Source organism: Pseudoxanthomonas sp. USHLN014 (genome assembly GCF_037153335.1).
Taxonomy (GTDB): domain Bacteria; phylum Pseudomonadota; class Gammaproteobacteria; order Xanthomonadales; family Xanthomonadaceae; genus Pseudoxanthomonas_A; species Pseudoxanthomonas_A winnipegensis.
Genome location: NZ_JBBCKO010000002.1, coordinates 1 through 225,846 on the forward strand (window position 1 = coordinate 1; position 225,846 = coordinate 225,846).

Sequence of the window (225,846 nt, forward strand, 5' to 3'; positions counted from 1 at the left end):
CCCCCCCCCCCGCCCCCCCCGGCCTCCCCGGCGGCCGCCCCGGGGCCCCCCCCCGGCGGGCGCGGGCCCTTCCTGGGTAGCCCCCCTCCGCCCCCTTGGCGGCTCCCACGAAAACATCAGGCGTCCAGCGGCGCCGGCCCTGGCGCGTCGGGCTGGCGCTCGGGGCTGGCGTGGATGAAGGCCGGCAGCGCCAGGCAGGCCTGCTCGATCCGGGCGATGGTCGGATAGGGCGACAGGTCCACCTCGAAGCGCCGCGCGTTGTACAGCTGCGGAATCAGGCAGCAATCGGCCAGGCCCGGCGCCTCGCCATGGCAATAGGTGCCGGTGACCAGATCATTGGCCAGCAGCGCCTCCATCGCCTGCAGCCCCTCGCCCACCCAGTGCCGCACCCAGGCCTCGCGCTCGACCGGCGGCACGCGCCATTCCTCGTCGAAGAAGCGCAGCACGCGCAGATTGCCCAGCGGGTGGATGTCGCAGGCCACCAGCTGCGCCAGCGCGCGCACGCGGGCGCGGTCGCGGGCGGTGGACGGCATCAGCGGCCGCTCCGGCCAGCTCTCGTCCAGATACTCCAGGATCGCCAGCGACTGGCGCAGCACCCGCTTGCCATGCATCAGCGTGGGCACCAGGTGCTGCGGGTTGAGCCGCGCATAGTCCGGATGGTGCTGCTGCCCGCCGTCGCGCACCAGGTGCACCGGCTCCAGTTCGTAGGGCAGGCCCTTGAGGTTCAGTCCGATGCGGACCCGGTAAGCGGCGCTGGAACGCCAATAGGAATACAGCCGCAGACGGTCGGACACGCGCAGAACCTCGAGGAATGTCGCACCGGCCTCCCCCATGGCGGCCGGAACCGGCGATTGTCGCGCACGCGGGCGCCATGCGCCCGCCTGATGCCTGCCCTAGGCCTGGCGTTCGACGCGCTGCTCGATCGCGCCGAACACCGAGGCCCCGTCGCGTCCGAGCATCTCGATGCGCACCGTGTCGCCGAACGCCAGGAACGGCGTGCTCGCCTGCCCGTCGCGCAGGGTCTCCACCACGCGCTGTTCGGCCAGGCAGGACGCGCCCTTGCCGGTGTCGTGGTTGGCGATGGTGCCCGAGCCGACCAGGGTGCCGGCCACCAGCGGCCGGGTCCGCGCGGCGTGCGCGATCAGCTGGGCGAAGTCGAACTGCATGTCCGCCCCGGCCTCCGGCTCGCCGAACCAGGCGCCGTTGAGCTGGGTGCGCATGGCCAGGTGCAGCTTGTGCCCGGCCCAGGCTTCGCCCAGCTCGTCCGGGGTGACCAGCACCGGCGAGAGCGCCGAGCGCGGCTTGGACTGCAGGAAGCCGAAGCCCTTGGCCAGCTCGGCCGGGATCAGATTGCGCAGGGACACGTCGTTGACCAGGCCGACCAGCTGGATGTGCTCGCCGGCGCGCGCCGCGTCCACGCCCATCGGCACGTCGTCGGTGACCACCACCACCTCGGCCTCCAGGTCGATGCCGAAGTCCTCGCTGGCCACGCGGATCGGCTCGCGCGGGCCCAGGAAGCCGGCGCTGGTGGCCTGGTACATCAGCGGATCGGTGTAGAAGCTCTCCGGCACCTGCGCGCCACGCGCCTGGCGCACGCGCTCGACATGGGCCAGATAGGCACTGCCATCGAGGAACTCGTAGGCCCGCGGCAGCGGCGCGGCCAGGGCCGCCATGTCCAGCGCGAAGACGCCGTCGGCCTGGTCCGTCTCCAGCGCCTGCGCCAGGGCCTGCAGGCGCGGGGCCAGGCTGGCCCACTCCTCCAGCGCGCGCTGCAGGGTCGGCGCGATGCCGACCGCGCGCACCGCACGCGACAGGTCGCGCGAGACCACGATCAGCGTGCCGTCGCGGCCGCCTTCCTTCAACGAACCCAGCTTCATTGCCCGCCCTCCACGGCTGCCCCAGCGAAATTGTTGCGATTGTAACCAGTTCGCCGGCAGGCGCGCTCAGTCCTCGCCCTGGAACGCCCCGGCCCGGTAGGTCAGCACCAGCGTGTCGCGGTGCCCGGCCTCGCCGGCCGGCTGGATCGGGGTGGACTCGTGGATCACCCGCGCGTCGTCCAGCAGCAGCGCCGACCACGGCTGGGCCAGGGTGAAGCGCTGGCCGTGGGTGCCTTCGGCCTCGAACACCCGCGTCTCGCCGCCCTTGATGTCCACCCGATCCACCAGCAGCACCACCACGAAGTCCACGCCGTCACGATGCGCGCCCTCGGGCGTGGGCCGGCCGATGCCGTCGGTGGTGTCGATGCGGAACTGGTGCGCCTCGACGAACCAGCGCGGCTGCCCGCGCAGTTGGGCGAACAGCCGGCCGAAGCCGTCGATCAGGCCCGACCACGCCGGCAGCGCCAGCGTCCGCGCCTCGACCGGCTCGAACCAGCGGTGCATGCCGCCGTGCAGGGCGTTGTAGTCCTCCGACTGCCAGTGCGCGCGGTGCGGCGCCAGCGTCAGCGCGTCGCCCTCCTGCACGAAGCAGGCGTGACGACGGCGGCGATAGCGCCCGCCGTCGCGCAGATACGTGTCCACCGCCAGATCGTCCCAGCCCGGCGCGAGCGCGGCCAGCGCCGCCTCGTCGCAGCCGGCGATGCTGCCCACCGCCGCGCGGTCGAGCACGGCGTAGCCGTCCACGCGCATGCGCTCGAGCACCTCGGCGGCCGGGGTCAGGGGAGGATTGGGAGAAACACGCATGAGCAGGCGCCGTATCGGGGAAGCGGCGGCGATGGCGGCCGCGGAACAGCCGGAAATTCTACACGCGGCCCCAGAGGCGCCCTTGCCCTTGGCGTTGAACAGACACAGCGGGCGCGGGCCCCGTTCAGCGCATGGCGGCGCCAGAGCGCGGGCAAGAAAAAACCCGCCATGAAGGCGGGTTCTTCTTGAAGATGGCAGCCCCGGAAGGATTCGAACCTCCGAATGCCTGAGTCAGAGTCAGGTGCCTTACCGCTTGGCGACGGGGCTATGGTGCAGCTGGGCGGCGAAGTATACGAACCACGCCGCCCAGGGTAAAGCGTAAAACGATCAGCGCTTGGAGAACTGCGTGGCGCGACGCGCCTTGTGCAGGCCGACCTTCTTGCGCTCGACTTCGCGCGCATCGCGGGTCATGAAACCGGCCTTGCGCAGCTCGGACTTCAGGGTCTCGTCGTACTCGACCAGCGCGCGGGCGATGCCCAGGCGGATCGCGCCGGCCTGGCCGGTGGTGCCACCGCCGGCGGCGGTCACGACGATGTCGAAGCTCTCGGTGTTCTTGGTCAGCTCCAGCGGCTGGCGCACGATCATGCGCGCGGTCTCACGGCCGAAGAACTCGTCCAGCGGACGGTCGTTGACGGTGATCTTGCCCGAGCCCTTGCGCAGGAACACGCGGGCGGTGGAGGACTTGCGACGGCCGGTGCCGTAGTTCTGAGTGATAGCCATGATTAGATGTCCAGGACCTGCGGCTGCTGTGCGGCGTGCGGATGGTTGGAACCGGCGTAGACCTTCAGCTTGCGGTACATGGCGCGGCCCAGCGGGCCCTTCGGCAGCATGCCCTTGACGGCGGTCTCGATCACGCGTTCCGGATGACGCTCCAGCGCCTGCTGCAGGGTCTCGGTCTTCAGGTTGCCGATGTAGCCGGTGAAGCGGTGATACTTCTTGTCGGTGAGCTTCTTGCCGGTGACAGTGATCTTCTCGGCGTTGATGACCACCAGGTAGTCACCGGTGTCGACGTGCGGGGTGTAGACCGGCTTGTGCTTGCCACGCAGGCGGCGGGCCAGCTCGGAGGACAGACGGCCCAGCGTTTTGCCGGAGGCGTCGACGAGGTACCAGTCGCGCTGGACGGTCTCGTTCTTTGCGGTGAACGTGCTCATGGAAGAAGCTCTTGTGTTTGGTCGGGCGGATTGCGCGTCCGGCGAACAGCCAGGGCGCGGAACTTTGCCACGCGTTGTGAAGGGTGAAACGGAAGGCGCGGAATTGTACGGATGCCGGCCTGGCATTGCAAGTGGCCGCCTGCGGCGGTTGGCAGGCGGCCACGGTGCGGGGGAACATGTCCCCATGGCCGCCTGCCGCGGCGCCTTTCGGACCGACCCGCTCCGCCATGACCGTCACCCGCCTGCATTCGCCGCTGGACCGCCTGCTGGACGAAGCCCAGCGCGCGCTGGAGACCACCCTGGGCAACCCCTCGGCGCAGCGTCCCTATCCGGCCGCCGCCACGCCCGAGATCGCCCTGGACCCGGCCGAGCGCCGCCACGCGGCCGGGCTGATGCGCATCAACCACGTCGGCGAGGTCTGCGCGCAGGCCTTGTATTCGGGCCAGGCCGCCGTGGCGCGCGACCCGGCCACCCGCGCCCACCTGCTGCACGCCGCCCAGGAGGAAACCGACCACCTGGCCTGGTGCGCGCGGCGCCTGCGCGAACTGGACAGCCGGCACAGCCTGCTCAATCCCCTGTGGTACTCGGGCAGCTACGCCATCGGCGTGCTGGCCGGCCTGCGCGGCGACGGCTGGAATCTGGGCTTCGTGGTCGAGACCGAGCGCCAGGTGGAGGCCCATCTGGACGAGCACCTGGACATCCTGCCGCCGGCCGACCTGCGCAGCCGCGACGTGCTGCAGGTGATGAAGGCCGACGAGGCCCGCCACGCCGACCAGGCCGAAGACGCCGGCGCCCGCACGCTGCCCTTCCCGATCCCCGGCGTGATGCAGTTCGCCTCGCAGGTGATGAAGACGGTGGCCTACCGGCTCTGAGCGAGCGCGGCCGGGCGCCAGGCGCTCGCTGCCGCTACTGGGGCAAAGCCCTTAGCTTTTGAAGCGAGGGCCGGCAGCCAGCCGATCTCGCCCCTCGCAACGAAGCAGCTCCGTGGGAGCCGCCATGGCGGCGATGAGGCTTTACCGGGGAAAGCCCTATCGCCGCCATGGCGGCTCCCACCCAGCGCTCTGCTCCGTAGGCCCGATCACGACACCAGCTTCAGGCCGACGACGCCGGCCACGATCAGCCCGATGCAGGCCAGCCGCGCGGGCGAGGCCGACTCGGCGAACAGCAGCATGCCGGCCACCGCCACGCCGGTGGCGCCGATGCCGGTCCACACCGCATAGGCCGTGCCGACCGGAATGCCCTTCATCGCCTGGGTCATCAGCCACAGGCTGGCGCCGGCGGCCAGCATCGTGCCCACGCTCGGCCACAGCCGGGTGAAGCCTTCGGTGTACTTCAGGCCCATGGCGAAACAGATTTCCAGCAGGCCGGCGGCCAGCAGATAGAGCCAGGACATGGCGAGTTCTCCTTTGCATCCAACAACGTTTTGAAACGCGCAGGGCCGTAAAAGCGAAACGGCCCGGGCGCGAGCCCGGACCGTCGTCGGTCATCCTGCGGCGCGGCCTTACGGGCCGCGGGCGGGTCGTCCCGCCTTGAGTTCAGGACTTTACGTCAGGCCCGTGCAACCGCGCCTGACCCGCGCCCTCACTCGGCCAGGTTGCGGCCGTGGAAGAGCTCCTCGATCTCGCGCTTGAGCAGGCTCTCGATCTTCATGCGCTCCTTGAACGAGAGGTTGCGCGCCTTCTCCTCGAACAGGTACTGGTCCAGATCGAAGTCGGTCAGGTGCATCTTGGTGTGGAAGATGTTTTCCTGATAGACGTTGACGTCGATCATCTCGTAGCGCGACTTGATGTTCTTGGCCATGAAGTCCTGGATCGAGTTGATCTTGTGATCGATGTAGTGCTTCTTGCCCTTGATGTCGCGGGTGAAGCCACGGACGCGGTAGTCCATGATCACGATGTCCGACTCGAACGACTCGATCAGGTAGTTCAGCGCCTTCAGCGGCGAGATCACACCGCAGGTGGCCACGTCGATGTCCGCGCGGAAGGTCGCGATGCCCGCCTGCGGATGGGTCTCCGGATAGGTGTGGACGGTGATGTGGCTCTTGTCCAGGTGCGCGACCACCGCATCGGAGATCACCTCCTTGCCGGCCTGCTTCTTGTCGATCACCGGTTCCTCGGAAATGAGGATGGTGACCGACGCCCCCTGCGGGTCGTAGTCCTGGCGCGCGACGTTGAGGATGTTGGCGCCGATGATTTCAGCCACATCCGTCAGGATCTGGGTCAGGCGGTCGGCGTTGTACTCTTCATCGATGTACTCGATGTAGCGCTGGCGCTCGTCCTCGGACACGGCATAGCAGACGTCGTAGATATTGAAGCTCAGCGCCTTGGTGAGGTTGTTGAAGCCCTGCAGCCTCAGACGCGGCAGTGGTTTGACCACGGCAGTGGGACCTGTGAAGGAAACGGGTGAAGGGACGAATTATGGGGCAAATGCCCTGACGGTGAAATGACACCGCACCGCGCATTGCCGTGAGCGACACATTCAGACTAAGCTCGCTGACATTCGCTTCAGTTCAAGAGCCGACATGAAAGCAGGTCTTCCACCGAGCCTGACCCGTTCGCCGGCCGGCGCGCTGATCCCGGATCTGACGACCATCGAGTCGTTTCTGTCCAACAGCCACCGCCGCCGCTACCCCGCCCGGGCCGATGTCTTCCGCCCCGGCGACCCGGCTGGAACCCTGTACTACGTGGTCAGCGGCTCGGTCAGCATCCTGGCCGAGGAAGACGAGGACCGTGAGCTGGTGCTGGGCTACTTCGGCCCGGGCGAGTTCGTCGGCGAGATGGGCCTGTTCATCGAGTCGGACAAGCGCGAGGTGGTGCTGCGCACCCGCACCCAGTGCGAACTGGCCGAGATCAGCTACGAGCGCCTGCACCAGCTCTTCGGCGGCCAGCTGGCCTCGGATGCGGCCAAGCTGCTGTTCGCCATCGGCACCCAGCTCTCGCGCCGCCTGCTGGATACCAGCCGCAAGGCCAGCCGCCTGGCCTTCCTGGATGTGACCGACCGCATCATTCGCACCCTGCACGACCTGGCCCACGAGCCGGAGGCCATGAGCCACCCGCAGGGGACCCAGCTGCGCGTCTCGCGCCAGGAGCTGGCCCGTCTGGTCGGTTGCTCGCGCGAGATGGCCGGCCGGGTGCTGAAGAAGCTGCAGGCCGACGGCCTGCTGCATGCCCGGGGCAAGACGGTGGTGCTGTACGGGACGCGCTGATTGTGGCCCCCTCGGCGCGGGGCGCCGTGGGGCGGGATTCGGGATTCGGGATTCGGGATTCGGGATTCGGGATTCGGGATTGCAGTGTTCGCTACCCCGCGGCGGGTGCGCGGGCGGGATTGCCGGCGGTAAGGCGGCGTTCGTTTTTCTGGGGGCCGGGCGCGCGATGATCGCGGCCGGGATGCGGTCGCCGAGGGCGTCGCGTCTGGTCTGTCCCAGTCCCTGCCCCGCGAGATCGCGATGCGCCGTGCCTTTTTGATCCTGCTGGCGTTGCTGTGCGTGGCGCTGTCGGCGCCGCCTGCGCGGGCGGACGAGGCCTTCGCCCGGCTCGGGCGCGGGGTCAACATCCTCGGCTACGACCCGATGTGGAGCGACCCGGACAAGGCGCGCTTCCGTCCGCCGCTGTACCGCACGATCCGCGACGGCGGCTTCCGCACGGTGCGGGTCAATCTGCAGGCCTTCGCCCAAATGGACGCGGACAACCGCCTGGACCCGGCCTGGCTGCAGACCCTGGACACGGTGGTCGCGCAGGCCACGGCGGCGGGCCTGAACGTGATCCTGGACGAGCACGACTTCCACCCTTGCGCCGCCGACGCGGCCGTGTGCCGGGCCAAACTGCTGGCCTTCTGGAGCCAGGTCGCGCCGCGCTACCGTCAGGCGCCGTCCTCGGTGCTGTTCGAGATCCTCAACGAGCCCAACGGCCAGATGACCAGCGAGGCGTGGAACGCCCTGCTGCGCGATGCGCTGCGCATCATCCGCCGCGACAACCCGACCCGCACGGTGGTGATCGGCCCGGCCAGCAGCAATGCCTACACGGCGCTGGACCGCCTGAGCCTGCCCGACGACGACCCGCATCTGCTGGTGACCGTGCACTACTACAACCCGTTCCGGTTCACCCACCAGGGCGCGTCGTGGGCGCCGGCGGAGATCCGCGACCACACCGGCGTGCACTGGGGCAGCGCAGCCGACCGGGCCAAGCTGTACCACGAGTTCGACCGCATCGCGGCCTGGGCGCAGGCGCATCACCGGCCGATCCTGCTAGGCGAATTCGGCACCTACGAACAGGCCCCGGCGGACGACCGGCTGGCCTGGACCGTGGCGGTGGTCAATGCCGCGGAGAAGCGCCATTTCGCCTGGGCGTACTGGCAGTTCGAAGGCAGCTTCGGCACCTACGACATCGGCCGCGGCGTGTGGATCGCCTCGCTGCACCATGCGCTGGTGGACAGCGACAGCGCCTACGCCGGCGCCGGCCGCTGACCGCGGGGAAACCTTGCAGGTCGCGACGTGCAGCGACCTGCCGCGCTTGCGCGGATCAAACGCCGGTGGCGTCGCCGGCGCGGTCGCGGCAGCCCCAGTTGAGGATGGGCGTGCCGGCCGGCAGCACGCGGCGGAACAGCTCCACCGCGCTGTGCTTGGGATTGACCACCACCGCGCGCCGCGCGGCCTTAAGCAGCGGCAGGTCGGCCGTGCTGTCCGAATAGGCCATGGCGATCTCGCCATAGCCCTGCTCGCGCAGCATGCGCATCTTCTCTTCGTGATGGCAGTGGCGGCGCGCGGCCACGGCACCGAACTTCGGGCCGACCACGGTGCCGATCACCGGCACGTCCTGATGGGCGACGAAGGACAGGATCGCGCGGGCCAGCTCCGGCGGGGCGCCGGTGGCCACCACAACCCGGTCGCCGGCGTCGCGATGGGCGGCGAAGACCGCCAGCGCGGCGGGCAGCAGCCGGGCCCGCATCTGCGCGCGGTTGGCCTCGACGTAGCGGTCGATCAGCGCATCCAGGTCGCGGCGGCGGTGCAGGCCGAAGGTGGCGATCCACACATAGCCGGAGATGCCGCGCCGGCGCGTGGGCAGCATCGCCACCAGCGGCCCCAGCAGCGGGGTCAGCGCCAGCGCGACCGCCGTGCGCAGCCAGCTGCGCCGGATCAGCCAGGCGAACAGGTGGCTGCCCGAGTCGCCGTCGTACAGGGTGTGGTCGAAGTCGAACACCACCACCGGCGCGTCGGCGGCCGGCACCGGGTGCGGCCCGGCCGCGCTCATGCGGCGAAGAACAGCTGGCGCAGCGACTCGCCCGGCTCGGGCGTGCGCATGAAGGTCTCGCCGACCAGGAAGGCGTGCACCCCCTGCCCGCGCATCGTGGCCACATCGTCGGCGGTGACGATGCCGCTCTCGGTCACCAGGATGCGGTCGCGCGGCACGGCGTGGCGCATGTCCAGGGTGTTGTTCAGCGACACCTCGAAGGTGCGCAGGTTGCGGTTGTTGATGCCCAACAGCGGCGCCGGCACCTGCAGCGCGCGTTCGAGCTCGTCGATGTCGTGGACCTCGACCAGCACGTCCATGCCCAGCCGCATGGCCAGGTCGGCCAGCGACACCAGTTGGTCGTCGTCCAGGGCCGCGACGATCAGCAGGATGCAGTCGGCGCCCAGCACGCGCGCCTCGTACACCTGATAGGGATCGATGGTGAAATCCTTGCGCAGCACCGGCAGGGTGCAAGCCTCGCGCGCCTGCTGCAGGTAGGCGTCGGCGCCCTGGAAGAAGTCCACATCGGTCAGCACCGACAGGCAGCTGGCGCCGCCGAATTCGTAGCTCACCGCGATCTCGGCCGGATTGAAGTCCGCGCGGATCACGCCCTTGGACGGGCTGGCCTTCTTGACCTCGGCGATCACGCCCGGCTCGCCGGCGGCGATGGCCCGGCGCAGCGCATCGGCGAAGCCGCGCACGGGCGAGGCGTCGCCCACGCGCGCGATCAGGTCGTCCAGCGGAACCTGTGCGCTGCGCGCAGCGATTTCCTCGCGCTTGCGGGCCAGGATGGTGTCGAGGATGTCGCTCATGGGGTCTTGTGCATGCCGCGTGCGGCGCGGCCGGAGGGGAATTGTCGCATTGTCGCCCGTCGCGGGCCTGACCCGGCGGTCAGGGGCCGCCGTAGGCGCGCTCGACCCGCGCGATCCGCAGCTCGAAATGGCTGTACCAGTCGCGGCGGCCGGTGGCGCGCACCGCGGCGTGCTCGGTATGGGCGCGCCAGGCGGCGATGGCGGCTTCGCTGTCCCAGTAGGAAATGGTGATGCCGAAGCCATCGGCGCCGCGCGCCGATTCCACCCCGAGGAAACCGGGCTGCTGGCGCGCCAGCGCGACCATGCGCGCCGCCGCTTCGCCGTAGGCGGCGTCATCGCCCGCGCTGCGACGCGAGGAGAAGGCCACCGACCAGTACGGCGGCCTGGGCAGCGTGGCGAAGGCGGCGTCGCTCACGACAGCGCGCAGGTGAAGTCCACGTACTGGCGCAGCTTGTCGGCGGCGCGCCCGTCGGCGATGGCCGCGCGCGCCGCCTCGATGCCGGCGGCGATCGAGTCGCGCACCCCGGCCACATACAGCGCCGCGCCGGCGTTGTAGGCGACGATGTCCAGCGCCGGGCCGGGCTCGCCGGCCAGCACCGCGCGCAGCATCGCGATGGACTGTTCGGGGCCGTCCACCTTGAGGTTGCGGCTGGCCGACATGGCGATGCCGAAGTCCTCCGGATGCAGTTCGTACTCGCGCACCTTGCCGTCGCGCAGTTCCCCCACCAGCGTGCCGGCGCCGAGCGAGAGTTCGTCCATGCCGTCGCGCCCCCACACCACCAGCGCGCGCTCGGCGCCAAGCTGGTGCAGCACGCGCGCCTGGATGCCGACCAGGTCGGGATGGAATACGCCCATCAGGATGTTCGGCGCGCCGGCCGGGTTGGTCAGCGGCCCCAGGATGTTGAAGATGGTGCGCACGCCCATCTCGCGCCGCACCGGCGCGACCACCTTCATCGCCGGGTGGTGGATGGGCGCGAACATGAAGCCGATACCGGTGGCGGCGATGGCCTGGGCGACCTGCTCGGGCTGCAGCTCGATGCGCGCGCCCAGGGCCTCGAGCGCGTCGGCGCTGCCGGACTTGGACGAGACGCTGCGGTTGCCGTGCTTGGCGACCTTGGCCCCGGCCGCGGCGGCGACGAACATCGCGCAGGTGGAGATGTTGAAGGTGTGCGAGCCATCGCCGCCAGTGCCGACGATATCGACCATGTGCGTGCGATCGGCCACCTCGACCGCGCGCGAGAACTCGCGCATCACCGTGGCCGCGCCGGCGATCTCGCCGATGGTCTCCTTCTTCACCCGCAGGCCGGTGATGATGGCGGCGGTCATCAGCGGCGACATCTCGCCGCGCATGACCTGGCGCATCAGGCCGACCATCTCGTCGAAGAAGATCTCGCGATGCTCGATGGTGCGCTGCAGGGCCTCCTGCGCGGTGATCGTCATGCGCGGGGCTCCAGGAAGTTCTTCAGCAGCGCGTGGCGGCACTGGGTGAGGCGGGTAAAGCTGTCGTGGCTGTCGATCATCGGCAACATGCAAGACCTGTCCATGCGGTTCCAGAGGCCCGGCATCTTCCAGAGGCAATCGAGCCCGCATCGGTACCGCGATCGCCTCGGGGACCCGCGACTGGAAGGACGCCGTGCCGGGGGGCGGGATTCTCTCACGTCCAAGCGCAAGCCGGTCCGGTGCCGCCGCTGGCAGTCCGCCAGCGCCCGACCGCCTCCTGGACTCACTGGAACTGCTTGCGCAGGCTCAACGTGATCGCCCGGCCGATCGGGTCGAGCAGCTCCGGCTGGTAGCTCGCGGGCACCGCGCCGGTGCCGTCGAGCACCTTCACGCGCCTGTCGAACAGGTTGGCGACCGTCAAGGTCATCCGCGTGCCCCGCAACCACGGATGATCCTGCGCCAGTGGCATGCGGCCCGTGTTGGCGAAGGCGCGCAGGTTGAACGTCGTCAGGCCCGAAAAATCCAGATTGCCCGTCTCCGCGCCGCCGCCCTCCGCCCGGGTGCCGCTACGCGAAGTGAAGCTGAGCCGCACGCCATACGCCGAGCGCGTATAGGCGATGCTGCCATCGATCTGGTTGCGCGCCACGCCGCCGCTGCCGCCGATCGCATCGCCGCCGAGCAGATTCAGCCACGGCAGGCCGTTGCGAATCAGGACGCGGTCGGAAAACACCACGGTGTCGTACAGCGACCACACGATCTGCCCCTGCATCATCGAGGCAGGCATCCCCCCGCCGAAGCCACGCCCGCCACCACCGCCGCCCAGGCCCCGATCGCCTCCGCCCTGCCACCGGCCCTCGCGGGCCTGATCCGGCGGCGGGGCATCGCCTCCCGTGCCTCCCGGGCTTCCAGCGCCGCCATCGGCCGCATTGCCGCCACCGCGTGCGGCGAAGCTGGCCCGCGTCATGTCAGGCGGCGGCGACGCGCTGCTGAAGAAGCCGGAGACCGAATGCGCATCGTTGACCCCGAAGCGCAGCTGCCGGCGCCGTTCCTCGGCGAAATTGAGCGGGCGGCTGTCCACCTCGACCAGGTTGCCGTCGTCGTCGGTGAGGAAGCGGTCGCTCAGCGCGGCCTGCAGGGCCGCGGTGGCCGGCGGCAGGCTACCGACGGGATCGCGCGTGTCGGTGTCGCTGTAGTTGAAGACGATGGACAGTCGCCGCTGATCGAACGGCTTGATGTTGATGCCGGCCCGGAAACGGTGCTGGTCGCTGGCCAGCAGATCGGGATTTCCGCCACTGATCGAGGTGACGCTGACGGTTTGCCCGGTGGCGTAATCGAACACGCGCGTGCCGATGCTGGTGATGACCGGGTTGGCCAGCTGGGTCAGGGTGGGCGCGGTCTTGCCGGCGTCGAGGTTGGCGGTGAACGTGAGCCGCGTCATCGGCGACCAGCGAAGGCCATAGCCCCAGCGCTGCAGGTCCTGGCCGTAGTCGGAAAGACGATCGAGCTGCGCATGCGCGTTGATCGACAGGTCGCCGAACCTGCCGAGCGTCTCCTGGCCGCGATTGATCAACGGCACCTCGATGCTCGCGGTCGCGCTGGCATCGTTGCGCTTGAAGTCGGCGATGCGCTGCCGGCCGCCCATGCGCGCCACATTGTCGATGCGGCTGTCGGTGTCGGCCAGGCCCAGGCTCACGATCGCATCGCCGGCCGGCAGCTTCAGCAGCGTACCGTTCACCAACACTTGCAGGTTCTTCGTGTCGGACAGCGAAGTGGCGATGTTGGGCGCGTTGCGCGGGAACATCGCCCCGGTCAACAGGCCGTAGGGATCGAAGTCCGCATCGCCCGCATCCAGCAGCGCCTGCGCCGCGCTGTTGTCCACGCCGGCATCGGTGACGGTGCGGCTGCCGGCACGGTTCCAGTAGCCCACCACCGAAAGATGCCAGGCACTGTCGAAATCGTGGTTGAGCGTGCCGCCGAAACGGCTGCTCCAGCCTTTCGAATGCTGGCCCAGCACCACCGGCACATAGCGGTACACGCGCTGTCCGTCGGCGGACTGCGCGAAGGGATCATCCGCCGGGACGTCCAATGCGGTCCCGGCATAGCCGCGCTCGCCATCGCTGGTATTGAGGTTGCCCGTGTAGTTCAAGGTCAACGAGGTGCGATCCCCCAGTGCCCTGCTCAGGACCGCGTTGCCATCCACCGCGTGACTGGCGTTGGCGAGGCTGCGCGCGGCGCGCGGGTCCAGCGGATCTTCGGCCTGCGTGTCGTAGCCCGGCTGCACCGGCACGGCCGCGATGTCGCGCTCGTCCTCGGTCAGCATCGTGTTGGCCGTGTACTTCAGGTCCAGGTTGAGGCGATCGTCGTCGTGCAGGATGAAGCGGTCCAGGTCGGCGACGCCGGTTTCCATGCCGCCTTCGCTCGGTGCGCTGCCATCCAGCTGCGCGGTATAGCGGTTGAAGCGCGGCACCAGCACGACATTCACCACCTTCTGGTCGGGCGGATAGCCGTACAGCAAGGCCTCCTCTTCCGGCAGCACGTCGACGCGGCGGATCGCTTCGGTGGGGATGTCCTTGATTTCCTGCATGCCGGAAATCCGCTTGCCGTTGAGCAGCACGATCGGCGTCGAATCGCCGCTATCGCTGGTGGTCATCGGCGCGATCAGGCCGAGCAACTCCTCCACGGTGGAGGCGCCATAGCTCTGCACCTCCATGCGGCCCAGCTGCAGCTCCGGCCGGATCGTGCCGAGGGCCGCGCCGGGTTCGCTCGGGAGACGACTCGCGGTGACCTTCACCGCGTCGAGCGTGTCGATGGGAGAGGCGACCTCCCCGCCCTCGCCCTGCGCCGGCGGCGCCGCGGGGGGCGCGGATTGCTGGGCATGCGCCGTGCCGGCGATCAAGGCGAGCGCGAGTAAGGGTCGAGGTAATCTCATATCGCCTACAACGCGCCAAGTGCGACCGCGTTGACAGGCGGCCGCGATGAAGTGGAGGCCCTGCGGCTAGCGCGCCGCCCCCATCATGGGGCGCCCTTCAAGCCGTGCGCTCCAGGAAGTTCTTCAGCAGCGCGTGGCCGTGCTGGGTCAGGATGGACTCGGGATGGAACTGCACGCCTTCCACCGGGAACTCGCGGTGGCGCAGGCCCATGATCTCCTCGATCGAGCCGTCCTCGTTCTCGGTCCACGCGGTGACCTCCAGCGCCGGCGGCAGCGTGGTCTTGTCGACCACCAGCGAGTGGTAGCGCGTGGCCTCGTAGCGATCCGGCAGACCGGCGAACACGCCGCGCCCCTCGTGCCGGATCGGCGAGACCTTGCCGTGCATGATGCGGCCGGCGCGGATCACATCGCCGCCGTAGGCCTGGCCGATGCTCTGGTGACCCAGGCACACGCCCAGGATGGGCGTGGTCGCGCCCAGTCGCTCGATCACCTCCAGCGACACCCCCGCCTCGTTGGGCGTGCACGGGCCGGGCGAGATCACGATGCGCTGCGGCGCCATCTTCGCGATCCGGTCCACGTCCAGCGCGTCGTTGCGCACCACCTCCACCTCGGCGCCCAGCGACTGCAGGTACTGCACGAGGTTGTAGGTGAAGCTGTCGTAGTTGTCGATCATCAGCAGCATGGCGGTGTACTCACTGCGCGATCAGGAAGACCGCATAGACGTTTTCGGAAAGGGTGAGGGTGCCGGCTTCGAGCGATTCGCCGTCGGCCGGGCGCAGCGTCGGGTCCACTTGCGCGCCGACGTCGGCTGAAGCCGGCGGTGGTGCCGGCGGGAAGGGCGATTCCGGGCTTCGCCATGTCCCGGCCTGGATGCCGTAGCTGAAGGCGGGCGCCACGTCGGAGATGGTGTACAGGCCGGACAATCTAACGCCGTAGGCTTTTGCCAGCGCTTCGGCCGCCTGTCGCGATTGCGCGGCCGCTTCGCCCTTCAAGGTCGCGCGCAGCGCGGCCTCGTCGCGGTAGCCGGGCGTGATGCCCGAGAGCTGCAGGAACTCGCTGGTCTTCAATTCACCCAGGAAAGCGCGGGTATCTTCCAGCGTGCCGAAGGCCACCGCCAGTCTGCGCGTGACTTCCGTGCCCTTGAACACCTCGCGCCCCTCTTCGTACGCATGCGCTGGCTTGATTTCCATCGTGGCCGCCTGGATCGAGCCGGGCAAGGCATGGTGGCGATGGAAGGCCGCCAGTACGTTGGTCGCATCGGCCTGCACCTTGCTGCGCGCGACCTCAGGCGACGGATCGACCCGATCGAGCGTCACCACCACGCCGAAGCGATCCGGCCGGACCTCCCGGTGCGCCTCGCCCTTGACCAGCAGATGCGGCTGCGCGGGCAGGCTGTTGATCTGCGCGGATGCGACCACGGGGCACAACAGGGCCAGCAGTATCCAGAGACGTTTCATCGCACCGCTCCTGCGTTGGGCAACAGGCCGGCCAACGGCCTGTCGGATGATCCAGGCGTGTTCATCGCACCAGGCGCGCCACTGCGGCGATCAGCGCCTCCACCGCCTCTGGGCGGGTGGCCCAGGAGGTGACGAAGCGGATCACGGCATGGCTGTCGCTGTGCGGCGCCCAGCGCTCGAAGGCGGTCAGGCGGGCCAGCGCGTCGATGTGCGCATGCGCCAGCACGGGGAAGATCTGGTTGGTCGGCGAGTCGATCAGCATCGGGACGCCGGCCGCCTTCAGGCCCGACTGCAGGCGCTGGGCCATGGCGTTGGCGTGCGCGCCGAGTTCGACGAACAGCGCGTCCTCGAACAGCGCCTCGAACTGGCAGCCCACCACCATGCCCTTGGCCAGCATCGCGCCGCGCTGCTTGATCAGATAGCGCAGGTCGGCCTGCAGCGCCGGCTCGACCACCACCAGCGCTTCGCCCAGCAGGGCGCCGTTCTTGGTGCCGCCGATGTAGAAGGCGTGGGTGAGCGCGGCGATCTCGGCCAGGCCCAGGTCGTCGCCGGCGGCGGCCAGCGCGCAGCCCAGCCGCGCACCGTCGAGGAACAGCAGCAGGCCGCATTCGTCGCAGAGGTCTCGCAGCGCCTGCAGCTCGGCGCGGGTGTAGAGCGTGCCCAGCTCGGTGGTGTGCGAGACGTACACCAGGCGCGGCTTGACCATGTGCTCGCTGGTGTTGGCGGCCAGCAGGCCGCGCACGGCGTCCACGGTGAGCTTGCCTTCCACGTGCGGGGCGACCAGCACCTTGTGGCCGGTGGCCTCGATCGCGCCGGTCTCGTGCGTGGCCACGTGGCCGGTGTCCACCGCGATCACCGCCTCGTGCGGGCGCAGGAAGGCGGAGATCGCCAGCAGGTTGGTCTGCGTCCCGCCGGCCAGGAAATGCACCTGCGCCTGCGGCTGGCCGCAGCGCGCGCGGATCAGTTCGGCCGCGCGCAGGCTGTGGCGATCCAGGCCATAGCCGGTGTTCTGCTCGGCGCTAGCCTGGGTCAGCGCCTGCAGCAGCCGCGGATGCGCGCCTTCGCTGTAGTCGTTGCGGAACGAGGCCAGTCTGGTCATGCCGTTCCCGTCCATCACAGCCCCTTGGCGGCCTGCGCGACCGCGCGGAACAGGGCGCGGCCCTTGTTCATGGTTTCCTTCCATTCCAGATCCGGGTCGGAGTCGTAGACCACGCCGCCGCCGGCCTGCACGTACAGGTGGCCGTCCTGGATGACGGCGGTGCGGATGGCGATGGCCGTGTCGGCATCGCCATGCCAGCCGATGTAGCCGACGGCGCCGGAATAGACGTTGCGCTTGACCGGCTCGAGTTCGGCGATGACCTCCAGCGCGCGGATCTTCGGCGCGCCGCTGACGGTGCCGGCCGGGAAGGTCGCGCGCAGCACGTCGGCGTAGCTCAGTCCCTGCTTCAGCTTGCCGGTGACCTCGCTGACGATGTGCATGACGTGGCTGTAGCGCTCGATCACGAACTGCTCGCCCACCTCCACCGTGCCGGGCTCGGCCACGCGGCCGACATCGTTGCGGCCCAGGTCGATCAGCATCACGTGCTCGGCGCGCTCCTTCGGGTCGGCCAGCAACTCGGCTTCCATGGCGGCGTCCTCCTCGGGAGTGTGGCCGCGGCGGCGCGTGCCGGCGATCGGGCGCACGGTGACGGTGTCGCCCTGCAGGCGCGCCAGAATCTCCGGCGAGGAGCCGACCACCTGGGTGCCGCCGACATCGATGAAATACATGTACGGCGAGGGATTGAGCGCGCGCAGCGCGCGATACACATCGACCGGACGCGCGCGGAACGGCACGCGCAGGCGCTGGCTGGGCACGACCTGGAAGATGTCGCCGGCGCGCACGTATTCCTGCGCGGTGCGGACCACGGCGTGGTACTCCTCGCGCGTGAACGAGGAGCGGAAATCGCCCTCGTCAATCGCATCGGACAGCTGCGTCTGCGGATAGCCGGCCCCGGCCTGGCGCAGGCGGTGCGCCAGCTCGTCCAGGCGGCGGTTGGCCTTGGCCCAGGCCTGCGGCTGGGTGGGGTCGGCGTGCACGATCAGGTACAGCCGGCCCTTGAGGTTGTCGAACACCGCCAGCTCCTCGGAGAGCATCAGCAGAATCTCGGGGGTGTTCAGCTCGTCGGGCTTGTCCACCGCCAGGCGCGGTTCGATGTAGCCGATGCACTCGAAGCCGAACCAGCCCACCAGCCCGCCGGTGAAGCCGGGCAGGCCCTCGAACCTGGGCACCGAATGCGCGGCGCGCAGCGCCTCGACCTCGGCCAGCGGATCGGCGACATGGCGGGACTCGACCACTTCGCCGTAGTCGCGCGTTTCCAGGGTGTGGCCGCGCACGGCGTACACGCGCCGGGCGGGCAGGCCGATGATCGAATAGCGGCCGAAGCGTTCGCCGCCCTCGACCGATTCGAACAGATAGGTATAGGGACCGTCGGCGAGCTTGAGATAGACCGAAAGCGGCGTGTCCAGGTCGGACAGCACTTCACGGACGACGGGGATGCGGGTGTGGCCTTCAGCAGCGTGCTGCTGGAACTGCTCTGCGGTGATCAAGAGGACATTCCTTACCGAACGCGGGGGCGGGACGGACGACGGCAACAGGCCACCATCGCCACGCGCGGCGAGCGGAAAGGGAGGAACGCTTGGTCGTCACGGCTGGCACGGGCAGTACTTTACCGCACTGCGGCAGGCGTGCAACGCGGGCTTGCGCCGGCCGCCGTCAGCCGGTGGCCGCGAGGCGCGGCCGGCAGGCCCTGCAGGCGCGTCATCCGCAGATGCCGCGGGCTGACCCCGGATTGGCGATCGACGGGAGCGTCTGCCCGCCGGACACGTATCCTGCCCCTTCCGCCATCGCGAACCGCGCCATGTCCGACCTGCCTGCCCTGCCCGCCACGCCCCCGGGCCGCTACGTCCACTACAAGGGCGGCCAGTACGAGGTGATCGGCGCGGTGCGCCACAGCGAGACGCTCGAGCCGTTGGTGCTGTACCGCGCGCTCTACGGCGAAGGCGGCCTGTGGGTGCGGCCGCATGCGATGTTCTTTTCCGAGGTGGAGAGCGACGGTGTGCGCCAGCCGCGCTTCCGCCGCCTCGACGGGGTGGCGTGAGCGCATCGGCGATCGCGCTGCGCCAGGCGGCCTGGCCCGATGACGTCGCGCTGTCCGCCGCGCCGGGCTCCGTCGACAGCGCGACGTCTCGCTTCGACCCGGTAGCCGGGACGCGCTTCATGGAGTGCATGCTGTCGATCGCGGGCTGAGCGCGGCGGCCGGGGCGCATTGACGGCGCCGGCCCAAAAGAGAACAATTCTCATCAGCCACGCCCGTCGTGCGTTCGCACGCATCCGCTCGAACCCCAAGGCCAGCCCTCCCCCGCCGCCTGCCGCCCTGTCGCAGGCCGGTTCCTGCTTCTCGATGGGATGTCTGATGTTCTGCCTTGCCTGCGTGTCGTTACTGTCCGGCCCCGCTCCTGCGCGTGCGATCTTCCAGTGCGCGCCCGAGGCGACGCGGCCATGAGCGCGGCCTCCGTGCGCGGCGCCGCCGTCTCCTCGTCCTGGTTCCGCCGGCCCTGGGTGGGTGTGCTCTCGCGCAGTCTGGCGGCGATCTTCGGCGGCTATGCGCTGGCGGCCAGCACCGGCGCGTTCCTGGCGGTGGCCCTGCCGATCGCGCGTAGCCAGGCGGTGCTGACCGGCATGCTGCTGGCGATCCTGGTGTGCGCCTGCGCGGCGCTGTGGGCCTTCGCCACGTCCAGCGCCTGGAAGGCCTGGGCCGGGATCCTGATCCCGACCGCGCTGATGGCCCTGACCACCTGGCTGCTCACGGTGCTGGCATGAACGCGCGGCCGCCGGTTCGCAGCCCTGGCCGCGTCCGCCAGAGGCGTGGCATGCAGGGCATGACACCATGAAGCAGGGCTTCCGCCAGTCGATGGCCTGGCTGCACACCTGGACCGGCCTGCTGGTGAGCTGGTTGTTGCTGCTGATCTTCATGGGCGGCACGGCCAGCTATTACCGCGAGGAGATCAGTCGCTGGATGCGCCCGGAGCTTGCGCGCACGGTGGTCTCGCCGGAGCGGGCGGCGACCAGCGCGCTGGCCTATCTGCAGCGCGAGGCGCCGAACGCCGACTACTGGAACGTGACCCTGCCCGATGCGCGCAACCCGGCGCTGGACATGTACTGGATGAACCCGGCCGCAGAGGGCGCAGGCAACGACCGCGCCGCGCGCCGCGCGCGCTTCGGCCAGGCCACGGTCGATGCGGCCACCGGTGAGGCCTCGGCGGTGCGCGACACGCGCGGCGGCGAGTTCTTCTACCGGTTGCACTTCGACCTGTACGCGATCCCGGTGCTATGGGCGCGCTACATCGTCGGCTTCTGCGCGATGTTCATGCTGGTGGCGATCATCACCGGGGTGATCACGCACAAGAAGATCTTCAAGGACTTCTTCACCTTCCGCCCGCGCAAGGGCCAGCGCTCGTGGCTGGATTTCCACAACGTCAGCGCGGTGATGGCTCTGCCCTACCACTTGGTAATCACCTACACCGGCATCGTCACGCTGATGGCGATGTATCTGCCGATCGGTATCAAGGTGGCCTATCCGGAAGGCGAGCAGGCCTTCTACACCGAGTCCTTCAGCGATCTGCCGGCGGTCGGGCCGGCCGCCGGCAGGCCGGGCGAGCGCAAGCCGGTCGCCGAGCTGCTGGCCGATGCGCGCCTGGCGCTGGGCGGCGCGCCGGTGGCCAGCTTCCGCATCGACCATCCCGGCGATGCGGCGCAGACTTTCAGCGCCTACCAGCGCACCAGCCAGCGGCTGTCCTACGAGGCGCCGTCGGTGCGGCTGGATGCGGCCAGCGGCCGGGTCCTGGCGCGCAGCGCCAGCGCCGGCGGCGCCTCGGAGACGCGCGGGGTGCTGTACGGCCTGCACATCGCGCGCTTCGCCGATGCCGGGCTACGCCTGCTGCTGTTCTGCTCGGGTCTGCTCGGCTGTTTGATGGTGGCCAGCGGCGCGGTGCTGTGGGGCATCAAGGAGCGGACCAAGCACGCCAAGTCGGGCAAGGTCGGCTTCGGCCTGCGCCTGGTCGATGCGCTCAACATCGGCGCGGTCGGCGGCCTGCCGATCGCGTTCGCCAGCTACTTCTGGGCCAACCGGCTGCTGCCGTTGCAGCTGGAGGCGCGGCCGGACATGGAGGCGCGGGTGTTCTTCATCGCCTGGGCGCTCGCCCTGCTGGCGGGCTTTGTCTGGCCGCGACGGCAGACCTGGGCGTGGCTGCTGTATGTGGGCGCGGGCCTGTTCGCGCTGATCCCGCTGCTCAACGCGGCCACCACCCACATCCATCTGGGCGTGACCCTGCGCGAGGGCGACTGGGCGCTGGCCGGGGTCGATCTCGTGACCTGCCTGCTCGGCCTGGCGCTGGCGGTGTGCGGCTGGCGCATGCAGCACTGGACGCCGCCGGTCTCGGCCGCGGACAAGCGCCGGCGCCAGGCGCAGGCCACGCAGGCGCCGGCGGCCGAAGGCGGCGCGGCATGAGCCTGCTGGCGATCGCACTGGCCTTCAGCGGCTTCGTCGGCCTGTGCCTGGGCATGGAGAAGCATCAGTTGGAGCTGCACGGCGCCGCCCGTGCGCAAGATCGCGTGCGCCGGCGCTGGGCCTGGCTGGGCTGGGCGCTGGTGGCGGCGTCCTTCGTCTGCGCGGTGGCCGCGCGCGGCTGGGGCATCGGCCCGGTGCTGTGGCTGGTGGCGATGACGGTCTCGGGCATCGCCATCACCTTCGGCCTGCTGCCCTACCGCCCACGCTGGGTGAAGCCGGGCGCGGTGCTGCTGCCGCTGCTGGCGCTGGCGGGCTTGCTGGCCGGTTGATGCCGGGAGCGCGGCGCGGTTACCGCGCCTCTGCCGCCACGCCGGCCGAGCGGCCGCGATGCCGGCGGCGCTGGCGGTACAGGGCCTGATCGGCCAACTCCAGGGTCTGCTCGAGCGTGGCGCCGGCGGCGCGGATGGCGGCGCCCTTGGAGAAGCCGATCGGCACCTGGTCGCCGGCGGCGCGCAGCTGCGCCATCCAGGCGTCCAGGCTGGCCGGGTCCTGGTCGGGCAGAATGACCGCGAACTCGTCGCCGCCCAGCCGCACCACCACGCCCTCCGCGCCGGCGTGCCGCTGCAGGAACTCGGCGAACGCCACCAGCACCGCATCGCCGCGCCGGTGGCCGTGCGCGTCGTTGACCTGCTTGAAGTGGTCCAGGTCGACCGCCACGCAGCCGACCGACCGGTCCTGCCAGCGGCTCTCCAGCTCGTGCAGGTAGCGCCGGTTGAAGCAGTGCGTCAGCGGGTCGTGGAAGGAATGGTCGCGCAGCACGCGCGCCTGGGCGACCTGCACGGTGACGTCCTGCGCGTAACCCAGGACGTAGGGCTCGCCCTCGTCGGTGTCGACCACGTTGTGGTAGTCCCAGTAGCGCAGGCTGCCATCGCGCGCGATCAGTTCCAGCGTGCCCGAGGCGCTGCCGTCGCGGAACACCCGCTCCAGGTACTCATGGAACTGTGCATGGCGCTGGGGCCGGATCCGTTCGATCAGGCGATGGCCCAGGACATCGGTCAGTTCGATGTCCAGCGAGCGTGCGCTGGCCGGGTTGGCGCTGAGGATGGTGCCCTGCGCATCGTGGGTGCAGATCAGCCCCAGACTGGATTCGAACAACTTGCGGAAACGGCGCTCGCTGGTCTCCAGCGCCTGCACGGCCCTGTGCCGCAGCGTCACGTCCTGGAAGGCGCCGACCAGCTTGGGCTGGCCGTCGATCGTTTCCCGCCGGCCGACCGAACGCACCCAGATGCGGCGGCCGGCGCGTGTGGTCTGCGGCAGTTCCAGGTCCCAGGGCTCGCCCTCCTCGATCGCACGGCGCACGGCGTCGCGGAAGGTGTCGCGCACCTGTTCGTCATAGAACGAGAGCGCCTCGTCGAGACCCGACGGGGCGAAGCCCGGCGGCACATCGTGGATGCGGCAGGTCTGGTCGGACCACTGGATCCGTCCGGTGTCCAGGTTGACCTCGAAGCCGCCCACGCCGGCGGCGCGGCCGGTGCGCTCCAGGAAGGCCTCGCTGTCGCGCAGGCGGCGTTCGAGCATGGTGCTGCGCTGCAGGGCGGTGGACAGTTCCAGCGTGCTGCGGGTCAACCCCTCCTGGCTGCGCAGCAGCTGGGCGCGCAGCTCGATGGCGGCCACCGCCGCGTGCGCCAGCTGCTCCAGCGCGGCCCTTTGGGCCGGCTCGAGCTGGCGCGGCACGGTGTCGAATACGCACAGCGTGCCGACCCGATGGCCGCTGGTCAGCGTCAGCGGGGCGCCGGCGTAGAAGCGCACGTAGGGCTCGCCGACCACGGTCTCGAAGCGCGAGAAGCGCACGTCGCGCCGGGCATCGCGCACCTCCAGCAGCTTGTCGCTGCGGATGGCGTAATCGCAGAAGGCGGTCGTGCGCGCGGTCGATTCCAGCCCCGGCAGGCCGTGGTTGGACTTGATCCATTGCCGGTCCTGCTCGATCAGGGTGATCAGCGCCACCGGCGAGGCGGTCAGTTCGGCTGCGGCGCGGGTCAGTGCGTCGAACAGCGGCTCGGGCGAGCTGTCCATCACCCGCAGGTCCATCAGGCGCCGCAGGCGTTCGCTCTCGTAGTCCTGTTCGTGCTCGGCCATGGCGCTTCGATGGAAAGCCAGGGTGGGTGGGCCTGGCGCACCGGATTCTCTCGCATCTTCCGCGGCCGCGCGCGTGACGGCGGCGCAACGGCCCACAGTTTCGACGCGCCGGCCGCGGCCCGGGTCACTCCACGGTCACGGCCTTGGCCAGATTGCGCGGCTTGTCCACGTCGGTGCCGCGGGCCAGGGCGGTGTGATAGGCCAGCAGCTGGACCGGGATGGTGTGCACCACCGGGCTGAGCACGCCGGTGTGGCGCGGGGTACGGATCACGTGCACCCCGGCGGACTCGCTGAAGTGGCTGTCCTGGTCGGCAAAGACGAACAGCTCGCCGCCGCGGGCGCGCACTTCCTGCATGTTGGACTTGACCTTCTCCAGCAGCCGGTCGTTGGGGGCGATGAACACCACCGGGATGGTGTCGTCCACCAGCGCCAGCGGTCCATGCTTGAGCTCGCCGGCCGGATAGGCCTCGGCGTGGATGTAGGAGATCTCCTTGAGCTTGAGCGCGCCTTCCAGCGCGATCGGATAGCTCAGGCCGCGGCCGAGGAACAGCGCGTTGTCCCGGCGCGCGAACGCTTCGGCCCAGGCCGCGATCTGCGGCTCCAGGTTGAGCGCGTGCTGCACGCTGCCGGGCAGGTGGCGCAGCTGCTCCAGGTAATCGGCCTCCTGCGCATCGTCGACCTTGCCGTGCAGGCGGCCCAGCACCACGGCCAGCTGGAACAGCGCGGCCAGCTGGGTGGTGAAGGCCTTGGTCGAGGCCACGCCGATCTCGGCGCCGGCGCGGGTGTAGCAGACCAGCTCGCTGGCGCGCGGGATGGCGCTTTCGGGCACGTTGCAGATCGACAGCGTATGGGTGTGGCCCAGCGACTTGGCGTACTTGAGCGCCTCCATCGTGTCCAGCGTCTCGCCGGACTGGGAGATGGTGACCACCAGGTGGCGCGGGTCGGCATAGGCGGCGCGGTAGCGGTACTCGCTGGCGATCTCCACGCTGCACGGCAGCCCGGCGATGGCCTCGATCCAGTAGCGCGCGGTCATGCCGGCGTAGTAGCTCGTACCACAGGCCAGGATCTGCACGCCGGTGATGCCGGCCAGCACCTCGCCGGCGCGCGCGCCGAACAGGCTGGCCGGGAAGCCGCCGGCATCGATGGCCGCCTCGATGGTGTCGCCCAGCGCGCGCGGCTGCTCGTGGATCTCCTTCTGCATGAAGTGCCGGTACGGGCCCAGTTCCAGCGAGGCCAGCGAGACGTCGGACACATGCACCTGGCGCTGCACGGCCGCGTCGGTCGCGTCGAACACCGTCACGCCCTGGCGGGTCACATCGACCGTATCGCCTTCCTCCAGGAAGATCACCTGGCGCGTGGCCTGGAGGATGGCCGACACGTCAGAGGCGACGAAGTTCTCGCCCTCCCCCAGGCCGACCAGCAGCGGGCAGCCCATGCGCGCGGCGACCAGGCGGCCCGGTTCGTCGCGCGAGACCACCGCCAGCGCATAGGCGCCGGTGAGCTCCTTGACCGTGGCCTGCAGCGCGGCCAGCAGGTCCAGGCCCTGGCTCTGGTGGTGGTGGATAAGGTGGGCGATGACCTCGGTGTCGGTCTGCGACTCGAAGGCGTAGCCCAGCGCGGTGAGCTTCTCGCGCTGGGCCTCGTGGTTCTCGATGATGCCGTTGTGGACCAGCGCCAGGGCGCCGCGGCTGATGTGCGGATGGGCGTTGGCCTCGGTCACACCGCCGTGGGTGGCCCAGCGGGTGTGGCCGATGCCCAGCGTGGCGCTGAAGTGCTCGGCGCGCGCGGCGGCCTCCATCTCGGCCACCCGCCCGGTGCGGCGCACGCGGCGGACCTCCCCCTCGACCACGGCGATCCCCGCCGAGTCGTAGCCGCGGTATTCCAGGCGCTTGAGGCCCTCGATCAGGACAGGGACCACATCGCGATCCGCGATCGCGCCGACGATGCCGCACATGGGTGAATCCTTTGCCGTTCTGCCGTTGAAGAAGCCGCGCCAGTTTACAGGGCGGACCTGAGCGGCTTCTGGCGCAGCATCGCGAAAGCCCATCGCGGCCATGGCGGCCTCCCCCCCCCCCCGCGGTAGAGCGGAGCTTGCTCCGCTGGGGCTTCCCGAGGAGCCGGCCGAAACGCAGCGGAGCAAGCTCCGCTCTACAAGGAGACCGCGACCTGATCCAAGAGACAGTGGCTCCCACACCGTGATCGAACCTCCCGTCTCGCGCAGCGAAGGCGGGGAGGCTGGGAGGGGGCTTTTACCTTTGCGTTTCCGACGAAGAGCACCCCCCAGCCCTCCCCTTGGCCTTACGGCCAAAGGTAGGGGGCAACAGCATGCAGCGCCTTCCTGGACACACCGCGCTGCTGTCCGCCCGGACAACCCAAGTGTCCGGTCGGACACTGTCCGCGGCGCGGACAGCTTGCAGATCAAGCACTTGCAGTTGGCACGCCCCGTGCGTGGTGAAGCGCAGCTTTCCAGCAGGCGTGCCCCGTGTCCATGCAACAGACCGACAACCCCTTCCGTATCCGCGACACCGCCGCCCAGGACGTGGTGGTCGACACCGGCAAGGGCAAGCGCTGGAAACGCTGGGGCCTGATCGGCGGCGGCGTGGCCGTGCTGGCCGCCGCCCTGGTCTGGGTCGTGATGGGCTGGGCCGCGGGCGGACGCTCGTTCGACGCCAGCCGCGTGCGCATCGCCACGGTCACCCGCGGCGACCTGGTGCGCGACCTGGCCGCCGACGGCCGCGTCATCACCGCCAACAGCCCGACCCTGTACGCCATCGACGGCGGCACCGTCAGCCTGAAGGTCGTCGCCGGCGATGTGGTCAAGAAGGGCGACGCGCTGGCGGTGATCGATAGCCCGGCCCTGCGCAGCAAGCTGGCCCAGGAGGAATCCACCCTGGCCGGCATGGAGGCCGAGGCCAGCCGCGCCACGCTGGACGTGGCCAAGGCGCGCTCGGAGGCGAGCAAGCTGGTCGACCAGGGCAAGATCGACCGCCAGGGCGCCGCGCGCGACGTCGAGCGCTACCAGCGCGCCTATGACGCCGGCGCGCTGCCGCAGGTGGAGCTGGCCAAGGCCCAGGACACCCTGACCAAGACCGAGATCGAGCTGCAGCACGCCCAGGAAGACGCATCGCTCAAGCAGCAGGCCGCGCAGCTGGATGCGCGCAACAAGCAGCTGCTGGCCCAGCGCCAGCAGGCGGTGGTGGAGGAACTGCAGCGCCAGGTCGACGCGCTGACCCTGCGCGCGCCCTTCGACGGCCAGGTCGGCCAGGTGCAGATCGCCCAGGGCACCAACGTGGCGATCAACGCGCCGATCCTGTCGGTGGTGGACCTGTCCAAGTTCGAAGTGGAGATCAAGGTGCCGGAGAGCTTCGCCCGCGACCTGGCCATCGGCGTGCCGGCGCAGTTGACCTCCGGCAGCGGCGAACCCTTCCCCGGCAAGATCTCGGCCGTCTCGCCCGAGGTCGTCGCCGGCGAGGTCACCGCGCGAGTGCGCTTCGACGGCCAGCAGCCGCCGGGCCTGCGCCAGAGCCAGCGCATGAGCGCGCGCATCCTGCTGGACACGCGCAAGAACGTGCTCAAGGTCGAGCGCGGCCCGTTCGTCGAACAGTCCGGCGGCCGCTACGCCTACGTCATGGATGGTTCGAGCGCCCAGCGCCAGCCGGTCCAGCTGGGCGTGTCGAGCCTGTCGGAAACCGAAATTCTCTCCGGCCTGAAGGAAGGCGACCGCGTGGTCGTCTCCGGCGCCGACCAGTTCGGCGATGCACCGCGGGTGACGGTGCATTGATTCACCGTCACCCCGTAGAGCGGAGCTTGCTCCGCTGAGGCTCCGCCGGTCATGCCACAGCGGAGCAAGCTCCGCTCTACAAGCTCCGCCGGTCATGCGGCAGCGGAGCAAGCTCCGCTCTACAGACATCGCAGTACCACCGCCCCACACCATTCATTCCAACGAAGGACTCCGCCATGCTCGAAATGCACGCCGTCTCCAAGGTCTTCCGCACCGAGCAGGTGCAGACCCACGCCCTGCGCTCGCTGGACCTGCACGTGAAGGAAGGCGAGTTCGTCGCCGTCACCGGGCCGTCCGGCTCGGGCAAGACCACCTTCCTCAACATCGCCGGCCTGCTGGAGACCTTCACCTCCGGCACCTACCGCCTGGACGGCGAGGACGTGAGCCATCTCAACGACAACGCGCGCAGCAAGCTGCGCAACCAGAAGATCGGCTTCATCTTCCAGAGCTTCAACCTGATCCCCGATCTGAACCTGTTCGACAACGTCGATGTGCCGCTGCGCTACCGCGGCATGGCCGCGGCCGAACGCAAGCAGCGCATCACCGAATCGCTGGAGCGCGTTGGCCTGGGCTCGCGCATGAAGCACTACCCGGCCGAACTGTCCGGCGGTCAGCAGCAGCGCGCCGCCATCGCCCGCGCCCTGGCCGGCAGCCCGCGCCTGCTGCTGGCCGATGAACCGACCGGCAACCTGGACTCGCAGATGGCCCGCGGCGTGATGGAGCTGCTGGAGGAGATCAACGCCGCCGGCAGCACCATCGTCATGGTCACCCACGACCCGGAACTGGCCGCGCGCGCCCAGCGCAACGTGCACATCGTCGACGGCCAGGCCACCGACCTGGTGCGCGAGGCGTCGCTGATGTCCGGCGCCGCGCCGGCCGCTTCCGCGCAGGCCTGAGCCACAGGTTCGCGGCGATGTTCGGCTACTACCTGGCCCTGGCCCTGCGCAGCCTGCGCCGCAACCCGGTGCTGACCGGGTTGATGGTGCTGTCCATCGCCGTGGGCATCGGCGCGGCGATGACCACGCTGACGGTGCTGCATCTGCTGTCGGGCGATCCGCTGCCGGGCAAGAGCGAGACGATCTTCATTCCGCAACTCGATCCTCGCCCTGCTTCGCGCCCCGGGCAGCGTCCGTTCGACAAGCTGGACTACATCACCGCGATGGACCTGTGGCGCCTGGGGCGCCCGGATCGCCAGGCCATGGTGGCCGAGAGCGAAGTCAAGCTGCGCGCGGCCGACGCCGGCACCCCGGCCCTGATGACCCAGATGCTGTCCACGCAGTCCGGTTTCTTCCCAATGTTCCAGGTGCCATTCGCGCACGGCGGTGCGTGGAGCGCGCAGGACGATGAGGACCACGCGCGCGTGGCCGTGATCTCGGCCGATCTGAACAACCGCCTGTTCGCGGGGAAGAACAGCGTCGGCCAGCACCTGCGCATCCGCGACGCCGATGTGCGCATCGTCGGCGTGCTGGCGCCGTGGCGCCCTTCGCCCCAGTTCTACACCTTGGCCGGCGGCAGCTTCGCCCATGGCGACACGGCCAGCTTCTACGGCAAGCCGCAGGACGTGTTCATGCCGATGTCCAGCGCGCTGGAAGTCAACGGCCAGCACATGCAGCCGTGGACTTGCTTCGGTAGCGCGCCCACGCCGATGAACCTGACCACGGCCCCCTGCGTGTGGCTGCAGCTGTGGGTGGAACTGGACAACCCGCTCAAGGTCGCGCAGTACCGGCGCCTGCTGTCCGACTATGCCAGCCAACAGAAGGCCTCCGGGCGTATCGGCATCAGCGAGACCGCGCGGCTGCAGTCGTTGCCGCAATGGCTGGATCACAATCGGGTCGTGCCCAGCGATGCACGCCTGCAATCGTGGCTGGCCGTCGCATTCCTCGGCCTGTGCCTGTTCAACGCCATCGGTCTGCTGCTGGCCAAGTTCCTGCGCCGCAGCGGCGAGATCGGCGTGCGCCGCGCGCTGGGTGCTTCCCGCAAGGACATCTTCGGCCAGTGCCTGGCCGAGGCGGGCCTGATCGGCCTGATCGGCGGCGTGCTGGGCTGGATGCTCACGCTGCTGGGCCTGTGGGTGGTGCGTCAGCAGCCCGTGGAATACGCCGACATGATCGGCATGAACCTGTGGAGCTTCCTGCTGACCTTCGCCGCGGCGATCGCCTGCAGCGTGGTGGCCGGGGTGTTCCCCGCCATGCGCGCCAGCCGCATCGCGCCGGCCATGCAACTCAAAGCGCTGTAAGGACGCCGCCATGCAGATCAAGCCCATCCTCTCCGCGCTGACCCGCCACCGCATCGCCGCCGTGCTGATCGCGCTGGAGATCGCGCTGGCCTGCGCGGTCCTGTGCAATGCGTTCTTCCTGATAAGCGCGCGTCTGGACCTGCTGCACCTGGACAGCGGCGTGGACGAGAAGGCCTTGGCCACGGTAGCGCTGTCGGGCTGCGATGCCTGCGGCAGCCATACCGAACTCAACGTACGCGTCCTGGACGTGGTGCGCGGGACGCCCGGCATCCAGGCGGTCGGCACGATCAATTCGTTGCCTTTCACCTCGCCTGCCGGCAATTCCGGCGTCTGCCTGGACCAGCAGTGCAATCACGTCGGTGGCGTGCCGCACTTCTACACAGCCGACGCCGGTGCCATGGCCGCCCTGCGGCTGACACCCGTGCGCGGCCGCAGCTTTTCCGATGAGGACTATCAGTCCTTCGAGCGGTTCGCGCCCAACGCGGCGAACGTCCTGATTACCCGCGCCCTGGCCGAGCACCTGTGGCCGGAGCAGGATCCGCTTGGCAAGGAGCTTTGGGGGGCCGGCCACTATCGCGTCATCGGCATCCTGGAGCATCTGGCACGGCCGGACCCCGGCCGCAGCGAAGACGGCATAATCGGCACCGACTGGTCCGTGGTGGTGCCGGTGCGCAACGACTCGCAGTCGGGCGTTTACGTGCTGCGCGCCGATCCCAAAGAGCTGCCGCGTTTGCTGCAACAGGTGCGCGCTCGGATCACGCAGGCCATTCCGCAGACCCTGCTCGACGATCGCTACAGCCAACCGCTATCCGAGCTGCGGCAGACCTACTTCCGTCCCGACCGCGCCATGGCCGGGCTGCTGGTGGCGGTGATCGCCGCGATGCTGCTGGTGACCGCGCTGGGCATCGTGGGGCTGGCCAGCTTCTGGGTGGCCCAGCGCACCAAGCAGATCGGCATCCGTCGCGCGCTGGGCGCCACGCGTAAGGACATCCTGCGCTACTTCCAGACCGAGAACTTCCTGCTGGCCAGCGGCGGCATCGTGCTGGGCATGCTGCTGGCCTACGGCGGCAACCTGCTGCTGATGAAGCACTTCGAACTGGCGCGCCTGCCGCTGCTCTACCTGCCCATCGGCGCGGTGCTGCTGTGGGGCGTGGGCCAGCTGGCCGTGCTGGGGCCGGCGATGCGCGCCGCCTCGATTCCGCCCGTCGTCGCCACCCGCGCTGTCTGACCCCTAAGGACCGCCATGCTCGCCTACTACTTCAATCTGGCCCTGCGCAGCTTCAGGCGCAACAAGGTGCTGACGGCGCTGATGGTGCTGGCCATCGCGCTGGGCATCGGCGTGTCGATGACCACGCTGACGGTGTTCCATGTGCTGTCCGGCGACCCGATCCCGGGCAAGAGCGACCGGCTGTTCTACGCGCAGCTCGACCCGTTTCCGATCGACGGCTACACGCCGGGCGAGGAACCGCAGCCCGACATGAGCCGCTACGACGCCGAGACGCTGCTGGCGCAGAAGCGCGCCAAGCGCCAGGCCATGATGACCGGCGGCAGCGTCACCGTCCAACCGGAAGGCACGGCGATCAAGCCCTTCGTCCTCAGCGCGCGCTATACCTCGGCCGACTTCTTCGCGATGTTCGAGGTGCCCTTCGTCTACGGCCGCGGCTGGTCCGCGCAGGACGACAGCGGTCAGGCGCGCGTGGTGGTGATCGCGCGGACGTTGAACGACAAGCTGTTCGGCGGTGCCGACAGCACCGGCAAGACGCTGCGCCTGGACGGACACGACTTCCAGATCGTCGGCGTGATCGACACCTGGGATCCGCAGCCGCTGTTCTACGACCTCGCCGTGGGCACCTACGGCACCCACGAGCAGGTCTTCGAGCCGTTCCAGACCGCCCTGGGTCTGCACCAGTCGCGCAGCGGCAACATGAACTGCTACGGCGACAACGTCACCTCCGACGCCACCGCGCGCGAGGCGCCCTGCGCCTTCATCCAGTACTGGGTGGAGCTGGAGCGCGCCTCGCAGGCAGCGGACTTCAAGACCTACCTGAACCAGTACTCGCAGCAGCAGAAGGACGCCGGCCGCTACCAGCGCCCGCCCAACGCGCGGCTGCGTGATGTCATGGACTGGCTGGATTACCAGCAGGCGGTGCCGGGCGATGTGCGCCTGCAGCTGTGGCTGGCGCTGGCGTTCCTGCTGGTCTGCCTGGTCAACACCGTCGGCCTGCTGCTGGCCAAGTTCCTGCGCCGCAGCGGCGAGATCGGCGTGCGCCGCGCGCTGGGCGCCAGCCGCACGGAAGTCTTCAAGCAGTGCCTGGTCGAGGCCGGCAGCATCGGCCTGGTCGGCGGCGTGATCGGCCTGGGCCTGGCGGAGCTGGGCCTGTGGGTGGTCCGTCACCGGCCCACGCAGTACGCCGAGCTGGCGCACCTGGACGGATCGATGCTGCTGCTGACCTTCGTGCTGGCGCTGCTGTCCAGCCTGCTGGCCGGCGCGCTGCCAGCCTGGCGCGCCATGCAGATCACGCCTGCCGTGCAGTTGAAAACGCAGTGAGGCAGGAGCGAACGCAGAGGCGTGGGAAGTGAGCAAGGCGACGGCCGAACGCTTCCAATCGCCTCCTCCCCGACTCACTCCTCATTCCTTACCACTCACTTAGCCAGCCGCAGGACTCCCATGGAAATCCGCCCCATCCTGTCCACCCTGCGCCGCCACAAGACCGCCGCCGCGCTGATCGTGGTGGAGATCGCGCTGACCTGCGCGATCATCTGCAACGCGCTGTTCATCGTCGGCCAGCGCTGGGAGGCGCTGCGCGAGACCAGCGGGATCGACGAGCAGCAGCTGGTCACCGTCTCGCTCAGCGGCGTGGGCCCGCAGACCGATGTCGACGCATTGACCCAGCAGGACCTGGGCGCCCTGCGCGCGATCCCCGGCGTGGCCAGCGTGGCGCTGGTCAATCAGCTGCCGTTCCGCCGCGGCTCCAACAACTCCTCGCTGGCCACGCAGCCGGATCAGAAGATCCCCACCCTCAGCGCGGCCTTCTATACAGGCGCCGAGAGCACGCTGAAGACCCTGGGCCTGCGCTTGGCGGCGGGGCGCGACTTCGCGGCGGACGAATACATGGACTGGTCCGAGCTGATGAAGCAGGTGGACGGCAACAAAGGCGTGCCGCTGCGCACGATGCCGCTGATCGTCTCGCACGAGGCGGCCAACAAGCTGTTCCCGGGCGAAAGCGCGGTCGGCCGCAAGGTCTACATGGCCAACGTGCCGATGCTGATCGTCGGCGTGGTCGAGCGGCTGCGCCGGCCCAACACGGTCAATGGCGACACCGGCTACTCGATGCTGATCCCGGTGCGCACCCCCTACGAGAACGGCGGCCTGTACGTGCTGCGGGTCCGCGACCCGGCCCAGCGTGCGCCGATCCTGCGCCAGGCGGTGGCCGCGCTCGAGCGCGTGGCCAGCAACCGCCTGATCATGGACAGCAAGACCTACGACGAATGGCGCAGCGACTACATGAGCAAGGACCGCGACATGATGGGCCTGCTGCTGGCGCTGTGCGCGCTGCTGTTGCTGGTCACCGCGTTGGGCATCATCGGCCTGGCCAGCTTCTGGGTTGCGCAGCGCACCCGCCAGATCGGCGTGCGCCGCGCGCTGGGTGCGACCCGCGGCCAGATCCTGCGCTACTTCCAGATCGAGAACTTCCTGCTGGTCACCCTGGGCATCGTCCTGGGCATGGGCCTGGCCTATGCGCTCAACCAGCTGCTGATGCGCCATTACGAGCTGCCGCGCCTGCCGCTGTGGTACCTGCCCGTCGGCGCGCTGCTGCTGTGGGCACTGGGCCAGCTGGCCGTGCTGTGGCCCGCGCGTCGCGCCGCGGCGGTGCCGCCGGCGATCGCCACGCGCAGCGCCTGAGCCAGGGACGACGCCATGCTTGCCTACTACCTCCAACTGGCCCTGCGCAGCTTCAGGCGCAACAAGGTGCTGACCGCGCTGATGGTGCTGGCCATCGCGCTGGGTATCGGCGCGTCGATGACGATGCTCACGGTGCTGCACAACCTCTCCGGCGATCCGCTGCCTGCGCGCAGTGGCGTGCTCTATCACCCGCAGGTCGACCCGCGTCCGGCGCAGCTGCCCGGTGCCGACCCCGAACCGCCGGACGATCTGTCCTGGCAGGACGCGGTCAACCTGTATGCGCTGCCGGGCGCGAGCCGGCGCGTGCTGACCAGCGCCAACTGGCTGCCGACGCGGCTGGATGCGGCCGGCAGCCCGCTGACCATGCGCGACACGCGCGCGGCCACGGCCGACCTGTTCGCCATGTTCGACATTCCCTTCGTCCATGGCTCGGGTTGGTCGCAGACCGATGACGACCGGCGCGCGCAGGTGGTGGTGATCACCCGTTCGCTCAACGATGCGCTGTTCGGCGGCGCCGACAGCGTCGGGCGCACGCTGGTGATCGCCACGCGCAACTTCCGCGTGATCGGCGTGATCGAGGACTGGAACCCGCAGCCGCGCTTCTACGATCTCAATTCCAGCGCCTTCGGCAAGGCCGCGCAGCTGTACATGCCGTTCTTCACCTGGCTGGAGCTGCCCCAGGACTACGGCTACGGGCCGATGGCCTGTTGGGGCCAGGGCGGCAACGGGCTGCACGATCCCAAGACGCCGAACTGCACCTGGGCCCAGTTCTGGGTGCAGCTGGACGATGCGGCGCAGGCGGCGGCCTATCGCAGGACGCTGGAGAACTACAGCGCCCAGCAGCGCCAGCTGGGTCGGTTCGAACGCGCGCCCAACGTGCGCCTGCGTGGCCTGGTGGACTGGCTGGACTACAAGCGTGTGGTGCCGCCGACGGTGCGCATGCAGACCTGGATCGCCTTCGGCGTGCTGCTGGTGTGCCTGGTCAATGCGGTGGGCCTGCTGGTCTCCAAGTTCATGCGCAAGGCCGGCGAGGTGGGCGTGCGCCGCGCGCTCGGCGCCAGCCGCAGGGCGGTGTTCGCCCAGTGCATGACCGAGTCGGCGCTGATCGGCGCCCTGGGTGGCGCGGCGGGCCTGCCCTTGGCCTGGCTCGGCCTGTGGCTGGTGCGGCAGCAACCCATGAGCTACGCCGCTTCGGTGCACCTGGACCCGCAGATGCTGGTCGTCGCCCTGCTCATCGCCGTCACCGCGGCGGTGCTGGCCGGCGTGTGGCCGGCCTGGCGTGCGTCGCGCATCGCCCCCGCCCTGCAGGTGAAGTCGCTATGAGTCTCTTCGATACCGTCCGGCCCATCCTCAGCGCGCTGCGCAGCCATCGCGCCGCCGCCCTGCTTCTGGCGCTGGAAATCGCCCTGACCCTGGCCGTGCTGTGCAACCTGGTGTTCATCGTCTCGGGCAATCTGCAGCGCGCCCGCACGCCCACCGGCGTCCCCGAGTCCGACATCGCTCTGATCCAGAGCATCGGGGTGATCGGCGCGGACAACCCCGGCACCGCCGGCAGCAATCTGGCCACGCTGCAGTCCGTGCCCGGCGTGATGTCGGCGGCCTACGGCGGGCCGCCACTTTGGCGAGTGGATCGCATTGGCCTGTTCGGCAGCGTCGATGCGCAGCAGCCACTGGCGCAGGCGTATGTGTTCGCCGGCAGCCAGGGGCTCAACCGCACGCTAGGGGTGCGCATCGTCGAAGGCCGGGATATCCAGGACGCCGAACTGCCTGGCGTGGCCGAACTGGCGGGCGATCCGGCCACCACGCCTTCGGCCAGCCGGCAGATGCCCGCCCTGCTGACCGCACCTTTGGCCGGGAAGCTGTTCCCGGGCCAGTCGGCGATCGGCCAGATCCTGCACGCCAATGTCTTCGGAACGCCGGTCAGCCTGCGCGTGGTCGGCGTGATGGCGCCGGTGCGCGCGGCGATCACCGGCCGCGCCGAGGACGCCGACGCGGTGCTGACCGAGTTCCGCGTGGCCGGCGAGGGCCTGGGCGGCGGCTACATGATCCGCAGCCGGCCCGGGCAGCTGGCCCAGGTCCTGCCGCTGGCGGCCCGCGCCATGCAGCAGGCCAACCCCGGTCATGTGCAGCAGCGCGTGGAACCCATGACCAGCCTGCGCGAGCAGCAGTTCCGCAACGATGCGGCCACCAACCGCATGCTGCTGACGATCATGGGCATCCTGCTGACGGTCACCGCACTGGGCGTGGGCGGACTGGCCAGCTTCTGGGTGCAGCAGCGCACCAAGCAGATCGGCATCCGCCGCGCGCTGGGCGCCACCCGCGGCGACATCCTGCGCTACTTCCAGCTGGAGAACTTCCTGATCGTCGGCGGCGGCGTGGCGGTCGGCGCGCTGCTGGCCTTCGTCCTCAACCAGTGGCTGATGCAGCACTACGAACTGGACCGCCTCGACGCGAAGACCGTCCTGGCCGGCGTGGTGGCGGTCTGGCTGCTGGGCCAGCTCGCCGTCCTCGGCCCGGCCCTGCGCGCCGCCTCCATCCCGCCCGTTGTCGCCACCCGCAGCGCCTGACCCTCCGGAGAGCCCATGTTCGCCTACTACTTCAACCTCGCCCTGCGCAGCTTCCGGCGCAACAAGGTGCTGACCGCGCTGATGGTGCTGGCCGTGGCGCTGGGCATCGGCGCGTCGATGACCACGCTGACGGTATTCCACGTGCTGTCCGGCAATCCGATTCCCGCCAAGAGCGACAAGCTGTTCTACGTGCAGATGGATCCGCGGCCGATGGCCGGCTACAAGCCCGGTGGCGATCCGCTGGATCAGATGACCCGCTTCGACGCCGAGACGCTGCTGCGCGACAAGCGCGCCGACCGTCAGGCGGTGATGAGCGCGGGCAGCGTGGCGATCGAGCCGGACACGCCCGGGCTGACGCCGTTCGTGCTGGAGGCGCGCTTCACCTCGGCCGACTTCTTCCCGATGTTCGACGTGCCCGTCGTGCAGGGCCGGGCGTGGACGGGCGAGGACGATGCGGCGCGGGCGCGGGTGGTGCTGCTGTCCAGCGCGCTGGCGCAGAAGCTGTTCGGCAACGCCGACCCGACCGGACGCACGCTGCAGCTGGGCAAGACCGCCTTCCGCGTGATCGGCGTGGTCGGCGACTGGAATCCCAACCCGCGCTTCTACGACCTCACCAACGGCCGCTACAACGGCGAGTCGGAGGAGATCTACGTGCCGTTCTCCACCTCGCGCGATCTGCACTGGGGCAGCAGCGGCAACATGAACTGCTGGGGCGACGGCGACGACAAGGATCCGGAAGGCGCCACCGGCCCGAACCAGCCGTGCGCCTGGCTGCAGTACTGGGCACAGCTGGACACCCCGCAGAAGGTCGCCGACTACCGCGCTTATCTGACCAACTACTCCGACCGCCAGCACGCGGCAGGCCGCTTCCAGCGGCCCACCAACGTGCGCCTGAGCGATGTGATGACCTGGCTGGACTTCAACCAGGTCGTGCCCAGCGACGTGCGTCTGCAGGCCTGGCTGGCGCTGGGCTTCCTGGGCGTGTGCCTGCTCAACACCGTCGGGCTGCTGCTGGCCAAGTTCCTGCGCCGCGGCGGCGAGGTCGGGGTGCGCCGCGCACTGGGCGCCACGCGCAAGGACATCTTCCTGCAGTGCCTGATCGAAGCCGGCACCGTCGGGCTGGCCGGCGGCGTGCTGGGCCTGGGGCTGGCGACGCTGGGCCTGTGGGCGGTACGCCATCAGCCGACCGACTACGCCGACCTGGCCCGCCTCGACCTGCCGATGCTGCTGGCGACCTTCGTCCTGGCGATCGCCAGCAGCCTCATCGCCGGCGTCCTGCCCGCCTGGCGGGCGATGCAGGTCACCCCCGCCATCCAGCTGAAAACGCAGTGAGACAGGAGTGAGCGCGGAGCAGTGAGACGCGAGCAAGGCAAAGGCCAGACGCTCCGAACTCCTCCTCTACCGCTCACTCCTCACTTCTCTCCACTCACTTCCCGCACAGGCCTCCCATGGACATCCGCCCCATCCTCTCCACGCTGCTGCGCCACAAGACCGCCGCCGCCCTGATCGTGCTGGAGATCGCGCTGAGCTGCGCCATCGTGTGCAACGCGCTGTTCCTGATCGGCAATCGGCTCGACCATATGCAGCGGCCCAGTGGGTTCGACGAGACGCATCTGGTGTTCGTCAAGGCCAACGGCATCACCAAGGACGAGGAGGCCAAGGCCGTCACCCGGGCCGATCTGGACGGCTTGCGGGCCATTCCCGGTGTGGATTCGGCCACCGTGGTCAACCAGATCCCGTTCGGAAGCTCGGTGTGGATGAGCGGCATCAAGCTGCGCCCGGACCAGGAGGATTCGACTCTCAGCACGACCAACTACATGGTGTCCGAAGACGGGCTCAAGACCCTCGGCCTGCGCCTGCTGGAAGGCCGCGATTTCGCCGCGTCGGAGTACGTGGACGACGGCGACGGCTGGATTCCGTCGGTGATCGTCAGCCGGGCGCTGGCCCAGCGCCTGTTCCCCGATCAGGGCGCGGTCGGCCAGTCCATCTACGTCTTCGGCAACAAGCCGCACCGGATCGTCGGCATCGTCGAGCATCTGCCCAGGCCGCGCGACGGCGGGGCGCCGGCAGCCGAGTACGACATGAGCATGCTGTTCCCCTCGCGCGTCACCTATAGCGATGGCGGCACCTATGCCCTGCGCGTGCACGACCCGGCCCAGCGCGCGCCGGTGCTGGCGCAGGCCCAGCGGGTCATCGCCTCGCATGGCCCCACCCGCATCATCAGCAAGAGCGGCACCGGCACGATGGAAGACAAGCGTGCGCGCTACTATCGCAACGACCGCGCCATGGCCTGGCTGCTGGTGGCGGTGAGCGCGGCGCTGCTGGTGGTCACCGCGCTGGGCATCGTCGGCCTGGCCAGCTTCTGGGTCGCCCAGCGCACCCGCCAGATCGGCGTGCGCCGCGCCCTGGGCGCGACCAAGGGCCAGATCCTGCGCTACTTCCAGACCGAGAACTTCATCCTGGCCACCCTCGGCATCGTGCTCGGCATGGTCCTGGCCTACGCCATCAACCAGCTGCTGATGAGCAAGTACGAACTGCCCCGCCTGCCGCTGATCTACCTGCCGGTGGGCGCGGTGCTGCTGTGGCTGCTCGGACAGATCGCGGTGCTCTGGCCCGCGCGCCGCGCCGCGGCGGTGCCGCCGGCCATCGCCACGCGCTCGGCGTGATGCCGGCGCACCGCCTCTGGCAAGGAGTCCGAACGTGATCGCCTACTACCTCCGCCTGGCGCTGCGCAGCCTGCGCCGCACACCGGTGATGACCGCGCTGATGGTGTGCGCCATCGGCCTGGGCATCGGTGCGAGCATGACCATGCTGACGGTCCTGCATGTCATGACGCAGGATCCGATTCCGGCCAAGAGCGGCGTGCTGTTCTATCCCACGCTGGATCCGCTGCCGGCGGACTATCCGAAGAGTACCTGGGGCAATCCGGCCGACAACCTGACCTGGCCCGACGCGATGGCCCTGCTGCGCCAGGGCAAGCCCGCGCGCCAGGCCGTCATGGCCGGCGGCGGGCTGCTGGTCTGGCCGCTGGACGCGGCTGGTCGCCCTACCGAACACGGCGGGCGCTACACCACCTGGCAGTTTTTCGACCTGTTCGGCGTGCCTCTGGAACACGGCGGCGGCTGGACCGCGGCGGACGACGCGCAGCAGGCCCGCGTCGTGGTGCTGGGACGCGACCTGGCCATGAAGCTGTTCGGCAGCACCGACGTGGTGGGCCGCAGCGTGCGCCTGAAGGACACGGCCTTCCGCATCGTGGGTGTCGCGGCGCCCTGGTCGCCGCAGCCGCGCTTCTATTTGGACCTGGGCGGCGGCCGGTCGTTCGGCGAGGCCGACGACTTCTTCCTGCCGCTGTCCACGGCGATGGAGCTGAAGTTCGACGTCTCGGGCAACCGGGCCAGCTGGGCCGAGACCGACATGCAGGACCAGCTGCGCTCGCCGAGCATGACCTGGCTGCAGATGTGGGTGGAACTGGAGACGCCGCAGCAGGTCGCCGACTACCGGCGCTTCCTGCACGACTACGCGGCCCAGGAGCATGCCAGCGGACGCTTCCAGCGCGGTCCGGATACCGCAAGGCTTTATCCGTTGATGGATTGGCTGGGCCACAAGAAGCTGGTGCCGTCCGAGGTGCAGCTGCAGCTGTGGCTGGCGATCGGCTTCCTGATCGTGTGCCTGGTCAACATCGTCGCGCTGCTGCTGGCCAAATTCCTGCGGCGCGGCGGCGAGGTCGGCGTGCGGCGCGCGCTCGGTGCACGTGCGTCCGACATCCTGCTGCAACTGGGCTGCGAGGCGGCACTGATCGGCGTGGCCGGCGGTGTACTGGGAAGCGTTCTGGCTCAGCTCGGCCTGTGGAGCGTGCGCCAGCGCCCGGACGGCTATGCCCGGATCGCGCAGATGGATACCAGCATGCTGGTTGCCTCGGTGGCGCTGGCCATCGTCGCCACGCTGCTGGCCGGCCTGATCCCGGCCTGGCGCGCCAGCCGCATCTCCCCCGCCCTGCAGATCAAGGCAGTCTGACCATGGCCCTGCCGCTCAAGCCCATTCTCTCGGCGCTGCGCCATCACCGCCTGACGGCCATGCTGCTGACGCTGCAGGTCGCCCTGACCTGCGCCATCGTCATCAACGCCGGTTTCCTGCTGGTCGAGCGCATCCAGCGCATCACCACGCCCTCGGGCCTGGTGGAGGATGAACTGTCGGTGGTGACCGCGCGCGGCGTGGACGAATCGACCAACGCCGCCGCGCAGCAACGCACCGACCTGGCGGCGCTGCGCGCCCTCGATGGCGTCAAGGCCGCCGCCGCGATCGACGACGGCAGCCTGCCGCTATCGAGCAACATCGACATGTCGGGCGCCTGCACTTCGCAGGCGGATCTGGATCGGGCCAAGGCCGCACGCGGCACCGAGGGCATCGCCGGTTGCATCTCGATGTCGATCTACAGCGGATCGGACGGCATGCTGGAGACGCTGGGGCTGCGCCTGCGGGCCGGCCGCGACTTCACCGCCACCGAGCGCGGGGCCGACAAGATCACCGCCGTGATCGTCTCGCGCACCCTCGCCCAGCGCCTGTGGCCCGGGGAAAGTCCGGTGGGCAAACAGCTCTATGGCTTCCAGGGCCCCGTCCCCGTCGTGGGCATGATCGACGACATCCTGAGCCCGGTGCTCGGCATCGGCGTGGACGACCATATGGTGATGTTGACCGCGCGGAGCCGCGCGGGGATCTCCAGCACCTACGTGCTGCGCAGCGCACCGCAGGATCGCCAGCGTGTCCTGCGCGCCGCCGCCGTCGCACTCGACAAGGCAGGACCCGTCAGGCTGATCCCGGAGGACGGGCAGCGGACGTACACCCAGATCCGCCACGATTACTTCCAGCGCGACACCACCATGCTCGGCCTGCTGCTCGCCTCCTCGCTGGCGCTGCTGTTCGTCACCGCGCTGGGCATCGGCGGCCTGGCCAACTTCTGGGTCGGCCAGCGCACGCGACAGATCGGCATCCGCCGGGCCGTGGGCGCCACGCGGCGCGACATCCTGCGCCACTTCCAGGCCGAGAACTTCCTGATCGTCGGCGCCGGCGTCGTGCTGGGCATGCTGCTGGCCTATGGCCTGAACCAGCTGCTGATGCGCCAGTACGAGTTGGACCGCCTGCCGCTGTTCTACCTGCCCATCGGCGCAGCGCTGCTGTGGGCGCTGGGCCAGCTCGCCGTGCTGGGTCCGGCCCTGCGCGCTACGCGTGTGCCGCCGGCCATCGCCACGCGGGGCGGGTGAGCCATGTCCATCTCCAGGAAACCTTGACCATGCCACGCCCTGTCCTGCTCGCCCTGTTGCTGGCCTGCGCCGCGCCCGCGGCGCTCGCCGCTCCGGCCGACCGTTCCAGCCACCACGAAAGTCATCTGCGCGTCGACGACAGCTCGCTCACCTGGGACAGCGATGGCCGGCGCCTGGCCCTGCGCGACGGCGCCGACGGCGCCGACGGCGTTCGCGTAGTGGAGGCCAACACGTTGCGCCTGCAGGCGGGCGATGTGGTGACCCGGGTCGGTGACACGCCGGTGCGCAGCGTCCGCCAGTGGCTGGCGGCCCTGCGCGCTCGGCCTGGCAAGAGCGTGGTCCTGCAGGTCCGCGGGATCGACGGACGCGTGCGCGTGGTGCAGCTCTCCGGCGGCGAGATCGCCGACCTGGCACCGCCGCCTCCGCCTCCGCCGCCCCCTCCGCCGCCGCCAGCCCCCATCCGCTGATGCGCGTACTTCACATGCACCGCATCGTTGCCCCGCACGCCCGGCTGCACCAAGGCCTGCGCGTTAAGCTGCACCCAATTTGGTTCCCGGACAGGAGTCTGACAATGAAGGCCACCATCCTGAGCGCGTTCCTGGCCCTCGCGGCAAGCCAGCCGACCGGCGCGGCGGCCGCGGAAGCCTCCCTGCAAGCCACCATCAGCGCGCTCGATACGCAGGTCTTCGATGCGTTCAACCGCTGCCAGGATCCGGCGCAACTGGCGCGGCACGCGGCGTACTTCGATCCGGCCGTGGAGTTCTACCACGACACCGGCGGGGTGACCTGGACGCGCGATGCGATGCTGGCCAACACCAAGCAATATGCCTGTGGCCGCTACACGCGCCAGCTGGTGCCCGGCAGCCTGAAGGTCTATCCGGTCAAGGACTTCGGCGCGATCGAACAGGGCCAGCATCGCTTCTGCCAGGCCGGATCGCAGCAGTGCGACGGCCTGGCGGACTTCGTCATTGTCTGGCGCCAGCACGACGGCCAGTGGACCATCACCCGCGTGCTGAGCTATGGCCACCGCAGCCAGTGAGCCGCATGCCATGATCTGGCTCCGTTCCCGTTCCTGGACGCTCTCCATGCGCCTGCCTGCGCGCTTCCTGCTTGCCGCCGCCATGAGCGCGGCGCCGCTGCATGCCGCGCCACAGACCGCGCCGGGCCAGGGCGTGCTGATCTCGCAGGACACGCTGGACGGCTACACCGGCCGCTACGTCACACCCGACAAGCTGGCGCTGCGCGTGTGGCGCGAAGGCAACGTGCTGAAGCTGCAGCCCGAGGGCGGGTCGACCACGACGCTGATCGCCGATTCGGAAACCACGTTCCACACCGACGGCCAGGCCGCGCGCGTGGAGTTCGCCTTCGACGCGGCCGACCGTGTCAGCCACCTGCTGCTGGTCCAGGGCGGCGCCACGGTCAAGGCCTTGAGGCAGCAGTGAGCGGAGCGGGGTGAGGCGTGAGTCAAAACACTGATCCCCGCGCGCGCCCCCGCTTGTTCCTCACTCCTCGCTCCACCCACTCACTTCTCGCTCCACCATGCCCACTCTGCTGATCATCGACGACAACCCGGCCGTGGCCACGGCGCTGAACGTGCTGTTCTCGCTGCACGACATCGGCACGCTGCACGCGGCCACGCCGGAAGAGGGCCTGGCGCTGCTGGAACGCGAGGCGGTGGACCTGGTGATCCAGGACATGAACTTCTCCGCCGACACCACCAGCGGCGAGGAGGGCCAGGCGCTGTTCGCGCAGATCCGCGCACGCCATCCCGATCTGCCGGTGGTGCTGCTGACCGCGTGGACGCACCTGGAAGCGGCGGTGGAACTGGTCAAGGCCGGCGCGGCCGACTACATGGGCAAGCCCTGGGACGACCGCCGCCTGCTGGCCACGGTCAATACGCTGCTGGAGCTGTCCGAGGCGCGCGCCGAACTGGACCGCCGCCGCGCGCGCGATCGCCTGCAGCGCGCGCAGCTGGAGCAGAAGTACGACCTGTGCGGCGTGGTGTTCAACGATCCGGCCAGCGAGCGCGTGCTGGCGCTGGCCTGCCAGGTGGCGCGCAGCGACCTGCCGGTGCTGATCACCGGCCCCAACGGCAGCGGCAAGGAGAAGATCGCGCAGATCGTGCAGGCCAACTCCGCGGTACGCCATGGCGCCTTCGTCACGCTCAACTGCGGCGCGCTGCCGAGCGAGCTGATCGAGGCCGAGCTGTTCGGCGCCGATGCCGGCGCCTACACCGGCGCCAACAAGGCGCGCGAAGGCAAGTTCGAGGCGGCCGACGGCGGCACGCTGTTCCTGGACGAGATCGGCAACCTGCCGCTGGCCGGCCAGATGAAGCTGCTGCGCGTGCTGGAGACCGGCAAGTTCGAGCGTCTGGGCTCCAACCGCGAGCGCAGCGTGCGCGTACGCGTGATCAGCGCCACCAACGCCGACCTGCCGGCGATGATCCGCGACGGCGCGTTCCGCGAAGACCTCTATTACCGCCTCAACGCGATCGAGCTGGCGCTGCCGCCGCTGGCCGACCGCCCCGGCGACATCCTGCCCCTGGCCGCGCACTTCGCCGACAAGCCCATCGGTGACTCGGCGCGCGCCGCGCTGCTGCGCCACCCCTGGCCCGGCAACGTGCGTGAGCTGCGCAACGTGATCCAACGCGCCAGCCTGCTCAGCCCCGGCGCCCACATCGAGGCGGCCGACCTGAATCTGCCGGTCGCCACCGCGCCCGTTCGCACGCACGCGCCGGTCCACGAACCCGACCGCGCCCAGATCGAAGCGGCCATCGCCCGCGCCGGCGGCGTCATCGCCCAGGCCGCCAGCGAGCTGGGCCTGAGCCGCCAGGCCCTGTACCGGCGCATGGAGCGCCACGGCATCAAGAGCCCGACATGAAGCACTCGCTCGCCGGCCGACTGCTGCTGTGGCTGATCCCGCTGGGCGTGGCGGCGATCGCGTTGCCGCTGACCCTGCGGCAGTGGCTTGAGGACGACTGGCTGGTCGGCGTGATCAGCGCCGCGCTCCTGCTGCCGCTAGCGGCGTGGATGCTGCACCAGGCGCTGGCGCCGGTGCAGTCGCTGTTCCGCGCGCTGTCCGGCTCGGTCAACAGCTATCGCGACGGCGAGTTCAACTTCGGCATTCACTGGCAGGGCCACGACGAACTGGCCGGCCTGGTGACCTCGCACGAGGAACTGGGCCAGGTGCTGCGCAGCCAGCGCCAGGGGCTGGCCCAGCGCGAGCTGCTGCTGGACAGCATGGTCCAGCACTCGCCGGTGGCGATGCTGCTGCTGGCGCCCGGTGGCGATGGCGGCATGCGTGTGGTGTTCGCCAACCTCGCCGCGCGCACACTGCTCTACGGCGGGCGGCGCATGGAGGGCCAGCCGTTCGAGCCACTGCTGCAGCAGGCCCAGCCCGAACTGGTGGAGGCCCTGCAGCGCGGTGGGGACAGCCTGTTCGCCGTACCGGCCGATGAGGAAGGCGGCGAAGAACAGATCTACCACCTGGCGCGGCGCCGCTTCCAGCTCAACGGCCGCCAGCAGGAGCTGCTGCAACTGTGGCGCCTGACCACCGAACTGCGCCGCCAGGAGGTGCAGACCTGGAAGAAGGTGATCCGCGTGATCAGCCACGAGCTCAACAACTCGCTGGCCCCAGTCGCCTCGCTGGCGCACTCGGGCGGCGAACTGGTGCGGCGCGGCCGCCACGACCAGCTCGAGCACGTATTCGCCACCATCGAGGAACGCGCGCGGCATCTGGAGGAATTCATCCGTGGCTATGCGCGCTTCGCCAAGCTGCCGCAGCCGCAGAAGCAGGCGATCGAATGGGGCGCCTTCCTGCGTGGGCTACAGCAGCAGATCGGCTTCAATATCGAAGGCCATGCGCAGGACACGCACAGCCGCATCGACCCGGCGCAGTTCGGCCAGGCCCTGCTCAACCTGGTCAAGAACGCGCACGAATCCGGCGGCGATCCCGCCCAGGTCACCGTGCGCGTGCTGCCGCTGGGCAACCAGGTGCGCGTGGAAGTGCTGGACCGCGGCGGCGGCATGAACGAGGCCGTGCTGCAGAACGCGCTGGTGCCGTTCTATTCGACCAAGCGCAACGGCACCGGCCTGGGCCTGGCGCTGACCCGCGAGATCATCGAGGCCCACGACGGCCGCATCGCCCTGCACAACCGCGAAGGCGGCGGCCTGTGCGTGACCCTGCACCTGCCCACCACCTGATCCGTTGCTGACGTGGATTGGAGCGGCTCCTCCCTGTAGAGCGGAGCTTGTGGCAATCCCCTTTTGGGGACTTCGCTGCTCTTTGTTCGGTGCGTGGGAAAGGCCCCAGCGGAGCAAGCTCCGCTCTACGGAGATCTGAGGAGACAGTTGCTCCCGCCTGCTCCCCTCAGCGGCTCCCGGCGTACGCCGTGCAATCCACTTCCAGCAGCGCCTTCATCGGCAGCGCACTCACCGCCATCGCGCTGCGCGCCGGCAGCCGCTCGGGCTTGAACGCCGCGGTGTAGATGGCATTGAAGGTCGACCAGTTGGCCATGTCGGTGATCATGACCGTACAGCGCGCCACATCGTCCATCGACCGCCCGGCGCGCTGCAGCGCCTTGGCCACATTGGCCATGGTGTTGCGCGCCTGGGCGTCGAATGCGTCCGGCAGCTTGCCCTCCGCATCGACACCCAGCTGGCCGGAGACATACACCGTATCGCCCGCGCGCACCGCCGCCGCATACGGCGCCTTGCTGCCGGCGGGGCTGAAGTATTCAAGATCCGCGGCCGACGCGACGGGCGCGAACACGGAGAGGGTCAACAGCGCGGTACTGCACAGCAGAAGGCGTGACGGCGTCATGGGTCGGGTTCCAGGGGCAAGGAGCGGAAGATGCGCACGCCGGCGCCGCTTCCGGGGCACCGGCCTTCGCACCGCGTTGCGCGCAACGCCTCCCATTGAACGCCTAGCGAACTTACCTGTGTTGCTGGCCCAAGACCAGTGCCGCTTCTAGCAGGGAGCGATTGGAAGGATTGAAGGAGGCGACAACGGCGGCGCGCTGGTCCGACGGCTCGGCTGCTCAGTCCGCTGATAGCGCACAGCGCATCGCTACCCGCAGCTGCATCGGGAAACCAAGCGCGGCCTCTTGCTGCAGCGTCGCGCGCAGCTGCGCTCCCCACTGCGCAGGCGGCAGCTCGACGAAGCCTTCGCTGGCATAGAAGGGCGCATTCCACGGCACATCGCGCAGCGTGGTCAGCAGCATGCAGGGGAAGCCGGCCGCCAACGCGGCCGCGCGCGCATGCCGCAGGAGCGCGCGACCATGGCCGCGACGCGCGTAACGCGGGTCCACATCCATCTGCTGCACGTGGAAGCCATCGTCCAGCTGTCCACCAAGGAGGTACCCAGCGCAGGCGCCGTCCTCGTCCTGAGCCACCCAGAGCTGACCGCGCGCTAGGCCGTCGCGCAACGCGTCCTGATCCAGCGCATGCGCCGCGAACACGGCCTGCGCCACATGCCCTTCCAGCAACGCGCCAGCACGGCGCTCGATGCCCGGCAGCAGCGCCAGTTCCTGCGCGCGCGCCGCACGGATGCAACCGGCCACGGCTTACTTGCGTTTGACCGGCCGCGTCCAGCCTTCCAGGGTCTGCTGGCGGGCGCGGGCGAGGGTCAGTTCGCCGGCCGGTGCGTCGCGGGTGATGACCGAGCCGGCGCCCAGGGTGGCGCCATCACCGATGGAGATCGGTGCCACCAGCGCGCTGTTGCTGCCGACGAATACGTTGTCGCCGATGGTGGTGGTGAACTTGTTCACCCCGTCGTAGTTGCAGGTGATGACGCCCGCGCCGACGTTGGTGCGGCTGCCGATGACCGTGTCGCCCAGGTAGCTGAGGTGATTGGCCTTGGTGCCCACGCCCAGCACGGCGTTCTTGGTTTCCACGAAGTTGCCGACATGCACGCCGTCGGCCAGCACCGTGCCCGGCCGCAGCCGTGCGAACGGGCCGATCTGCACCGCGCCCTCGGTGACCACGCCTTCCAGGTCGCAGTGCGCGCGCACCTCGGTGCCCGGGCCCAGCTTGACGTTCTTCAGGCGCACGAAGGGGCCGATCTGCACGCCGTCGCCCAGTTCGACCTCGCCCTCCAGCACCACGTCCACATCGATCTGCACGTCCAGGCCGACGCGCACGGTGCCGCGCTGGTCCACGCGCGCCGGATCGATCAGCCGCGCACCGGCCAGGCACAGCGCCTTGGCCTGGCGCATCTGCCAGGTGCGCTCAAGCTGAGCGAGCTGCCAGGGGTCGTTGGCGCCCTCGGCCTCCAGCGGGTCGGCGACCAGCACCATCTCGGCCGGGGTGAACTCGGCCGCGGCCATGCCGAAGATGTCGGTGAGGTAGTACTCGCCCTGCGCGTTGTCGTTGGACAGCTGCGCCAGCCAGCGATGCAGCGCCGTCGATTCGGCGGTGACGATGCCGGTGTTGATGGTGCGGATGCGGCGCTGCTCGTCGTCGGCGTCCTTGTGCTCGACGATGGCGCCGACCTTGCCATTGGCATCGCGCACGATGCGGCCGTAGCCGCTCGGATCGTCCGGCTCGGCCACCAGCACCGCCAGGCGGCCCGGCGCGTGCAGCAGGCGCAGCAGCGTGTCGGCGCGGATCAGCGGCACATCGCCATAGAGCACCAGCACGGTGGCCGCGTCGGGCACCTGTTCCATCGCCTGCTGCACGGCATGGCCGGTGCCCAGGCGCACGGCCTGCTCGGCCCACTGCAGGTCGGGCTGGTCGGCGAAGGCCTCGCGCACCGCCTCGCCGCCATGGCCGTAGACCACGTGGATCGCCTCGGGCTGCAGCGCACGCGCGGTATCGATCACATGCGCCAGCATCGGCCGGCCCGCGATCGGCTGCAGCACCTTGGGCCGGACCGAGCGCATGCGCTTGCCCTCGCCGGCGGCCAGGATGATCACGTGCAGGGGAAGCGTCATGGGCATGGGTCGATGGAAGACATGGTGAAGGATTCTAATCGTCCCGGCCCGCGCTCACGTCACAGCGTGCCGGCCGCGCGCAGTGCTGCGCCTCGCCTGCGATAATCGCGCGTCTGCAGGCTGCAACCCTCAAGGAAGATCGTCTTGTCCGAATCCCGCTCGCCAGCCGCCCCGGCGCTGCCCTGGAAGTTCACCCTCGGCCTGGCCGCGCTGCTGACCCTGCTGACTGCGCTGATCAACGGTCAGGACCGCAACTGGGACCTGCGCAACTACCACCTCTACACCGGCTCGGCACTGCTGCAGGGGCGCCTGACGCAGGACATCGCCGCCGCGCAGCTGCAGACTTGGCACAACCCGGCCGCGGATCTGCCGTTCGTGTGGATGGTGCATGCCGGTTGGCCGGGCTGGCTAATCGCGTTCTGGCTGAGCCTGCCCTCGCTGCTGGCGCTGTTCTTCGCCCTGCGCCTCCTGGACCGCTGCTGGCCGCAGGCGCGCAGCCGCATGCGCCTGGTGCTGACCGGCGTGTTGGCGCTGACCGGGGCGGCCGTGGGCCCGAGCGTCGGCTCGACGTTCAACGACGCCCTCATCGCCGCCGGCGCGACCGGGGCGCTGTGGTGGGTGCTGCGCTCGCGCGAGCGGGCCGACCTGTGGAAGACTTGGCTGCCTGCCGGGCTGATCCTGGGCCTGGCCACCGGCCTGAAGCTGACGGGCGTCATCTATTGCGTCGCACTGGGGGCTGTCGCCCTGCTGGCCGGCCCCCTGCGCCAGGCACCGCTGCGCGTGCTGGCCGTGGCGGTCGGCGGCCTGCTCGGCGGCGTGGTGACCGGCGGACCATGGGCCTGGGTGCTGTGGCAGACCTTCGGCAATCCGCTGTTCCCGTACTTCAACCAGGTCTTCCAGTCGCCCCACGCCCAGGCGGTGGCCTACAACGACGCGCGCTTCATCCCGCACGGGCTGGATGCCTGGCTGACGGTGTTCCAGTTCACCAAGCGTGGCTTCCATTTCTCCGAGGCCAGGCTGGCCGATCCGCGCATCCTGCTGGGCCTGCTGGCGATGGGCCTGACGCTCTTCGTGCAGCGCAGGCAGCGCCGTGCGTGCGGCGATGTGGCGCTGCTGTTGTTGTTCTGCCTGGTGACCCTGGTCGTCTGGACCAGGCTGTACGGCATCTACCGTTATCTGATCGCGGTCGAGCTGCTGTGCGCGATCGCGCTGGCGGGCGCGGCGACCGCGTTCCTGCCCAAGCGCTGGCCGCGCTTCGTGCTGATCCTCGGACTGGCGCTGGTGATCGGCCTGACCAAGCGACCCAGTTGGGGCCGCACGCATCCGTTCACCACACCGATGGTGCAGGTGCGTTTCCCGCCCATGGACAAGGAAGCGCTGGTGGTGATCTCGAGCACTTCCCCGCTGGGGCACGCAGTGGCGTTCCTGCCGCCGTCGGTCCCGGCGATCTCGGTCGCCAACAACTTCATGCAACCTCAGGTCTGCACGGCCCTGCAGGCCCGCGCCGAGGCCCGCATCCGCGAGCACCGCGGCGCGCTCTATCTGCTACGCGAGGTCAGCACTGACCTGGACGATCCTGTCGCCAGCGAGTACACGCGCTACGGCCTGACGCAGGCGGGTGCGTGCCAACCCGTGGCCGACTCGCTGCGCCCACTGGAACTGTGTCCGCTGCAGCGGGTGCGTGAGGTCAGCGTGCTGTGTCCGCAGGCGGGCGCTGCCCCACCAGCTGGTCGGTGATCAGGCGCTGGATCTCGTTGGCACGGCGGTTGACCGTATCCAGGATCAGCCCGGTCGCCAGCGAGACGATGCCCACCAGCGTCAGCGCCACCGCCAGCACCGCGGTCGAGGGATGGGTGACCAGCCCGGTGCGGCTGAACTCGGCGATCACCACGCTGCCAAAGCCCAGTCCGGCCAGCACCATCAGCGCCGCCACGCCGCCGAAGAACAGCAGCGGCCGCATGTCCTTGAACAGGAACAGCAGCGTGCGCAGCACGCGCACGCCGTCCCTGTAGGTGCTCAGCTTGGACTGACTACCGTCGGGGCGCACGCCGTAGGCGATCGGCCGTTCGGCCAGCACGAAGCCGTTGCTCAGCGCGAACACGGTCATCTCGGTCTCGATCTCGAAGCCATGCGAGAGCACCGGCATCGACTTGACGAACCGCCGCGAGAACGCCCGGTAGCCGGACAGCACATCGCGCACGGGGCTGCCGAACAGCATCGCCACGCACCGTCGCACCAGCTGGTTGCCGATGCCATGGAAGCGGCGGAACGAAGCATGCTGGAAATCCTCCAGCCGCGTGCCGACGACCATATCCGCGCGCCCCTGCCACACCCCCTCCAGCAGCGCCGCCGACGCACCGGCCGGATAGGTGTCGTCGCCATCGACCATCAGATAGGCATCGGCCTCGACGTCGCGGAACATCGCCCGCACCACATTACCCTTGCCCTTGGCCGGCACGCGCCGCACCTGCGCGCCGGCCGCACGCGCGAGCTGGGCGGTGTCGTCGGTGCTGGCGTTGTCGAACACCCAGACCTCCGCCTGCGGCAGGGCCGCGCGGAAATCGCCCACCACCTTGGCGATGGTGGTGGCTTCGTTGAAACAGGGAATCAGAATGGCGACGCGCACCTGACCTCCATGGCAGGAAACTGCGCGCGATCTTACAGGGCCGCAGGCGTGCGCCGGCTAGAATGCGCCGCATGGGCTCCTTCTCGCTACCGCCGCAGCTGTTCAAGCAGGGCTCGATCTTCGTCGTCGTCGGCGGCGTGCAGTTGCTGCTGGACTGGAGCGTCTTTGTCGCACTCAGTGCGCTGGGCCTCGACGCGGTGCCGGCCAACCTCGCCGGGCGCGTGGCGGGGGCGATCCTGGGGTTCTGGCTCAACGGGCGGTATACCTTCGCCTCGCGCGAGGACGGGGCGCGGCTGGGGTGGTCGCGGTTCGCGCGGTTCCTGGCGGTGTGGATCCCCGCCACGGTGCTCAGCACCTGGATGATTCTGCTGGTCGAGCAGCGCCTGGGCCTGCAGCTGGCCTGGCTGGCCAAGCCGCTGGTGGAGGGCGTGCTGGCGGTGCTGACCTTCGCCGCCAGCCGCTATGTGATCTATCGCTGAGCGCCACCACGCTTGGTGGGAGCTGGCCTGCTGGCCAATGGCGTGCTGGCCTTGCTGATCTTCGCTAGTCGCTCGCCGAAGAGCCCCCTGCTTGGTGGGAGCAACTGTCTCTCAGTTCAAGCCGCGGCCTTTTTGTAGAGCGGAGCTTGCTCTGCTGCGTTTCGACCGGATCATCGGCAAGCCCTAGCGGAGCAAGCTCCGCTCTACAGGTGGGAGCCGCCATGGCGGCGATGGGGCTTTACCCCAGGAAGGTCACAGGTAAGGCCTCGTCGCCGCCATGGCGGCTCCCATCGAGCGGGGTATCTGCCACTCCACAACGCAAAACACCGGCTTGCGCCGGCGTTTTGCATTTCCGCGTCTGCGGCCCAGGCCGGGCCGCCCGAGCGCTCAGTGCTTGAGCGTCTTGCGCAGGCGCTCGAGGGCCTGCAGCTGGACCACGGCTTCCATCAGCTTGCGCTGGGCTTCGGCCAGGTCCTCGGTCTCGCCGCGGTTGGCCAGCACGCGCTCGGCCTCGTCCTTGGCTGCCTTGACCGCGGCCTCGTCGATGTCCTGCGCGCGGATGGCGGTGTCAGCCAGCACGGTCACCACCTGCGGCTGGACCTCCAGGATCCCGCCGGAGATGGCGAAGTCCAGATGCTCGCCGGAGGGCGTGGTGACCACGACCTTGCCCGCCTTCAGGCGCGTGATCAGCGGCGCGTGCTTGGGCGCGATGCCCAGCTCGCCCAGCTCACCGGTGGCGACCACCAGGGTAGCTTCCCCGTGGTAGATCTCCTGCTCGGCGCTGACGATGTCGCAACGGATGGTGCTCATGGTGCCTCACTGGGTGAGGCGGGAATGGGGAATCGGGAACCGGGAATGGGAGAAGCAGAGTGCTTGCTGCCGACCACTACGCGATGCCGTCGATACCTCGTGTCCCGCCTTGACGATTCTCTATTCCCGATTCCCCATTCCCGGATGCCAGCCGCCTGCGGCCGGCATCCAGATCAGGCCTTCTCAGCCAGTTTCTTGGCCTTTTCGACGGCCTCGTCGATGCCACCGACCATGTAGAAGGCCTGTTCGGGCAGGTGGTCGTACTCACCATCCAGGATGCCCTTGAAGCCGCGGATGGTGTCCTTCAGCGCCACGTACTTGCCCGGGGCGCCGGTGAACACTTCGGCCACGTGGAAGGGCTGGCTGAAGAAGCGCTCGATCTTGCGCGCGCGCGAGACCGACTGCTTGTCTTCCTCGGACAGCTCGTCCATGCCCAGGATGGCGATGATGTCCTTCAGTTCCTTGTACTTCTGCAGCGTGGACTGCACGCGACGGGCGACGTCGTAGTGCTCGGCGCCCACCACCAGCGGGTCCAGCTGGCGGCTGGTGGAGTCCAGCGGGTCCACGGCCGGGTAGATGCCCAGCGAGGCGATCTGGCGGCTCAGGGTGACGGTGGAGTCCAGGTGGGCGAAGGTGGTCGCCGGCGAGGGGTCGGTCAGGTCGTCCGCGGGCACGTACACGGCCTGGATCGAGGTGATCGAGCCGGACTTGGTCGAGGTGATGCGCTCCTGCAGCACGCCCATTTCCTCGGCCAGGGTGGGCTGGTAGCCCACCGCCGACGGCATGCGGCCCAGCAGCGCCGACACTTCGGTACCGGCCAGCGTGTAGCGGTAGATGTTGTCGACGAACAGCAGCACGTCCTTGCCCTTGCCCGAGGCATCCTTCTCGTCGCGGAAGTACTCGGCCATGGTCAGGCCGGTCAGCGCCACGCGCAGACGGTTGCCCGGCGGCTCGTTCATCTGGCCGTAGACCATCGCCACCTTGTCCAGGACGTTGGAGTCCTTCATCTCGTGGTAGAAGTCGTTGCCCTCGCGGGTACGCTCGCCCACGCCGGCGAACACGGACAGACCGCTGTGCGCCTTGGCGATGTTGTTGATCAGCTCCATCATGTTGACGGTCTTGCCGACGCCGGCGCCGCCGAACAGGCCGACCTTGCCGCCCTTGGCGAACGGGCACATCAGGTCGATGACCTTGATGCCGGTCTCCAGCAGCTCGGTGGAGGAGGACTGGTCCTCGTAGGACGGCGCGGCGCGGTGGATTTCCCAGCTGTCGCTGCCTTCGACCGGGCCGGCCTCGTCGATCGGGCGGCCCAACACGTCCATGATGCGGCCCAGCGTGGCGCTGCCGACCGGCACGGAGATCGCCTTGCCGGTGTTGGTGGCCACCAGGTTGCGCTTGAGGCCATCGGTGGAGCCCAGCGCGATGGTGCGGACCACGCCGTCGCCCAGCTGCTGCTGCACTTCCAGCGTGATCTCGGTGTTGTCCACCTTCAGCGCGTCGTACACCTTCGGCACTTCGCCGCGCGGGAATTCGACGTCGACGACCGCGCCGATGATCTGAACGATCTTGCCCTGACTCATTTTGCTGCTCCGGTTAGCTTTATTTCTGTCCGGATGGCCTGCGCCATCCCTTGGATTTCGTGATTGGGGATTCGGGATTCGGGATTGGCTGAAGCGCGCTGCGCTGCTCTTGCCAATCCCGATTCTCCAATCCCGAATCCCGGCACTTACACAGCGGCCGCGCCGCCGACGATCTCGGAAATTTCCTGGGTGATCGCCGCCTGACGGGCCTTGTTGTAGGACAGCTGCAGGGTGCCGATCAGCTTGCTGGCGTTGTCGCTGGCGGCCTTCATCGCGACCATGCGCGCGGCATGCTCAGAGGCCACGTTCTCCAGCACCGCCTGGTACACCAGCGACTCGACGTAGCGCACCAGCACGTGCTCGAGCACGGTCTTGGCGTCGGGTTCGTAGATGTAGTCCCAGTCGTGCTTGGCGACGTCTTCCTCGGCCTGCGGCAGCGGCAGCAGCTGGTCGAAGGAGGCCTTCTGCGACATCGTGTTGACGAAGTGGTTGTAGACCAGGAAGACGCGGTCGACCTTGCCCGACTCGTACGCCTCCAGCATCACCTTGACCACGCCGATCAGCTGTTCCACATGCGGCACATCGCCCAGGTGGCTCAGGCTGCCGACCATGTCGACTTTCAGCCGACGGAAGAACACCGAGGCCTTCTGGCCGATGGTCACCACGTCGATCTGCGCGCCCTTGTCCTGCCACTGGCGCATCTCGCCCAGGGTCTTGCGGAACAGGTTGTTGTTCAGGCCGCCGGCCAGGCCGCGGTCGGAGGACACGATGATGTAGCCGACGCGCTCGACCTTCTCGCGCTCCACCAGGTAGGGGTGCTGGAAGTCGGTATTGGCCTGGGCCAGATGGCTGATGACCTGGCGCATCGCCCGCGCGTAGGGGCGCGAGGTCTTCATGCGGTCCTGGGCGCGGCGGATCTTCGCGGCCGAGACCATCTCCAGGGCGCGCGTCACCTTGCGGGTGTTCTGCACGCTCTTGATCTTGTTCTTGATTTCGCGTCCGCCTGCCATCTCTCGCTCGCTTTACTCGCTTCGTGGGAATGGGGAATGGAGAATCGGGAAAGGGCAAAGCCCGGATCCCGCTCCTACGATTCCCTATTCTCTATTCCCGATTCCCGGCAACTGGGTTACCAGCTACCGGTCTGCTTGAACTCTGCGATGCCCTGCTTGAAGGCGCCTTCGATCTCGCCGTCCCAGGCACCGGTGCCGTTGATCTTGTCCAGCAGCGCGCCCTGGGTGTTGGTGAAGTGCGCATGCAGGCCGGCCTCGAAGGCCAGCAGCTTGTTCACCGGCACGTCGTCCAGGTAGCCCTCGTTGACCGCGTAGATGGACAGCGCCTGCAGGGCGATGGACATCGGCGCGTACTGCTTCTGCTTCATCAGCTCGGTCACGCGCTGACCGCGCTCGAGTTGCTTGCGGGTGGCTTCGTCCAGGTCCGAGGCGAACTGCGCGAACGCCGCCAGCTCGCGGTACTGCGCCAGCGAGATGCGGATGCCGCCGGAGAGCTTCTTGATGATCTTGGTCTGGGCCGCGCCGCCGACGCGCGAGACCGAGATACCGGCGTTCACCGCCGGACGGATGCCGGCGTTGAACAGGTCGGTCTCCAGGAAGATCTGGCCGTCGGTGATCGAGATCACGTTGGTTGGCACGAACGCCGAGACGTCGCCGGCCTGGGTCTCGATGATCGGCAGCGCGGTCAGCGAACCGGTCTTGCCCGTGACCTCACCCTGGGTGAACTTCTCGACGTAGTCCTCGGACACGCGGCAGGCGCGCTCCAGCAGGCGCGAGTGCAGGTAGAACACGTCGCCCGGATAGGCTTCGCGACCCGGCGGGCGCTTGAGCAGCAGCGAGATCTGGCGATAGGCCACGGCCTGCTTGGACAGGTCGTCGTACACGATCAGCGCGTCCTGGCCACGGTCCAGGAAGTACTCGCCCATGGTGCAGCCGGAATAGGCGCTGATGTACTGCATCGCGGCCGACTCCGAGGCGGTGGCGGCCACCACAATGGTGTGGGCCAGCGCGCCGTTCTCCTCGAGCTTGCGCACGATGTTGGCCACCGTCGAGGCCTTCTGGCCGATGGCGACGTACACGCACTTGATGCCCGAGTCCTTCTGGTTGATCACCGCATCGATGGCCATCGCGGTCTTGCCGGTCTGGCGGTCGCCGATGATCAGCTCGCGCTGGCCGCGGCCGATCGGGATCATGGCGTCGACCGACTTGTAACCGGTCTGCACCGGCTCATCGACCGACTTGCGCCAGATCACGCCCGGCGCCACGCGCTCCACCGGCGCGGTCTGCGCGGTGTTGATCGGGCCCTTGCCGTCGATCGGCTCGCCCAGCGCGTTGACCACGCGGCCCAGCAGCTCGGGACCGACCGGCACTTCCAGGATGCGGCCGGTAGTCTTGGCCACGTCGCCTTCGCGCAGGTGCTCGTAGTCGCCCAGCACCACGGCGCCGACCGAGTCGCGCTCCAGGTTCAGGGCCAGGGCGAAGGTGGGCGTGCCCTCGCCGGCGGGCGGCAGCTCGATCATTTCGCCCTGCATCACGTCGGCCAGGCCGAAGATGCGCACGATGCCGTCGGACACGCTGGTCACGGTGCCTTCGTTGCGCGACTCGGCGGCCAGCTTGACCTGCTCGATGCGGGTCTTGATGAGGTCGCTGATTTCAGAGGGGTTGAGCGTGGTGGCCATGATGGTTTTCCTTGTGCAGCCGGTGCGCGGCTGCGGATAAATGAAAGCGTGTGCCTGTCGCCAGCCGGTCGCTGCAGCGCGTCCGGCGGCGCCTGGAATCAGCCCGCCAGCGCCGTCTGCAGGCGCGCCAGCTTGCCCTTGAGCGAACCATCGATGACCACGTCGCCGGCATCGATGATGGCGCCGCCGATCAGCGAAGCGTCCACCTCGGTGGTCACCTCGACCTGGCGGCCAAAACGCTTGGCCAGCGCGGCCTTGATCACGTCCAGCTCGCCCGGCGGCAGTTCGGCCGCCGAGGTCACCCGGGCCAGCACGACGTGCTCAGCCTGCGCGCGCAGCTGCTCGTAGAGCGCGGCGATCTCGGGCAGCAGCGCCAGGCGGCCGGCATCGGCCAGCACGCCCAGAAAGCGCGTGAATTCCTCGCCTGCGCCTTCGGGCGCCAGCAGCGCCAGGGCCTGCTCGCGGGTCAGCTGCGGATTGGGCAGCAGCGCGGCGATGCGCGGATCGGCCGCGACCTGGGCGGAGAAACCCAGCGCCTGCGACCACGCCGGCAGCTGCTGCGCATCCTGCGCCGCGCCGAAGGCGGCGCGGGCGTAGGGGCGGGCGAGCGTGATGGACTGACTCATGATCGGATCATCCGCCTTAGATCTGCGCAGCCAGTTCATCCAGCAGCGCCTTGTGGGCGGCCGGATCGATCTCGCGGTGCAGCAGCTTCTCGGCGCCGCTCACGGCCAGCACGGAGACCTGCTTGCGCAGCTCCTCGCGGGCGCGGTTGGCGGCGGCGGCGATCTCTTCCTGGGCCAGTTCCTTCTGCCGGTTCGCCTCGGTGATCGCCTCGTTGCGGGCGGCCTCGACGATCTGGTTGGCGCGGGCGTGGGCCTGGTCGATGATCTCGTTGGCCTTGACGCGGGCGTCCTTGAGGGCCTCGTTGGCCTTCTCCTGCGCCTGCGCCAGGTCCTTCTGGCTGCGGTCTGCAGCGGCCAGGCCTTCGGCGATCTTCTTCTGCCGTTCTTCAAGCGCCGCATTCAGCGGCGGCCAGATGAACTTCATCGTGAACACAATCAGGATCACGAAGGAAAGCATCTGGCCGAAGAAGGTCATGTTGACGTTCATGACGTGTCCTCGACGGGTTCGTTCAACCCGCCATGCGCTGACCGCATGGCGAGCGTTACCTGGCGATCCGCGAATGAGGATCGCGACGACGGCGGATTAGCCGCCCTGCGCGTTCAGCACAGCGGTGAGCAGCGGGTTGGCGATACCGAAGTACAGCGCGATGGCCAGGCCGATGATGAAGGCGGCGTCGATCAGGCCGGCCAGCAGGAACATGCGGCCCTGCAGCACCGGGATCAGCTCCGGCTGACGGGCGGCCGATTCCAGGAACTTGGAACCCATGATGGCGATGCCCAAGCAGGCACCCAGGGCACCCAGGCCGATGATGAGGCCGATGGCGATGGCGGTCATGCCCTGCAGGTGTGCGATGAATTCCATGAAAACTCTCCAGCGATTGGTTGGTTAGTACGAAAGGGTGAAGCGAAAAACGGTAGAAGCGGCTTTAGTGGCCTTCACGCGCACCGGCGATGTAGACGACGGTGAGGATCATGAAGATGAAGGCCTGCAGCAGGATGATCAGGATGTGGAAGATGCCCCAGGCCGCGTTGGCGATCACGCCCGGCAGGAAGGTCACCCAGCCGCTCATCAGGCCGGCGATGAGCATGAACACCAGCTCGCCACCGTACATGTTGCCGAACAACCGCATGGCCAGCGAGATCGGCTTGACCAGCCACTCGATGATGTTCATGGCCAGGTTGACCGGCGCCAGGATGATCGCGCCGATGCCGTGCGCATGGAACGGCGCGGTCAGCAGCTCCTTGCCGAAGCCGAAGCCGCCCTTGGCCGCCAGCGCATGGCCGATCAGGATGAAGAACACGGTCACCGACAGCGCCAGCGTGGTGTTCAGGTCGGCGGTAGGCACCATGCGGAAATAGGTGTGGTGCGCCGCCTCGGCGCCCGCGGTGTGGGTGATCAGGAACGACGGCAGATCCAGCGGGATCAGGTCCATCGTGTTCATGAAGACCACCCACATGAAGATGGTCAGCGCCAGCGGCGTCACCGAGTTGCGGTTGCCGTGGAAGGTGTCCTTGACCTGGCCGTCGACGAATTCCATCACCAGCTCGACGAAGGCCTGACCCTTGGTCGGCACCCCGGCGGTGGCGCGGCGGGCGAAGAACGCGAACCAGGCCACAAAAATCAGGCCCAGCGTCAGCGCGATCAGCCAGCTGTCGAAATGGAACGTCCCGCCCAGCGCCTGGCCAGCGTTGTGACCCAGGTGATGGGTGATGTATTCGGTCAGACCGCCCGAATTGTTGGCTTCACTCACGTGGCAACACCTTTGCGTTGGATCAGATTGGCCAGCACCATGCCCAGTGCGGCCCCTACAAGGCCGGTGATCAGCGCCAGGCCTGGCAACCGAAATCCGGCCAGACCCGCCACCAGCACCAGCAGTACCACCACCCACTTCGCCGCCACCCCCATCAGCAGTCGCGCGAAGGCGACGCCGGCCGGGGCGATCCCGCCGCCCAGCGCCACTTTCGCGGCAGCCCAGGATCCGGCGGTGAAGCCAAGCCCCCCGTACAACGCCCCGAGGGCGTGCTGCGGCGAGTTCGCCAGCCAGGCCAGCGCGACCAACACGGCGGCGGCAGCCTGCCAGGCTATCGCCCGCTGTGCCAGTTGCCGACCCGTGTTTACGGAGTTCAGCACGTCGTTGGCCTTGTGGGATGCGAGAGACGGTGAGTGCGAGTGGCCCCGTCAAGCCGCCAAAGTATAGCAGCGCGGCGATTTTCGCGACAACCTTCAAAAGTCTGATTTGCCTGAGAAAAGCTGTCCGTTCGCTCATGTGCGTGTGCGGGCTTGGCTGAAAGCGTTTCCGCAGTGCGTCACGCGCATGCCGGTTGGTGGGGAACTTTTCCTCGGTGGCGCCGGTCAAGGGCATGCGAGGTCTGCGACCCACTTCCTCGTCGATGCTCTGTCGCAGACCTTCCCGAGCCCCGGCGCGCGCGCCGGGGCTCTTTTATTGCGCGTCATGCCGGCCCATGACGTCCAGGCGACACCGGCGCCAGCGCAGGCGTCTCCAACGGCACATGCGCGCCTCGTCCAGGCCGGCGGCGGATCGTCACACGCTTTCTGCATGAATGAATCTTGGAGTCTCATTTCTTCACCGGACGTGCACCGGACCGCGTGCAGCGTGTGCGCACCTGAGCCGGGCGTCACCGGCAATACATCCGATCCGTAGAGAGAGCACCCCATGAAAGCCATCCCGTCCCTGGCCCTGGCAGGCCTGTCCCTCGCGCTGCTAGGCGCCGTCGCGGCCCCGGCCAGCGCGCAGGAGAACAACGACACCTTCACCCTGCGCGTGGGCGCCATGAACGCCGACGGCGACGCCACCCTGCGCGGCAGCGCCGAAGGCTTCGGCCAGAGCGTGAGCGGCAAGCGCGATTTCGACTTCGGCAGCGCCGAGGTGTCGCCGCGCGTGGACGGCGTGTGGCACATCAGCAACCGCAATCGTCTGATCTTCGACTACTTCCGCTATCAGAAGGACAACAAGCAGACCCTGTCCGAGGACATCTCCTATCAGGGCAACACCGTGCCGAGCGGCAGCTTCGTCAAGCTGGATTCGCGCTTCCAGCTGGCCAGCCTGATCTACGACTTCTCGGTGGTGGAGACCGACAAGTTCTCGATGGGCCTGGAGCTGGGCGCCGAGTGGGCCAAGCTGGACGCCAAGGCCACCGCCGACGCCGGCACGCTGGGCCGCTACCGCGAAACCTGGAAGGAAGACGGCGTCGCCCCCGTGGTCGGCGTGCGCTTCACCGCCACCCCGGGCGATCGCTGGCTGATCAACGTGCAGGGCCAGTACCTGGACGCGAACTGGGGCAACTTCGACTACGACGGCAAGATCAAGCGCGCCAACGCCACGGTCGAGTACAAGTTCACCCAGAACTTCGGCGTGTTCGCCGGCTACGACTGGTTCAAGATCAACTACAGCGAGCCCTACACCTCCGGCGACATCACCGGTCGCGCCGGCCTGGACCTGGAGTTCAAGGGCCCGACGGTGGGTCTGACGTTTGCGTTCTAACGCGCTTCAGCGCGATGCGCGCTGAAGCCCCAAAGTTTGCTGCGCAAACTTCGGGCCCCGGCTTATGAATCTCCACATCCCCGCGCCTTCGGCGCGCCCCCTTGACTCAAGGGGGTAGCGCTTCAACGCGCGATGCGCGCTGAAGCCCCAAAGTTTGCTTTGCAAACTTCGGGCCCCGGCTTATGAGTCTCCAGATCCCCGCGCCTTCGGCGCGCCCCCTTGACTCAAGGGGGCTCTCCTTCCGGAGCGTGGAATGGGGCTTGCTGGAAAGCTTGATTTGCAAAAGAGAAAGCCCCGGCATGCCGGGGCTTTTTGCTTCTGGTCACCTTATGCACGGACGCGAACCTGCGGGCAAAAATCCGATCGTCATTCCCGCGAACGCGGGAATCGCTCCACAACAGACGAATGTCTGGTCATCCAGGGACTTTCGCGCGAAGCGTCGCAGACCCGCGCTCCCGCGATCGCGGGAGCGACGGAATCCGCTTACTTCTTCTTCGGGATGTACAGGTCGGTGATCGTGCCGTCGTAGACCTCGGCCGCCATGCCGACCGACTCGCTCAAGGTCGGGTGGGCGTGGATGGTGTGGCCGATGTCCTCGGCCTCGGCGCCCATCTCGATCGCCAGACCGATCTCGGCCAGCAGATCGCCGGCATGCACGCCGACGATGCCGCCGCCGACGATGCGGTGCGTCTCCTCGTCGAAGATCAGTTTGGTGAAGCCTTCGGTGCGGCCGATGCCGATGGCGCGGCCGCTGGCCGCCCACGGGAACTTGGCCACGCCGACCTTGAGCCCCTTGGCCTTGGCCTCGGTTTCGGTGACGCCGACCCAGGCGATCTCCGGGTTGGTGTAGGCCACCGACGGGATCACGCGGGCCACCCACTCCTTCTTCTCGCCCGAGGCGACTTCGGCCGCCAGCTTGCCCTCGTGCGTGGCCTTGTGGGCCAGCATCGGGTTCCCGACGATGTCGCCGATGGCGAAGATGTGCGGCACGTTGGTGCGCATCTGCGGATCGACCGGGATGAAGCCGCGATCGGTGACCTGCACGCCGGCCTTGTCCGCGCCGATCTTCTTGCCGTTGGGCGCGCGGCCCACGGCCACCAGCACGCGGTCCCAGGTGCCGGATTCCAGATCGGGCTTGGCGCCCTCGGTGGCCGATTCGAAGGTCACGGTGATGCCCTTCTTCTCGGCCTTGACGCCGGCGGCCTTGGTCTTCAGATGGACCACGACGCCCTGCTTCTTCAGGCGGTCGGCCAGCGGCTTGACCAGGTCCTTGTCGGCGCCGGGCATCAGCTGGTCCATGAACTCGACCACGGTCACCTGGCTGCCCAACGCGCTGTACACGGTGGCCATTTCCAGGCCGATGATGCCGCCGCCGACCACGAGCAGGGACTTGGGCACTTCGGCCAGTTCGAGCGCGTCGGTGGAATCCATCACGCGCGGGTCGTCCCACGGGAAGTTGGGCAGCTTCACCGCCTGGCTGCCTGCGGCGATGATGCATTGCTCGAAGCGCAGCAGCTGGGTCTTGCCGTCGCTGCCGACGATCTCGATCTCGTTGGCCGACACGAACGTGCCCACGCCCTGGACCACGCGCACCTTGCGCTGCTTGGCCATGCCGGCCAGACCCTTGGTCAGGGTACCGACGACCTTTTCCTTGTAGCTGCGCAGCTTGTCCAGGTGGATCTTGGGCGCGGCGAACTCGATACCGCACTCTTCGGCATGGGCGGCCTCGTCGATGACGTTGGCCGAATGCAGCAGCGCCTTGGACGGGATGCAGCCGACGTTGAGGCACACGCCGCCCAGGCTGGCGTAGCGCTCGATCAGCACCGTATCCAGGCCCAGGTCCGCGGCGCGGAACGCGGCGGTGTAGCCGCCGGGACCGGAGCCCAGCACCACGATGCGGCATTCGATGTCGGCCTTGCGGCCGGTGCCGGCCGCGGCCTTGGGCGCCTGGACGCCCTCGGGCTTGGCGGGCGAGGCACTGACCGGCGCGGCGCGCGGGGCCTGCGAAGGCGCGGCCGCGGCCTCGCCTTCGAGCACCACGACCAGATCGCCCTGGTTGACCTTGTCGCCGACCTTGACCTTGATCTCCTTGACCTTGCCGGCGGCCGAGGACGGCACTTCCAGCGTGGCCTTGTCCGATTCCAGGGTCAGCAGGCCCTGCTCCTTGGCCACGGTGTCGCCGACCGCGACCAGCACCTCGATCACCGGCACGTCGGAGAAGTCGCCGATGTCGGGCACCTTCACTTCGATGGGGCCGGCGGCCGGCGCGGGCGCGGCAGCTTCGGGCTTGGGCTCGACCTTTTCGGCCTTGGGCGCCTCGGCCTTGGCCGGCGCGGCCGGCGGGGGCGCTGCGGGAGCCGGTGCCGCGGCGGCTTCGCCCGCGGCTTCCAGCACCACGACCAGGCTGCCCTGCGAGACCTTGTCGCCGACCTTGATCTTGATCTCCTTCACCACGCCGTCGGCCGAGGACGGCACTTCCAGCGTGGCCTTGTCCGATTCCAGCGTGGCCAGGCCTTGTTCCTTGGTCACGGTGTCGCCGACCGAGACCAGCACTTCGATCACCGGCACGTCGGAGAAATCGCCGATGTCCGGCACCTTCACTTCAATGGTGTTCGCCATGCGCGCAGCCTCCGGTTACAGCAGGACCCGGCGCATGTCGCCGAGCACCTTGGCCAGATCAGCGGTGAAGCGCGCGGCCAGCGCGCCGTCGATCACGCGGTGGTCGTAGCTCAGCGACAGCGGCAGCATCAGCCGCGGCTGGAACGCCTTGCCGTCCCACACCGGCTGGATGGCCGACTTGGACACGCCCAGGATGGCCACCTCCGGCGCATTGACGATCGGCGTGAACGCCGTGCCGCCGATGCCGCCCAGCGAGGAGATCGAGAAGCAGCCGCCGGTCATGTCGGCCGGGCCGAGCTTGCCCTCGCGCGCCTTCTTGGCCAGCTCGCCGGTCTCGGCAGCGATGTCGTTGACGCCCTTCTTGTCCACGTCGCGGATCACCGGCACGACCAGCCCGTTGGGCGTGTCGGCGGCGAAGCCGATGTGGAAGTACTTCTTCAGCGTCAGGTTCTCGCCGGTGGCGTCGAGCGAGGCGTTGAAGGTCGGGTACTTCTTCAGCAGCGCGGCGCTGGCCTTGATCAGGAAGGCGAGCATGGTCAGCTTGACGCCGGACTTGGACTTCTCCGCCTCCTTGTTGAGCGTCACGCGCAGGTCTTCCAGATCGGTGATGTCGGCCGAGTCGAACTGGGTGACGTGCGGGATCATGGCCCAGTTGCGCGCCAGGTTGGCGCCGGAGATCTTCTGGATGCGCGAGAGCGGCTTGACCTCGGTCTCGCCGAACTTGGCGAAGTCCACCTTCGGCCAGGGCAGCAGGCTCAGGCCATTGCCGCCACCGGCGGCCACCGGCGCGGCGGCCGGGGCGCCAGCGCCGCCGCCGGAGAGCGCTTGCTTGACGAAGCCCTGCACGTCCTCGCGGGTGATGCGCCCCTTGCGCGCGCTGCCCTTGACCTGGTTCAGGTCCACGCCCAGCTCGCGGGCGAACAGGCGCACCGCCGGGCTGGCGTGCGGCACCTTGTCGGGCATCACGCGCGAGGCGTCGAAGCTGACCGGCGGGGTGCTGGTCGGCGGCGACGGCGGCTCGGCCTGGCCGGCGGTGGCGCCGGAGGCGGTGCGCGACTGCGCCTGGGCGATCTCGCGCTGGGTCAGCTTGTCCGGCGTCGTGCCGGCGGTGTCGACCGGCTCGACCGGCGCATCGGGCTCGGTCGGCTTGGCCGGGGACGGCGCCGCCTTGGGCGCCTCGGCCAGCTTGGCCTCGGCCTTGGGCGCGCCGCCCTCGCCGGCCGGCTCGATCAGGGCCACGACCGACCCTTCCGAGAGCGTGTCGCCGACCTTGACCTTGAGTTCCTTGACCACGCCGCCGAAGGCGGCCGGCACTTCCAGGGTGGCCTTGTCCGACTCCAGGGTGATCAACCCCTGATCTTTCTGCACGGTGTCCCCGACGGACACCAGCACCTCGATCACGGGCACGTCGCTGTAGTCGCCGATATCGGGGACGCGCGCTTCCTGGGCTTGAGCCATCTTGGGGAACTCCGAAGGATTGGGTGGGACGGGCCGGGCATTGTACGTCTGCGATGCGTCGCGCCAACCTTGGCGGATGGTCGTAGCCGAAATTCTGTCAGGCCTTGACGAAATATCGTCCGATCCGCCCGATTTCTCCCTGACCCGCGCCCAACACCGCCCGTTCACCCCGTGTTGAGAACAATGCCGTCCGACGTTTGCACGCTGAAGACGCCCCGCCGATCGCGCCACCCCATGGCCCCCACTGCCCCCAACCGTTTCCCCACCCCGCCCGCGCTGGGCGATCACTGCGCGCTGTTCCTGGACGTGGATGGCACGCTGCTGGACTTCCAGGACGATCCCACCTCGGTCCGCCTGCCGGAGGGCGGCCTGGACACCATCACGCGCCTGGCCGCACAGCTGGACGGCGCGCTGGCGGTGGTCAGCGGCCGCCCGCTGAAGGCGCTGGACCTGGTGTTCGCGCCGCTCACGCTGCCGGCGGCCGGCATGCACGGGCAGGAGCTGCGCGGCGCCCCGCAGGTCCCGCGCACCGTCCCGGCCGAAGCCCTGGCGGCGCTGCGCCGCGAGGCCACGGTGCTCTCGCACCGCTACCCCGGCGTGCTGGTGGAGGACAAGGGCAGCAACATCGCCCTGCACTGGCGCGCCGCGCCGCGCGCGGCCGAGCCGCTGCGCGACCTGGCCGCCCGGCACCTGCCGCAGCTGACCGGTTATCGCCTGCAGCCGGGCGACCATGTGCTGGAACTGGTGCCCAGCGATGTGGACAAGGGCCGCGCAGTGCGTAGGCTGCTCGAACAGCCACCGTTCGCCGGGCGCACCCCGGTCTTCGTCGGCGACGATCTGACCGACGAGTACGGTTTCGAGGCCGCCAACAGCGCCGGCGGCTGGAGCGTGCTGGTCGGCCGCCGCGCCAACAGCCATGCGATGTACGCGCTGCCCGATGTGGCCGCCGTGCATGCCTGGCTGCAGGCCAGCCTGCAGGACGCGTGACGGGCCTTCCGGATCGGTCTTGATCGCAAGCCTGCAACACCCGCGCTTTCTCCTCCCACTTCGCAACATCCCCACGGAGCCCGCATGCGACAACCCAACCTGGACATGGGCGTGATCGGCAATGGCAGCTTTGGCGCCTTGATCGACAAGCAGGGCCGCGTGGTCTGGAGCTGCATGCCCGCCTTCGATGGCGACCCGGCGTTCTGCGCGTTGCTGGGCCCCAAGGACCAGGTCGGCGGCGACTTCGCGGTGGAGCTGGAGGACCTGGCCTCCAGCGAGCAGCACTACCTGACCAATACCGCGATCCTGCGCACCGTGCTGCGCGATGCGCACGGCAACGCGCTGGAGATCATCGACTTCGCCCCGCGCTGGCGCGAGAACCAGCGCTTCTATCGGCCGGTCAGCATCATCCGCCAGATCCGCCCGCTCACCGGCAACCCGCGCATTCGCGTGCGCGCCCGGCCGCTGGCCGACTGGGGTGCGCGCAAGCCCGAGTCGACCTGGGGCAGCAACCACGTGCGCTGGCTGCTGCCCGAGTTCACGCTGCGGCTGACCACCGATGTGCCGGTGCGCTTCATCCGCGAGGAGACCGCCTTCGTCCTCAACCACCCGGTGCACCTGGTGCTGGGCGCGGACGAATCGCTGCGCCGTTCGCTGCCCGGCTACGTGCGCGAGGCGCAGGAGAACACCCATCACTACTGGGCCGAGTGGGTGCGCTATCTGTCCATCCCACTGGACTGGCAGGACGCGGTGATCCGCAGCGCCATCACGCTGAAGCTGTGCCAGTACGAGGACAGCGGCGGCATCATCGCGGCAATGACCACCTCCATCCCCGAGGCGCCGGACACGCCGCGCAACTGGGACTACCGCTATTGCTGGCTGCGCGATGCCGGCTTCGTGGTGCGCGCGCTCAACCGATTGGGCGCCACGCGCACGATGGAGCAGTTCCTCGGCTACATCTTCAACATCGCCACCCACGACGGCACGCTGCAGCCGATGTACGGCATCAACTTCGAAGTCGAGCTGCACGAGCACGAGGTGCCCAGCCTGACCGGCTATCGCGGCATGGGCCCGGTGCGGCGCGGCAACCTGGCCTGGATCCAGAAGCAGCACGACGTGTACGGCTCGGTGGTACTGGCCTCGACCCAGCTGTTCTTCGACCAGCGTCTGGTCGATCCGGGCGACCGGCATACCTTCGAGCGGCTCGAGCCGCTGGGCGAGCGCGCCTTCGCCCTGTACGACGTGCCCGACGCGGGCCTGTGGGAATTCCGCGGCCGCGCCGAGGTGCACACCTATACCAGCGTGATGTGCTGGGCCGCCTGCGATCGCCTGGCCAAGATCGCCGAGCGCCTGGAGCTGCCCGAGCGCGCCGCGCACTGGCGCGCGCGCGCCGACACCATCCGCGCCACCACGCTGGAACGCGCCTGGCGCGAGGACCTGGGCTGGTTCAGCGCCTCGTTCGAGAGCGACTACCTGGACGCCTCGCTGCTGCTGCTGGCCGACGTGGGCTTCATCGCGGCCGACGATCCGAAGTTCGTCGGCACCGTCGAGGCCATCGGCCGCACGCTGAAGAAGGGCGACGCGCTGTTCCGCTATGTGGCGCCGGACGACTTCGGCGAGCCGGAGACCAGCTTCACCATCTGCACCTTCTGGTACATCGACGCGCTGGCGGCGATGGGCCGCAAGGACGAGGCGCGAGCGATGTTCGAGCGCATCCTGGCGCGCCGCAACCACGTCGGCCTGCTGTCGGAGGATCTGACCTTTGAAGACGGCGAAGCCTGGGGCAACTTCCCGCAGACCTATTCGCACGTGGGCCTGATCACCGCGGCCATGCGCCTGTCGCGCTCCTGGCAGGAGGCCTCATGAGCCGGCTGGTCGTCGTCTCCAACCGCGTCGCCCTGCCCGGCCAGCCGCAGACCGGCGGCCTGGCCACGGGCCTGCGCGCGGCACTGACCGAGCGCGGCGGCATGTGGTTCGGCTGGAGCGGCAAGGTCACGCGCGAGCCAAGCGGCAGGCTGCACGAGCAGCGCGAGGGCGACATCACCTTCGTCACCATGGACCTGGACCGTGCCGACCACGACGCGTACTACACCGGCTTCGCCAACGGTTCGCTGTGGCCGCTGCTGCACTTTCGCCTGGATCTGGTCGACTACGACCGCAGCAAGCGCGAGGGCTATGCGCGCGTCAACGCGCTGTTCGCCGACAAGCTGGCGCCGCTGCTGAAGGACAGCGACACGGTCTGGATCCACGACTACCACCTGATCCCGCTGGCCTCGCTGCTGCGCGAGCGCGGCGTGGGCTGCAGGATCGGCTTCTTCCTGCACACGCCGATGCCCTCGGCCGACCTGATCGTGGCCCTGCCCGATCACCAGCGCATCTTCAGCACGCTCTACGCCTACGACCTGATCGGCTTCCACACCCGGCGCGACGTGGAGCGCTACCAGGCCTATGTGCGCCTGTTCGCCGGTGGCAAGGTGCTCGGCCCTGACCTGATCGAGTCGCCGGACGGGCGCCGCGTACGCACCGGCGATTTCCCGATCAGCATCGACACCGGGCTGATCGCCCAGCAGGCCCGCGCCGCGGCCAACAAGGCGCCGGTGCGCGCGCTGCGCGAGAGCCTGCGCGGACGCGAACTGGCCATCGGCGTGGACCGGCTGGATTACTCCAAGGGCCTGCCAGAGCGCTTCAACGGGTTCGAGCGTTACCTGCAGCGGCACAAGGCCCAGCGCGGCAGCCTGACCTTCCTGCAGATCGCGCCGGTCTCGCGCGGCGAGGTCGCCGAGTACCGCCTGCTGCGCGGCCAGCTCGAGCAGATCGCCGGCCACGTCAACGGCACCTATGCCGAGGCCGACTGGACCCCGATCCGCTACGTCAACCAGAACTACACCCACGCCACGCTGACCGGTTTCTACCGCATGGCCCGGGTCGGCCTGGTCACCCCTTTGCGCGACGGCATGAACCTGGTCGCCAAGGAATACGTAGCCGCCCAGGACCCGGAGGACCCCGGGGTGCTGGTGCTGTCGATCCTGGCCGGCGCGGCCGACGAGCTGAGCCAGGCGCTGATCGTCAACCCGCACGACCTGGACGGCGTGGCCGACGCGATCGCCACGGCCGCAGCGATGCCCAAGGCCGAGCGCATCGAGCGCTGGCGGGCGATGTTCGCGCACCTGCAGAAGCACGATATTTCCGAGTGGCGGCAGCGCTATCTGGAGGCGCTGGAGCAGGGGTGAGGGGCTTTGTGGGGCTGGGTCGGGCGTGGGCGTGGTGTTGGGGCGCCCGTTGCTCAGGGTGGCGCGCCGGCTGTCTGAAGGCGGGAAAGGGCGTCGGCGCTTCCGTCATCAAGCGTTCCCGGTGATCTGAAGCCAGAAGCAAGAGCACCCCTCCCCAGCCCTCCCCTTCGCCTTTGGCGCAGGGGAGGGCTGGGGAGGGGTCGGAGCTTTTCCGATCAAACACCAGCGGCGATGCGTTCCTAAGCAAGAGCGCCAAAGTCCCTGGGTTCCCGCTTTCGCGGGAACGACTGTGTGATCGCAACGACAGTTCTAGCGGGCTATCCCAACGTCGGTGGTAGCCGCCTAGCAGCCGTCGAGGCGACGATGAACGCGTCCGAGCTTGCGCAAATCGTCGCCAAAACCGTCACCCAGGCTGAACGCCGCCGTTCAAAACGGCATCGACAGCGCGTGAAGAAAATCGCCGCGATTTAACGTTTTTCTACACCACGCCTAGCGCTGCGCCTGCACACGCTTCCAACAAGATGAAGCGTTGCTGTGCGGGAGCCTGAACCACGCATGCCGTGCAGGGAATCGTTCATTTGGCCGCGCCTACGGTGTGCGCCGTCCCGCCAGTGAGCGGGCCCCACAAGACAAGAACGAAGAGGAAGTCCCCATGAAGTCGATCCGTTTGGTTGGCCTGGCCCTGGTGCCGCTGCTCGCCGCCCCGCCGGTCTTTGCGCAGGAAGCCGTCAACGATTCCACGCCGCATGGCGTGGCCACCAACAGCACCACCGGCGGCGACGCTGACGCAGCGTTCAAGCGCTGGGCCGTGGTCGGCAGCGCCACCATGCTGCAGCCGTCCTCGCGCCCGCTGAAGGGCACCACCCTCGACGTCGATGGCGCCACCGCCCCGACGCTGAGCGCCAGCTTCTACGCCACCCCCAACATCGCCGTCGAGCTGTGGGGCGCCGCGGGCAAGTTCAAGCATGACGTCACCGACGACCAGGGCAAGATCGGCAGCGTCGAGCAGATGCCGCTCGCGCTGAGCGCGCAGTACCACTTCGGCACTCCGGACCAGGTGTTCCGTCCGTTCGTGGGCGTGGGCTACTACGAGTCCAACTTCAGCAACGAGAAGCTGGGCAGCGTCCCGGGCTCGCACGTTGGCATCGAAGACGCCAAGGGCGCCATCGGCACCGTCGGCGTGGACATGAACATCAACCCGACCTGGTTCGCCCGCTTCGACGCGCGTTACCTCGACGGTTCGCCGGACCTCACCGTGAACGGCAAGAGCAGCGGCGCGTCGCTGGATCTGAACCCGTGGACGGTCGGCTTCGGTATCGGCGCCCGCTTCTGATCCAAGGCGTCGGTGACATCGCAACCGACAAGGCGGCGGCCCCAGGGGCCGCCGCTTTTTTTATGGGTTTAGACAAGATGTCGCGCCAGTAAACACGCTTCGACAGCCGGCAGCGCCCCTGCGGTCTGAAGCCCACGACGAATCGATCAGGACTTCATTCGAAACGAAGCCTTGTACCCGACGCCCGAGGCAGCGGCCCTCCGGACCGCAGCACCTCCGAAGCCAAGAAAACCCTCACAGCCCGCAGTCCGTCGCTCGGGAGAAGAACCTCGATGTGCGCGAAGTCCCTGGTACTCACCGCGCCTTCGCGCAAGCGTGGTCAGCATCCTGCGGTAACGAACCATCTGGAGAACCCCATGCCCACCCTGCGCCTGCGCGTGACCGGCGATGACGCGTCCACCCTGCAGCTGACCGATGCGCTGGAGTCGATCGAAGGCATCGAGCACATCGAGGAGATCGAGGACCTGATGCCGCACGGCGACGACGACGACTCCAGCTCGGCCGGCCTGAGCGACGACATGGCAGGTAGCTACTCGGTGATCGAAGTCGAGGCGCCCAACGACGAGGGCGTGCGCCGCGTGCGCGAGGTTGCCGAACGCGTGGCCTTCGTCACCGGCGCGGTGATCGAGGTCCTCAACGAGGAAGACGAGCCGTACTGAATCCGGCCCTGACGGCGCCGCCGCGCTGCGCTACCCTTTGCGCCTTCATTTTTCGCGCCAGGTGCGCCATGCCCTCCTTCGACGTCGTCTCCGAGGTCAATTCCCACGAACTGACCAATGCGGTGGATCAGGCCAACCGCGAACTGTCCAACCGCTTCGATTTCAAGGGCGTGGATGCCAAGTTCGTGTTGGAAGACAACACGATCAACCAGTCGGCGCCGAGCGATTTCCAGCTCAAGCAGATGGAAGACATCCTGCGCGCGCGCCTGATCGCCCGCGGCATCGACGCGCGCTGCCTGGAGTTCGGCGAGGTGGAGACCAACCTGGCCGGCGCGCGCCAGAAGATCACCGTCAAGCAGGGCATCGAGCAGAAGCTGGCCAAGCAGATCGCGGCCAAGATCAAGGAATCCAAGATCAAGGTCGACACCCAGATCAACGGCGACAAGCTGCGCGTCAACGGCAAGAAGCGCGACGACCTGCAGCAGACCATCGCGCTGCTGAAGCAGCACGAGTTCGAGCAGCCGCTGCAGTTCGACAACTTCCGCGACTAGCCCGCCACGCATGTCCAACCAGCACGCTGCCCTGCACGACCCGCTCGCCGACACCCGCCGCTGGCTCGAGCGCGCGGTGATCGGGCTGAACCTGTGCCCGTTCGCCAAGGCCGTCTACGTCAAGCAGCAGGTGCGCATGGTGCTCAGCGACGCCACCACGCCCGAGGCGCTGCTGGAGCAGCTGATGGAAGAGCTGGTGCTGCTGCGGGAGACCCCGGCCGAGCTCATCGACACCACGCTGATCGTGCACCCGGACGTGCTGACCGACTTCCTGGACTACAACGACTTCCTCGACAACGCCGACATGGCCGTCGAGCAGCTGGACCTTCAGGGAATCCTGCAGGTGGCCAGCTTCCACCCGGATTACCAGTTCGCCGGCGCCGCGCCGGACGATGTGTCCAACTACACCAACCGCTCCCCCTGGCCGACGCTGCACCTGCTGCGCGAGGACAGCGTCGAGCGCGCCGTGGCGGCCTTTCCCGATCCGGACGTGATCGTGGAGCGCAACATCGCCACGCTTGACGAACTCGGCGTGGACGGCTGGCGGCGCCTGCTGGACGACTGAGCGCATCGCGGAACGCACACGCCCCGCAGATGCGGGGGCGAGGACACTGTGGCGCCATCGCCACCGGAACACCGCCATGTCGCTGACACCGCCGATCACGCCCTGGAACCCCGCGCCGCTGGCCGGCCGCGTGGTGATGATCTCCGGTGGTGCGCAGGGCATCGGGCGCGGGATCGCGCAGGCCGTGCTGGGCGCCGGCGGGCGCGTGGCGATCGGCGACCTGGATGCCGACGCGGGCAAGGCCTGCCTGGCCGAATGGGCGCGCGGGGACGACGCCTTCTTCAAGCGCCTGGACGTGACGAGCGAGCGCAGCGTGGCCGCCTTCGTCGACGCGGCCCTCAAGCGCTTCGGCCGACTGGACGGGCTGGTCAATAACGCCGGCCCGCCCGATCCGCACGTGCCGCCGCTGGACACGCTGGACCTGGCGCAATGGAACCGGCGCCTGGCCAGCCTGCACGGCGCCTTCCTGTGCAGCCGGCATGCGCTGCCGGCGCTGCGCGCCCACGGCGAGGGTGCCATCGTCAATATCGCCTCGACCCGCGCGCACCAGTCCGAGCCGCACAGCGAAGCCTACGCCGCCGCCAAGGGCGGGCTGGTCGCCTTCACCCATGCGCTGGCCCTGAGCGAAGGCCCGCGCGTGCGAGTCAACGCAATCAGCCCGGGCTGGATCGCCACCGAGGCCTGGCGCGGCCCCTTACGCCGGCGCACGCCCAAGCTTTTCGAGGCCGATCACGCCCAGCACCCGGCCGGGCGCGTCGGCACGCCGGAAGACATCGGCGCGCTGGCCGTGCAGCTGCTGGCGCCGACGCTGTCCGGCTTCGTCACCGGACAGGAGTTCATCGTCGACGGTGGGATGACGCGCAAGATGCAGTACGCCTGAAGCGGCGCGCCGCCTGGGTCAGGCGGCGGCTTCCAGCTCGGCGATCCGCGCTTCCACGGCTGCGATCTCTTCCTGCAGCTGCGCCAGGCGCGTGCGCAGCTGCGGCAGCTCCAGGTCCTCGACCGGCTTGGCCGCGGGCTTGGGGCGCTTCTTGGCGTCGCGCACGCGCTTGGCGGCCTCCTTGAGCTCATGCGCGCCGCCCTGCGCGGCGGCCTGCTGCTCCTGCGCCGGCAAGGAGGCGACCACGGCGGCGGCGTTGATCGACAGCTCGCCCGCGCGTACCGCGGCGATGACTTCGGGGGTGGCCTGCTTCTGGATCTTCTCGATCGCCGCGACCTGGCTGTTGCTGAGCTTGGCGGCGCGGGCCAGTTCCTCGCGCGTGGGCAGCATCGCCGAGGTCACCACCGGCGCGGCGGAGGCCGGCGCGCTGGTGTCCCACGGCGGAGCCCCGGCATCGCCTTCGCCGGCGGGTTCCTGCGCCGCCGGCGCGGGCGCGGCCTGGCGCGAGCGTTCGAGCAGGATGTCGCGCCGGCGCAGCGCCAGCACGCCGCGCTGGAAATCCGACACGCTGCGCCGGCCCAGGTGCTGGTCGATCATCCACAGATGCACGTCTTCCATCGAGGTGAAGCGCGTGTTCTGCACGGTGTTGAACGGCAGCCCGTGCTTCTGGCAGATGCCGTAGCGGTTGTGGCCATCGACCAGCACCTCGCCCCACAGCACCAGCGCGTCGCGGCAGCCTTCGGCCAGCAGGCTCTGCTCCAGCGCGGCGTACTCGTCGGGCGTGAGCGGATCGATGTAGGCCTTGAGGTCTTCTCTGACGACGATGTTCATGGACTGCCGGGTGTGCGAGGGGGCGGCATTGTAGGCAGCCGCGGCGCGCACGTCGCCCTTGCATTTGCACGCGTCCTGGCGTGCGTCCTCGCGGGTGGCGTCAGCGACCGGCCAGGCGCGCTTCCAGCAGGCGTTGGGCGTCGGTGAGCGAGGCCACGATGCGATGGCCGCGCGCGCGCAAGGCCTCGTCCGGCATCACCAGATCGGGCACCTGGATCACCGTCATGCCCGCGGCCAGCGCGGCGGTGACGCCGGCCGGCGAATCCTCCAGCGCCAGGCAGCGCGCGGGATCGGCGCCCAGGCGCTGTGCCGCGAGCAAATAGATATCGGGCGCCGGCTTGGGCCGGCTGACGTCGTTGCCGGCGGTGACCGCATCGAAGTAGTCCAGCAGCCCGGCGTTCTCCAGCTTGCGCGGCGCCAGCGGCCGGCGCGTGGAGGTCGCCACGCCGCGCGGAATGCCCTGCTGCTGCAGCCACTGCAGCAGCGCCACGATGCCGGGGCGCAGCGGCACGCCTGCGTCGACTTCCTCGTGGTACAGCACGTTGCAGCGCGCCAGCAGCGCTTCGATCTGGGCGTCGTCCAGGCGCTCGCGCAGGATCGCCTCGCAGGCGGCGGTGCTGTGCCCGACCATGCGCAACCAGTAGTCGTCCTCGATCTCGAAGCCCGCCTCGCACGCCGCGTGGCTCCAGCAGCGCAGCGAGGCGCGCTCGCTGTCGAGCATCAGCCCGTCCATGTCGAAGATCACCGCCTCGGGCAGGAAGGACAGTGCGGCGACGTCGGCCTTCATGCCTGGGCTCCGGAGAACAGGGTGGCGAGGTCGGCCGCGTCCAGCGCGCGCCACTGGCCTTCGGGCAGATCGCCCAGCGCCAGCCCGCCGATGCGGCTGCGGTGCAGCGTCTCGACGTGGTTGCCGACCGCGGCGAACATGCGCCGCACCTGGTGGTAGCGGCCTTCGTGCAGGGTCAGTCGCACCTGGCGCGGGGCGATGACCTCCAGTTCGGCCGGCAGCAGCGGCTTGGGGTCGGATTCCAGCAGCAGCGTGCCGCTGGCGAAGGTCTGCGCCTCATCGCCGCGCAGATCCTGCGCCAGCGTGGCCTCGTAGACCTTCGGCAGCTGCGCCTTGGGCGAGATGATCCGGTGCAGCAGGCCGCCGTCGTCGGTGAGCAGCAACAGGCCGCTGGTCTGGCGATCCAGGCGCCCGACCGTGGACAGCACCGGGTCGCGCTGGCGCCAGCGCGTGGGCAACAGGTCGTAGACCAGGCGCCCGGCGTCCTTGGTCGAACAGGTGTAGCCGACCGGCTTGTTCAGCAGCACGCACAGGCCAGGCGCGGGATCGAGCGGTTCCCCGTCGATGCGGATCGCGTCGTGGTCGACCGGATCGTCGGTGTAGAGCACCTCGCCGGCCGCATCGGTGACCCGGCCCTCGCGGAACAGGGCCTGCACCTGCTTGCGGCTGCCGTAGCCGAGGTTGGCGATATGGCGCACGATCTTCATGCGCGCGCCCCGGTGGCGGCGATGACCTTGAAGCCCGCGCTCTCGGCGGCCACGCGCACCTGTTCGAAGCGCGCCTCCAGCACGGCCTCGTAGGGCAGATGCCGGTTGGCGACCAGCCAGAGCTGGCCGTTGCGGTTCAGCGAGGACGCCGCCACCTCGATGAAGCGCCGGCCGATGTCCGGCCGCTCGCCGCGCGCCAGCGCATGGAACGGCGGATTGCTGACGATGACGTCGTACTTCTTCGGCAGGCCGGCGGCCACGTCGTGCCAGTGGAAGCCCAGGGCCACGCGCTGGGCGTGCGGCGCCAGGTTGTGCTCGGCCAGCGCCAGCGCGCGCTGCTCGGCCTCGAACAGATCCAGCGCAGTGATGCCCGCACAGCGCGTCAGCAGCGCATCGGCCAGGAAGCCCCAGCCGGCGCCCAGATCGGCCGCGCTGCCGCGCAGGTTGGCCGGCAGCGCATCGGCCAGCAGCTGCGAGGCCGGATCGATCCGGTCCCAGGCGAACACGCCCGGGCGGCTGCGGAACCGCCCGCCGAGGATCGGCCGGATCCGGTCCAGCGTCTGCCATTCGGCCAGCAGTGCCGCATCGTGCGCCCCCTCCAGCGGCGAGCTCCAGAACACGCGGCAATGGTGCTTGGCCAGCGAGCCGCCCAGTCCGGTCAACCGCGCCAGATCCTTCTCCACGGACTTGGCGCCCTCGTCGTTGGCCACGCTCGCCACCACCCGCCCGCCGGGCGCGCAGCGCAGCACCGCCTGCGCCAGCAGCGCGCGCGTTTCTTCCTTCTGGCGCGGGGGCAGGAGCAGGACCAGCGGTGCCGGTGCGACGGGCGCGTCTTCGGCCTCGACCTCGAACCCGTCGCGTTGCAGCGCGTCGAACACCGGCTTGAAGGTCTGCGTACACCGCAGCGCCAGCCCAAGGCCGCGCAAGGCCGCGCCGGGACGCGCGCGCAGGAAGAGGGTCTGGCCGGCTTGGCCGGCGAGGCGGTTCGCGCTCAGGGCATGCGCGAGGGCCTCGAGAGGAAGATCGGATATCGCCAAGGGGAGAGAACGCATAAGCGCGACGGGAGCCCCATTTTAAATCGAATGCACGCCATGGAGCCCGAGATGAGGGGTGCCTCAGGGTTGTGCCCGCTAAGCACTCGATGGCGGCGCCGGCTCGGCTGTCCGGATCCATCGCACTCCAGCGCAAGGCGTGCCCTTCATCCCAATACTCGCGCGAGGCGTTGATACAGGGGCGACGGACACGCCAGGGCCACGCTTGAGCTTGCAACTGGCCCGGTGCTACCTTCCCGGCCACATCGCGAATGTCTAAGGATGGAGCATGAAGATCAAAGCAAGCACGCTGACCTCCGCCGTTGCCCTGCTGTGCGCCATCGCGCCATCGGCCATGGCGCAACAGGTCACCATCTTCGATCTGGCAGATACCAACAAGGATGGTTTTGTCGACAAGGCCGAGGACGAAGCGGCCAATCTGAAGAGCTTCAAACGCTATGACACCGACGGCGACGGCCGGCTCTCCCAGGCGGAGATGGCCGCGAAGTTCCAGGGCCTGCCCGCTTCCGAGGTCGCCCGCGGCGTGAATGCCAACCTATCGCTGATGGATACCGACAAGGACGGCGCCATCTCCTGGGACGAGTTCAAGCGCTGGTACTCGGCCAACATGTTCGATGGACTGGACCAGGACCACGATGGCCGCCTGTCAAAGAGCGAGTTCATTCTCAACGAGAACGCACCCTGAGGCAGCAAGGCCTTGGACCGCTCGCAAAAAGAGCCCCATGCGGGGCTCTTTGTTTTTGAATAGTCGCAAGCGCTAGTGACGCGTGGGCGTATCCTTGGCCTTGCCTTTTCCGTCCCAGTTACCAGGCTGTCTGCCGATGGGGCACACGGTCTCATAGGCTAAAAAGCCTTTCCAATCGTCATTGGTCCAGGGACGCGGCTGGAACCACCCGAAGCTGACCGGACACTTGGTATTGCCCGGATGCGGAACTGGACACCAAGGCAGGAAGTGAATCATGAAGGCACCACGGCCGGTGAAGGGATACGTCGGATTCCAGGCGGTGTTGCCCCAGTTGCCGTTGCGCTTCCAGCCTTCGGTACAGAACACGAACGGATCGTCCTGACGCGAATCCTTGCGGTAACCGATTGAGTTCTGCGCATGCGCCTGGCACGCCAACAGGATCAACAGCAACAGTGTCCAATGCAGCTTCATGCTCCACCTCCATGTCCGGAAAACAGCCTCGCAGCCGGCGACCGCGGCCTGAGGGGTGTCGGCCCGGGGCTCAGGACGGGATCTTACCAACTGTCGCGACCCTATCAATGACAGCAATCCGGCGCGCGAGAGGACCGAGATGGTTCAGGTTGACGCAATGTGACGCTATCGACGCTTGACCAAGCTCACACTTGGCAAAAGGCGGGCGGGGCTTACCGGAAACCATCGCAGGGGATCGCCTTTATCTGCTCCTGACCTTCCGATCCCCCAGCAGCGCGCTGATCACGATGCTGGCACCGAGCACGGCGCCGATGAAGAACAGGATCAGGGCGATGGTGGGATAGCCGAACAGCGTGCTGGCGGTGGGGATGCGCATCATCAGCGCCGAGGCCAGGATCAGCGCGGCGGTGACCACGCCGGCGGCCACGCGGTTGGCGATCTTCTGCAGGCTCTCCATCAGGTGCGATTCCTCCAGCCCGGAGATGCGCACCTGCATCTTGTTTTCCGAGAGCAGGCCCAGGATGTCCGACACGCGGCGCGGGCCTTCGCGGGCCAGGGTCTGCAGGTCCATCAGCTCGCTGGCCATGTTGGGCGAGGAGAACGACTGGCGCAGGCGGGCGCGCATGACGTGCTGCAGATGGCCTTCGACCACGGCCTTGGCATCCAGCTCGGGCGACAGCGCGCGGCACACCGTATCCAGGTTCAGCAGGGCCTTGCCCAGCATCGACAGCTCCGGCGGCGTGCGCAGGCCGCAGGCCATCGCGATGCGCACCAGGTCCAGCACCACGCGGCCTTCGGAGCTGGTGGCGCTGTGCGCGGAGTAGCGGCTGATCAGCTGGCCGATCTCGCGGTTGAAGCGCTCGCCGTCGAAATCCTCCAGCTGCGTGCCCAGGGCCAGCATTTCGCGCGCGACCTGCTCGCCGCGCCCGTCGACCGCGGCGAACAGCAGCTTGAGCAGAGTCTCGCGCTGGCCCGGCGGCACGTTGGCGACCATGCCCAGGTCGAAGATCGCCAGCCGGTTGTCCGGGGTGACGCGCAGGTTGCCCGGATGCGGGTCGGCATGGATCTCGCCGTAGACGAAGATCTGGTCGATGTAGCCGCGCAGCAGCGCCGCCGACAGCGGCAGCATCGAATGCTCGGTGCGGCGCAGGGGCGAGATCTGGTCCACGCGCACGCCCTGCACCAGTTCCATGGTCAGCACGCGGCGGCGGGTCAGGTCCCACACCGGGCGCGGCACCAGCAGCTCCGGGTGATCCTTCAGGTGGGTGGCGAAGCGCTCCAGGTTCTCCGCCTCGGCCACATAGTCCAGCTCGGCCACCAGCGTGCGGCCGAATTCCTCCAGCCAGTCGGAGAAGCGCAGGTTACGGCCGACCTTGGTCAGCCGGTCGGCCGCGCCGGCGATCGAGCGCAGCATCGACAGGTCCGACAGCAGGCGCTGGGCCACGCCGGGCTTCTGCACCTTCACCGCCACCACCGTGCCGTCGCGCAGCACGGCGCGGTGCACCTGCGCCAGTGAGGCGGTGCCCAGCGGCTCGGGATCGAAGTCCTCGAAGATCTTGCTCAGGCGCACGCCCAGCTCGGCCTCCAGCGCCAGGCGGATCTGCTCGGCCGGCACCGGCGAGACGTCCTCCTGCATGCGCTCCAGCGCCACCGCGTAGGCCGGCGGCACGATGTCCGGGCGCGTGGACAGCATCTGGCCCAGCTTGATGAAGGTCGGGCCCAGCGCCTCGAGGTCGCGGCTGAACTCGTCCGGCGTGCCGTCGTCGACGGTGGCGGCCTGCAGCAGCGAGTCCTGCGAGAGGCCGGAGAACACACCGGAACGGCGGTACCGGAACAGGAACTTCATGATCTGCTTGCGCCGCTCCATCGCGCCCTCGCTGTGCGGGGCGGCAGACGGATCGCCGGGAGCGGACGCGGATGGTTCGGTCATGCGGGCCAGGCCTTGAGACAGGTCCGCGATTGTGTGAAGACGGCAGTCGGTGCAGGGTGAACGGGCGGCGGCGCCGCGCTGCAGGAACATCACCTCGCAGCCTGCCTGTAGAGCGGAGCTTGCTCCGCTGCTCTTGGTTCGGCTGGCGGGAAAGCCCCAGCGGAGCAAGCTCCGCTCTACAGGGGAGCGGCCCTACCCCTGCAGCTCGCGCAGCGTCACCGACGGCGGGGCGTCGAGCACCTTGCGCGTGGCGATCAGGCCGGCGATCAGCGCGGCCAGCATGCCCAGCGCGCCGCCGACCACGGCCAGCGTCCAGTTCGGCTGCCACGGCAGGTCGAACACCCGCACCGCGACCACCCCGGACAGCACCGAGGCGGCGATGGCCGCCACCAGGCCGGAGAGCAGGCCGATGGCGGCGAACTCGGAGGCCTGCGCGGCGCGCAGCTGGCGCCGGCTGCCGCCCAGCACACGCATCACCCCGCCCTCGAGCAGGCGCTCGTCCTGGCTGGCGCTGACCGCGGCCATCAGCACCAGCAGGCCGGCCGCCAGCGAGAACCAGAACACCACCTGCACCACCGTGCTGACCTGATCGGCGGTGCTGCGCACCTGGGTCAGCACCTGGTCGATGTCGATCACCGACAGGTTGGGAAAGGCCTGCACCAGCTGCGCGGTGAAGCGCGGGTGGTCGGGCGGCACGCGCACGGCGGTGATGTGGCTGGCCGCGTAGTCCTGCAGCACACCGGGCGAAACCAGCACGAAGAAGTTGGGCTTGAAGCTCTCCCAGTCCACCTTGCGCAGGCTGGTGATCCTGCCTTCCAGTGTCTGACCGGCGATATCGAAGCTGACCGTGTCGCCGAGCTTCCAGCCCAGCTGCTCGGCGAAACCCTCCTCGACCGACAGCTCGGTGCCCGACGTTGGCGCCGCCCCCCAGAACCGGCCGGCGGTCACCTTGTTGTCCTCGCGCAGCGTGGCCGCGGTGGAGAGATTGAACTCGCGTTCGGCGCGGCGGCGCGCCTCCTCGTCGGCGTAGCGGGCGCCGCTGGTCGCCTCGCCGTTATGGGTCACCAGGCGGCCGCGCACCATCGGGAACAGCGTCGGCGCGCCCAGGCCCTGGCGGGCGATGAACTCGGACACCGATGGCACCTGGTCGTCCTGCACGTTGATGATGAAGCGATTGGGCGCATCGGCCTGCAGCGCCACCTGCCAGCGGTTGAGCAGGTCGGTGCGCACGAAGGTCAGCAGCAACAGGGCCATCAGCCCCAGGCCCAGCGCGGCGATCTGCGCGATGCTGGTGCCGGCGCGGCGGCTGACATTGGCCAGGCCGTAGCGCAGTGCGCCGCGCAGGCGGCGACGCAGGCGACGCACGGCCAGGATCAGCAGCAGCGCCAGCCCGGCCAGCACCGCCAGCGTGGCGGCGATGCCGGCCAGCATGGCCAGGCCCAGCGTGGCCGAGCCGGCCTGCCACCACAGCAGCGCGCCCAGGCCGATCAGGCCGGCCAGCCCGACCAGCCAGGCACTGGGTTCGGTCGGGTCCAGGTCGCGACGCAGCACGCGCAGCGCCGGCACCCGGCGCAGCGCCAGCACCGGCGGCGCGCCGAAGGCCAGCAGCACGACCAGGCCGACGCCATAGCCGCGCAGCACCGGCAGCCAGCCCGCCGGCGGGATCTCCACCTTCAAGGCCTGCGCCAGCCAGCCGCCGATGGCCCACTGCAGGGCGAAGGCGATGGCCACGCCGACGGTACAGGCGATCAGACCCAGCAGCACCAGCTCGCCCACGTGGATGCCGACCAGCCGCGACTGCTGCGCGCCCAGGCAGCGCATGACCGCCACACCGGACAGGTGCCGCTCGCTGTGCCGGCGCGCGGCCATGGCCACGGCCACGGCCGCCAGGATCACCGAGACCAGCGCGGCCAGGCCGAGGAAGCGGCTGGCGCGATCCAGCGCCGAGCGCACTTCCGGGCGCGCGTCCTGGATGGTCTCCAGGCGCTGGCCGCGGCCCAGCGCCTCACGCGCGGTCGCGGTGAAGCGCTCCACCGCGCCGGCGTCACCGGCCACCACCAGCCGGTAGCCGATGCGGCTGCCCAGCTGCACCAGCCCGGTGGCGGGCAGGTCGTCGGCGTTGAGGAAGACCTTGGGCGCGACGTTGAAGTAATCCAGCGCGGCATCGGGCTCCTGGGTCACCAGCGCGACCAGCGTCAGCGTCGCATCGCCCAGACTGACGCGGTCGCCGAGCTTCGCACTCAGCGTGTCGGCGCCGGCGCGGGTCATCCACAGCGTGCCGCGCGCGGGGATGCCGCGGGCCGCGTGTTCGCCGGGCATGGCCGCATCGACCAGGGTGAAGCTGCCGCGCAGCGGAAAGCCCGCGCCCAGCGCGCGCAGATCGCCCAGCCGCAGCTGCGCGTCCTCGCCCTGCCCGACGCGGATCATGGTGTTGAGCTCGGTGGTCTGCGCGCTGCGCAGGCCGCTGGCCTTGGCCGCCTCCAGGATCGTGCCGCCGATGGGCGCATCGCCGCGCACCACCACATCGCCGCCGAGCAGGCGGTTGGCCTCGATCGCCAGCGCGCGCCCGGCGCGGTCGGTGACGAAGCCCACCGAACTCACCGCCACCACCGCCAGCACCAGCGCGGCCAGCAGGATGCGGATCTCGCCCGCGGCCAGGTCGCGCCGCAGCTGGCGCCAGGCCAGGCGCAAGGTGTTCATGCCCCGGCCACCAGCACGCCGTTGTCCAGGCGCAGCACGCGCGTGCAGCGCGCGGCCAGCGCCTCATCGTGGGTGACCAGCACCAGCGTGGTGCCGGCCTGGGCGTTGAGCGCGAACAGCAGCTCCTCGATGGCATGACCGGTGCGCTGGTCCAGGTTGCCGGTGGGCTCGTCGGCGAACAGCAGCGCCGGCCGGGTCACGAAGGCGCGCGCGAGCGCCACGCGCTGCTGCTCGCCACCGGACAGCTGGCGCGGGTAGTGGCCCAGGCGGCCGGACAGGCCGACCTCGTCCAGGATGCGTTCGGCCGGGGCCTGCGGATCGGCATCGCCACGCAGCTCCAGCGGCAGCATCACGTTCTCCAGCGCGGTCAGCGAGGGCAGCAGCTGGAAGTTCTGGAACACGAAGCCCACCTTCTCCCCGCGCACCTTCGCCCGCCCGTCCTCGTCCAGCGCCGAGAGCACCGCCCCGTCCAGCGTGACCGTGCCGCTGCTGGGCACGTCCAGCCCGGCCAGCAGCGAGAGCAGCGTGCTCTTGCCCGAGCCCGAGGCGCCGACGATGGCCACCGTATCGCCGGGGGCGATCTCGAAGGACACAGCGTCGAGGATGGTCAGCGTGCTGCCGGGCAGTCGAACCTGCTTGCCCAGCGCCTGGACCTGCAGCACCGGCATGCGCCGGGAAGTGAGGGAGGTGTCAGCGTGCGGCAAGGCGGCGTCGGCCATGATGAGAAAGTCTTCGGGAACGGGAAAGATGACGATGCCTTCAGCTTATGCGGCCATCGCGCGCGCCATGCAATGGGCGCTGGCGCTGTGCGTGCTGACATTCATGCCACCTGCGTTGGCCCAAACGCCTGCCGGCGGCAAGACCGTGCTGGTGATGGGCGACTCGCTCTCGGCCGGCTACGGCCTGGGCCCGCGCGAGGGCTGGGTGCCGCTGACCGCGGTCAAGCTCAGCCGCGAGGCGCCCGGCTGGACGCTGGTCAACGCCAGCGTCAGCGGCGAGACCAGCGCCGGCGGCGCGGCGCGCATCGGCGCCCAGCTGCAGCGGGTCAAGCCGGCGGTGGTGGTGATCGAACTGGGCGCCAACGACGGCCTGCGCGGCCTGCCGCTGGCGCAGACCAAGGCCAATCTGGACAAGATGATCCGGGCCTCGCAGGGCGCCGGGGCCAAGGTGCTGGTGCTGGGCATGCGCATGCCGCCCAACCTGGGCCGCGACTACACGCAGGGGTTCGCCGACACGTTCAGTGCGCTGGCTAAACAATACAAGACGGCCTTCGTGCCGTTCTTCCTCGAGCCCATCGCCAGCGATCGGGCCAACTTCCAGCCCGACAACCTGCACCCCACCGCGGCCGCGCAGCCGGCGATCCGCGACCACGTCTGGCCGGCGCTGGCGCCGCTGCTGAAGTAAGGTTCGCCCGTGCCGGACCCCGGCACGGGGCTGCGTCGCTGCAGCGCCCCTGGGACCGTCTTCGCATTTCTCCAATGCACGCTTCATGCGTGGGAAACATCGCCCCACCCATGATCGGACCGACTTCCCCAGCGGAGCGTTCCCATGTTGCGTGCCCTGTTTGTCGGTGGCGTCGTGGACAACAGCGAAATGGATCTGGACGGCCCACAGCCGCCGGTCCACTACCCCGAGAACGGCCATACCGGCCATCCCCGCTACCGCCTGCACCTGGTCGGCAAGCACGCCCCGGACGACGCGGTGGTCTACGCGGTCTACGGCGCGCCTGACCTGCCCAGCGAGGAAGTCCAGCGGGTCGCCGAGGAGCGCGGCTACGCGCGGCGCTTCGAGGCCTCGCCACAGCCGGTCGAGTAAGCCCGCGTTCCGGGCGGGCCCTGCCCGCCCGGATTCGCCAGAGCCGGCGCGACTCAGGAGGTGCCCAGCGGCACGACCTTGCGCACCTGGTCCAGCCATACGTATTGCGCATGCGCGGGATGGTCGATGTCGTCCAGGCGCAGCAGCGCGTTGTTGCCCTCGTTGCCGTCATAGTCGCGGAACAGCTGCACGGTGGGCCGCACGGTCACGGTGCCGCGCAGCTCGCGCCCGTCATCCAGGGTCAGCACGACCCTGGCTTCGGAGGGGAGTTCGGTGATCAGGGTTTCCAGACGTGCGATTTCGATCGGATCGGTGTGCACGCGATCGGCGAGCTGGCTCATGCGCGGGGTCTTGTCGAGGGAAAGACCGCGATGCTGGCGAACGGCCCCGTAACGGCGCGTCGAGGCCTGCGGTCGGTACGCATCGGACTTTTCCTACACGGCGACGGGGCGCCGCCCGAGTGTGCACAACTCCGTCACGGATCACGCTGGCCTCCGACATCCCCCGGTGCCATGAGGTGACCCCATGCAGCGTCTCCTGCTCACCGTCGCCGCGCGCGAACAGGGCTGGCAGCTCTACGAAGGCGACCAAGGCCGCCAGTTCTTCGAGGATCGCGAGGAGGCGCTGCACACCGCCGCGCTGATCGCCGCCACCCTGCACCAGCGCCACGGCATCCGCAGTGGCGTGGTGATGGACATGACCGGCTGCGAGGCGGTACTGGTGTCGCGGCACGGGTAGGGACGGCGGGTTCCCAGCGCTTGATGCAGAAGGCGTCGGCGCTACCCCACGATCCCCGACAGCTGCCGCAGGGCCTGCTCGAAGGTGTCCACCGGCTGGCCGCCCTGCAGCAGGTGCTGCTGGTTGAACACCAGCGAGGGCACCGCGCTGATGCCGGCCTGGCGCCAGTGCGCCTCGTCCTGGCGCACGGCCTGGGCGTAGCGGTCGCTGCCCAGCACCGCGCGGGCCTCGTCGGCCGGCAGTCCGGCCTGCGCGACGATCTCGGCGAGCACCGCGTGATCGGACACGTCCAGGCCCTCGGTGAAGTACGCCGTCAGCAGCGCCTGCTTGAGCCGCAGCTGCGCCTGGGCGTCGTCCCGTTCGCCGGCCCAGTGCAGCAGCCGGTGCGCATCGAAGGTGTTGAAGCTGCGCGTGCGCTTGTCCAGGTCGAAGACGAAACCCAGCTCGGCCCCGCGCGCACGGATCGCCTCGCTGTTGGCCCTGTATTGCTCGGCGCTCATGCCGTACTTGCGCATCAGCCGCTGCTGCAGGTCCTCGCCGCCGGGCGCCAGGTCCGGGTCCAGTTCGAACGGCTGGAAATGCAGGTCCAGTTGCAGCCCCTCGATGCGCTGGGCTGCGGTCAGCAGCGAGGCCAGGCCGATGGCGCACCACGGGCAGACCACGTCGGAAACGAAATCCACGCGCACCGGGCGGCCGATGCTGTCGGGAACCGCGCTCATGCCCTTCTCCTGTGCAAAGTCAGGTGCGCATTGCAGCGCGCCGCGGCGCGCGCCTCAACGGCGCCGGTGGGACGGACCGTCGCCTCAGCCCTTGGGCAGGGATTGCCTGATCTTGCCGATGTCCGCCCAGGGATCGACCTTGAGGCGCGCGGCGCGCTGCAGCGCCTTGTCCAGGGTGAACTGGCCCGGCGAGGTGATCCGGCCTAGATCCTCCCAGCGCAGCGGCACGGCCACGGTGGCGTGCTCGCGGGCGCGCAGCGACCAGCTGCACACGCTGGTGTTGCCGCGCCCGTTGCGCAGCCAGTCGATGAAGATCCGCCCCTCGCGCTTGGCCTTGCTCATCGTGGCGATGTACAGCGTCGGTCGGTGCTGGGCCATCGCATTGGCGAAGGCCTCGCAGAAGGCCTTGGCCGTGTCCCAGTCCGGGCCCGGCGTGATCGGCACCACCACGTGCAGCCCCTTGCCGCCGGACAGGCGTACGAAGCTCTCCAGCCCGGCCTGGCGCAGGTTCTCGCGCACCTCGCGCGCGGCGTCCTTGGTCGCCGCCCAGGACACGCCCGGCCCGGGATCGAGGTCGAACACCAGCCGGTCCGGCCGCTCCGGCGCGGCCACGGTCGAGCCCCAGGGATGCAGCTCCAGCGTGTTCATCTGCACCAGCGCCAGCACGCCCTCCACGTCCTCGACGTAGAGGTAGTCCTCCTTGCCGCTCTTCTGCCGCAGCGGGATCGCGTGCACGCCCGGGCCGAGCGCGGCGGCGTGATGCTTCTGGAAGAAGCACTGCCCGCCGGCGCCATCCGGGCAGCGCAGCAGCGACAGCGGCCGGCCCGCCAGTTCGGGCAGCAGCAGCGGTGCGATGCGCCGGTAGTAGTCGGCGACCTGGCCCTTGGTGATGCCGTCGGCCGGGTACACGACACGCTCGGGATGGGTGATCGTCACCGCCTGCTCCGGCGCGGCGGTGTCCTGCTTGATGTCCACCATCGACTTGTCCTCGCGCAGTCGCAGGAAGGCGGCCTGGCGCAGCAGGCCCTCCTTGCCCCAGCCGCGGTAGGCTACCTCGGCCACCAGCTGCGGCCTAACCCAGTGCACGGAGCGCGCGTTGAACGGCACGTGCGCCGGCAGCGCCACGGCGGCCTTGTCGGTGTGCAGGGGCTTCAGAGTCTTCAGCAGCGCGGTCAGCGTCGCGTCGTCGAAGCCGGTGCCGACGCGGCCCACGTACTGCAGCGCCCCGTCCTGCGGACGCGCCAGCAGCAGCGAGCCGAAACCGGTGCGCGCACCCTTGGGCGGGGTATAGCCGACGATGACGAACTCGTCGGACTGCTCGTGCTTGGTCTTGATCCAGGTGCCGCTGCGCTGACCCACATACGGTGCATCGGCACGCTTGCTGACGATGCCTTCCAGCCCGGCCTTGCCGCTGGCGGCGAAGACCTCCTGGCCATGGCCGACCACATGCTCGCTGTAGGCGATCAGGCCGGGCTTGGGGCCGATCAGCGTCTTGAGCAGCGCCTTGCGCTCGGCCAGCGGCGCGCGGCTGATATCGACGCCGGCCACGCCGGGCAGGTCGAACACCAGATAACGCAGCGGCGCCTTGGAGGTGCCCTCGATGCTGCGCTGCAGGGCGGCGAAATCGCTGCGACCCTGTTCGTCGATCACCACCAGCTCGCCATCCAGGCGCGCGTCGTCCACCGGCAGCGCGCGCACGGCGTCGACCACCTCGGGAAAGGTGGCGTTCCAGTCCAGGCCGTTGCGCGAGCGCAGCCGCACCTGGCCATCGACCAGGTCGGCCAGCAGCCGGTAGCCGTCCCACTTGATCTCATGCAGCCAGTCCTCGCCGGCAGGCGGCTGCGCGCGCAGCGTGCACAGCTGCGCGGCGAAGCCGGCCGGATATGGCGCATCGCGTGCGCCTTCCAGGGCCAGCGCGCGCCGGCGCACCTCGGCGCCGCGCTTGCTCGCGGCACGCGGCGCGGCCTTGCCGGGTCGCGCCGCCTTGGCGCGCGCCTTCGATCGCGCCGGAGCATCGGGCTTGGACACGGCCGCATCCACCAGGTCGTCGGCCTCCGCATCGGCCGCGAACGCGTCGTCGCGCTTGATCAGCAGCCATTGCTTCTGCCGGCCTTTCATCTGCGTGCGCACCAGCTTCCAGGCGCCGCCGAGCTTGTCGCCGCTGAGCACGAAGTCCAGCTTGCCCGCCGCGATCGCCGCCAGCGGGTCGCCCTCGCAGGCCCAGTGCCCATGGTCGAACACGTCCACGTGACCGGCGCCGTAGTGGCCCTTGGGGATATCGCCCTCGAAGGTCGCGTAGTCCAGCGGATGGTCTTCCACCTCCACCGCCAGGCGCTTCTCGCCCGGACGCAGCGAGGGGCCCTTGGGCACGGCCCAACTCTTGAGCACGCCGTCGGCCTCCAGACGGAAGTCGTAATGGCGCGAGGAGGCGTGATGCAGCTGCACCACGAAGATCGGCCGGTGGCGCGCGACCTTGCCGTCGCCGCGCGGTTCGGGCGTCTGATCGAAGCGGCGCTTGCGCGCGTACTCGTGCAGCGACATGTCAGATCACCTAGCCCGCCTTGCGCAGCGGTGCCTTCTTCGCCGGCTTCTTGGCCGACTTGGCGGGAGCCTTCTTGGCGGTCTTCTTGGCCGCCTTCTTCACCGCCTTGGTGGCCTTGGCCGGACGCTTGGCGACCTGGTCGGTGGCGGTCTTCTTGGCCGGCGTGCGCTTGTTCTCGCCCAGGGACTTCTGCAGTAGGGCCATGAAGTCGACCACGTTGGTGGCATCGCCCTCGCGCTCGTGCTGCGCCGGCTCATCGACCTTCGCGGTGGCGCCCTTGGCCTGGATGCGCTCGGCGATGATGGCCTGCAGGCGCTCGCGGAACTCGTCGTGGTACTCGTCCGGTTTCCACTCCCCGCTCATGGACTGGATCAGCTTGCGCGCCATCTCCATTTCCTTGGGCGAGACGCGGTAGTCCCCGGCGTTGCCGCTGGGCAGCTTGTAGTCGTCCGGGGCGACCAGCTCCTGCGGATAGCGCAGCAGCATCAGCACCAGCGCATCGCCCTGCGGCAGCACCGCGCACAGGTACTGGCGGGTGCGGATCACCACCCGCGCGATGCCGGCCTGGCCGGTGTCGCGCAGGGTCTCGCGCAGCAGCACATAGCCCTTCTCGGCCTTCTTGCCGGGCACCAGGATGTAGGGCTTCTCGTAATAACGCACGTCGATGTCGGCCGCGTCGACGAAGGTCTCCACCTCGACCGACTCATGGCCTTCCGGCGCGGCGGACTTGATGTCCTCCTGCTCGACCACGACGTAGTTGCCCTTGTCGTATTCGAAGGCCTTGACGATGTCCTTCCACGGCACTTCCTCGCCGGTCTCGGCGTTGACGCGCTCGAAGCGGATCGGCGACTTGTCGCGCGAATCGAGCATGCGGAAGTGCAGATCGACCTTGCGCTCGCCGGACATCAGCGACACCGGCACATTGAGCAGGCCGAAGGTCAGGGTGCCGCTCCAGATCGGTCGGGCCATGACGGGTCCTTTGCACGCGGCAGGCGCCGCAAGGCCCCCGAGTGTGCGAACTGCGCCCGTGGATGGATCGTGACGGGCCGGCGGCGGCTCAGTCCGCGTCGGGCAGCGCGTAACTCAGGTCGTAGAAGTGCTGGCCGTGCTCGATGCGGATGGCCAGCGTGCCGGTGATGCCGGCCAGCGCGCCGGTGCCCGATCCGGGCGAGACCTGCACCTCCAGCTGCTGGCGCTCGCCCTGCATCACGCCGCGATGCACCAGCACGAAGCTGCCGGTCCTGCCGTCCAGCGTGCCGGTGACCCGCTCGATGGCCACGTACGAGGCCGAGGTCGGCACCGCAGCGCGCGCGGCCAGCATCTCGCCGACGCCGGTGCCGACCAGGTCGCCGCTGAAGCGCTTGTCCAGCGACAGGCGCGAGAGGCTGTTGCCATCGTCCGCCTCCGGGCCGATCCCGCCCTGGGGCTGCAGCTCGACCTCGAAGGTCCCGGTGGCGTGATGCATGGCAGGCTCCCGTGCGCAGGCGAATGACATCGATGCAAGGCGCCGAGTCTAGCCCAAGCCGCAGTCTTCCCTTTAGTGCCTGGTGGGAGCCGCCATGGCGGCGATGGGGCTTTCCCCGAAAACTCCAGACCTCTACTGGTAAAGCGCCCCATCGCCGCCACGGCGGCTCCCACCGGGTGCGGAAGGCGCGGCATAACGCCGGCCAAACGCGACGCGCGAGCGCCCCGGCGGCCGGCGCAACTTCAGGGGCACGGGCGTAGCATCGGTGCATCCCCCAAGGCGGGAGTCCCGTCATGAAGCGCTCTGCCCTCTTCGCCAGCGTACTGCTGGCCGCCCTCAGCCTGCCGGCGCTGGCCGCGCAGTCCAATGTCACCGACCCGAACCTGCCCCGGTCCCTGCCCGCGCAGGGACCGGTGTCGGTGTCCTGGACCGATCCGGCGCAGTTCACCGACATCCGCAACAGCCCCAACCGCTGGGAAGCCCAGCGCGGCACCTGGGTCACCGACCTGGCCGGCTATCTGCGCCACGCCGCCGCCAAGCAGCTGCCGCCCGGGCAGACGCTGGATGTGCGCATCACCGACATCCATCGCGCCGGCGAGTACGAGCCCTGGCACGGGCCGTCGGCCGATCACATCCGCTTCCTCAAGGACATCTATCCGCCGCGCCTGAGCTTCGACTACACCCTGCACGACGCCAGCGGCAGGGTCGTCGACCAGGGCCAGGCCAAGCTGGTGGACCTGTCGTATCTGATGGGCGCCCGGCCGATGGACAGCGATCCGCTGCGTTACGAGAAGCGCATGATCGACCAGTGGACGCGACGCGAGCTGGGCCCGGACACGCGCGCGGCCGGCGCGCCGTGAAGGCCGCAGCGCGTGGGCGGGTACAGTTGAACCCTGTACCCGCCGCCGCCATCTTTCCGCCTTCTCCTTGAGACCGCAGGCCCCGCCATGTCCGACTTCGACCTGACGCCCCCCGACACCCTCCAGCGCGCCGAACTGATCGCCGGGCTGAGCGAGGAGGAGCGCCACGTCTTGCTCCAGCACGGCACCGAGGCGCCGTTCTGCGGCGCCTTCCTGGACAACAAGCTCGAGGGCGTCTACACCTGCCGGCTGTGCGGGCTGCCGCTGTTCGCCTCCAGCGCCAAGTTCGACTCCGGCACCGGCTGGCCCAGCTTCTTCAAGCCCTTCGATCCGGCCCACGTCAAGACCATCCGCGACACCAGCTACGGGATGATCCGCACCGAGATCACCTGCGCACGCTGCGGCAGCCACCTGGGCCATGTCTTCCCCGACGGGCCGCCGCCGACCTACGAGCGCCACTGCCTCAATTCGGTCTCGCTGGCCTTTACCGAGGCCGGCCAGCCGCTGCCCGACCCGCTGCATCGCGGCGGCGCCGAGGCGCAGCTGGCGCAGGCCGCCTGAGCGCGGCGCGTCAGCGCCAGCTGAAGTCCCACCGCGTCAGGCGCCCGTCGCCGTCGCGGTCGTACTGGGCCATGGCCTGTTCGGCGTAATCGACGAACTCGGCCTCGCTGATCAGCTTGTCGTAGTTCTTGTCCATCGCCTCGATCCGCGCGCGGGCCGTGCCTTCGCGGCCGATGCCGCCGGTGTTGGGGTCGATCGAGGCGCGCATCTCGTCCAGGGTGATGAAGCCGTCGTGGTCCAGGTCCAGGGCGGCGAAGGAGGCGCGGGCGCCGGCGTCGTATTCGGCCAGGTTCACCACCCCGTCGTGATCGGTATCGAGCTGATCGAAGCGCGCCTGCGAGACCTGCGCCAGCACGGGCGCGGACAGGCCCAGCAGGACCAGGCCGAGCAGCGGTTCGAGACGGAGACGGGGCATCGCGGGCGCGCCAGGCGGGACGAGGGCGCCATCCTGCCATGCCGCGCGCCGCCGCAGCCAAGCCGGCGCCGGCGCCGGCGATTCCCATGCCCGGCTATGCTGTGCGCATGAGCGTGTACGTGGACGATGCGGTCTGGCCCTGGCGCGGGCGCCGCTGGGCGCACCTGATGGCCGACTCGCTGGACGAACTGCACGCCTTCGCCGCGCGGCTGGGCATGCCGCGCCGCAGCTTCCAGGACAAGACCAGCGGCGCGCACTACGACATCGACGCGGACACCCGCGCGTTGGCCCTGGCGCTGGGCGCGGTGGCGATCTCGCGCCACCGCGACCGCGCCCAGGTGCGCGCGGTGATCGCGCGGGCCAAGGCGCAGGGACGCGGGCTGGCGCCGTAGCGGGGCTGGGCGGGCCCTGGCCGTCGCCGCCCCAGGGCGTCTTCGGGCGGCGCGAGGCCGATCAGCGGCCCGGATGGGGGTCGTCCGCCTCCCGCCCAAGCGGCCGAAGCGAAGATCCGGCCTGCTCCCGCGCCGCGCGCTCAGCCGGCCTCGCTGGCCAGGCGCAGGTCGAAGCCCAGCAGCTGGCTCAGCGCGCGCATGGCCTCGTCGTCGCGGCGCAGCGCCATCCAGCCGCCATAGCCGTCGGCATCGGCGTTCCAGCACCACAGCGTGTAGCCGTGCGGGCGCAGGCTGTCGTAGGCGATGGACAGCAGCTGCGGCACGTCCAGCCCCTCCATGAAGTCCTCGTCGTCGCGGTCGCCGCCCCACTCGATCTGCAGGCCGTAGCGCGCGGCCAGCTCGTCGAGCGCCTCCATCGTGGCGTCGATGTCGTCCGGGCCGACGAAGAAGCCCGAGGTCCAGTCCACGATGTCGCGCAGCAGCCAGGGCAAGGGCTGGTCGTCGCCGGCGGCCAGGCGCTCGCGCAGCAGGTCGAACTGGCGCAGGGCGGTGTCCTCGTCGCCCGGGTTGATCAGCACCAGCAGGTTCCAGGCCAGCGCCTCGGGCGTGTCGGCCTCGTCCAGGTCCAGACGATCGGCGTCGTCTTCGTAGTCGGCGGTGTTGTCGGGCATGGCGGAACTCGGCGTGCGGGAAAGGGGCCGGCCCTCGCACGGGATGCGCGCGGCCGGGGCGGCCATTATCCTGTGCGCCCTCGTTGCCTGCAGTGACCGTTCCACCATGTCCGAGACCCCTCCCGACCGCCTGGCCGTCGATCCGTCCAGCCGCTTCCACGATCAGGCCGCGCTGGACCGCGGCGTCGGCGTGCGCTTCAACGGCGTCGAGCGCGACAACGTGGAGGAGTACAGCGTGTCCGAGGGCTGGATCCGCGTGCAGGTGGGCAAGTCGCTGGATCGCCGCGGCCAGCCGATGACGCTGAAGATCAAGGGCAAGGTCGAGCCGTACTTCAAGACCGAGGCGGCTTGATCACCGCGTTCCCATGGGCCCTTGTGGGCCTTTAGGCCCATGAGAGCAAGGGTTTCCCGAGAAAGCCCCTCGCCGCCATGGCGGCTCCCACCTGTAGAGCGGAGCTTGCTCCGCTGCTCTTCGTTCGGTTCGTGGGGGAAGGCCCCAGCGGAGCAAGCTCCGCTCTACAGGGAGGGGGCTGCAAGATTTGAGGGGGACAGTTGCTCCCACCTCGCCATAGCGCTCAGCGCTGGCGGGTTTCGAGCAGGTCCAGGTTGCGGACGAGCTTGCGCGAGACTTCTTCGGAGATCTTGCGTTCGCGCGCCAGGCGGAACAGTTCGGCGCGCTCGGCGCGCAGGCCGGCCTGGCGCATCTGGCGTTCGACCTGTTCGATCCGGCGCGCCTGCGCCGGGGCGATGTCGGCCTCGCCGCCCAGGCGGTCGACGTGACGCTGGTAGAGCTGGCTGACGCGCTCGGCGCAGGCGCCGTAGAGCTCCTGGTCCTCGACCGCCTCGGCCGAGGCCACCAGCCGCTGGCGCTCGCTCTCCACCGCCACCAGCGCCGCGCGGGCGGCGGCCTTGCGCGCCAGGTCCTCTTCCTGCTGGTCTTCCTGCTCCTCGGGCAGCTGCAGGTTCTTCAGCAGGGGCGGCAGCGCCACCGAGGCGATCAGCAGCGAGACCAGGATCACCGCGGCGGCCAGGAAGATCGCCAGGTCGCGCGCCGGGAACGGCGAGCCATCGCCCATCGCCAGCGGCAGGGTCAACACGCCGGCCAGGGTGATGGCGCCGCGCACGCCGGCCAGCGAAGTCGCCACGATGATCCGCCAGTTGGGGCTGGTCCGCTCCACGCCGCGCGCGCGGTCGCGCAGGAGGTTCAGACCCAGCGACACCCACACCCAGATCAGGCGCAGCAGGATCAGGCCCAGGCTGATGGCGGCCACGTAGATGGCCAGCCACCACGGCTGCAGGTGGCCGGTCTCGTCGATGCTGCGGATGGCGTTGCGCACGATGCCCGGCAGCTGCTCGCCGAGCAGGGTGAAGACGATGCCGTTGAGGGTGAACTGCACCATGTCCCACACCGCCGTGCGCTGGATGCGCACGCTGGCCGCGGCGCGGCCGGACAGCTCGACATAGCTCATGGTGATGCCGGCCGAGACCGCCGCCAGGATGCCCGAGGCGCTGACCGCCTCGGCCACCACGTAGGCGGCGAACGGGGTCAGCAGGCTGACCAGGATCGACGAGCCGGCTTCCTCGCCGAAGTGACGCATGATCCAGCGCTGCAGCACGTTGATCGCCCAGGTCACGCCGATGCCGCAGCCCAGGCCGGCCAGCGCCACCCACAGGAAGGTCAGCGAGGCGTCGGCCAGCGAGAAGGCGCCGGTCAGCGCGGCGGCCACCGCGAACTGGAAGCACACCAGGCCCGAGGCGTCGTTGAGCAGCGATTCGCCTTCCAGGATGTGCATCAGTCGCTTGGGGATGGGCACGCGCGAGGAGATCGCCGACAGCGCCACCGGGTCGGTGGGCGAGAGGATCGCCGCCAGGGCGAAGGCCACCGCCACCGGCATCGCCGGGATCATCCAGTGGATCAGGAAGCCCGCCCCGACCACGGTGAACACCACCAGCCCCAGGGCCAGCTCAAGGATCACCGTGCGGTCGCGGAACAGCCCCTGCTTGGGGATGCGCCAGCCGTCCAGGAACAGCAGCGGCGGCAGGAACAGCAGGAAGAACAGCTCCGGATCCAGCTCCACGCCGTGGTTGAACATCGAAATGACCGCGCCCAGCCCGATCTGCACCAGCGGCAGCGGCAGCGAGAACGGCAGGACGCGGACCAGGAAACCACTGGCGGCCACGGCCAGCAGCATGGCCAGGACGATTTCGATCGAGTGCATGACGGTGAACTTACCAGACCGACATGCACTGTCTGCTGATCCGGACCGGGCGATGCGTCAGGTCTTGATCTTCCAGCCGGTACGGAACATCGCCCACACCGCCACCAGGCACAGCACCAGAAAGCCGCAGATCGCCGCCAGGCTGACGCCGACGTCCACGTCGGCCAGGCCGAAGAAGCTCCAGCGGAAGCCGCTGATCAGGTACACGACCGGGTTGAACAGGGTGATCTTCTGCCATACAGGCGGCAGCATGGACACCGAATAGAACGCCCCGCCCAGGAAGGTCAGCGGGGTGACCACCATCAGCGGGATCACCTGCAGCTTCTGGAAGTCGTCGGCCCACAGCCCGATGATGAAGCCGAACAGCGAAAAGGTCAGCGCCGTCAGCAGCAGAAAGGCCACCATCCACACCGGGTGCTGGATCTCGTAGGGCACGAACAGCCGCGCGGTCACCAGGATCAGCAGGCCCAGCATCAGCGACTTGCTCGCCGCCGCGCCCACGTAGCCCAGCACCACCTCCACGAACGAGACCGGCGCGGAGAGCAGTTCGTAGATCGTCCCGGACCACTTGGGCATGTAGATGCCGAAGGAGGCATTGGAAATGCTCTCGTTGAGCAGCGAGAGCATGATCAGGCCGGGGATGATGAAGGCGCCGTAGCTCACGCCTTCCACCGACCCCATGCGCGAGCCGATTGCCGCGCCGAACACCACGAAGTACAGCGAGGTCGACAGCACCGGCGAGGCGATCGACTGGGTGATGGTGCGGAAGGTGCGCGCCATCTCGAAGCGGTAGATCGCCAGCACCGCATGCCAGTTCAGGCCCAGATTCATGCGCGCGCCTCCCGCACCAGGTTGACGAAGATCTCCTCCAGCGAGGACTGCGAGGAATGCAGGTCCTTGAAGTCGATGCCCTGCTCGCCCAGGCGCTTGAGCAGCGCGGCGATGCCGGTCTCCTCGGCCTGCACGTCGAAGGTGTAGACCAGCTGGGTGCCGCCGGCCTGCAGCTCCAGCGGCAGGTCGGCCAGGGCGGCCGGCACGGCCTCCAGCGGCTGCTGCAGGGTCAGGGCCAGCTGCTTCTTGCCGAGCTTGTGCATCAGCGTGGCCTTGTCCTCCACCAGCACCAGCCGGCCGCCGGTGATCACGCCGATGCGGTCGGCCATCTCCTCGGCCTCCTCGATGTAATGCGTGGTCAGCACCACCGTGGTGCCGCGATCGCGCAGGGCGCGCACCAGCTCCCACATGTCGTGGCGCAGCTCGACGTCCACGCCGGCGGTGGGTTCGTCGAGGAACAGCACGCGCGGCTCGTGCGCCAGGGCCTTGGCGATCAGCACGCGGCGCTTCATGCCGCCGGACAGCGCCATGATCTTGGCATCGCGCTTGTCCCACAGCGACAGATCGCGCAGCACGCGCTCCAGCAGCGCCGGATCGGCCGGCTTGCCGAACAGCCCGCGCGAGAAGCGCACCGCGGCCCAGACGGTTTCGAAGGCCTCGGTCGCCAGTTCCTGCGGCACCAGCCCGACCAGCTTGCGAACGGTGCGGTAGTCGCGCACCACATCGTGGCCCTCGATCTGCACCGTGCCCTCGCCCGGGCGGACGATGCCGCACAGGATGCTGATCAGCGTGGTCTTGCCGGCGCCGTTGGGGCCGAGCAGCGCGAAGATCTCGCCCTTGCGGATCTCCAGGTCGACGCCCTTGAGCGCCTGGAAGCCGCCGTCATAGGTCTTGGTCAGCCCCTTAACCGAGATGGCCGAGGTCATGGTGGCTCCTGTGTTGCATGGATGGAACGACGCGCCGCGCGTGCGGGCGGCGGCGTAGCCTGCGGCAAGCCTCGTGATCGGGCAATGCAGGCCGGCGCGACGCTGTGTCCGTGCATCAGGTTGGCGAGGGGCCTCTTGCGTTGGACGCGGGTGCCATCAGGGGCGCGCCGTAGCGAATCGACGCGTGTGCGCTTGAACACGCCGGCGTTGCCTCCTCGTCGTGGCGAGCGCTGGCTAGCGTTCGCTGGCGCCGAGCTCGCCTGGGGCCAGTTGCGCACTGCGCCGCCGCGGCAGCAGGCGCCAGCCGAAGTTCACCCCGGCCGCCGCCAGCAGGATCAGCAGCGCCCCGAGCACCTGCGTCCAGGCCAGCGACTGGCCGAACGCGATCCGGTCGACCGCGATCGCCACCACCGGATAGACGAACGACAGCGCGCCGGTCATCGCGACGGGCAGCTTCTGGATGGCGCCGTACAGCAGCACGTACATCACCCCGGTATTCACCACCCCGAGCACGACCAGATCGAGCCACTGGCGCGGGCTGGAAGGCAAGGCATCGAACTGCGCGAACGGTGCCAGCAAGACGATGCCGACGCCCAGCTGCAGCAGCGCGAGCAGGTGCGGCGGCGTGCCTTTCAAATGCTTGGTGACGATCGAGGACACCGCGTATAGGAAGGCGGCACCGAGCGCCAGCGCGATCCCGTGCAGGTACTCGCCGGGCACCGCGAGGACGGCCGGCGGCACGCGCACCACGCCCACCAGTCCGACGAACGCCAGCGCCAGCCACGCCAGGGTCGAGGCGCTGATGCGCTCGCGGAACACGATCGCGCCGAGGCCGACCAGCATGAAGGGCTGCGTGTTGTAGACCGCGGTGGCCATCGAGATCGAGGCGCGCCCGTAGGCCGCGAACAGCAGCAGCCAGTTGCCCACGATCGCCAGCCCGCCGAACAGGACCAGCGCCAGCATCCGCGGCGAGAACGCCTTGCGCCGCAACAGGCCCAGCGCGGCGCAGACGATGATCAGGGTGGCCGCGCCGAACAGGCAGCGGAAGAACACCACATTGGTCGGCGACTGCTGCGAGGACACGACCAGCCAGCCGATCGTGCCGGACATGAGCATGGCCACGACCATCTCGGCCGCGCCACGGCGAATTTCGTTGGAGGCCATTGCCGGGAGTCCCTATCAAGCGTTGCGAACGGCTGAAATTCTAGGAACCCGAGCAGCTCGAATACATGCTAAAAATTACGCCGAAACTTGATTCCTCTTTCGGAAGAAAGGCATTTATGGCAAAGCACCTTCCAACCCCCAGCGTCGCCACGCTGGACGCCATCGACCGCGCGATCCTCGCGGCGCTGGCCCAGGACGCGCGCATGCCGAACAGCGAACTGGCCCGTCAGATCGGCCTGTCGGCGCCGGCCACCGCCGAGCGCGTGCGCCGGCTGCAGCACCAGGGCGTGATCGCCGGGTTCGCGGTCGAACTCGATCCGCGCGCGCTGGGCTACACCTTGCAGGCGATCGTGCGGGTCAAGCCGCTACCGGGTCAGCTGCACCTGGTGGAGGAGCTGCTGCAGCGCATTCCCGAGTTCGTCGAATGCGACAAGGTGACGGGCGACGACTGCTTCATCTGCCGGCTCTACCTGCGCACGATCCAGCACCTGGACGGCATCCTGGCCAAGGTCACCGAGCGCGCGGAAACCAGTACCGCGATCGTGAAATCGACCCCCGTGCCGCGGCGGCTTCCGCCGCTGGTCGAAGCAGACTGAACGAAAGAAGGAAGCCGCTTCGGCGAATCCCGACGCTCCGCACGCACCCGCTGTCGGATCCTGCGCCGCGCCGTGATCGATCCACCACGGCCGCAACGGCCGCACGCTCAGGCCGAAGACGCGCAGGCCGCGACGCGGGCGCGCATCTGCTCGGCCTCGCGCGCGTTGCGGGTCAGTGCGGCGGCCTGCTCGAAGCAGGCGCGCGCCTCGTCGAGGCGGCCGAGCCGTTCGAGCAGATCGCCGCGCACCGCCGGCAGCGCGGGGTACTCGCGCAGCGCGGCCTCGTGGATGAGCGTGTCGGCCAGCGCCAGGCCGGCCTGCGCACCGTCGGCGCGGCCCAGGGCGACGGCGCGATTGAGCTCGATCACCGGCGACGGCGCGACCTGCGCCAAGCGCGCATACAGCGCGGCGATGCGCGGCCAGTCGGTGTCCTGGCTGCGCAGCGCGCGCGCATGGCAGGCCGCGATCGCCGCCTGCAGCGTGTACGGCGCGTCGGCACCGCCCAGCCGCACGGCGCGCTCCAGCGCCTGCAGCCCGCGCGCGATCTGCAGCCGGTCCCAGCGCGCGCGGTCCTGCGCCTCCAGCAGCACCGGCGTGCCGTCCGCCAGGGCGCGCGCGGCGGTGCGCGAGGCCTGCAGTTCCATCAGCGCCAGCAGGCCGAACACCTCCGGCGCACGCGGCATCAGCCCGGCCAGCACCCGCCCCAGGCGCAGCGCCTCGGTGCACAGCGCCGGCCGCATCCAGTCCTCTCCCGCACTGGCCGAATAGCCCTCGTTGAAGATCAGGTAGAGCACGTCCAGCACCGCGTCCACACGCTCGGGCAGGTCCTCGCGCGCCGGCGCTTCGAAAGCCACCTGCTGCGCGGCCAGCGTGCGCTTGGCGCGCACGATGCGCTGGGCCACCGTCGGCTCGGGCTGCAGGAAGGCGCGCGCGATCTCGGCGGTGCTCAGCCCGCCCAGCAGGCGCAGGGTCAACACCACGCGCGAGTCGGCCGGCAGCACCGGATGGCAGGCGATGAACATCAGCCGCAGCAGGTCGTCGCCGATGGCATCGTCCAGCTGCGCGGTGCTGTCAGGCCCCGCCACGGCCTGGCCCTCCAGTTCCAAGGCGATATCGGCGTGCTTGCGCTGGTGCAGCTGCCGCTGGCGCAGGCGGTCGATGGCGCGGCGCTTGGCGGTGGCCATCCACCAGGCCGCCGGGTTGTCCGGCAGGCCTTCGCGCGGCCAGTGCTCGAGCGCGGCGACCAGCGCGTCCTGCGCAAGTTCCTCGGCCTGGTCGATATCGCGCAGCATGCGCGTCAGCACCGCCAGCACCTTGGGGGCTTCCATGCGCCACAGCGTGTCGATGGTGCGGTGGAGGTCGGCGGCCATGGTCGGCGATCAGACCACCGGCCGGCGGCGTGCGCAACCGCGCCGGCGCGGTGCATGCGCCGACCTGGCGCGACGCCGCGCGCATCGATGCGGGGACGCGCCGCGGCGCTCCCCTACGCGTCCCGGCCATGCTCGCGACACCGCCACGCGCCTAGCGCTGCACGAGCGTCTTGAAGCCGCCCCAGAACATGCGCTTGCCGTCGAAGGGCAGATTCTCCGGCCCCCACCGCTTGAGGCGTGGATCGTCCATCGCGCGCTTGTTGACCTGATCCCGATGCGCGCGCGATCTGAACACGATGTAGGCGAACACCACGACCTCGTCCGGCTTGAGCCTGACCGCCTGCGGGAACGAGGTGCGCTTGCCGGGTTTGACATCGTCGGCGATGCATTCGACGTACTGCAGCGCGCCATGGTCCATCCAGACCTTGCTGCCCATCCGCGCCATCGCGCGGTAGGCGGCCAGCCTGGCGGTGGGAACGGGGATCACGAAACCATCGACATAGGCCATGTCGGTCTCCTTCGCATTGAACTGGGACGTATCGGGTTGGAACCGGGCTCAGACCTCACAGCCCGGTGCAGGGACGACCACGTTGAGCATCCACGGCGTGCCGAAGCGGTCGGTGAGCATCGCAAAGCCCGGCGACCAGAAGGTCGGCCCCAGCGGCAGCTGGATCTGCGCGCCCTCGGCCAGGGCCGCGTACAGGCGTTCGGCCTGGGCCACATCGTCCAGCTGCAGGCTCACGCTCATGCCGTGCGGCGGCGTGTAGTCCTGCGGCGGGCAGGCGTCGGAAGCCATCAGCGTGACGCCGCCGGCGATCACCATCGCGTGCATCACCGCCTCGTCGGGCATGCCGGGCATCCTGGCGTCCGGCGGCGCCTCGCCGACGGTGGCCATCGCCACCACCGCGCCATCCAGGGTCTGGGCGTAAAAGCGCATCGCCTCGCGGCAGTTGCCGTTGAAGAACAGGTACGGGGCTACGTTCATGGGCTTGCTCCTTGGGAGGGGGAATCAGGACTGTCCGGCGGTGCGTTCGCGCAGCCGGGCTTCCTGCTCGCGCAGTTCCGGCGTCATGGCCTGGCCGAAGTCCTCCATCTCGAACAGCGGACGCACCTCGACCTCGGCCCCGCCGTCGAACGGCGCGCGCTTGAGCCACTCGATGGCCTCATCCAGCGAGCGCACCTGCCACAGCCAGAAGCCGGAGATCAGCTCGCCACTGGCCGCGAACGGGCCGTCGATCACCTCGCGTGTCTTGCCGTCGAAGCGCACCCGCGCGCCGCGGCTGGACGGATGCAGGCCCTCGCCGGCCAGCATGATCCCGGCGTTGACCAGCTCCTCGTTGTAGCGGCCCATGGCGGCGAGCAGCTCGGTGGAGGGCATGACCCCGGCCTCCGAATCCGCATCGGCCTTGACGATCACCATCACTTTCATCGCACTGCTCCTCTCGGTGGATGCGCAGGCCGCAAGGCCCGCGCTGTGATGGAACGACGCACCAGCGCGTGCCGGTTCGACATCGCGGCGCGAGAAAGAATTCGCGATTACCGCCAGGCCAGCGCTGCGGGCGCGACCGGCGCACCTGCGGCATCATGCGCGCACGCCCTTGCCCAGGAGCCTGACATGCAGTTCCTCATGCTGATCCACGTCGATCCCGCGCTGATGCAGGCCCTGCCGCAGGCCGAGTTCGACCGCCTGATGCGCGGCTGCTTCGAACACGCCGACGCGCTGCAGCGGCAGGGCGTGCTGCTGGCCTCGCAGCAGCTGGAGGGCGCACAGACCGCGCGTTCGCTGCGCGTGCGCGGCGGCCAGACGCGCGTGACCGACGGGCCCTTCGCCGAGACCAAGGAGCTGCTGGCCGGCTTCAACCTGATCGAGGCGCCGGACATGGCGGCGGCCGAGGCGATCGCGCGGAAGTTCCCCTGGGCCGCCTACGGCTGCATCGAGCTGCGCCCGGTGCGCGACATGAACCGGGTACGCGAGGAGGTGGGCGCCGCGCCCGGCGCGCTGGAGCTGGCGCGCGCTTGACGGCTGCTTCACCGCCGCCGCTCCTAAAGTGCGATGACGTCCGACATCGACGCCAAAGGAGGGCTGCATGTCCGTCTCCACGCCATCGACCGAGCCGGGCGCGCGCGCCATCGTGGTGGATATCCAGCACGAGCTGCGCTGGTGGCGCGAGCACTACCAGCAGAGCGGGCGCGGCGGCTTCGCCCAGGCCGAGCCGACGCTGAAGTTCGCCTACGACAGCTATCTGCTGCACCCGCACGAGCGTCTGCACGCGCTGTGGCCGGACATCCATCGGCGCTACGCGCTGCTGCCCGCGCACGAACAGCTCGGCCGCGCCCAGGCCGAACGGATCATCGCCGAGGTCTGGGACCACATCCACGCGGGTTGAGTCCCGCGTCGTCCGTCAGCTGCCGGTGGATGGGGCGCCGTCCGGCGCGGGCGACCTGGCCACGTCTTTCCGCGCAGTCGTGTACAGCAGGATCACGATCGCGACCGCGGAGAGGTTGAGTCCGGCGCCCCAAACTCCGCCGCCGCCCAGCACCAGGTGGAACATCGCCCCGAGCCTGCACACGAACCCCACAGTGACATTCGATCCATCGAACCACACACTGAAGTTGAACGGCGCCCAGAACTGATAGGAGAGCAGGGGGCTGTAGACCTGCAGCGCCTGCGGCAGCCAGAACGCCACGCCCAGTGCGGGCGCTATCGACCACCCTTCGATCAAAGCGAGCCCGGCGACAATGCCCAGCCCGTACGCAGCCGCGAACAGGCCAAGCAATAACCACGCAATGGGTTGGGTCACCTGCCCCGAGGCCACCTGCTGAGTCAAGACGGCCAGACCGGCGCCACTCCCGGCAATCGCGCCAATCCCCAGCACGCGTCGCCATCGGCGATGCAAAGATGTCGCTGCAACGTCCTTGCGCAAGACACATCTCCTTGGGGTTGGAGCGCATGTTCACTTGCGCCCATGAAGCGGTCAAGCAGACGCGCGGACCTTGGGTACCAGCAAAGCCAGGTCCTGCCTGAGCAGCGCATAGGCGTCCTCGCGCGCCTTTGCATCGGGCTGGCGCAGCACCCAGGAGGGATGCACGGTGGCCAGCGCACGCGCGCCGTCGGCCATCACTCGCCACTGGCCGCGCTGGGCCATCAGCTGGAAGTCGCCGCCCAGGACCACGCGCGCGGCGTTCGCGCCCAGGCAGACGATCGCCTGTGGATCCAGGCGTGCGAGTTCCTGCTGCAGCCAAGGACGGCAGGCGGCCACCTGCGATGAGGTCGGGTTGCGGTGCAGGCGGCGCTTGCCGCGCTGCTCGAAGCGGAAATGCTTGACCGCATTGGTCAGGTACAGCGCGCCGCGGTCGATGCCCAGTTCGGCCAAGACGCGATCGAGCAGCTTGCCGGCCGGGCCGACGAAGGGCCGGCCGCTGAGGTCTTCTTCGTCGCCGGGCTGCTCGCCGACCAGCACGATGCGCGCATCGGGCGGGCCCTCGCCGAACACGGTGCGCGTGGCCGGCTGCCACAGTTCGCAGCGGCGGCACGCGGCGGCGGCGGCGCGCACCGCATCGAGCGAGTCGTCGGCACGCAGGACGGGTTCGGGTGCGGCCTCGGGAATGCGACGGCGCGGCGCCTCGGGCATGCGCTCGGCCATCTCGCGCACGCGCGCGCCGGCGGACTGCAGCAGCTCGGGCAGCAGCGCGGCCTCGGGCAGATGCTTCCAGTACTTCTGCGGCATCTCCGAACGCATCATGGTCGGGTTGAGCCGTGCGGGGTTGAAGATGTTGGCGTAATAGGTGCGCCACAGCGCCTCGCGCGCATCGTCGGCCGGGGCATCGGCGCGCACGCCGCCGGGGCCGAAGGCCAGGGCATCGCCGTCCCAGTGTGCGCTGCGGTAGGGGGTGAGGATCGCCCAGCGCATGCCGGCGAAGCGCCGCGCGAAGAACGGGGCGACGCGGTCGACGATGTGATGCTCGGGCTCGAACCAGGCCACGAAGGCGTTGGCCTCGCCGGGCACTTCGCGGAAGCGCACGAAGGCCTTCATCTTGTGGCTGTCGCGCCGCACCGCCTTGGCCAGCACGCCGGCGCGATGCACGTCCGCGTCGGTCGCATGCGCGAGCAGGCCGCGCTCGCCCTGCCCCATCCGCCACAGCAGGCGGTACAGCAGGCCATGCCGATGCGGATCGCGGTGGCAAAGCACGGCGCCGGCCAGCGCAAGGAAGTCGGAGGAGACCCGCGGCGCATCGCGCTGGGCCGGCAGGGTGGTCACTTCGGGCGTCGCCAGCAGGCCGCCCTGAGCGCCGCCTTCCCAATCCACCTGGTCCGGGGCCACGTTCGCGCACCAAGCCGCTCGGGCCGCTATGCGCCAGGCCTCGAGGCTCCATGCTGGCTCCACGCGTGCGCTTAACATCTCAGCCTGCCCGCCGTGCGGCGCTGCTGCCTTGAAGCAGTGCACGTATTTTGCGCGAGGGATGTCCTGCGCTCACGGCGATTTGAGCGAAGGGATCCACGCGCGGATGCATCAGCGTGGGTGCATCTCCCGCACGCGGGGTGGCGGGGCGTGCGCGTTCGGGCTTCGGAGGGGCAGCGGTCCGGCGGGCCGTGGCCGCTTTTCCCTCGATCAGGGCATCCTGCCCTGACTCGGGCGCTCGGCGTCCTGCCTCACTAGGCGCGGCCACGGCCCGCCGGCCCGCTGCCGCGCGCGTCGAGCTCTTCGACTTCGTGTTGGAGGAAGTCCTGATCCATTTGCTGTGCGGTCTCGACCGGGTCGGGCGCTGCCGGGCGCACGTCACGATGGTGTGCGGCAGCGAGTCCACCGGAGATGGCGGACCGAGCCGAGGTGCGGCGCTCCGTCGAGTCGAAGTGGATGGGCAAAGCGCGCTCACTGACCCAGCACTCCAGCGCAGGCCCTCAAAACAGCCCCATCTGCCGCGGCTTCGGCGCCAGCATGCCGCGCAGCTTCGCCGTGTCGTCCAGCGCCGCGCGCGGATGGTGGTCCAGCACCTGCACGAAGGGCAGCAGCTTCTTCATCGGCAGGCGCAGCCGGGTCAGGTCCTCCACCCGCAGCCGGCGGAAGCGCCGCGAGGCGATGATCCGCTCGACATTGCGCGTGCCCAGGCCGGGCACGCGCAGCAGCAGTTCGCGCGGTGCGGTGTTCACGTCCACCGGGAAGCGCTCGGGGTGGCGCAGCGCCCAGGCCAGCTTGGGATCGATGTCCAGGTCGAGCATGCCGCTGGCGGCGTCGGTCGGCGCGATCTCGTCCACCGAGAAGTCGTAGAAGCGCAGCAGCCAGTCGGCCTGGTACAGGCGGTGCTCGCGCTGCAGCGGCGGCGGCTGCAGCGGCAGCTTGCTGGACGCGTCTGGGATCGGGCTGAAGGCCGAGTAATACACGCGCCGCAGCCGATAGTTGCCGTAGAGGTTGGTGCTGGTCTGCAGGATGGCGCGATCGTCCGCGCCATCGGCGCCGACGATCATCTGCGTGCTCTGTCCGGCCGGGGCGAAGCGCGGCGGCTTGGCGCGCAGCTTCTTTTCCTCTCGGCGCTGCTCCTTGTTCTCCTCGATCCGCCAGCGCAGCTCGCCCATGGCGGCCCGGATACCGCCGGGCTTCTTCTCGGGCGCCAGCTGCGCCAGGCCGCCTTCGGTGGGCAGCTCGACATTGATGCTGAGCCGGTCCGCATAGCGCCCGGCCGCGGCCAGCAGCTCCGGCGCGGCGTCGGGGATGGTCTTCAGGTGGATATAGCCCGCGAACTTGTGGTCCTGGCGCAGGCTGCGCGCCACCTCGACGAGCTGCTCCATCGTGTAGTCGCTGTTGCGGATGATGCCGCTGGAGAGGAACAGCCCCTCGATGTAGTTGCGCTTGTAGAAATCCAGCGTCAGCCGCACCACCTCGTCCGGCGTGAAGCGCGCGCGGCGCACGTTGCTGGTGACGCGGTTGACGCAGTAGGCGCAGTCGAACACGCAGAAGTTGGTCAGCAGGATCTTCAGCAGCGACACGCAGCGCCCATCCGGCGTATAGGAGTGGCAGATGCCCATGCCCTCGGTGCTGCCGATGCCGCCGGTGCCCAGCGAATGGCGCTTGTCCGCGCCCGAGGAGGCGCAGGAGGCGTCGTATTTGGCCGCGTCGGCCAGGATCGCGAGTTTCTCGGTGACGTTCACACCAGGCAGCCTGCCGCAGGCGGGTCTCAATCCGTGAGACGCAAGCGGAGTGGCAACTGAACACGCCCGGCGTGCCCGCCTCGACGCATGCGGCGCACAGGACCTAGCATGCCCGCCGTCCGTTTCCCCCGAGGCGCCCGCCATGAACACGCCGCATCCCGCCCCTGCCGCCAGCCCGGAAGCCCTGTCCCAACAGGCCGAAGCCGGCGTGCGCCGCCTGGAAGCCGACCTGGGCCGGTCCTTCGACGCCAACAGCGAGCGCCTGAGCGCCAGCCTGGCGGTGCTGGCCAGCGAGCAGGGACTGAGCCGCATCGATCACGTCGTGCTGTCCGAGCGCAATACGCAGGTCGGTCAGGGCGAGCTGGTCTTCGTCGTCCAGGGCGCGCTGGGCGATCCGGCCCAGCTGCGGGCGCACATGCGCACCGAGCAGGCCGTGGCGATCCCCGCCGCGCAATCGCGCGAGCGTCTGCGCCAGCTGCACGAGCAGCATCAGCTGGCCACGCCCGTCCAGACACCCGCCGATCCGCAGCTGTCGCGCTGATCGCGCGCCCTTCGCAGGCGATCAGCCCAGCGCGACGCCCTGCACGCGCTGCAGGGCCAACTCCAGCGGCTGCGCGCGGCCCAGCAGGAAACCCTGCACCTGCTCGCAGCCGTGGCGCCGCAGCCATTCCAGTTCCTCGGGCCGCTCCACGCCCTCGGCGATCATCTCCAGCCCCAGGCTGTGGCCGAGCATCAGCAGGGACTTGCAGATGCTGGCGTTGCGCGGATCGCGGTCGACGTCGCGCACGAAGGTGCGGTCGAGCTTGATCGAGCTCAGCGGCAGGTGGCGCAGGTAGGACATCGAGGAGAAGCCGGTGCCGAAGTCGTCCAGCGAGATGCACACGCCCGCATCGCGCAGGCGCTGCATCGCCGCCATGCCCTGCTCGGGGCGGTGCATCATCACGCTCTCGGTCAGCTCCATGTGCAACGCGTGCGGCGAGATGCCGGCCAGCGCGCAGGCCTGCTCCAGTTCGGACGGCAGATCGGCCTGCAGCACCTGCAGGGTGGACACGTTGACCGCCACCGGCAGGTCGTCGCAGCCCTGGCGCTGCAGCCAGGCCTGGGCCTGGGCGGCGCGGCGCAGGATCCAGTTGCCCAGCGGCACGATCAGGCCGATGTCCTCGCACAGCGGGATGAAATCGGCCGGCGCGATCTGGGTGCCGTCGCGCTGCGGCCAGCGCACCAGCGCCTCAAGCGCGGCCACGCTGCCGTCGACGGTGCGCACGATCGGCTGGAAATGCAGGTCGAACTCGCCGTGCTCCAGCGCCGTGCGCAGGCGCGCGGCCATGCGCAGGCGTTCGCTGTAGCGCCGCGCCAGCGCGCCGTCGTAGCGGGAGATCTCGAACGCCGAGGAATCCAGCGCGTGCGCGGCCAGCGCGGCGTTGTCGATGATGTTCTCCGCGCGCAGGCCGCCGCCCTCGTCGCCGGCCAGGCCGAAGCGCGCCTCCAGGCGCTGCATCGAGCCGTCGCCGTCGCCGACCGGTTCGCGCACCGCCTCGATCGCCGCCTCGATCGCGGCCTGCAGGCGCTCGGCATGCAGCACCGCCAGCACGAAGTCCTCGTCGGGCTGGTGCGCGGCCAGGCCGAACTGCTGGGCCCACAGCTGCAGGCGCGCGGCCAGCGTGCGCAGCACGTCGTCGGCGGTCTGCCGGCCCAGCGCGTCGCGGATCGGCTGCAGCCCGCGCAGCTGCAGGTACAGCACCTGATAACCGGGATGCTGGCCCTGGTCCAGGCGGTCGCTGAGCGTCTGCACGTTGATCAGGCCGGTGGTCTGGTCGTGGCGCGCGCGGTAGGCCAGCTCCTTCTCGTACTCCAGGCGCTCGGAGATGTCCTCGGACAGCACCAGCTTGGCCTCGTGCCCGCCGAAGCGGATGTCGCTGACGTACACGCGCGCCTGCAGGGTCGAGCCGTCCTTGCGCCGATGCTGCGACACGTGCGCGTCCTCGAATCCCGCGGCCACCCCCTGCACCACGCCACTGCCGCCGGGCAGCCCGGCCGGGCAGATGTCCGACAGGTGCATGGTCAGGAATTCCTCGCGGCCGAAGCCGTACTGCAGCGTCGCCGCCCGGTTGACCTCGAGGAAGCGCCGGGTGCGCGCGTCGTGCACCCAGAACGGCAGCGGGTTGCGGTCGAAGATCAGGCGGAACTGGCGCTCGGCATCGCTCAGGCGCGACTGCGCCTCCATGCGTTCGCTGATGTCCACCAGCGTGCCGGTCATGCGCAGGTGACCGCCCGCACCGGCGACCACGCCGCCGCGCGCCACGGCCCAGCGCTCCGCGCCATCCCGGCTGACCAGGCGGAACTCGCAGGAGAACGCGCCGCGGCTGCGCCAGGCGCTGACGAAGCGGCGCGCCAGCATGCGCCGGTCGCGCACGTGCACGTGCCGGATGAAGGCCCAGAGCGAAGGCGGCTCGGCCTGGCCCAGGCCGAACATCTGGCTGACGTCGGCGCCCCAGACCACCTGGCGCCCGCCCTGCTCCATCGCCCAGGCGCCCACCTTGCCGGTGTGCTGGGCCAGGTGCAGGTGCTCGGAATTGCGCTGCAGCTGTTCGAGCATGTGGCGCTGGTCGCGGTCGGCGCGCCGCACCACCCGCAGCAGCACCGCCAGCATCGCCCAGTACAGGACGTAGAGCAGCGAGGCGATGGCGACGAAGCGATGCCAGGGCAGCAGCACCTGCTGGGTCGAGAGCCCCGCCCAGATCTGCAGGGGATAGCCGGGCAGCGCGCGCGCGGCCACCACACGGCGCAGGCCGTCCACCTCGCTGACGCGCTGGGTGACGGCGACCTGCGGCGCCAGCTCGGCAGGCTGCGGCACGGCGATGCGCGTGCCGATGCCCTCGCGCGAGGGCTTGCCGCCCAGGCTGCGCACCAGCAGCTGGTCGTTGGGGCCGACCACGCCGAGTGCGCCGTCGCGGCCGGAGTCCAGGCCGTCGATCAGGGCCTGCAGTGCGCGGGTATCCAGCCGCGCCAGCAACCAGCGCGGTCCGCCCTCGCCCTGGACGTTCATCGGCAGGGCCAGCGGCAGCACCGGGCGGCCGTCTTCCAGCCACTGCAGCGGCCCCAGCTGCAGGCGGTCCGAGGGGGCTGCGGTCGCACTGGCCTTCCATTGCGGGAAGCTGGGATCGCCGTGGCCGGGCGTTAGCGCGCGGCCCTGCGCATCGACCATGACAACGCTTTCCAGCTCGTGATGCCGCGAGGCCACACCTTCAATGAGTTGCCCGATCAGCCCGGGCGCACGGTCCGGCGTCGAGGCCAGCAACGCGGTGGCGTCGGCGGCGATGCCGCGCATGGCGCGCTCGAGGTTGCGCAGCTCCAGGCCGATCGCGCGTTCGACGCCGACGACCAGGGCCTGGCTCTGGCGCTCGGCGGCCTGCAGGCGGTTCTGGCGATCGCTGATCACCCACCAGCCCAGCCCGATCCCCAGCGCCGCGCCCAGCAGCAGGCCAAACCCGAGCACCGTGCGGGTCTGCACGACCGACTTGACCGGCGATGGGCCTGGAACCGAACGATCCATGTGCACCCGCTGTTGGACGGAGGTCCTGCCACCCCGGGACGGTCATGGGGCCAGCCGCGCCCCCCGAACCCGCGCGGCGACTCGCCCGAAGCATACGCTGCGGCTCCGCCCGCCGACAGCCCGCGCCACAGGACCGGCTCAGGGCCCCGCAGGCCAGCGCCGCATGTCCGCCACGGGCACGTCCATGCGCACGCAGGCATGGGCGCAGGCGCCGTCCGGCAGGGCGATGCGGAACAGCGGTGCCATGCCGCGCAGGCTGGCGGCAGCCGCCGCCGACTGTGCGTGCCGGGCGGTGTCGAATTCGAGCAGCGTCCGTGCCCAATCCGGCAGCAGCGCCGCGCCCGCGCCGAGGAACACCGCCCGCGACAGCCCGGCCACCGGCACCGGCAGGCGGACCTGTGCCAGCACGTCCATCACCTCGCGCGAGCGCCCATCGAAGCGCAGCTGCGGCCGCATCGCCGCGAAGTAGGCCTCCACCTGCGCCTGCGAGGCCGGCACCTCGCGGGCGCCCAGCGCCTGCGCCACGCGCCGGCCCTCGTCGAAGTAGCGATCCGCCACCTCCGGCGGCACCGGCCGGCAGTAACGCCGATAGCCCTGCAGGAAGCCGTGCGCCTCGGTGACGTGGACCCAGGTCAACAGGTCGGGATCGTCGGCGGCGTAGGGCGTGCCGTCGGCCAGCGTGCCGCGCACGTGCGCATGGATCCCCCGCACCCGGGCGATCAGCCGCTGCGCCTCGGCGGTCGAGGCATAGCTGGTACCGGCTACGAAGGCCGTGGTGCGGCGCAGGCGGCCGACCAGGTCCTGGCGGAAGTTGGAATGCTCGTAGACCCCGGCCAGCGCGCGCGGGTGCAGCGCCTGCAGCATCAGCGCGGCCAGGCCGCCGGCCAGCATGCCGGGGAAATCGCCATGGATGCGCCAAGTCACGCTGTCCGGGCCGAACAGCCCCGGATCGCCGTGCGGCAGGTCGTAGTCGATCCCCGACTGGCCGCGCGGGAAGGCGCCAAGCACCCAGCGTCGCACCGGCGCGGCGGCGGGGGCGATGAGCGTGCGGAGCAGCGACATGCGCCCATCCTACCGACCACCCAGCGCGACCTTCGTGGAGGCGCAAACGAAGAAGGCGCCCCGCGGGCGCCTTCCTCCAGGCCCACTACCGGGCTGGCTTCAGCGCGTGATGCGCTGCCAGACCTCGGCGTAGATCGCCCGCGCCTCTTCCAGGCTCAGGCCGCGCGAACGCACCGCCTGAGAGTTGGCATAGAGCGCCGAACCGGTGTCCTGGTCGGTATGCGGATGATTGAGATAGACATCGTAGGCGCTGGACAGCGCCGGCCAGTACAGCTCGAAGGAGCGGTGCTGCGAGGCGCGCGGCATGTTGACGTAGTGCTGGCGCCAGTAATCGCGTTCCCGGTCGATATCGATCAGGACGGCGCGTCCGTGTTCTGCTTGCTGGGGGTGCATGCGACGTGTCCTTGGCTCGGAAGAATGGCCTCGAACAACAGGGTTGCAGCCCACTTGTAAGTGTTAGGTCGAAGTGACGATGAAATTCTCGTTAAACCGCGAGAACACCATTGCAGGCGTCACAGTTCAGAATTGAGATGATTCATAAAATCGCATTTTGACGCTCGTGAGGCGTAACGCGGGTTTCTCAACGCTTGGCTCAGGCGTGCGCGGGCATCGGATACTGCAGGCGCGTGGTCGCCCGCTGGATGCGATCCATCACCCGGCCGAAGATCCGCCCCGCCAGGCTGGGCTCCAGGCCATGGTCGATCGCCTCGGGCGAGTTGGCGAACAGCACGGCGCCGACCTCCCGCCCCGCGTTGGGATGGTGCAGGTAGACGTGATAGGCCCGGATCAGCAGCGGCCAGCACGCCTCGAAGCCCAGTCCGGCCTGCCGGCACGGCAGCTCGCTGTAATGGCGTTTCCAGAAGTCGCGCTCTCGATCGATGTTGACGATGATGCACGCCGCGTCGTCGCGGCGGCCCGGTTCGCTGGCCATGGGGGGCATCCGTGGGGGTGGAGGCGGGTTCGACTTTCGGATGGCCCGGCTTAGGCATGCGTGAAGAATGTCGCAACGCAACATTCACGGCGCTGGCTGCCCGGTTCATCTTCTACCTTCGTCTCACGGAAACTTCGCAGCGCACCGGCCTATGCTGCGCACAAAGGTGGCGGCGCCGGGCCGGCCACCTGTTCAAGGCGAGGATCGAACCATGAGCCAACTCTTCAAGGGCCTGAACCTGCTGCTGGCGGACAACGAGCTGCACCGCAAGCCGCTGGAGGAACAGGCCGCGCACTGGCTGAGCAAGACCGACCGCGGCATCGAACACGAGATCCATCTGCTGGACATCGCCAAGGGCCAGTGGCTGGCCGGTTCGGTGATCGTGTGGCTGGGCGCGTCGCTGACCGCGCTGGCGATCATCGCCGACAACCTGTGGGAACACAGCTACAACCCCAGCTTTCCCAAGATCATCCTGGTGCTGCTGATCTGGGTCGCGATGCTGTTCGTGCTCTGGCTGATCGCGCAGGTCTTCGACCAGAAGGCGGGTCTGTCGCGCTGGGTCAACGCGTTCTCCAGCCGCGAGCCGGTGAGCAACGAAAGCGATTCGGTCGAGCAGGTGCAGGAGGCGCTGGAACTGGCGCGCACCTATCCCGAGGTGCTGGCCTACAAGCAGCGCGTGATCGCGCGCCGACCGCTGCGCCACGAGGACATCCGCATCATGCGCGAGATGGGTCGCCAGCACCGCCACGCCGACCTGGCGCGCGAGCTGGTGGCGCTCGGCAACGACTGAAGTGCGTCACAGGTGCCCGGCGACAAGCCGGGCATCTTGCTTGCGGCGGCCCGTTGCGCGATGGCGCATGGCACGGACACGCCAGGCGAACGCCAACGGCCATACCGCGACGGCGCCCTGCCGCACCCGATGCGGTCACCTCCTTCTGACATCCGCGCGTGACAGCATGGGCCATGCTGTCCTGCATCCTGCCCGCCCACGACGAAGCCGCGCTACTGCCGGGCACGCTGGCCTGCCTGCAGCGCGCGATCGCCGCGTGCGGTGTGGCGGCGGAGATCGTGGTGGTCGACGACGGTTCCACCGATGCGACCGCCGCGCTGGCGCTGGCGGCCGGCGTGCGCGTGCTGTCGATCCAGGCGCGCCACATCGCCGCGGCACGCAATGCCGGCGCGGCCGCCGCTCGCGGCGATCGGCTGTGCTTCATCGATGCCGACACGCACGTCGACGCCGAGGCGCTGCGCGCGGCGCTGGCGGCGCTCGATGGCGGCGCCGTCGGCGGGGGCGCGCGGGTGCGCCTGCAGCGCCCCGTGGCCTGGCATGCGCGTCTGGGCGAAGCGGTCTTCGGCACGCTGCTGCGCTGGGCGCGGATCGCGCCGGGCTGCTTCCTGTTCTGCACGCGCGCGGCCTTCGAGGCCAGCGGCGGCTTCGACCTGCGTTTGTTCGCCGGTGAGGACGTGGCCATGAGCCGCGCGCTGGCCCGGCAGGGCCGCTTCGTGCTGCTGCGCCAGACGGTGTGGACCTCGGCGCGCAAGCTGCAGACCTTCAGCGCGTGGGAACACCTGCGCCTGGCGCTGGCCCTGGCGCGCCATGGCCGCGGGCTCCTGCACAGCCGCGACCGGCTGGCGTTCTGGTACGGCCCGCGACGGCGCGACTAGCGCGCGTGGCTGCCACGTGTCGGTGCGTGGCAGCGGCCGACATGAAGCGCGCAGACGCCGGTTTTAAGGATCGCGCGCCGGCGTCCGACTGCGCGGCGCAAGGCGTTCGCCGCGTCGGCTCCCTCTGCGCAATGGCACGTGCCGCCATCGCGGCCGTTCGCGAATCTGCACGAATTGGCCACGGCTAATCGGAAGCGTGCGCGAGGTCCGGCGTACGAGCGAACCGAGCGGTTAGAGTTCGCTCCGGGGAATGAACACGGTACATGGAGCGCACGGGGCGATGGGGCGGGCGAGGATCATCGTCGCGGCGACGGGACTGGCGCTGTTGGGCATCGCCGTGCCGATCATCGCCACCCTGGCGATGTCCTGGCATCTGGCCGTGCGCAACGAACAGCAGCGCCTGGACCAGTTCGCCGCGCTGGCGCTGGAGCGCGCACAGAGCACGATGGACGAGGCGACACAGGTGCTGCACACCATGCAGCGCAGCCGCCTGGTGCCATGTTCGGATGCGCATATCGCGCAGATGCGGCGCGCGGCGATGGACTCGGCCGCGGTCAAGGAAGTCGGCTTCTTCCAGGGCGGTCTGCTGCGCTGCACGTCGTGGGGGCCGACCAAGGTGCGCGTGCCCGACGACCTGCCCGCCGATGCGGTCGGCCCGGACGGGCTGCGCCTGTACGCGCGCGTGCTGCCGCAGATCAGCGGCGGGCGGCAGATGCTGGTCCTGCATCAGCACAACTACAACGTCCTGATCGACCCGGCGCGCTTCTCCGATCTGGTGCTGGAGCCGGATATCGGCCTGCTGGTGCGCAATGCCCAGGGCGTGGTGCTGAGCGAGCGCAACCTCAGCGATGAGGCGCTGTCGCGCGCCATGCGCCAGCGCCGCGACAACGGAAGCGACGCGGCGCATCTGTTCTCGGTGAAGCGGCGCGATGGCTGGATGGTGGTGGTCAGCGCGCCCATGGCGCGCGCCGCCGCCGGGCTGCCGCGCCAGCAGGGCATGCTGCTGCCGATCGGCCTGCTCATCGCCGCGGTGGCGGTGGCGATGGTGATCCTGGGCTTCAAGCGCAGGCTCTCGCCCACCGGCGCCCTGACCCGCGCGGTGCAGCGGCAGGAGTTCGTCGCGCACTACCAGCCGATCGTGCGGCTGGCGGACGCGGCCATCGTCGGCGCCGAGGCGCTGGTGCGCTGGCGCCGGCCCGACGGCACCCTGGTGCGTCCGGACCAGTTCATCCCGCTGGCCGAGCAGACCGGGCTGATCGACGCGATCACCGACCAGGTGCTGGCCGCGATCGTGTGCGACCTCGGGCCACTGCTGGCGGCCCACCCGTGTCTGCACGTGAGCCTCAACCTCAGCGCCGCGGACATGCGCAGCGGCCGGCTGCTGGCGGTGCTGGCGCAGGCGCTGGAAGGCAGCGGCATCGCCCCGCGGCAGCTCTGGCTGGAAGCCACCGAGCGCGGCTTCGTGGACATCGCCGCGGCCCGCCGCACCATCGAGCAGGCGCGCCTGGCGGGCCACCGCGTGGCGATCGACGACTTCGGCACCGGCTACTCCAGCCTGCAATACCTGCAAGGGCTGCCGCTGGACGCGCTGAAGATCGACAAGACCTTCATCGATGCCATCGGCACCGGCGCGGCCACCTCGGCGGTGACCGGGCACATCATCGACATGGCCCGCGAGCTGGGCCTGGACTGCGTGGCCGAGGGCATCGAGACGACCGCGCAGGCCGACTTCCTGCGCGCGCAGGGCGTGGGCTACGGCCAGGGCTGGCTGTTCGGCAAGGCGGTGCCGGCGGTGACCTTCATCGAGCTGTACCTGACCCAGCAGGCGGCGCGCGCGGCCGCCGCGGCGCGGGAGAACGAGGCGGGGCACTGAGCGGCTTCAGAACTCCTCGGCGTCGCCGAGCAGGTAGTGCAGCTGGCGCTCGGGATTTTCCAGGAACGCGCGGGTGACGAGGTAATGCTCGGTCTCACGATAGTGGACGCGCTGCAGGCCCTGCGGACCGATCTGCACGATCTGCGCATCCGGATAGGCCATCAGGATCGGCGAATGCGTGGCGATGATGAACTGCGCGTTGCGCCGGACCAGCGCATGGATGCGGGCCAGCAAGGCCATCTGCCGGGTGGGCGAGAGCGCGGCCTCCGGCTCGTCCAGTACATAGAGCCCGTTGCCCCTGAAGCGATGCTCGACCAGCGACATGAAGGACTCGCCATGGGACTGGGCATGCAGCGACTCCCCGCCGTATGCCCTGACGACGTCATCACCCAGCGTGTCGATGTTGCTGGCGACGTTGTAGAAGCTCTCGGCGCGCAGGAAGAAGCCGTCCCTGGCCCGCCTCCCGCTGCGCCCCAGGCGCAGGTAGTCGTGCAACGCCGAATGCGAGGCGAGCGTGCTGAAGTTGAAATTCCTGCTGCCGCCCTCGGCGTTGAAGCCCCACGCCACCGCGATCGCCTCCAGCAGCGTGGACTTGCCGCTGCCGTTCTCGCCGACGAGGAAGGTCACCGCGGGGTGGAAGACCAGGCGTTCCTCGGCCAGGCCGCGGATGCCGGGCAGGCTGAAGGGATACCGGTCCATCGGCGGATCCTTCTCGCGCTTGAGCGCGACATCCAGCAGATAGTGCGTGGCATCCCAGGAGGGCATGGGCGATCCTTCGAGGCGGAGACTCCGCCTGCAAGCATGACCCGATCGCCTGCGCGAACGCACGCGCCGCGATCAGCCGGCCTTGCCACACCCCGACAGCTGCTTGTCGGCGTACCACAGCGCGCGGCGCGACAGGTCGTAAGCCGCGTCGATGGCCTGCGGCAGCTGGTACTGGGCGCGGGCCGGGTCGGCGCCGTGGGCCAGCGCGTTCTCGCTGCGTTCCAGCGCCTGCAGGTTGCTGCGCACGTCGGCCAGCCACTTGTCCTTGCGCGGGTCGTGACACATCAGCGCGCGGCCCTGCAGGGCGTCGAGCTGGGCGCGGATGGCCTTGGTCGCCTCGCCGGTGGGCTGCGGCGCCTTCTCGAACGCGATCGGCGCGGCCTTGTAGGCATCGCCGGTGGCCTCGCTGCCGAGGTCGTCGCGGTTCTGCGCCAGGGCAGGATTGAAGCGCGTGTCCGGCGGCGGCCGGGCGGTGGGCGAGCTGCGCCCGCTCTTGAACATGTCGGCGATGGCGCGGTTAACCTTCTGCGCGGCGATGTCGCCCAGCGTGCCCTTGGACACCCAGTCCTTCTCGAACCGCGTTTCGTTGTACTGCACCGGGTTGGGGCGCTCCATCAGCGCCTTGGTCTTGGCCGCGTCGCGCGCGTTGGCCAGGCCCGGCGGGCTGCCCTGCGGCGGGCCCGGCTCGGCGGCGACGCCGGGGGGCAGCTTGGCCCGCCCGTCGCGGTCGTACACCGCGCGGGCGACCTCGCCCTGATCGGCGGGCGCGGTGACACGAGGCGTAGCCAGTGGCGGCGGAATGGTGGCCGGCGGGCGCTGGTGGGCGGCGACCGGCGGCGGTGGGCGTGAAGGCGCGGCCGGCGTCGCCTCAGCGGCGGCGCGCGGCGGCGCGGCGACCGGTGCGGCCAGGCGTGCGGGCGCGGCCGCCTGCGGCGGGGCGATGAACTCCAGCCGCAGCCGCTGCTCCTGGCTGCGCGCCGGGGCCAGTCGCGCCATCGGCGCCTGCAGCAGGACCAGGGCGATGAGGGCCATGATCGCCAGGCTCAGGAGCGCCGCGGGGACGCGCAGGCGCGACTCGTCCCATTCCATGTGTGCTACTGCCGCCAAGTGTCCCCGCCATTGCGCAAATCAAGCGCGGCATTGTGCGCAAGCGTCCGCACCGAATTGATGGCATTGCGTTACGCACCTTCACGGCATGCGCCCGGCATTCAGCAAGGCCATGGCGCTGTGATGTTGCGGTGCCGCTCGCCAGGTCCGTCGGGCCCTGCCAGCATCGCCGCATGAGAACGGTTACAGCGAGTGCGATCATGGGGATGCGCGGGCAGACGGGCACGGCGCTGCGCCGGGGCGTGCTGATGGGCTGGCTGTGCATCGCCCTGCCGGCGATGGCCGCCGACGGACTGCCGCCGCGCAGCCAGTGGAAGGCCAGCAGCTCGGCCACCGAGGCACCGGCCCTGGCCTCGGCGCATGCCTTCGATGGCGACCCGGCCACGCGCTGGGGCGGGCCGTTCTCGCCCGGCCACTGGCTGCAGGTGGACCTGGGCGCGGCCGCCAACCTCGGCGGGGTGCGCATCCAGTGGGACATCAGCCACGCCAACGCCTATCAGCTGCAGGGCTCGGACGATGGCCAGGCCTGGCGCACGATCTACGCCACCACCGACAGCCCGGGCCGCACCGAGTACGCGCTGTTCCCGGCGGTGCGCACGCGCTATCTGCGCCTGGCCGCGCCGGCGCGCACGGCGGACTGGGGCGTGGGCATCTTCGAATTCCAGCCGCTCACCGTGGCGCAGGCGCCGCGCATCGCCGGCCTGGCCGGCACGGGCGACCCGGCGGCCCTGTGGAGCCGCGGCCCGGCCCGCGCGCTGGGCCGTCAGCAGGGCGGCTACGGGCTGGAGGTGCGCTTCCCGCAGCCGCAGGACGTGGCCGGGCTGCAGGTCGACTGGGGCACGACCCCGGCCAGCGTGGCGCTTGAGGGCCGCGATGCCTCGGGCCGCTGGACGCCGCTGGCGCAGGAGCCGCACGCCTTCGGCGCGTCCTCCTACCTGGCCGGCGATGCGCCGCGCACGGTCAGCGCGCTGCGCCTGCTCGCCCGTGCCGGCACCGCGCCCAGCGTGACCCGTGTGCGCGTGCTCGGCCCCAAGGCGGTGATGACGCCGATGAAGCGCTACCAGCTGGCCGCCACCGGGCCGGAGGCGGCGCTGTTCCCGTCCTCGCTGCAGATGAAGCAGGTGTACTGGACGGTGGTGGGGGTGCCGGCCGGGCGGCAGAAGGCGGTGTTCGACGAGTACGGCAACCTGGAGGCGTTCAAGGGCGCGCCGCTGGTGCAGCCGGTCTGGCGCGACGCCGGCGGCAAGGCGGCCGCGGCCACGGTGGACACGCCGATCCGGCACGCCCTGCGCGAGGGCTGGATGCCGATGCCGCAGGTGCAGTGGACCGCCCAGCCAGGCCTGGAGCTCACCAGCCAGGCCATCGCCCTGGAACACGACGGCGCGCCGGTGGTGCTGGTGCGCCATCGCCTGCGCAATACCGGCGCCACCGCGGTGGACGGCACGCTCTCGCTGCTGACCCGGCCGCTGCAGGTCAGCCCGCCCTGGCAGAACGGCGGCCTGTCGCCGATCCGCGATATCGCCGTCGAGACCGCCCGGGGCGGCGCCGGCGTGCGCGTCAACGGACGGCTGCTGTTCCAGAGCGCGAGCGCGCCCGACCTGCACGGCGTGGCCGCGTTCGGCGCGCATGGCGAAGACGAGATCACCCGTTTCGCCGCGGCCGGCACCGCGCCGCAGGCGCAGCAGGCCAGCGACCCGCAGGGCCTGGCCGCCGGCCTGCTCGGCTGGCGCGTGCACCTGGCGCCGGGCGCGCAGCGCGACATCGTGCTGGCCTTCGCGCTGGGCGACGAGGTGATCGACGCCAAGGCGGTCGAGGCCGCGCACTGGCCGGCCGCGCCGGCGCTGGACGTGCAAGACCTGCTGGGCGACGGCGATGCCGGCGCCCGCTTCGACGCCCTGGCCGATGCGCAGGCGGCGCAGTGGCAGCAGCGGCTGGGCCGGATCGGCCTGTCCCTGCCCGATCCGTCGCTGGTGGACATGCTGCGCGCGCAGGCCGCATACATGCTGCTCAACCAGAGCGGCCCGGCGATGCAGCCGGGCCCGCGCAACTACAACCGCTCCTTTATCCGCGATGGCTCGGCCACCGCCGCGGTGCTGCTGCGCATGGGCATGGCCGACACCGCGCGCGACTACCTGCACTGGTACAGCACCCACGCGGTGCACGACAACGGCCTGGTCTCGCCGATCCTCAACGACGACGGCAGCGTCAACACCGGCTTCGGCTCGGACCTGGAGTACGACGCCCAGGGCCAGTACCTGTGGCTGGTGGCCGAGGTCGCGCGCCTGGACGGCGGCGCGCAGACCGTGCGCGCGTACCAGCCGCAGGTGAAGCGCGCGCTGCAGTTCCTGCAGGCGCTGCGCGAGCGCACGCTGGTGCCGGGCTATCAGGCCGATCGTCCGGCGCCGGAGCGCTTCGCCGGCATCCTCGCGCCGTCGATCAGCCACGAGGGCTATTCGGTGCCCACGCACAGCTACTGGGACGACTACTGGGCGCTGCGCGGCTGGCACGACGGCGCCTGGCTGGCCGAGCAATGGGGCGACACCGCCACGGCGCAGTGGGCGCGCGCGCAGTACACGCTGCTGCGCGATGCGCTGGCCGCCTCGATCCGCGCCACCATGCGCTGGAAGGGCATCGACACGATTCCCGCCGATGCCGACCAGGGCGGCTCCGACCCGACCAGCGTGTCGATCGCGCTCGATCCCACCGGCGCGCAGGATGTGCTGCCGGCCGACGCGCTGGAACGCACCTTCGATGCCTACCTGGAGCAGGTGCGTCAGCGCGACGCACCCGATGCGCTCTACGCCTACACCCCTTACGAGATGCGCAACGTGCTGACCTTCGTCCACCTGGACCGGCCGGCCGATGCGCAGTTCATGCTCGAGCACGTGGTGCGCGACCGCCGGCCGACGGCCTGGCAGGAGCTGGCCGAAGTCGTGTACTCGGACAAGCGCCACGCCATCTATCTGGGCGACATGCCGCACACCTGGATCGGCGCCGAGTACGCGCGCAGCGTGTTCGGCATGCTGATGTTCGAAGGCGACCGCGCGCTGTCGCTGCTGCCCGGCACGCCGCCGTCCTGGGTGGCCGGCCCCGGCCTGAAGGTCGACGGCCTGCCCACCGCCTACGGCACGCTGGCCATGCAGGCCCGGCAGGAGGGCCAGCGGCTGACGATCACGCTGGGCAAGGGGCTCAGGGCCGACAGCGCGCTCAAGGTCTACTGGCCCAACCGCCAGCGGCCGCGCAGCGTCACCGTCGATGGCCAGGCCGTGCGCGACTTCGATGCGCAGGGCGTCGCGCTGAAGCGACCGTTCTCCACCCTGGTAGCGCAATGGTGAGGCCGGCGCCGGCGGCCCCTCCACCGGCGCTCCTGTCCGAGGCTCAGTCCGGGCGGAAGGCCATCGTCGCCTGCACGGCCTTCTTCCAGCCGCCGTAGCGGCGCTCGCGATCGGCCGCCGCCATGGTCGGCTCGAAGCGCGCGTCGATCGCCCACTGGTTGGCGATCTCCTCGCGGCTGGACCAGAAGCCGGTCGCCAGTCCGGCCAGGTAGGCCGCGCCGAGCGCGGTGGTTTCGGACACCTTGGGACGGACCACCGCCGTGTCGAGGATGTCGGCCTGGAACTGGGCCAGAAAGTCGTTGGTGATCGCGCCGCCGTCGGCGCGCAGTTCCTTCAGTTCCAGCTTGGCATCGGCCTGCATGGCCTCGAGCACGTCGCGGGTCTGATAGGCCATCGACTCCAGCGTGGCGCGGATGAAATGCTCCTTGCTGGTGCCTCGGGTCAGGCCGAAGAACGCGCCGCGGACCTCGCTGTCCCAGTAGGGCGCGGCCAGGCCGACGAAGGCCGGCACCATGTAGACCCCGTCGGTGTCCGGCACGCGCTCGGCGTAGGCCTGCGTGTCGCGGGCCTTGCCGAACATGCGCAGGCCGTCGCGCAGCCACTGCACCGCCGAACCGGCGACGAAGATGCTGCCCTCCAGCGCGTATTCCACCTTGCCGTCGATGCCCCAGGCGATGGTGGTGAGCAGGCCGTTGCTGGACTGGACCGCCTTCTCGCCGGTGTTCATCAGCACGAAGCAACCGGTGCCGTAGGTGTTCTTGGCCATGCCCGGCGTGTAGCAGGCCTGGCCGAACAGCGCCGCCTGCTGGTCGCCGGCGATGCCGGCGATCGGCACCTTGTGTCCGAAGAAATGCCGGCCGGCGGTATGGGTATAGACCTCGCTGGACGAACACACCCTGGGCAGCATCGAGCGGGGCACGCCGAGGATGTCCAGCAGCTCCTCGTCCCAGCGCAGCGCATGGATGTCGTACATCAGCGTGCGCCCGGCGTTGGTCTGGTCGGTGACGTGGGCGTGGTCCTCGGAGAGGTTCCAGATCAACCAGCTGTCGATGGTGCCGAACAGCAGGTCGCCGGCCTGCGCCTTCTCGCGCACGCCCTCGACGTTGTCCAGGATCCACTTGAGCTTGGTGCCGGCGAAGTACGGGTCGATCAGCAGGCCGGATCTGGCGCGGAACAGCGCATCGTGGCCCGCCTCGCGCAGCTCCTTGCACACGCTCTGCGACTGGCGCGACTGCCAGACGATGGCGTTGTACACGGCCTGGCCGGTGTGCTTGTCCCACACCACGGTGGTTTCGCGCTGATTGGTGATGCCGATGGCCGCCACCTGCGATGCGTCGACGTTGGCCTGGGTCAGCACGTCGGTCATCGTGGTCAGCACGGTGGAGAGGATCTCGCGCGGGTTGTGCTCGACCCAGCCCGGCTGCGGGAAGATCTGGGTGAACTCGCGCTGGGCGATGCCTTTGACCGCGCCGCTGCGGTCGAACAGCATGGCGCGCGAACTGGTGGTGCCCTGGTCGATCGCCAGCACGTATTGCTTGTCCATCGGGTGACTCCCTGCGGGTTGTAAGAGCCGGCGCGGCGCGCGCGGCGGAAAACGGTGACGCGTGGCCGGTCCTTCAGACCTTACGGCTTCTGCGCGGCGCGCTGGCGCGCCGGCAGGAACGGATAGATCAGCCACTGATAGGCGGCGGCGCCGACCACGCCGCCGATCAACGGGCCGACGATGGGCACCCACCAGTAGTTGTGCGGCGCGGGGAAGGCCGAGCGCCCCCAGCCGGCGAAGAACGCAAACACGCGCGGGCCGAAATCGCGTGCGGGGTTGATCGCCCAGGCCTCCAGATAGCCCATCGACGCGCCGATGGTCGCCACCAGCAGGCCGATGATCAGCGCGCCGGAGTTGGCGCCCGGCGCCATCTCGTTGTACTGCTCGGTGATGGCGAAGATGCCGAAGATCAGGAACGCGGTGAGGATGGCCTGGTCGGTCAGCGCATGGAGCGGTGTGACCGCGAGCCCCGGCGCGGTGAAGAACACCCCGGCCGCGCCGCCGGCTTCGCGCGTGAGCTGCTTGACCTCGTTGTAGTGATCGATCACCGGCGCGTACAGCGCATAGACGATGGCCGCGCCGACCATGCCGCCGATCACCTGCGCGCCCCAGTAAGGCAGCACCTTCTTCCACGAGAACCCGCGGAACAGCGCCAGCGCCAGCGTCACCGCCGGATTGGCGTGGGTGCCCGAGACCGAACCGGTGGCATAGATGGCGATGGTGACGCCCAGCCCCCAGGCGATGCAGACGCCCCAGTAGCCGCCGGCATAGGGATTGGGATCGTAGAGGGTGTACATCGCCGCGACCGAATCGCCAAAGGCGATGATGATCGTCATCGCCACCGCCTCCGAGATCAGCTCGCCGAGAAACTGCCGACTCATCGCCGGCCTCCTGTCGGGCCAGCGGCGATGGTGCGGGACTTGGTGGACATGTCAGCAACCTCCCAGTGATGACGTGCAGCCGCGCGACGCGGCCAAGGATGTCGGATGGATCAGGCGCGCGTGGCCATCGTCGCGGCGGGTGCGCGCAGCACCTCGGCCAGGCGGCGCTGCTGGGCCGGCGTCAGGCGCAGGCCCAGCTTGCTGCGGCGCCAGAGCAAGTCTTCGGCATCGACGACCCATTCGTGGTGCCGCAGGTAGTCGACCTCGGCCCGATAGAGATCGGCGCCGAAGTGCTCGCCCAGGTCGGCCAGCGTCGTCGCCTCGCCCAGGATGCGCTCGGTGCGCGAACCGTAGTTGCGCACCAGCCGCCAGGCCAGTTCCTTGGGCAGCCAGGGCCGCGCCGTGCGCAGCAGCGCCAGGGCCTGATCGAAGGGCAGCATGTCCCCGCCCGGCAGCGGCGCCCCGTCCGCGGTCCAGGGCTGCGGCTTGCGGCCCAGCTGCGACTCGAGCTTGTCCACGGCCTGCTCGGCCAGCTTGCGATAGGTGGTGAGCTTGCCGCCGAACACGCTCAGCAGCGGCGGCCCGTCCGCATCGACTTCCAGCCGATAGTCGCGGGTAACCTCGGAGGCGTTGTCCTCCTCGTCCTCCAGCAGCGGGCGCACGCCGCTGTAGGTCCACACCACATCGCCGGGGCCGATGGCCTTGCGGAAGTAGCGGTTGGCCGCCGCGCACAGGTAGTCGACCTCGTCCGCGTCGATACGCGGATGCCCAGGATCGGCCTTGTACTCCATGTCGGTGGTGCCGATCAGGGTGAAGTCGCGCTCGTAGGGAATGGCGAAGACGATACGGCGGTCGGGTTGCTGGAAGATGTAGGCATGGTCATGCGCGAACATGCGCGGCACCACGATGTGGCTGCCCTTGACCAGACGCAGCGCATAGTCGTGCTGCAGATGCGCGACCTGGTCCAGGAACTGCACCGCCCAGGGACCGGCCGCATTGACCAGCGCCCGGGCCTCGACCTTGATGCGCTGGCCCTGCGCGGTCTCCAGTTCGGCCAGCCAATGCGCGCCGTCGCGGCGTGCGCTGACGCAGCGGGTCCGGGTGTGGACGGAGGCGCCGCGCTCGGCCGCGTCCATCGCATTGAGCACCACCAGCCTGGCGTCCTGCACCCAGCCATCGGAATAGGCGAAGCCAGTGGTGAATTCCTCCTTCAGCGGCACGCCCACCGGCGAGCGGCGCAGGTCGACCCGGCGCGAGCCTTCCAGCGTGCGCTTCCCGCCCAGGCGGTCGTAGAGGAACATGCCGATGCGGATCATCCAGGCCGGCCGCAGGTGCGGCTGGTGCGGAAGCAGGAAGCGCAGCGGCCAGGCGATGTGCGGTGCCAGGCGCAGCAGCACCTCGCGCTCGGCCAGCGCCTTGCCGACCAGGCGGAACTCGTACTGCTCCAGATAGCGCAGGCCGCCGTGGATCAGCTTGGTGCTGGCGCTGGAGGTATGCGCGGCCAGATCGTCGGCCTCGCACAGGCACACGCTCAGCCCGCGGCCGATCGCGTCGCGGGCGATGCCCACTCCGTTGATCCCGCCGCCCACCACCAGCACATCGACGCGTTCGACCATCTCACCGCTCCTCGACCGGGCCGCCGCCCGCGCGACGACGGCCGCATGGCGCCGTTCGCGTCTGGACAAAGACGGACAACAACGATCTTAAACGAACATTTACGAACATTTCGTGAGCGCGGCATGTCCCATTGGGGCTCGCGGGGTTAGACGATGGTCGAAGGCGCCGCCGATCTGGCGTTCGTTTCAGCACTGCCGACGGCGCGCCAGCAGGCCGCCTGGTCGGGGCAGCCTCTGGTGACAATGCATCTCCGGCGAGCCGCCTCCTGCCCATGGTGGCGCCGGCCTGGCTTGCACCCGGCCTGGGGCCAGCGCCAGATACCCCGAACCCGCCGTCAGTCGCCGACGACGTGGACCCGGGTCTTGCCCGCGGCCAGCACCTCGGCCAGGACGTCCGGCGGCGCGCGGTCGGTGAACCAGTCGTCCACCAGCGCGATCGGCCCCAGCCGGCACAGCGCGTTGCGGCCGATCTTGCTGGCGTCGGCGGCCAGCAGCACCTGTCGCGAATGCTCGACGATGGCCTGGGCCACGCGCACCTCCTGGAAGTCGAAGTCCAGCAGTGTGCCGTCCAGCTCGATGCCGGAGATGCCGATGATCCCGAAGTCCACGGTGAACTGGCGCACCAGATCGATGGTCGGCTGGCCGGTCACGCCCTGGTCGCGCGCGCGCACCATGCCGCCGGCCACGATCACCTCGAAGCTGGGATTGGTGCTCATCAGCACCGCCACGTTGAGGTTGTTGGTGATCACCCGCAGCCCCTGCTTGTGCATCAGCGCCGCGGCCACGTCCTCGTTGGTGGTGCCCAGGTTGATGAACAGCGAGGAATGGTCGGGAACATGCGTGGCCACCTCCCGGGCGATGCGACGCTTCTGCTCGGCCTGCAGGGACTTGCGCGTGGCGTAGGCGGTGTTCTCCACGCTGGAGGGCAGGCTCACCCCGCCGTGGTAGCGGCGCAGCAGGCCGGCCTCGCACAGCAGCATCAGGTCGCGGCGGATGGTCTGCTGGGTCACGTCGAACTGCGTGGCCAGCCCGTCCACCTCGGCATAGCCGAGCTGGCGCACCAGCGCCACCAGTTGCTCCTGGCGCCGGTTGAGGACCGGATGTTCCATGCGTACCGCCTGTGCCTGCGAGGTGCCCGCATGATCGTCGATGCGGCGCGCAATGCAACACCGCAGCGCGCAAGGCCTGCATCCCGCACGCGCCTGCGACGCAAGAACAACACACTGCGTCCGCGCGATCGCGCTGCCCGACGCGGGCGACTCCACTAGGCTGAGCGCCTGCGTAGAGGATCCCCGATGAGCGACGCCACACCAGGCCTCAACATGATCCGGACCGGCCCGCGCGGCGGCGTGCCGCTGCTGTTCCTGCATGCGCTCGGCCTGGATCTTTCGGTATGGGAACAGCAGATCCACGCCTTCGCACGCGACCGCGATGTGATCGCGATCGACCTGCCCGGCCACGGACGCTCGCCGCACGGGCAGGAAGCGCCGAGCTTCGCCGGCTTCGCCGGGGCGCTGGTCGCGCTGCTCGGCGCGCTGCGCACCGGCCCGGTCGATGTCGTCGGCATCTCGGTCGGCGGCATGATCGCGCAGACCCTGGCGGTGACCTGGCCGACGCAGGTGCGCTCGCTCACGCTTGTCGCCACCTCCTGCACCTTCTCCGATGCGGTCAGGGATCTTCTGCGGCAGCGCGCGGAAACCGTGCGCGCGATCGGCATGGAAGGCATCGCGCCGCTGCACCTCGCGCGCTGGTTCCCGGCGGAGTTCCTCGCGGCGCGCCCCGAAATCGGCGACCGGCTGGGCAAACTGCTGTTGCGCAACGACCCGGCCTTTCACGCCCAGCTCTGGGACATGGTCGCCGGCCTGTCGCTGGAGGAGGCGATTGCCTCCCTGCCCCATCCGACCCTGGTCGTCGCCGGCGCGGACGATGCCAGTGCGCCGCCGGCGGCCGGTCAGCTGATCGTTGACCGGATCGCGCACGCGCGGCTGGCGGTCGTGCCTGCGTGCGGGCACTTTCCGCCGCTGGAGCATCCCGACGCGTTCAACACCTTGCTGCGCGACTTTCTCGCCCAGCGGTAGGCGCACCAGGCACCCGCGGGCTTGATGCGCCTACTTGGGCAGGCGCCACCAGGCCGAACCCGCGGTCGGCTGCCGCAGGTCGACGCGCTCGCCGATCACCGGCGTGGACAGCGCGACGCCGCGCTCGGCGGCCAAGGCGCTGATGCGCTCGAACGGCTCGAACCATGGATGCAGGGCCAGGTCGAAGGTGCCGTTGTGGATCGGCAGCATCCAGCGCCCCTGCAGGTCCAGATGCGCCTGCAGGGACTCCTCGGGCCGCATGTGCACGTGCGGCCACTGGCGATCGTAGGCGCCGGTCTCCACCAGGGTCAGGTCGAACGGCCCGAAGCGCTCACCGATCTGTCTGAAGCCATCGAAGTAACCGCTGTCGCCGCTGAAGAACACGCGCAGCCCATCGTCGATCAGCACCCACGAGCACCACAGCGTGGCATTGCCGTCGCGCAGCCCGCGCCCGGAGAAATGCTGGGCGGGCGTGGCGACCAGGCGCAACCCGCCGATGACGGTGGACTGCCACCAGTCCAGCTGTTGCACCTTGGCCGCCGGCACGCCCCAGCGCACCAGCGTGTCGCCCACGCCCAGCGGCGCGACGAAGTGCTCGGCCGAGGCGGCCAGCGCGCGCACGGCCGCCTTGTCCAGATGGTCGTAGTGGTTGTGCGAGAGGATCACGCCCTTCAGCGGCGGCAGATCCTTCAGCGCGATCGGCGGCGCATGGAAGCGCTTGGGCCCCATCCACGGCAGCGGCGAGGCGCGCTGGGCGAAGACCGGGTCGGTGATCCAGAACTGCCCGCGCAGCTTGAGCAGCACGGTCGAATGGCCGAGCCGGTACAGGCTGAAATCCGGCGCGGCCAGCAGTTCGGCACGGGTCAGCGGACGTACTGGAATCGGGCGGTCCGGCACGCTGGTGCGCGGCTTGTCGAACAGCACGCTGCGGAACAGCCGCAGCGATTCCAGCAGCCCGGTGCGCGGGATCGCGATCGCGTTGCGGAAGCGCCCTGCGCTGGACTGCAGCGACGCAGCGCGGGATCCGGGTTCGTTGGAGTCGGCCATGGCAGCACCATGGGGACAACCACCTCGCCTGACAAGCCCAGGCGCTGTCGATCCTGCGTGCGACGCGGCGCGCGCCCGCCATCAGCCCGCGCGATGGGCCTGCTGATGCTGACGGTACATCGCCGCGGTCAGTTCCAGCCCGACATGCGAGAGCTGGGTGGCCGCGGCCTCGGCCGATTCCTGTGCCACTTCGGCCACGCGCTCGAACATGCACGCCTCGTAGCGACACACCGCGTCATGCAGCGCACCCTGCGCCAGCTGCTCGGCCAGTTCGGCGGCATCGAGCATGGCCGCGTTGACGCCTTCGCCTGCGAAGGGCGACATCAGATGCGCCGCATCGCCGATCAGGGTCAGGCCGGGACGGTGGTTCCAGCGATGCCCCACGGGCAGTGCGTGGATCGGCCGCGCGACGAAGTGGTCGTTGGCCACGCGGAACAGGTCCAGGATCTCCGTCGCGAACCCGGCGAACTCCTCGAGCAGCCCGGCCCGCACGGCCTGCGGATCGCTGAAGTCGAAGCGCTGCTGAGCCCAGTCCGCCGGCACGCGGAAGATGGCGTAGCCGCGCACATGCGCATGCCCGTTACGCTGGGCGATGAGCATCCTGCCCTCGCCTTCGATGTCGAGCTTGCCCGGTCCGACCAGCGCGGACAGCGCCGGATGGTCGCGATCGACCTGGTCGATGCCGAACTCGACGAAGGTCAGGCCGCTGTACTGCGGACGATAGGACGACAGCAACGGGCGCACCCTGGACCAGGCACCGTCCGCGCCGACCACCAGGTCGAACGGGCCGACCAGGCCGCTGGCCAGTTCCAGCTGCCAGCGGCCTGCGTCCTGCGCATGCAGGGCCTGCAGCGGCGCGCCCCAGCGCACGGTGCCGGGGGCGAGCGCATCGAGCAGCATCGCGCGCAGGGCGGTGCGGTCGACCTCGGGCCGGCTGCGGTCGAAGCCCTCCCGGTCCTCGAACAGCACCTCGCCGCGGTGGTTGAGCAGGCGCTCGCCCTGGTCTTCGTAGCGGGCGATGCGCGCGAAGGCGTCCTGCAACCCGGCGCGTTCGATCGCCAGCAGGCCCGAGCCCTGATGCAGATCGAGCGAGCCGCCCTGGGGGCGCTCCAGCGGATGCGCCTCGCGCTCGAACACCTCCGGCACGAGCCCCTGCAGCTGCAGCAGGCGGGCCAGCGTCAGGCCGGCCGGGCCGCCCCCGACGATGGCGATACGCGGAAGGTTGGCCATGCCTGCTGCTCCGGATATGATAGGTGCCTATATTTAAAACATAGTCACCTATGGAAAGTCAAACCAGCGAACTCGAGCACGCCGCCCGCCACGATCCGCTCAAGCTGCTCGGCATCGCCTATCGCACGTTCTCGCGGCTTGTCGACGCACAGCTGCGCGAGCATGGCTTCGCCATGGGCCAGCTGCCGGTGCTGGTGGCGCTCAAGCACGGCGATGCGCTGTCGCAGGGCGAACTAGCGCGGCGCGCGCGGGTCGAGCAACCGAGCATGGCTCAGCTGCTCAGCCGGATGGAGCGCGACGGGCTGATCCAGCGCACGCCCGATCCGGCCGATGGCCGCAGCAAGCTGATCTCGCTGACACCGCTGGCGCGCAGGCGCCTGCCCAAGGCCAAGGCGGTAATGGACGCCACTGGCGAACAGGCTCTGGCCGGCTTCGACGCGCAGGACCTGGCCCAGTTCGCCACGCTGATGCTGCGGATCAACCGCAACCTGGACGCGTTGGAGTAGGCACCGCGCCGGCCCGCGTGTGGGCCGGCGCGGCAAGGCGGAGGCCTACTTGGCTACGCCGAAGCGATAGATCGTGGTCTGCGTGTAGGTCTGGCCCGGGTCCAGGCGCGTGCTCGGGAAGTCGGCGTGGTTGGGGCTGTCGGGGAAGTGCTGGGCTTCCAGCGCCAGCGCGCCCCAGTGCAGATAGGGCTTGCCGCCCTTGCCGCCTTCGATGCGGTCGATGGCATTGGAGGTGTACAGCTGCATGCCGGGCTCGGTGGTGAACACGGTCAGCGTGCGCCCGGTGGTGGGCTCCTCGACGATGACCGCCGGCGTCTCCAGGCCCGGCGCATCGAGCACCCAGTTGAAGTCGTAGCCGCCCTGCTTGGGCTCGGCATGGCGCAGGTCGGCGTTGTCTTCGTGGATGCGCTCGCCCAGGGCGTGCGGCGTGCGGAAATCCAGCGGCGTGCCGGCCACGGGCAGCAGCTTGCCGGTGGGGATCAGCTGCGCATCGGTCTGGGTATAGCGCGCGGCGTTGATCTGCACGCGGTGATCCAGCACCGAGGCGGCCCCGGCGCCGGCCAGGTTGAAGTAGCCGTGGCTGGTGAGATTGAGCACGGTCGGCTTGTCGGTGGTGGCGCGGTAGTCCAGCTTCAGGCCATCGTCCTGCAGGGTGTAGACCACGCTGACGTCGAGCGTGCCGGGGAAGCCCATCTCGCCATCGGGCGAGCGGTAGCGCAGGGTCACCGACGGGGTGCCGTCGCTGGCGGGGCTGGCCTCCCACAGCTTGGTGGCGAAGCCTTCCGGACCGCCGTGCAAGGTGTTGCCGTTGTTGTTGGTCGGGATCTGATAGGTCTTGCCGTCCAGGGTGAAGCGTCCCTTGGCCAAGCGGTTGGCGTACCGCCCGATCAGCGCGCCGAAGTTGGTCTGCACGGTGGCGGCGTCCTTGAGGTAGCCGTCCAGCGTGTCGTAACCCAGCACCACGTCGTCGGCCTTGCCGTTGCGGTCGGGCACGGTCAGCGCCTGCAGGATGCCACCATAGGTGATGATCGAAGCGGTCATGCCGTGGCCGTTGTCCAGCACGAACTTCTGCACCTTGCGCCCATCGGGCAGCGTGCCGAAGTCGCTGGCGACCACATGCGCGGGGGCCGCGGCCGGCGCGGACGAGGCCGCAGGCGCGGCGGCGCCGGAAGCATCGGGCTGGGCGCGCGTGGCCGGATCTTCCGGCGGTTGCGAGCAGGCGCCCAGTCCCATCGCCGTCACGGCGGCCAGCAGTGCGATACGCATTCGATGTCTCCCTCCCAGGTGAGGGCGCCAGTGTGCCTCAAGCCGCATGCGGGCGCAGGCGACGCGGGCAGTGGTGCCAGGGGGCAGGGATCAGAGGACAGGGGATGAAGCAGTGCATTGGCGCGCGCGCTGAGTGCCGCATCGCCGGCTACCACTTTCCCTTGCCTCTGATCCCTGGCCCCTGGCCCCTGCTTTCCTCCCGCACCCGCAGGAAGCGGGCGAAGCGTGGCAGGCCGCGCCCGGTCAGGCCGTTGTACTGATACGTCACCCACGTGCCCAGCGGCGGCGGCGCATCGCGCTGCGCGTCGCGCAAGCCGCTGCCGATGCGGAAGCGGCGCCCGTCCGGCGTCTCCACCAGCAAGGCACCCAGCCGGCCGGCGTGCCGGCCCTGGCCCGGCACATGCCCGATCACGCGCGCCTCGGCATCGTCCAGGCGCTTGTACTTGAGCAGCGCATCGCTGCGCCCGGGCAGGTAGCGCGCCGCGCGGTGCTGCAGCATCAGGCCTTCGCCGCCGGCCTGCACCACGCGGTCCAGCTCGGCATCCAGCGCGGCTCGGCTGTCGAAGCGGCGCTGCTCGAGCATCCGCAGCTGCGGATGCGCCCCGGTGCCCAGCAGCGCCTGCATCCGCGCCACGCGCGCGGCGAACGCGCCGCCCGCGGCGGGCAGGTCGAACACCATGAAGCGCAGCGCGCGCCAGCGCGGGTCGTGCGGATCGCCCGCGCGCAGCAGCGCGCTGGCCGCGTCGAACTGGCCGCGCCCGATCCACAGCTCGCCTTCCATCGGCACCGGCGGCCAGCCCCGGGTGAACCAGGCCGGCACCGCGATCGGCTCGCCGCCGCGCGTCCACAGCGCCCGGCCGTCCCAACGCCCGCGCACGCCATCGAGCTTCTCGCTGACCAGATACGCGGCGACCTCGCCCTGCCCGCGATACGCGGTGGCCAGCATCGGCGGCGCCTGCGGCGCCGCTGCGTCCACCATGCCCGGCCCGGCCAGACAGGCCGCCAGTACCATTCCCGCCACGACGCGCATCGTCTGCTCCACGAAGTCCATTCCGGGCTCCAGCGTGGCCCTGCGCGGCCACGGTGTCCGTCGGCGCGCGTCCGATCCGGGCGTAGGACAACGCCGCGGCCTGATCCGCGTCGGCCTTCCGTCTTATCATCCGGATCGACCCGGTGGCCAAGGCTGCCGTCGGGCACAGGGACGCACCAAGGGGACAACATGAAGCGCATCATCTGGACACTGGCCGGCGTGGTCAGCGTGGCGGGCTGCACGGTGGTCAAGGTCGATCCCGGGCAGGAGGCGGTGCTGATCGATCGCCCGCGCCTGTTCGGCGAAGGCGGCATCCGCGACGAGACCATCAAGCCCGGCCTGGCCTATACCTGGCTGACCACCGATGCCATCGTGGTGGATGTCAGCCCGCAGGTGCTGGCGGTGGCGTTCGACGACTTCTCCTCGTCGGACAACATCCTGCTCGACTTCGAGACCACCATCCAGTACCGCGTGACCAATGCGCCGCGGCTGCTGCGCAAGTTCGGCCCAGACTGGTTCAAGAACAACATCCGCAGCCAGTACGCGGCCATCGTGCGCGACCAGGTCAAGCGCTTCGACATGACCAGCATGATGAGCGATGTCGCCACCGCCCAGCGCATCGACGACGCGGTGACCGATGCCATCCGCAAGGTGGTCAAGGACCAGGGCCTGGACGTGGAGATCATGAACATCACCCTGGGCCGGGCCAAGCCCAATCCGGACGTGCTGCAGCAGATGAACCTCACCGCGGCCCAGCAGCAGCGGGTCAAGACGCTGGTCGAGGCCACCAATGCCGAGCTGCAGCGCGCCAAGGAGCAGAAGGCCATGGCCGATGCGGACAACGCCTACCGCAACGCGATGAACCTCTCGCCGGAGCAGTACCTGGCACGCCAGATCGCCGAGATCAACGCCGAGGCCTGCACCAAGGCCGCGGCCTGCTACGTCGTGCCCAGCGGCACCAGCGTGGTGGCGAAGTAGGACGCAGGCCGGGGCCGGATCAGACGATCCGCATCCGCCGTCGCCAGCTGGCGATCTGGTTCCAGCGGATGAAGGTGACCAGGCCCGAGGCCAGGATCAGGGCGATGCCGACCCAGGTGATCGCATCGACGCGGCTGTGGAACAGCCAGGCGCCGAAGCCGATCGCCCACAGCATCTGGCTGTACTGAGTCGGCGCGACCGCGCTGACCGGCGCCAGCCGCGTGGAATACATCATCAGGATCGCCGCCAGCCCGGCCAGCAGCCCGTAGCCGGCGATCAGGCCCCATTGCGTGGCGCTGGGCCAGACGAAGTGCGGCAGCATCAGGATGCCGCCGGCCACCAGCGGGCCGATCACGCCGGCGCCGTACAGGGTGACGCGCTTCTCCTCCGGCCCGGCCATGCGCAGGCTGATCACCGACACCGCGCCGGTCAGCCCGCACAGGATCGCCGCCACGTGGCCCTGGCTGAGCTGGCGGAAGCCGGGCCGCAGCACCACCAGCACGCCGATGAAGCCCACCGCCACCGCCGTCCAGCGGCGCCAGTGCACCTCCTCGCGCAGCAGCAGCACCGACAGCACGGTGACGAAGATCGGCATCAGGAAGATCAGGGCGAAGGCCTCGGCCATCGGCAGATGGGTGAAGGCGATCACCGAGGTCAGGTTGCCGGCCGCGCCGCAGAACGCACGCAGCAGCCAGATCGTCGGCTTGCGCGCCACCACCACCTCGCGCCAGCGGTCCTGCGGCTTCTTCAGGAAGGGCACGGCCACCAGCATGAGCAGGGCGCCGAAGAACACCACCTCGTAGGACGGCAGGCTGCCGTCGAGCAGCTTCACGAACGCATCGCTGATCGCATAGGCCGCATAGCAGGCGAAACCCAGCAGCACACCCTTGAACATCGTGTCGGTTCCGCAAGCTCGGGGGGCGCGTCGCGCCGGCACCACAGTCTACGGGCAGCGCGGGCAGGCGCCGCACATCGGCGTTGCGAAACTTCATGCCAGGCCGAGCCCGGCCGTGCTGAAATGGCGCACGCCCGCCGCCGGTCTTCACCTGCATGCTTCGTCCGCTCCTCCCGCCCCGCTGCCGGCCCGCCCCCGCTTCATGCCGACAGCGCTCGCGATTGGCACACAGGAACGCGGCATGAGCCAGCCCTGGTTCCCCGCCGGCGGCAGCGCCATGGCCGCCAAGATCCGCGCGCACGACTGGGCCGCCACCCCGCTGGGCCCGCTGGAGACCTGGCCGGCGCCGCTGCGCGCGGCGGTCAACCTGATGGTCAATGCGCCCGAGTGCATGTTCATGGTCTGGGGCGAGGAGGTGACCTTCCTCTACAACGACGTCTACGCCCCGATCCTGGGGCCGCGCGCGCCCGGCGCGCTGGGCGCCTCGATGCGCGTGCTGTGGGGCGATGTCTGGGAGTCGGTGCGCGGCCCCATCGAGAGCGCCTACCGCGGGCAGTCCGAGCGCCACGTGGAGATGTACATCCAGATGCACCGCTACGGCGTGCCGGAGGACACCTGGTGGACGTTCTCCTTCACCCCGATCTACCTGGACGATGGCCGCGTCGGCGGCGCGTTCTGCCTGACCAACGAGGTCACCGAGAAGATCCAGGCAGAGCGGCGCCTGGCGCGCGAGCACGAGCGCTTGGCGCAGCTGTTCGAACAGGCGCCGATGTTCATGGCCTTCCTCAGTGGGCCCGAGCACCGCATCGAGGTGGTCAACCCCGGCTACCTGCGCCTGATCGACCACCGCGACGTGGTCGGCAAGACCGTGGCCGAGGCCCTGCCCGACGCGGTCGAACAGGGTTATCTGGACCTGCTGGATGGGGTCTACCGCACCGGCGAGGTCTATGCGGCCAACAGCGCCGCCTACGCGGTGCGGGCCGAGCCGGGCGGGCCGGTGCATCCGCGCTTCGTGGACATCGTCTTTCAGCCGATCCGCGACGAGCGCGGGCAGATCACCGGCGTGTTCGTGCAGGGCGTGGACGTGACCGCGCGCATCGAGGGCGAGGCCGCGATGCGCGCGCTGGACGCGCACAGCCGCCAGGTCATCGACAGCGCCACCGACTACGCCATCCTGGCCACCGACCTGCAGGGGCGCATCACCCACTGGAACGCCGGCGCACAGCTGATCCTGGGCTGGAGCGAGCAACAGATGCGCGGGCATACGACCGAGCGGCTGTTCACCGAGCAGGACATCGCCAACGGCGTGGCCGAGCGCGAGCTGCTGGACGCGCTGGAGACCGGGCGCGTGGTACGCGAGCGCTGGCAGGTGCGCCGCTCCGGCGAGCGCTTCTGGGCCAGCAGCGCCACCACCGTGCTGCGCAACGCGGACGGCACGGCGATCGGCTTCGTCAAGGTGCTCGGCGACCGCACCGCCGAACGCATGGCCATCGACGCGCTGCGCGACAGCGAGGCGCGCCTGACGGCGCTGGTCAGCGCCTCGTCGGACGCCTTGTTCATGATCGACGCGCACTGGACGCAGATGCGCCAGCTGACTGGCACCGGCGCGGCCCGCGACAGCTTCGCGCCGATCGAGCGCTGGATGGCGCGGCACATCCCCGATTCGGATCAGCACCGGGTCGTCGCCGCGGTCCACGAGGCGGTGAACAGCCGGCAGCCGCTGACGCTGGAACATCCGGTGCGCCGCAACGACGGCAGCCTGGGCTGGTCGCTGTCGCGCGCGGTGCCGCTGTTCGATGCCGAGGGCAAGCTGCACGGCTGGTTCGGCGCGGCCACCGACATCACCGCGCGCCGCGATGCGGAGAACCGCCTGCGCGAGCTGACCGCCTCGCTGGAGGAGCGTGTGCGCGAGCGCACCGACGAGCTGCTGCTGGCCGAGGAGAAGCTGCGCCAGAGCCAGAAGATGGAGGCCGTCGGCCAGCTCACCGGCGGACTGGCGCACGACTTCAACAACCTGCTCACCGCCGTCACCATGGGGCTGGACCTGCTGCAGCAGCGCATCGAGGCCGGCCGCTACGACCGGCTGGAGCGCTACCTGGAGATGGCCCGCTCCGGCGCCTCGCGCGCCGCCTCCCTGACCCAGCGCCTGCTGGCGTTCTCGCGCCGGCAGACGCTGGCGCCCACGGCGGTGGACGTCAACCAGCTGGTCGATGGCATGGGCGACATCCTGCGGCGCACGCTGGGGCCCTCGATCCAGACGCATTTCCAGCTGGCCAGCCCGCTGTGGCGCGTGCTGGTGGATGCGCCGCAGCTGGAGAACGCGCTGCTCAACCTGTGCATCAACGCGCGCGATGCGATGCCCGAAGGCGGCCAGCTGATCATCGAGACCCACAATATCGAGCTGGACGCCGAGGCCGCCGCGTCGCTGGAGCTGGCGCCAGGCCCGTACGTGCGCCTGGGCGTGCAGGACACCGGCACCGGCATGAGCGCCGAGGTGATGGAGCGCGTGTTCGAGCCCTTCTTCACCACCAAGCCGATCGGCCAGGGCACCGGGCTGGGGCTGTCGATGATCTACGGCTTCATGCGCCAGTCCGGCGGCCAGGTGCGCATGGCCTCGCGGCTGGGCCACGGCACCACGATGCAGCTGCTGCTGCCGCGCCTGGACGGTGCCGAGGACGCCCTCGCGGCGGACGGCGTCGAACCGGCCGCGCTGGACCCGCACACCCGCGGCGAGGTGCTGCTGGTCGAGGACGAGGCGCCGGTGCGCGCGCTGATCGCCGAGGTGCTGGGCGAGGCCGGCTGCCGCGTCACCGCGGTGGCCGACGGCCACGCCGCGCTCGAATACCTGCGCGGCGCCGCGCCCATCGACCTGCTGCTGACCGACGTCGGCCTGCCCGGCGGGCTCAACGGCCGCCAGGTCGCCGACGCCGGCCGCCAGCTGCGGCCCGGCTTGCGCGTGCTGTTCGTGACCGGCTACGCGGCCAACGCCGCGGTCGGCGCCGGCCAGCTGGAGGCCGGCATGGAGGTGATGACCAAGCCCTTCCAGGCGGCCGAGCTGGCGCGCCGCGTGCAGGCGATCCTGGCCCCGTCGAGTTAGCTCGCCTCGGCCTGCGGCAGGCTGCCGCGCACCATCGCCAGCAGGTCGACCAGCGAGAACGGCTTGCGCAGCAGCTGCATGCAGGGTCCGAGGAAATCCGGGCGCTCCAGCGCTTCTTCGGCGTAGCCGGTCATGAAGATCACCGGCAGCGCCGGCGCCAGCGCGCGCGCCGCGTCGGCCAGTTCGCGCCCGCTCATGCCCGGCAGGCGCACATCGGTCAGCAGCAGGTCGAAGGCCGGCTGCGTGCGCAGCTGGTCCAGCGCCTGCTCGGCATCGCCGGCCTGCACGATCAGCAGGCCTTCGTCGGCCAGCACGTCGGCGGCCATCTCGCGGATGAGTTCGTTGTCGTCGACGAGCAGCACCCGTCGTTCCTGCAGCTGGGTCATGGGTCCGAGGCACATGTGGCGTCGCAGGACCGGCTCCGCTCCCGCGCCGGCCCCGCATGAAGGGGCCCGATCATAAGCGCAGACGCGTGGCGGGGCTGTCAGCGCGCCGACGGCGGGTACAGGTCCAGCAGGCGCAGGGTCACCCCGTTGGTCCAGCCGAAGCCGTCCTGGTTGGGATACTCGCCGCCGCCGGCGCGCTGGCCGGTGACCAGCACGTCGTACTTCTCGGTGAGCTTGTGCTCGGCGTCGAACACGCCGGACACCCGCGCCAGGAACGCGCGCCCGATGCGCTCGGCCAGCGCATCCTGGCCGTAGCGGCGCAGGCCATCGACCGCCACCCACTGCAGCGGCGCCCAGCCGTTGGGCGCGTCCCACTGCTGGCCGCTGCGCACCGGCGTGGTCACCAGCCCGCCCGGGCCGACCAACTGCGCCTGCACGGTGGCCGCGGTGCGCTGGGCGTGCTCGGGCGAGGCCAGTCCGGCGAACAGCGGGAACAGCATCGCCGCGGTCACCCGGTCGCGCGGGGCGCGCGTGCGCAGATCGTAGTCGGCGTAGTAGCCGGCCGGGTTCCACAGATGCCGCTCGATGGCGGCCTGGCGCTGCGCGGCGCGTGTGGCGTAGTCGATGCGGCAGGCGCCGGGCTGCTGGCCGCAGGCCGCGGCCAGCGTGGCCTCCAGGTGGTACATCAGGCTGTTGAGATCCACCGGCACGATCTGCGTGGTGTGGATGCTGCCCAGCCGCTGCGGATCGTCGAACCAGCGGCTGGAGAAGTCCCAGCCCGATTCGGCCGCCGCGCGCAGGTCGCGATAGACCTCGCCGGCCGGCCGCGCATCGCGCACCTGCGCGGCGGTGGCCACATCGTGCGCCCAGGCCTCCTGGCGCGGGATGTCGCGGTCGTCCCAGTAGCGGTTGAGCAGGCTGCCGTCGGCCAGGCGCACCACGCGCGCCGAGGCCTGGCCGGGCTTGAGCGCCTCGCTGCCGCGCATCCAGTAGGCGTACTCGGCCTGCAGCTGCGGCAGGTAGCGGCGCCGGACCTCATCGCCCTGCTGCGCGGCCGCCTCGCTGACCATGAAGGCGAAGAACGGCGGCTGCGAGCGGCTGAGGTAGTAGCTGCGCGTACCGTTGGGAATATGCCCGTAGGTGTCGACCTGGTAGGCGAAGTTGTCCAGCATCTGCCGCGCCAGCGCGCCGCGGCCGCTCTCGAACAGCCCCAGCATGGTGAAGTACGAGTCCCAGTAGTACACCTCGCGGAAGCGCCCGCCCGGCACCACCGTCGGCTCCGGCAGCGGCAGCGCGCTGCTGTAGGGCGGCACCTGGCGGAAGCTGCGCGTGAGCACCGGCCACAGCGCGTCGATATGGCCGCGCAGATCGGTGTCCTGGGCCAGCTTCGGCACCTGCAGCGGCGGATCCTCGTCGAAGTGCGCCGCGACGAAGGCCTTCAGATCGAAACCCGGCTGACCGCGCGCGGCCAGGTACTCGGCCTCGACCCGTGCCGGCTCCCCGCGCACGGTCATGTCCACGAAGTGCTTCTGGTCCTCGAACACCCGGCCCATCTGCACCGCCTCGAACAGCTGCGGATACAGCTGGTCCGGCGTGGCCGGCGCGGCGGCCCTGGCCACGGTGGGGGCCTGCGCCACCTGCGCCGAGGGCGTGGCACAGGCGGCGAGCCCCAAGGCGATGGCGACGGTCAGCAGGCAGGCGGTGACACGGTGGCGCGGCGCCATGCGCGGCTCCTGGGTTCGAGGAAGAAGACGACGAAGATAGCCAATCGGACCGCAGCCCCGCGTGGCGGTCACGCCGCGCTGCCGCATGGCCGCGCGCCGCGGCGGTATCGTGTGCGCCATGACGCCGCTCAAGTACCTCGCCGGCTATCCCGAGCCCCTCCAGCGACAGGTCCGCGCCCTGATCGACGCCGGCAAGCTGGGCCAGGTGCTGGCCCGCCGCTACGACACCGCCCACGCCGTGCGCACCGACCGCCAGCTCTACGACTACACCCAGGCGATGAAGGAGCGCTACCTGCGCCAGAGCACGCCGCTGCACAAGGTCGTCTACGACCCCAAGCTGCAGGTGGTCAAGCACGCACTGGGCACGCACACCCAGGTCTCGCGCGTGCAGGGCGGCCGGCTCAAGGCCAGCCGCGAGATCCGCATCGCCACCGTGTTCCGCGACGCGCCGGCGCCGTTCCTGGAGATGATCGTCGCCCACGAACTGGCGCACCTGAAGGAAGCCGACCACAACAAGGCCTTCTACCAGCTGTGCACCCACATGAGCGCCGACTACCACCAGCTGGAGTTCGACCTGCGCCTGTACCTGACGCAGCTGGAGCTGGGCCAGGCCTGATCCGTGTCACTGGCGATCCGGTTGGGGCCTGGGCCGCACCTTACCCCGCCACGTCCTCGATGCCGTCGGCCAGCAGCGGGCGGTCCCGCAGTCCATGGACCTGGACGCTGCAGCCGTGGTGCTCGAAGCGCGCACGCACCTTGTCCAGCGCGGCCAGCGCGGTGACGTCCCAGAAGCGCGCGCCCTGCACGTCGATCACCACCGCCTGCCCTTCCGCCTGCCGCGGATCGAAGGCCTCGACGAACGCATCGGCCGAAGCGAAGAACACCGGCCCCTGCACGATGTAGCGATGTTCCGGCGCGCCGTCGCGGCCGCGCTGCTCGGCATGGCGCACCTGCAGCGCGCTGGAGGTCTTCCACGCGAAGAACAGCGCGCTCAGCAGCACGCCCACGCCCACGCCTATGGACAGATCGTGCGAGGCCAAGGTGGCCACCACCACCGCCACCATCACCCCGCTGGACAGGCGGGGATGGGTGGACAGCGTGCGCAGCGAGCCCCAGTCGAAGGTCGAGGCCGAGACCATCACCATGATCGCCACCAGCGCCACCACCGGCACCCGCGAGACCCAGTCCTTCAGCAGCACCATCAGCACCAGCAGGAACACGCCGGCGAACAGCGTGGAGAGCCGGCCACGCCCGCCGTAGCGCACGTTGCCCACGGTCTGGCCGATCATGCCGCAGCCGGCGATGCCGCCGAACAGGCTGGCGCCGATGTTGGCCAGGCCCAGCCCCGCGCATTCGCGGCTCTTGCTGCTGGGCGTGTCGGTAAGCTCGTCGACGACGCGCGCGGTCAGCATGGACTCGAGCAGACCGACCATGGCGATGGCCAGCGCCGGGCCGGCGATGATGCGCAGCGTGTGCAGATCCAGCGGCACGCCGATGCCATGCCAGGACGGCAGGCGGGTGGGCAGCTGGCCCAGGTCGGCCACGGTCTTCAGCGGCAGCCCCAGCCCCGCGGCCAGCACGGTCAGCGCCACGATGCAGATCAACGGCGAGGGAATCGCCTGCAGTCCCGGCAGCGACAGCCGCGGCAGGCCGTAGATGATCGCCAGGCCCAGCGCCAGCATCGCCCAGGTGGCCACGCCGGCGCCGGCCAGCTGAGGCAGCTGCGCGCTGAAGATCAGGATCGCCAGTGCGTTGACGAAGCCCGTGCGCACCGAGGAGCTGACGAAGCGCAGCATCACGCCCAGGCGCAGCAGGCCGAAGACGACCTGGATCAGCCCGGCCAGCACGCCGGCCGCCAGCAGGTAGGGCAGGCCGTGAGCGGCCACCAGCGGCGCGGCGACCAGCGCCACCGAGCCGGCCGCCGCCGAGATCATCGCCGGGCGCCCGCCGGCGAAGGCGATCACGATGGAGATCACGAACGAGGCGTACAGCCCCACCTGCGGATCGACCCCGGCGACAAAGGAGAACGCGATCACTTCGGGGATCAGCGCGAAGGTGGCGACCGCGCCGGCGAGCAGCTCGCGCAGGGGCCTGCGGCGCCATTGCGCCAGTTCAGAGGAGAGCAGCGACATGAAGAACCTGGAAACGGTCGCGCCGCGCGCGGATTCAGCGCGGTCGGACAGGGGACGGGGCGCCCCATTGTGCCAAGCGCGCATGGCCGGCGCACGATCGCGCGTCCCGCAGGCCGCACGCGGAGCGCCGGATCGCGCGCGCCTTGCGAGCTGTCCCACTGCATCGTGGCCGCGCCGGAGGCACAGGTGCCTGGTCGCCGCCCCGGCACAGCGGGTGCGGGATAATCGGCGCATGCCTGAAGACGATCCTCGCCCCGTTCCGCCCGAACCGCCGCTGCCCAGCGACTGCTGCGACAGCGGCTGCGACCCTTGCGTGTACGACCTGCACGCCGAGGAGATGACGCGCTACCGCGAACTGCTCGCCGCCTGGCGCGCGCGCCATCCCGAAGCCGACAGCTGATCGAGACCAGGCGCCTCGCTGGCTTTACCGCCGCGCGATCACCTGCGCGACGACCGCAGCGTCGCCGCGCGCGAGCGTGGCATGCCGATCAGGCCGCCTCGTCGTAACGCCAGGCCTCGGCCTCGATCGCCCGCCGCGTCGCGTCGTCGTCGACCAGCTGCGCCAGCACCTGCAGGCGCGCCAGGCGCAGCCAGCCGCCCGCCAGGGTGATGAGCTGGGTCACGCCCAGCGCCAGCCACCAGGCGCCCCAACCGGCACCGGAGGCGGCGATGCGCAGCCAGCCCAGCGCGGCGATCAGCAGCGCGCCCAGCACCAGGATCGCCAGGCTCAAGGCCCAGGTCGCCAGCGGCCGGCGCAGGTACAGCTTCAGCGCGCGCCACCAGTGCACCACCACCGAGCGGCTGTCGTCGCGCGCGGCGATGCGCGCGCGGGTCAGCTCGGTCAGCAGGTACGGCACCAGGCACAGCAGCACCGCGGCCAGCAGCGCGCCGCGCTCGGTCCAGTGGACGGTGGACTCGAGCACGGCGTCGAACCGGCGCTCGCGCGCCACGTGCACCAGCCACACGCCGGCGGCCACGAACGGCGCCAGCGGCAGCAGCGACCACAGCATCAGGCGCAGCTGGCGGCCGTACTCGCGCATGCCCTCGGCGGCCAGCGCGAACAGCCGCACGCGGCGGCCCAGCCGTACCGCCGCCACCATCACCCCGGTCAGCCACGGCCACAGCAGCGCCGTGCCCCACAGCGCGGCCAGCACGCCCCAGACCGTCCCGCGGTCCTTGGCCGCGCCGCCGACCACCTCGCCCAGCGCCAGCAGGCTTAGCGCGTGGGCGTAGCGCGGCGCGTCGATGGCGTGGCTGAGCTGCGCATCCAGCAGCGCATACAGCGGCAGCGCCGCGACCAGGGCGACCAGCGACAGGCTGGCCCACCACAGCAGCAGCGCGCGCCAGTGCAGCGCGCGGATCGCACCGCGCGCAAGCACCGAGAGCCCATGGAAATCGGTCATCGCGCGCCTCACAGGTTCACCAGCGCGGCCTGCAGCGCCTGCAGCAAGGCCAGGACATCGGCGCTCCAGCGCCGCGCCGCGGCGTGGTCGCCGTCGATGCGCCTGCCGTCGTCGAGCTTGCCCGCGTCCAGGAGGTGCCGCTGCTGCGGATCCAGCTGCGCCGAGACCGCACGCCGCGGGTCGACGAAGCTCCAGCGCTTCCACGGCAGCGCATCGTCCCAGTCGAAGCGGCGCGTGCTGCCATCGGCGAAGGTCACCACCAGCGTCTGCGGCACCGCCGCCCCGCGCCGGCGCACGCTCACCGTGGTGCGCCAGGCGAACGGCCCGGCCTCGGACGCCGCATCCGGATGCGCCTTGTGCCAGGCGGCCGTGCGCGCATCGGCCAGCGCGTCGGTCTCCTCTTCGCCACGCGTGACCGCCTTGCCGCCCTCGACCACGCGCCCGGCCAGCGGCGCGACCGGCTCGCTGGTGAAATCGGCCAGACTGTCGTCGAGCTTGTTCACCGCGTAGACCTGCTGGGCGAACGCGCGCTCGATCAGGGCGCGCCTGCCGGTGGAGACGGCCAGCGACTCGCGCAGGTCGGCGATGGAGGGATGGCGGAACTTCCAGGTGGCGTAGTAGTCCTTGAACGCCCGCTCCAGCGCCGGCCGGCCCAGTTCCGCCTCCAGGTCGCGCATCAGTGTGGCGGTGCGCGAGTACACCGAGACATAGCCGCTGGTGTCCAGCCGGTTCCAGGAACTGGCGCCGGTGGGATCGCTGGGGTCGTCCACCTGCGCGCCCAGGCGCTCGAACTCGAACGGATCGGTCACCCGCAGGTGCACACCCAGCCGGTTCAACCACGGCGGCAGCAGGTCGTAGCGGCGGTGGCCGTCGCGCAGCATGCGCTGGTCCCAGAACTCGTTGAGGCCCTCGTCCAGCATGGGCTCTTCGAACTCGTTGGAGGCCAGGATCCCGTAGAAATACCCGTGGCCGAACTCATGGATGCTGACGAAGTCCAGCGAGGCGGCGGTGGACGAGCCGGGCGGCACCTTGGCGTAGCCCTCGGCGGTGAAGAAGGTCGGGTACTCCATGCCCCCGGCCTCGTCGGCGTTGTACGGCGGGATCACCACCGTCACCGAGCGATACGGATACGGCCCCAGCGTGCGCGAGAAATACGTCAGCGCGTCCTGCGTGGCCTTGAGCGCCGGCCCGGCGCTGGCCACGTATTCGGGCGCATACAGCACCTGCACCGCGACCTTCGGGCTGCCCGGCCCGGTCCAGGTGCCGCGCAGCGGCGTGGCGAAGCGCTTGTCGGCGGTCCAGGCGAAGTCGTGCACGTCGTCCTGCACGTAGCGGTAGCGCGTGCGCTGGTGGAAGGTCTCCGGCGCACCCTGCAGCACGCCGGTGGCGCCGACGCGATAGTCCGAGGGCACGTCCAGGGTGACGTCGTAGCTGCCGAAATCGGCATAGAACTCGCTGTCCAGATGGAACTCGTGCGCGTTCCAGCGCGGCGCGGTGGCGCCCCGTTCGCCGGGCAGCTCCAGCACCGCGATCTTGGGAAACCACTGCCCCACCAGATGGAAGCTGCCGAACCAGCCGGTGCGTGCGATCACCCGCGGCAGCTGCGCGGCGAAGTCGATGTCCAGCGTCGTGCTCTGTCCCGGCGCCACCGCCTGGGGCAGGTCCAGGCGGACCACGGTCATGTCGGTAGCCGGACCGCCATCGGGCTGGACGAAGGTCTGCCGCACCGCCGCCCCGCCCTGGCGCACGCTGGTCATGTCGATCCAGCCCCAGCCGTCCTTGCGCACCGGCACGTCGCTGCGAAAGCTCAGGCCCAGGTCGTTCTTCTCGTGGAAGAAGGTGCTGCCGGTGTTGCGGAAGGCGTTGAGATACAGATGCAGATAGACCGCACGCACCGGCACCGCGCTGCGGTTGCGCCAGGTCAGCCGCTCCTGGCCGTCGAGGGTGTGGGTGATCGCGTCCAGCCGCACCTTGATGCGGTAGTCGACCACGCGGTCGGACAGGGTTGGTTCGCGGCCGGTGCGCGGCCCGCCCCAGGCGTCGGGCGCACTGGGGGTGCTGACCGCGCCGGCGTCGGCCCCGGCCAAGGCGATGCCATCGGCGGCGACCGCGACCGGCTGCGGCGCGACGGCCGTGGGCGTCGGCATGGCCTGGGCCAGCGCCCAGGCCGCACACCCTGCCAGCGCCAGTCCGACCCCGCTGGCCCATCCGCGCTTGTGCATCCCCACGTCCCCAGCCGGCCTCAAGGCGGGCCGGTTTAATGACACGATGGTAAGGCTTGGCCCGATCCTGGCAACCCGGCGGGGGCGCGCGAGCGCGGGGGTGCGACTGGCAGCTCTTAGCCCCCTCCCTTTGGCCGGAGGCCAAGGGGAGCTCGAAGTCGCGGCTAGCGACTGAGGGGGAGGGGTGCTCTTCGCGGGGGAGCAAGAGCGCAAGCAAAGCCAAAGCCAAAGCCAAAGCCAAAGCCAAAGGCAAAGCAAAGGCAAAGCAAAGGCAGAAGCACCCCCTCCCGGCCTCCCCCCTTCGCTTCGCGAAAGGGGAGGGGCGGCGTCTGCCGAAGACTGGGAGAACGGTGAGGCTTCGCTGGGCGTCTTCGCTCAACGGCACACGACACGCGCTAAGGCTTTACGACCGCCGCCACGACCTGTGCGCGCAGCCACTGGTGGGCCGGGTCGCGGTGCACGCGTTCGTGCCACAGCATCGCCATCCGGTAGCCGGGCACGGCCAGCGGCGCGGGCACCACGCGCAGGGCCGGATGTCCGCGCACTAGCCGCTCGGGCAGCATCGCCACCAGGTCGGTGCGCACCAGCGCGGACAGCACGAACAGGAAATGCGGCACCGACAAGGCCACGTGGCGCTTCAGGCCCAGCGCCGCCAGCGCCGCGTCGGTCGGCCCGTGGAAGCCACCGCCGTCGGGCGAGACGATCACCTGATCCAGCCTGCAGAACTGCGCCAGCGTCGGCCGCCGCTTCAGGCCCGGATGGCCGGCGCGGCCGACCAGCACATAGCGCTCGTCGAACAGGATGCGCTGACGCATGCCCTCCGGCGCGCCCTCGACGGTGTGGAACGCCAGATCGATCTGCCCCGCCTCGGCCTGCTGCACGATCTGCTGGGGCACCAGCCCACGCACCGCCAGTCGCGTGCCGGGCGCGGCGCTGCGCAGGCCGGCCAGTGTCGGCAACACGATGGTCGAAGCGGCGTAGTCGCTCGCGGCCAGCTGCCAGGTCCGCGTCGCGGTGGCCGGGTCGAACGGTGCCGGCGGCGCCACCGCCTGGCCCAACGCCTCCAGCGCGGCCCGCAGCGGCTCACGCAGGGCGTCGGCGCGCGCGGTCGGGCGCATGCCGCGCGGACCGGGCAGCAGCAGCGGATCGCCAAGCAGTTCACGCAGCCGCGCCAGCTGCACGCTGACCGAAGGCTGCGACAGGTGCAGGCGATGCGCGGCGCGGGTGACGTTGTGCTCGGCCAGCAGCGCATCCAGCGTGACCAGCAGGTTGAGGTCCAGGCGCCGCAGATCGTGCATGGCTATAGCTGGCATTGGCAGGATTCATTTCCACTATAGCGGGGCCAGGCCTACGGTGAGCTTCTCGCTTGCCGTGCCCACCGCCATGAACGTGCTGATCGTCCACGCCCACCCCGAACCGACTTCCCTGACCCGGCACCTGGCCGACACCGCAACGGCCACGCTCCTGGCCCAGGGCCACACCGTGCAGCATTCGGATCTCTACGCCATGGGCTGGAAGGCGGTGTTCGACGCGGACGACTTCCCGGATCGCCTGGACGCGGCGCGCCTGTCCTTCGTCCAGGAATCGGGCCACGCCTTCGCCAACGGGCATCAGTCGCCGGATGTCGAGGCCGAGCAGCGCAAGCTGATGGCGGCCGATGCGCTGATTCTCGTCTTCCCGCTGTGGTGGTTCGGCATGCCGGCCATCATGAAGGGCTGGATCGAACGGGTCTGGGCCTTCGGCCTCGCCTACGGCTATCGCGGCGCCGGAAACGTGTATCGCTATGGCGAAGGGGGACTGGCGGGCAAGCGCGCACTGCTGGGCGTCTGCGTCGGCGGGCCGGAAGCGGACTACGGGCCGCGCGGCATCAACGGGCCGCTCGAGGAACTGCTGTTCCCGATCACGCACGGGACCCTGTTCTTCCCGGGCATGCAGGTGCTTCCCAGCTTCGCGGTCTACGACACCGGCCGGCTCGATGCGATCCGCGTGGCCGAAGCGACGGCGGCCTGGCAAACCAGAGTCGAGCGCCTGTTCGATGACGCCCCCCTTCCCTTTCGCCCGCAGAACGGCGGCGATTACCCGGACCGCCACGTGCTGGCCGATCACCTCGCGCCCGGACGCAGCGGATTGACCGTGCACCTGGACGCCGACCCGGCCTGAGCCCTCGGCGCCTGTCGGGTACGATGCCGGCCCGCTCCCGCTGTCGCGCCGTGACGTGCCCCACTCCACCGCACCGCTGCTCACCCAGACCACCGCCACGGCCTTGATCGCCGCGCGCGATGCCGGCCTGTCCGAATGGCAGGGCTCGCTCGACCTGGGCCGCTCCACCGGCACCGCGCGCCTCGGCGCGTCCGACTGGGAATGGCGCGGCATGCGCTATCCGTATCCGGGCAAGACGCGCGATCGCACGCTGTATTACTTCGACGGCGAGGACTTCGTGCCGGTGTCGCGCTTCGCCGGTGCGCTGATCAAGCTGGTGCCCACGCCGTGGGACGTGCCGACCTTCGAGATCGATGGCATCAAGATGCTGCCGACGTCCAAGGCGTCGCCGCTGGACGACGCGCGTCGCAAGGTGGCCCTGGTCGCCCCGCGCGGCAAGACGGTGCTGGATACCTGCGGCGGGCTGGGCTACTTCGCCGCGTGCTGCCTGGCCGACGGCGTGGCGCGCATCGTCTCGTTCGAGAAGAACGACAGCGTGCTGTGGCTGCGCACGCTCAACCCGTGGTCGCCCGACCCGGACTCGGCCGAAGCCGGCGGCCGCCTGCAGCTGCAGCAGGGCGATGTCTCGCGCGAGATCGCCGCGCTGCCCGATGCGGCCTTCGACGCGGCACTGCACGACCCGCCCCGCTTCGGCATCGCCGGCGAGCTGTACGCGCAGACCTTCTACGACCAGCTGGCGCGCGTGCTCAAGCGCGGCGGCCGGCTGTTCCACTACACCGGCAGCCCCAACAAGCTGACCAGCGGCCGCGACGTCCCGCGGGAAGTGGCCCGGCGCCTGGAGAAGGCCGGCTTCCAGGCGCAGCTGGCACTGGACGGTGTGTTGGCGGTTCGGCGCTAGGCCGCACACCTGCGGTCGCGCCGGCCGCGTGGCAGGGCTGGCCTGGACCGAGCGCGCTTTCGGTCTTCCTATCGCCGCACCAGCGCGCCTGTCCGCGTGGTCCCGGCGGAGGAGCCCGCAGGCAACACACCCGCCGCAGTAGCTGGCGGCAGGACCGCCGAGGCACCCGCCTGTTCATGCTCGTCTTGACAGCCTCCGGGTGTGACGCCACTGTGCAAAGCTGCAGCCAGGGGAACTGCAAGAGCCGTGCGGCGCAAGCCGATGCGGCGGGGCTACGGTGTCGCGCGGGCGCCGGGGCTGGCAAGGGGAACCGCGTGCCTCCTGGCCTGCACGGCGCGTCTGTCGAAGACGTGCCGGCAAGTCGTTCGTGGCACGCCGCCGCGGGGACGCACATCCAGGACGAGACCAAAGAGAAGGAATGCCATGAACAAGTCTCCCGCGCTATTGCTGGCGTGCCTGCTGGCCGGCCTGGCCTCGCAGGCGCAGGCCCAGACCGTGTCGCCGGCATTCGACGCCTGGCTCAAGTCGCGTCGCGCGCCGGCCCAGCCGGGCGCGGCCACGCCGCCTGCCTCGCCCGAGCAGCGTCCGCTGACCGAAAACCTGGCGAGCCAGGCCCCGGCCTATGCCAGTGCGCGCCCGGCGCCGGCGACTCCCGCGCCGCCGGTCCCGCCGACCGCACCGGTCCCGCCGACGGCCCCGCGCGCCGATGCGCCCGTGGCCGTCGCCTCCGCCCCTGCAACCTACGCGGCGGTGCCTGCGCCGGCCCCGCCGCCGGTGCAGCGCAAGCCGCGCGAGCAGCCCCGCAACGCCAGCGGCGCCTTCGTGGGCGTGCAGGCTGGCAAGGGCTGGGTGTATGAGGACGTGGACCAGACCATGTACGGCCTCACCGCTGGCTATCGCTGGCGTGCCGGTTCGGTGTCCCTGATCGGCATCGAGGCCGCGGCGGGCAAATTGCAGGAAACGAAGCGGCAGGACGATAAATACGGCGCTTCCGATTTCTACAGCCTGGGCGCCATCGCACGCTTCAACTTCGGGCGTCGGAGCCCCTGGTTCGCGCTTGCACGCCTTGGTTACTGGTACGGCAACACGACGCAGTACGACACGCGCGGCCGCTACTATCGCCCAGACGGTAGCTCGTACATCAAATACGACAGCTCGCACGAACACGTTTATGGTGCCTACGCCGGTTTCGGCATCGGCGTGGATCTCAACCGCCACACGAGCCTGAGCCTGAACTACACCGGTTACGTCTACTCCAACAGCTATAACTACGACGAGTACGACCCCAACTACGCTGACGCGCTCAATCTCGGGCTCGAGGTGCGTTTCTAAACCTCCTTACCCACCTGGCGGCAAGGACACCTCCCCGGCCGCGCGCATTGCGATCCAGCGCCGCACGTGCAGACCGCACGCGCGGCGGACGCGCTCGCCTTGACAGCCCTCCGGCGCACGGCCACTGTGCGAGCCTGCAGTCCGGGGGGGAGCCCGCCATGAAGACATCCACAGCAGCGCTGCTGGCCTGCCTGCTCGTCAGCCTTGCCGCGCCGGCCGGTGCCCAGACCGTTTCGCCCGCCTTCGACGCCTGGCTGAAGGCCCGCCGCGACGCGCACGCCCGCCTGCTGCCGACCGCGCCGGTGGCGGCGACGGCGACGGCCGGGCTTGGCGTGCCGCACGCCATGGCCGTGGCGACGGCCCCCGCCGAGCCGACCGCCGCGACCACGCTCGAGACCGCGCCGACCGTAGCCCAACCCGCGCCCCCGGCGTCCACCTGCACGGTGCTCGCGGAAGACGCGCCGCCCGTCCAACCCACGCCGGCACCGACGTCCCCGCGCGTGGTCCACGCCGGCCGCAGCGCCGCCGTATCCGTGCCGTCCTACGATCAGGCGCCGCTCATCCCAGCCGCGACGCTCATCCCAGCCGCGCCGAACGTCGCGCCGGCGCCGGCGCCACCGGCCGTCATTGCGGCCGCCGCGCCCAAGATCGTCGCCCCGCCGCCGGTCCGGCACACACGGCTCGACACCGCGCCCCGCACCGCGAGCGCGGTGCGCCTGCCGACGCGCGACTACGACATGGCCGTCGCCGGACCGCGCGTCACCATCGCCACCGGCGGCGTGGACATGGGCCAGTACCTGGCGCTGAGCGGCCACTACCTCCGCTACCAGTGACCGGCCGCTCCGCGATGTCCGGCATCGCAGGGCAGGCGGCCAGCGCCCTCCTCCAAACGCTGCGGCGAAAGCGTCCGGCGACTGCCGCAGCCACTCGCTTTGCCTTACCAGGCGCCTGACGGCGCCACGAAGCTGGTGGCCTCTCGCGACCACCTCTTGCACGGCTGAGCGCGTACCAGCCTACTTACGCGCACGCCGAACTCTCTGCACCACACCCCGCCGATCCAGCCCCACCCACGCGGCCGACCGCGCCGACGGCACGCTTGCGAACCTCGGGACCCAATACCAGACGGTCCGCCTTCTCGCCCCGCACCCGCCCCGCCGGCCCGGGCTAACATTCCGGCTCTGCAGAACAGGCCGCCGCGCGATGCCCTCGACGCTGTCCCGCGAACATTTCATCCGGCGCGCGGGCCTCGTCACGCTGGCCCTGACCTCGTTCACCGCCGGCGCCACCACGCTGGTGAACTGGCTGCGGCCGATCAAGGCGCCCATGGACGTCGTCGTGCCGCCGCTGGTCTCCCTGGCCTTCGCCGGCCTGTTCGTCGCGCTCAAGCGTAGGCCGCAGCACCTGGCCACGACCATGCGCCTGGCCGTGCTGGTCTCGCTGCTGGCGCTGTCCGCGCCTGCCTGGTTCTACACCTGGCAGGCCGCCACCCACCCGGGACTGCGGCTGATCGAGACCTATCCGCCGGTCAGCGCACTGCTGCTGGCACTGCTGGCGACGACGGTGATCTTCCTGCCGCCACGCCAGGCGATTCCCACGCTGGTGCTGTGCTGGCTGCTGGTGGCCGGGCCCGTGCTCGGCTACCTGTTCACCCATCCGCAGGAACTGCACAGCGCACGCGGCGCCGACCTGGTCATGACCTACGGGCCGTGCTTCGTGATGATCATGGTGCTGCTGCCGGTGCACCGAGGGCTGGCCGGCAGGATCCGCCACCTGGTGGACGAACGCACGCGCATGGAGGCGATGGTCAATCGCGATGCGCTGACCCAGCTCTACAACCGGCGCTTCTGCGAGCTCGTGCTGCAGGACCTGCTGGCGCGGCATGCGCCGGTGGCGCTGCTGATGTTCGACCTGGACAACTTCAAGACCATCAACGACAGCCTGGGCCACGCGGCCGGCGACGCGGTGCTGCAGGCGGTGGCGGACTGCTGCCAGGCGCGCGCCCCGCGCGATGCCTGTGCTGCACGCTGGGGCGGCGATGAGTTCGTGATCGTGCTGCCGTCCATGGACTCCGCGGCGCTGCAGGACTTCGCCGATCAGCTGTGCGCGGCGCTTGCCGCACTGACGCTGGAGACGACGCCGCGCGTCACCGCTTCGCTGGGCATGGCGCTGGCCGCCGAGCACGACACGCCCGCGACGCTGATGCAGCGCGTGGACCACGCGCAGTACCGCGCCAAGCACCAGGGCGGCAACCGCGCCGCCTGGTAGCGCGCCTTACGGGCGACAGGCAAAAAAAAGGCCGGGGTGAGAACCGGCCGAAGGAACATGGAACGTGTGCAGCCTGCCGCGCGCCGATCTCATGGAGCGAGACCGGCACGCGGCGCTGGATCAGCTGGCCTGCTTCATCGCGTGCTTGCGATCGCGCATGACGGCGTGGGTCTCCTGCACCTTGGGCAGCAGCTGGACGATCTCCTGCTTGGCGGCGACCGACAGGTCGGCGTCGTTGGCCGCTTCCTTGAACGCCTTCAGCAGGCGGTCTTCGGACTCTTCCAGCTCGGCCACATAGCCGTACTGGGTATCGCCGAAGGCGGCGCGGACCTTGCCGTACAGCTCCTGCATGCTGCCGACCAGGGTGCCGTGCTCGGCCGGCTTCTCGCCGGAGGCGGCCACGACGCTGGTCAGGCGGTTGACGATGTCGGCCTTGGTGCCGGCGATGCGGCTGAACAGGCCGGACAGCTCGGCGTCCTTCACCTTCTCGGCGGCATCGCGGTAGAAGCTCTCGCCGTCACGGGCGATCTCGATCAGGTCGTTGACGGCGTGGGCGGTGTGCTTCTCGACGGACATGGGTGTCTCCTGACATTCAAAGGGAGGGCCAGTCTGCCGACGCGCCCGAAGCGGGCCGTGAGCGCTTGTTGCGCGCGTCGTGACGCGGCGCAAACGACTGCCCCGCGCGATGAACGCCACGCAACCGCGCAGGCGTGGGCGGCGATAATGAGCGCCCCTTTCTCAGCGGTTCGCCCAGATGCGTGTGTTCCTGTTGCTGTTGGCACTGACCCTGACCTTCGCGCTCCCGGCGCAGGCCGGCGTGCGGGTCAAGGACGGCGACCTGCTGTTCGTGACCGCCGCCAGGACCGGGCTGAGCGGCGCCATCGACGACGCCACCGCCAAGCAGGGCCAGCCCAGCTACGACCACGTGGGCCTGGTCGCCCACGACGGCCGCACCCAGGTGGTGCTGCATGCCGACGAGGAAGGCTCGCGCGCGCAGCCGCTGAAGGAGTTCCTCGACCAGGCGCGGGCCAAGCAGCGGCAGGTCGTCGTCTACCGACTCAAGCGCGAGCAGCGCGCCGCGATTCCCGACGCCATCGCCAAGGCGCGCACGCTGCTGGGCAAGCCGTACAACTTCACCTACGTGCAGAACGAGGACAGCTACTACTGCTCGGACTTCATCGAACGCGCCTTCCGCGCGCACCATGTCTTCGCGCTGCAGCCGATGAACTTCAAGAACCCGCAGACCGGGCAGATTTCGCCGTACTGGGTCGACTTCTATCGCGGCAAGGGCATGCCCGTGCCGCAGGACGCGCCAGGCACCAATCCCAACGACATGTCCGCCTCGCCGGCGCTGGAGCGCATCGGCGTGCTGCTGCCCTGAACAGCTTGCCGCGGTGACAGCGCACCGTCACCTGTCGATGACCCGGCCGGTGCCAAGGTCGGCGCATCCATCCATCCTCGGGAGAAGCACATGGGACTGTTCCGCCTCGTCGCCCTCGGCACCGCCGGCGCCATCGCCTACAAGCTGTGGAAGGACCGCCAGGCGCGCGATGCCGCGGCCACCCCCGCCTACGATCGTGGCGATGTCACCCCGCCGCACGGCGATCCGCTGATCGGCGCGGCCACCGCCAGCTGGGAACCGGAACCGGCCACGCCGGCCGCGCAATCCAGCCGCGGCTTCGGCGAAAGCTAAACACCTCAAGCCCGGGGCTCGAACGGCCCCGGCATCGCGACACACCAGCGCCGAAGCGTCAGGCCCTGCTACAGCGGGCCGGCGCCTCGGCGTTTTGCTGCGTCGCCTTCAACCCGCCTGAACCGGCCTCTCCGACGCAGGCTCCACCTGGCTGGCGATCCTGCGCGCGTAGGCGCGGATCAGCTGGATCATGTCCGGGGTGACGGTGCGCGCCTCGGCGTCCAGCGCGCACACGGTGCCGAAGACGGTGTCGTCCTCCAGCAGGATCGGCACCGAGATATAGCTCTTGAAGCCATACAGCGCCGGCAGCGGGCTGCAGGCATACACCGGATGATCGGCCGCCGCGCCGAAGACGATGACCTCGCGCGACTTGAGCGCATCGCCGCAGATGGTGACTTCCAGCTCCAGCTTCTGCCCCGGCGCCATGCCGAAATCCAGCTGGTCGTAGAAGGCCAGCGCGTTCCAGTGGGTCTGGTCGACCTGGGACAGCGCGGTGAAGCGCATGCCGGTGAGGTCGTGGATGGCGCGCAGCATCTGCGGCACGCCCTCGACCTGCTCGGCCACCTGCGCATCGATCCATTCCCGCGCCTGGCCCGCCTGGGCCGGCGTGCCCCGCTCGCGCCGGATCCGCGCCGCCAGTACCTGGATGGTCAGATGATCGACGAAGCCGCGCACGGCCGAGACCACGCCGCGCACGATCTGGTTGGGCCCGACCAGGCACAGATGCCGGCCCACGCAACGCACATCCTTGAGCCCATGCCGAAGCTTGAAATCGGCCGCGTGCTTGGACAGCTGGGTCAGCCAGTCGGCACCCGGCGCGGCGTCCAGCAGCGCCACCAGCACGTCGTCGTGCGCCGCCGCGGCGGGACCAGGCACCTCGAAGCCTACGATCAGCGGCAGATGCGGCATCGGCGGGGTATGCGGCATCGGCGGCTTCTTCGGTTGGACAGGCACTAGCTTAACGGGGCGGCGCGGCAATTGCGTCGATTCCCTGGACCGACGATGCGCTCGGATCGACCGCCGGCCTGGGCCAGCACCTCCAGCCGCCGGACACCTCCCCAGCCCGCGCTTCCGAAGCCCTTAGCCGGCGCCTTCGGTGAGGCAGGCTGCACAAGCCGCCGAACGGTCGCATCCCCGCCGCTCGCAGGCGCGTAGTTTGGCAAATGAAGGCCACGTGTCCGTACCGATCGCCGCCTCCCCGTATGGCATGTTTCTTGCTGATCTCCTCGTGGTCTTGCCCGGTGAAATCCCATGGTCCAATCGCTGAAAACCGAAGAGGAACGATTGGCGCTGATCCGCAGCCTCGATCTGCTCAAGATCGTCGACCTGCCCGAGCTCAAGCGGATGACCCAGCTGGTCTGCGAGATCTTCGACATGCCCATGGCGCTGATCTCCATCGTCGGTGAGGATCACCAGTACTTCATCTCGCGTGAGGGCTTCCCGGTCAGTTCCACTGATCGCAGCGCCTCGGTCTGCGACTTCACCATCCGCGGCCGGGAGGTCCTGGAGGTCGAGGACATGACCCAGGATCCGCGTTTTGCCGACAACTGCCTGGTGGTGGACGCGCCGCACCTGCGCTTCTACGCCGGCGCCCCGCTCATCACCTCCTCCGGCTACGCCATCGGTGCACTGTGCGTGCTCGACCACAAGCCGCGCAAACTGACCGAACAGCAGCGCCACCAGCTGGAGACGCTGGCGACGCTGACCATCGACCAGATCAGCCTGCTGCGCTCGGTCGGCCGGCGCGAGCCGGTCACCGGCCTGCCCAACCGCCAGCAGTTCGCCCTGGACCTGGCCGCGCTGGCCGATATCAGGCCGTACGACCGCCACACGCTGATGATCCTGGACGTCTTCGACGTGCACGCCGCGCACCTGCTGGGGCAGGCGCGCGGCATGGCGCCGGTGGAGTCGCTGATCCGCCAGATCGGCGAGCGCCTGTCCAAGCTGCTGTCCGACATCGCCCCGCTCTACCACGTGGGCGTGTCGCGCTTCGCCTTCGTGCTCAGCGAGCTGTCCAGCGACGAGCGCGAGGCGATCCTGGAACGCGTCCGCCTGGTGGCCACGCGCTCGGTGCTGGTCGACGGCCTGGAGATGCTGCCCATGTGCCATGGCGGCATTACCGCCTTCGACGCCTCCAACGCCCAGGACGCGCTGCGCCGGGCGCTCGTGGCCATGCACCAGGCCCTGGACCAGCGCCAGCCCTGGGTGCGCTACGAACCCACGCGCGACCTGCAGCTGCGCCGCGACTACCGCCTGGCCACCGACCTGCCGGCGGCCATTGCCAACGACCAGCTGTATCTGGTGTTCCAGCCGCGCGTGGAACTGGCCACCCGCAGGATGGTCGGCGTCGAGGCCCTGCTGCGCTGGAAGCACGACGAGCTGGGCGAAGTCTCGCCCGGCGAGTTCGTCCCGGTGATCGAACGTACCGCGCTGATGCCGCAAGTGACCGACTGGGTCATAAGGCAATCCCTGTCACAGATGCGGACCTGGATCGCCCGCGGCATGAACCTGGCGCTGTCGCTGAACGTTTCGCCGGCCGACTTCCGCCGCGGCGACCTGCCCGACCGCCTGCTGACCCAGCTCAGGCGCACCGGGCTGGACCCGAGCCATCTGGAAATCGAGATTACCGAAGGCGAATGGCTCGAACGCACGCCCGAAGTCTCGCGCCAGCTCAGCGAGATCAGCCAGATGGGCGTGCGCATCGCGGTGGACGACTTCGGCGCCGGCTACAGCAACTTCGCCTACCTCACCACCCTGCCGATCAACACCATCAAGATCGACCGCAGCCTGGTGCAGGGCTTCCCCAGCGCGATCCAGAAGGGCGCGATGGTGCGCTCGATCATCGGCCTGGCTCACGACCTGGGCTTCCACACCGTGGCCGAGGGCGTGGAGACCGAGGAAGAAGCCGTGGCCCTCAAGACCCTGCGCTGCCGCGAAGCACAGGGCTTCATCTTCTCCCGCCCCCTGCTCCCCCGCGACATCGACCGCCTGCGCCAGGTCGCCTGACCGGCACGACCGAAACGCCAGCGCCACGCCCCCGTCAGCAGATCGCTCAAGGACGTGACAAAACAGCGCGCTGCCCCCTCCCTTTCGCCGAAGGCGAAGCGAAGCCCGAAGTCGCCAACTAGCGACTGAGAGGGAGGGGCTAGCCGTTGACGCTGCTGTTGCTCTGCGCCAAAAGCGAACGAGCAACAACAATAGCAACCCCCTCCCAACCTCCCCCTTGCGCTACGCGCAAAGGGGAGGGGCGCTCGGCAAAGCAAGCGCAGGCCGGTTCGCTGGAGGACCTGACGGAGCAGCGTCCCGCCCCCTCCCTTTCGCCGAAGGCGAAGGGGAGCTCGAAGTCGCGAACTAGCGACTGAGGGGGAGGGGTTAGCTGTTGCTGTTGCCTTTGCGCCGACATCGAGCAGCACCACAGCCGCAAGCCCCAAAACCCCGTGGGAGCCGCCATGGCGGCGATGAGGCTTTCCCGGTAAAGCCCCTCGCCGCCATGGCGGCTCCCACCTGTAGAGCGGAGCTTGCTCCGCTGGGGCCTTCCCCCACGAACCGAACGAAGAGCAGCGGAGCAAGCTCCGCTCTACAAAAAGGCCGCGGCTTGAACTGAGAGACAGTTGCTTCCACCAAGCTAGACAGCCTCAGCGCAGCCCGCCACCCGCCTTGATGCGCTCGCCGGTCAGCCAGCGCGCCGCGTCCGAGGCGAGGAACACCGCAACATCGGCGATGTCATCAGGCGCGCCAACACGGCCCAGCGGCGTCTGCGCCACGATCTGCGTCTGCATCGGCGAGCCAATGAAGCCCGCGGTCTGCGCGCCCTCGGTATCGACCATGCCCGGATTGATGCTGTTGACGCGGATCCCGCGCGGGCCCAGCTCGCGCGAGAGCACGCCGGTGATCGCATCCACCGCGCCCTTGGTCGCGGTATAGACCACCAGACCCGGCGGCTCCATCGCGCTGACCGTCGAACCGATATTGATGACACTGGCGCCCTGCCCCAGATGCGGCAACGCAGCCTGCGTCACCTGCAGCAGACCCAGCACGTTGATGTCGAAATGACGATGGAAGTGCGCCGGCGTGACCTCTTCCAGCGGCGCCGCCTCATACACGCCCGAATTGTTGACCACGATATCGAGCCGGCCGAAGCGCTCGACGGCCGCGGCCACCAGCGCCTTGGCCTGCTGCGCATCGGACACATCGCCCTGCACCGCCACCGCCTGGCCGCCGGCCTGCGTAATGCGCGCCACCACCGCATCGGCGCCACTGCGGCTGGACGCGTAATTGACCACCACCGACGCGCCGGCGGCGCCCAGCGCCGAGGCGATCGCCGCGCCGATGCCCTTGGAGGCCCCGGTGACCAGGGCGACTTTTCCTGCGAGCTTGCTCATCTTGATGCTTCCTGAAGAAGGGGAGAAAACGCGCGCCCTGCCAAACGCAGGCGGCGTGCGGCCAAAAGAATGGGGCGCGGGGACGGGCCGGATAAGCCGGCAATCGGGGGAAAAAGCATCCCGTCTGCGGGATAAGCGCGGCGCGCTTGCGTGATGCGATGCGCGCCATCGCGCCGGCGCGGCGCCGCATCGCGCGCCCTCCCCCAGAACGGGCACGCGGCCCTTGCGCAACGGCGGCGCAACGAAAGTCGCAACGCAGCGTTTTCCGCACGCGGCCAGCGTATCCTGCTCATCACTTGTCGCTGCCGAAGGCACACATCGCATGGAACCGGCGCGCCCCTCCAACCCGAAAGCCAACGCAGCGCCGTGCGCCAATTGCGGCACCGGCCAGCCACTGGATTTCCAGATCCGGATGGCCTTCCAGCCCATCGTCGATGCGCGCACGCGTTCCATCTACGGCTACGAGGCGCTGGTGCGCACCGCCGAGGGCGGCGGCGCCCTCGAGGTGCTGGCGCGCGTCACGCCCGAGCAGCTGTATCGCTTCGACCAGGCCTGCCGGGTCAAGGCCATCGAGACCGCCGCGCGCCTGGGCCTGCAGGGCTATCTGTCGATCAACTTCCTGCCCAATGCGGTGTATGAGCCGGCCACCTGCATCCAGCTGACGTTGCAGGCCGCGCGGCGCCACGGCTTCCCGACCGAGCGGCTGATCTTCGAGACCGCCGAGTCCGAACAGGTGCGCGACGAGGCGCACCTGACCCGCATCTTCCGCGACTACCGCGAGCGCGGCTTCCTCACCGCGATGGACGACTTCGGCGCCGGCTACGCCGGCCTGAAGCTGCTGGCCAACTTCCAGCCCGACCTGATCAAGCTGGACATGGCCCTGATCCGCGACATCGACCGCGACCCCGCGCGCCAGGCCATCGCGCGCGGCGTCGTGAGCATCGCCAACGAACTGGGCTGCCAGCCGCTGGCCGAAGGCGTGGAGACCGTGGAGGAATTCCGCTACCTGCACGGCCTGGGCATCGCCCTGTTCCAGGGCTACCTGTTCGGCCGACCCCTGCTCGAACAGCTGGGCGAGGTGGACCCGGCGCTGTGGGCCAAGTGCCTGGACGGCTGAAGCCGTCTTGTTGAATAGATATTTGAATAGATAGTCGACCGCCAAGGCTGCCGAAAAGCCTTGCACCTCAGGCCGTTACGCCCGATTCGCCTGGCCGCCAGGCGACCGTCGTGAATAGATTCGCGCACGCCCGTCAGCGAGACGCCAGCGTGGACACGCAGGACTGGCGCCCTTCCGGCGCACACCGTCGCCGAGCGCGGGCACTGAAACGCCCGCGGGCGTCCGTCAGGTCAAGCGCCACAGGACCGCTGCGGCGCAGTGCCCCGGCGCCGCCACCCTGGCCCGCCGCCGCATTCAGTGCAGCAAGACGCCTGTGGACCCGGGGTCAGCGGCCGACGCAGGGCTTGGCAGCTCCGGCAAAGGCCGCACGGCGTCAGCGCCGCAGGCGACGCCCGACACGCGATACGTGGCGCGGGGCTCGCCGACGGAGGACGGCGGCACATGCGGCTCATCGGGCAGCGGCTGGTCCTGGATCTCGCCCAGCAGCGCCAGCGCCTCGCCCGCACGATCGAAGATCGAATGCCCCAGCCGGGACAGCGTGCCCTCGGCGAAGTCGGCCATGCCTTCGGCGGACACCGCATCGGCGTAGGCCCGGATGGTGTCGATCAGCAGGTTGAGCGCATCGACCTGATCGAGCGTGACGCCGAACAGCATGCGCGGCGAGGCGTTGAAGTCGTAAGGCTTGGCTTGGGGTGTGCCGACGTTCGCAGACAGCGAGGCCTGCACAGCCTCATGCGCTATTTCATCCGGGGACGCGTGTGCCGGCGCGTACCGTGCCGGTCCTTTCGCCGCGTCGAGCACTTGGGCGAGTTGCTCGATGACCAAACACAACGAGTATCTCCATTCGCCCAAGAGCACCTCGGGTGGGCACGCCGCGGACGCGTCGGCAGTCCGCTGCTGCACCAGGCGCACCAGAAACTCCAAGTGCTCCCTCAGCTGCCGCAGCCGCTGCTGGCTCTCCTCGGGCAGCAAGTAACTCATCTCACCGTGCTCGCCGAACGCGCGCTCGTTCATCGTCGCCTCCTTATCACCATGAAGTGCCCGCCCGCAGGTAGCGGACGGGAAGTCGGGAGGTTCGAAACCGTACATAGTCGGCGGGCGTATTTCCCTTGCGGGTGTTGTATTAGCCGCCCTCCCGACGCAGGCATCGCGTCGGCTGCACCTGCAAAGATGCAGGCACAAAAAACCCACCGGTTTGACGGAGGTGGGTACCGCTATGTACGGAGTTTCGACGCTCCTTAATCGCGAGATTGCTCCTACGCGATTTACCTGTCAACAGGTTCCGTTGTGGCGAACACGGTTGTGTCCTGGCGACTCCTTCGACAGAGTAGAAGGCGCGCGCATATCTATCAGGAAGAGGCACACGTCGCATGGAAGGCTCACCGAACCTCACGCAGCAAGCGTCCGTCAGCGCGAAGCAACATCAGCCCGCTTTAGTGAAGGACTTGAGCTTTCCTTCGCTCGCCGACGCGATGGCGCGCTACACCCGGGACACGGACCCGAATCGCGCAGGCCGGCTTGAGCGTTGGAGCTTCGTCGTTGCACTGCTCGGAGCCGGGGTCGGCATGCTGCTCGGTTCGATCCTGGAAGGGCGAACCGGCTTGGCTTTCGCCGCCGCGGGCCTCGCCTTGGAGATTGGCGGTCTTCTTGTCACGCTTGTGCTGCAAATCAGACGCGAGTGGCCGAGCTTCCGCCATCCCTACGCCCAGCACGCGTCCGAGATGGAGCACGAATTCCATTACTACCAGGACATCGTCCAAGCGTTACGCGCATTCCCCCGCGAACAGCGCCTGCAGCGCGAAGCCTTCATCCGCAACCGCAGGTCGAACATGCACGAACGCCTGGGCCTGTTCACCGGCGGGATGGAGCGGCTGGGCGTCCTACCACTGCTCCTCGCCCTCTACCTGCAACTCAAAGGTTGGCACTGGGGCGACTGGACCGTGCTGGCCGACATCACCCTCATCCAGGGCTGCCTCGCCTTCCTCCTGCTGCTCGCGTACGTGATGTCCTGGCACATCATCAGACTGCGAACGCGCGTGCAGAGCTACGAACAGCTCTTATCGGAGGCGAATCGGCAGGATGCCGTCGCCCAATAGCTCTTGACCTGCGCCTTCCTGTAATCGGCGCCACGCACGTACATTGACAACGCCTCACGTTGCCCCATTTATCGCGCGCAAACTATTAAAGACTAGGGCGGCAGAAGTCAAAACTGCACTATGCCCCTGTTTTAGCAAAGCCATCGAAGGAGAGTTCGGAAGGCTTACAAGACAAGCGGCTTTGGCGACAAGCCCCTCGGCAGCTGGGGCGCCAGGAGCGGAAATGGCACTCAAGAAAGTGTATCTGAAACCCATTCTCCAGGATTGATCTATCCAATCACATCCTTAACCCGAGGGCGAATTTTACTAAACTCAATTAACACTAGATTGCTACTAAGCTCATCAATCTCCCGTAAAAATTCTCTTGGATCGAAAATCTCACGAACCGCGAAGTCCTTACCCTTTCGGTCAACGGGATATCTATAACGTTGATCCAAGGTTGAGTGGAAAACATCTAGCTCGCGTTGAAATAGATCGTCATCTTCCCTAAGAGCGAATCGGGCAGGAACAATAAGATAGAATTCATCGCCGGGATAGTATCTACGATACGATTTCAGCAGATGAACCAAGTTATGCCCTGGCAACTCCGTAAGACCCGTAGCAGCAAGTATGGAGGCTTTTAGAAATAGCTCCAACCCTTGACGAGCAAGATGTAGAACAACCCTGCTAGATGAGTATTGATTTGAGTACTCACTATTCAACATTGAAGTACAAAGATGTGAGCTGGCTTCAATGTAAGACCGGGATAGCCAGTAGCATCTATCCCATGCAGGCAAACTCGAAAACTCGCCAGAGTTCGGCAGGTATGGTGCTCGCGACATTAGCCAAACTCTCGTTCCTTAGCCGGTTCTGAAGTCAGAACAGGTTGCCGGTCATTTCATCGCGACCCTGAGGGTCAGATGCATTGAGGTCAGTGAGCTTTTCCAGATTCATTCACAACTCGGCCAGACTGTTCTGATGAACGAAATTCTTGACGATCTTCAAGGATGCGTCATTGCGTGGTCTATTGCATTTGAGGCGGAAGGAACAGGCCGGGGGAACCCGGATCAATAAGCCTTCCCGAATCGAAACCATCCTTCGTAAGCAACGGATAGCAATCAAGCTGACCTAATCCACGCAAACCATCGACGTACTTCGCCATGCTGCGGAAGTCTTCAGTCAGAATCACAGCCGCGCCGGAGCGTTTCGCTTGGGCCACAATTTTTACGTCGGTAGCGAGGCAGACTCTGTCATTGCCCGCATCTTTGGGAAACAGCAGTTCCGCAAGACGCGCCGCTTCCTGCCCATCGTCGAAATTGAAAGGCATGATGCGGAAGTTACCAAGCCCCAAGGTGCTTAACTGCTGCCGTCGTTCAAACTCCGCAACAACCAAAGTTGAGAGCAACATGGGCAGCTGAAGGCGAATCGCCTCCCTGAAGTACTGTTTCGCGACCGAATGGAATTCTCTATCCGGATCGGCATAAGCAATAAGAAAACTGGTATCAAGCATTATTGGGCGTGTTGTCACTCCTTATCCCCTCTAATCCTTCTTACCCAATCGGCGGCGTCATCCACGTCCTTCCACGCGGCACGACCGGCTTCTGTGGCTCTGTTGTACTCGTGCTCGTCAATACGAGGCTGATAGTCAGCAAAGCCCAAGAACCGTGCATTGCGCCGCTCGCCAGTTACCAAGTCTTCCTCAAGCTCAACCCGAATCATGACGGCGTGATAGACAGGGTTTAACTCATGCTCTCGAATTTGATCGCGCGTGGCATCCACCTTCAATGTGGTGCCATCGTCTAGGCGCACATGGATGTTGGCTGAAGTTAGCCCGCCCCAGTCCTCTACGGTGCCAGATAAGTAGCGCTCCACTAGCACCCAGTTGGACACCTGCTCCTTAGTGAAATAGGTGTCGGCATTGATAGCAACGACGGTCTTCTGCGCCGCGTCGGCTATCTTGAAAGTGCGATTAGGGTGTTTCATAGCCTCCAATCGCCACTTCTCAGCGATTTTGGCCCGCTTGGAATCCACGCCCTTCAGCGTCCCATTAGCCAATTGCTCTATGTCGCCCCAAATTGGCAGGTCAGCGGGGAGTTCCTCATAGCTCTCCAGCGCAAGAGAGCCTTTAGTGACTGACATTAAAAGATCGTTTGGATCGACGGTCTTGTCAGTACCACGCACGAACTCAGCTACATCCTTAACAAATTCCTTCAGCAGACCAAGCGGCACCGTCTCCGGGGTCACGTCGTGACCGTCGGCCCTGTCGGATATAGAGAACAGGAGCTTCCATTGCTTAGCCATTGGTGCAGCAGACTAGCCGATGTTGGGGGGCGACAGGGATATCCTGGCACTGTCGCGCCGTTTGCGACCCAGTCAAGCCCGCGTTGCTAGACCCTGGCACTTCGGTGCCCAGTCCGGTGTAGTTGGTGGCGGGTAGGAAGGCGCGGATCTGGTCGCTGTAGGCGCTCACTTAGTCGCTGGCGGCGACGACCGGGCCCTGGCGGACTCCCAGACACTGGGTAACGTACGGCTTGCGGTGTTCGTCTTCCGGATCCAGGCGGTTCCGGCGCTCGTCGGCGGAGACATCGCGGCGCAGCTCATTAGAGCTTGGATGGGCACCGGGGTTGACTAGTGCCTTCACACCGCCCCCTTTTCTACGTACGCACACTCGAATCCTCGCCAGCAGGAGGCTCCGCAGTGGCCCGATCAACCCGGTACGACGCGATTGACTTCACCCCGCCCAAGGGCGCCGCGCAGGCGGCGAGCCGGGGCCTCAAGCTGCGGGAGGCGCATGGCCGGGGCGGCACGGCGGTGGGGGTCGCGCGGGCGCGCGACCTGGCGGCGCAGACCACGCTGTCCCCGGCGACGGTGCGCCGCATGACCTCCTACTTCGCGCGTCACGGCGTGGACAAGCAGGGCCAGGGCTGGGCCGACCGCACGCACCCGTCCGCCGGCTATATCGCCTGGCTGCTGTGGGGTGGCGATGCGGGCAAGCGCTGGGCCGCGCGGATCGAGCAGCGCATGCGCCAGGCGGAGGCGACCTGACATGGCGACGACCAAGCAAGCCAAGAAAGCCCCCTGGAAGAAGGCCAACCCGGCCAAGAAGTCGGCCAGCAAGACGCTCTCCAGCGGCCAGAAAGCCGAGGCCAAGTCCCGGGCGAAGAAGGCTGGGCGGCCCTACCCCAACCTGGTGGACAACATGGCGGTCGCGAAGAAGACCACCAAGAAAGCCGCCAAGAAGGCGACCAAGAAGACTGCGAAGAAAGCCGCAAAGAAGACCGCCAAGAAGACAGTCAAGAAGACGGCGAAGAAGACCGCGAAGAAGGCGACCAGGAAAGCGACCAAGAAGGTCGCCAAGCGCGCAGGCGCACGCTCGACCAGCAAGACTTCCAAATAAGCCCCGGGCGCTGGCGCACAACTGAAGCGGACATCCGCGCACTACGCCCCTTAGCGCGGAGCAGGCCGCTAGCCAGGCGGCTCGCCGCCCAACAGCTTGTCCGTGATCTCGAGCATGGCCCGCAGCCGGTCCATGTGCCTGAGGTCCTGGTGATAGCCGACCCAGATGTCGCGGGTGGGCGGGGTCCCGTGCGTTTCGATGCGCTGCAGCCCCGCCGTTGCATCGCCCAGCGGGCGCGGCAGCACGGCCAGGCCACGCCCGCGCAGGCACATCTGCGCCTGCACGCTGCGGCTGGTGCTGGTGAAGACGCGCGGCGCCTCGGGGAAGCGCTCGATCAGCCAGGCCACGTCCGGGAAATGGCTCTGCGCGGTGTTCATCAGGATCAGGCCCACGGAGGCGGGGTCGGCCTGCGCCGCCGCGGCCGTCTGCGCCGTGGCGTACAGGCCGTAGTGCAGGGTCATCAGGCGGCGCTGGACGAGGTCGGGCTCGCTGAAGGGGACCAGGCGGAAGGCCACGTCGGCCTCGCGCCGGGTGAGATCCAGCAGGCGGTAGCTGGCGATGACTTCGGGCACCACGGCCGGGTGCAGCCGCCCCAGCTCCACGAAGACCGGCGCCAGCACGAAGGCGGCGAACCAGTCCGCTGACGAGATCCGCAGCAGGCCTTCGAGCCGGTCGTGGTTGCCGGCCAGGCGGCGCTCCATGGACAGCGCGGCGTTCTCCATGGCCTCGGCCAGCGCGCGCACGCGGTCGCCCGCATCGGTGAGCACCAGGCCCTCGCGGGTGCGGCGGAAGAGCGGCTGCTCGGCCTCGTCTTCCAGCGCCTTGATCCGCCGACCCACCGTGGGGTGGCTCACGCCGAGGCGGCGGGCCGCCTCACCCAGCGAGCCCGCGCGCGCGACCGCGAGCAGGATCCTGACATCGCTCCATTCCATCGCCGTCAGTCGTTCAAATCTGTACGCCGAATATGCAGGAATGGCAGTGCACAAACAATGTTGTTCGTCGCACGATGCCCGCCCCTGCATCGGCGCCCACTGTGCGCCGGTCGGTGGATGCGGCGCGGCGCCTGGTGCGCCTGCGCCGCCCGGCAGGGACGCGCGGCCTGTGTGGGCCGCGCGCCGACCCCGGCGATCCCATTGGAGTCAGAGAACATGCGCAGATTGAACGGCAAGGTCGCCCTGGTGACGGGCGCTTCGAAAGGCATCGGCGCGGGCATCGCGCGCCGGTTGGCCGCTGACGGCGCGCAGGTCGTCGTCAATTACGCCAGCGACCGGCCTGGCGCGCAGCAGGTCGTCGCCGACATCGAGGCCGCGGGTGGGCGCGCGGTGGCGGTGCAGGCCGATGTGCGCCAGCAGGCCGAGGTCGAGGCGCTGGTCAAGGCGACGCTCGACCACTTCGGTCGGCTGGATGTGCTGGTGAACAACTCGGGCGTCTATCGGTTCGCCAAAATCGAGGACAGCAGCGAAGCGCTGTATCGCCAGCAGTTCGACATCAATGTGCTCGGGCCGCTGCTGGTCACCGGTGCCGCGGTGCCGTTCCTCAGCGAGGGCGCGAGCATCATCAACATCAGCTCGTTCGTCACGCGCGTGCTGCCGGCCGAAAGCGCGATCTACAGCGGCACCAAGGGCGCGCTCGATGCGATCACCGGCGTGCTGTCGCGCGAGCTGGGCCCGCGCGGGATCCGCGTCAATGCGGTAAACCCCGGGCTGATCGAGACCGACGGCACCCACGCCGCGGGGGTCATGGGTTCCGAGTTCCATGCGTGGAATCAGGCGCAAACGCCGCTTGGTCGCATCGGCCAGGTCAAGGACGTGGCGTCGATCGTCGCGTTCCTGGCCTCCGACGAGGCGGGCTGGGTGACCGGCGAATGCCTCATCGCCTCCGGTGGCATGCGCTGAGGCGGGCCCTCGCCCTGGCGCGCAAGACGAGGCCTTTCCCATGAACTCTTCCATCACCGACGCAAACGTGGCGCGCCCCGAGGCGCGTCGCTGGATCGCCCTGGTCGTGCTGCTGACCGGGACGCTGCTGCCGCCCTTGGATTTCTTCATCGTCAATGTGGCGCTGCCGGCCATCCGCGAGGACCTACGGGCCGCGCCGGGCGTGTCGCAGCTGGTGGTGTCGGTGTACGCCACGGCCTATGCGGTCACGCTGGTGCTGGGCGGGCGGCTGGGCGACATCTGGGGGCGCAAGCGCACGTTCCTGGCGGGCATGGCCGGCTTTGGCGTGGCCTCTGCCCTGTGCGGCTTTGCGCCCTCGCCCGAGGTGCTGGTGGCGGGCAGGCTGCTGCAGGGCATCTCGGCCGCGGTGATGGCGCCGCAGTCGCTGGCCTTCATCCATGCGCTGTTCCGGGCGAGCGAGAAGAACCGCGCGCTCAGCTGGTACGGGGCCACGTTCGGGCTTGCCTCGGCCGCCGGCCAGCTGCTGGGCGGCCTGCTGGTGGCGGCCAGCCCGTGGGGCCTTGGCTGGCGGAGCGTCTTCCTGGTCAATCTGCCGGTCATCGCGGTCGCGATGCCCGCGGCGCTCGTGCTGCTGCCCGAGCGCAAGGCGGTGAACCCCGATCGCCTGGACATGGCCGGTGCGGCGCTGCTGGCGTTGGGGCTGCTGGCGCTGGTGGTGCCGCTGATCGAGGGACGCGAGCGCGGTTGGCCGGTGTGGAGCTTGGGCGTGCTGGCGCTGGCGCCGCTGCTGCTGTTCGCCTTCTGGCAGCACCAGAAGGGCCGGGAGCGCTCTGGCGCCTCGCTGCTGGTCTCGCCGGCGGCGCTCTCGTCGCGGGCGCTTCGCCGCACGCTGCTGGCGACGCTGTTCTTCTATGCGCTTGCGGCGTTCTTCCTGATTTTTGCGGTGTATCAGCAGGCGGGGCTGCATCACGGGCCGCTGGCTGCGGGCGTTGCGATTCTGCCGGTGGGGCTGGGACTGCTGCTGGGCGCGCTGAGTGGTCCACGCGTTGCGCGGCGGCTGCATGCGCGCACGGCCGCCTTCGCCATGAGTCTGGAAGCGGCAGGGCTGACGGTCGCGGCCGTGCTGGCGGCGTGCGCCGCGCCTGCGTGGCTGCCCCTTCCCCTGGCGCTGATCGGCATTGGGCAAGGGATCGCGCACCCGGCGCTGGTGCGGCTCAACGTGGACCAGGTGGAGGCGCAGTGGGCGGGGCTGGCGGCCGGCGTGGTCAGCGCGGTGCTGCAGATCAGCGCCGCGCTGTCGGTCGCTCTGGTGGGCGGCGTGTTCTTCTCGATGGTGCCTGACGGTGCGGGCGCAAACGTGGTCGCCGACGGGTTCGCCTTCGCATCGCTGCTCATCGCCGCTTCGCTGGCGATCGCCGCGGCCCTGAGCTGGCCGCGGCAGCACCGCGCTACCAAGGGCGCCCGCGTCGTGCGGGAAGGCCCGTGAGACCGTGTTCGGCCGCGCACCTGTGGGTTGAATGCGGGGCGCCCTTCCCGGGCTGCCCTGAGAAGCGTCTCCACGGGCAGGTGGAATACGCAGGCGCTTGAGGCGTCCTACCCCCGACCACGCGATTCAATCTTTCTCACGCACAAGGAACCGCCTCGATGGGCATCTCCCCGATTGGCTGGCTGCACACGCTCGGCAGCCTGCCCGCCATCCCCCTGGCCGCTTACATGCTTGCGAAGCACGGCCGCATCACGCCGGCCAGCAAGGCGGGCCGGGCCTACTTCTGGTTCATGCTGCTGGGCGTGCTGACGGTGTATCCCATTGCGCACCAGCCGGTCAGCAAGCTCGCCGCAACCGTGACCCTGGCGACCTTGCTGGTGGGCTACGGCATCGCCCTCGCCCGCCCCGCCGCGCGGTTCTGGACCTACGTGCAGACCATCGCACTCAGCCTGAGCGTGTTCCTGCTCATGGTGCCCACCGTCTCGGAAACCCTGCGACGCCTCCCGGTCAGCCACCCGCTGGCGCAGGACCCCAAAGCGCCCTTGCTGCTTGGCGTGCTCGGTGCGCTGTTGCTTGCGCTGGTGATTGGCGTTCCGCTGCAACTGCTGGCGCTGTATCGCCAGCACCGTCGGGCGCTGGCCGCGACGCCTTGATCCCTGCGTAGAACGTCATCCTGGCGCCTTGACTGGCGCAAGCACCCTGCCCCGCTCCGTCCGGCCGAAGGCGACTTTGGTGCTGCCGCTTACCACCTGGTGCTGCCAAAACGCAGGCAGGACGTGCTGTACTAGCGCGCCAGCCGCGTCAGCGACCTGCGCGGCGGACAGCCGGACGAAAAAGGGGATCGATGCAAGGAAGCGACAAGCCATCTGCAGGCTGGGGCGAACTCGTGGTCGTGATCGCGATCGCACTGGGACTGCCCATCTACTCGAGCTTCTCGGCCTTGCTGGCGCCTGCCGTCGAGCGGTCGTTCTCCGCGGCGAATCTGTGGGGCATGGTGTTCTACGAACTGGTGGTGCTGGCGCTGCTGATCCCCGTGCTGTGGTTCCGCGGATGGACGCCGCAAGCGCTGGGTCTGCAGTGGCAGGGGCGCGACATCTACCCGGCGATCGGCCTGCTGATGGCGTGCATCGTGGCCTGCTATCCGCTGAGGTGGCTGGGCGCAGGCATGGCCGAGGGGGTGAATCCTTCCCTGGAGGCGATGGTGGCCGGAAAGCTGACGCTGACCGCGGTGTTGGCGATCTCGCTGGTCAATCCGATCTTCGAAGAGGTGTTCGTCTGCGCCTATGTGATTCGGGTGCTGCAGCGACGCCACAGCCCGGCGTTCGCAGTGAACGTCAGCGTGGCGATCCGCGCCTCGTACCATCTGTATCAAGGCCCCATCGGCGCGATTTCGCTGGTCATCGTGGGGCTGATGCTCGGCTGGTGGTTCGCACGTACCGGCCGGCTCTGGCCCGCGATCATCGCGCACGGGCTGATAGACCTGCTGGCGCTGATGGCCTATGCCTGAAACCGGGGTCAGACCGCCGGAGTGCGTGCGGCGACCTATCGCCGCTTCGTGATGGACGCCATCGACCCCGACGAGACCGCCACGATCCGTCTTAACTGTTGCGCCAGCACGCGACCGGGAACGCGCGCTTCCGCACCGCCAACGAACGACAGCTCGGACGGCGCGCGGGGACCGCGGCGCGGATGGGAAGGCCGAAGGCCAAGGCTGAAACTGCACTTTAACCCCGCTTCGCCTTGTTACCGAAGCAACCGAGATAGAAGTCTCAGCACTGCGCTGAGAGCGGACGGTAATTTCTATCCCCTCCCCATGGAAGGAGTAAAGCATGAAGATCTTTTATGCATTGGGCTTGTTGGCAATTGCGTATTCAGTGCAAGCATCTGCCGCCGGACAACTCACCATCAGCCTGGATCAAGTTCCAGCTTCCCAGCGATCAGCACAGACGAACTCGAATTCCGGAGTATTGCGATTGGCTTTGGCCAATAGCGGCGACGAGACCATTCTCGTCGACCAGAAGGCGCTTCCGATCCCCTTATCGAATGGCCGCCTGATCAACGACGCACTGAGAATCGTTGATGACAGCGGGGTCGAAGCGAAATACAAGGGCATGTTTGTAAGCTTCGCTGATGAGAGTGCCAGCGAGAAAGAAATCAAGGCGGGGGACTCAATCAATTACCAGGTGGATCTGCCGTCCAACTACCATCTTGAGCCAGGCAAGCACTACACGGTCTCACTTCGATTTGGAGCGCATTACCGTCAGAAGGATGGACCTTCCGCATCAGCAAACAAGAGCCTGCACTCGTCAGAGGTCCTGGTTCGTCCCGTGGAGATCTGGATAGATCCGCGCAGTTCGTCCTCAACGCAAGGCGCCATTGATCATCCCAGGGCCACCGCGGCAGTGTGTACCGCAGCAGAGCAGAGTGCTTTCGCCAATGCAAAGTCGGTTGCGACGTCGACGGCACTCATGGGTGCTGCCGCGTTGTCCAACATGTACCACACGGTGAACGATGTCACGACGTTCCCTTATAACGCCAGGTACTGGAAGTGGTTTGGGGCACACGTGAGTCCCGTGCCTAACCCTGGCGATTCGAACGACAACTATGTCGATCAAGGCGTCATCACTGCTTGGTTCCGCATCTCTGATGACACTTCACAGGGGCCACGCCCAGCCGTGACGTTGGCTTGTGGAGATTGCCCGCAAGAGCTGATCGACCGCGGCGCAATTGCTTTTACCTACAAGCAAGAGCTTTACGTCATCCACACGTGCCCCGCTTTTTTTGATGACGGATCTGGCAATCCACAGGCCCTCTTCCCGGAAGGAAATCCCGACTATGTCTCGCTGGTGAAAACACTGCTCCACGAGGTGACGCACTTCGCCGACGAGCACTGGGACGGCACGATCGACGTGGCGATCAACGGCAACGACATCTACGATTACGGCGAGACGCAGTTTCTCTCCTCCTCGGATCGCACCAATGCAGTTCGCAACGCGAGCAACTACGGGTTCTACTTCATCAATTACGACGGCGATTGACCGGATCCAGCTGAGGCTAACCGTGTGGCACCAACGGCCGCCTCGCCTCGCACCCCTCTCCCGCGCTGACTGAGCGACGGGATCTTTCCCGGGGATTCGCCCTCCCTCCGAAACTACTCACGACGAGGCCTACGGGCTTCGCAGCGGTGCCTTGGAAGGTAGTGACCTCCGCAGGGGAAGAGATAAGAAAAGGGCGGCCAATGGCCGCCCTCTTCATACTCCGCCAATCTGACGCGGCATCACGCCCCGTCCGGATTCACCTTGTCCACATCGATCTTGTACTGCTTGATCGCGCGGGCCACGTCCTTGCCGGTCATCTTGCCGTCCTTCGCCAGCGCGGCGATGGCGGCGTGGGCGATGTAGTAGCGGTCCACTTCGAAGAAGCGGCGCAGGTTGGCGCGGGTGTCGCTGCGGCCGAAGCCGTCGGTGCCCAGCACGGTGTAGTTGGTGGTGGGCAGGAAGGCGCGGATCTGGTCGCTGTAGGCGCGCACGTAATCGGTGGCGGCGATGACCGGGCCCTGGCGGCCTTCCAGGCACTGGGTGACGTAGGGCTTGCGCTGCTCGCCTTCCGGATGCAGGCGGTTCCAGCGCTCGGCGGCGAAGCCGTCGCGGCGCAGCTCGTTGAAGCTGGGGCAGGACCAGATGTCGGCGGTCACGCCGAAGTCCTTGTCCAGCAGCTCGGCCGCGGCGATGGCCTCGCGCAGGATGGTGCCGCTGCCCAGCAGCTGCACGCGCAGCTCGCCCTTCTTGGGCTTGCCGGCGTCGGTGAGCAGGTACATGCCCTTGATGATGCCTTCCTCCGCACCCGCCGGCATTTCCGGATGGGTGTAGTTTTCGTTCATCAGGGTCAGGTAGTAGTACTCGTCCTTCTGCTCTTCCATCATCGACTTCATGCCGTGCTGGAGGATGACGGTGACTTCGTAGCCGAAGGTGGCGTCATAGCTGCGCACGTTGGGAATGGAGCCGGCGATGACCAGGCTGAAGCCGTCCTCGTGCTGCAGGCCTTCGCCGTTGAGCGTGGTGCGCCCGGCGGTGCCGCCCAGCAGGAAGCCGCGGGTGCGCATGTCGGCGGCCTGCCAGGCGATGTCGCCCACGCGCTGGAAGCCAAACATCGAGTAGTAGATGTAGAACGGCAGCATCGGCACGTTGGACACCGAGTAGCTGGTGCCGGCGGCCAGCCAGGACGAGATGGCGCCCGGCTCGCTGATGCCCTGCTGCAGCACCTGGCCGGACTGGTCCTCGCGGTAGTACATCAGCTGGTCGGCGTCGACCGGCTTGTACTTCTGGCCGAACGGGGCGTAGATGCCGATCTGGCGGAACATGCCCTCCATGCCGAAGGTGCGCGCCTCGTCGGCCACGATCGGCACGATGCGCGGGCCCAGCTCCTTGTCACGCAGGGCGATGTTGAGCGTCTGCACGAAGGCCATGGTGGTGGAGTACTTGCGCTCGCCGCTGTCCTTGAGCAGGCGCTCGTAGGTCGAAAGCGGCGGCACGGTGAAGGACTTGTCGGCCTTGCGGCGGCGTGCGGGCAGGTAGCCGCCCAGCGCGGCGCGGCGCTCCTTCATGTAGCGCACTTCCGGCGAGTCCGGGCCCGGGTTGTAGAAGGGCACCTGCTCGGCTTCGGCCAGCTGCTTGTCGCTCAGCGGGATGTTGAAGCGGTCGCGGAAGGTGCGCACCGCGTCGTCGTCGAGCTTCTTGGTCTGGTGGGTCGGGTTGAGCGACTCGCCCGCGCTGCCCATGCCATAGCCCTTGACCGTCTTGGCCAGGATCACGGTGGGCATGCCCTTGGTGTTCACGGCCGCGTGGTAGGCCGCGTAGACCTTGTGCGGGTCGTGGCCGCCGCGGTTGAGGCGCCAGATGTCGTCATCGGACAGGTTGGCGACCATGGCGGCGGTCTCCGGATACTTGCCGAAGAAGTTGGCGCGCGTGTAGGCGCCGCCGAAGGCCTTGCAGTTCTGGTACTCGCCGTCGACGGTTTCCATCATCAGCTTGCGCAGCACGCCGTCGGTGTCCCGCGCCAGGAGCGGATCCCAGTACGAGCCCCACAGCAGCTTGATCACGTTCCAGCCGCCGCCGCGGAACACGCCTTCCAGCTCCTGGATGATCTTGCCGTTGCCGCGCACCGGGCCGTCCAGGCGCTGCAGGTTGCAGTTGACCACGAAGATCAGGTTGTCCAGGCCCTCGCGGCCGGCCAGGGCGATGGCGCCCAGGGTTTCCGGCTCGTCGCTCTCGCCGTCGCCGATGAAGCACCACACCTTGCGGTCGGACTTCTCGATCAGGCCACGGTGCTCGAGGTATTTCATGAACTGCGCCTGGTAGATGGCGCTCAGCGGGCCCAGACCCATCGACACGGTCGGGGTCTGCCAGAAGTCGGGCATCAGCCAGGGGTGCGGATAGGACGAGATGCCCTTGCCTTCGCACTCCATGCGGAAGTTGTCCAGCTGGGTCTCGGTGATGCGGCCTTCCAGGAAGGCGCGGGCGTAGATGCCCGGGGCGCTGTGGCCCTGGATGTAGAGCAGGTCGCCGGGGTGGTTCTCCGACGGGGCGCGCCAGAAGTGGTTGAAGCCCACGTCATAGAGCGTGGCGGCCGAGGCGAAGGAGGCGATGTGGCCGCCCAGGTCGCCCGGCTTGCGGTTGGCGCGCACGACCATGGCCATGGCGTTCCAGCGGATGATCGAGCGGATCTTCCACTCCAGCGCGCTGTCGCCGGGGCTCTTGGCCTCCAGGTTGGGGGCGATGGTGTTGACGTACTCGGTGGTGGGCGAGAACGGCAGGTAGGCGCCGGAGCGGCGGGTCAGCTCGACCAGGTCCTCCAGCAGCTGGTGGGCGCGCAGCGGGCCTTCGGCGTCGATGACCGCCTTGAGCGACTGGATCCACTCCTGGGTCTCGGCCGGATCCGGATCGCTCTGCAGCATCTCGTTCAACCAATTCATTGCCATCTCCTCGCCTGTGCGCCGCGACGTGTTTGCGGCATCGGTGTCTGTCTGAGCCGGCGATTGTAAGCCAGGGCGCAAGGGCGCGTCGGTTCGACCTTGGAGGTAGAAGCTTGGAGACGGCGTTTCTGACGAGATTTCGTCTCAGCGGTGTCGGGAAGCTTGCAGTTGTGAGGATTTCGTATGACGAGGAAGTGTCAGATGTGGCGAGGGCGCCACAATTCGATATATCTTTTTCCGAAAATTAGATATATCTTTTTTTCGCCGCCGGAGTGGCGTGGCCTGTGGCCTCGCCCATGCCGGTGTCCAAACACCCGCGCCGTGCCCAGACCTTCGGTGCCGCGCTAGACCAGGAGGGATTGCCATGCATCCACGTTCACGCCATCACGGCCGCGTCCCCGACGAGGACGGGCTGGACCGCCACGCGCCGCGCGAGGGTCGCGGGCGGCGCGGTCGCGACGCCGCCGCCGACCGGTCCTATGCGAACGCCCCTGCCTCAGGGGCCGACGAGGCACGCCGCGAGCGCCATGAGCGCGGCGAGCGCCACGAGCGTCACGGCCGCCGTGGCGAGCGCGGCGACGGGCCGCGCAGCCCGCGCCGGCTGGCCCATGGCGACCTGCGCCTGCTGCTGCTCGGCCTGCTGGAGGCGCAGCCGCGCCACGGCTACGAGCTGATCCAGCTGATCGGCGAGATGTTCCTGGGCCAGTACGCGCCCTCTGCCGGCGCGGTCTACCCGGCGCTGGCCCAGCTGCAGGACGACGGTCTGGTGGTGAGCAGCGAGGACGGCGCGCGCCGCCTGCATGCGCTGACCGATGCCGGCCGCGCCTTCGCCCAGACCCATGCCGAGGCGCTGGACCACGCCCGCCTGCGCACCGAGCGCAGCGCGCGCTCGCTGGTGAAGGCCGGCCTGCCCGCGCCCGTGCGCGGCGGCATGAGCGGGATCAAGCGTGCCCTGCTCGCCCACCACGGTCACTGGACAGCGGAGTCGGGCGAGGCGATCGCACGGATCCTGCAGCAGGCCGCCGCGCAGATCGCGCAGGTGCCGCGTGGCGACTGACGCCTACCACGCGGCGCTGCAGTCCGCGGGCCTGCGCCTGACCGCGCCGCGCCGCGCGTTGCTGGAGCTGCTGGCCCAACAGCCGGTGGCCTGCGACGCCATGTCCCTGCACCAGCAGCTGCGCGGCCAGGGCCGCCGCGTGAGCCTGGGCACCGTGTATCGCCTGCTGCGGGTCCTGGAGGACCGGCAGCTGGCGATTGCCATCGCCAGCCCGCACGGCCGCACCTTGTGGCGCCTGTGCCAGCCCGCGCCTTCCGCGCCCCTCGATGCGGCGGCCACGAGCGTCTGGTTGCGCTCGCTCGCCGCCGAGCTGGGCTATCGCCTGGTGCCGTTGCACTGACCGCGCCGGGTTTACCTTTCTCTGGAGTGATTCACCATGTCCTTGCATGAAAGCCGCAGGATTCAACACCCGATCGTGTTCCGCCGCCTCGAAGTGACCGAGACGATCGACCTCACCCCGCACATGCGCCGCATCGTGGTCGGCGGGCGTGAGCTCGAAGGCTTCGTGAGCGCCTCGCCGGAGGACCACGTCAAGCTGTTCTTCCCCAACGCGGACGGCGAGTTCGTCACGCCCACGCCCGGCCCCAACGGCCCGGAGTTCCCGCCCGGCAAGACGCCCTCGCCGATGCGCGACTACACCCCGCGCCTGTACGACGCGCAGGCCGGCACGCTGGCGATCGATTTCGTGCTGCACGGCGACGGCCCGGCCAGCACCTGGGCCGCGCAGGCCAAGGTGGGCGATGCGCTGGCCATGGGCGGGCCGCGCGGCTCGTTCCTGGTGGCCGATGACTTCGATCACTACGTGCTGGTGGGCGATGAGACGGCGCTGCCGGCCATCGGCCGCTGGCTGAGCGAGATGCCGGCCGGCCGCAAGGCCACGGTGCTGATCGAGATCCCCGAAGACGCCGACCGCCAGGATCTGCCCACCCAGGCCGAGGCCACCGTGCACTGGCTACCGCGCAATGGCGTACCCGCCCAGCGCAGCGAACGGCTGGAGCAGGCGCTGGACGATGTGTCGCCCGCCGGCGATACGTTCTGGTGGATCGCCTGCGAATCGCGCCGCGCGCGGCTGATGCGCAAGTTCCTCGAAGGCCACCGCAACGTGCCCAAGACGTGGATCAAGTCCACCGGGTACTGGAAGCATGCGGATAGTGAGGATGATGAAGATTGAGCGGGTGGGAGTGCGTGGAGTGAGTGGGGGGAGTAAGTGTGAGTGGGTGAGGTAAGGGGGCAGGAGTAAGCGTGAGCCCGGTGCGTGGCCAGGTGAATGGAGAGGAGAAGCCTGGAAGCTCGTCGTGATGCATCCGAAGTCACGCCCCTCCCCTTTGCGCGCAGCGCAAGGGGGAGGCAGGGAGGGGGTGCTGTTGCTGTTGCTGTTGCTGTTGCTGTTGCTGTTGCTGCTGTTGTTGCGCTCGGGCGCTGCCGACGAAGAGTGGGGGCAACAGCAACAGCAAAAGCCAACCCCTCCCCAGCCCTCCCCTTCGCCTGCGGCGAAAGGGAGGGGGCGGAAGCCGGCGCTGATCCAGTTCGCTCTGACGCCGCCGAAGTGCCCCTCCCCTTTGCGCGTAGCGCAAGGGGGAGGTTGGGAGGGGGTGCTCTTGCTGTTGCTGTTGCTGATGCGCTCGGCCGCTGTCGACTCGAAGCAGGAGCAACGGCAAGAGCAAAAGCCAACCCCTCCCCGGCCCTCCCCTTCGCCTGCGGCGAAAGGGAGGGGGCAAGGGTGGGGTTTCGCTGCAGTGCGGATTGCAGGTGGGGCGCGTTTGACGCAGGATCGGGTCGATTTCAATCGATCTAAATTGCCATGCGCCCATCTGCCTCGCCTTCGTCGCTCGCGCTTCGCCGTGTGCCCGCTCACGCCAGACGCCACGGTCTGCTGACGCTCGCAGTCGCGGCGGCGCTGTGGCTTCCGGTCGGCGCGTCGGCGCAGTCGGGGTTCTCCACGTCGTTCGAGGAGGGCCAGCCGGCTCCGGTCGCGACGGCAGGCAACGGGACGCAGCTGCGGATCGGCAGCGGGCCGCAGACGCCGTACACCGCCAAGGCCAATGCGGGTTACAGCGGTGTCAGGGCGCTGGGCTATAGCGGCAGCGGCGGGCGCACGGCCCTGTTCAAGGTCGATACGGTCATCGGGGCGGACACCACGCTGTCGTGGCTGGTGCTGCCGGAGATCGTCGACGGCGACACGGTGGCCTCCACCTATGTCTCGCTGGATGCGGTGCTGGACGATGGCACGCGCGTGTCCGCCACGCCGGCGCGCGATCAGCATGGCTTCGCGCTGGGGGCCAAGGCGCAGGGCGAGTCGAAGTCGCTGTATCCGCAGCAGTGGGCGCGCAAGGCGGTGCGGCTGGGCGATGTGCCGGCGCTGCGCGGCAAGCGCGTGGTGGCGATCGAGCTGGAGCTGCAGCCTGGCGCCGGCAAGACCGCGCGCGGCTGGATCGACGATGTCGCGCTGGGCGAGCTTGCGCAACCCGAGCGCAGCGCGCCCACCGACTGGGTGCTGACCACGCGCGGCACGCAGGCTAACAGCACCTTCTCGCGCGGCAACAACTTCCCGGCCACCGCGGTGCCGCATGGCTTCAATTTCTGGACGCCGGTGACCGATGCCGGCTCGCTGTCCTGGCTCTACCACTGGAACGAGAAGAACGACGCGACCAACCGGCCGCGCCTGCAAGCGCTGGCGCTGAGCCACGAGCCCAGCCCGTGGATGGGCGACCGCCAGACCTTCCAGGTCATGCCGTCGCTGGAGCGCGGCGTGCCGGAGGCCGACCGCGCCAAGCGGGCGCTGGCCTTCTCCCACGACAACGAGCTGGCGCGCCCGCAGCAGTACCGGGTGCGTTTCGACAACGGCATCGTCGCCGCGCTGGCGCCGACCGATCATGCAGCGGTGTTCGAGTTCGACTTCCCCGAAGGCAGCGATGCCAACCTGCTGTTCGACAATGTCGATGCGCGCGCCGGGCTGACGCTGGACGCCAAGACGCAGACGCTGTCGGGCTATACCGATGTGCGCAGCGGCCTGTCCACCGGCGCCACGCGCATGTTCGTGTATGCGAGTTTTGATGCGCCTTGGCAGCGCAGTGGCCGCATCGAGACCGGCCGGCCCACCGGCTACATCAAGTTCGCCCAGGGCACGCGCAAGGTGAGCATGCGCATCGCCACCTCGCTGATCTCGCTCGACCAGGCCCGGCACAACCTGGCGCTGGAAGTGGGCGAGGACGACACCATGGCCAGCGTGGCCGCGCGCGCGCAGCAGCAGTGGGACGCGCTGCTGGGCAAGCTGCAGGTGGACGGGGCCAGCGAGGATCAGCGCACCACGCTGTATTCCAACCTGTATCGCCTGCACCTGTATCCCAACTCCGCCTTCGAGAACGTCGGCAGCCAGGCGCAGCCGCAGTGGCGCTACGCCAGCCAGAACAGCTGGTCGGACAAGGCCACCGAAGGCAGCGCGGTGCGCAGCTTCGCGCCGATCCGCGACGGCAAGGTCTACGTCAACAACGGGCTGTGGGACACCTTCCGCACGGCGTGGCCGGCCTATGGCCTGCTGGATGCGCCGCATGCCGGTGCGCTGATCGACGGCTTCCTGGAGCAGTACCGCGCCGGCGGCTGGGTGGCGCGCTGGTCCTCGCCGGGCTATGCCGACCTGATGGTGGGCACCAGCTCGGACGTGGCCTTCGCCGATGCGTACGCCAAGGGCATCGCGGGCTTCGACGCCGGGCTGGCCTACGAGGCGGCGCTGAAGAACGCCACGGTGGTCTCGCCGGACCGGCATGTCGGCCGCAAGGGCATGGCGCACTCGCTGTTCCGCGGCTACGCCGACACCGAGACGCACGAGGGCATGTCCTGGACGCTGGAAGGCACGCTCAACGACTTCGGCATCGCCACCATGGCCCAGGGCCTGTCCAGGACCGCGTCTTCGGCCAAGGACAGGCAGCGCTACGACGAGGAGGCCGAGTACTTCCGCTACCGCGCGGCCGAGTACGCCAATCTGTTCGATCGTCAGGTGGGCTTCTTCCAGGGCCGCAAGCCCGACGGTGACTGGCGCGTGGACGCGAAGGACTACGATCCGCGCGTGTGGGGCAACGACTACACCGAGTCCTCCGGCTGGACCTTCGCCTTCACCGCCGCGCACGACGGCAACGGCCTGGCCGCGCTGTACGGTGGACGCGAGGCGCTGGCGCGCAAGCTCGATCAGTACTTCGCCACGCCGGAGACGGCCGACCCGAAGTTCAGCGGCTCCTACCGCGGCGTGATCCACGAGATGACCGAAGCGCGCGATGTGCGCATGGGCATGTACGCGCACAGCAACCAGACCGCGCACCACATCGCCTGGATGTACCTCTACGCCGGCCAGCCGTGGAAGACGCAGGCGCTCACCCGCGAGATGCTGTCACGGCTGTACCTGGGCAGCGAGATCGGCCAGGGCTATCCGGGCGATGAGGACAACGGCGAGATGTCGGCGTGGTACGTGCTGGCCTCGATGGGCCTGTATCCGCTGCGCATGGGTTCGCCGGACTATGTGATCGGCTCGCCGCTGTTCAAGCAGTCCACGCTGGCGCTGCCGAGCGGGCGGGAGCTGATCGTGCGCGCGGCGAACAACTCACCCGAGAACGTCTACGTGCAGTCGCTCAAGGTCAACGGCAAGCCGTGGACCCGGACCTGGATCCCGCATGCGCTACTGGCGCAGGGCGCGACGCTGGACTTCGTGATGGGCCCGACGCCGTCCAAGTGGGGCAGCGCGCCGCAGGATGCACCGCCCTCGCTGACACCGGCCGGCCAGGCGCCGACCACGCTGGCCGACGTGATCGGCCGCGACGCGCACGTGACGGTGGCGGGCAAGGACGCGCCGGCCCTGGTCGACGACGATGGCAGCACGGTGATGGCCCTGCCCGGCGCGCAGACGCAGATCGACATCGCGTTGACCCAGCCCGCGCAGCCGAGCTTCTACACGCTCACCAGCGGCGGTCGCGCCATCGAGCACGCCAGGTGGACGCTGGAAGCGCGGCGCGGCAACGGCAACTGGCAGGCGATCGACACGCGCAGCGACGAGGCCTTCCCGTGGACGCTGCAGACCCGGCCCTTCCGCATCGCCAAGCCGGGCAGTTTCGACGCGTACCGCCTGCGCCTGGAGGCGCCGGGGCGCACCGAGCTGGCCGAGATCCAGCTGCTGGCCCCGCATGTGCCGGTGTCGTTGAAGTAGCGCGAGTCAGGCGCGCGCAACGGGACACCGGGGCGCGCTAGTTCGGCATCGAGCGCGCGCGCCACGGTTGCGTGCGCTTCCGCCGGGCGCCCATCATGCGGCGATGACCGCCGATGCTGCCCAGCGCCTCGTGGCGCGCCTCAAGGCCGACCTGACCGTGGCGATGCGGAGCCGCAACGCTGCCGAGGTCGCGGTCCTGCGTCAACTGATCGCCGCGATCGATAACGCCCAGGCGGTGGCGGTGGGCGATCGCCACGCAACCTACGTGGTCCATGCCTTCGGCGACCCGTCGGTGGAAGTTCCGCGCCGGTCGCTGGACGACGCTGCGCTGAGCCGTCTGATCGAAGATGAAATCCGCACCCGGCGCGACGCCGCGGCCACCTATCGACAGCTCGGCCAGGATGCGCAGGCGCAGGCATTGGTGGAGGCGATGACGCTGCTGCGTCGCTACCTGGTGCCTGCATGCTGATCCAGGCGCCGCGCGCGTCTAACAATCCGCACCGCAAGCCCCGGCGCGTAGAGCATCCGCGCCCTACTTCGTCGAAGCGTCGGCCTTGGCCACCGCGTGCGTCGAGGCGGACGGAGCCTTCCCATCCCGCACCCGCTTGCGCTCGTCGATCTTCTCGCGGGCGGCCTGCTCGCGCGCGCCGACCACCATCTCCGTCAGCCACTTCACCAGCACCGTGGTGTAGGTGCGCTGGGCCGGCTTTTCGGAGAAGGCATGGTCGGCGCCGGCGATCACCCGCGAGGTGCGCGAACGGGCGCGGGTGAAGGCGGCCATGTAGTTCTCGATCACCTGGTGCGGGATGATCTGGTCCAGCTCGGCCTCCACGATCAGCGCATCGCCGCGGAACTCGGCGCAGGCGCGCAGCGCGCGGTTGTCCTTCCAGGCCACCTGGCGATGACGGAACGGGATCAGGTCCGGGTCCTGGTGCAGCTGGCGCTTGGGCAGCTCCCAGCCCTCGTCCTTGTACAGCGCCGGAGTGCGCAGGGCGAGCCAGCGCACCGGCCGCAGCGAGGACAGGATCGCGGCCAGGTAAGCGCCATAGCTGATGCCCACCACGGTGATCGCGTTGCCATCGACATTGGGCTGCTGCACGAACCAGTCGTAGGCGGCCAGCAGGTCGTCCAGGTTCTGCTGGCGCGTGACCCGCTCCAGCATCTGCGCATCGCCTTCGTGGCCGCGCAGGTCGAAGGTCAGGCAGACCACGCCCAGGCCGGCGGCCTCGCGCGCGCGGGCCAGGTCATGGTCCTGGCTGCCGCCCCAGCCGTGGACGAACAGCACGCCGGGCAACGCGCGCGCCGGCGCCAGCAGCGTGCCGGACAGCGCGGCGTCTTCTACTTCGAACGCGATGTGCTCAAGGGTGACATCCATCGACTGCGACCCTAGCGTATTTCAGCAGTCTCCCGAGTGAACCCACCTGCCCGTCGAAGTACACCACCGCATCGTCGGGCACCGGCTCATCGCTCCAGCTCTCGTGGGTGAGCGCGTCGAGCCAGGCGACCTGCGGCTGCGCGGCCAGCGCCTCCAGGGCGAGGACCTCGGCCGGGCTGGCCCCACCGAAGCGCCAGGACTGCTCGAGCACGCCGCAGCGCGTATGGCCCTGCATATCGCGCCCATGCACCAGGTCGTAGTTGCGACGCGAGGCGTAGAAGCCCGGATAGGCCGCGCTGATCTGCGCCTCGTAGTGCTGCACCTTGGCGATCGCCTCGTGCGCCTGCGCCGGCAGAGGCACGTGCTGCAGCTGGTCCAGGCCGCCGCGGGCCACGCGCAGCTGCGAGCCGCCGTAGACCTCATCGCCGCGCGGCGTGCGCACGGTGTGCTGGGTGCCGAAGTAGGCGATCGACTGGCCGCCCACCTCCACGCAGCCGACGCTGAAGGTGACGGCCTCTTCGAGATTCAGCTCGACCACCACGCCGGCTTCGATCTCATCGGCGTCCAGCGTGGCGCGCCAGGCCTCCAGCGCGCTCAGCGAATCGACCACGCGCTGGCCGTTGCCGCCACGCGCGTGGGCGAGCTTGCAGCGCACGCGACCCTGTTCCAGCAGGCGGGCGACGGCGCTGCGCAGGTCGGCGTCGGTGAACACCGAGTAGCCCGGCAGCACGGCCTCGCCCAGCGCGTCGCCGAGCGCATGCGCCCAGCCCTCGGGCGCACGCGTACCGCCATCGATCAGGCCATGGGTGACCAGCTTGCTGGCCACGAAGGCCTGCGGCACCACGCCGCCGAACAGATGCGCGGCGCAGCCGATGCCGCGCATCGCCGCTTCCTCGCGGGTCAGCGTTTCCATGGGGATGAAGTAGCCGGGCAAGCCCGGCAGCGCCTGGGCGCGGAACTCGCGCCCGAGCAGCCGCGCCAGGCGGCGGCCCATGCAGTCCACGCTGGCGCGTTCATGCGCGGCGCGGCGCGGATCGGTGAACAGCGGCGTGACCGCCGGCGCGTACGGACGCGGCAGCGTGATCGCGTTGGCCGGCGGGGGACGGGATTCGATGATGGCGACCATGGTCTTCCCTCGGGGGTGGGAGGAACGAAGGCACCAGGCCACACGAAGCCGCCCGGTGCGAAGGCGCCTGCGGCGCAGGCGGTGAAGCGCGGGACTGCGTGTTGCAGGTGGTGGCCGCCAAGGGCCCGATGGGATGCTGCGTGTAGCCGTGGGTGGTGCGCGAACTGGACGACGAACCCGTGCGGTGACGCGAGGACGATCTGCCTGGTCTGCTGTTGCCTGCGCAGATGCGCGATCCCCTGGCGCCGAGTATTACCGCGGCACGTAAATCCTGTGCGAAGCCGCGTGGGCGCCGATATGACAATCGCGACGGGGCTGATGCCCATCGCGACCTGGACGTGGCGGCAAGCGGCGGCGCGACGTGAGACGGGTTCCAGAAACGCCTCGCCGGGTGCGCACGACCGCGCGAAAGGCGGCACTGTGTCCGCTCAAGCCGCACCCGCACCGGAGGCCCCAGATGCGCCAGGACCAACTCGACCAGCAACTGCATGCCCTGCACGACAAGGTGGCCGACGGCGCGCCGCCCCTGGACCAGGCCTTCTTCGATGCCTGCGCGGCCGAGGCCTCGGCGATCCTGGCGCACGTGGAAGATGCGGCCCAGGCGCGCTATGCGATCGAGCGGATCGACGCGATCTTCGATGCGGTCGGCGTGGACGCGCAGCGCCTGCTGTCCACTGGCCAGCGCAGCCCGCTGCCGGTCGGTGCCGGCACGCAGGGCTGAACGCGCCGCTCAGTCGCTCTGCAGTTCGGCCACGAAGTCGTAGGCGTCGCCGCGATAGAAGGAGCGGGTGAACTCGACCACGCGCCCGTCGGCGAGGAAGGCGCGGCGCTCGACCAGCAGGCCGGGTGCGCCGGGCTCCAGCTGCAGCAGGGTGGCGGCCTCGCGCTCCAGCGCCACCGCGCGCAGGCGCTGCAGCGCGCGCCGCGGGCGATGGCCGTAGGCGTCCAGCGCTTCGTAGAGCGAGGCGCCGATGCGTTCGGGATCGGGCAGCAGGCTGTGCGGCACCAGGGTGCGCTCGGCCGCGATCGGCGCGCCGTCGACGTGGCGCAGGCGGTACAGGCGCACCACGCCGCTGCCGGGCGAGAGGTTCAGCGCCATCGCTTCCTCTGGAGTGACCCCGCCGACGCCGCGCTCGAGGAAGGTCACCTGCGGGTCCAGCCCGCGCTCGCGCAGGTCGTCGGTGAAGCTGGTCAGGCGCGAGAAGCTGCGCACGATCCGCTCGGACACGAAGGTGCCCGCGCCCTGGCGCTGGCTCAGCAGGCCCTGGTCGATCAGCCCGGACAGCGCCTTGCGCACGGTCACGCGCGAGAGCTGCAGACCAGTGGCCAGGTCGCGCTCGCTGGGCAGGCCGTGGCCCGGGCCGAGCACGCCGGTGTCGATCAGGTGCTGCAGGGCGCGGCGCAGGCGCAGATAGGCCAGGGTGCGGCTGGTCTCGGCCTGCTGCAGGCGGGCGTATTCGGTGGCGATGGCGGACAGCATGCCGCGAAAATACCAATGGGATACCAGGAGTGCAATCACGCGGCGCTCACGGGCCCGTTCATATGCAGGGCTGGGCCACGTGGTAGGGCGGTGGTATCGTCTGTGCCGATCTCCCCGCATCCTGACAAGGCTTCACCGTGAGCGCCAAGACCGTACCCGTGGACAGCTTCGACCTGGTGATCTTCGGCGGCACCGGTGACCTGGCCCTGCGCAAGCTGCTGCCCGGCCTGCTGCGCCGCTATGCCGACGGCCAGATCCCGCAGGACAGCCGCATCATCGGCGTGGCGCGCGATCCGCAGACCGGCGCCGACTACCGCACCCGCGTGGGCGAGGCGCTGGAGAAGATCGCCAGCGACGACCCGCTGCTGCGCGCGCGCATCCCGGCCTTCCTGCAGCTGCTGGACTACCGCCCGCTGGATGCGACCAAGGACGAGGGCTGGGACGAGTTCGCCGAGCTGCTCAAGCAGACCGGGGCCGAGCGCATCCGCGTGTTCTACCTGTCCACCAGCCCGAGCCTGTTCGTGGACCTGTGCACGCGCCTGCGCGATGCCGGCCTCAACGACGGCAATGCGCGCGTGGTGCTGGAGAAGCCGATCGGCAAGGATTCGGCCAGCGCCGCGGCGATCAACGACGCGGTCGGCGCGGTGTTCTCCGAGCACCAGATCTTCCGCATCGACCATTACCTGGGCAAGGAGACGGTGCAGAACCTGCTGGCGCTGCGTTTCGCCAACATCCTGTTCGAGCCGCTGTGGAACGCCAACCGCATCGACCACGTGCAGATCACCGTGGCCGAGACCGTCGGCCTTGAGAAGCGCGCCGGCTACTACGACACCTCCGGCGCGCTGCGCGACATGGTCCAGAACCATCTGCTGCAGCTGCTGTGCATGGTGGCCATGGAGCCGCCGGCCACGCTGCAGGCCAATGCGCTGCGCGATGAGAAGCTCAAGGTGCTGCGCTCGCTCAAGCCGATCACCGCCGCCGAGGTCAGCCACGTCACCGTGCGCGGCCAGTACCGCGCCGGCGCCTCGGGCGGCGCGGCCGTGCCGGGCTACCTGGACGAGCTGGGCCGCAACGACTCGCGCACCGAGACCTTCGTGGCGATCAAGGCCGAGGTGTCCAACTGGCGCTGGGCCGGCGTGCCGTTCTACCTGCGCACCGGCAAGCGCCTGCCCGAGCGCGTGTCGGAGATCGTGGTGGCCTTCCGCCCGGTGCCGCACTCGATCTTCGACGCCAGCGTCGGCCCGGCCCAGCCCAACCGGCTGGTGCTGCGCCTGCAGCCGGACGAGGGCGTCAAGCTGTGGCTGATGATCAAGGACCCGGGTCCGGGCGGGCTGCGCATGAAGTACGTGCCGCTGGACATGAGCTTCGCCGAGGCCTTCGGCGTGCATCAGCCGGAGGCCTACGAGCGCCTGCTGATGGACGTGGTGCGCGGCAACCAGTCGCTGTTCATGCGTCGCGACGAGGTCGAGGCGGCCTGGGCCTGGATCGACCCGATCCTGGACGCCTGGGAGCAGCTGCCCGAGGCGCCCAAGTCCTACACCGCCGGTTCGTGGGGCCCCAACGCCGCCGTGGCGCTGATCGAGCGCGACGGCCGCACCTGGCATGAGGACGCCGGCACGTGAGCCTGCAGATCGATGAGACCCTGACCCAGGTCCACGCCTGGCCCGACCACGATGCGCTGGCGCAGGCGCTGGCCGCGCAGGTGGCCGACGACCTGCGCGCGGCCCTGGCCGAGCGCGGCCGGGCCACCGTGGCCCTGTCCGGCGGCACCACGCCGGTGCGCTTCTTCCAGGCGCTGGCCGAGCAGCCGCTGCCGTGGAAGCAGGTCACCATCACCCTGGTCGACGAGCGCTGGGTGGACGAGTCCAACGCCCGTTCCAACGCCGCGCTGGTGCGCCAGCACCTGATGTACGGCGCGGCGGCGGTGGCGCGCTTCGTGCCGCTGTACCGCAGCTACGACGACGGCCCCGAGGCCGCCCTGCCCGAGCTGGAGGCCGAACTGGCCCAGACCCTGCCGCTGGACGTGGCCGTGCTGGGCATGGGCACCGATGGGCATACCGCCTCGTTCTTCCCCGGCGGCGATTACCTGGCCCAGGCGCTGGACCCGGCCGGCACCGCGCGCGTGCTGCCCATGCACGCCACCGCCGCCGGCGAGGCGCGTATCACCCTGACCCTGCCGGTCCTGGCCGCGGCCCGGCACCTGTACCTGCACATCGAGGGCGAGCAGAAGGCGCGCACGCTGCAGGAGGCCCTGGCCGCGCAGAACCCGCCGCCGATCGCGGTGATGCTGCGTGCCGCCAGCACGCCGGTGCAGACCTACTGGTGTCCTTGAAGCCGGGAGTGCGTGGAGAGGAGTGAGGCGCGAGCGAAAGCGGGATCGGACTTTGCTCGATCCTCGCCTTGCCACGCACTCCTCGCTCCCACCCGACGGGCCTGCTTATAATCCCCCCGCCGCCCGGCTCGCCGGTGCGGCATCCCGGTCACCCCCACGTCCGGAACATTCGCAACAACCGACGAGTGTTTTCAGCCACGCCGGCAACGGCGCTGCCAAAGGTGGACTGTGCGCAATCACGACCTGGAGTTCCTCAAGCGCTTTTCGATGGTGATCGGCATCCTGGCGGTGGTCACCGTCGGCCTGATCGTCGGCGCGTTCTTCCTGTCCAAGGTCATTCCGGCCGAAGTCTCGCCGGTGGCGGCCAAGCAGACCCAGGCGCGCATCGCGCCGGTCGGCGCGGTCTATGCCGGCGCCACCGGTGCGGCGGCCCAGGCCGCGGCCAAGGCGGCCGCCGAAGCCGCCGCCGCCGCGCAGGGCGCCTACGGCGGCACGCTGGACGGCAAGACCATCTTCGACCAGCTGTGCACCGCCTGCCATACCGCCGGCATCGGCAATGCGCCGATGCTCAACGCCGCCGGCTTCGGCGCGCGCCTGGCCAAGGGCAAGGAAACGCTCTACAAGCACGCCATCGAGGGCTTCACCGGCCCGGACGGCGGGGTGATGCCGCCCAAGGGCGGCAACCCGGGGCTGAGCGAGGCGCAGATCCACGCCACCGTGGACTGGATGCTCGAACAATCGAAGTAATCGCGCAGGCACAATGCCTGGCCGAGAACGCCGCCTTCGGGCGGCGTTTTTGCGTTCACCGCCTTGCTCGCTCGCGTCTTACGGAAATCCCACATGCCTTCGATCCGTCCGCTGCTGCTGTCTTCCGCCTTGGCGCTGTGCTGCACCTTGCCGGCCTACGCGAAAGACACGCTGCTGCCGATCGGTCAGGTCCAGGGCAGCCAGGCGCGCAGTGCGCTGGTGGGCCAGACCGTGACGGTCACCGGCACGGTGACCGCGGACCTGCGCACAGGGCTGCAGGGCTTCTTTGTGCAGGACGCCGGCGACGGCGATGCGTCGACCTCCGATGCGCTGTGGGTCGTGGCCGGCGCCGGCGCGACGCTGCCGGACATCCACACCGGTCAGCGCTGGCAGCTCACCGGTACCGTGGCCGAGACCGGCGATGGCCCGCACACCCTGACCACGCTGCAGCTGGCCGACGCCAAGGCGCTCGGCGCGGCGAGCGCCACGCCCGCGCCCATTGTGCTGACCGCCCCGCCCGCCGACTGGGCCGCGCTGGAAGGCATGCGGGTGCGCATCGACGCGCCGCTGACCTTGAACGGCACCGACACCCGCTTCGGCCAGACCATCGCCAGCTTCGGCGGGCCGTTGTGGACGCCGTCCGAACGTGAGGTGCCGGGCACGCCCGGCTATGCCGCGCTCGCGGCGGACAACGCGCATCGCCACCTGCTGCTGGACGATGGCAGCGATGCGCGCGATCCGGCGGCCCTGCCCTACCTGCCCGGTGGCGCGGTGCGCAGCGGCTCGAGCGCGACCGGCGCGAGCGGGGTGGTCGACTTCCGCCACGGCGCCTGGCGCCTGCAGGCACTGACGCCGCTGCAGGTGCAGGCGGCCGCGCGCCCGGCGGCGCCGGACGTGCCTGGCAGTGTCAGGATCGCGGTGTTCAACCTGGAGAACCTGTTCAACGGCGACGGTGCGGGCGGCGGCTTCCCGACCAAGCGCGGCGCCAAAACCGAGGCCGAATACCGCGCCCAGGTCGCCAGGCTGGTGGCCACGCTGACGCCGCTGCGCGCCGACATCGCCGCGCTGATGGAGCTGGAGAACGACGGCTACGGGCCGCAGTCCTCACTGGCGCAGTTCGTCGAGGCGCTCAACGCCGGCGGCAGCGACTGGCGCTACATCGATGCCGGCAGCGGCCCGGGCGACAACCCGATCCGGGTCGGGCTGATCTACCGCGCCTCGCGGGTCACGCCGGTGGGCAAGCCGGTCACCCTGGAAGGCGGCCCGTTCGTCGAGCACAGCCGCGTGCCGCTGGCGCAGGCCTTCCGCCGCGGCGACGGCGCGCTGTTCGTGGTCGCGGCCAACCACTTCAAGTCCAAGGGCTGCAATGAGGCCAGCGGCGCCGACGCCGATGCGCACGACGGCGCCGGCTGCTGGAATGCGACGCGCACCGAGTCGGCCAGGCGCGTAGATGCCTGGCTCAAGTCGGACCCTACCGGCACCGGCGCGACCCGCGCGTTGATCGTGGGCGATCTCAACGCCTATGCGCAGGAACAGCCGCTGCGCACGCTACGCCAGGCCGGCTGGGCCGACGCCTTCGCCGCGGCCCACGTGGCGGCGCCCTACAGCTATGTCTACGACGGCCAGCGCGGGCGGCTGGACCACGCCCTGCTCTCGCCGGCGCTGGCGCCGCTGCTGCGCGGCGCGGCCGAATGGCACGTCAACGCCGACGAGCCCGAGCCGCGCGGCGACGCGCGCGACGCCACGCCGGGCCCGTGGCGCAGCTCGGACCATGACCCGATGCTGCTGGGGTTCGATCTCTAGCGGATGAGCGCGCGGCCGACGGGGCCGCGCAGGCTCAGTGGCAGGCCTCGCACGGCGGCGCATGCGGACGGCGGCGCCAGTTCCAGACGTGGGCGCTGGCCAGCAGCAGGCTGCCGGCCACGGTCACGGGCGTCTCGACCTCGTGCGAGGGCCAGCCGACCGCGCCGGCGAGCAGCCCGATCAGGCCCAGCGCGGCCAGCGTGACCAGCGGCCAGGGCAGCGGCCGGGCCCGGTGCGCGCGCCACAGCGCGAAGCCGGCCAGCGGCGCGGCGATGGCGACGAACACGATGTGGACCCATTCGGCGTGCGCCCAGGCGCCGAACACCGGCAGCAGCGCCGCCAGCACGGGCAGCAGCAGGCAGTGGGCCAGGCACAGCATCGACAGGCCGATGGCCGAGGCATCGGCGGCCTGGGTTGAGGACAGTTTCATGGCGACTTCTCCATTTGTTACTTAGTAACAATACAGGAGGTGTCAAGCCCCGGTGTCAACACGGCCGGCGGGCGACAGGGACCGAGGCGGGCGACGCCATAGGCCAGTCCCCGGACTCGGCCGTCCCCGAGCGGTCGCCAGCTGCCTTGGCCGATCCGCCCCGCCGCGACGCGCTGGTCGTCAGGGCGTGGCGCCGGGCTGGTGGACTTCTGCGATATAGCCTCCGGGGAAACGCAGCATCGCCGCCCGCCGGCCGCCAACCGCGTATGGGCCCACCAGCACCTCGGCGCCGGCATCGCGGGCCCGGCCCAGGGTGGCGGCCAGATCCTGCACCTCGTAGCCGGTCAGCTCCCGGCCATAGGGCCACGGCAGATGGCCATCGGAGACCAGCAGCAGCACCTTGCCGTAGCCGGACTGCAGCAGCACGCGGCGCACGGTGGCGTCGGGGCGGCCGATGTCCGTCCCGCTGGCCGTGGCCTCATCCGACACGACCCGCCCGTGCGAGAACGCAAGCCATTGCCTGATGAACGCATCGGCCGCGTCGGCGGTGAGGTAGATGCGGTTCTCCGGCACGCTGGCCAGCGCGGCATAGGACGGCGGCGCGGTGTGCCAGTAGAACTGCATGTTGACCCCACCGGCCCATTGCAGCACCACGTCGCGCCCGATCGGATCGGGAAAGGTCTCCACCAGGCGCGTGGCGCCCAGCGAGACGGCGGCGGCGGTGGCCGCGTCGATGTCGGTGACCAGGTAGCCGGTGCGTTCGACGCCGAAGGGATAAGGGATCGGCGTCTTGAAGCCGAACACCGAGAGCGTGCCGACGGGCGAGCGCACCAGCTGCGAGAGCGTCTGGCTCGGCGTCGGCGTGACCTGGACGACGGCCTGCTTGCCGACCGTCCCGCCGAAGGTCGCCACGAAGCTGCGCACGAAGCGATCGAAGTCCTCCGCCTGCACATAGACGTGGGTGGAGTCGTACTGCGGGCCGACGGCATAGGAGACGTCGGCCGCAGGCGCGCCGGCTCGCGCTGGCGGCGCCCACGATGCGGTCAGGGCGATCAGGGCGAGGGCCAGCAGCGGTACGCGAGGCTTCATGGGCGTGCTCCAGCGAGAGAAACATCGGCGCATCGGCCGCGACGCGAAGTGGACTCAACGCGGTGCGGAGCGGACGCAATCGTCAACCGATGCCAAAGCTGGACGGTGACGCTGCGTCACGCATCCTCGAACGCCGCTGCAGGGGCGTCTACCCACGATCGGTGTGGTGGCTCTTCCCTCTTTCGGGGGAGGACGATCGTCGAAGAGGCGCCGCCAGCGCCGCGACGATCAACCCATGCCCCGACTGATCAGCACGATGGAGGCCAGCGCCAGCGGGATGGCGAGCAGGTTCAGCCGGCCCAGGCGCTCACCGAACACGCCCACGCCCACCGCCGTGCCGAGCAGCACCACGCCGATGTTCATCGCCGCGAACACCGTGGCCGGCGCCTGCGGCAGCGCGCGGTGCGCGGCCAGGTAGAAGCCGATGTTGGCGAAGTTGAGCGCGCCCAGCGCCAGCCCGCCGACGAAGCTGCGCCACTGCAGCCGCACGCCGCGCGCATGCCGCCACAGCTGCCAGCCCAGCATCGGCACGAAGGCCACGGCGAAGGTCGCCAGCAGCGAGGCCGAAAGCGGCGCGCCATCGGCGGCGATGCGCTTGAACAGCACATCGGTGGTCGCCCAGCCCACCAGCACCACCAGCGGCAGGCGCCACTCGGTGGACTGCGGCGTCGGCCCGCCGCGCGGGCGCGCCAGCAGGCAGGGGATGGCCACCAGCCCCAGCGCCAGGCCGAGCAGCTGCGCCGCGCCCGCACGCTGGCCGAACAGGGTGAAGGCGGCGATCAGCGACAGCAGCAGCGACAGGCGCTGGGCGATGTCAGTGCGCACCACGCCGGCGCGACGCACCGAGGCGGCCAGCACCAGGAACAGCCCGGGCAGCAGCAGGCCCAGCGGCAGCCACCAGCGCCATGGCGCGTGTTCGCCGGCCAGCGCCTGCAGCGGCGGATGCAGCAGGCCCAGCGCCAGCAGCACGCCGGCCAGGTAGTTCCAGGTCACCGCCTGCGGCACATCCAGCCGCCAACGCGGCGCCAGGCGGAACAGGACCGACACCGCCACGCTGCACAGCACCGCCAGGGCAAGCCACCACATCGATCACCGCCGTGCGCGCGTTTCAGGGCCGCGCATTATCGCAGCGCGCGCTGGCTCGGGCGGCGGGCTTGTGTGCGACGAAAAGAAAGCGGTCGGAAGCCCGCGCAAGGCGCAGCGCCTCAGCTCCACGCGCCTGGCGCTTCGTCAGGCGTCGCGCGCTTCCGTGCTTCTACTGCGGCGGGGCAGCCAGCTCCCGCGCGTCGAGAAAACCATCGTGATTGCGGTCCTGCCGGGCGAAGCGCGCGCGCAGCTGCTGCACCAGCGCCGCGCGCGTGACCGGCTTGCCGCGGCTGCCGGGCAGCTCGGCGCCTTCGAGCACGCCGTCGTGGTTGGCGTCGCGTTCGTCGAAGGCGTAGGTCATCCAGGACACGTACTCCTCGACGCTGACCCGACCGTCGTGGTCGCTGTCCATGCGCGCCAGGTAGTCGGCCGTGCCGGCCGGCTGCTGGGCGTACGTGCAGGGGACGAGGGCCAGCGCCAGCGCGGCGGCCAGATGTGCGTGCATCACGCGGCGTCGGATCATGGCGGCAGTGTCGCAGCTATGGCGCAATTCGGACGCCGCGTGCGCGCGAGGTAGGAGGGCTGGTAAAGCCGCTGGATCCCCGCCTTCGCGGGGATGACGAGCAACAACGGCGCCCTGACCCCTGGCCTCTGACCTCCGGCCCCTGCTCCCATCAATGCGCCAGCGCGTAACCCTTCAGCCGCTGCGAATAGGCCTGCAGCGAGGCGATGCCGCTTTCCTCGGCCTCCTTGCACCAGGCCTGCAGCTGGCGCAGGCGTTCGGCCGCGTCGTGCGAGCGGGCCTCCAGCAACGTGGCCAGGCGCTTGCGGTGCTCGACCAGGGCGGCCATGCGCGGACGCTGGGCGATCCAGTGCTGCAGCGCGTCGCGCGCCTCGGGCTTGAGCCAGCGCCCGTCGTCGACCAGGCCGCGGCGCAGGCGGCGCGGCAGCAGCTGGCGCAGCTTCTGTCCGGCGATGGAGGCCTCCTCGGCCAGCACCGGGCGGAACACGTTGCGCTGGTAGTCGGTCATGGCCTGGAAGCGGTGCGAGAGCAGCGCCTTGAGCGTGTCGGCGTCGGGCACGGCGATGTTGGGGCGGATGTCCAGGCGCGGCGCCACGCGCAGCACCTTGGCCAGGCGCAGCGCCTCCAGGCCCTTGATCGCGGCCCAGCCGATGTCGAACTCGAAGCGGCGCATGGCGAAGCGCGCCGAGCTGGGGAAGGCGTGATGGTTGTTGTGCAGCTCCTCACCGCCGATCCAGAACGCCCACGGCGTCAGGTTGGTCGAGGTGTCGGCCGATTCGAAATTGCGATAGCCCCACCAGTGGCCCAGGCCGTTGACCACGCCGGCGGCCCAGAACGGGATCCACGCCATCTGGATCGCCCACATCGCCACGCCCGGCAGGCCGAACAGCACCACGTAGGCCACGCCGAGCACGATCGGGCCCCAGTTGGCGCGCGGAGTGTAGAGGTGGCGCTCGAGCCAGTCCTCCGGCGCGCCGCGGCCGTACTGCTCGATGTCGCCGCGGTTCCAGCGCGCCTCGCGGTACAGCTCCACGCCTTCCCAGAACACCTTGCCGATGCCGCGCGTCTGCGGGCTGTGCGGGTCTTCCTCGGTCTCGACCTTGGCGTGGTGCTTGCGATGGATCGCCACCCACTCCTTGGTGATCATCGAGGTGGTGAGCCAGGTCCAGAACCGGAAGAAATGGTTCAGCACGGGATGGAAATCCACGCCGCGGTGGGCCTGGCTGCGGTGCAGGTACAGGGTGACCGAGAAGATGGTCAGCTGGGTACACACCAGCAGCACCAGGGCCAGCTCCCACCAGGTGAACTGGGTCAGGCCGCCGGTCAGGAAGTCGATCAGGGACGGATGCATGGGTTCCCCCTCCAGGGAGTCCAAAGCGCAGGCAACACGCCCACCGCTGGCGTCCATAATGCAGGCTGCCCCCGCAAACTTCACCCGTCGCCCGCGTATGGCGTTCAGCCCCGCCGGCGCAGCGCCCGCCTTATGTCAGCATCGTCAGATTCAACGCCCTTTTCCGAGCCCTTGATCGAACTGGACCGCGCCACCGTGGTGCGCGGCGGCACGCCCGTGCTGGAGGCGCTGGACCTGCGCATCCAGCTCGGCCAGCACGTCGCGCTGCTGGGCCCCAACGGCTGCGGCAAGTCGACCTTCATCAAGCTGATCAACCGCGAGCTGTATCCGCTGGCGCGCGAGGGCGAGGCGCCGGTGCGCGTGTTCGGCCAGAGCCGCTGGAACGTGGCCCAGCTGCGCACGCGCCTGGGCGTGGTCACCTCCGACGCCACCGCGCTGCTGCAGGACATGCCGCAGCTGGGCGTGGACGATGCGGTGGTGACCGGGTTCTTCTCCAGCTTCGTGCTGCCGATCGACCAGGACGTCACCGCGCAGATGCGCGCCCGGGCGGCCGAGGCGCTGGAACGGGTCGGCGCCCAGGCGCTGTCCGGGCGGCCGGTGGCCGAGCTGTCCACCGGCCAGATGCGCCGGGTGCTGATCGCCCGGGCGCTGGTCCATCGGCCGCAGGCACTGCTGCTGGACGAGCCCACCGCCGGCCTGGACGTGGTGGCCCAGCAGCAGTTCTGCGCGCTGATGGGCGAGCTGGCCCGGCAGGGCGTGACCCTGGTGCTGGTGACCCACCACCTGGAGGAGATCGTGCCGGAGATCGACCGCGTGGTGCTGATGCGCGAGGGCCGGATCCTGGCCGATGGCCCCCGCGCCGAGGTGCTGACCGCGCAGCGGCTGTCGCAGGCCTACGGCGCGCCGGTGCGCGTGCAGCGCGACGGCGCCGTATACCGGGCCATCGCCGGCTGAGCGGCAGGCTTGCCGCGGGCGGGTTGCAGACCCATCTTGCCTAGTCCGCCCCGCCCCTCGCGCGCCCTGCCATGCCCGAACTGCCCGAAGTCGAAACCACGCGCCGCGGCCTGGCCCCGCACCTGGAGGGCGCGGTGGTGCGCGCGGTGCTGCAGCGGCGCGACGACCTGCGCTGGCCGATCCCGCCACAGGTCCGCGCCCACCTGCCGGGTGCGCGCATCGACGCGGTGCGCCGCCGCGCCAAGTACCTGCTGCTCGACACCCAGGCCGGCAGCGCGCTGCTGCACTTAGGGATGAGCGGCAGCCTGCGCGTGCTGCCGGCGGCCACGCCGGTGAAGGCGCACGACCATGTCGATCTGGCCCTGGACGGGGGCCGGGTGCTGCGCTTCAACGACCCGCGCCGCTTCGGCAGCCTGCTGTGGCAGGAACCGGGCAGCGTGCATCCGCTGCTGCAGGGTCTGGGGCCCGAGCCGCTGTCGGAGGACTTCGACGGCGCCTACCTGTTCGCGCGCAGCCGCGGCCGCAGCGCCTCGGTGAAGACCTTCCTGATGGACCAACGCATCGTGGTCGGGGTGGGCAACATCTACGCGGCCGAGAGCCTGTTCAGCGCCGGCGTCCACCCGCTGCGCGCGGCCGGCAAGGTCTCGCGCGAGCGCTACGAGGCCCTGGCCGCGGCGATCAAGGCCATCCTGGCCTATGCCATCACCCGCGGCGGCACCACGCTGCGCGACTTCATCAGCCCCGACGGCGCGCCGGGCTACTTCGAGCAGGAGCTGTGGGTCTACGGTCGCCAGGGCCAGCCCTGCAAGCGCTGCGGCACCGCGCTGAAGGTCGAACAGATCGGCCAGCGCACCACGGTGTGGTGCCCGCGCTGCCAGCGGTAGCGGAAAAGTAACGAAAATTCTGTGCTGGTGATTCCGGTTCCACCGGCTATAGTCGGACCTCGTGGGGATCGACTTAGGATGTCGACGCATGGAAGTCGGTACCGATATCACCTTGCTGCTGGACTCGGCGCGCGGCGGCGACCGCGCCGCGCTGGACCGCGTGCTGGCCACGCTCTACCAGGAGCTGCACGGCATGGCGCGGCGCCAGCTGGCCGGCCAGCAGGGCCACACCCTGGACGCGACCGCCCTGGTGCACGAGTCCTATCTGAAGCTGCTCGGCGCCCAGGGCGCGGCGCATTTCGACGACCGCGCGCACTTCTTCGCCTACGCCGCCTCGGCGATGCGCTCGGTGGTGGTGGACTACGCCCGTAGCCGGCTGGCGCGCAAGCGCGGCGGCGACCTCAAGCGCGTGGCCGAGATCCCGGAGGACGTGGAAAGCAACCTGCTGCGCCTGGACGAGACCACCCTGGCGCTCAACACCGCGCTGGACCGGCTGGCCGATGCCGACCCGCGCCTGGCCAAGGTGGTGGAGATGCGCTACTTCGGCGGCCTGTCCGAGCTGGAGATCGCCGAGCTGATGCAGCGCTCGGAGCGCAGCGTGCGCCGCGACTGGCAGAAGGCGCGGCTGTTCCTGCTGGCGGCGATGCAGGACGAGTAGCGCGCGAGCCCAAGACCCATGGATCCCGCGCGCTGGCAGCGCCTGTCGCCCCTGCTGGACCTGCTGCTGGACATGAGTCCGGCCCAGCGCGAACAGGAGCTGTCCCGTCACCGGCAGCAGGACCCGGCGCTGGCCGACGAGCTGGCCGCGCTGCTGGCGCTGGAAGAGGACGCCGACGACAACTTCCCGCCGCCGCTGCACGAGCCGCAGCCCACCCTGCGCCCGGGCACGCGCATCGGCCCCTACGTGCTCGAGCACGTGCTGGGCGAAGGCGGCATGGGCATGGTCTGGCGCGCCAAGCGCGCCGAGGGCGGCTACCAGCGGCGGGTGGCGCTGAAACTGCTGCGCCCGGGCTTCGCCGACCACCGCCTGCGCCTGCGCTTCTCGCGCGAACGCGACATCCTGGCGCGGCTGGAGCATCCGCACATCGGCCGCCTGCTGGACGCCGGCGTCGGCGACCAGGGCCAGCCGTATCTGGCGCTGGAATACGTCGAAGGCCTGCCCATCACCGACTATTGCCGCCAGCACGGGCTGGCGCTGGAGGCGCGGCTGGCGCTGTTCCGCCAGGTCTGCCAGGCGGTGAGCCACGCGCACGCCAACCTGATCGTGCACCGCGACCTGAAGCCCTCCAACATCATGGTCACCGTCCACGGCCAGACCCGGCTGCTGGACTTCGGCATCGCCAAGCTGCTCGACACGCCCGACGGCGCGGTCGCCAGGACCGAGCTGCGCGCCTTCACCCTGCACTACGCCGCGCCCGAACAGGTCCGCGGCGAACCGGTCACCACCCGCACCGACGTCTACGCGCTGGGCGTGGTGCTGTACGAGATGCTGACCGGCCACAAGCCCTATCGGCTGCGCGGCGAGAACCCGCTGCAATGGGAGCAGGCCATCATCGCGGTGGACCCGCAGCGCCCCTCGCAGATGGTGCTGAGCGCCAGCGAGACCGGCGAGGTGGGCCTGGACGCGCACCGCCAGGCGCGGCGCCTGCGCGGCGACCTGGACCGCATCGTGCTCAAGGCGCTGGCCAAGCGCCCGGAGGATCGCTATCCCTCGGTCGAGGCGCTGTCGGCCGACCTGGGCCGGCACATGGAAGGCCTGCCGGTGCAGGCGCAGCGGCAGAGCCTGGCCTATCGCCTGGGCAAGTACGCCACCCGCCAGCGCTGGTGGCTGCTGGCCGCCTCGCTGACGATCTTCGTGCTGGTCGGCGCGGCGGCGGTCAGCCTGCGCCAGGCGCGCGAGGCCATGCGCGAGGCGCAGCGCGCGCAGGCGATGCAGAACTTCGTGATCGGCCTGTTCGACAACACCGGCGCGGCCCCGCGCGGCGATGCGCTGGACACGCGCAAGCTGCTGGAGGACGGCGTGGCGCGCGGCGAGCGCGAGCTGGCCGGCCAGCCGCTGGCGCATGCCGAGCTGCTGGCCGTGGTCGGCCGCCTGCGCCTGGGCCTGGGCGACTACGAACAGGCCCTGGCCCTGCTCAGGCGCGGCCAGGCGCTGCTGGACGCCACCCCCGACCCGCCCGCGCAGCTGCGCCTGCAGCTGGCCACCCAGCGCGGCCGCGCCCTGGCCCAGCTGGACCGCGGCGCCGAGTGCGTGGCGGTGCTGGGCCCGCTGGAACCGCTGGCCCAGTCGCGCCGGGGGGCCGAACAGGGCGTCGCCAACGAGTTCCTGTCCCAGTACGCGCGCTGCCTGCGCCAGATCGGCAGACGCGATGAGGCCCGGGCGCTGTTCGAGCAGGTGCTGGCGCGCCAGCAGCTGGCCGGGCTGCCGACCAACCAGGCCCAGAGCCTGCTCGACCTGGCGCAGACGGCGACCGACCGCGGCGACGAGCCGGCGGCCTTCGAGCTGTACCGCCAGGCGCTGGCCCAGCTGCACGGCCAGAACGACACGGCGCTGGAGATCGACGTGCTGCGCGGCTTCGGCGCGGCCCAGCGCCTGCGCGGCGAGACCGACGCGGCGCAGGCCAGCTTCAACCGCGCGCTGACCCTGGCCGAGGCCTTCTACAGCCCGCAGCACCCGACCGTGGGCAACCTGCGCGCCTATCTGATGGCGCTGGACGTGGACCGCGGACGCTACGCCCAGGCCGAGCGCCAGGCGCGCACCCTGCTGGCCAACGTGCAGCGGCGGCTGGGCCCGCAGCATCGCAACACCGGCCTGGCCTGGAACAGCCTGGGCATCATCGCCATGGAGCGCGGCGACAGCGCCCAGGCGCTGACCAACATCGAACAGGCGGTGGCCATCTGGCGCGCGCCGGGCAACGAGGGGCTGCTGCACGGCGGGCTGTTCAACATCGGCCTGGCGCAGCTGGCCGCAGGCCACCCCGAGCAGGCGCTGGGCGCGTTCCAGGCCTGCCGGCAGCTGCGCGTCGAGCGCTATGGGGCGCAGTCCGAGATCGTCGGCGAGGCCGACCGCATGATCGGTCAGGCGCTGGCCGACGCCGGCACGCCGGACCAGGCCGCGCCGTGGTTCGACAGCGCCGTGCGGCTGACCGCGGCCAAGACCGCGATGCCGCTGCGCCAGCGCAGCGCGGTGCTGGCCCAGGCCCGCAACCGGGCGCGGCTGGGCCAGACCGCGCCGGCGCAGGCGGCGCTGGCGGCCATGACCCGGCTGCCCATCGACACCAGCGAGACCCAGCGCCTGGTCTGGCGCGCCCGCGCCTACCTGGCCGAATCGCGCTGTGCGGGTGGCGCGCCGTCCTCGGCCGCCGAGCTGAAGGCCCTGCAGGACGAACTGCACGACGCCCAGCCCGAAGGCGGCACGCTGGTCCGCGAGATCGACGACATCGCCCGGGCCTGCAACGCGCGCCTGCTGGCAGGCAACCGCTAGGGCCTGTCCCGGCGGCTTACTCGGGCAGCGGCAGCGGCGCCTGCAGCGGCTGCATGGACGACTCGCCGCGGGTGATCCGCTTGTATTCCGCGCGGCTGACCGAGACGTAGGACTCGTTGCCGCCGATTTCCACCTGCGGCCCGTCCTGGACCACGCGCCCCTGGTCGTCCACGCGCACGGTCATGGTGGCCTTGGCGCCGGTGTGGCAGATGGTCTTGATCTCGCTGAGCTCGTCGGCCCAGGCCAGCAGCGCCTGGCTGCCTTCGAACAGCTCGCCGCGGAAATCGGTGCGCAGGCCGTAGCACAGCACCGGGATGCGGCGCTGGTCGACCACCTCGCTCAGCTGCCACACCTGCGCGCGGCTGAGGAACTGCGCCTCGTCCACCAGCACGCAGTGCAGCGCGCCGTGCGCGGCGATGTCGGCATCGACCACGGCCAACAGGTCGTCCTCGGCCGTGAACGCCCTGCCCTCCGCGCGCAGGCCGATGCGCGAGGCCACCACGCCCGTGCCGGCGCGATCGTCCAGCCGCGGCGTCAGGATCAGCACCCGCATCCCGCGCTCGCGGTAGTTGTGCGCCGACTGCAGCAGCGTGGTGGTCTTGCCGGCGTTCATTGCCGAGTAATAGAAGTAGAGCTTGGCCATGAGGCGAGGAACGAGGAGGAAGGGCCGAGGAACGCGCGACAGCGGTCGCGCCTCAAGGGATGAGAGAATACCCGCAGCGGGAACGCTCCTGCCCTTCCTCGTTTCTCGTAGCTCTTTGGACCCATGGATTTCCTCAACCCCCCGCAGCGCGCCGCGGTGCTGCACGTCCATGGCCCGCTGCTGGTGCTGGCCGGCGCGGGCAGCGGCAAGACGCGCGTGATCATCGAGAAGATCGCGCACCTGATCGCATCAAAGCGCATGCCGGCCAAGCGCATCGCGGCGATCACCTTCACCAACAAGTCGGCCAAGGAAATGCGCGAGCGCCTGGCCAAGCGGGTCAAGGGCGATGCCGCCGAAGGCCTGACCATCTGCACCTTCCACGCGCTGGGGCTGAAGTTCCTGCAGATCGAGCACGCCGCGGCCGGGCTGAAGCGCAACTTCTCCATCTTCGACGCCGACGATTCGGCCGCGCAGATCAAGGACCTGATGCCGGGCGCCAAGCCGGACGCGATCGAGCTGATGAAGTCGCTGGTCTCGCGCGCCAAGAACATGGGCCTCTCGCCCGAGGCCGCCGCCGAGCTGGCCAAGAGCCCGCGCGAGGTCGAGGCCGCCGCCCTGTACGCGCGCTACCAGGCGCGGCTGGCGAGCTTCAACGCGGTGGATTTCGACGACCTGATCCGGCTGCCGGTGCAGATCCTGGAAGGCAACGCCGAAATCACCGCCGGCTGGCGCGAGCGCATCGGCTACCTGCTGGTGGACGAGTGCCAGGACACCAACGACGCGCAGTACCGCCTGCTCAAGGCCATCGCCGGGCCGCGCGGCGACTTCACCTGCGTGGGCGACGACGACCAGAGCATCTACGCCTGGCGCGGCGCCAACCCGGAAAACCTGCTGCAGATGGGCCGCGACTATCCGCAGCTGGAGATCATCAAGCTGGAGCAGAACTACCGCTGCTCCAACCGTGTGCTGCGCGCGGCCAATGCGCTGATCGCGCACAACCCGCACGAGCACCTCAAGCAGCTGTGGTCCGACCAGGCCGATGGCGAGCGCATCCGCGTGTGGGAATGCCGCGACAACGACCACGAGGCGGAGAAGGTCGCCGCGGAGATCGCCTTCCTGCAGGCGGCCAAGCAGGTGCCGTGGAACGAGTTTTGCATCCTGTTCCGCGGCAACTTCCAGTCGCGCGTGATCGAGAAGGCGCTGCAGCTGCTGCGCATCCCCTACCACCTCACCGGCGGCACCGCGTTCCTGGACCGGCAGGAGGTCAAGGACGCGCTGAGCTGGCTGCGGCTGGTGGCCAATCCCGACGACGATGCGGCCTTCCTGCGCGCGGTGCAGAACCCCAAGCGCGAGGTCGGCGCGACCTCGCTGGCGCGCCTGGCCGAAATGGCCCAGCAGCGCCACCTGCCGATGGCGCGCGTGGCCGAGATCACCGGCGCGCTGCAGGCCCTGCCGCCGCGCGCGGCCAACGGCCTGGCCAGCTTCAACGACGCGCTGCGTAGCCTGCGCGAGCAGGCGCCGCGCACCTCGGCGGCCGATCTGGTGCGGCTGCTGGCCGAGCGCTCGGGCCTGCTGGCCGACCTGCGCGTGCAGTCCAAGGACGAGGCCTCGTTCCAGCGGCGCAAGGCCAACCTGGACGAGCTGGCCGACTGGTTCGGCGGCGGCCCGCGCGGCGCCAGCGCGGGCGACCTGGCCGCGCAGCTGGCGCTGCTGTCGCGCAACGACAAGGACGACGGCGGCAACCAGGTGCGGATGATGACCCTGCACGCGGCCAAGGGGCTGGAGTTCCGCTATGTGTTCATCGTCGGCTGCGAGGACGGCGTACTGCCGCACGAGACCGCGCTGGAGGAAGGCTCGCTGGAGGAGGAACGCCGGCTGATGTACGTGGGTATCACCCGCGCCAAGGAAGGCCTGTACCTGAGCCACAGCCGCACCACGCGCAAGTTTCGCGAGCTGATGCGCCTGCAGCCCAGCCGCTTCCTCGACGAATTGCCCGCGGCCGAACTGCAGCGCGACGGCGCCGATCCGGTGGCCGACGCGGCACACAAGCAGGAGCGCGCCAAGGCGGGACTGGCTGCAATCCAGGCGTTGTTTGATGATTAGTGGGTTGGGGTTGGGAGTGGCGTTGAGGTGTTGAGAAGCGCTAAGACTCGGCGCTGACAGCACAAACCATTTCGCTACTGCGAAGGTGGAAACCCGGTGTCTTCAACGTCCCCGTGGACTCCCGCTTTCGCGGGAACGCCGACGCAGTTGTTGCTGATGCTCAATCAGGAAAGTCCCTAACCCCTCCCCAACCCTCCCCTGCGCTACGCGCAAGGGAGGGGGCGCATCGCTGCGGGCTTCTTCCAATTGAGAGAGGCCCGGCCCCCGCCTTAGTCGTTGGCCGCGACTTCGAGCTCCGCTGCGCTGCGCGCAATGGAGGAACGCTGAGCTGTGAGTGCCCAGTAGCTACAGCGAGAACACGGCGATGGCTAGCCGCAGCATCCGGCCGCGAAGCCTGCTACTAACCTCCGTCCTGTCTGGCCTGCCGGCGCTTTGCCCCCTCCCTTTCGCCGAAGGCGAAGGGGAGGGCCGGGGTGGGGTGCTTTTGCTTTCCGCTTCCGAGGCTTTCGAACGACGACACCGGCGCTGCCGGCGGCTTCAAGGCTCGGCCTGCACGGGCGTCGGCGTCGGCGCGGCAGACGACACCGCGGCCGCGCTTGGCACAGCAGCAGGCGCCGACCTGGCGCGCGCGGATTCGGCCGAGCCGGCCTGCACTTCGGCCAGCACCTGCTGGATCAACGCGGCCGTAGCCGCGGCGGCGGCCGCATTAACGGCCGCCCTGGACGGTTTGGGGGGTGGCATCGGCGCGGCAGTTGCGCCACTCGCACGCGCTTCCATTGACGAGGCGGCCGAAGCAGTCGGTGCGGCAACAGGCAGCGGGGATGCAGGCTTCGGCAATGCACCGGCGTTGACTGCGGACTTTGCGGCCACGGGCGCCTTTGCTGCGGATGGCGCGGGTGCTGATGGTGATGCTGTCGATGGTGATGGTGATGCGGAGATCCGCGCCACCGGGGCTTGTGCCAGCACCGCGGAGACTCGGCTTGGGGCGGGTGTCGTTGGGCGTGCCGATGCTGGGACTGACGCTTGCGCAGCGGCGTGGCGCGGCGTGGCTTGTGAAATGGCGGTCGGCGCCATGCCCGCGACAGGCGAAGCGGCTGAAACTGGTAGCGACCACGCGGGTGCGGAAAACGAGGCGGCCGGTGCCGGCCTGGAAGCCAGTGCGAGCAACGGCGCCTGGGGTTGGCCGGAGATCGCTCTTGTCGGCGGTGCGCGGACCGGCGCGGGGGCACTCGCCGCACCGGCAGCGGCTGGCACGGACTTGGGCGCAGGCGCGGATGGCGCAGCGGTAGCGATCGCGGTGGTGGGCAGCTTGGTAGCCGCAGGTCTGGGTGTCGAAGTCGAGGTCGAAGCAGGCGTCGACGGGCGCGGCGCTATGAGCTGTGGCGGTGCCGCGCGCAGTCCCTGCACGGTCGCGACCGCAGAAGCCGGAGCCGCCACAGCGGCCGGCGTCACCACAGGGACAGTCGGCGCGGTGAGCGCCGGTGCGGGAGGCCTCGCTGGGGCGGGCCTGGCGGACGCAGCGGCCGGGGTGGGCACGACAGGCGCGGCTTCGTCCGACGCCGTCCCAGCCGCAGGCGCGGCCTTGGCCGATTCAGTTCCAGCCCCAGGCGTCACTTTGGCCAATGCCGCGCCAGCCAACGGCGCCGCTGGGATGGGCGCTGCTCCAGTCGCGGGCGTCGCCTGGACGGAGGCCGCTCCATTCGCAGGCATCGCCTGGACGGAGGCTGCTCCGCCCGCAGGCGCCGCTTCGGCGCGTACGGTTCCCGCCACCGGCGCCGCTTCGGTTCGCTCGGCCCCAGCCCCAGCCGCCGCAGCCACCGCCGGCGCCCGCAACCACGGCGAAGACGGCAACACGCAGTCCAGCGTGCGACCGTACAGCTCGGCCTCGACCCGGCCCTGGTGGACGAACAGGTTGGCACCGCTGCGCTCGTACTTGAGGCCGGCGTTGGTCGGTCGCAGGAACACCACCGCCTGCTGCTTACCGAAGCCCAGCACGGCGAAGGGCGGGTCGAAGCGGCTGTAGAACGCCGCGGTCAGCGGCGTGCCGGTGCCTTCGCAGACGAAGGCCACGCGCGTGCCGGCCACGGTCTGCGGGTCCTGCAGCGCCAGTTCGACCAGCCGCGTGCGCAGCGCCTCGTCCACGCAGGCGCTCGGGTCGGCCGCCTTCAGGCAGGTGTCGCGGTCGGCCTGCCACTGCGTCTGCCGCTTGGCCAGGTCGCCGCGGTCCACGCCGCTGCGCAGGCGGGTGGCCAGATAGGCCTCGTGCACGCGCCGGTCCAGCAGGGCCAGGTCGGGCTGGGCGCAGATCAGCCGCTGCAGCGCGCTCAGCGGCGCGTCCAGCGGCAGGGCCGGCTCGCCCTCGATCGCCGGCCTGGGGCACTGGAACGAGGCCCGCACCGTCACCGGCGGGGCCGGCGTGTCCGGCAGCGCCTCCTCGGCCGCGGCGTCGCCCGCCGCGGCGGCCGGCCGAGGGCGGTCGCAGCCGGCCAGCGCCAGCAGCAGCACGACGCCGGCGGTCAGAGGGGTGCGCATTGGATCGATTCCGAGGGCAGCGCGCGGGGCGCGTCCTGGAATGTCACGCCGAAGGCGGCGCGCTCAGGACAGCTGAGGCACCGCAGGCCCGGCCGGCTGCAGCTGCGCCAGGCGCGCCTCGAGGTCGGCCACGCGCGCCTCCAGCTCGGCGATGCGGTGCTCCAGCGCGCTGGGCGCGCCCTCCCCGGCCGCGCCGCTGGCGACGCGCGCGCTGATCGCCGCCACGTCCACCGGGCCTGCCAGCAGGTGCATCCAGCGGTCCTCGCGCTGGCCCGGGCCGCGCGGGATCTGCACCACCAGCGCCGGCGCGCGATGAGCCAGGCGCTCGAGGTGATGGCGCACGTCCTCGGCATCGGCGAACGAGGCCAGGCGCTCGGCGCGGGCCAGCAGCTCGCCCGCGGTCTGCGGGCCGCGCAGCAGCAGCAGGCCGAGCAGCGCGACCTGCTGGTTGGGCAGGCTGAAGGCCTTGCCGGTCAGGTGTTCGTAGCGTTCGGCGCGCGAGGAGAACTGCTGGCGCGCCAGGCCGAGCGCCTCCAGCGCGCGCAGCGCGTGCTGCACGGCGCCGGCCTGCAGGTTCATGACCGGATCGCGCGCGGTCTTCTGGTTGGCGGCCGAGACCGCGGCATTGACCGTCAGCGGGTAGACATCCGGCGTGGTGGCTTCCTTCTCGATCAGGCAGCCCAGCAGGCGGGCCTGGGCGGTGTCGAGCACGGGCAGGTCGGCGGCGTCGGTCACAAGGCACCTGGGAACGGTTCAAGGGGCCGGCAAGGATAGCCGCCGCGCGCGGCCGGCGCCGAAGTGAGGCTGTCACCGCCAGCCGGTAAACTTGCCGGTCTCCTTCGCGTCGATCCCTCCCACGTGACCGCAACCCGACCGCTGCTCCTGAGCCTCTGCACCGTGCTGGCCCTGGCCGCCTGCAAGCGCACCGACCCGGCCGCCGCGCCGGCCGCCTCCACGCCGGCCCCGGCCACCGCCGCGGCGACCCAGCCCGTGCCGACCACGCCCACCGCGCCGGCCGACGACAACCTCAACGCGGTGCTGTGGGTGCAGCGTTCGGTCGAGTACCAGGCCTTGTCGATCCAGACCTATCGCGCCGCCGCCGATCACCTGGACGCCGCGCTGAAGGAAAAGCACTGGGACGCGCTGGTGCCGGAGGAGCGCGGCAACGCCGCCACCGGCCTGAAGCCGGCGGTGATCCTGGACGTGGACGAGACCGTGCTGGACAACTCGCCCTACCAGGCGCGCCTGATCCGCGACAACGCCGAATACGACGAGGTCAGCTGGGACCGCTGGGTGGCCGAGAAGAAGGCCAAGGCCGTGCCGGGCGTGGTCGACTTCGCCAAGGCCGCCAACGCCAAGGGCGTAACCCTGCTGTACGTCTCCAACCGCGCCGTGCACCTCAAGGACGCCACCATCGCCAACCTCAAGGCGGTCGGCCTGCCTGTGGCCGACGACAGCGTATTCCTGGGCCTGGGCACCAATGTGCCGGGCTGCGAGCAGAACGGCACCGAGAAGAACTGCCGGCGCAAGCTGGCTGGGCAGAAGTACCGGGTGCTGATGCAGTTCGGCGACCAGCTGGGCGACTTCGTGCAGGTGGTCGCCAACACGCAGGCCGACCGCGAGAAGCTGCTAACGCAGTACCGCGACTGGTTCGGCGAGCGCTGGTGGATGCTGGCCGGCCCGACCTACGGCTCGTGGGAGCCGGCGCTGTTCAACAACGACTGGCAGCAGCCGCGCGAGGCGCGCCGCGCCGCCAAGCGCGCGCAGCTGGACGTGGCGCCATGAGCGCGCTGCAGCTGGCCCCGCGCGAGCGCCTGATCGTCGCCCTGGACGAACCCACCGGCGCCCAGGCGCTGGAGTGGGTCGATCGCCTGGGCGATGCGGTGGGCTTCTACAAGATCGGCATGGAGCTGCTGGCCTCGGGCGACTACTTCAGCGTGCTCGACGCGCTGGCCAGGCGCGACAAGAAGATCTTCGTCGACCTGAAGTTCTTCGACATCCCGGCCACGGTGGCCGGGGTGATCGCCGGGCTGTCGCGCTGGCCGGTGACCTTCGCCACGATCCACGGCTGGCACGCGCCGATGATGCAGGCCGCCGCGCAGGCGCGCCGCGGCGAGCTACGCCTGCTGGCGGTGACGGTGCTGACCTCGATGGACCGCGGCGACCTGGCCGCGATGGGCATCGACGCCGATCCGCAGGCCGTGGTGGTGCAGCGCGCGCTGGCCGCGCAGGCCGCAGGCATCGACGGGGTGATCTGCTCGGGCCTGGAGGCCGCGCCGGTGCGCGCGGCGGCCGGCGCCGGCTTCGACATCGTCTGCCCCGGCATCCGCCCGGCCGGCAGCGCGGTGGGCGACCAGAAGCGCGTGCTGGACGTGGCGCAGGCCTTCGCCGCCGGCGCCGATGCCATCGTGGTCGGCCGGCCGATCCGCCAGGCCAGCGATCCGCGCGCGGCGGCCGAGGCGATCCAGCAGCAGATCCTCGCCGCGCAGCAGACCGCGTAATCGTCGCCCGGTGCGGGCGCGCCGCAGCGGCACCCTGCACCGCGATCACGCCACGTGGAATCGCGCCGCCGCGGCGGCGCGCGGCCTTCAGACCACCTGGACCTGGTTGAGATTGTTGCGGGGGTCGAGCCAGAATGACTCGTTGGCGAAGCGCGCGAAGATCTCGCGCGGCAGCACCGGCGTGCGCTCGATCGCCTGGATCTTCGGCTTGACCGCATGCAGGCCGGGCATGCCGACGCGGGCGTCGAATTCGTCGGCGCTGTAGTGCACGTGGTCGAAGTCGTGCTCGAACCACGGCTCGCCCAGGAACGCATACACCGCGCGCATCGCCGTGCCCGGATCGCGCGCCAGCGTGTCGTAGTTGAGCAGCATCAGGCGCTGGGCGGCATGCGGCCCGTAGAAGGCCTCCTTGGTGGCCTGGAAGGCGAAGCCGACCATGCCGCGCGGGTCGGTCAGCGCCTCCGCGCGCGAGTACACCGTGGTGTTGGTGTCGTAGCGGAAGACCTTGCTGACGCTCAGCGGCTGGGCGCGCACCAGGCGCTCCATGCTGTCCAGCACCCAGGCCAGCGGCCGCACGCAGGCGATGACCCGCGCGCCGGGGAACAGCGTGGCCAGCAGCCCCATGCGGCTGCACCACAGCCGGCTGGTGTCGAACACCACCTGCGGCGCCGCATTGACGCTGTAGAAGTTCTCGACCAGCCCGCGCAGCAGCGCGGCGCGCTGCGCATCGCTGACGTCGAAGGCGAAGTCGTTGCGGCTGCTGGCCTCGGCCATCACCAGGCCCATGATGTCGGCCAGCGGGCTGGTCATGCCGGCGCTGAAGCGCGGGTTCTGGTTGAGGATGGCGGCCAGCAGCGTGCTGCCCGAGCGCGGCAGGCCGGAGATGAAGTGGAAGGCGCGGGGCGATGCGGGCTGGTCGGACATGGCGGCGGTCACTGGCGGGAGCGTGGGTCGGAGCCGGACGCGTCCGGCGGCGGCGCGGTCGAGGCGCGCAGGCGCATCTGGTAGCCCACCTCGACCATGCTGGCGCCTTCGCGGCCCTGGATGTGCAGCAGCAGCTGGTCGGTGGCGCACTGGCCCATCTCGCGCACCGGCTGGTGGATGGTGGTCAGCGGCGGCCAGATCTGGGTGGCGATGTTGGTGTCGTCGAAGCCGCAGATCGACAGCTCGCGCGGCACCGACACGCCGGCCTCGGCGGCGGCCCAGATGGCGCCGGTGGCCATGTCGTCGTCGGCGGCGAAGATCGCGCTGGGCCGCTCGGCCAGCGCCAGCAGGCGACGCGCGGCGGCCACGCCGGATTCGAAGGAGAAGCGGCCCTGCACCATGTAGTCCGCGCGTTCCTCCAGGCCCGCGCGCTGCATGCCATCGCGGAAGCCGGCCAGGCGCCAGACTCCGGCGCCGTGGCGCGGGTCGCCGATGATGTGGGCGATGCGCCGGTGGCCCAGCGCCACCAGGTGATCGACCATCTCCGCGGCCGCCTCGCGCTCGCGCAGCATGACGCCGATGCAGCCCTGCGGGTCGCCCGGCGCGATCGAGGCGAACGGCAGCCCGGTGGCGCGCAGATGCGCCAGCAGCTGCGGATGGTCGGTCAGCGGCGGGGTGAGGATCAGGCCGTCGGGCCGATGGCGCGAGAGCAGGTGCTGCACGCGCTCGACCAGCTCCGGCGCGGGGTAGGCCAGCGGCTGCACCATCATGCTGTAGTCCTGCGCCTGGCAGGCCTGCAGCACGCCGGCCTGCACCTCCATGATGTAGCTGGGCGAGAGGTTGTCGTACAGCAGCATCACCGTGAACGAGCGGTTGGTGGCCAGGCTGCGCGCCGAGGCGAGCGGGTGATAGCCGAGCTCGGCGATCGCCGCCAGCACGCGCGCGCGCACTACCTCGCGCACGTTGGGCTCGTCGTTGAGCACGCGCGAGACGGTCTTCTTCGACGTGCCCGAGGCGCGGGCGACGTCGTTGATGGTGACCCGTGCCGCCGGTCCGCCCATGTTCAATGCGCAGTGGCCGGTGCGGCCTGGGGCAGGCGGGCGAGCGGGCTGTTCCAGCCTTCGATCTCGACGACCGCCGCGGCCGCGGCGCGCGGATGGCGCGCGTGCAGGACGAGCGATTCGCCCGGCCACAGGGTGACGTCGTTGTCGTCCCACAGCACCGGCACGAGCGGCTGGCCGGCGGCATCGCGCAGGGTGAGGTGCTGGAACACCGCCGGACCGGCCGCCCCGGCGGGCAGCGACAGCGTCACGGTGGTGAGCTCCTGATCGCCCTCGCGCCGGCGCACCGCCTCGACCTGGCAGGACACCTGGGGCAGCGTCGACAGGCCGCGCAGGTCGGCGTCCTGGCTGGACGGGGTGGCGTACCAGTTGGAATGCTCCCAGTCGAGCACATCGGCGCGGGTGGACAGCCAGTACACGTTGCGCCCGAGCGCGGCGCCGTCGGCGGCGGCCAGGTCCAGTTCGACGAAGTAGGTCGTGGACAGGCCGGTGGGCGGCGGCAGCGTGGCGATGCGGCGCGTGTGGTTGCCCGCGAGCGCGATGTCGTCCACCTGGCGCTGGTAACGGACCGCACCGGACAGATCGCGCACCCGGAGCGTGGCGCGCAGGCCCTCGACCTGGCGCAGCGTGTGGTTCACCAACACCACCTCGCGCGAGCCGTAGGCGTACTGGATATGCAAGGGCTCGTTGGCCTTCTTGGCGCCGAAGTAGGCGCCGGCGGGATGCAGATCATAGTCGTACAGATGCCAGTGCAAGGACGGCCAGGCGTTGTTGAGCATCCAGTAGATGACGCCGGTGGCCGGATGGTCGGCGTCCATCCTCGCATTGAACGCCTCGAACTGCGCGCGGGTGTTGTCGTAGTTGTCCAGCTGCGCCTTGGCCACGTAGTCGGCCAGCCCGCTCGGCGCGCCGTAGCGACGCGCCAGCGCCCGGTCGAACAGCGTCAGGACCGCGAACGGCGACCAGGCGGCCGAGGCGTGGTACTGGCGCTGCAGGGGCAGCTTCCACAGCGCCTCCTGCTCCTGCTCCGACAGCATGCGCTGCAGGTCCTCCATGCGCGGGATGTCCGCGCCGGCGCTGACCTCCGAATCGAAGCCGAACGCCCCACCCAGCTTGTCGGCGTACCAGTACGCCGGCGGCACCCAGTCGTAGGGCCCGGCCATCTTCATGCCGGACGGGCCGAGGCCCTCGGCGGGCTTGTCGGCGGCGGCCGAGATCACGGGCAGCGACCAGTGCGCCGCATGCAGCGCATCCAGGTACAGCCTGGCCAGCGCCGGCGGCGGCGCGTTGTCGCTGCCGATCAGGAAGCCGATCACGGACGGATGGTTGCGCAGCAGCCGCGCCTCGGTGGCCATCGAGGCCCGCGCCACGTCGAAGTCGTGCGCCTCCCAGGGTACGCCGCCGGTCTGCGCCGCCGACTCCCACATGTCGCAGCATTCCCAGCCGGCCAGGATCAGCAGGCCGTCGCGGTCGGCCAGTTCGTAGAAGCGCTGGTCCTCCAGCTTGCCCTCGGTGCGCAGCGTGTTGAGGCCGAGGTTGCGCACGTAGGCGAACTCGGTCTCCAGCCGCGCCGGGTCGTCGCGCAGGAACATGTCCGGCGCCCAGCCCGCGCCGCGGATCAGCAGCGGCTGGCCGTTGATCGAGAAGCGCCGGTAGCCTTCGGCTGTGAGATCGGACACCACACTGCGGATGCCGAAGGCGGTCGCCGCCCGATCCGAATCCGCCCCACCCACCGCCGCGCGCAGTGCCAACGCGTACAGCGGCTGCTCGCCCATGCCGGCCGGCCACCACAGGCGCGGATGCGCCAGCACCAGGCCGGGCGTGTCCTCGGGCGCGAAGGTGACCTCCTGCACCTGGCCGGGCGCCAGCGTGACGGTGCGCGCCAGAGGCACGTCGGCCACGCGCCCGCTGACAACGACTTGATGGGCGACCGTATCCAGGTTGCGCGCCTCCACCCGCACGGTCAGCGCGGCGCGGGCGTGGTCGTCGGACAGGGCGGTCTCGACCTGCGGGTCGCCCAGCGCCACCGGCCCGCTCTGCACGATGTCCACGCCGCGCCAGGGTCCCATGTTGTTGTCCGGCGGCGTGGGGTTCCAGTCCACCCAGCCGATGCTCAGGCTCTGGCGCGGATCTGCCGGATGCACGCGCAGGGCGATCACGTTGCGACCGGCGCGCACCCACGGCGTGACATCGAATTCGTTGACCGGATAGGCGCCGGCGATGGCGCTGCGGTCGGCGACCAGATGGCCGTTGACCCACAGGTCGGCCGCGGCGATCACGCCGTTGGTGCGCACCCGCGTGCGCTGCCCGGGCGTGCGCGCGCCCAGGACGAATTCGCTGCGGTACCACCACGGCGTCACCACCAGATTGCCCGAGCCGTCCGGCACCTGCACCGCGGTCAGGTTGTCGCTATGGAAGACATCGGGATACAGCCCGTTCTCCAGCAGCGCGGCCATCACCGTGGCGCGCGGGCTGGCCGCATACCAGCCCTGCGTGGAGAAATCGGTGGCCGAGATCTCCTCCCCGCGCTGCTGCGCCTTGGTGCTGTCCTGGATCTGCCAGTGGCCGATGCGGGTGACGGTGCCGGCGTCCGCCGCCACGGTCGTGGGCGCGTACGGGGTGACCGCGCCGGCCGTCGAGGCCGCGGCCAGCATCCACCACAGCAGGTGCCTGCAGGTCTGTCGCATGGATCAGTGCTCCTCCAGATAGCGTTCTTCGATGCGCAGCGGCGCGAACGGCCACGACGCCGTCTTCCTGGCCCAGATCAGGAAGGCGACGATGCCGGCCAGGATCCACGCGCTGGACAGCAGCAGCGACAGCGTCGAGGCCGACACGTAGACGAAGATCCAGCCCGCCGCCGCGACCACGCACGGCAGCGGATACAGCCATTGCCGGTAAGGACGCTTCAGCCCCGGCTGGCGCCTGCGCAGGATCACCAGCGCGGCGATCTGCGCCAGCGACTGCACCAGGATGGTCGCGGTCAGCAGCATGTTGATCACCTCGCTCAGGTCGAAGAAGGTGCCGACCGCAGTCACCGCGCCCATCACCAGCAAGGCCACGTGCGGGAACCCATGGCGGGCATGCAGGCGCCCGAACACCGCCAGGAACACCTTGTCCTGCGCCGCCTGGAACGGCACGCGCGAACCGCCGAGCAGCCCGGTGAACACCGAGGCGAAGGCCGTCACCACGATCAGCACCGTCATCACCGCGGCCGCCAGATGGCCCCAGCTGCGCTCCACCACCAGCGAGGCCACCGAGGTGGACCGCGCGATCTCCTGCCAGGGCGCGGCGCCGAGCACGCTGATGTTGAGCACCAGATAGATCAGCATCATCGCCACCACCGAGATGATGATCGAGCCGGGCATGGTGCGGCCCGGATCGCGCAGCTCATCGCCCAGGTAGGCCGTGGTGTTGTAGCCCAGGTAGTCGTAGATGCCGATCACCAGCCCCGCGCCCAGGCCCAGGAAGAAGCGCCGGCCGAAGGCATCGGGCGGAAAGCCGAACGCATGGGCCGGATCGAAGTCGGAGAATCCCGCCGCCGCCACGCCGGCCACCGCGACCAGCATGATCACCCACAGCCCGATGGTGATCGCCCGCACCGACTCGATGCGCCGGTACAGCATCCAGACCACCAGCGCCGTGGCCGCCAGCCCGATCAGATGCGCCGGCCACCAGCCCAGCCCGGGCAGGAAGTACCCCAGGTACTGCACCAGCCCGATGATGCCGGTGGACATCAGCAGCGGGATCGCCAGCAGCATCGTCCAGATGAACAGGAACGGCATCAGCTTGCCGCTGCGGTACTGGAACGCCTCACGCAGATAGACATAGGTGCCGCCCGAGCCCGGCATGGCCGCGCCGAGCTCGGCCCAGACCAGGCCGTCGGCCACCGCCAGCAGCGCACCGGCGATCCAGCCGACCACCGCCTGCGGGCCGCCCAGCGTGGCCACCATCAGCGGGATGGTGATGAACGGCCCGACGCCGCACATCTGGGTCATGTTGAGCGCGGTGCCCGAAAACAGGCCGATGGAGCGGTGGAAACCGCCGCCCTGCCCCGCCTGGGGCGCGTTGTGGTCCTGCATGCATCACCTCTTCCAGGCCTTGGGCCTTCCCGTTTCCCGCTGCCGGCCCGCGAGCCGGCAGCGCCTCAAGCCACGCGCACGGCGTGCGCTCACCACTGGCCGCGCACGCCAAAGGTGAACATCCGCTCGGAGAAGTTGGAATGCGCCGGCTGGTCGGGCCAGACCAGGTAGTACTTCTGGTATTCGTTGGTGAGGTTGGTGGCGTTGATCACCAGCTCGGCGTACTTGCTCAGCTTGTAGGACACCGAGGCGTCCAGATACTTCTGCGGCGCCTCGTAGAGCTCCATGCCGGTGATGCCGCCGATGCTGTCGCCGACCGCGCGCCGCGAGCGGTAGTTGTAGGCCAGGCGCGTCTGGAAGGCGCCGTCCTGGTACCACAGGATCAGGTTGCCGGACTTGGTCGAGTTGTCCTGGAACGGGATCTTCTTGCCGGCCAGGTCGCGCTCGCCCGAATCGCTGGGCGCATAGGTCGCATTGACCTCCACGCCGGTGTTGGCCAGCAGGCCCGGCAGGAAGGTGAAGCCCTGGCGGTAGTCGAACTCGGCGCCCTGGATGCTGTTGCCCGAGCCCTGCACCGGCTCGGTGATCACGATGCAGTGGTTGCGCACCACCCCGTCCTCGTCGGGCAGGGTGCAGTTGGTCACCGAGCCGTTCTTGATGAAGCTCTCCATGTTGATGCGGAACAGCGCCAGGCTGAGCATGCTGCTGGCGTTGATGTAGTACTCCAGCGAGGCGCCGTAGTTGCTCGACCGCCACGGCTTGAGATCGGGGTTGCCGCTGGACTGGCCGCTGGAGACGCGGAAGATCGCCCCGTCCGGCGTCTCCATCAGCGAGTAGTCCAGCTGCAGGCCGCCGCCCCAGGTGCTCAGGTCCAGCGGCATCATGTTCTTGGAGTAGGCCAGGCGCAGCTTCAGCCCCTCGGTGATGTCCAGCGAGAAGTTGGCCGCGGGCAGCACGTCGGTGTAGCTGCGATGGGTGGTCTCGGTGCCGGCGAAGACCGGCTCGTCGCCATAGGCGCCCGGCGCGCCGCCGAGGTACTGGGTGACGTTCAAGCCGGTGCGCACCACGCGCACGCCGACGTTGCCGCTGTACGGCATCTGGCCCAGGTCGCCGCCGAAGTCCAGCTGCAGATAGCTGGACAGTTCGTGCAGGCCCACGTCCCAGGTGGTGCCGGGCTCGCCCACCTTGACCGTACCCGGATACAGCGACTGCCAGTAGTCGAGCGGGTTGATCATCGAATCCGGGTTGATCGCCCAGAAGTTGAGCCCAGAGCCGAGCAGGTTGTTGTACTTCTTCCACGCCCGCGACAGCGGTGCGGCGGTCAGCGGCATCTGCAGCGCCGACAGCGAACCGGCGCGGAAGTACCCCTGGTCGTTGCCGGCGGTACACGCGCCGCTGTCCAGCACCACATCGGCGCCGACGTAGCGCACCAGGCAGCCGTTAGGATCGCTGGCGCCCATGCCCGCGTAGACCGGCGCCTCCAGCGTCCAGCCCCGGTTGCCCGCATTGCGGATGCTGTTGCGCACGCCGAACTGCAGCACCAGGCCATCGTTGAAGTGCAGCTTGCCGTCGAAGCGCAGCGCGTTGAGCGCGACCTGGCGGTCGTAGTCGCCCGAGGATTCGAGCGTCTTGAGCGACCAGCCGTACGGGTTGGCGAACTGGTCGGCCAGCCCCTGCGGCAGGCCCATCTTCAGGTAGCGGCCGCGGAAGTCGGCCAGCACCGGCACGGTGTTCTGCGGCATGCCGTTGCTGTTGAACACGCGGTTGCCGCCCAGCTGCGCCGGGTAGACCATCGTGCCCGGCGGCACCGCATCGTCGGGCACGCCGTCCATCAGATGGTTGGGCCACAGCGCGCCGTCGGAATTGGAGATGTTGACGTCGGTCTCGATGCTGGACTGCGTGGCGCTGGCGTGCAGGCCGCGCAGACTGCCGGTGAACAGCCCGCCGTTGTCGTAGTCCAGCTGCAGGTTGAAGTTGCGCGCGATCGAGTCCTTCTGCGCGATCTCCGAGAACGACTCAACATCGCCCGGCCACTTCTGATACACCTGCGTGGTGTACATCTGCGAACCGGCCCAGTCCGGATCCGGCGTGCCGTAGGCGCCGGCGACCGCGCGCCCGGTGTCGCGCGAGACATTGGGCACGTAGGTGGCGCCCTGCCAGTTGGTCGAGTTGAACTGGATGCCGGCGATGGTGTTCCACTCGTGCTGCTGGGAGTAGAAGAAGTCGCTGGTCAGGTTGAAGCCGCCGCCCAGGTCGGCCTGGAAGGACAGGTTGCCGGACTTGCGCTTGCGCCGCGTGGACTGCTGCCACAGGTTGATGTCCTGGCTGCCCATGAACACGCCGTTGGACTTGCCGTCGCCGTTGACGTCCACGGTGCCGTCGGCGTTCTGCACGATCTGCGAGGGAATCGGCGCGCCGTTCCACGGCGTCAGGAACCCGTTGTAACCACCGGCGCTGGCCGCGTTCTCGCCGTTGAGCACCACGCCGTACTGGTCCAGGCCCTCGCGCGAGTTCGAGCGCGTGGTGTCCGAATAATCGACCGACGCCAGCACGCCCCAGTGGTGGTCGTCGTTGTAGGAGATCAGCCCGTTGGCCTCCGGCCCCCAGCGCCGGCTGCTGGTGCCGCGCTCACCATTGGCCGAGTAGCTGTAGGTGAAGCCGCTGGGCAGGTCCCAGGGCCGGTAGGTGTGCAGATCGATCGCGCCGCTGATGCCCGAGGCGGTCTCGTTGGCGGTGGCCGACTTGACCACGTCCACGCCCTGGAACAGGGTCGAGGGCAGCATCGTGAAGTCCGGCTGCTGCGAGTCGATCTGGTCGGCGGTGATGAACACCTCGCCGTTGAGCATGGTGCCCACCTGCGGCAGGCCGCGCACGTCCACCGAGGTGCCCACGCCGGCGTCGCGATTGATCTGCACGCCGGTGATGCGCTGCAGGGAGTCGGTGATGGTGGTGTCCGGCAGCGCGCCGATGTTCTCGGCGGTGATGCTGTCCTGGATGTTGGCGGCATCGCGCTTGACGTCGATGGCATGGGCCTGCGACTCGCGCACGCCGGTGACGATGACCGACGTGAGGTTGGTGACGTCGGGATTCTTGCCGTCCTGGTTCTGGCTGGGTTTCGGCGTGGACGCGGCGGCGGGTGTCGTGGCCTGCGTGGCGTCGCTGCGCGTGTCCTGTTCGCCTGGCGTGGGATCGGTCGGTGCCGTAACGGCCGCGGCCGGCAGCGCGGCGAACAGGGACAGGGTGACGGCGATGGCCAGCGGATGGATGCGGTGAGCGGTGGACATGAGCATTGACCTCGTGATGGTGGCTTGGCAGGCGCCAGGAAGCCGAGGTACTGCAGGGATGGGAGGGACCGGATCGCGCAGTCCTGCGCGGGAGACGATGAAAGTCCTGGCTTGCCTCTGGCCGCGCGCGAACGGCGCGACGGCGGCGCGGCGTGCGCCGCGCGTGTCGCCGTTATCCGGAGAACAGGATCTTGGCCAGCGCCCACTGGCCCAGGCGCGGATCGCCGGTGGCGAAGATGCACAGGTCCTGGCGACCGGCATCGGGGAGGACCAGGTCGGCCTCCAGCAGCGCCAGTCCGGAGGACTGCGCCTTGTGGTCCAGCGGCAGACGCGCCAGCAGCGGTCCGTCGCAGCCGCCGGCATGCAGCTCGAATTCGCCGCCGGGGCTATGCCGGCGCCGCACCACCGCGCCCTTGGCCTCGTCGCCGAAGCGCCAGGTCACGCGCCCCGCCGCCAGCGCCACGCGGCGCGCGCCGTCCAGTGGCGCCTGCGGCCAGCGCCAGCAAGCATTGCCGATGTCCACCGAATAGACCGTCCCCGGCGGCGAGGCGCCGGCCCGCACGGTCCCGCTCAACCGCGAGGGCGGCTCGCCCGAACACGTCGCCAGCGCACTGCCCGCACGCGTGCGCAGCGCCTGCCGGTCGACCTGCTGACGGCGCACGCCGGTGAGCGGTTGGCCGTTGGCATCGAAGGTCGCCACGCGCAGCGTCGTGCCCTGGGCGAGCAGCAGCGGCGCGGTGTACAGCGGCGCCTGCGCATCGGGCGTGCTGCCGTCGATGGTGTAGCGGATGGCGCCGGCCTGGACCTGGTTGGACACGACCGCACGCACGCGTCCATCGGCCTGCGCATCGAGCGCGACGACCGGCGCGAAGGCGCTGTCCGCATCGGCGATGCCCAGCGCGCGCTCGCGCGCCAGCGTCGCCGGCAGGCGCGCCAGGAAGCCATTCCAGTCGTGGCTGCTCGCCGGCGACCAGGCCAGTTCGGCCAGCGCCGCCAGACGCGGGAACAGCGCGTGCTGGACGTGGGCGAAGCTCGGCATCTGTTCGGTCCACAGCGCACCCTGCACGCCGAGCACGCGCTGCGCCTCGGCCTGGCTGGCGCCCTCTGGAATGACCGCGGTGTCGTAGGCCTGGCGCAGGCTCACCACCGGCGGCGGGCCGGGCCATTCGTCGGCCAGCGCGGACTGCACATGATCGAAGTACAGCGACTCCTGCGGCGCGATCACGACCTGGTGGCCCTGCCGCAGCGCGGCCAGGGCCACGCGCTCGTGATCCTGGCCATGCCAGGACATCACCACCTGCGAGGCCGGCAGCGCGACGCCGGACTCCACCGCGTCGTCCCAGCCCACCGGCACGCGACCGCGCCGGCGCAGCTGATCGGCGACCCGCGCCATGAACCAGCCCTGCAACTGGTCGCTGCTGGTCAGCCCCAGCGCGCGCCGCTGCGCCTGCACCGCGGGCGAGGCGTCCCACTGCGCGTGGTCGGCCTCGTCGCCGCCGAAAGAGACGTAGCGTGAGGGGAACAGCTGCGTCGCATGCGCCAGCACGGCATCGACGAAGCGCAGCGTCCGCGCGTTGGGCGCCAGCAGCCAGGCGCTGACGCCCCAGTCGGTCCACACCGCCGGGCGGCGCCCGCTGACGCCCAGCCACGGATAGGCGGCGATGGCCGCCTGCGCATGGCCGGGCATGTCGATCTCGGGCACGACCTCGATGTAGCGCCGCGCGGCGTAGCGCACGATCTGCCGTACCTGCGCATCGCTGTAGCTGCCGCAGTAGGCACCGGCGCGGTCGGCCGGCTCGCTGCCGTCGGCGGCGGCCGGGCGGCAGGCGCCGATGCGCGTCAGTTCGGGATAACCCGGCACCTGCAGGCGCCAGCCCTGGTCGTCGGTGAGATGCCAGAGCAGCACGTCGAGCTTGGCCAGCGCCATGGCATCGATCAGGCGCTCGATCTCGGCCACGCGCTGGTAGTGCCGGGCCGAATCGAGCAGCAGCGCGCGCCAGGCAAAGCGCGGCGCATCGTCGATCGCGCCCTGCGCCACCGCCACCGCCGCACCGCGCGCGTGGCCCGGTGGGGTGAGCAACTGCCACAGCGTGTTTTCGCCGTAGAACGCGCCACGCGGCGTGCGCGCCTGGACCAGGATGCCCTGCGCCTCGATGCGCAGGCGATAGCCGGCCTCGTCCAGCGCGGCGCGCGGGTCGATGACGATGCGGATGGCTGGCGCCGCCCCGTGCGCGCCGGCCACGCGCAGGCGCGGGCCACCGGTCGCGTCGAGCAGCTGCAGCAGATGGTCGGCGAGGAAGCGCGCGTCGCCGGCGTCGGCCCCCTCCACCGCCAGCGCGGCGCCGTCGGCGACCTCGAACGTCCCGGTGCCGGCCGGCACCACCTGCGCCGGCGCCGGCAGCAGCGGCCAGGGCGTCGCGACGTGCGCGGCGGCGGCATGCCCGGCCGCGCACCCGCAGAGGGCGATGCACAGCCGCAGCAGCGCCGCGCGCAGGCCGTTCATGCGGCCTGGCCGCCGGAAGGAAAGGCGGGTAGTCCCTTGTCCAGATACCAGCGCGCCGCGCCGAGCACACCGTTGCGCCCGTGCTCGACCACCCACACCGGCACCGGCGCCAGCAGGGTGCGCGCGCTGCGGCCATGCAGGAAGCGCAGGTGGAAGGCGCTGCGCGCCAGTTCGGCCCGCATCGAGGACAGGAAGCCGCCCGCCAGATAGACCCCGCCGGTCGCCATGAACGCCAAGGCCAGGTCGCCGGCCAGGCCACCGAGCGCGGCGCAGAACATCGACACCGCCTCGGCCGCCTGCGCATCGTCCTGCGCGGCGGCGGTCACCGCCTCGGGCGCATGCAGGCGCGGCGCGACGCCATCCAGCGCGCACAGCGCCGTGTAGAGCGTCAGCAGCCCGCGCCCGGACACGATCCGTTCGACCTCGACATAACCGCCCTGCGGCGCCAGTTCGCTGAGCACCGCGCGCTCGCGCAGCGAATGCGCCGCGAACGCCATCTGCCCCGCCTCGGTGGTCAGCACCACGCCGCCGGCCGCACCCGGCAGATGGACAACCGCCCCCAGGCCGGTGCCCGGGCCGATCACCAGAACCGGCCCACCACTGGCGACGGTCGGCCCACACAGATGGCGACGCTGCTGCGCGAAGCCTTCCAGCGCGTAGCCCAGCGCCTCGAAGTCGTTGAGCACCGCCACATGCTCCAGCCCCAGCGCCAGGCGCAGCGCGCCGGTGCCGATCGGCCAGGGCAGGTTGTCGTTGACGACCTCCTCGCCGACCAGCTGACCCGCGCAGGCGAGCACGCAGTGGCGCACCGGCTGCTGGGTCTCGGTGTCGAGGAAGGCGCGCAGCAGCGCGGCCAGCGAAGGGAACTGCGCGCAGGGGTAGCTGCGGTAGGCCAGGGTCTCGAGCCGGTGGCCCTCGCCGGGCAGCGCGCGCATCAGCGCGACCCGCGCATGGGTCCCTCCAATGTCGGCGGCCAGGAACACCGAGCTCCCCCGATCCACCGACCGCATCGATGCCGTGACCACCATGCCGTGTTCCCCAACAGGCCCCGGCGGGAGATTAAGCACCACATGACACCGGTGTCAACGAGGGGTGACGCGGCTGTGACCAGGGGTGAGCGCGGCCGGCAGCGCGGCCGGGCTCATCAGGCACAGGCAAGTCGCTGGGGAGGTGTCCCCGGAGGGCTGCAACAGCACATGGGGGTGCGTGGCACGCGCCGGATCAGGCCAGCTTCGCGGACCCGGCAGCGTGTTCGGTGCGCGGAGATACGCATCTACTGCCGATCGCGTCGTGGCACCGACCTCGGGGGCACACTCTCGTGCAGATATTTCTATTTAAAAACAAATACTTAACTAAATATACTTAAAGTATTGCATTGCCTCTATTCAGCGGTTAGGCTGTGCGCCGTCCGGCCCCTGGGCTGGAGTGTTGCCACAACCGATGTCCTCCGGGCCCGACCCGGATTTTCCAGGCCCGTGCGTCGTCATTCGACCGGGCCTGTTTTTTTGTCCTTCTGCCGATCGAGAGATCGGACACCGCGCGGTCTCTGGAATAGGCAGCCGGCGAGACACCGCCTGTAGAGCGGAGCTTGCTCCGCTGGGGCTTTCCCGCGAGCCGAACGAAGAGCAGCGGAGCAAGCTCCGCTCTACAAGGAGCACGCGACGTATCGCCCGGCCGGGTCGAGGCGGGTGGCCGGCTTCGCGCGACGGCAAGGTTTTGGGCGTGCCACACCCCCCGCGTGTTGCCCGCAGACACATGCAGCGGCCAAGATGCCCCCCACCTGGAGAGAACCCCCATGCCTCGGGCCCTGCGCATTCCCGCCGCTGTCCTTGCCTGTGCCCTGGCCGTCCTGGCCGCGTGCCAGCGCTCGCCCAAACCGGTGGTCGACGACCGGCCGGACGGCCCGGCCGCCACCGTGCGTCACCTGGCCGCACAGGTGCGCCAGTACGACCTGGCCGGCTTCGCCCGCGATGCCGTGCCCGCCCAGGACTACCAGACCTTCGCCGAGGGCTGGGCCGCCGGCGCCAGCCGCTGGCCGCTGAGCGAACTGCCCCTGCCCGAACGCCTGGTGCCCATGCTGGCCGCGCTGTCGGCCAACGACGCCGAACGCCAGCTGGGCATCGACTACGACCGCAATCTGGCCGGCCAGGTCACCGACCTGCGTAACGCCGCGCAGACCCTGGGCCTGTTCATCGGCCAGTACGTGCGCAGCCAGGGCGAGTTCACCCCCGACCAGCGCGCGCACTTCAGCCAGGTCGTGCCGGCGCTGACCGCCTGGGCGCAGTCCGCCCCGCTGGCCGACGCCCCCCGCGCCCACACCGCCCTGCGCACCCTGGTGCCGGCCGCGCGCGCGACCGGCATCGATTCGGAGGCCGACCTGACCCAGGCCGGGATGGCCGGCGCGCTGGCCCGGCTGGATCCCTTCTTCGCCGCGCTCGGCGGCGTGCTGGCCGACTACGGCCTGTCGCTGGAAGACAGCCTGGCCAAGCTGGAAGTGGGCGAGGTCACCCAGGAGGGCGACCTGGCCAAGGTCGCGGTGACCTATCCGCTGGCCGGCAAGCCGATCCAGCTGACCGTGACCCTGCGCCGCCAGGATGGCCACTGGTACGTGGCCCACTACATGGACCAGGCCGCGGCCCTGCGCAAACGCCTCGAACAGCAGGCCCCCACCGCGCCCGACGCGCCGAATACGCCGGCGCCCGAGGCGCCGGCGCCCTCCGCACCGCCGACGTCCTCGCCGCCGCCGCCGGACGGCAAGGTGGCCGGAACGGTGACCGGGGCCGGCAACGGCCATTGGGCATAATGACCGCGATGCCTGACCAGAACCCCCTGCCCTTCCCCGAAGACCCGCGTCCCGAGCGCGAGGACGCACCGCCGGCGGAGGCGGCCGACGCCGCTGCGCCCGCCCCCGCGCAGCTGCCGGTGGCGGTGTCCGCCCCGATCGGCCGCAGCGGCAAGACCCCGCTGTGGGCACGCCTGCTGCACAAGGTGGTCGACCCCTGGGTCGAGCTGGACATCGAACCCGAGGCGCCGTCCACGCTGCTGGACAGCCGGCCGGTGTGCTACGTGCTGGAAGACTACGGCCTGTCCAACGCCCTGATCCTGGACCGCGCCTGCCAGGCCGCCGGCCTGCCCTCGCCGCTGCTGCCGCTGCCGGTGCCGGGCGACCCGCTGCGGCGCAAGCGCGCCTACCTGGCCCTGTCGCGGCGCATCGCCAGCTCGCTGATCCCCGAGGCCGGCAGCACCAAGACCCATTCCGATTCGCTGGCGCGCCTGCTGCAGGCGCACCGCACCAACCCGGCGCTGGACGTGCAGCTGGTGCCGGTGTCGATCTTCGTCGGCCGCGCGCCGGACAAGCAGAGCGGCTGGTTCGCGGTGCTGTTCTCGGAGAACTGGGCGCTGGTGGGCCGGTTCCGCCGCCTGCTGGCGATCCTGCTCAACGGCCGCAGCACCATCGTGCGCTTCTCCGCGCCGGTGTCGGTGCGCGATGCGGTGGCCGAGCAGCTGCCGCCCGAGCGCACGGTGCGCAAGCTCTCGCGCGTACTGCGCAAGCACTTCCACCGCATCCGCGAATCGGTGATCGGCCCGGACCTGTCCACCCGCCGCCTGCTGGTGGACCAGGTGCTGGCGGCCGAGCCGGTCAAGGAAGCCATCGCCGACCAGGCGCGCCGCGACAACTCCAAGCCCGAGGAGGCGTGGAAGAAGGCCCACGCCTACGCCTGGGAGATCGCCGCCGACTACTCCAACCCGGTGGTGCGCTCGGCCAGCTTCCTGCTCAGCCATGTGTGGAACCGCATCTACGCCGGCGTGCTGGTGCATCACCTGGACAAGTTCAAGGACGCCGCGCCCGGGCACGAGATCGTCTACGTGCCCAGCCACCGCAGCCACATGGACTACCTGCTGCTGAGCTACCTGCTGTACGAACGCGGCATCGTGCCGCCGCACATCTTCGCCGGCATCAACCTCAACCTGCCGGTGGTCGGCACGCTGCTGCGCAAGGGCGGCGCGTTCTTCGCCCGGCGCTCGTTCCGCGGCAACCCGCTGTATTCGGCGGTGTTCACCGAATACATGGCCCAGCTGGTGGCCGGCGGCTATTCGATCGAGTACTTCGTCGAGGGCGGGCGCTCGCGCACCGGCCGGCTGCTGCCGCCCAAGGGCGGGGTGATCTCGATGACCGTGCGCGCCTACCTGCGCCAGCCGCGCAAGCCGGTGCTGTTCCAGCCGGTGTACATCGGCTACGAGAAGCTGATGGAGGGCAAGAGCTACCTGGACGAGCTGTCCGGCCGGCCCAAGCAGAAGGAATCCATCTGGGGCCTGCTGTGGTCCATCCCCAAGGTGCTGCGCTCCAACTTCGGCCAGGTGGTGGTGAACTTCGGCGAGCCGATCGAGCTGACCGACATGCTGGCCCGGCACGCGCCGGAATGGGACGGCAAGCCGCTGCCCGAGGACGACAAGCCGCGCTGGCTGTCGGACACCGTCGATGCGCTGGCCACCACCATCAACACCCGCGTCAACGCCGCCGCCGACGTCAATCCGATCAACCTGCTGGCGCTGGCGCTGCTGTCCACGCCCAAGCACGCCATGGCCGAGGCCGACCTGATCGCGCAGATCGAGCTGAGCAAGACCCTGCTGGCGCGCCTGCCGTATTCGGACCGCGTCACCGTCACCCCGCACAGCCCCGAGCGGATCATCGCCCACGGCCTGGACATTAACGTGCTGCGCCGCATCTCCCATCCGCTGGGCGATGTGCTGGACGTGGTCGACGAAGACACCGCGGTGCTGCTGAGCTACTACCGCAACAACGTGCTGCACCTGTTCACCGCCGCGTCGTGGATCGCCTGCTGCTTCCAGAATAACCGGCGCATGGCGCGGTCGCGGCTGATCGCGCTGGGCCAGCAGCTGTATCCGTTCCTGCAGGCCGAGCTGTTCCTGCCGTGGACGGCCGAGGAGTTCGCCTCGCGCATCGAGCACACCATCGACGTGTTCATCGAGGCGCACCTGCTCGAGCAGATCAACGACGACGATGGCGGGGTCCTGCAGCGCAATGCCGGGCAGACCGACGAGGTGTTCCGCCTGCGCGCGATCGGCCACTCGCTGCAGCAGGCCTTCGAGCGCTATTACATCGCCATCTCGGTGCTGGTGAAGAACGGCCCCGGCACGCTGGGCGCGGCCGAGCTGGAGAGCCTGTGCCAGCAGGCCGCCCAGCGCCTGAGCCTGCTCTACGCCCCGGCCGCGCCGGAGTTCTTCGACAGGACGCTGTTCCGCGGCTTCATCCAGAAGCTGCGCGAGCTCAAGCTGGTGTGGCCGGACGAGCACAGCAAGCTGCTGTTCGACGCGCGCCTGGATGCGTGGGCGCGCGACGCCAAGGTGATCCTGGGCCGCGAGCTGCGCCACACCATCGAACGCGTCAGCCCCGAGGCCGCGCGTCCCGAACCGACACCGGCGCCCTCCGAATAAGGCCAGCCGCATGATGCCCCAGCCCGCCGCAAGCTCCGAGATCGCCGACGACCGCGGGCCGGCCTGGCTGGAGGTGCCACGCCTGGCCGGGCGCCTGCTGGTACAACACTGGCCGGCGCTGCTGTTCTGGTTCTTCGCCATGCGCGTGTGCTACGACGCGCTGATGCAGCTGGCGGTGCGGCTGGGCGGCTATAGCGCGCTGCTGTCCTTCGCCGCGCTGTCGCTGCTGATCGTCACCCAACTGGCCGGCACGATCATGATGTTCCAGTCGCTGCGGCCCTCGCTGCCGATGCTGGCCGGCGGCGCGACCACGCCGCAGCTGGACCCGGCGCGCGCGCACTGGAGCGGCGCGCTGGCGGTGGCGCTGCTGCCGTTCTTCGCCTACTACGCCGGCTGGGGCCTGCTGGAGAACCTGCGCCGCGACTTCCGCACCGGCTATGTGGTCAGCGTGTGGGACAAGGAAGACCTGGCCAACGTCCTGCATCTGAAGGGCATCTGGATCGCGCTGGCCATCGCCTGGCTGCTGCGCTGGGCGGCCAAGCGCCGCGCCGCCGCCGGCGAGGGCTGGGGCTGGAAACTGCTGGTGACCGTGTGCGAGGCGTACTGGGTGTTCGTCGGCGTGGCGGCCATCGGCAAGCTGCACGGGCTGGCCATGGACTGGTGGCACGAACGGGCGGTCTATGTGGCGGCCACGCGCTGGTGGGAGAGCCCGGCCTCGCTGTTCGCGCTGCTGCCGCCGGCCCGGCGCGTGCTGGACCCGGTGTGGGACGTGGCGACCACGGCCGCCGGGGCGGTGGTGCTGCCGCTGATCTGGCTGGCGATCACCGCGCTGATCTACGGCATCGACCTGAAGAAGGCCCAGCGCCTGGACCAGGCCGACACCCGGCTGGAACAGCTGGTGCAGCGCTACCGCGGGCTGCACTTCGGCCTGCGCATGCTGGTGGACAAGGTCAGCGAGGGCTGGACCAGCAAGGGCGTGCCGGTGGTCAACAGCCTGCGCCTGGTGCTGCGCGCGGGCCTGCCGGCGCTGCTGACCCTGTGCGTGGGCTGGCAGCTGCTGGCCTGGGTCGACTCCTGGGCCTGGCACTGGATGCGGCAGCTGATCGGGCCGCAGTCGCCGGACGTGCAGCAGGTGCAGGGCCAGCTGTACGCGGTGTTCCTGACCACGCCGCTGTCGTTCCGCACCTCGCTGCTGACCGACGTGCTGCGCACCGTGCTGCTGGCGGCCACCTTCGACCGCGCCATCGCACGGCTGCCGGCCGCGCGCTAGAGCGGCACGTCCAGGTAACGACCGGAGACACCGGCCCGCGGACTCAGCTCGATCCGCGCATGCAGGCCGTGCACCTCCTGCCCACGGGGCAGCACGAAGGCGTGCTGGAACAGCAGCGGCTGGCCGGGCGCGATGGTCACCCGGTTGCCGTTCGCGTCCAGGCCGCTCCCGCAGCCGGTCGGCAGGCGTGGGCCGGCCAGCCGCGGCAGGGCGTTCGGGCCGGCTTCCCAGCGCCGCCCGGCCGCATCGGTGACCGCGCCACGGCAGGTCTCGAACAGCGTCACATCCGCGCCGGGCGCGCGCACGACTTCGTAGCGCAGCAGCAGGACCACCGCATCCTGGCGCAGCCAGCCGCGCAGGCGGCGATCGCCCGGTTCCACCACCTCGGCCGCCAGCAGCCGCCAGCGCGCCCCGCCGAAGCTCGCCCATTGGCCGGGCGCCGCGCGCACCGGGATGTCCGGATGCAGGGTGAGCGCCTCCTGGCGCGCCTGCCGGTAGGGCAGCCACAGCGCCAAGGCGCCCAGCACCAGCGCGCCGGCCAGCCAGCCGGCGTTGCGCCGCCACCATCCGGTCGTGACCGTTGTCTTCATTGGCGCAGATCCAGGACGGGCTTGGCCTCTTCGAGCATGCTCCGCGCGCGCGCCGCGTCCAGGCCGAGGTCGACATCGACCAGGCTGTCGCCGCCGACGGGCAGGCTGGTGCCCCAGAACAGCTGCAGGTGCGCGCCCTGCAGCTGATCCGGCGGCAGTTCGAAGAACCAGGCGCCGACCTCCTGCAGGCCCGGGGCCAGCTCGCGACCGGAGAGGTTGAACGCCGGCAGACGCGGGCGCTCGGCGCCGGAGGCGACGTAGACCCGACCGCTGCGGGTGCGCAGCTGGGCGTTGAGCATGCCCTGGGTCTGGGTGGCCTCGACCTTGGCCAGGACCGACAGCCAGATGCCCGGCGTGCGCAGGGTCAGCGCCTCATCGCCCGGATAGGGGCCGTTGAGCAGGTAGGCATGGACGACCTTGAGCGCGCCGACCTCGACCCGGAAGTTGCGCCCCACCGCATCGCTCGCCGGCGCCGGCTGCAGCAGCGGCGCATCGCGCTGCTCGTAGCTGGACTGGTGCTTGCGCAGGACCACGATCGCCACCAGCGCCAGCGCGATCCACAGCAGCGGGCGCCAGCGCAGGCGCGGCAGCGACCACGGCCCGGCGTTCATGGCGCCACCACCCGATCGCGCAGGTCGCGCAAGGGCAGCTGCATCAACGCCTTCGGCGCGCCCTGCATCCAGCCGCCCTGATCGTTGAGATAGGCCTTGGCCACGTAGTCGCGGGCGAACAGGCCGAACAGCGGCTGCGCGGGCACGGTCGCGCCGGCCGGCAGCGGCCACACCAGCTCCACCCGCTGGGGCAGGCGCGGCTGCAGGGCGGTCAGGATGCTGTGGTCGTCGGCGCGCTTGAGCAGCTCCGGGCGGGTGGGCTCGCCGCGCGCATCGACCAGCACCACGTCCTCGCGCAGGAAACCGTAGCCGTTGAAGCTGCGCTCGGTGAGGTTCTCGACGTCGGCCTCCAGCACCAGGTACAGGGCCTGGGGATCGGCCGGATCGACCCGGCCGCCCGGCGGGTAGTGCGCCAGCCAGGCCTGGCGCGGGGTCACCGCCATCGCCCCGCTGCGCAGCGTCTTGTCCGGGCCGCTACGCGGCAGCGGATGCGCCTTGCCCGAGGCGTCGCGGAAGCCCCCGAGGACGAAGGTGAGCACCAGGGCCAGCAAGGCCACCGCGGCGGCGGCCTGCCACCAGGGATTGCGTGCCTTGTCGATGAGTTCCTGCTTTCCAACCACATCCAGCGCTCCGTCGGCGCCGGCACCTTAGCACCGCGCCCGCGCGGCGGCGACGCTCAGGCCAGCACGGGGAAGGTCTGCTCCAGCCAGGCGCGCGCGGACAGGCCCAGCTGCGGGTGCTGGACCAGATCCACCAGCGGCGAGCCGCAGGTGATGAAGGTGCTGGCGTCCTCGCACACCAGCGCCATGCGCAGCACGCCGGTATCGCCGGGCAGGATCGCCGGCGGCAGGTATTCGCGGAAGCCGTAGAAGGCGAACAGCGCATGCAGCGCCGGCTCGCAGGCGATCAGGCCGAAGCGCACGTCCGAATCGCGCACCAGCCGATAGCTCTCGCGCAGCAGCGCATCGATGACCTGGCGGGTGCGGAACTCGGTCAGCACCTGCAGGCGCGAGCCGACCACGATGTGCTCCGGCGCCCAGATGCCGCTGAAGCGGTCCAGCTGCAGCAACGTACCCAGCTCGCGCCGCAGCTGCGGGGTATCGGTCGCATGCACGCGCACCGCCGCCACCATGGCCTCG

At 69.7% G+C, this 225,846-nt stretch carries 204 protein-coding genes, 1 tRNA gene and 1 pseudogene (1 of these 206 only partly in view); 95 read left to right on the forward strand and 111 right to left on the reverse strand.

The window, feature by feature from the left end:
* Positions 1-116: 116 nt before the first annotated feature.
* The 6 genes from maiA to rplM all read right to left on the reverse strand — a co-directional run bounded on the left by maiA (position 117) and on the right by rplM (position 3,832).
* Complete coding sequence (gene maiA, locus WFQ05_RS03985; protein ID WP_337052757.1) at positions 117-794, reverse strand: maleylacetoacetate isomerase; 678 nt, start codon at positions 792-794, stop codon at positions 117-119.
* Between the two features lie 99 nt (positions 795-893).
* Positions 894-1,877 (reverse strand): fumarylacetoacetate hydrolase family protein, encoded by a 984-nt coding sequence (locus WFQ05_RS03990; protein WP_130523738.1) that lies wholly within the window; start codon positions 1,875-1,877, stop codon positions 894-896.
* Positions 1,878-1,943: 66 nt separating this feature from the next.
* Positions 1,944-2,681, reverse strand: a complete 738-nt coding sequence (locus WFQ05_RS03995; protein WP_337052758.1) for a 2OG-Fe dioxygenase family protein — start codon at positions 2,679-2,681, stop codon at positions 1,944-1,946.
* Between the two features lie 192 nt (positions 2,682-2,873).
* Positions 2,874-2,948: transfer RNA gene (locus tag WFQ05_RS04000), tRNA-Gln, on the reverse strand.
* Between the two features lie 60 nt (positions 2,949-3,008).
* A complete protein-coding gene (rpsI, locus tag WFQ05_RS04005; RefSeq protein WP_130515233.1) occupies positions 3,009-3,401 on the reverse strand; it encodes a 30S ribosomal protein S9 in 393 nt (130 codons plus the stop codon).
* A 2-nt stretch (positions 3,402-3,403) separates the two neighbouring features.
* Positions 3,404-3,832, reverse strand: a complete 429-nt coding sequence (gene rplM, locus WFQ05_RS04010; RefSeq protein WP_130515231.1) for a 50S ribosomal protein L13 — start codon at positions 3,830-3,832, stop codon at positions 3,404-3,406.
* 227 nt (positions 3,833-4,059) lie between these two features.
* Between rplM and coq7 the strand changes: the two genes are divergently transcribed.
* Complete coding sequence (gene coq7, locus WFQ05_RS04015; protein WP_337052761.1) at positions 4,060-4,704, forward strand: 2-polyprenyl-3-methyl-6-methoxy-1,4-benzoquinone monooxygenase; 645 nt, start codon at positions 4,060-4,062, stop codon at positions 4,702-4,704.
* Between the two features lie 206 nt (positions 4,705-4,910).
* Here coq7 and sugE read toward each other — a convergent pair whose 3' ends face one another.
* A complete protein-coding gene (gene sugE, locus WFQ05_RS04020) occupies positions 4,911-5,225 on the reverse strand; it encodes a quaternary ammonium compound efflux SMR transporter SugE (RefSeq protein ID WP_130515227.1) in 315 nt (104 codons plus the stop codon).
* 188 nt (positions 5,226-5,413) lie between these two features.
* On the reverse strand, positions 5,414-6,208 hold the full coding sequence (gene speD, locus WFQ05_RS04025; protein ID WP_130515225.1) for an adenosylmethionine decarboxylase: 795 nt from the start codon (positions 6,206-6,208) through the stop codon (positions 5,414-5,416).
* A 145-nt stretch (positions 6,209-6,353) separates the two neighbouring features.
* Here speD and crp point away from each other — a divergent pair, with 145 nt between their 5' ends.
* Together crp and WFQ05_RS04035 are read left to right on the forward strand one after the other, a co-directional pair.
* Complete coding sequence (crp, locus tag WFQ05_RS04030) at positions 6,354-7,037, forward strand: cAMP-activated global transcriptional regulator CRP (protein WP_130515220.1); 684 nt, start codon at positions 6,354-6,356, stop codon at positions 7,035-7,037.
* 240 nt (positions 7,038-7,277) lie between these two features.
* Positions 7,278-8,294 carry a glycoside hydrolase family 5 protein gene (locus WFQ05_RS04035; protein ID WP_337052763.1) on the forward strand — a complete coding sequence of 339 codons (1,017 nt, stop codon included), beginning with the start codon at positions 7,278-7,280 and terminating at the stop codon, positions 8,292-8,294.
* 55 nt (positions 8,295-8,349) lie between these two features.
* Here WFQ05_RS04035 and WFQ05_RS04040 read toward each other — a convergent pair whose 3' ends face one another.
* The 9 genes from WFQ05_RS04040 to trpE form a co-directional block, all read right to left on the reverse strand.
* Positions 8,350-9,078: a haloacid dehalogenase-like hydrolase gene (locus tag WFQ05_RS04040; RefSeq protein ID WP_337052764.1), complete on the reverse strand. Its 729-nt coding sequence runs from the start codon at positions 9,076-9,078 to the stop codon at positions 8,350-8,352.
* Positions 9,075-9,869 carry an indole-3-glycerol phosphate synthase TrpC gene (gene trpC / locus WFQ05_RS04045; RefSeq protein WP_130515216.1) on the reverse strand — a complete coding sequence of 265 codons (795 nt, stop codon included), beginning with the start codon at positions 9,867-9,869 and terminating at the stop codon, positions 9,075-9,077. Before trpC ends, WFQ05_RS04040 begins: the two co-directional genes overlap by 4 nt.
* A gap of 79 nt (positions 9,870-9,948) precedes the next feature.
* Positions 9,949-10,284: an antibiotic biosynthesis monooxygenase gene (locus tag WFQ05_RS04050; protein ID WP_337052766.1), complete on the reverse strand. Its 336-nt coding sequence runs from the start codon at positions 10,282-10,284 to the stop codon at positions 9,949-9,951.
* Entirely contained in the window at positions 10,281-11,309 is a 1,029-nt protein-coding gene (gene trpD / locus WFQ05_RS04055) for an anthranilate phosphoribosyltransferase (RefSeq protein WP_337052767.1), read from the reverse strand. The genes WFQ05_RS04050 and trpD overlap by 4 nt, the downstream gene beginning before the upstream one ends.
* Before the next feature lie 283 nt (positions 11,310-11,592).
* Positions 11,593-14,205: a hypothetical protein gene (locus tag WFQ05_RS04060; protein ID WP_337052768.1), complete on the reverse strand. Its 2,613-nt coding sequence runs from the start codon at positions 14,203-14,205 to the stop codon at positions 11,593-11,595.
* A 130-nt stretch (positions 14,206-14,335) separates the two neighbouring features.
* On the reverse strand, positions 14,336-14,920 hold the full coding sequence (locus WFQ05_RS04065; RefSeq protein ID WP_286576499.1) for an aminodeoxychorismate/anthranilate synthase component II: 585 nt from the start codon (positions 14,918-14,920) through the stop codon (positions 14,336-14,338).
* A 10-nt stretch (positions 14,921-14,930) separates the two neighbouring features.
* Positions 14,931-15,695: an SIMPL domain-containing protein gene (locus WFQ05_RS04070; RefSeq protein ID WP_337052769.1), complete on the reverse strand. Its 765-nt coding sequence runs from the start codon at positions 15,693-15,695 to the stop codon at positions 14,931-14,933.
* Positions 15,696-15,756: 61 nt separating this feature from the next.
* On the reverse strand, positions 15,757-16,794 hold the full coding sequence (locus WFQ05_RS04075; RefSeq protein WP_337052770.1) for an aminotransferase class I/II-fold pyridoxal phosphate-dependent enzyme: 1,038 nt from the start codon (positions 16,792-16,794) through the stop codon (positions 15,757-15,759).
* A 14-nt stretch (positions 16,795-16,808) separates the two neighbouring features.
* The gene (gene trpE, locus WFQ05_RS04080; RefSeq protein ID WP_130523763.1) at positions 16,809-18,281 is read right to left on the reverse strand and encodes an anthranilate synthase component I; all 1,473 of its coding nucleotides are present in this window, start codon (positions 18,279-18,281) and stop codon (positions 16,809-16,811) included.
* A 311-nt stretch (positions 18,282-18,592) separates the two neighbouring features.
* Between trpE and WFQ05_RS04085 the strand changes: the two genes are divergently transcribed.
* The 5 genes from WFQ05_RS04085 to WFQ05_RS04105 all read left to right on the forward strand — a co-directional run bounded on the left by WFQ05_RS04085 (position 18,593) and on the right by WFQ05_RS04105 (position 21,570).
* On the forward strand, positions 18,593-18,832 hold the full coding sequence (locus WFQ05_RS04085; protein ID WP_337052772.1) for a DUF1653 domain-containing protein: 240 nt from the start codon (positions 18,593-18,595) through the stop codon (positions 18,830-18,832).
* Positions 18,829-18,981 (forward strand): hypothetical protein, encoded by a 153-nt coding sequence (locus WFQ05_RS04090; protein ID WP_337052773.1) that lies wholly within the window; start codon positions 18,829-18,831, stop codon positions 18,979-18,981. The genes WFQ05_RS04085 and WFQ05_RS04090 overlap by 4 nt, the downstream gene beginning before the upstream one ends.
* 252 nt (positions 18,982-19,233) lie before the next feature.
* A complete protein-coding gene (locus WFQ05_RS04095; protein ID WP_337052774.1) occupies positions 19,234-19,554 on the forward strand; it encodes a DUF3649 domain-containing protein in 321 nt (106 codons plus the stop codon).
* Positions 19,555-19,621: 67 nt separating this feature from the next.
* Entirely contained in the window at positions 19,622-21,241 is a 1,620-nt protein-coding gene (locus WFQ05_RS04100; RefSeq protein ID WP_337052775.1) for a PepSY-associated TM helix domain-containing protein, read from the forward strand.
* Positions 21,238-21,570 (forward strand): DUF3325 domain-containing protein, encoded by a 333-nt coding sequence (locus WFQ05_RS04105; RefSeq protein ID WP_337052776.1) that lies wholly within the window; start codon positions 21,238-21,240, stop codon positions 21,568-21,570. Before WFQ05_RS04100 ends, WFQ05_RS04105 begins: the two co-directional genes overlap by 4 nt.
* Positions 21,571-21,589: 19 nt before the next feature.
* Here WFQ05_RS04105 and WFQ05_RS04110 read toward each other — a convergent pair whose 3' ends face one another.
* Positions 21,590-23,377, reverse strand: coding sequence for a diguanylate cyclase (locus WFQ05_RS04110; RefSeq protein WP_337052777.1), 1,788 nt, complete (start codon positions 23,375-23,377; stop codon positions 21,590-21,592).
* Between the two features lie 124 nt (positions 23,378-23,501).
* Entirely contained in the window at positions 23,502-25,331 is a 1,830-nt protein-coding gene (glmS, locus tag WFQ05_RS04115; protein ID WP_337052778.1) for a glutamine--fructose-6-phosphate transaminase (isomerizing), read from the reverse strand.
* A gap of 534 nt (positions 25,332-25,865) precedes the next feature.
* Here glmS and WFQ05_RS04120 point away from each other — a divergent pair.
* The 17 genes from WFQ05_RS04120 (at position 25,866) to WFQ05_RS04200 (ending at position 45,325) form a co-directional block, all read left to right on the forward strand.
* The gene (locus tag WFQ05_RS04120) at positions 25,866-27,158 is read left to right on the forward strand and encodes an efflux RND transporter periplasmic adaptor subunit (protein WP_130531002.1); all 1,293 of its coding nucleotides are present in this window, start codon (positions 25,866-25,868) and stop codon (positions 27,156-27,158) included.
* A gap of 176 nt (positions 27,159-27,334) precedes the next feature.
* A complete protein-coding gene (locus WFQ05_RS04125; protein ID WP_130530516.1) occupies positions 27,335-28,054 on the forward strand; it encodes an ABC transporter ATP-binding protein in 720 nt (239 codons plus the stop codon).
* Positions 28,055-28,071: 17 nt separating this feature from the next.
* Positions 28,072-29,394 (forward strand): ABC transporter permease, encoded by a 1,323-nt coding sequence (locus WFQ05_RS04130; protein WP_337052779.1) that lies wholly within the window; start codon positions 28,072-28,074, stop codon positions 29,392-29,394.
* Between the two features lie 10 nt (positions 29,395-29,404).
* Entirely contained in the window at positions 29,405-30,622 is a 1,218-nt protein-coding gene (locus tag WFQ05_RS04135; protein WP_337052782.1) for an FtsX-like permease family protein, read from the forward strand.
* A gap of 15 nt (positions 30,623-30,637) precedes the next feature.
* Complete coding sequence (locus WFQ05_RS04140; RefSeq protein WP_130523773.1) at positions 30,638-31,942, forward strand: ABC transporter permease; 1,305 nt, start codon at positions 30,638-30,640, stop codon at positions 31,940-31,942.
* Positions 31,943-32,062: 120 nt separating this feature from the next.
* Complete coding sequence (locus WFQ05_RS04145) at positions 32,063-33,298, forward strand: FtsX-like permease family protein (protein WP_337052783.1); 1,236 nt, start codon at positions 32,063-32,065, stop codon at positions 33,296-33,298.
* Positions 33,299-33,313: 15 nt separating this feature from the next.
* On the forward strand, positions 33,314-34,621 hold the full coding sequence (locus tag WFQ05_RS04150) for an ABC transporter permease (RefSeq protein WP_337052784.1): 1,308 nt from the start codon (positions 33,314-33,316) through the stop codon (positions 34,619-34,621).
* Complete coding sequence (locus WFQ05_RS04155) at positions 34,618-35,865, forward strand: FtsX-like permease family protein (RefSeq protein WP_337052786.1); 1,248 nt, start codon at positions 34,618-34,620, stop codon at positions 35,863-35,865. The genes WFQ05_RS04150 and WFQ05_RS04155 overlap by 4 nt, the downstream gene beginning before the upstream one ends.
* Before the next feature lie 15 nt (positions 35,866-35,880).
* Complete coding sequence (locus WFQ05_RS04160) at positions 35,881-37,197, forward strand: ABC transporter permease (RefSeq protein WP_306993774.1); 1,317 nt, start codon at positions 35,881-35,883, stop codon at positions 37,195-37,197.
* A 116-nt stretch (positions 37,198-37,313) separates the two neighbouring features.
* Positions 37,314-38,531: an FtsX-like permease family protein gene (locus WFQ05_RS04165; RefSeq protein ID WP_337052789.1), complete on the forward strand. Its 1,218-nt coding sequence runs from the start codon at positions 37,314-37,316 to the stop codon at positions 38,529-38,531.
* 34 nt (positions 38,532-38,565) lie between these two features.
* A complete protein-coding gene (locus WFQ05_RS04170) occupies positions 38,566-39,879 on the forward strand; it encodes an ABC transporter permease (protein ID WP_337052790.1) in 1,314 nt (437 codons plus the stop codon).
* Positions 39,880-39,881: 2 nt separating this feature from the next.
* The gene (locus WFQ05_RS04175) at positions 39,882-41,123 is read left to right on the forward strand and encodes an FtsX-like permease family protein (RefSeq protein WP_337052791.1); all 1,242 of its coding nucleotides are present in this window, start codon (positions 39,882-39,884) and stop codon (positions 41,121-41,123) included.
* Positions 41,124-41,152: 29 nt separating this feature from the next.
* Positions 41,153-41,590, forward strand: coding sequence for a hypothetical protein (locus WFQ05_RS04180; RefSeq protein ID WP_337052793.1), 438 nt, complete (start codon positions 41,153-41,155; stop codon positions 41,588-41,590).
* Between the two features lie 104 nt (positions 41,591-41,694).
* Entirely contained in the window at positions 41,695-42,162 is a 468-nt protein-coding gene (locus tag WFQ05_RS04185) for a nuclear transport factor 2 family protein (RefSeq protein ID WP_337052794.1), read from the forward strand.
* Between the two features lie 46 nt (positions 42,163-42,208).
* Positions 42,209-42,565: a hypothetical protein gene (locus WFQ05_RS04190; RefSeq protein WP_337052795.1), complete on the forward strand. Its 357-nt coding sequence runs from the start codon at positions 42,209-42,211 to the stop codon at positions 42,563-42,565.
* Positions 42,566-42,662: 97 nt separating this feature from the next.
* Positions 42,663-44,003: a sigma-54 dependent transcriptional regulator gene (locus tag WFQ05_RS04195; protein ID WP_130523784.1), complete on the forward strand. Its 1,341-nt coding sequence runs from the start codon at positions 42,663-42,665 to the stop codon at positions 44,001-44,003.
* On the forward strand, positions 44,000-45,325 hold the full coding sequence (locus WFQ05_RS04200; protein WP_337052797.1) for a HAMP domain-containing sensor histidine kinase: 1,326 nt from the start codon (positions 44,000-44,002) through the stop codon (positions 45,323-45,325). Before WFQ05_RS04195 ends, WFQ05_RS04200 begins: the two co-directional genes overlap by 4 nt.
* A gap of 166 nt (positions 45,326-45,491) precedes the next feature.
* Here the strand turns inward: WFQ05_RS04200 and WFQ05_RS04205 are convergent, their stop codons facing one another.
* From WFQ05_RS04205 to glmU, 3 genes are all read right to left on the reverse strand, one after another.
* A complete protein-coding gene (locus WFQ05_RS04205) occupies positions 45,492-45,944 on the reverse strand; it encodes a RidA family protein (protein WP_337052799.1) in 453 nt (150 codons plus the stop codon).
* Between the two features lie 217 nt (positions 45,945-46,161).
* Positions 46,162-46,683, reverse strand: coding sequence for a GNAT family N-acetyltransferase (locus WFQ05_RS04210; protein WP_337052800.1), 522 nt, complete (start codon positions 46,681-46,683; stop codon positions 46,162-46,164).
* Between the two features lie 3 nt (positions 46,684-46,686).
* The gene (gene glmU / locus WFQ05_RS04215) at positions 46,687-48,054 is read right to left on the reverse strand and encodes a bifunctional UDP-N-acetylglucosamine diphosphorylase/glucosamine-1-phosphate N-acetyltransferase GlmU (protein ID WP_130530479.1); all 1,368 of its coding nucleotides are present in this window, start codon (positions 48,052-48,054) and stop codon (positions 46,687-46,689) included.
* Between the two features lie 144 nt (positions 48,055-48,198).
* Here glmU and WFQ05_RS04220 point away from each other — a divergent pair, with 144 nt between their 5' ends.
* Entirely contained in the window at positions 48,199-49,791 is a 1,593-nt protein-coding gene (locus WFQ05_RS04220; protein ID WP_337052802.1) for a hypothetical protein, read from the forward strand.
* Here the strand turns inward: WFQ05_RS04220 and WFQ05_RS04225 are convergent.
* Positions 49,742-50,680, reverse strand: coding sequence for a glycosyltransferase (locus tag WFQ05_RS04225; RefSeq protein ID WP_337052804.1), 939 nt, complete (start codon positions 50,678-50,680; stop codon positions 49,742-49,744). The two genes, WFQ05_RS04220 and WFQ05_RS04225, sit on opposite strands and share 50 nt — an antisense overlap.
* 71 nt (positions 50,681-50,751) lie before the next feature.
* Here WFQ05_RS04225 and WFQ05_RS04230 point away from each other — a divergent pair, with 71 nt between their 5' ends.
* A complete protein-coding gene (locus WFQ05_RS04230; RefSeq protein ID WP_337052805.1) occupies positions 50,752-51,159 on the forward strand; it encodes a GtrA family protein in 408 nt (135 codons plus the stop codon).
* A gap of 387 nt (positions 51,160-51,546) precedes the next feature.
* On the opposite strand, the gene WFQ05_RS04235 is transcribed toward WFQ05_RS04230, so the two are convergent.
* The 9 genes from WFQ05_RS04235 to WFQ05_RS04275 all read right to left on the reverse strand — a co-directional run bounded on the left by WFQ05_RS04235 (position 51,547) and on the right by WFQ05_RS04275 (position 58,995).
* Entirely contained in the window at positions 51,547-51,969 is a 423-nt protein-coding gene (locus WFQ05_RS04235; RefSeq protein WP_130515127.1) for a F0F1 ATP synthase subunit epsilon, read from the reverse strand.
* Positions 51,970-52,142: 173 nt separating this feature from the next.
* Complete coding sequence (gene atpD, locus WFQ05_RS04240; RefSeq protein WP_130515125.1) at positions 52,143-53,549, reverse strand: F0F1 ATP synthase subunit beta; 1,407 nt, start codon at positions 53,547-53,549, stop codon at positions 52,143-52,145.
* 146 nt (positions 53,550-53,695) lie between these two features.
* Complete coding sequence (gene atpG, locus WFQ05_RS04245) at positions 53,696-54,559, reverse strand: F0F1 ATP synthase subunit gamma (protein WP_130515123.1); 864 nt, start codon at positions 54,557-54,559, stop codon at positions 53,696-53,698.
* A 116-nt stretch (positions 54,560-54,675) separates the two neighbouring features.
* On the reverse strand, positions 54,676-56,238 hold the full coding sequence (atpA, locus tag WFQ05_RS04250) for a F0F1 ATP synthase subunit alpha (RefSeq protein ID WP_130515121.1): 1,563 nt from the start codon (positions 56,236-56,238) through the stop codon (positions 54,676-54,678).
* 98 nt (positions 56,239-56,336) lie between these two features.
* A complete protein-coding gene (locus WFQ05_RS04255) occupies positions 56,337-56,864 on the reverse strand; it encodes a F0F1 ATP synthase subunit delta (protein ID WP_131658613.1) in 528 nt (175 codons plus the stop codon).
* A 16-nt stretch (positions 56,865-56,880) separates the two neighbouring features.
* Entirely contained in the window at positions 56,881-57,351 is a 471-nt protein-coding gene (locus WFQ05_RS04260; RefSeq protein ID WP_130523792.1) for a F0F1 ATP synthase subunit B, read from the reverse strand.
* Between the two features lie 96 nt (positions 57,352-57,447).
* On the reverse strand, positions 57,448-57,726 hold the full coding sequence (gene atpE / locus WFQ05_RS04265) for a F0F1 ATP synthase subunit C (protein ID WP_130515115.1): 279 nt from the start codon (positions 57,724-57,726) through the stop codon (positions 57,448-57,450).
* Between the two features lie 64 nt (positions 57,727-57,790).
* Positions 57,791-58,615: a F0F1 ATP synthase subunit A gene (gene atpB / locus WFQ05_RS04270; RefSeq protein WP_130515113.1), complete on the reverse strand. Its 825-nt coding sequence runs from the start codon at positions 58,613-58,615 to the stop codon at positions 57,791-57,793.
* Positions 58,612-58,995, reverse strand: coding sequence for a hypothetical protein (locus tag WFQ05_RS04275; protein ID WP_337052807.1), 384 nt, complete (start codon positions 58,993-58,995; stop codon positions 58,612-58,614). The genes atpB and WFQ05_RS04275 overlap by 4 nt, the downstream gene beginning before the upstream one ends.
* A 544-nt stretch (positions 58,996-59,539) precedes the next feature.
* Here WFQ05_RS04275 and WFQ05_RS04280 point away from each other — a divergent pair.
* Positions 59,540-60,367, forward strand: a complete 828-nt coding sequence (locus tag WFQ05_RS04280; RefSeq protein ID WP_130515111.1) for a hypothetical protein — start codon at positions 59,540-59,542, stop codon at positions 60,365-60,367.
* Between the two features lie 483 nt (positions 60,368-60,850).
* Here the strand turns inward: WFQ05_RS04280 and lpdA are convergent, their stop codons facing one another.
* On the reverse strand, positions 60,851-62,986 hold the full coding sequence (gene lpdA / locus WFQ05_RS04285; protein ID WP_337052808.1) for a dihydrolipoyl dehydrogenase: 2,136 nt from the start codon (positions 62,984-62,986) through the stop codon (positions 60,851-60,853).
* A 15-nt stretch (positions 62,987-63,001) separates the two neighbouring features.
* Positions 63,002-64,444 (reverse strand): dihydrolipoyllysine-residue acetyltransferase, encoded by a 1,443-nt coding sequence (locus tag WFQ05_RS04290; protein ID WP_337052809.1) that lies wholly within the window; start codon positions 64,442-64,444, stop codon positions 63,002-63,004.
* Positions 64,445-64,678: 234 nt separating this feature from the next.
* Here WFQ05_RS04290 and otsB point away from each other — a divergent pair, with 234 nt between their 5' ends.
* The 8 genes from otsB (at position 64,679) to WFQ05_RS04330 (ending at position 72,649) form a co-directional block, all read left to right on the forward strand.
* Entirely contained in the window at positions 64,679-65,431 is a 753-nt protein-coding gene (gene otsB, locus WFQ05_RS04295; RefSeq protein ID WP_130515105.1) for a trehalose-phosphatase, read from the forward strand.
* Positions 65,432-65,515: 84 nt separating this feature from the next.
* Positions 65,516-67,297, forward strand: coding sequence for a glycoside hydrolase family 15 protein (locus WFQ05_RS04300; RefSeq protein ID WP_337052811.1), 1,782 nt, complete (start codon positions 65,516-65,518; stop codon positions 67,295-67,297).
* Complete coding sequence (gene otsA, locus WFQ05_RS04305; RefSeq protein WP_130523798.1) at positions 67,294-68,661, forward strand: alpha,alpha-trehalose-phosphate synthase (UDP-forming); 1,368 nt, start codon at positions 67,294-67,296, stop codon at positions 68,659-68,661. Before WFQ05_RS04300 ends, otsA begins: the two co-directional genes overlap by 4 nt.
* 652 nt (positions 68,662-69,313) lie before the next feature.
* On the forward strand, positions 69,314-69,994 hold the full coding sequence (locus WFQ05_RS04310) for an OmpW family outer membrane protein (RefSeq protein ID WP_130523799.1): 681 nt from the start codon (positions 69,314-69,316) through the stop codon (positions 69,992-69,994).
* Positions 69,995-70,350: 356 nt separating this feature from the next.
* Positions 70,351-70,653 carry a hypothetical protein gene (locus WFQ05_RS04315; protein WP_130515096.1) on the forward strand — a complete coding sequence of 101 codons (303 nt, stop codon included), beginning with the start codon at positions 70,351-70,353 and terminating at the stop codon, positions 70,651-70,653.
* 68 nt (positions 70,654-70,721) lie between these two features.
* A complete protein-coding gene (locus tag WFQ05_RS04320) occupies positions 70,722-71,204 on the forward strand; it encodes a YajQ family cyclic di-GMP-binding protein (protein WP_130523800.1) in 483 nt (160 codons plus the stop codon).
* A 10-nt stretch (positions 71,205-71,214) separates the two neighbouring features.
* Positions 71,215-71,769, forward strand: a complete 555-nt coding sequence (locus tag WFQ05_RS04325) for a DUF1415 domain-containing protein (protein ID WP_337052813.1) — start codon at positions 71,215-71,217, stop codon at positions 71,767-71,769.
* Between the two features lie 76 nt (positions 71,770-71,845).
* Positions 71,846-72,649: an SDR family oxidoreductase gene (locus WFQ05_RS04330; RefSeq protein ID WP_337052814.1), complete on the forward strand. Its 804-nt coding sequence runs from the start codon at positions 71,846-71,848 to the stop codon at positions 72,647-72,649.
* A gap of 18 nt (positions 72,650-72,667) precedes the next feature.
* Here WFQ05_RS04330 and WFQ05_RS04335 read toward each other — a convergent pair whose 3' ends face one another.
* The 4 genes from WFQ05_RS04335 to WFQ05_RS04350 all read right to left on the reverse strand — a co-directional run bounded on the left by WFQ05_RS04335 (position 72,668) and on the right by WFQ05_RS04350 (position 76,026).
* On the reverse strand, positions 72,668-73,480 hold the full coding sequence (locus tag WFQ05_RS04335) for a plasmid replication/partition related protein (protein WP_337052815.1): 813 nt from the start codon (positions 73,478-73,480) through the stop codon (positions 72,668-72,670).
* Positions 73,481-73,580: 100 nt separating this feature from the next.
* Positions 73,581-74,267: an HAD family phosphatase gene (locus WFQ05_RS04340; RefSeq protein WP_337052816.1), complete on the reverse strand. Its 687-nt coding sequence runs from the start codon at positions 74,265-74,267 to the stop codon at positions 73,581-73,583.
* Positions 74,264-74,974: a pseudouridine synthase gene (locus WFQ05_RS04345; RefSeq protein WP_337052817.1), complete on the reverse strand. Its 711-nt coding sequence runs from the start codon at positions 74,972-74,974 to the stop codon at positions 74,264-74,266. The genes WFQ05_RS04340 and WFQ05_RS04345 overlap by 4 nt, the downstream gene beginning before the upstream one ends.
* Positions 74,971-76,026, reverse strand: coding sequence for a methyltransferase (locus WFQ05_RS04350; RefSeq protein ID WP_337052818.1), 1,056 nt, complete (start codon positions 76,024-76,026; stop codon positions 74,971-74,973). Before WFQ05_RS04350 ends, WFQ05_RS04345 begins: the two co-directional genes overlap by 4 nt.
* Before the next feature lie 268 nt (positions 76,027-76,294).
* On the opposite strand from WFQ05_RS04350, the gene WFQ05_RS04355 reads away from it, so the two are divergent.
* Positions 76,295-76,711, forward strand: coding sequence for an EF-hand domain-containing protein (locus WFQ05_RS04355; RefSeq protein WP_130515080.1), 417 nt, complete (start codon positions 76,295-76,297; stop codon positions 76,709-76,711).
* A 72-nt stretch (positions 76,712-76,783) separates the two neighbouring features.
* Here the strand turns inward: WFQ05_RS04355 and WFQ05_RS04360 are convergent, their stop codons facing one another.
* From WFQ05_RS04360 to WFQ05_RS04375, 4 genes are all read right to left on the reverse strand, one after another.
* Positions 76,784-77,182: a hypothetical protein gene (locus tag WFQ05_RS04360; RefSeq protein WP_337052820.1), complete on the reverse strand. Its 399-nt coding sequence runs from the start codon at positions 77,180-77,182 to the stop codon at positions 76,784-76,786.
* Positions 77,183-77,423: 241 nt separating this feature from the next.
* On the reverse strand, positions 77,424-79,112 hold the full coding sequence (locus tag WFQ05_RS04365) for an AarF/UbiB family protein (RefSeq protein WP_337052821.1): 1,689 nt from the start codon (positions 79,110-79,112) through the stop codon (positions 77,424-77,426).
* 192 nt (positions 79,113-79,304) lie between these two features.
* On the reverse strand, positions 79,305-81,812 hold the full coding sequence (locus tag WFQ05_RS04370) for an FtsX-like permease family protein (RefSeq protein WP_337052822.1): 2,508 nt from the start codon (positions 81,810-81,812) through the stop codon (positions 79,305-79,307).
* Complete coding sequence (locus tag WFQ05_RS04375) at positions 81,809-82,480, reverse strand: ABC transporter ATP-binding protein (protein ID WP_205954223.1); 672 nt, start codon at positions 82,478-82,480, stop codon at positions 81,809-81,811. Before WFQ05_RS04375 ends, WFQ05_RS04370 begins: the two co-directional genes overlap by 4 nt.
* Before the next feature lie 85 nt (positions 82,481-82,565).
* Here WFQ05_RS04375 and WFQ05_RS04380 point away from each other — a divergent pair, with 85 nt between their 5' ends.
* Positions 82,566-83,216, forward strand: coding sequence for an arylesterase (locus WFQ05_RS04380; RefSeq protein ID WP_130523812.1), 651 nt, complete (start codon positions 82,566-82,568; stop codon positions 83,214-83,216).
* Positions 83,217-83,363: 147 nt separating this feature from the next.
* Complete coding sequence (locus tag WFQ05_RS04385) at positions 83,364-83,627, forward strand: hypothetical protein (protein WP_165394625.1); 264 nt, start codon at positions 83,364-83,366, stop codon at positions 83,625-83,627.
* Between the two features lie 53 nt (positions 83,628-83,680).
* Here WFQ05_RS04385 and WFQ05_RS04390 read toward each other — a convergent pair whose 3' ends face one another.
* Positions 83,681-83,968 (reverse strand): DUF3247 family protein, encoded by a 288-nt coding sequence (locus WFQ05_RS04390; RefSeq protein ID WP_130515065.1) that lies wholly within the window; start codon positions 83,966-83,968, stop codon positions 83,681-83,683.
* A gap of 184 nt (positions 83,969-84,152) precedes the next feature.
* Between WFQ05_RS04390 and WFQ05_RS04395 the strand changes: the two genes are divergently transcribed.
* Positions 84,153-84,365: a hypothetical protein gene (locus WFQ05_RS04395; RefSeq protein ID WP_337052824.1), complete on the forward strand. Its 213-nt coding sequence runs from the start codon at positions 84,153-84,155 to the stop codon at positions 84,363-84,365.
* 41 nt (positions 84,366-84,406) lie between these two features.
* On the opposite strand, the gene WFQ05_RS04400 is transcribed toward WFQ05_RS04395, so the two are convergent.
* The 4 genes from WFQ05_RS04400 to WFQ05_RS04415 all read right to left on the reverse strand — a co-directional run bounded on the left by WFQ05_RS04400 (position 84,407) and on the right by WFQ05_RS04415 (position 89,091).
* Complete coding sequence (locus WFQ05_RS04400; RefSeq protein WP_286576426.1) at positions 84,407-85,084, reverse strand: DsbA family oxidoreductase; 678 nt, start codon at positions 85,082-85,084, stop codon at positions 84,407-84,409.
* 84 nt (positions 85,085-85,168) lie between these two features.
* Positions 85,169-87,625, reverse strand: coding sequence for a DNA ligase D (ligD, locus tag WFQ05_RS04405; RefSeq protein WP_337052828.1), 2,457 nt, complete (start codon positions 87,623-87,625; stop codon positions 85,169-85,171).
* Positions 87,626-87,635: 10 nt separating this feature from the next.
* The gene (locus WFQ05_RS04410; protein WP_131658629.1) at positions 87,636-88,595 is read right to left on the reverse strand and encodes a Ku protein; all 960 of its coding nucleotides are present in this window, start codon (positions 88,593-88,595) and stop codon (positions 87,636-87,638) included.
* An 88-nt stretch (positions 88,596-88,683) separates the two neighbouring features.
* Positions 88,684-89,091 (reverse strand): DUF3224 domain-containing protein, encoded by a 408-nt coding sequence (locus tag WFQ05_RS04415; RefSeq protein WP_337052829.1) that lies wholly within the window; start codon positions 89,089-89,091, stop codon positions 88,684-88,686.
* A gap of 293 nt (positions 89,092-89,384) precedes the next feature.
* Between WFQ05_RS04415 and WFQ05_RS04420 the strand changes: the two genes are divergently transcribed.
* A complete protein-coding gene (locus tag WFQ05_RS04420) occupies positions 89,385-89,951 on the forward strand; it encodes a DUF3016 domain-containing protein (RefSeq protein ID WP_337052830.1) in 567 nt (188 codons plus the stop codon).
* Between the two features lie 87 nt (positions 89,952-90,038).
* Positions 90,039-90,512, forward strand: coding sequence for a peptide-methionine (R)-S-oxide reductase MsrB (gene msrB, locus WFQ05_RS04425; RefSeq protein ID WP_130515053.1), 474 nt, complete (start codon positions 90,039-90,041; stop codon positions 90,510-90,512).
* 10 nt (positions 90,513-90,522) lie between these two features.
* Here msrB and WFQ05_RS04430 read toward each other — a convergent pair whose 3' ends face one another.
* A complete protein-coding gene (locus tag WFQ05_RS04430; protein WP_337052833.1) occupies positions 90,523-90,927 on the reverse strand; it encodes an EF-hand domain-containing protein in 405 nt (134 codons plus the stop codon).
* Positions 90,928-91,034: 107 nt separating this feature from the next.
* Between WFQ05_RS04430 and WFQ05_RS04435 the strand changes: the two genes are divergently transcribed.
* Positions 91,035-91,319, forward strand: a complete 285-nt coding sequence (locus WFQ05_RS04435) for a DUF4031 domain-containing protein (RefSeq protein WP_130516160.1) — start codon at positions 91,035-91,037, stop codon at positions 91,317-91,319.
* Positions 91,320-91,459: 140 nt separating this feature from the next.
* On the opposite strand, the gene WFQ05_RS04440 is transcribed toward WFQ05_RS04435, so the two are convergent.
* Positions 91,460-91,990, reverse strand: coding sequence for a hypothetical protein (locus tag WFQ05_RS04440; protein ID WP_130530433.1), 531 nt, complete (start codon positions 91,988-91,990; stop codon positions 91,460-91,462).
* Between the two features lie 106 nt (positions 91,991-92,096).
* Between WFQ05_RS04440 and WFQ05_RS04445 the strand changes: the two genes are divergently transcribed.
* Complete coding sequence (locus WFQ05_RS04445; protein ID WP_130515047.1) at positions 92,097-92,342, forward strand: DUF3297 family protein; 246 nt, start codon at positions 92,097-92,099, stop codon at positions 92,340-92,342.
* 223 nt (positions 92,343-92,565) lie between these two features.
* Here the strand turns inward: WFQ05_RS04445 and WFQ05_RS04450 are convergent, their stop codons facing one another.
* The 4 genes from WFQ05_RS04450 to WFQ05_RS04465 all read right to left on the reverse strand — a co-directional run bounded on the left by WFQ05_RS04450 (position 92,566) and on the right by WFQ05_RS04465 (position 97,130).
* Complete coding sequence (locus WFQ05_RS04450; protein WP_130515045.1) at positions 92,566-94,209, reverse strand: Na+/H+ antiporter; 1,644 nt, start codon at positions 94,207-94,209, stop codon at positions 92,566-92,568.
* A 57-nt stretch (positions 94,210-94,266) separates the two neighbouring features.
* The gene (locus WFQ05_RS04455; protein ID WP_130524203.1) at positions 94,267-95,028 is read right to left on the reverse strand and encodes an ABC transporter permease; all 762 of its coding nucleotides are present in this window, start codon (positions 95,026-95,028) and stop codon (positions 94,267-94,269) included.
* A gap of 8 nt (positions 95,029-95,036) precedes the next feature.
* Entirely contained in the window at positions 95,037-95,966 is a 930-nt protein-coding gene (locus WFQ05_RS04460; RefSeq protein WP_130515043.1) for an ABC transporter ATP-binding protein, read from the reverse strand.
* A 234-nt stretch (positions 95,967-96,200) separates the two neighbouring features.
* A complete protein-coding gene (locus tag WFQ05_RS04465) occupies positions 96,201-97,130 on the reverse strand; it encodes a DMT family transporter (RefSeq protein WP_337052840.1) in 930 nt (309 codons plus the stop codon).
* Positions 97,131-97,246: 116 nt separating this feature from the next.
* Between WFQ05_RS04465 and WFQ05_RS04470 the strand changes: the two genes are divergently transcribed.
* Positions 97,247-97,726, forward strand: coding sequence for an Lrp/AsnC family transcriptional regulator (locus tag WFQ05_RS04470; protein WP_130515039.1), 480 nt, complete (start codon positions 97,247-97,249; stop codon positions 97,724-97,726).
* Between the two features lie 107 nt (positions 97,727-97,833).
* Here WFQ05_RS04470 and WFQ05_RS04475 read toward each other — a convergent pair whose 3' ends face one another.
* The 4 genes from WFQ05_RS04475 to WFQ05_RS04490 form a co-directional block, all read right to left on the reverse strand.
* Complete coding sequence (locus tag WFQ05_RS04475) at positions 97,834-99,096, reverse strand: RNA polymerase sigma factor (RefSeq protein WP_337052844.1); 1,263 nt, start codon at positions 99,094-99,096, stop codon at positions 97,834-97,836.
* Positions 99,097-99,247: 151 nt separating this feature from the next.
* Entirely contained in the window at positions 99,248-99,604 is a 357-nt protein-coding gene (locus WFQ05_RS04480; RefSeq protein ID WP_337052846.1) for a DUF1428 domain-containing protein, read from the reverse strand.
* A gap of 48 nt (positions 99,605-99,652) precedes the next feature.
* A complete protein-coding gene (locus WFQ05_RS04485) occupies positions 99,653-100,081 on the reverse strand; it encodes a VOC family protein (RefSeq protein WP_337052848.1) in 429 nt (142 codons plus the stop codon).
* Between the two features lie 24 nt (positions 100,082-100,105).
* Positions 100,106-100,525 (reverse strand): YciI family protein, encoded by a 420-nt coding sequence (locus WFQ05_RS04490; RefSeq protein ID WP_130523823.1) that lies wholly within the window; start codon positions 100,523-100,525, stop codon positions 100,106-100,108.
* 186 nt (positions 100,526-100,711) lie between these two features.
* Between WFQ05_RS04490 and WFQ05_RS04495 the strand changes: the two genes are divergently transcribed.
* Positions 100,712-101,116, forward strand: coding sequence for a YciI family protein (locus WFQ05_RS04495; RefSeq protein WP_337052851.1), 405 nt, complete (start codon positions 100,712-100,714; stop codon positions 101,114-101,116).
* 67 nt (positions 101,117-101,183) lie between these two features.
* Complete coding sequence (locus tag WFQ05_RS04500; protein ID WP_337052853.1) at positions 101,184-101,483, forward strand: hypothetical protein; 300 nt, start codon at positions 101,184-101,186, stop codon at positions 101,481-101,483.
* 15 nt (positions 101,484-101,498) lie between these two features.
* On the opposite strand, the gene WFQ05_RS04505 is transcribed toward WFQ05_RS04500, so the two are convergent.
* The 3 genes from WFQ05_RS04505 to WFQ05_RS04515 form a co-directional block, all read right to left on the reverse strand.
* The gene (locus WFQ05_RS04505; protein WP_337052855.1) at positions 101,499-102,020 is read right to left on the reverse strand and encodes a hypothetical protein; all 522 of its coding nucleotides are present in this window, start codon (positions 102,018-102,020) and stop codon (positions 101,499-101,501) included.
* A 51-nt stretch (positions 102,021-102,071) separates the two neighbouring features.
* Positions 102,072-103,496 carry a UdgX family uracil-DNA binding protein gene (locus tag WFQ05_RS04510; protein ID WP_337052857.1) on the reverse strand — a complete coding sequence of 475 codons (1,425 nt, stop codon included), beginning with the start codon at positions 103,494-103,496 and terminating at the stop codon, positions 102,072-102,074.
* A gap of 500 nt (positions 103,497-103,996) precedes the next feature.
* Positions 103,997-105,241 carry a putative DNA modification/repair radical SAM protein gene (locus tag WFQ05_RS04515; protein ID WP_130523828.1) on the reverse strand — a complete coding sequence of 415 codons (1,245 nt, stop codon included), beginning with the start codon at positions 105,239-105,241 and terminating at the stop codon, positions 103,997-103,999.
* Positions 105,242-105,383: 142 nt separating this feature from the next.
* Here WFQ05_RS04515 and WFQ05_RS04520 point away from each other — a divergent pair, with 142 nt between their 5' ends.
* Positions 105,384-105,782, forward strand: coding sequence for an XVIPCD domain-containing protein (locus WFQ05_RS04520; protein ID WP_337052858.1), 399 nt, complete (start codon positions 105,384-105,386; stop codon positions 105,780-105,782).
* A 21-nt stretch (positions 105,783-105,803) separates the two neighbouring features.
* Here WFQ05_RS04520 and WFQ05_RS04525 read toward each other — a convergent pair whose 3' ends face one another.
* The 4 genes from WFQ05_RS04525 to WFQ05_RS04540 all read right to left on the reverse strand — a co-directional run bounded on the left by WFQ05_RS04525 (position 105,804) and on the right by WFQ05_RS04540 (position 110,787).
* Positions 105,804-108,794, reverse strand: a complete 2,991-nt coding sequence (locus WFQ05_RS04525) for an EAL domain-containing protein (RefSeq protein WP_337052859.1) — start codon at positions 108,792-108,794, stop codon at positions 105,804-105,806.
* Between the two features lie 138 nt (positions 108,795-108,932).
* Positions 108,933-109,856 carry an oxygenase MpaB family protein gene (locus WFQ05_RS04530; protein WP_337052860.1) on the reverse strand — a complete coding sequence of 308 codons (924 nt, stop codon included), beginning with the start codon at positions 109,854-109,856 and terminating at the stop codon, positions 108,933-108,935.
* 99 nt (positions 109,857-109,955) lie between these two features.
* Positions 109,956-110,249, reverse strand: a complete 294-nt coding sequence (locus WFQ05_RS04535) for a hypothetical protein (protein WP_130515017.1) — start codon at positions 110,247-110,249, stop codon at positions 109,956-109,958.
* Positions 110,250-110,448: 199 nt separating this feature from the next.
* Positions 110,449-110,787: a hypothetical protein gene (locus tag WFQ05_RS04540; RefSeq protein ID WP_337052861.1), complete on the reverse strand. Its 339-nt coding sequence runs from the start codon at positions 110,785-110,787 to the stop codon at positions 110,449-110,451.
* A gap of 211 nt (positions 110,788-110,998) precedes the next feature.
* Here WFQ05_RS04540 and WFQ05_RS04545 point away from each other — a divergent pair, with 211 nt between their 5' ends.
* The 3 genes from WFQ05_RS04545 (at position 110,999) to WFQ05_RS04555 (ending at position 114,325) form a co-directional block, all read left to right on the forward strand.
* Positions 110,999-111,577 (forward strand): hypothetical protein, encoded by a 579-nt coding sequence (locus WFQ05_RS04545; protein ID WP_130515013.1) that lies wholly within the window; start codon positions 110,999-111,001, stop codon positions 111,575-111,577.
* A 173-nt stretch (positions 111,578-111,750) separates the two neighbouring features.
* Positions 111,751-112,452, forward strand: a complete 702-nt coding sequence (locus WFQ05_RS04550; RefSeq protein WP_337052864.1) for a glycosyltransferase — start codon at positions 111,751-111,753, stop codon at positions 112,450-112,452.
* Between the two features lie 280 nt (positions 112,453-112,732).
* A complete protein-coding gene (locus WFQ05_RS04555) occupies positions 112,733-114,325 on the forward strand; it encodes an EAL domain-containing protein (protein ID WP_337052866.1) in 1,593 nt (530 codons plus the stop codon).
* 6 nt (positions 114,326-114,331) lie between these two features.
* Here the strand turns inward: WFQ05_RS04555 and WFQ05_RS04560 are convergent, their stop codons facing one another.
* Both WFQ05_RS04560 and WFQ05_RS04565 read right to left on the reverse strand, forming a co-directional pair.
* The gene (locus WFQ05_RS04560; protein WP_337052867.1) at positions 114,332-115,090 is read right to left on the reverse strand and encodes an AAA family ATPase; all 759 of its coding nucleotides are present in this window, start codon (positions 115,088-115,090) and stop codon (positions 114,332-114,334) included.
* 72 nt (positions 115,091-115,162) lie between these two features.
* Positions 115,163-116,179: a hypothetical protein gene (locus WFQ05_RS04565; protein ID WP_337052868.1), complete on the reverse strand. Its 1,017-nt coding sequence runs from the start codon at positions 116,177-116,179 to the stop codon at positions 115,163-115,165.
* A 224-nt stretch (positions 116,180-116,403) separates the two neighbouring features.
* On the opposite strand from WFQ05_RS04565, the gene WFQ05_RS04570 reads away from it, so the two are divergent.
* Positions 116,404-119,532, forward strand: a complete 3,129-nt coding sequence (locus tag WFQ05_RS04570; RefSeq protein WP_337052869.1) for a discoidin domain-containing protein — start codon at positions 116,404-116,406, stop codon at positions 119,530-119,532.
* Positions 119,533-119,575: 43 nt separating this feature from the next.
* On the opposite strand, the gene glpK is transcribed toward WFQ05_RS04570, so the two are convergent.
* From glpK to WFQ05_RS04590, 4 genes are all read right to left on the reverse strand, one after another.
* Complete coding sequence (gene glpK, locus WFQ05_RS04575) at positions 119,576-121,075, reverse strand: glycerol kinase GlpK (RefSeq protein ID WP_130523836.1); 1,500 nt, start codon at positions 121,073-121,075, stop codon at positions 119,576-119,578.
* Between the two features lie 80 nt (positions 121,076-121,155).
* Positions 121,156-121,956, reverse strand: coding sequence for an MIP/aquaporin family protein (locus WFQ05_RS04580; protein WP_337052870.1), 801 nt, complete (start codon positions 121,954-121,956; stop codon positions 121,156-121,158).
* 110 nt (positions 121,957-122,066) lie between these two features.
* Positions 122,067-123,572 (reverse strand): glycerol-3-phosphate dehydrogenase, encoded by a 1,506-nt coding sequence (glpD, locus tag WFQ05_RS04585; RefSeq protein WP_337052872.1) that lies wholly within the window; start codon positions 123,570-123,572, stop codon positions 122,067-122,069.
* Positions 123,573-123,907: 335 nt separating this feature from the next.
* The gene (locus WFQ05_RS04590) at positions 123,908-124,681 is read right to left on the reverse strand and encodes a DeoR family transcriptional regulator (protein WP_130515000.1); all 774 of its coding nucleotides are present in this window, start codon (positions 124,679-124,681) and stop codon (positions 123,908-123,910) included.
* Between the two features lie 186 nt (positions 124,682-124,867).
* Between WFQ05_RS04590 and WFQ05_RS04595 the strand changes: the two genes are divergently transcribed.
* A complete protein-coding gene (locus WFQ05_RS04595) occupies positions 124,868-125,650 on the forward strand; it encodes an alpha/beta fold hydrolase (RefSeq protein WP_337052874.1) in 783 nt (260 codons plus the stop codon).
* Between the two features lie 30 nt (positions 125,651-125,680).
* Here WFQ05_RS04595 and WFQ05_RS04600 read toward each other — a convergent pair whose 3' ends face one another.
* Both WFQ05_RS04600 and WFQ05_RS04605 read right to left on the reverse strand, forming a co-directional pair.
* Entirely contained in the window at positions 125,681-126,697 is a 1,017-nt protein-coding gene (locus tag WFQ05_RS04600; RefSeq protein WP_337052875.1) for an MBL fold metallo-hydrolase, read from the reverse strand.
* 81 nt (positions 126,698-126,778) lie between these two features.
* Positions 126,779-127,927 carry an NAD(P)/FAD-dependent oxidoreductase gene (locus WFQ05_RS04605; RefSeq protein ID WP_337052876.1) on the reverse strand — a complete coding sequence of 383 codons (1,149 nt, stop codon included), beginning with the start codon at positions 127,925-127,927 and terminating at the stop codon, positions 126,779-126,781.
* A gap of 50 nt (positions 127,928-127,977) precedes the next feature.
* Between WFQ05_RS04605 and WFQ05_RS04610 the strand changes: the two genes are divergently transcribed.
* Positions 127,978-128,433 (forward strand): MarR family transcriptional regulator, encoded by a 456-nt coding sequence (locus WFQ05_RS04610; protein ID WP_337052877.1) that lies wholly within the window; start codon positions 127,978-127,980, stop codon positions 128,431-128,433.
* Between the two features lie 45 nt (positions 128,434-128,478).
* Here the strand turns inward: WFQ05_RS04610 and WFQ05_RS04615 are convergent, their stop codons facing one another.
* The gene (locus WFQ05_RS04615; protein WP_130523842.1) at positions 128,479-129,699 is read right to left on the reverse strand and encodes an aldose epimerase family protein; all 1,221 of its coding nucleotides are present in this window, start codon (positions 129,697-129,699) and stop codon (positions 128,479-128,481) included.
* Positions 129,700-129,847: 148 nt separating this feature from the next.
* Entirely contained in the window at positions 129,848-130,750 is a 903-nt protein-coding gene (locus tag WFQ05_RS04620) for a DNA ligase (RefSeq protein WP_337052878.1), read from the reverse strand.
* Positions 130,751-130,918: 168 nt separating this feature from the next.
* Here WFQ05_RS04620 and WFQ05_RS04625 point away from each other — a divergent pair, with 168 nt between their 5' ends.
* Positions 130,919-131,707: an SPFH domain-containing protein gene (locus WFQ05_RS04625; protein WP_130523843.1), complete on the forward strand. Its 789-nt coding sequence runs from the start codon at positions 130,919-130,921 to the stop codon at positions 131,705-131,707.
* A 19-nt stretch (positions 131,708-131,726) separates the two neighbouring features.
* On the opposite strand, the gene WFQ05_RS04630 is transcribed toward WFQ05_RS04625, so the two are convergent.
* Positions 131,727-132,602 (reverse strand): DMT family transporter, encoded by an 876-nt coding sequence (locus tag WFQ05_RS04630; RefSeq protein WP_130530380.1) that lies wholly within the window; start codon positions 132,600-132,602, stop codon positions 131,727-131,729.
* A gap of 241 nt (positions 132,603-132,843) precedes the next feature.
* Here WFQ05_RS04630 and WFQ05_RS04635 point away from each other — a divergent pair, with 241 nt between their 5' ends.
* Positions 132,844-135,699 (forward strand): PAS domain-containing protein, encoded by a 2,856-nt coding sequence (locus WFQ05_RS04635; RefSeq protein WP_337052879.1) that lies wholly within the window; start codon positions 132,844-132,846, stop codon positions 135,697-135,699.
* Here the strand turns inward: WFQ05_RS04635 and WFQ05_RS04640 are convergent.
* Both WFQ05_RS04640 and treA read right to left on the reverse strand, forming a co-directional pair.
* On the reverse strand, positions 135,696-136,058 hold the full coding sequence (locus tag WFQ05_RS04640; RefSeq protein ID WP_205956125.1) for a response regulator: 363 nt from the start codon (positions 136,056-136,058) through the stop codon (positions 135,696-135,698). The two genes, WFQ05_RS04635 and WFQ05_RS04640, sit on opposite strands and share 4 nt — an antisense overlap.
* A gap of 125 nt (positions 136,059-136,183) precedes the next feature.
* Positions 136,184-137,809: an alpha,alpha-trehalase TreA gene (gene treA, locus WFQ05_RS04645; RefSeq protein ID WP_337052880.1), complete on the reverse strand. Its 1,626-nt coding sequence runs from the start codon at positions 137,807-137,809 to the stop codon at positions 136,184-136,186.
* Positions 137,810-137,894: 85 nt separating this feature from the next.
* On the opposite strand from treA, the gene WFQ05_RS04650 reads away from it, so the two are divergent.
* Positions 137,895-138,425, forward strand: coding sequence for a M48 family metallopeptidase (locus tag WFQ05_RS04650; protein ID WP_337053247.1), 531 nt, complete (start codon positions 137,895-137,897; stop codon positions 138,423-138,425).
* Between the two features lie 40 nt (positions 138,426-138,465).
* On the opposite strand, the gene WFQ05_RS04655 is transcribed toward WFQ05_RS04650, so the two are convergent.
* Entirely contained in the window at positions 138,466-139,941 is a 1,476-nt protein-coding gene (locus tag WFQ05_RS04655; protein WP_131658661.1) for a SulP family inorganic anion transporter, read from the reverse strand.
* Positions 139,942-140,173: 232 nt separating this feature from the next.
* Between WFQ05_RS04655 and WFQ05_RS04660 the strand changes: the two genes are divergently transcribed.
* Positions 140,174-140,341, forward strand: a complete 168-nt coding sequence (locus tag WFQ05_RS04660; protein ID WP_130514981.1) for an oxidoreductase-like domain-containing protein — start codon at positions 140,174-140,176, stop codon at positions 140,339-140,341.
* An 88-nt stretch (positions 140,342-140,429) separates the two neighbouring features.
* Here WFQ05_RS04660 and WFQ05_RS04665 read toward each other — a convergent pair whose 3' ends face one another.
* The 3 genes from WFQ05_RS04665 to WFQ05_RS04675 all read right to left on the reverse strand — a co-directional run bounded on the left by WFQ05_RS04665 (position 140,430) and on the right by WFQ05_RS04675 (position 144,864).
* Positions 140,430-141,344, reverse strand: coding sequence for a hypothetical protein (locus WFQ05_RS04665; RefSeq protein WP_337052881.1), 915 nt, complete (start codon positions 141,342-141,344; stop codon positions 140,430-140,432).
* Positions 141,345-141,352: 8 nt separating this feature from the next.
* A complete protein-coding gene (locus tag WFQ05_RS04670; protein WP_337052883.1) occupies positions 141,353-143,566 on the reverse strand; it encodes a M1 family metallopeptidase in 2,214 nt (737 codons plus the stop codon).
* 395 nt (positions 143,567-143,961) lie between these two features.
* Positions 143,962-144,864, reverse strand: a complete 903-nt coding sequence (locus WFQ05_RS04675) for a LysR family transcriptional regulator (RefSeq protein ID WP_337052885.1) — start codon at positions 144,862-144,864, stop codon at positions 143,962-143,964.
* Positions 144,865-144,919: 55 nt separating this feature from the next.
* On the opposite strand from WFQ05_RS04675, the gene WFQ05_RS04680 reads away from it, so the two are divergent.
* From WFQ05_RS04680 to WFQ05_RS04700, 5 genes are all read left to right on the forward strand, one after another.
* Positions 144,920-145,726, forward strand: coding sequence for an NAD(P)H-dependent oxidoreductase (locus WFQ05_RS04680; RefSeq protein WP_337052886.1), 807 nt, complete (start codon positions 144,920-144,922; stop codon positions 145,724-145,726).
* Positions 145,727-145,781: 55 nt separating this feature from the next.
* Entirely contained in the window at positions 145,782-146,624 is an 843-nt protein-coding gene (locus tag WFQ05_RS04685; RefSeq protein WP_337052887.1) for an SAM-dependent methyltransferase, read from the forward strand.
* A gap of 423 nt (positions 146,625-147,047) precedes the next feature.
* Positions 147,048-147,956: an outer membrane beta-barrel protein gene (locus tag WFQ05_RS04690; protein ID WP_337052888.1), complete on the forward strand. Its 909-nt coding sequence runs from the start codon at positions 147,048-147,050 to the stop codon at positions 147,954-147,956.
* Positions 147,957-148,114: 158 nt separating this feature from the next.
* Entirely contained in the window at positions 148,115-148,789 is a 675-nt protein-coding gene (locus tag WFQ05_RS04695) for a hypothetical protein (protein ID WP_337052889.1), read from the forward strand.
* 367 nt (positions 148,790-149,156) lie between these two features.
* Entirely contained in the window at positions 149,157-150,221 is a 1,065-nt protein-coding gene (locus tag WFQ05_RS04700; RefSeq protein WP_337052890.1) for a GGDEF domain-containing protein, read from the forward strand.
* A gap of 120 nt (positions 150,222-150,341) precedes the next feature.
* On the opposite strand, the gene WFQ05_RS04705 is transcribed toward WFQ05_RS04700, so the two are convergent.
* A complete protein-coding gene (locus WFQ05_RS04705; protein WP_130514964.1) occupies positions 150,342-150,797 on the reverse strand; it encodes a PA2169 family four-helix-bundle protein in 456 nt (151 codons plus the stop codon).
* A 178-nt stretch (positions 150,798-150,975) separates the two neighbouring features.
* Here WFQ05_RS04705 and WFQ05_RS04710 point away from each other — a divergent pair, with 178 nt between their 5' ends.
* On the forward strand, positions 150,976-151,602 hold the full coding sequence (locus WFQ05_RS04710) for a YiiX/YebB-like N1pC/P60 family cysteine hydrolase (RefSeq protein WP_337052891.1): 627 nt from the start codon (positions 150,976-150,978) through the stop codon (positions 151,600-151,602).
* A 90-nt stretch (positions 151,603-151,692) separates the two neighbouring features.
* A complete protein-coding gene (locus WFQ05_RS04715; protein WP_337052892.1) occupies positions 151,693-151,914 on the forward strand; it encodes a hypothetical protein in 222 nt (73 codons plus the stop codon).
* Positions 151,915-152,022: 108 nt separating this feature from the next.
* On the opposite strand, the gene WFQ05_RS04720 is transcribed toward WFQ05_RS04715, so the two are convergent.
* Positions 152,023-152,841: a GAF domain-containing protein gene (locus tag WFQ05_RS04720; protein WP_337052893.1), complete on the reverse strand. Its 819-nt coding sequence runs from the start codon at positions 152,839-152,841 to the stop codon at positions 152,023-152,025.
* A 324-nt stretch (positions 152,842-153,165) separates the two neighbouring features.
* Here WFQ05_RS04720 and WFQ05_RS04725 point away from each other — a divergent pair, with 324 nt between their 5' ends.
* Positions 153,166-154,920 carry a sensor domain-containing phosphodiesterase gene (locus tag WFQ05_RS04725; protein WP_337052894.1) on the forward strand — a complete coding sequence of 585 codons (1,755 nt, stop codon included), beginning with the start codon at positions 153,166-153,168 and terminating at the stop codon, positions 154,918-154,920.
* A 629-nt stretch (positions 154,921-155,549) separates the two neighbouring features.
* Here the strand turns inward: WFQ05_RS04725 and WFQ05_RS04730 are convergent.
* A complete protein-coding gene (locus WFQ05_RS04730; RefSeq protein WP_337052895.1) occupies positions 155,550-156,296 on the reverse strand; it encodes a glucose 1-dehydrogenase in 747 nt (248 codons plus the stop codon).
* Between the two features lie 412 nt (positions 156,297-156,708).
* On the opposite strand from WFQ05_RS04730, the gene WFQ05_RS04735 reads away from it, so the two are divergent.
* Positions 156,709-157,413, forward strand: coding sequence for an EAL domain-containing protein (locus tag WFQ05_RS04735; protein WP_337053248.1), 705 nt, complete (start codon positions 156,709-156,711; stop codon positions 157,411-157,413).
* Between the two features lie 294 nt (positions 157,414-157,707).
* On the opposite strand, the gene WFQ05_RS04740 is transcribed toward WFQ05_RS04735, so the two are convergent.
* The gene (locus WFQ05_RS04740) at positions 157,708-158,427 is read right to left on the reverse strand and encodes a hypothetical protein (protein ID WP_337052896.1); all 720 of its coding nucleotides are present in this window, start codon (positions 158,425-158,427) and stop codon (positions 157,708-157,710) included.
* A 356-nt stretch (positions 158,428-158,783) separates the two neighbouring features.
* On the opposite strand from WFQ05_RS04740, the gene WFQ05_RS04745 reads away from it, so the two are divergent.
* Entirely contained in the window at positions 158,784-159,509 is a 726-nt protein-coding gene (locus tag WFQ05_RS04745; protein ID WP_337052897.1) for a hypothetical protein, read from the forward strand.
* 1,003 nt (positions 159,510-160,512) lie between these two features.
* Here the strand turns inward: WFQ05_RS04745 and WFQ05_RS04750 are convergent.
* Together WFQ05_RS04750 and WFQ05_RS04755 are read right to left on the reverse strand one after the other, a co-directional pair.
* Positions 160,513-160,998 carry a PIN domain-containing protein gene (locus WFQ05_RS04750; RefSeq protein WP_337052898.1) on the reverse strand — a complete coding sequence of 162 codons (486 nt, stop codon included), beginning with the start codon at positions 160,996-160,998 and terminating at the stop codon, positions 160,513-160,515.
* Between the two features lie 14 nt (positions 160,999-161,012).
* Positions 161,013-161,732 carry a hypothetical protein gene (locus tag WFQ05_RS04755; protein ID WP_337052899.1) on the reverse strand — a complete coding sequence of 240 codons (720 nt, stop codon included), beginning with the start codon at positions 161,730-161,732 and terminating at the stop codon, positions 161,013-161,015.
* Positions 161,733-162,185: 453 nt separating this feature from the next.
* Here WFQ05_RS04755 and WFQ05_RS04760 point away from each other — a divergent pair, with 453 nt between their 5' ends.
* The gene (locus WFQ05_RS04760; RefSeq protein ID WP_337052900.1) at positions 162,186-162,533 is read left to right on the forward strand and encodes a hypothetical protein; all 348 of its coding nucleotides are present in this window, start codon (positions 162,186-162,188) and stop codon (positions 162,531-162,533) included.
* A gap of 1 nt (position 162,534) precedes the next feature.
* Positions 162,535-162,705, forward strand: a pseudogene (locus tag WFQ05_RS04765) (DNA-binding protein); the annotation flags it as partial.
* Positions 162,706-162,953: 248 nt separating this feature from the next.
* Here the strand turns inward: WFQ05_RS04765 and WFQ05_RS04770 are convergent.
* The gene (locus tag WFQ05_RS04770; protein WP_337052901.1) at positions 162,954-163,817 is read right to left on the reverse strand and encodes a LysR family transcriptional regulator; all 864 of its coding nucleotides are present in this window, start codon (positions 163,815-163,817) and stop codon (positions 162,954-162,956) included.
* A gap of 216 nt (positions 163,818-164,033) precedes the next feature.
* On the opposite strand from WFQ05_RS04770, the gene WFQ05_RS04775 reads away from it, so the two are divergent.
* From WFQ05_RS04775 to WFQ05_RS04795, 5 genes are all read left to right on the forward strand, one after another.
* Positions 164,034-164,780, forward strand: coding sequence for a glucose 1-dehydrogenase (locus WFQ05_RS04775; RefSeq protein WP_337053249.1), 747 nt, complete (start codon positions 164,034-164,036; stop codon positions 164,778-164,780).
* Between the two features lie 40 nt (positions 164,781-164,820).
* Positions 164,821-166,266 carry an MFS transporter gene (locus tag WFQ05_RS04780; protein ID WP_337052902.1) on the forward strand — a complete coding sequence of 482 codons (1,446 nt, stop codon included), beginning with the start codon at positions 164,821-164,823 and terminating at the stop codon, positions 166,264-166,266.
* A 158-nt stretch (positions 166,267-166,424) separates the two neighbouring features.
* Positions 166,425-166,919: a hypothetical protein gene (locus tag WFQ05_RS04785; protein WP_337052903.1), complete on the forward strand. Its 495-nt coding sequence runs from the start codon at positions 166,425-166,427 to the stop codon at positions 166,917-166,919.
* 191 nt (positions 166,920-167,110) lie between these two features.
* Complete coding sequence (locus tag WFQ05_RS04790) at positions 167,111-167,773, forward strand: type II CAAX endopeptidase family protein (RefSeq protein ID WP_337052904.1); 663 nt, start codon at positions 167,111-167,113, stop codon at positions 167,771-167,773.
* A 322-nt stretch (positions 167,774-168,095) separates the two neighbouring features.
* A complete protein-coding gene (locus tag WFQ05_RS04795) occupies positions 168,096-169,304 on the forward strand; it encodes a M35 family metallo-endopeptidase (RefSeq protein WP_337052905.1) in 1,209 nt (402 codons plus the stop codon).
* A gap of 239 nt (positions 169,305-169,543) precedes the next feature.
* Here WFQ05_RS04795 and aceE read toward each other — a convergent pair whose 3' ends face one another.
* Positions 169,544-172,237: a pyruvate dehydrogenase (acetyl-transferring), homodimeric type gene (gene aceE / locus WFQ05_RS04800; protein WP_130514939.1), complete on the reverse strand. Its 2,694-nt coding sequence runs from the start codon at positions 172,235-172,237 to the stop codon at positions 169,544-169,546.
* A 364-nt stretch (positions 172,238-172,601) separates the two neighbouring features.
* On the opposite strand from aceE, the gene WFQ05_RS04805 reads away from it, so the two are divergent.
* The 5 genes from WFQ05_RS04805 (at position 172,602) to WFQ05_RS04825 (ending at position 178,954) form a co-directional block, all read left to right on the forward strand.
* Complete coding sequence (locus WFQ05_RS04805; protein WP_337052906.1) at positions 172,602-173,294, forward strand: PadR family transcriptional regulator; 693 nt, start codon at positions 172,602-172,604, stop codon at positions 173,292-173,294.
* Complete coding sequence (locus WFQ05_RS04810) at positions 173,284-173,634, forward strand: transcriptional repressor (protein ID WP_337052907.1); 351 nt, start codon at positions 173,284-173,286, stop codon at positions 173,632-173,634. Before WFQ05_RS04805 ends, WFQ05_RS04810 begins: the two co-directional genes overlap by 11 nt.
* Positions 173,635-173,670: 36 nt before the next feature.
* The gene (locus tag WFQ05_RS04815; protein WP_337052908.1) at positions 173,671-174,465 is read left to right on the forward strand and encodes a siderophore-interacting protein; all 795 of its coding nucleotides are present in this window, start codon (positions 173,671-173,673) and stop codon (positions 174,463-174,465) included.
* A gap of 726 nt (positions 174,466-175,191) precedes the next feature.
* Positions 175,192-178,485 carry a GH92 family glycosyl hydrolase gene (locus tag WFQ05_RS04820; RefSeq protein WP_337053250.1) on the forward strand — a complete coding sequence of 1,098 codons (3,294 nt, stop codon included), beginning with the start codon at positions 175,192-175,194 and terminating at the stop codon, positions 178,483-178,485.
* Positions 178,486-178,588: 103 nt separating this feature from the next.
* Positions 178,589-178,954, forward strand: a complete 366-nt coding sequence (locus WFQ05_RS04825) for a hypothetical protein (protein WP_337052909.1) — start codon at positions 178,589-178,591, stop codon at positions 178,952-178,954.
* A gap of 63 nt (positions 178,955-179,017) precedes the next feature.
* On the opposite strand, the gene WFQ05_RS04830 is transcribed toward WFQ05_RS04825, so the two are convergent.
* Positions 179,018-179,860, reverse strand: coding sequence for an alpha/beta fold hydrolase (locus WFQ05_RS04830; protein WP_130514925.1), 843 nt, complete (start codon positions 179,858-179,860; stop codon positions 179,018-179,020).
* On the reverse strand, positions 179,844-180,986 hold the full coding sequence (locus WFQ05_RS04835; RefSeq protein WP_337052910.1) for a DUF3182 family protein: 1,143 nt from the start codon (positions 180,984-180,986) through the stop codon (positions 179,844-179,846). The genes WFQ05_RS04830 and WFQ05_RS04835 overlap by 17 nt, the downstream gene beginning before the upstream one ends.
* A 457-nt stretch (positions 180,987-181,443) precedes the next feature.
* Here WFQ05_RS04835 and WFQ05_RS04840 point away from each other — a divergent pair, with 457 nt between their 5' ends.
* Positions 181,444-181,707, forward strand: coding sequence for a hypothetical protein (locus WFQ05_RS04840; RefSeq protein ID WP_337052911.1), 264 nt, complete (start codon positions 181,444-181,446; stop codon positions 181,705-181,707).
* Positions 181,708-181,716: 9 nt separating this feature from the next.
* On the opposite strand, the gene WFQ05_RS04845 is transcribed toward WFQ05_RS04840, so the two are convergent.
* Positions 181,717-182,466 (reverse strand): GntR family transcriptional regulator, encoded by a 750-nt coding sequence (locus WFQ05_RS04845; protein WP_337052912.1) that lies wholly within the window; start codon positions 182,464-182,466, stop codon positions 181,717-181,719.
* 137 nt (positions 182,467-182,603) lie between these two features.
* Here WFQ05_RS04845 and zwf point away from each other — a divergent pair, with 137 nt between their 5' ends.
* From zwf to WFQ05_RS04865, 4 genes are all read left to right on the forward strand, one after another.
* Positions 182,604-184,088 carry a glucose-6-phosphate dehydrogenase gene (gene zwf, locus WFQ05_RS04850; RefSeq protein ID WP_130514917.1) on the forward strand — a complete coding sequence of 495 codons (1,485 nt, stop codon included), beginning with the start codon at positions 182,604-182,606 and terminating at the stop codon, positions 184,086-184,088.
* Entirely contained in the window at positions 184,085-184,798 is a 714-nt protein-coding gene (gene pgl, locus WFQ05_RS04855; protein WP_131658693.1) for a 6-phosphogluconolactonase, read from the forward strand. Before zwf ends, pgl begins: the two co-directional genes overlap by 4 nt.
* 228 nt (positions 184,799-185,026) lie before the next feature.
* Positions 185,027-185,545 carry a c-type cytochrome gene (locus WFQ05_RS04860; RefSeq protein WP_130514913.1) on the forward strand — a complete coding sequence of 173 codons (519 nt, stop codon included), beginning with the start codon at positions 185,027-185,029 and terminating at the stop codon, positions 185,543-185,545.
* 93 nt (positions 185,546-185,638) lie between these two features.
* On the forward strand, positions 185,639-187,348 hold the full coding sequence (locus tag WFQ05_RS04865; RefSeq protein ID WP_337052913.1) for an ExeM/NucH family extracellular endonuclease: 1,710 nt from the start codon (positions 185,639-185,641) through the stop codon (positions 187,346-187,348).
* 34 nt (positions 187,349-187,382) lie between these two features.
* On the opposite strand, the gene WFQ05_RS04870 is transcribed toward WFQ05_RS04865, so the two are convergent.
* The 5 genes from WFQ05_RS04870 to WFQ05_RS04890 form a co-directional block, all read right to left on the reverse strand.
* Entirely contained in the window at positions 187,383-187,778 is a 396-nt protein-coding gene (locus WFQ05_RS04870; RefSeq protein WP_130514909.1) for a MerC domain-containing protein, read from the reverse strand.
* A 180-nt stretch (positions 187,779-187,958) separates the two neighbouring features.
* Positions 187,959-188,867, reverse strand: a complete 909-nt coding sequence (locus WFQ05_RS04875; protein ID WP_337052914.1) for a glyoxalase — start codon at positions 188,865-188,867, stop codon at positions 187,959-187,961.
* A 228-nt stretch (positions 188,868-189,095) separates the two neighbouring features.
* On the reverse strand, positions 189,096-189,953 hold the full coding sequence (locus WFQ05_RS04880; protein WP_337052915.1) for an EamA family transporter: 858 nt from the start codon (positions 189,951-189,953) through the stop codon (positions 189,096-189,098).
* 169 nt (positions 189,954-190,122) lie between these two features.
* Positions 190,123-190,458: a hypothetical protein gene (locus WFQ05_RS04885; protein WP_337052916.1), complete on the reverse strand. Its 336-nt coding sequence runs from the start codon at positions 190,456-190,458 to the stop codon at positions 190,123-190,125.
* Positions 190,459-190,627: 169 nt separating this feature from the next.
* Positions 190,628-191,827, reverse strand: a complete 1,200-nt coding sequence (locus tag WFQ05_RS04890) for a fatty acid desaturase (RefSeq protein ID WP_130523883.1) — start codon at positions 191,825-191,827, stop codon at positions 190,628-190,630.
* Between the two features lie 132 nt (positions 191,828-191,959).
* Between WFQ05_RS04890 and WFQ05_RS04895 the strand changes: the two genes are divergently transcribed.
* From WFQ05_RS04895 to WFQ05_RS04910, 4 genes are all read left to right on the forward strand, one after another.
* Positions 191,960-192,781 (forward strand): ATP-binding cassette domain-containing protein, encoded by an 822-nt coding sequence (locus WFQ05_RS04895; RefSeq protein ID WP_337052918.1) that lies wholly within the window; start codon positions 191,960-191,962, stop codon positions 192,779-192,781.
* A 71-nt stretch (positions 192,782-192,852) separates the two neighbouring features.
* Positions 192,853-193,665: a bifunctional DNA-formamidopyrimidine glycosylase/DNA-(apurinic or apyrimidinic site) lyase gene (gene mutM / locus WFQ05_RS04900; protein WP_130523885.1), complete on the forward strand. Its 813-nt coding sequence runs from the start codon at positions 192,853-192,855 to the stop codon at positions 193,663-193,665.
* Positions 193,666-193,753: 88 nt separating this feature from the next.
* Positions 193,754-194,323, forward strand: a complete 570-nt coding sequence (locus WFQ05_RS04905; protein ID WP_130514894.1) for an ECF-type sigma factor — start codon at positions 193,754-193,756, stop codon at positions 194,321-194,323.
* A gap of 18 nt (positions 194,324-194,341) precedes the next feature.
* A complete protein-coding gene (locus WFQ05_RS04910; RefSeq protein ID WP_337052919.1) occupies positions 194,342-197,149 on the forward strand; it encodes a protein kinase in 2,808 nt (935 codons plus the stop codon).
* A gap of 16 nt (positions 197,150-197,165) precedes the next feature.
* On the opposite strand, the gene WFQ05_RS04915 is transcribed toward WFQ05_RS04910, so the two are convergent.
* Positions 197,166-197,792: a thymidine kinase gene (locus WFQ05_RS04915; RefSeq protein WP_130514888.1), complete on the reverse strand. Its 627-nt coding sequence runs from the start codon at positions 197,790-197,792 to the stop codon at positions 197,166-197,168.
* Positions 197,793-197,915: 123 nt separating this feature from the next.
* On the opposite strand from WFQ05_RS04915, the gene WFQ05_RS04920 reads away from it, so the two are divergent.
* Positions 197,916-199,895: a UvrD-helicase domain-containing protein gene (locus tag WFQ05_RS04920; protein ID WP_130514886.1), complete on the forward strand. Its 1,980-nt coding sequence runs from the start codon at positions 197,916-197,918 to the stop codon at positions 199,893-199,895.
* 537 nt (positions 199,896-200,432) lie between these two features.
* Here WFQ05_RS04920 and WFQ05_RS04925 read toward each other — a convergent pair.
* The gene (locus WFQ05_RS04925; protein WP_337052920.1) at positions 200,433-202,427 is read right to left on the reverse strand and encodes a hypothetical protein; all 1,995 of its coding nucleotides are present in this window, start codon (positions 202,425-202,427) and stop codon (positions 200,433-200,435) included.
* Between the two features lie 63 nt (positions 202,428-202,490).
* Positions 202,491-203,162: a DUF480 domain-containing protein gene (locus tag WFQ05_RS04930; protein ID WP_130514882.1), complete on the reverse strand. Its 672-nt coding sequence runs from the start codon at positions 203,160-203,162 to the stop codon at positions 202,491-202,493.
* 123 nt (positions 203,163-203,285) lie between these two features.
* Here WFQ05_RS04930 and WFQ05_RS04935 point away from each other — a divergent pair, with 123 nt between their 5' ends.
* Both WFQ05_RS04935 and pyrF read left to right on the forward strand, forming a co-directional pair.
* Entirely contained in the window at positions 203,286-204,212 is a 927-nt protein-coding gene (locus WFQ05_RS04935; RefSeq protein WP_165424360.1) for a 5'-nucleotidase, lipoprotein e(P4) family, read from the forward strand.
* The gene (gene pyrF, locus WFQ05_RS04940) at positions 204,209-204,928 is read left to right on the forward strand and encodes an orotidine-5'-phosphate decarboxylase (protein WP_337052921.1); all 720 of its coding nucleotides are present in this window, start codon (positions 204,209-204,211) and stop codon (positions 204,926-204,928) included. Before WFQ05_RS04935 ends, pyrF begins: the two co-directional genes overlap by 4 nt.
* A gap of 87 nt (positions 204,929-205,015) precedes the next feature.
* Here the strand turns inward: pyrF and WFQ05_RS04945 are convergent, their stop codons facing one another.
* From WFQ05_RS04945 to WFQ05_RS04975, 7 genes are all read right to left on the reverse strand, one after another.
* Positions 205,016-205,852, reverse strand: a complete 837-nt coding sequence (locus WFQ05_RS04945; RefSeq protein ID WP_130534944.1) for a sulfotransferase — start codon at positions 205,850-205,852, stop codon at positions 205,016-205,018.
* Positions 205,853-205,860: 8 nt separating this feature from the next.
* Positions 205,861-206,913, reverse strand: coding sequence for a LacI family DNA-binding transcriptional regulator (locus WFQ05_RS04950; RefSeq protein ID WP_130534943.1), 1,053 nt, complete (start codon positions 206,911-206,913; stop codon positions 205,861-205,863).
* Between the two features lie 2 nt (positions 206,914-206,915).
* Positions 206,916-209,600, reverse strand: coding sequence for a sugar-binding domain-containing protein (locus WFQ05_RS04955; protein ID WP_337052922.1), 2,685 nt, complete (start codon positions 209,598-209,600; stop codon positions 206,916-206,918).
* A 3-nt stretch (positions 209,601-209,603) separates the two neighbouring features.
* Entirely contained in the window at positions 209,604-210,992 is a 1,389-nt protein-coding gene (locus tag WFQ05_RS04960) for an APC family permease (protein ID WP_337052923.1), read from the reverse strand.
* A gap of 89 nt (positions 210,993-211,081) precedes the next feature.
* On the reverse strand, positions 211,082-214,276 hold the full coding sequence (locus WFQ05_RS04965; RefSeq protein WP_337052924.1) for a TonB-dependent receptor: 3,195 nt from the start codon (positions 214,274-214,276) through the stop codon (positions 211,082-211,084).
* A gap of 172 nt (positions 214,277-214,448) precedes the next feature.
* Positions 214,449-216,779 carry a family 20 glycosylhydrolase gene (locus tag WFQ05_RS04970; protein ID WP_337052925.1) on the reverse strand — a complete coding sequence of 777 codons (2,331 nt, stop codon included), beginning with the start codon at positions 216,777-216,779 and terminating at the stop codon, positions 214,449-214,451.
* Entirely contained in the window at positions 216,776-217,780 is a 1,005-nt protein-coding gene (locus tag WFQ05_RS04975; protein ID WP_337052926.1) for a glucokinase, read from the reverse strand. Before WFQ05_RS04975 ends, WFQ05_RS04970 begins: the two co-directional genes overlap by 4 nt.
* Positions 217,781-218,574: 794 nt before the next feature.
* Here WFQ05_RS04975 and WFQ05_RS04980 point away from each other — a divergent pair.
* Genes WFQ05_RS04980 through WFQ05_RS04990 form a run of 3 tightly spaced genes read left to right on the forward strand, consistent with a single transcriptional unit; the run spans position 218,575 to position 223,506 of the window.
* On the forward strand, positions 218,575-219,582 hold the full coding sequence (locus tag WFQ05_RS04980) for a hypothetical protein (RefSeq protein WP_337052927.1): 1,008 nt from the start codon (positions 218,575-218,577) through the stop codon (positions 219,580-219,582).
* Positions 219,582-222,236 carry a glycerol-3-phosphate 1-O-acyltransferase PlsB gene (plsB, locus tag WFQ05_RS04985; protein WP_130523898.1) on the forward strand — a complete coding sequence of 885 codons (2,655 nt, stop codon included), beginning with the start codon at positions 219,582-219,584 and terminating at the stop codon, positions 222,234-222,236. Before WFQ05_RS04980 ends, plsB begins: the two co-directional genes overlap by 1 nt.
* A gap of 10 nt (positions 222,237-222,246) precedes the next feature.
* Complete coding sequence (locus WFQ05_RS04990) at positions 222,247-223,506, forward strand: hypothetical protein (RefSeq protein ID WP_337052928.1); 1,260 nt, start codon at positions 222,247-222,249, stop codon at positions 223,504-223,506.
* Here WFQ05_RS04990 and WFQ05_RS04995 read toward each other — a convergent pair.
* The 4 genes in view from WFQ05_RS04995 to WFQ05_RS05010 are tightly spaced (at most 56 nt apart) and all read right to left on the reverse strand, a layout consistent with a single transcriptional unit that may run on beyond the window.
* Positions 223,503-224,096 carry a hypothetical protein gene (locus tag WFQ05_RS04995; RefSeq protein WP_337052929.1) on the reverse strand — a complete coding sequence of 198 codons (594 nt, stop codon included), beginning with the start codon at positions 224,094-224,096 and terminating at the stop codon, positions 223,503-223,505. The genes WFQ05_RS04990 and WFQ05_RS04995 overlap by 4 nt on opposite strands.
* Positions 224,093-224,707 (reverse strand): hypothetical protein, encoded by a 615-nt coding sequence (locus WFQ05_RS05000; protein WP_130514860.1) that lies wholly within the window; start codon positions 224,705-224,707, stop codon positions 224,093-224,095. The genes WFQ05_RS04995 and WFQ05_RS05000 overlap by 4 nt, the downstream gene beginning before the upstream one ends.
* Positions 224,704-225,327: a hypothetical protein gene (locus WFQ05_RS05005; protein ID WP_337052930.1), complete on the reverse strand. Its 624-nt coding sequence runs from the start codon at positions 225,325-225,327 to the stop codon at positions 224,704-224,706. Before WFQ05_RS05005 ends, WFQ05_RS05000 begins: the two co-directional genes overlap by 4 nt.
* Before the next feature lie 56 nt (positions 225,328-225,383).
* A protein-coding gene (locus tag WFQ05_RS05010) for a hypothetical protein (RefSeq protein WP_337052931.1) crosses the window boundary here: on the reverse strand, positions 225,384-225,846 show its 3' portion. It continues 206 nt past the right edge of the window; 463 of the gene's 669 nt are visible here — the last part of the coding sequence; the start codon falls outside the window, past its right edge; the stop codon is at positions 225,384-225,386.

Bases quoted from the DNA above. Each gene is read 5' to 3' on its own strand.
- WFQ05_RS04325 (WP_337052813.1), top strand. From the start codon at position 71,215: ATGTCCAACCAGCACGCTGCCCTGCACGACCCGCTCGCCGACACCCGC.
- WFQ05_RS04105 (WP_337052776.1), top strand. From the start codon at position 21,238: ATGAGCCTGCTGGCGATCGCACTGGCCTTCAGCGGCTTCGTCGGCCTG.
- WFQ05_RS04830 (WP_130514925.1), bottom strand. From the start codon at position 179,860: ATGGATGTCACCCTTGAGCACATCGCGTTCGAAGTAGAAGACGCCGCG.
- WFQ05_RS04390 (WP_130515065.1), bottom strand. From the start codon at position 83,968: ATGAGCCAGCTCGCCGATCGCGTGCACACCGATCCGATCGAAATCGCA.
- WFQ05_RS04565 (WP_337052868.1), bottom strand. From the start codon at position 116,179: ATGGAATGGGACGAGTCGCGCCTGCGCGTCCCCGCGGCGCTCCTGAGC.
- WFQ05_RS04610 (WP_337052877.1), top strand. From the start codon at position 127,978: ATGGAAAGTCAAACCAGCGAACTCGAGCACGCCGCCCGCCACGATCCG.
- WFQ05_RS04990 (WP_337052928.1), top strand. From the start codon at position 222,247: ATGATGCCCCAGCCCGCCGCAAGCTCCGAGATCGCCGACGACCGCGGG.
- WFQ05_RS04525 (WP_337052859.1), bottom strand. From the start codon at position 108,794: ATGGATCGTTCGGTTCCAGGCCCATCGCCGGTCAAGTCGGTCGTGCAG.
- WFQ05_RS04710 (WP_337052891.1), top strand. From the start codon at position 150,976: ATGCGTGTGTTCCTGTTGCTGTTGGCACTGACCCTGACCTTCGCGCTC.
- WFQ05_RS04705 (WP_130514964.1), bottom strand. From the start codon at position 150,797: ATGTCCGTCGAGAAGCACACCGCCCACGCCGTCAACGACCTGATCGAG.
- coq7 (WP_337052761.1), top strand. From the start codon at position 4,060: ATGACCGTCACCCGCCTGCATTCGCCGCTGGACCGCCTGCTGGACGAA.
- WFQ05_RS04175 (WP_337052791.1), top strand. From the start codon at position 39,882: ATGGCCCTGCCGCTCAAGCCCATTCTCTCGGCGCTGCGCCATCACCGC.
- WFQ05_RS04365 (WP_337052821.1), bottom strand. From the start codon at position 79,112: ATGACCGAACCATCCGCGTCCGCTCCCGGCGATCCGTCTGCCGCCCCG.
- WFQ05_RS04075 (WP_337052770.1), bottom strand. From the start codon at position 16,794: ATGACCAGACTGGCCTCGTTCCGCAACGACTACAGCGAAGGCGCGCAT.
- WFQ05_RS04540 (WP_337052861.1), bottom strand. From the start codon at position 110,787: ATGGCCAGCGAACCGGGCCGCCGCGACGACGCGGCGTGCATCATCGTC.
- WFQ05_RS03990 (WP_130523738.1), bottom strand. From the start codon at position 1,877: ATGAAGCTGGGTTCGTTGAAGGAAGGCGGCCGCGACGGCACGCTGATC.
- WFQ05_RS04100 (WP_337052775.1), top strand. From the start codon at position 19,622: ATGAAGCAGGGCTTCCGCCAGTCGATGGCCTGGCTGCACACCTGGACC.
- WFQ05_RS04955 (WP_337052922.1), bottom strand. From the start codon at position 209,600: ATGCGACAGACCTGCAGGCACCTGCTGTGGTGGATGCTGGCCGCGGCC.
- WFQ05_RS04130 (WP_337052779.1), top strand. From the start codon at position 28,072: ATGTTCGGCTACTACCTGGCCCTGGCCCTGCGCAGCCTGCGCCGCAAC.
- atpA (WP_130515121.1), bottom strand. From the start codon at position 56,238: ATGGCCACCACGCTCAACCCCTCTGAAATCAGCGACCTCATCAAGACC.
- WFQ05_RS04150 (WP_337052784.1), top strand. From the start codon at position 33,314: ATGCTTGCCTACTACCTCCAACTGGCCCTGCGCAGCTTCAGGCGCAAC.
- ligD (WP_337052828.1), bottom strand. From the start codon at position 87,625: ATGTCGCTGCACGAGTACGCGCGCAAGCGCCGCTTCGATCAGACGCCC.
- WFQ05_RS04380 (WP_130523812.1), top strand. From the start codon at position 82,566: ATGCCTTCAGCTTATGCGGCCATCGCGCGCGCCATGCAATGGGCGCTG.
- WFQ05_RS04865 (WP_337052913.1), top strand. From the start codon at position 185,639: ATGCCTTCGATCCGTCCGCTGCTGCTGTCTTCCGCCTTGGCGCTGTGC.
- WFQ05_RS04310 (WP_130523799.1), top strand. From the start codon at position 69,314: ATGAAGTCGATCCGTTTGGTTGGCCTGGCCCTGGTGCCGCTGCTCGCC.
- WFQ05_RS04880 (WP_337052915.1), bottom strand. From the start codon at position 189,953: ATGTGGTGGCTTGCCCTGGCGGTGCTGTGCAGCGTGGCGGTGTCGGTC.
- atpD (WP_130515125.1), bottom strand. From the start codon at position 53,549: ATGAGTCAGGGCAAGATCGTTCAGATCATCGGCGCGGTCGTCGACGTC.
- WFQ05_RS04620 (WP_337052878.1), bottom strand. From the start codon at position 130,750: ATGGACTTCGTGGAGCAGACGATGCGCGTCGTGGCGGGAATGGTACTG.
- WFQ05_RS04625 (WP_130523843.1), top strand. From the start codon at position 130,919: ATGAAGCGCATCATCTGGACACTGGCCGGCGTGGTCAGCGTGGCGGGC.
- WFQ05_RS04430 (WP_337052833.1), bottom strand. From the start codon at position 90,927: ATGCCCCGTCTCCGTCTCGAACCGCTGCTCGGCCTGGTCCTGCTGGGC.
- WFQ05_RS04320 (WP_130523800.1), top strand. From the start codon at position 70,722: ATGCCCTCCTTCGACGTCGTCTCCGAGGTCAATTCCCACGAACTGACC.
- WFQ05_RS04460 (WP_130515043.1), bottom strand. From the start codon at position 95,966: ATGACCTCGGCCATCTCGGTTAAGGGGCTGACCAAGACCTATGACGGC.
- WFQ05_RS04550 (WP_337052864.1), top strand. From the start codon at position 111,751: ATGCTGTCCTGCATCCTGCCCGCCCACGACGAAGCCGCGCTACTGCCG.
- aceE (WP_130514939.1), bottom strand. From the start codon at position 172,237: ATGAATTGGTTGAACGAGATGCTGCAGAGCGATCCGGATCCGGCCGAG.
- crp (WP_130515220.1), top strand. From the start codon at position 6,354: ATGAAAGCAGGTCTTCCACCGAGCCTGACCCGTTCGCCGGCCGGCGCG.
- WFQ05_RS04065 (WP_286576499.1), bottom strand. From the start codon at position 14,920: ATGCTGCTGATGATCGACAACTACGACAGCTTCACCTACAACCTCGTG.
- WFQ05_RS04695 (WP_337052889.1), top strand. From the start codon at position 148,115: ATGAAGACATCCACAGCAGCGCTGCTGGCCTGCCTGCTCGTCAGCCTT.
- WFQ05_RS04095 (WP_337052774.1), top strand. From the start codon at position 19,234: ATGAGCGCGGCCTCCGTGCGCGGCGCCGCCGTCTCCTCGTCCTGGTTC.
- WFQ05_RS04890 (WP_130523883.1), bottom strand. From the start codon at position 191,827: ATGCATCCGTCCCTGATCGACTTCCTGACCGGCGGCCTGACCCAGTTC.
- WFQ05_RS04665 (WP_337052881.1), bottom strand. From the start codon at position 141,344: ATGACCGATTTCCATGGGCTCTCGGTGCTTGCGCGCGGTGCGATCCGC.
- WFQ05_RS04375 (WP_205954223.1), bottom strand. From the start codon at position 82,480: ATGCCGGTGCTGCAGGTCCAGGCGCTGGGCAAGCAGGTTCGACTGCCC.
- WFQ05_RS04735 (WP_337053248.1), top strand. From the start codon at position 156,709: ATGGCCTTCCAGCCCATCGTCGATGCGCGCACGCGTTCCATCTACGGC.
- WFQ05_RS04400 (WP_286576426.1), bottom strand. From the start codon at position 85,084: ATGAGCGCGGTTCCCGACAGCATCGGCCGCCCGGTGCGCGTGGATTTC.
- WFQ05_RS04730 (WP_337052895.1), bottom strand. From the start codon at position 156,296: ATGAGCAAGCTCGCAGGAAAAGTCGCCCTGGTCACCGGGGCCTCCAAG.
- WFQ05_RS04440 (WP_130530433.1), bottom strand. From the start codon at position 91,990: ATGCCCGACAACACCGCCGACTACGAAGACGACGCCGATCGTCTGGAC.
- WFQ05_RS04035 (WP_337052763.1), top strand. From the start codon at position 7,278: ATGCGCCGTGCCTTTTTGATCCTGCTGGCGTTGCTGTGCGTGGCGCTG.
- WFQ05_RS04785 (WP_337052903.1), top strand. From the start codon at position 166,425: ATGGGCATCTCCCCGATTGGCTGGCTGCACACGCTCGGCAGCCTGCCC.
- WFQ05_RS04255 (WP_131658613.1), bottom strand. From the start codon at position 56,864: ATGAGTCAGTCCATCACGCTCGCCCGCCCCTACGCCCGCGCCGCCTTC.
- WFQ05_RS04605 (WP_337052876.1), bottom strand. From the start codon at position 127,927: ATGGCCAACCTTCCGCGTATCGCCATCGTCGGGGGCGGCCCGGCCGGC.
- WFQ05_RS04125 (WP_130530516.1), top strand. From the start codon at position 27,335: ATGCTCGAAATGCACGCCGTCTCCAAGGTCTTCCGCACCGAGCAGGTG.
- WFQ05_RS04845 (WP_337052912.1), bottom strand. From the start codon at position 182,466: ATGCTGTCCGCCATCGCCACCGAATACGCCCGCCTGCAGCAGGCCGAG.
- WFQ05_RS04280 (WP_130515111.1), top strand. From the start codon at position 59,540: ATGAAAGCCATCCCGTCCCTGGCCCTGGCAGGCCTGTCCCTCGCGCTG.
- WFQ05_RS04110 (WP_337052777.1), bottom strand. From the start codon at position 23,377: ATGGCCGAGCACGAACAGGACTACGAGAGCGAACGCCTGCGGCGCCTG.
- glmU (WP_130530479.1), bottom strand. From the start codon at position 48,054: ATGACGCTTCCCCTGCACGTGATCATCCTGGCCGCCGGCGAGGGCAAG.
- WFQ05_RS04925 (WP_337052920.1), bottom strand. From the start codon at position 202,427: ATGCGCACCCCTCTGACCGCCGGCGTCGTGCTGCTGCTGGCGCTGGCC.
- WFQ05_RS04920 (WP_130514886.1), top strand. From the start codon at position 197,916: ATGGATTTCCTCAACCCCCCGCAGCGCGCCGCGGTGCTGCACGTCCAT.
- lpdA (WP_337052808.1), bottom strand. From the start codon at position 62,986: ATGGCGAACACCATTGAAGTGAAGGTGCCGGACATCGGCGATTTCTCC.
- atpG (WP_130515123.1), bottom strand. From the start codon at position 54,559: ATGGCAGGCGGACGCGAAATCAAGAACAAGATCAAGAGCGTGCAGAAC.
- WFQ05_RS04835 (WP_337052910.1), bottom strand. From the start codon at position 180,986: ATGGTCGCCATCATCGAATCCCGTCCCCCGCCGGCCAACGCGATCACG.
- WFQ05_RS04355 (WP_130515080.1), top strand. From the start codon at position 76,295: ATGAAGATCAAAGCAAGCACGCTGACCTCCGCCGTTGCCCTGCTGTGC.
- WFQ05_RS04775 (WP_337053249.1), top strand. From the start codon at position 164,034: ATGCGCAGATTGAACGGCAAGGTCGCCCTGGTGACGGGCGCTTCGAAA.
- glpK (WP_130523836.1), bottom strand. From the start codon at position 121,075: ATGGACAAGCAATACGTGCTGGCGATCGACCAGGGCACCACCAGTTCG.
- WFQ05_RS04535 (WP_130515017.1), bottom strand. From the start codon at position 110,249: ATGCACCCCCAGCAAGCAGAACACGGACGCGCCGTCCTGATCGATATC.
- WFQ05_RS04675 (WP_337052885.1), bottom strand. From the start codon at position 144,864: ATGCACGATCTGCGGCGCCTGGACCTCAACCTGCTGGTCACGCTGGAT.
- otsA (WP_130523798.1), top strand. From the start codon at position 67,294: ATGAGCCGGCTGGTCGTCGTCTCCAACCGCGTCGCCCTGCCCGGCCAG.
- WFQ05_RS04445 (WP_130515047.1), top strand. From the start codon at position 92,097: ATGTCCGAGACCCCTCCCGACCGCCTGGCCGTCGATCCGTCCAGCCGC.
- WFQ05_RS04840 (WP_337052911.1), top strand. From the start codon at position 181,444: ATGCGCCAGGACCAACTCGACCAGCAACTGCATGCCCTGCACGACAAG.
- WFQ05_RS04995 (WP_337052929.1), bottom strand. From the start codon at position 224,096: ATGAAGACAACGGTCACGACCGGATGGTGGCGGCGCAACGCCGGCTGG.
- WFQ05_RS04905 (WP_130514894.1), top strand. From the start codon at position 193,754: ATGGAAGTCGGTACCGATATCACCTTGCTGCTGGACTCGGCGCGCGGC.
- WFQ05_RS04350 (WP_337052818.1), bottom strand. From the start codon at position 76,026: ATGCGTTCTCTCCCCTTGGCGATATCCGATCTTCCTCTCGAGGCCCTC.
- WFQ05_RS04155 (WP_337052786.1), top strand. From the start codon at position 34,618: ATGAGTCTCTTCGATACCGTCCGGCCCATCCTCAGCGCGCTGCGCAGC.
- WFQ05_RS04660 (WP_130514981.1), top strand. From the start codon at position 140,174: ATGCCTGAAGACGATCCTCGCCCCGTTCCGCCCGAACCGCCGCTGCCC.
- WFQ05_RS04960 (WP_337052923.1), bottom strand. From the start codon at position 210,992: ATGCAGGACCACAACGCGCCCCAGGCGGGGCAGGGCGGCGGTTTCCAC.
- WFQ05_RS04140 (WP_130523773.1), top strand. From the start codon at position 30,638: ATGCTCGCCTACTACTTCAATCTGGCCCTGCGCAGCTTCAGGCGCAAC.
- WFQ05_RS04885 (WP_337052916.1), bottom strand. From the start codon at position 190,458: ATGCACGCACATCTGGCCGCCGCGCTGGCGCTGGCCCTCGTCCCCTGC.
- WFQ05_RS04825 (WP_337052909.1), top strand. From the start codon at position 178,589: ATGACCGCCGATGCTGCCCAGCGCCTCGTGGCGCGCCTCAAGGCCGAC.
- WFQ05_RS04500 (WP_337052853.1), top strand. From the start codon at position 101,184: ATGTCCGTCTCCACGCCATCGACCGAGCCGGGCGCGCGCGCCATCGTG.
- WFQ05_RS04790 (WP_337052904.1), top strand. From the start codon at position 167,111: ATGCAAGGAAGCGACAAGCCATCTGCAGGCTGGGGCGAACTCGTGGTC.
- glmS (WP_337052778.1), bottom strand. From the start codon at position 25,331: ATGTGCGGCATCGTCGGCGCGATCGCGGATCGCGATGTGGTCCCTGTC.
- WFQ05_RS04965 (WP_337052924.1), bottom strand. From the start codon at position 214,276: ATGTCCACCGCTCACCGCATCCATCCGCTGGCCATCGCCGTCACCCTG.
- rpsI (WP_130515233.1), bottom strand. From the start codon at position 3,401: ATGGCTATCACTCAGAACTACGGCACCGGCCGTCGCAAGTCCTCCACC.
- glpD (WP_337052872.1), bottom strand. From the start codon at position 123,572: ATGGTCGAACGCGTCGATGTGCTGGTGGTGGGCGGCGGGATCAACGGA.
- sugE (WP_130515227.1), bottom strand. From the start codon at position 5,225: ATGTCCTGGCTCTATCTGCTGGCCGCCGGCCTGCTGGAAATCTGTTTC.
- WFQ05_RS04450 (WP_130515045.1), bottom strand. From the start codon at position 94,209: ATGCACTCGATCGAAATCGTCCTGGCCATGCTGCTGGCCGTGGCCGCC.
- trpD (WP_337052767.1), bottom strand. From the start codon at position 11,309: ATGACGATCACCGCGCAGGAGGCCCTGCAGCGCACCATCGAGCATCGC.
- WFQ05_RS04870 (WP_130514909.1), bottom strand. From the start codon at position 187,778: ATGAAACTGTCCTCAACCCAGGCCGCCGATGCCTCGGCCATCGGCCTG.
- WFQ05_RS04980 (WP_337052927.1), top strand. From the start codon at position 218,575: ATGCCTCGGGCCCTGCGCATTCCCGCCGCTGTCCTTGCCTGTGCCCTG.
- WFQ05_RS04815 (WP_337052908.1), top strand. From the start codon at position 173,671: ATGTCCTTGCATGAAAGCCGCAGGATTCAACACCCGATCGTGTTCCGC.
- WFQ05_RS05000 (WP_130514860.1), bottom strand. From the start codon at position 224,707: ATGAACGCCGGGCCGTGGTCGCTGCCGCGCCTGCGCTGGCGCCCGCTG.
- WFQ05_RS04160 (WP_306993774.1), top strand. From the start codon at position 35,881: ATGTTCGCCTACTACTTCAACCTCGCCCTGCGCAGCTTCCGGCGCAAC.
- WFQ05_RS04360 (WP_337052820.1), bottom strand. From the start codon at position 77,182: ATGAAGCTGCATTGGACACTGTTGCTGTTGATCCTGTTGGCGTGCCAG.
- WFQ05_RS04315 (WP_130515096.1), top strand. From the start codon at position 70,351: ATGCCCACCCTGCGCCTGCGCGTGACCGGCGATGACGCGTCCACCCTG.
- trpC (WP_130515216.1), bottom strand. From the start codon at position 9,869: ATGAGCGACATCCTCGACACCATCCTGGCCCGCAAGCGCGAGGAAATC.
- WFQ05_RS04480 (WP_337052846.1), bottom strand. From the start codon at position 99,604: ATGGCCTATGTCGATGGTTTCGTGATCCCCGTTCCCACCGCCAGGCTG.
- WFQ05_RS04590 (WP_130515000.1), bottom strand. From the start codon at position 124,681: ATGGAACATCCGGTCCTCAACCGGCGCCAGGAGCAACTGGTGGCGCTG.
- WFQ05_RS04490 (WP_130523823.1), bottom strand. From the start codon at position 100,525: ATGAAAGTGATGGTGATCGTCAAGGCCGATGCGGATTCGGAGGCCGGG.
- WFQ05_RS04520 (WP_337052858.1), top strand. From the start codon at position 105,384: ATGAACACGCCGCATCCCGCCCCTGCCGCCAGCCCGGAAGCCCTGTCC.
- WFQ05_RS04595 (WP_337052874.1), top strand. From the start codon at position 124,868: ATGAGCGACGCCACACCAGGCCTCAACATGATCCGGACCGGCCCGCGC.
- WFQ05_RS04485 (WP_337052848.1), bottom strand. From the start codon at position 100,081: ATGAACGTAGCCCCGTACCTGTTCTTCAACGGCAACTGCCGCGAGGCG.
- WFQ05_RS04415 (WP_337052829.1), bottom strand. From the start codon at position 89,091: ATGCATCACGCCACCGGGACCTTCGAGGTCGAGCTGCAGCCCCAGGGC.
- WFQ05_RS04290 (WP_337052809.1), bottom strand. From the start codon at position 64,444: ATGGCTCAAGCCCAGGAAGCGCGCGTCCCCGATATCGGCGACTACAGC.
- msrB (WP_130515053.1), top strand. From the start codon at position 90,039: ATGTCCGACTTCGACCTGACGCCCCCCGACACCCTCCAGCGCGCCGAA.
- WFQ05_RS04750 (WP_337052898.1), bottom strand. From the start codon at position 160,998: ATGCTTGATACCAGTTTTCTTATTGCTTATGCCGATCCGGATAGAGAA.
- WFQ05_RS04895 (WP_337052918.1), top strand. From the start codon at position 191,960: ATGTCAGCATCGTCAGATTCAACGCCCTTTTCCGAGCCCTTGATCGAA.
- WFQ05_RS04420 (WP_337052830.1), top strand. From the start codon at position 89,385: ATGAAGCGCTCTGCCCTCTTCGCCAGCGTACTGCTGGCCGCCCTCAGC.
- WFQ05_RS04805 (WP_337052906.1), top strand. From the start codon at position 172,602: ATGCATCCACGTTCACGCCATCACGGCCGCGTCCCCGACGAGGACGGG.
- WFQ05_RS04530 (WP_337052860.1), bottom strand. From the start codon at position 109,856: ATGTCGCTGCTCCGCACGCTCATCGCCCCCGCCGCCGCGCCGGTGCGA.
- WFQ05_RS04580 (WP_337052870.1), bottom strand. From the start codon at position 121,956: ATGAGTCGGCAGTTTCTCGGCGAGCTGATCTCGGAGGCGGTGGCGATG.
- WFQ05_RS04300 (WP_337052811.1), top strand. From the start codon at position 65,516: ATGCGACAACCCAACCTGGACATGGGCGTGATCGGCAATGGCAGCTTT.
- WFQ05_RS04180 (WP_337052793.1), top strand. From the start codon at position 41,153: ATGCCACGCCCTGTCCTGCTCGCCCTGTTGCTGGCCTGCGCCGCGCCC.
- WFQ05_RS04635 (WP_337052879.1), top strand. From the start codon at position 132,844: ATGAGCCAGCCCTGGTTCCCCGCCGGCGGCAGCGCCATGGCCGCCAAG.
- WFQ05_RS04875 (WP_337052914.1), bottom strand. From the start codon at position 188,867: ATGAAGCCTCGCGTACCGCTGCTGGCCCTCGCCCTGATCGCCCTGACC.
- WFQ05_RS04185 (WP_337052794.1), top strand. From the start codon at position 41,695: ATGAAGGCCACCATCCTGAGCGCGTTCCTGGCCCTCGCGGCAAGCCAG.
- treA (WP_337052880.1), bottom strand. From the start codon at position 137,809: ATGGCGCCGCGCCACCGTGTCACCGCCTGCCTGCTGACCGTCGCCATC.
- WFQ05_RS04260 (WP_130523792.1), bottom strand. From the start codon at position 57,351: ATGAACGTCAACATGACCTTCTTCGGCCAGATGCTTTCCTTCGTGATC.
- WFQ05_RS04470 (WP_130515039.1), top strand. From the start codon at position 97,247: ATGGCAAAGCACCTTCCAACCCCCAGCGTCGCCACGCTGGACGCCATC.
- WFQ05_RS04135 (WP_337052782.1), top strand. From the start codon at position 29,405: ATGCAGATCAAGCCCATCCTCTCCGCGCTGACCCGCCACCGCATCGCC.
- WFQ05_RS04655 (WP_131658661.1), bottom strand. From the start codon at position 139,941: ATGTCGCTGCTCTCCTCTGAACTGGCGCAATGGCGCCGCAGGCCCCTG.
- WFQ05_RS04690 (WP_337052888.1), top strand. From the start codon at position 147,048: ATGAACAAGTCTCCCGCGCTATTGCTGGCGTGCCTGCTGGCCGGCCTG.
- WFQ05_RS04670 (WP_337052883.1), bottom strand. From the start codon at position 143,566: ATGCACAAGCGCGGATGGGCCAGCGGGGTCGGACTGGCGCTGGCAGGG.
- WFQ05_RS04715 (WP_337052892.1), top strand. From the start codon at position 151,693: ATGGGACTGTTCCGCCTCGTCGCCCTCGGCACCGCCGGCGCCATCGCC.
- WFQ05_RS04200 (WP_337052797.1), top strand. From the start codon at position 44,000: ATGAAGCACTCGCTCGCCGGCCGACTGCTGCTGTGGCTGATCCCGCTG.
- WFQ05_RS04335 (WP_337052815.1), bottom strand. From the start codon at position 73,480: ATGAACATCGTCGTCAGAGAAGACCTCAAGGCCTACATCGATCCGCTC.
- mutM (WP_130523885.1), top strand. From the start codon at position 192,853: ATGCCCGAACTGCCCGAAGTCGAAACCACGCGCCGCGGCCTGGCCCCG.
- WFQ05_RS04780 (WP_337052902.1), top strand. From the start codon at position 164,821: ATGAACTCTTCCATCACCGACGCAAACGTGGCGCGCCCCGAGGCGCGT.
- rplM (WP_130515231.1), bottom strand. From the start codon at position 3,832: ATGAGCACGTTCACCGCAAAGAACGAGACCGTCCAGCGCGACTGGTAC.
- WFQ05_RS04465 (WP_337052840.1), bottom strand. From the start codon at position 97,130: ATGGCCTCCAACGAAATTCGCCGTGGCGCGGCCGAGATGGTCGTGGCC.
- plsB (WP_130523898.1), top strand. From the start codon at position 219,582: ATGACCGCGATGCCTGACCAGAACCCCCTGCCCTTCCCCGAAGACCCG.
- WFQ05_RS04205 (WP_337052799.1), bottom strand. From the start codon at position 45,944: ATGACGCCGTCACGCCTTCTGCTGTGCAGTACCGCGCTGTTGACCCTC.
- WFQ05_RS04345 (WP_337052817.1), bottom strand. From the start codon at position 74,974: ATGAAGATCGTGCGCCATATCGCCAACCTCGGCTACGGCAGCCGCAAG.
- WFQ05_RS04560 (WP_337052867.1), bottom strand. From the start codon at position 115,090: ATGCCCTCCTGGGATGCCACGCACTATCTGCTGGATGTCGCGCTCAAG.
- WFQ05_RS04235 (WP_130515127.1), bottom strand. From the start codon at position 51,969: ATGAGCACCATCCGTTGCGACATCGTCAGCGCCGAGCAGGAGATCTAC.
- WFQ05_RS04650 (WP_337053247.1), top strand. From the start codon at position 137,895: ATGGCCGCGCGCCGCGGCGGTATCGTGTGCGCCATGACGCCGCTCAAG.
- WFQ05_RS04600 (WP_337052875.1), bottom strand. From the start codon at position 126,697: ATGGCCGACTCCAACGAACCCGGATCCCGCGCTGCGTCGCTGCAGTCC.
- WFQ05_RS04040 (WP_337052764.1), bottom strand. From the start codon at position 9,078: ATGAGCGCGGCCGGGCCGCACCCGGTGCCGGCCGCCGACGCGCCGGTG.
- WFQ05_RS04190 (WP_337052795.1), top strand. From the start codon at position 42,209: ATGCGCCTGCCTGCGCGCTTCCTGCTTGCCGCCGCCATGAGCGCGGCG.
- WFQ05_RS04120 (WP_130531002.1), top strand. From the start codon at position 25,866: ATGCAACAGACCGACAACCCCTTCCGTATCCGCGACACCGCCGCCCAG.
- WFQ05_RS04915 (WP_130514888.1), bottom strand. From the start codon at position 197,792: ATGGCCAAGCTCTACTTCTATTACTCGGCAATGAACGCCGGCAAGACC.
- WFQ05_RS04745 (WP_337052897.1), top strand. From the start codon at position 158,784: ATGGAAGGCTCACCGAACCTCACGCAGCAAGCGTCCGTCAGCGCGAAG.
- atpE (WP_130515115.1), bottom strand. From the start codon at position 57,726: ATGGAATTCATCGCACACCTGCAGGGCATGACCGCCATCGCCATCGGC.
- WFQ05_RS04085 (WP_337052772.1), top strand. From the start codon at position 18,593: ATGTCCGACCTGCCTGCCCTGCCCGCCACGCCCCCGGGCCGCTACGTC.
- WFQ05_RS04740 (WP_337052896.1), bottom strand. From the start codon at position 158,427: ATGAACGAGCGCGCGTTCGGCGAGCACGGTGAGATGAGTTACTTGCTG.
- WFQ05_RS04725 (WP_337052894.1), top strand. From the start codon at position 153,166: ATGGTCCAATCGCTGAAAACCGAAGAGGAACGATTGGCGCTGATCCGC.
- WFQ05_RS04410 (WP_131658629.1), bottom strand. From the start codon at position 88,595: ATGGCCCGACCGATCTGGAGCGGCACCCTGACCTTCGGCCTGCTCAAT.
- WFQ05_RS04910 (WP_337052919.1), top strand. From the start codon at position 194,342: ATGGATCCCGCGCGCTGGCAGCGCCTGTCGCCCCTGCTGGACCTGCTG.
- WFQ05_RS03995 (WP_337052758.1), bottom strand. From the start codon at position 2,681: ATGCGTGTTTCTCCCAATCCTCCCCTGACCCCGGCCGCCGAGGTGCTC.
- WFQ05_RS04555 (WP_337052866.1), top strand. From the start codon at position 112,733: ATGGGGCGGGCGAGGATCATCGTCGCGGCGACGGGACTGGCGCTGTTG.
- WFQ05_RS04770 (WP_337052901.1), bottom strand. From the start codon at position 163,817: ATGGAATGGAGCGATGTCAGGATCCTGCTCGCGGTCGCGCGCGCGGGC.
- WFQ05_RS04330 (WP_337052814.1), top strand. From the start codon at position 71,846: ATGTCGCTGACACCGCCGATCACGCCCTGGAACCCCGCGCCGCTGGCC.
- pyrF (WP_337052921.1), top strand. From the start codon at position 204,209: ATGAGCGCGCTGCAGCTGGCCCCGCGCGAGCGCCTGATCGTCGCCCTG.
- otsB (WP_130515105.1), top strand. From the start codon at position 64,679: ATGGCCCCCACTGCCCCCAACCGTTTCCCCACCCCGCCCGCGCTGGGC.
- WFQ05_RS04475 (WP_337052844.1), bottom strand. From the start codon at position 99,096: ATGGCCGCCGACCTCCACCGCACCATCGACACGCTGTGGCGCATGGAA.
- WFQ05_RS04570 (WP_337052869.1), top strand. From the start codon at position 116,404: ATGCGCGGGCAGACGGGCACGGCGCTGCGCCGGGGCGTGCTGATGGGC.
- WFQ05_RS04700 (WP_337052890.1), top strand. From the start codon at position 149,157: ATGCCCTCGACGCTGTCCCGCGAACATTTCATCCGGCGCGCGGGCCTC.
- WFQ05_RS04370 (WP_337052822.1), bottom strand. From the start codon at position 81,812: ATGAACACCTTGCGCCTGGCCTGGCGCCAGCTGCGGCGCGACCTGGCC.
- WFQ05_RS04945 (WP_130534944.1), bottom strand. From the start codon at position 205,852: ATGTCCGACCAGCCCGCATCGCCCCGCGCCTTCCACTTCATCTCCGGC.
- WFQ05_RS04195 (WP_130523784.1), top strand. From the start codon at position 42,663: ATGCCCACTCTGCTGATCATCGACGACAACCCGGCCGTGGCCACGGCG.
- WFQ05_RS04970 (WP_337052925.1), bottom strand. From the start codon at position 216,779: ATGAACGGCCTGCGCGCGGCGCTGCTGCGGCTGTGCATCGCCCTCTGC.
- WFQ05_RS04545 (WP_130515013.1), top strand. From the start codon at position 110,999: ATGAGCCAACTCTTCAAGGGCCTGAACCTGCTGCTGGCGGACAACGAG.
- WFQ05_RS04720 (WP_337052893.1), bottom strand. From the start codon at position 152,841: ATGCCGCATACCCCGCCGATGCCGCATCTGCCGCTGATCGTAGGCTTC.
- WFQ05_RS04615 (WP_130523842.1), bottom strand. From the start codon at position 129,699: ATGCGTATCGCACTGCTGGCCGCCGTGACGGCGATGGGACTGGGCGCC.
- WFQ05_RS04630 (WP_130530380.1), bottom strand. From the start codon at position 132,602: ATGTTCAAGGGTGTGCTGCTGGGTTTCGCCTGCTATGCGGCCTATGCG.
- WFQ05_RS04435 (WP_130516160.1), top strand. From the start codon at position 91,035: ATGAGCGTGTACGTGGACGATGCGGTCTGGCCCTGGCGCGGGCGCCGC.
- WFQ05_RS04395 (WP_337052824.1), top strand. From the start codon at position 84,153: ATGCAGCGTCTCCTGCTCACCGTCGCCGCGCGCGAACAGGGCTGGCAG.
- WFQ05_RS04795 (WP_337052905.1), top strand. From the start codon at position 168,096: ATGAAGATCTTTTATGCATTGGGCTTGTTGGCAATTGCGTATTCAGTG.
- WFQ05_RS04340 (WP_337052816.1), bottom strand. From the start codon at position 74,267: ATGAAGGCCGACGTCGCCGCACTGTCCTTCCTGCCCGAGGCGGTGATC.
- WFQ05_RS04510 (WP_337052857.1), bottom strand. From the start codon at position 103,496: ATGTTAAGCGCACGCGTGGAGCCAGCATGGAGCCTCGAGGCCTGGCGC.
- WFQ05_RS04070 (WP_337052769.1), bottom strand. From the start codon at position 15,695: ATGAAACGTCTCTGGATACTGCTGGCCCTGTTGTGCCCCGTGGTCGCA.
- WFQ05_RS04145 (WP_337052783.1), top strand. From the start codon at position 32,063: ATGGAAATCCGCCCCATCCTGTCCACCCTGCGCCGCCACAAGACCGCC.
- WFQ05_RS04165 (WP_337052789.1), top strand. From the start codon at position 37,314: ATGGACATCCGCCCCATCCTCTCCACGCTGCTGCGCCACAAGACCGCC.
- WFQ05_RS04230 (WP_337052805.1), top strand. From the start codon at position 50,752: ATGGGCTCCTTCTCGCTACCGCCGCAGCTGTTCAAGCAGGGCTCGATC.
- WFQ05_RS04495 (WP_337052851.1), top strand. From the start codon at position 100,712: ATGCAGTTCCTCATGCTGATCCACGTCGATCCCGCGCTGATGCAGGCC.
- WFQ05_RS04950 (WP_130534943.1), bottom strand. From the start codon at position 206,913: ATGGGCGGACCGGCGGCACGGGTCACCATCAACGACGTCGCCCGCGCC.